General features: G+C 59.7%; 153 protein-coding genes and 2 pseudogenes (1 of these 155 cut by a window edge). 78 read left to right on the plus strand and 77 right to left on the minus strand.

Annotation, left to right across the window (positions count from 1 at the left end; genetic code table 11):
- Positions 1-647: 647 nt before the first annotated feature.
- From pgsB to FYK55_RS17240, 4 genes are all read left to right on the plus strand, one after another.
- A complete protein-coding gene (gene pgsB / locus FYK55_RS17225; RefSeq protein ID WP_150077695.1) occupies positions 648-1,880 on the plus strand; it encodes a poly-gamma-glutamate synthase PgsB in 1,233 nt (410 codons plus the stop codon).
- A gap of 8 nt (positions 1,881-1,888) precedes the next feature.
- On the plus strand, positions 1,889-2,344 hold the full coding sequence (gene pgsC, locus FYK55_RS17230) for a poly-gamma-glutamate biosynthesis protein PgsC (RefSeq protein WP_235908766.1): 456 nt from the start codon (positions 1,889-1,891) through the stop codon (positions 2,342-2,344).
- Complete coding sequence (pgsW, locus tag FYK55_RS17235; protein WP_150077697.1) at positions 2,341-3,564, plus strand: poly-gamma-glutamate system protein; 1,224 nt, start codon at positions 2,341-2,343, stop codon at positions 3,562-3,564. The genes pgsC and pgsW overlap by 4 nt, the downstream gene beginning before the upstream one ends.
- A 362-nt stretch (positions 3,565-3,926) precedes the next feature.
- A complete protein-coding gene (locus FYK55_RS17240) occupies positions 3,927-5,237 on the plus strand; it encodes an alpha-amylase family glycosyl hydrolase (protein ID WP_150077698.1) in 1,311 nt (436 codons plus the stop codon).
- Positions 5,238-5,350: 113 nt separating this feature from the next.
- Here the strand turns inward: FYK55_RS17240 and FYK55_RS17245 are convergent, their stop codons facing one another.
- On the minus strand, positions 5,351-8,662 hold the full coding sequence (locus FYK55_RS17245; protein WP_150077699.1) for an efflux RND transporter permease subunit: 3,312 nt from the start codon (positions 8,660-8,662) through the stop codon (positions 5,351-5,353).
- Positions 8,652-9,776, minus strand: coding sequence for an efflux RND transporter periplasmic adaptor subunit (locus tag FYK55_RS17250; RefSeq protein WP_235908768.1), 1,125 nt, complete (start codon positions 9,774-9,776; stop codon positions 8,652-8,654). The genes FYK55_RS17245 and FYK55_RS17250 overlap by 11 nt, the downstream gene beginning before the upstream one ends.
- Before the next feature lie 579 nt (positions 9,777-10,355).
- On the opposite strand from FYK55_RS17250, the gene FYK55_RS17255 reads away from it, so the two are divergent.
- Positions 10,356-11,156: a hypothetical protein gene (locus FYK55_RS17255; RefSeq protein WP_150077701.1), complete on the plus strand. Its 801-nt coding sequence runs from the start codon at positions 10,356-10,358 to the stop codon at positions 11,154-11,156.
- Positions 11,157-11,439: 283 nt separating this feature from the next.
- Positions 11,440-12,729 (plus strand): lysophospholipid acyltransferase family protein, encoded by a 1,290-nt coding sequence (locus FYK55_RS17260; RefSeq protein WP_150077702.1) that lies wholly within the window; start codon positions 11,440-11,442, stop codon positions 12,727-12,729.
- Between the two features lie 88 nt (positions 12,730-12,817).
- Here FYK55_RS17260 and FYK55_RS17265 read toward each other — a convergent pair whose 3' ends face one another.
- Positions 12,818-14,068, minus strand: a complete 1,251-nt coding sequence (locus FYK55_RS17265) for an SHD1 domain-containing protein (protein ID WP_150077703.1) — start codon at positions 14,066-14,068, stop codon at positions 12,818-12,820.
- Between the two features lie 487 nt (positions 14,069-14,555).
- Here FYK55_RS17265 and FYK55_RS17270 point away from each other — a divergent pair, with 487 nt between their 5' ends.
- Together FYK55_RS17270 and FYK55_RS17275 are read left to right on the plus strand one after the other, a co-directional pair.
- Entirely contained in the window at positions 14,556-15,713 is a 1,158-nt protein-coding gene (locus FYK55_RS17270; protein ID WP_150077704.1) for a sulfatase-like hydrolase/transferase, read from the plus strand.
- A gap of 42 nt (positions 15,714-15,755) precedes the next feature.
- Entirely contained in the window at positions 15,756-15,950 is a 195-nt protein-coding gene (locus FYK55_RS17275; protein WP_150077705.1) for a hypothetical protein, read from the plus strand.
- Between the two features lie 83 nt (positions 15,951-16,033).
- On the opposite strand, the gene FYK55_RS17280 is transcribed toward FYK55_RS17275, so the two are convergent.
- The gene (locus tag FYK55_RS17280; RefSeq protein ID WP_150077706.1) at positions 16,034-17,032 is read right to left on the minus strand and encodes a chemotaxis protein CheB; all 999 of its coding nucleotides are present in this window, start codon (positions 17,030-17,032) and stop codon (positions 16,034-16,036) included.
- Positions 17,033-17,242: 210 nt separating this feature from the next.
- Here FYK55_RS17280 and FYK55_RS17285 point away from each other — a divergent pair, with 210 nt between their 5' ends.
- Positions 17,243-22,789: a chemotaxis protein CheB gene (locus tag FYK55_RS17285; RefSeq protein ID WP_161604585.1), complete on the plus strand. Its 5,547-nt coding sequence runs from the start codon at positions 17,243-17,245 to the stop codon at positions 22,787-22,789.
- Between the two features lie 76 nt (positions 22,790-22,865).
- Here the strand turns inward: FYK55_RS17285 and FYK55_RS17290 are convergent, their stop codons facing one another.
- Positions 22,866-23,408 carry a GNAT family N-acetyltransferase gene (locus tag FYK55_RS17290; RefSeq protein WP_150077708.1) on the minus strand — a complete coding sequence of 181 codons (543 nt, stop codon included), beginning with the start codon at positions 23,406-23,408 and terminating at the stop codon, positions 22,866-22,868.
- Positions 23,409-23,861: 453 nt separating this feature from the next.
- Between FYK55_RS17290 and FYK55_RS17295 the strand changes: the two genes are divergently transcribed.
- The gene (locus FYK55_RS17295; RefSeq protein ID WP_161604586.1) at positions 23,862-24,608 is read left to right on the plus strand and encodes a DUF4159 domain-containing protein; all 747 of its coding nucleotides are present in this window, start codon (positions 23,862-23,864) and stop codon (positions 24,606-24,608) included.
- Between the two features lie 8 nt (positions 24,609-24,616).
- On the opposite strand, the gene FYK55_RS17300 is transcribed toward FYK55_RS17295, so the two are convergent.
- Positions 24,617-25,168, minus strand: coding sequence for a DUF1579 domain-containing protein (locus tag FYK55_RS17300; RefSeq protein ID WP_150077710.1), 552 nt, complete (start codon positions 25,166-25,168; stop codon positions 24,617-24,619).
- 246 nt (positions 25,169-25,414) lie between these two features.
- Here FYK55_RS17300 and FYK55_RS17305 point away from each other — a divergent pair, with 246 nt between their 5' ends.
- From FYK55_RS17305 to FYK55_RS17320, 4 genes are all read left to right on the plus strand, one after another.
- Positions 25,415-26,350: a WD40 repeat domain-containing protein gene (locus FYK55_RS17305; protein ID WP_150077711.1), complete on the plus strand. Its 936-nt coding sequence runs from the start codon at positions 25,415-25,417 to the stop codon at positions 26,348-26,350.
- A gap of 212 nt (positions 26,351-26,562) precedes the next feature.
- Complete coding sequence (locus FYK55_RS17310) at positions 26,563-28,332, plus strand: type II and III secretion system protein family protein (protein WP_161604587.1); 1,770 nt, start codon at positions 26,563-26,565, stop codon at positions 28,330-28,332.
- Between the two features lie 72 nt (positions 28,333-28,404).
- Positions 28,405-29,247: a hypothetical protein gene (locus tag FYK55_RS17315; RefSeq protein WP_150077713.1), complete on the plus strand. Its 843-nt coding sequence runs from the start codon at positions 28,405-28,407 to the stop codon at positions 29,245-29,247.
- Positions 29,248-29,323: 76 nt separating this feature from the next.
- Entirely contained in the window at positions 29,324-30,067 is a 744-nt protein-coding gene (locus tag FYK55_RS17320) for a tetratricopeptide repeat protein (protein WP_161604588.1), read from the plus strand.
- A gap of 20 nt (positions 30,068-30,087) precedes the next feature.
- Here the strand turns inward: FYK55_RS17320 and FYK55_RS17325 are convergent, their stop codons facing one another.
- The 3 genes from FYK55_RS17325 to FYK55_RS29755 form a co-directional block, all read right to left on the minus strand.
- Entirely contained in the window at positions 30,088-31,470 is a 1,383-nt protein-coding gene (locus FYK55_RS17325; protein WP_150077715.1) for an ATP-binding protein, read from the minus strand.
- Between the two features lie 206 nt (positions 31,471-31,676).
- Entirely contained in the window at positions 31,677-33,164 is a 1,488-nt protein-coding gene (locus tag FYK55_RS17330; protein WP_150077716.1) for a pilus assembly protein TadG-related protein, read from the minus strand.
- A gap of 4 nt (positions 33,165-33,168) precedes the next feature.
- On the minus strand, positions 33,169-33,486 hold the full coding sequence (locus FYK55_RS29755) for a TadE/TadG family type IV pilus assembly protein (RefSeq protein WP_235908770.1): 318 nt from the start codon (positions 33,484-33,486) through the stop codon (positions 33,169-33,171).
- Between FYK55_RS29755 and FYK55_RS29760 the strand changes: the two genes are divergently transcribed.
- Positions 33,485-33,754 (plus strand): hypothetical protein, encoded by a 270-nt coding sequence (locus FYK55_RS29760; RefSeq protein WP_235908771.1) that lies wholly within the window; start codon positions 33,485-33,487, stop codon positions 33,752-33,754. The genes FYK55_RS29755 and FYK55_RS29760 overlap by 2 nt on opposite strands.
- On the opposite strand, the gene FYK55_RS17340 is transcribed toward FYK55_RS29760, so the two are convergent.
- The 7 genes from FYK55_RS17340 to FYK55_RS17370 all read right to left on the minus strand — a co-directional run bounded on the left by FYK55_RS17340 (position 33,741) and on the right by FYK55_RS17370 (position 40,010).
- Positions 33,741-34,304: a hypothetical protein gene (locus FYK55_RS17340; protein WP_150077718.1), complete on the minus strand. Its 564-nt coding sequence runs from the start codon at positions 34,302-34,304 to the stop codon at positions 33,741-33,743. The genes FYK55_RS29760 and FYK55_RS17340 overlap by 14 nt on opposite strands.
- Before the next feature lie 77 nt (positions 34,305-34,381).
- Positions 34,382-35,302 carry a type II secretion system F family protein gene (locus tag FYK55_RS17345; RefSeq protein WP_150077719.1) on the minus strand — a complete coding sequence of 307 codons (921 nt, stop codon included), beginning with the start codon at positions 35,300-35,302 and terminating at the stop codon, positions 34,382-34,384.
- A 17-nt stretch (positions 35,303-35,319) separates the two neighbouring features.
- Complete coding sequence (locus FYK55_RS17350) at positions 35,320-36,288, minus strand: type II secretion system F family protein (protein ID WP_150077720.1); 969 nt, start codon at positions 36,286-36,288, stop codon at positions 35,320-35,322.
- Between the two features lie 21 nt (positions 36,289-36,309).
- Entirely contained in the window at positions 36,310-37,626 is a 1,317-nt protein-coding gene (locus tag FYK55_RS17355; RefSeq protein WP_235908794.1) for a CpaF family protein, read from the minus strand.
- Positions 37,627-37,883: 257 nt separating this feature from the next.
- A complete protein-coding gene (cpaB, locus tag FYK55_RS17360; RefSeq protein WP_150077721.1) occupies positions 37,884-38,963 on the minus strand; it encodes a Flp pilus assembly protein CpaB in 1,080 nt (359 codons plus the stop codon).
- Between the two features lie 72 nt (positions 38,964-39,035).
- Complete coding sequence (locus FYK55_RS17365) at positions 39,036-39,605, minus strand: A24 family peptidase (RefSeq protein ID WP_161604589.1); 570 nt, start codon at positions 39,603-39,605, stop codon at positions 39,036-39,038.
- Between the two features lie 219 nt (positions 39,606-39,824).
- Positions 39,825-40,010, minus strand: a complete 186-nt coding sequence (locus FYK55_RS17370) for a Flp family type IVb pilin (protein WP_150077723.1) — start codon at positions 40,008-40,010, stop codon at positions 39,825-39,827.
- Between the two features lie 271 nt (positions 40,011-40,281).
- On the opposite strand from FYK55_RS17370, the gene FYK55_RS17375 reads away from it, so the two are divergent.
- The 4 genes from FYK55_RS17375 to FYK55_RS17390 all read left to right on the plus strand — a co-directional run bounded on the left by FYK55_RS17375 (position 40,282) and on the right by FYK55_RS17390 (position 43,962).
- Positions 40,282-40,572, plus strand: a complete 291-nt coding sequence (locus FYK55_RS17375) for a hypothetical protein (RefSeq protein WP_150077724.1) — start codon at positions 40,282-40,284, stop codon at positions 40,570-40,572.
- Positions 40,573-40,755: 183 nt separating this feature from the next.
- Entirely contained in the window at positions 40,756-40,917 is a 162-nt protein-coding gene (locus FYK55_RS17380) for a Flp family type IVb pilin (RefSeq protein ID WP_150077725.1), read from the plus strand.
- Between the two features lie 19 nt (positions 40,918-40,936).
- Positions 40,937-42,430, plus strand: a complete 1,494-nt coding sequence (locus tag FYK55_RS17385) for a glycosyltransferase (RefSeq protein WP_150077726.1) — start codon at positions 40,937-40,939, stop codon at positions 42,428-42,430.
- A 95-nt stretch (positions 42,431-42,525) separates the two neighbouring features.
- Positions 42,526-43,962, plus strand: coding sequence for a glycosyltransferase family 39 protein (locus FYK55_RS17390; protein ID WP_161604590.1), 1,437 nt, complete (start codon positions 42,526-42,528; stop codon positions 43,960-43,962).
- A gap of 64 nt (positions 43,963-44,026) precedes the next feature.
- Here FYK55_RS17390 and FYK55_RS17395 read toward each other — a convergent pair whose 3' ends face one another.
- The 4 genes from FYK55_RS17395 to FYK55_RS17410 all read right to left on the minus strand — a co-directional run bounded on the left by FYK55_RS17395 (position 44,027) and on the right by FYK55_RS17410 (position 49,896).
- Positions 44,027-44,452, minus strand: coding sequence for a hypothetical protein (locus FYK55_RS17395; protein WP_150077728.1), 426 nt, complete (start codon positions 44,450-44,452; stop codon positions 44,027-44,029).
- Positions 44,453-44,652: 200 nt separating this feature from the next.
- Positions 44,653-46,188, minus strand: coding sequence for a hypothetical protein (locus FYK55_RS17400; RefSeq protein ID WP_150077729.1), 1,536 nt, complete (start codon positions 46,186-46,188; stop codon positions 44,653-44,655).
- A gap of 117 nt (positions 46,189-46,305) precedes the next feature.
- Positions 46,306-47,805: a sigma-54-dependent transcriptional regulator gene (locus FYK55_RS17405; protein ID WP_161604591.1), complete on the minus strand. Its 1,500-nt coding sequence runs from the start codon at positions 47,803-47,805 to the stop codon at positions 46,306-46,308.
- A 600-nt stretch (positions 47,806-48,405) separates the two neighbouring features.
- Entirely contained in the window at positions 48,406-49,896 is a 1,491-nt protein-coding gene (locus tag FYK55_RS17410; protein ID WP_235908772.1) for a BNR-4 repeat-containing protein, read from the minus strand.
- Between the two features lie 431 nt (positions 49,897-50,327).
- Here FYK55_RS17410 and FYK55_RS17415 point away from each other — a divergent pair, with 431 nt between their 5' ends.
- From FYK55_RS17415 to FYK55_RS17430, 4 genes are all read left to right on the plus strand, one after another.
- Positions 50,328-51,416 carry a DUF1611 domain-containing protein gene (locus FYK55_RS17415; RefSeq protein ID WP_235908774.1) on the plus strand — a complete coding sequence of 363 codons (1,089 nt, stop codon included), beginning with the start codon at positions 50,328-50,330 and terminating at the stop codon, positions 51,414-51,416.
- Positions 51,413-52,462: a dipeptide epimerase gene (locus FYK55_RS17420; RefSeq protein WP_150077731.1), complete on the plus strand. Its 1,050-nt coding sequence runs from the start codon at positions 51,413-51,415 to the stop codon at positions 52,460-52,462. Before FYK55_RS17415 ends, FYK55_RS17420 begins: the two co-directional genes overlap by 4 nt.
- A gap of 195 nt (positions 52,463-52,657) precedes the next feature.
- Positions 52,658-53,647 (plus strand): isoaspartyl peptidase/L-asparaginase family protein, encoded by a 990-nt coding sequence (locus FYK55_RS17425; protein ID WP_150077732.1) that lies wholly within the window; start codon positions 52,658-52,660, stop codon positions 53,645-53,647.
- Positions 53,648-53,806: 159 nt separating this feature from the next.
- A complete protein-coding gene (locus FYK55_RS17430) occupies positions 53,807-56,194 on the plus strand; it encodes a serine hydrolase (RefSeq protein ID WP_150077733.1) in 2,388 nt (795 codons plus the stop codon).
- Here the strand turns inward: FYK55_RS17430 and solA are convergent.
- Positions 56,171-57,367 (minus strand): N-methyl-L-tryptophan oxidase, encoded by a 1,197-nt coding sequence (gene solA, locus FYK55_RS17435; RefSeq protein WP_150077734.1) that lies wholly within the window; start codon positions 57,365-57,367, stop codon positions 56,171-56,173. The genes FYK55_RS17430 and solA overlap by 24 nt on opposite strands.
- Positions 57,324-59,099, minus strand: coding sequence for a hypothetical protein (locus FYK55_RS17440; protein ID WP_161604592.1), 1,776 nt, complete (start codon positions 59,097-59,099; stop codon positions 57,324-57,326). The genes solA and FYK55_RS17440 overlap by 44 nt, the downstream gene beginning before the upstream one ends.
- A gap of 209 nt (positions 59,100-59,308) precedes the next feature.
- Here FYK55_RS17440 and ggt point away from each other — a divergent pair, with 209 nt between their 5' ends.
- Entirely contained in the window at positions 59,309-61,030 is a 1,722-nt protein-coding gene (ggt, locus tag FYK55_RS17445; RefSeq protein WP_150077736.1) for a gamma-glutamyltransferase, read from the plus strand.
- Between the two features lie 39 nt (positions 61,031-61,069).
- On the opposite strand, the gene FYK55_RS17450 is transcribed toward ggt, so the two are convergent.
- The 6 genes from FYK55_RS17450 to pyk form a co-directional block, all read right to left on the minus strand.
- Positions 61,070-61,489 (minus strand): ATP synthase F0 subunit B, encoded by a 420-nt coding sequence (locus FYK55_RS17450; protein WP_150077737.1) that lies wholly within the window; start codon positions 61,487-61,489, stop codon positions 61,070-61,072.
- A 79-nt stretch (positions 61,490-61,568) separates the two neighbouring features.
- Positions 61,569-62,282, minus strand: coding sequence for an HPF/RaiA family ribosome-associated protein (locus tag FYK55_RS17455; RefSeq protein WP_150077738.1), 714 nt, complete (start codon positions 62,280-62,282; stop codon positions 61,569-61,571).
- 987 nt (positions 62,283-63,269) lie between these two features.
- A complete protein-coding gene (locus tag FYK55_RS17460; RefSeq protein WP_150077739.1) occupies positions 63,270-64,775 on the minus strand; it encodes a sulfatase family protein in 1,506 nt (501 codons plus the stop codon).
- Positions 64,776-64,839: 64 nt separating this feature from the next.
- Positions 64,840-70,425 (minus strand): PAS domain-containing protein, encoded by a 5,586-nt coding sequence (locus FYK55_RS17465; RefSeq protein ID WP_150077740.1) that lies wholly within the window; start codon positions 70,423-70,425, stop codon positions 64,840-64,842.
- A gap of 666 nt (positions 70,426-71,091) precedes the next feature.
- Positions 71,092-72,228: a DUF5658 family protein gene (locus tag FYK55_RS17470; RefSeq protein ID WP_150077741.1), complete on the minus strand. Its 1,137-nt coding sequence runs from the start codon at positions 72,226-72,228 to the stop codon at positions 71,092-71,094.
- A 188-nt stretch (positions 72,229-72,416) separates the two neighbouring features.
- On the minus strand, positions 72,417-73,937 hold the full coding sequence (gene pyk, locus FYK55_RS17475) for a pyruvate kinase (protein ID WP_150077742.1): 1,521 nt from the start codon (positions 73,935-73,937) through the stop codon (positions 72,417-72,419).
- A 386-nt stretch (positions 73,938-74,323) separates the two neighbouring features.
- Between pyk and modA the strand changes: the two genes are divergently transcribed.
- From modA to FYK55_RS17490, 3 genes are read left to right on the plus strand one after another with little or no spacing between them, the layout of a single operon-like run.
- Positions 74,324-75,145, plus strand: coding sequence for a molybdate ABC transporter substrate-binding protein (gene modA, locus FYK55_RS17480; RefSeq protein WP_161604593.1), 822 nt, complete (start codon positions 74,324-74,326; stop codon positions 75,143-75,145).
- Complete coding sequence (gene modB, locus FYK55_RS17485) at positions 75,142-75,804, plus strand: molybdate ABC transporter permease subunit (protein ID WP_150077744.1); 663 nt, start codon at positions 75,142-75,144, stop codon at positions 75,802-75,804. Before modA ends, modB begins: the two co-directional genes overlap by 4 nt.
- Entirely contained in the window at positions 75,801-76,919 is a 1,119-nt protein-coding gene (locus FYK55_RS17490; protein WP_150077745.1) for an ABC transporter ATP-binding protein, read from the plus strand. Before modB ends, FYK55_RS17490 begins: the two co-directional genes overlap by 4 nt.
- A 73-nt stretch (positions 76,920-76,992) precedes the next feature.
- Here the strand turns inward: FYK55_RS17490 and FYK55_RS17495 are convergent, their stop codons facing one another.
- Positions 76,993-77,433, minus strand: a complete 441-nt coding sequence (locus FYK55_RS17495) for an NINE protein (protein WP_201743737.1) — start codon at positions 77,431-77,433, stop codon at positions 76,993-76,995.
- 872 nt (positions 77,434-78,305) lie between these two features.
- Here FYK55_RS17495 and FYK55_RS17500 point away from each other — a divergent pair.
- From FYK55_RS17500 to FYK55_RS17510, 3 genes are all read left to right on the plus strand, one after another.
- Complete coding sequence (locus FYK55_RS17500) at positions 78,306-79,364, plus strand: glycosyltransferase family 2 protein (protein ID WP_235908775.1); 1,059 nt, start codon at positions 78,306-78,308, stop codon at positions 79,362-79,364.
- Positions 79,361-80,938 (plus strand): hypothetical protein, encoded by a 1,578-nt coding sequence (locus tag FYK55_RS17505; RefSeq protein WP_150077747.1) that lies wholly within the window; start codon positions 79,361-79,363, stop codon positions 80,936-80,938. The genes FYK55_RS17500 and FYK55_RS17505 overlap by 4 nt, the downstream gene beginning before the upstream one ends.
- Before the next feature lie 114 nt (positions 80,939-81,052).
- On the plus strand, positions 81,053-84,490 hold the full coding sequence (locus FYK55_RS17510; RefSeq protein ID WP_150077748.1) for an AsmA-like C-terminal region-containing protein: 3,438 nt from the start codon (positions 81,053-81,055) through the stop codon (positions 84,488-84,490).
- A gap of 315 nt (positions 84,491-84,805) precedes the next feature.
- Here the strand turns inward: FYK55_RS17510 and FYK55_RS17515 are convergent, their stop codons facing one another.
- Positions 84,806-85,045 (minus strand): hypothetical protein, encoded by a 240-nt coding sequence (locus FYK55_RS17515; RefSeq protein WP_150077749.1) that lies wholly within the window; start codon positions 85,043-85,045, stop codon positions 84,806-84,808.
- 737 nt (positions 85,046-85,782) lie between these two features.
- Between FYK55_RS17515 and FYK55_RS17520 the strand changes: the two genes are divergently transcribed.
- Positions 85,783-86,199, plus strand: a complete 417-nt coding sequence (locus FYK55_RS17520; protein WP_150077750.1) for an OsmC family protein — start codon at positions 85,783-85,785, stop codon at positions 86,197-86,199.
- A 266-nt stretch (positions 86,200-86,465) separates the two neighbouring features.
- On the opposite strand, the gene purM is transcribed toward FYK55_RS17520, so the two are convergent.
- Positions 86,466-87,524, minus strand: a complete 1,059-nt coding sequence (gene purM, locus FYK55_RS17525) for a phosphoribosylformylglycinamidine cyclo-ligase (RefSeq protein WP_150077751.1) — start codon at positions 87,522-87,524, stop codon at positions 86,466-86,468.
- Between the two features lie 555 nt (positions 87,525-88,079).
- Between purM and glgX the strand changes: the two genes are divergently transcribed.
- The 5 genes and pseudogenes from glgX (at position 88,080) to FYK55_RS17550 (ending at position 95,018) form a co-directional block, all read left to right on the plus strand.
- Entirely contained in the window at positions 88,080-90,182 is a 2,103-nt protein-coding gene (gene glgX, locus FYK55_RS17530; protein WP_150077752.1) for a glycogen debranching protein GlgX, read from the plus strand.
- A gap of 356 nt (positions 90,183-90,538) precedes the next feature.
- Positions 90,539-91,102: pseudogene (gene dcd, locus FYK55_RS17535) on the plus strand (dCTP deaminase); the annotation flags it as partial.
- A gap of 133 nt (positions 91,103-91,235) precedes the next feature.
- Positions 91,236-91,829 carry a DUF2141 domain-containing protein gene (locus FYK55_RS17540; RefSeq protein ID WP_161604594.1) on the plus strand — a complete coding sequence of 198 codons (594 nt, stop codon included), beginning with the start codon at positions 91,236-91,238 and terminating at the stop codon, positions 91,827-91,829.
- Between the two features lie 112 nt (positions 91,830-91,941).
- Positions 91,942-93,483: an ABC transporter permease gene (locus FYK55_RS17545; RefSeq protein ID WP_150077755.1), complete on the plus strand. Its 1,542-nt coding sequence runs from the start codon at positions 91,942-91,944 to the stop codon at positions 93,481-93,483.
- 428 nt (positions 93,484-93,911) lie between these two features.
- Positions 93,912-95,018: a DUF1570 domain-containing protein gene (locus tag FYK55_RS17550; protein WP_315854054.1), complete on the plus strand. Its 1,107-nt coding sequence runs from the start codon at positions 93,912-93,914 to the stop codon at positions 95,016-95,018.
- Positions 95,019-95,167: 149 nt separating this feature from the next.
- Here the strand turns inward: FYK55_RS17550 and frr are convergent, their stop codons facing one another.
- From frr to rpsB, 4 genes are all read right to left on the minus strand, one after another.
- On the minus strand, positions 95,168-95,728 hold the full coding sequence (frr, locus tag FYK55_RS17555; protein WP_150077757.1) for a ribosome recycling factor: 561 nt from the start codon (positions 95,726-95,728) through the stop codon (positions 95,168-95,170).
- A gap of 176 nt (positions 95,729-95,904) precedes the next feature.
- Positions 95,905-96,642 (minus strand): UMP kinase, encoded by a 738-nt coding sequence (pyrH, locus tag FYK55_RS17560; protein ID WP_150077758.1) that lies wholly within the window; start codon positions 96,640-96,642, stop codon positions 95,905-95,907.
- 227 nt (positions 96,643-96,869) lie between these two features.
- On the minus strand, positions 96,870-97,712 hold the full coding sequence (tsf, locus tag FYK55_RS17565; protein WP_150077759.1) for a translation elongation factor Ts: 843 nt from the start codon (positions 97,710-97,712) through the stop codon (positions 96,870-96,872).
- Between the two features lie 363 nt (positions 97,713-98,075).
- Entirely contained in the window at positions 98,076-98,891 is an 816-nt protein-coding gene (rpsB, locus tag FYK55_RS17570; protein ID WP_150077760.1) for a 30S ribosomal protein S2, read from the minus strand.
- Between the two features lie 536 nt (positions 98,892-99,427).
- Between rpsB and FYK55_RS17575 the strand changes: the two genes are divergently transcribed.
- The gene (locus tag FYK55_RS17575) at positions 99,428-100,156 is read left to right on the plus strand and encodes an apolipoprotein acyltransferase (protein WP_150077761.1); all 729 of its coding nucleotides are present in this window, start codon (positions 99,428-99,430) and stop codon (positions 100,154-100,156) included.
- Positions 100,157-100,400: 244 nt separating this feature from the next.
- The gene (locus FYK55_RS17580) at positions 100,401-102,470 is read left to right on the plus strand and encodes a hypothetical protein (RefSeq protein ID WP_150077762.1); all 2,070 of its coding nucleotides are present in this window, start codon (positions 100,401-100,403) and stop codon (positions 102,468-102,470) included.
- 62 nt (positions 102,471-102,532) lie between these two features.
- Here the strand turns inward: FYK55_RS17580 and glmM are convergent, their stop codons facing one another.
- Complete coding sequence (gene glmM, locus FYK55_RS17585; RefSeq protein WP_150077763.1) at positions 102,533-103,879, minus strand: phosphoglucosamine mutase; 1,347 nt, start codon at positions 103,877-103,879, stop codon at positions 102,533-102,535.
- 217 nt (positions 103,880-104,096) lie between these two features.
- On the opposite strand from glmM, the gene FYK55_RS17590 reads away from it, so the two are divergent.
- Positions 104,097-105,911 carry a phospho-sugar mutase gene (locus tag FYK55_RS17590; RefSeq protein WP_150077764.1) on the plus strand — a complete coding sequence of 605 codons (1,815 nt, stop codon included), beginning with the start codon at positions 104,097-104,099 and terminating at the stop codon, positions 105,909-105,911.
- Positions 105,912-106,150: 239 nt separating this feature from the next.
- On the opposite strand, the gene FYK55_RS17595 is transcribed toward FYK55_RS17590, so the two are convergent.
- The 3 genes from FYK55_RS17595 to FYK55_RS17605 are packed head-to-tail and all read right to left on the minus strand — an operon-like array spanning position 106,151 to position 110,866.
- The gene (locus tag FYK55_RS17595; protein WP_150077765.1) at positions 106,151-108,184 is read right to left on the minus strand and encodes a cytochrome c3 family protein; all 2,034 of its coding nucleotides are present in this window, start codon (positions 108,182-108,184) and stop codon (positions 106,151-106,153) included.
- Positions 108,185-108,205: 21 nt separating this feature from the next.
- Complete coding sequence (locus tag FYK55_RS17600) at positions 108,206-109,033, minus strand: hypothetical protein (protein ID WP_150077766.1); 828 nt, start codon at positions 109,031-109,033, stop codon at positions 108,206-108,208.
- 6 nt (positions 109,034-109,039) lie between these two features.
- Positions 109,040-110,866 carry a cyclic nucleotide-binding domain-containing protein gene (locus tag FYK55_RS17605; protein ID WP_150077767.1) on the minus strand — a complete coding sequence of 609 codons (1,827 nt, stop codon included), beginning with the start codon at positions 110,864-110,866 and terminating at the stop codon, positions 109,040-109,042.
- A gap of 450 nt (positions 110,867-111,316) precedes the next feature.
- On the opposite strand from FYK55_RS17605, the gene FYK55_RS17610 reads away from it, so the two are divergent.
- From FYK55_RS17610 to FYK55_RS17620, 3 genes are all read left to right on the plus strand, one after another.
- Complete coding sequence (locus FYK55_RS17610; RefSeq protein ID WP_150077768.1) at positions 111,317-112,690, plus strand: SLC13 family permease; 1,374 nt, start codon at positions 111,317-111,319, stop codon at positions 112,688-112,690.
- Positions 112,691-112,995: 305 nt separating this feature from the next.
- Positions 112,996-113,700, plus strand: a complete 705-nt coding sequence (locus FYK55_RS17615) for a hypothetical protein (protein ID WP_150077769.1) — start codon at positions 112,996-112,998, stop codon at positions 113,698-113,700.
- A gap of 192 nt (positions 113,701-113,892) precedes the next feature.
- Positions 113,893-114,480: a hypothetical protein gene (locus FYK55_RS17620; RefSeq protein WP_150077770.1), complete on the plus strand. Its 588-nt coding sequence runs from the start codon at positions 113,893-113,895 to the stop codon at positions 114,478-114,480.
- Between the two features lie 115 nt (positions 114,481-114,595).
- Here the strand turns inward: FYK55_RS17620 and FYK55_RS17625 are convergent, their stop codons facing one another.
- On the minus strand, positions 114,596-116,446 hold the full coding sequence (locus FYK55_RS17625; RefSeq protein WP_150077771.1) for a hypothetical protein: 1,851 nt from the start codon (positions 116,444-116,446) through the stop codon (positions 114,596-114,598).
- Between the two features lie 660 nt (positions 116,447-117,106).
- Between FYK55_RS17625 and FYK55_RS17630 the strand changes: the two genes are divergently transcribed.
- Positions 117,107-118,093: a hypothetical protein gene (locus FYK55_RS17630; protein ID WP_161604595.1), complete on the plus strand. Its 987-nt coding sequence runs from the start codon at positions 117,107-117,109 to the stop codon at positions 118,091-118,093.
- Positions 118,094-118,390: 297 nt separating this feature from the next.
- On the opposite strand, the gene FYK55_RS17635 is transcribed toward FYK55_RS17630, so the two are convergent.
- The 11 genes from FYK55_RS17635 to FYK55_RS17685 form a co-directional block, all read right to left on the minus strand.
- The gene (locus FYK55_RS17635; RefSeq protein ID WP_150077773.1) at positions 118,391-119,428 is read right to left on the minus strand and encodes a DUF4261 domain-containing protein; all 1,038 of its coding nucleotides are present in this window, start codon (positions 119,426-119,428) and stop codon (positions 118,391-118,393) included.
- Positions 119,429-119,773: 345 nt separating this feature from the next.
- Positions 119,774-120,715 carry a cysteine synthase A gene (cysK, locus tag FYK55_RS17640; protein WP_150077774.1) on the minus strand — a complete coding sequence of 314 codons (942 nt, stop codon included), beginning with the start codon at positions 120,713-120,715 and terminating at the stop codon, positions 119,774-119,776.
- A gap of 205 nt (positions 120,716-120,920) precedes the next feature.
- Positions 120,921-121,931, minus strand: coding sequence for a 2-oxoacid:ferredoxin oxidoreductase subunit beta (locus FYK55_RS17645; RefSeq protein WP_150077775.1), 1,011 nt, complete (start codon positions 121,929-121,931; stop codon positions 120,921-120,923).
- Between the two features lie 125 nt (positions 121,932-122,056).
- Positions 122,057-123,916 carry a 2-oxoacid:acceptor oxidoreductase subunit alpha gene (locus FYK55_RS17650; protein ID WP_150077776.1) on the minus strand — a complete coding sequence of 620 codons (1,860 nt, stop codon included), beginning with the start codon at positions 123,914-123,916 and terminating at the stop codon, positions 122,057-122,059.
- Positions 123,917-124,352: 436 nt separating this feature from the next.
- Entirely contained in the window at positions 124,353-125,660 is a 1,308-nt protein-coding gene (locus tag FYK55_RS17655; protein WP_235908776.1) for a hemolysin family protein, read from the minus strand.
- Positions 125,657-126,340 (minus strand): rRNA maturation RNase YbeY, encoded by a 684-nt coding sequence (gene ybeY / locus FYK55_RS29765; RefSeq protein WP_235908777.1) that lies wholly within the window; start codon positions 126,338-126,340, stop codon positions 125,657-125,659. The genes FYK55_RS17655 and ybeY overlap by 4 nt, the downstream gene beginning before the upstream one ends.
- Before the next feature lies 1 nt (position 126,341).
- Entirely contained in the window at positions 126,342-128,732 is a 2,391-nt protein-coding gene (locus FYK55_RS17665; protein ID WP_150077777.1) for an HD family phosphohydrolase, read from the minus strand.
- Positions 128,733-128,762: 30 nt separating this feature from the next.
- Entirely contained in the window at positions 128,763-129,830 is a 1,068-nt protein-coding gene (locus tag FYK55_RS17670; RefSeq protein WP_150077778.1) for a PhoH family protein, read from the minus strand.
- Between the two features lie 496 nt (positions 129,831-130,326).
- A complete protein-coding gene (locus FYK55_RS17675) occupies positions 130,327-131,355 on the minus strand; it encodes a phosphatidate cytidylyltransferase (RefSeq protein WP_150077779.1) in 1,029 nt (342 codons plus the stop codon).
- A gap of 137 nt (positions 131,356-131,492) precedes the next feature.
- A complete protein-coding gene (uppS, locus tag FYK55_RS17680; protein ID WP_150077780.1) occupies positions 131,493-132,263 on the minus strand; it encodes a polyprenyl diphosphate synthase in 771 nt (256 codons plus the stop codon).
- A 7-nt stretch (positions 132,264-132,270) separates the two neighbouring features.
- Positions 132,271-133,599 carry an adenylosuccinate synthase gene (locus FYK55_RS17685; protein WP_201743739.1) on the minus strand — a complete coding sequence of 443 codons (1,329 nt, stop codon included), beginning with the start codon at positions 133,597-133,599 and terminating at the stop codon, positions 132,271-132,273.
- A 441-nt stretch (positions 133,600-134,040) separates the two neighbouring features.
- Here FYK55_RS17685 and cysD point away from each other — a divergent pair, with 441 nt between their 5' ends.
- The 3 genes from cysD (at position 134,041) to FYK55_RS17700 (ending at position 137,543) form a co-directional block, all read left to right on the plus strand.
- The gene (gene cysD / locus FYK55_RS17690; RefSeq protein ID WP_150077781.1) at positions 134,041-134,952 is read left to right on the plus strand and encodes a sulfate adenylyltransferase subunit CysD; all 912 of its coding nucleotides are present in this window, start codon (positions 134,041-134,043) and stop codon (positions 134,950-134,952) included.
- Between the two features lie 110 nt (positions 134,953-135,062).
- Positions 135,063-137,000, plus strand: a complete 1,938-nt coding sequence (cysN, locus tag FYK55_RS17695) for a sulfate adenylyltransferase subunit CysN (RefSeq protein ID WP_150077782.1) — start codon at positions 135,063-135,065, stop codon at positions 136,998-137,000.
- A gap of 69 nt (positions 137,001-137,069) precedes the next feature.
- On the plus strand, positions 137,070-137,543 hold the full coding sequence (locus FYK55_RS17700; RefSeq protein WP_150077783.1) for a hypothetical protein: 474 nt from the start codon (positions 137,070-137,072) through the stop codon (positions 137,541-137,543).
- A gap of 92 nt (positions 137,544-137,635) precedes the next feature.
- Here FYK55_RS17700 and FYK55_RS17705 read toward each other — a convergent pair whose 3' ends face one another.
- On the minus strand, positions 137,636-139,123 hold the full coding sequence (locus tag FYK55_RS17705; protein WP_150077784.1) for a sulfatase-like hydrolase/transferase: 1,488 nt from the start codon (positions 139,121-139,123) through the stop codon (positions 137,636-137,638).
- Between the two features lie 348 nt (positions 139,124-139,471).
- Between FYK55_RS17705 and FYK55_RS17710 the strand changes: the two genes are divergently transcribed.
- The 3 genes from FYK55_RS17710 to FYK55_RS17720 all read left to right on the plus strand — a co-directional run bounded on the left by FYK55_RS17710 (position 139,472) and on the right by FYK55_RS17720 (position 144,893).
- Entirely contained in the window at positions 139,472-139,912 is a 441-nt protein-coding gene (locus FYK55_RS17710) for a hypothetical protein (protein WP_161604596.1), read from the plus strand.
- 342 nt (positions 139,913-140,254) lie between these two features.
- Entirely contained in the window at positions 140,255-141,769 is a 1,515-nt protein-coding gene (locus tag FYK55_RS17715; RefSeq protein WP_161604597.1) for an efflux RND transporter periplasmic adaptor subunit, read from the plus strand.
- A gap of 4 nt (positions 141,770-141,773) precedes the next feature.
- On the plus strand, positions 141,774-144,893 hold the full coding sequence (locus FYK55_RS17720; RefSeq protein ID WP_150077787.1) for an efflux RND transporter permease subunit: 3,120 nt from the start codon (positions 141,774-141,776) through the stop codon (positions 144,891-144,893).
- A 288-nt stretch (positions 144,894-145,181) separates the two neighbouring features.
- Here the strand turns inward: FYK55_RS17720 and FYK55_RS17725 are convergent, their stop codons facing one another.
- Positions 145,182-146,387, minus strand: a complete 1,206-nt coding sequence (locus FYK55_RS17725) for an alpha/beta hydrolase family protein (RefSeq protein ID WP_150077788.1) — start codon at positions 146,385-146,387, stop codon at positions 145,182-145,184.
- Between the two features lie 110 nt (positions 146,388-146,497).
- On the minus strand, positions 146,498-147,529 hold the full coding sequence (locus FYK55_RS17730; protein ID WP_150077789.1) for an SMP-30/gluconolactonase/LRE family protein: 1,032 nt from the start codon (positions 147,527-147,529) through the stop codon (positions 146,498-146,500).
- A 251-nt stretch (positions 147,530-147,780) separates the two neighbouring features.
- On the opposite strand from FYK55_RS17730, the gene FYK55_RS17735 reads away from it, so the two are divergent.
- Both FYK55_RS17735 and FYK55_RS17740 read left to right on the plus strand, forming a co-directional pair.
- Positions 147,781-151,008: a DUF1553 domain-containing protein gene (locus FYK55_RS17735; protein WP_161604598.1), complete on the plus strand. Its 3,228-nt coding sequence runs from the start codon at positions 147,781-147,783 to the stop codon at positions 151,006-151,008.
- A gap of 31 nt (positions 151,009-151,039) precedes the next feature.
- Positions 151,040-152,494 (plus strand): DUF1501 domain-containing protein, encoded by a 1,455-nt coding sequence (locus FYK55_RS17740; protein ID WP_150077791.1) that lies wholly within the window; start codon positions 151,040-151,042, stop codon positions 152,492-152,494.
- Positions 152,495-152,712: 218 nt separating this feature from the next.
- On the opposite strand, the gene FYK55_RS17745 is transcribed toward FYK55_RS17740, so the two are convergent.
- Together FYK55_RS17745 and FYK55_RS17750 are read right to left on the minus strand one after the other, a co-directional pair.
- The gene (locus tag FYK55_RS17745) at positions 152,713-154,167 is read right to left on the minus strand and encodes a DUF1501 domain-containing protein (protein ID WP_235908778.1); all 1,455 of its coding nucleotides are present in this window, start codon (positions 154,165-154,167) and stop codon (positions 152,713-152,715) included.
- 93 nt (positions 154,168-154,260) lie between these two features.
- On the minus strand, positions 154,261-157,281 hold the full coding sequence (locus tag FYK55_RS17750; protein WP_150077793.1) for a DUF1553 domain-containing protein: 3,021 nt from the start codon (positions 157,279-157,281) through the stop codon (positions 154,261-154,263).
- A gap of 248 nt (positions 157,282-157,529) precedes the next feature.
- Here FYK55_RS17750 and FYK55_RS17755 point away from each other — a divergent pair, with 248 nt between their 5' ends.
- From FYK55_RS17755 to phoU, 7 genes are all read left to right on the plus strand, one after another.
- A complete protein-coding gene (locus tag FYK55_RS17755) occupies positions 157,530-159,542 on the plus strand; it encodes a sulfatase (protein ID WP_235908779.1) in 2,013 nt (670 codons plus the stop codon).
- Between the two features lie 168 nt (positions 159,543-159,710).
- Positions 159,711-160,715, plus strand: coding sequence for an AAA family ATPase (locus tag FYK55_RS17760; protein WP_150077794.1), 1,005 nt, complete (start codon positions 159,711-159,713; stop codon positions 160,713-160,715).
- Positions 160,716-161,339: 624 nt separating this feature from the next.
- A complete protein-coding gene (locus FYK55_RS17765) occupies positions 161,340-162,437 on the plus strand; it encodes a PstS family phosphate ABC transporter substrate-binding protein (protein ID WP_235908780.1) in 1,098 nt (365 codons plus the stop codon).
- A gap of 64 nt (positions 162,438-162,501) precedes the next feature.
- On the plus strand, positions 162,502-163,449 hold the full coding sequence (pstC, locus tag FYK55_RS17770) for a phosphate ABC transporter permease subunit PstC (RefSeq protein ID WP_150077795.1): 948 nt from the start codon (positions 162,502-162,504) through the stop codon (positions 163,447-163,449).
- Positions 163,446-164,675, plus strand: a complete 1,230-nt coding sequence (locus FYK55_RS17775; protein ID WP_150077796.1) for a PstA family ABC transporter permease — start codon at positions 163,446-163,448, stop codon at positions 164,673-164,675. The genes pstC and FYK55_RS17775 overlap by 4 nt, the downstream gene beginning before the upstream one ends.
- A 13-nt stretch (positions 164,676-164,688) precedes the next feature.
- Positions 164,689-165,525, plus strand: coding sequence for a phosphate ABC transporter ATP-binding protein PstB (gene pstB, locus FYK55_RS17780; protein WP_150077797.1), 837 nt, complete (start codon positions 164,689-164,691; stop codon positions 165,523-165,525).
- Positions 165,526-165,534: 9 nt separating this feature from the next.
- Entirely contained in the window at positions 165,535-166,215 is a 681-nt protein-coding gene (gene phoU, locus FYK55_RS17785; RefSeq protein WP_150077798.1) for a phosphate signaling complex protein PhoU, read from the plus strand.
- A gap of 42 nt (positions 166,216-166,257) precedes the next feature.
- Here the strand turns inward: phoU and FYK55_RS17790 are convergent, their stop codons facing one another.
- Positions 166,258-166,590 (minus strand): Rieske (2Fe-2S) protein, encoded by a 333-nt coding sequence (locus FYK55_RS17790; RefSeq protein ID WP_150077799.1) that lies wholly within the window; start codon positions 166,588-166,590, stop codon positions 166,258-166,260.
- A gap of 310 nt (positions 166,591-166,900) precedes the next feature.
- Between FYK55_RS17790 and FYK55_RS17795 the strand changes: the two genes are divergently transcribed.
- The 3 genes from FYK55_RS17795 (at position 166,901) to FYK55_RS17805 (ending at position 171,528) form a co-directional block, all read left to right on the plus strand.
- Positions 166,901-169,714, plus strand: coding sequence for a M16 family metallopeptidase (locus FYK55_RS17795; protein WP_235908796.1), 2,814 nt, complete (start codon positions 166,901-166,903; stop codon positions 169,712-169,714).
- A 645-nt stretch (positions 169,715-170,359) separates the two neighbouring features.
- The gene (locus FYK55_RS17800) at positions 170,360-170,629 is read left to right on the plus strand and encodes a hypothetical protein (protein WP_150077800.1); all 270 of its coding nucleotides are present in this window, start codon (positions 170,360-170,362) and stop codon (positions 170,627-170,629) included.
- Positions 170,629-171,528, plus strand: a complete 900-nt coding sequence (locus FYK55_RS17805; RefSeq protein WP_150077801.1) for a glycosyltransferase family 2 protein — start codon at positions 170,629-170,631, stop codon at positions 171,526-171,528. Before FYK55_RS17800 ends, FYK55_RS17805 begins: the two co-directional genes overlap by 1 nt.
- Positions 171,529-171,867: 339 nt before the next feature.
- On the opposite strand, the gene FYK55_RS17810 is transcribed toward FYK55_RS17805, so the two are convergent.
- The gene (locus FYK55_RS17810; protein ID WP_161604599.1) at positions 171,868-173,058 is read right to left on the minus strand and encodes a GNAT family N-acetyltransferase; all 1,191 of its coding nucleotides are present in this window, start codon (positions 173,056-173,058) and stop codon (positions 171,868-171,870) included.
- A 237-nt stretch (positions 173,059-173,295) separates the two neighbouring features.
- On the opposite strand from FYK55_RS17810, the gene FYK55_RS17815 reads away from it, so the two are divergent.
- From FYK55_RS17815 to FYK55_RS17845, 7 genes are all read left to right on the plus strand, one after another.
- Complete coding sequence (locus FYK55_RS17815) at positions 173,296-174,564, plus strand: PQQ-binding-like beta-propeller repeat protein (RefSeq protein ID WP_235908781.1); 1,269 nt, start codon at positions 173,296-173,298, stop codon at positions 174,562-174,564.
- 30 nt (positions 174,565-174,594) lie between these two features.
- Entirely contained in the window at positions 174,595-175,362 is a 768-nt protein-coding gene (locus FYK55_RS17820; RefSeq protein ID WP_150077803.1) for a putative signal transducing protein, read from the plus strand.
- Positions 175,363-175,964: 602 nt separating this feature from the next.
- The gene (locus tag FYK55_RS17825) at positions 175,965-179,822 is read left to right on the plus strand and encodes an efflux RND transporter permease subunit (protein WP_150077804.1); all 3,858 of its coding nucleotides are present in this window, start codon (positions 175,965-175,967) and stop codon (positions 179,820-179,822) included.
- A 151-nt stretch (positions 179,823-179,973) separates the two neighbouring features.
- Positions 179,974-180,609 carry a uracil phosphoribosyltransferase gene (gene upp, locus FYK55_RS17830; RefSeq protein WP_150077805.1) on the plus strand — a complete coding sequence of 212 codons (636 nt, stop codon included), beginning with the start codon at positions 179,974-179,976 and terminating at the stop codon, positions 180,607-180,609.
- A gap of 269 nt (positions 180,610-180,878) precedes the next feature.
- Positions 180,879-183,320 (plus strand): PSD1 and planctomycete cytochrome C domain-containing protein, encoded by a 2,442-nt coding sequence (locus FYK55_RS17835; protein ID WP_150077806.1) that lies wholly within the window; start codon positions 180,879-180,881, stop codon positions 183,318-183,320.
- 71 nt (positions 183,321-183,391) lie between these two features.
- A complete protein-coding gene (locus tag FYK55_RS17840; protein ID WP_150077807.1) occupies positions 183,392-184,846 on the plus strand; it encodes a DUF1501 domain-containing protein in 1,455 nt (484 codons plus the stop codon).
- 74 nt (positions 184,847-184,920) lie between these two features.
- Positions 184,921-186,396 (plus strand): sulfatase family protein, encoded by a 1,476-nt coding sequence (locus tag FYK55_RS17845; RefSeq protein WP_150077808.1) that lies wholly within the window; start codon positions 184,921-184,923, stop codon positions 186,394-186,396.
- 616 nt (positions 186,397-187,012) lie between these two features.
- Here FYK55_RS17845 and FYK55_RS17850 read toward each other — a convergent pair.
- On the minus strand, positions 187,013-188,239 hold the full coding sequence (locus tag FYK55_RS17850) for an outer membrane protein assembly factor BamB family protein (protein ID WP_150077809.1): 1,227 nt from the start codon (positions 188,237-188,239) through the stop codon (positions 187,013-187,015).
- A gap of 122 nt (positions 188,240-188,361) precedes the next feature.
- The gene (locus tag FYK55_RS17855; RefSeq protein ID WP_150077810.1) at positions 188,362-189,645 is read right to left on the minus strand and encodes a Gfo/Idh/MocA family protein; all 1,284 of its coding nucleotides are present in this window, start codon (positions 189,643-189,645) and stop codon (positions 188,362-188,364) included.
- 183 nt (positions 189,646-189,828) lie between these two features.
- On the opposite strand from FYK55_RS17855, the gene FYK55_RS17860 reads away from it, so the two are divergent.
- The 5 genes and pseudogenes from FYK55_RS17860 to FYK55_RS17875 all read left to right on the plus strand — a co-directional run bounded on the left by FYK55_RS17860 (position 189,829) and on the right by FYK55_RS17875 (position 193,998).
- A complete protein-coding gene (locus FYK55_RS17860) occupies positions 189,829-190,830 on the plus strand; it encodes an SGNH/GDSL hydrolase family protein (RefSeq protein ID WP_150077811.1) in 1,002 nt (333 codons plus the stop codon).
- Positions 190,831-190,918: 88 nt separating this feature from the next.
- Positions 190,919-191,134 (plus strand): annotated as a pseudogene (locus FYK55_RS30125) (primase-helicase zinc-binding domain-containing protein); the annotation flags it as partial.
- Positions 191,135-191,155: 21 nt separating this feature from the next.
- Complete coding sequence (locus FYK55_RS17865; RefSeq protein WP_235908783.1) at positions 191,156-191,992, plus strand: hypothetical protein; 837 nt, start codon at positions 191,156-191,158, stop codon at positions 191,990-191,992.
- Between the two features lie 323 nt (positions 191,993-192,315).
- Entirely contained in the window at positions 192,316-192,795 is a 480-nt protein-coding gene (locus FYK55_RS17870; RefSeq protein ID WP_150077813.1) for a cytochrome c, read from the plus strand.
- Positions 192,796-192,939: 144 nt separating this feature from the next.
- The gene (locus FYK55_RS17875; protein ID WP_150077814.1) at positions 192,940-193,998 is read left to right on the plus strand and encodes a PA0069 family radical SAM protein; all 1,059 of its coding nucleotides are present in this window, start codon (positions 192,940-192,942) and stop codon (positions 193,996-193,998) included.
- Positions 193,999-194,250: 252 nt separating this feature from the next.
- On the opposite strand, the gene FYK55_RS17880 is transcribed toward FYK55_RS17875, so the two are convergent.
- From FYK55_RS17880 to FYK55_RS17895, 4 genes are all read right to left on the minus strand, one after another.
- The gene (locus FYK55_RS17880; protein ID WP_150077815.1) at positions 194,251-194,469 is read right to left on the minus strand and encodes a hypothetical protein; all 219 of its coding nucleotides are present in this window, start codon (positions 194,467-194,469) and stop codon (positions 194,251-194,253) included.
- A 49-nt stretch (positions 194,470-194,518) separates the two neighbouring features.
- Positions 194,519-194,932 (minus strand): HU family DNA-binding protein, encoded by a 414-nt coding sequence (locus FYK55_RS17885; protein ID WP_150077816.1) that lies wholly within the window; start codon positions 194,930-194,932, stop codon positions 194,519-194,521.
- Between the two features lie 524 nt (positions 194,933-195,456).
- Positions 195,457-196,587, minus strand: coding sequence for a hypothetical protein (locus FYK55_RS17890; RefSeq protein ID WP_150077817.1), 1,131 nt, complete (start codon positions 196,585-196,587; stop codon positions 195,457-195,459).
- Between the two features lie 474 nt (positions 196,588-197,061).
- Positions 197,062-199,122 carry a vWA domain-containing protein gene (locus FYK55_RS17895; protein ID WP_150077818.1) on the minus strand — a complete coding sequence of 687 codons (2,061 nt, stop codon included), beginning with the start codon at positions 199,120-199,122 and terminating at the stop codon, positions 197,062-197,064.
- A 304-nt stretch (positions 199,123-199,426) separates the two neighbouring features.
- On the opposite strand from FYK55_RS17895, the gene FYK55_RS17900 reads away from it, so the two are divergent.
- Positions 199,427-200,092 (plus strand): metallophosphoesterase family protein, encoded by a 666-nt coding sequence (locus tag FYK55_RS17900; RefSeq protein WP_150077819.1) that lies wholly within the window; start codon positions 199,427-199,429, stop codon positions 200,090-200,092.
- A gap of 16 nt (positions 200,093-200,108) precedes the next feature.
- Here the strand turns inward: FYK55_RS17900 and FYK55_RS17905 are convergent, their stop codons facing one another.
- Entirely contained in the window at positions 200,109-200,792 is a 684-nt protein-coding gene (locus FYK55_RS17905; RefSeq protein WP_150077820.1) for a PEP-CTERM sorting domain-containing protein, read from the minus strand.
- Between the two features lie 155 nt (positions 200,793-200,947).
- Between FYK55_RS17905 and FYK55_RS17910 the strand changes: the two genes are divergently transcribed.
- From FYK55_RS17910 to FYK55_RS17920, 3 genes are read left to right on the plus strand one after another with little or no spacing between them, the layout of a single operon-like run.
- The gene (locus FYK55_RS17910; protein WP_150077821.1) at positions 200,948-203,119 is read left to right on the plus strand and encodes a hypothetical protein; all 2,172 of its coding nucleotides are present in this window, start codon (positions 200,948-200,950) and stop codon (positions 203,117-203,119) included.
- A 28-nt stretch (positions 203,120-203,147) separates the two neighbouring features.
- Positions 203,148-203,969: a hypothetical protein gene (locus tag FYK55_RS17915; RefSeq protein ID WP_150077822.1), complete on the plus strand. Its 822-nt coding sequence runs from the start codon at positions 203,148-203,150 to the stop codon at positions 203,967-203,969.
- The gene (locus FYK55_RS17920; RefSeq protein ID WP_150077823.1) at positions 203,969-204,994 is read left to right on the plus strand and encodes a hypothetical protein; all 1,026 of its coding nucleotides are present in this window, start codon (positions 203,969-203,971) and stop codon (positions 204,992-204,994) included. The genes FYK55_RS17915 and FYK55_RS17920 overlap by 1 nt, the downstream gene beginning before the upstream one ends.
- A 75-nt stretch (positions 204,995-205,069) precedes the next feature.
- Here the strand turns inward: FYK55_RS17920 and FYK55_RS17925 are convergent, their stop codons facing one another.
- The 3 genes from FYK55_RS17925 to FYK55_RS17935 form a co-directional block, all read right to left on the minus strand.
- Complete coding sequence (locus FYK55_RS17925) at positions 205,070-207,355, minus strand: AMP-binding protein (RefSeq protein WP_150077824.1); 2,286 nt, start codon at positions 207,353-207,355, stop codon at positions 205,070-205,072.
- Positions 207,356-207,717: 362 nt separating this feature from the next.
- Positions 207,718-208,974, minus strand: a complete 1,257-nt coding sequence (locus FYK55_RS17930) for a Gfo/Idh/MocA family protein (protein WP_161604601.1) — start codon at positions 208,972-208,974, stop codon at positions 207,718-207,720.
- A gap of 236 nt (positions 208,975-209,210) precedes the next feature.
- Positions 209,211-209,768 carry an RNA polymerase sigma factor gene (locus tag FYK55_RS17935; RefSeq protein WP_150077826.1) on the minus strand — a complete coding sequence of 186 codons (558 nt, stop codon included), beginning with the start codon at positions 209,766-209,768 and terminating at the stop codon, positions 209,211-209,213.
- 312 nt (positions 209,769-210,080) lie between these two features.
- Between FYK55_RS17935 and FYK55_RS17940 the strand changes: the two genes are divergently transcribed.
- Positions 210,081-212,459 carry a sensor domain-containing diguanylate cyclase/phosphohydrolase gene (locus tag FYK55_RS17940; protein ID WP_161604602.1) on the plus strand — a complete coding sequence of 793 codons (2,379 nt, stop codon included), beginning with the start codon at positions 210,081-210,083 and terminating at the stop codon, positions 212,457-212,459.
- 337 nt (positions 212,460-212,796) lie between these two features.
- Here the strand turns inward: FYK55_RS17940 and FYK55_RS17945 are convergent, their stop codons facing one another.
- The 9 genes in view from FYK55_RS17945 to FYK55_RS29175 are tightly spaced (at most 55 nt apart) and all read right to left on the minus strand, a layout consistent with a single transcriptional unit that may run on beyond the window.
- The gene (locus FYK55_RS17945; RefSeq protein WP_150077828.1) at positions 212,797-215,073 is read right to left on the minus strand and encodes a glutamine amidotransferase; all 2,277 of its coding nucleotides are present in this window, start codon (positions 215,071-215,073) and stop codon (positions 212,797-212,799) included.
- A 39-nt stretch (positions 215,074-215,112) separates the two neighbouring features.
- Positions 215,113-218,442, minus strand: a complete 3,330-nt coding sequence (locus tag FYK55_RS17950; RefSeq protein ID WP_150077829.1) for a DUF4175 family protein — start codon at positions 218,440-218,442, stop codon at positions 215,113-215,115.
- A 55-nt stretch (positions 218,443-218,497) separates the two neighbouring features.
- A complete protein-coding gene (locus FYK55_RS17955; RefSeq protein WP_161604603.1) occupies positions 218,498-220,444 on the minus strand; it encodes a BatA domain-containing protein in 1,947 nt (648 codons plus the stop codon).
- A gap of 43 nt (positions 220,445-220,487) precedes the next feature.
- The gene (locus FYK55_RS17960) at positions 220,488-221,381 is read right to left on the minus strand and encodes a DUF58 domain-containing protein (protein WP_150077831.1); all 894 of its coding nucleotides are present in this window, start codon (positions 221,379-221,381) and stop codon (positions 220,488-220,490) included.
- Positions 221,378-222,385: an AAA family ATPase gene (locus tag FYK55_RS17965; protein WP_150077832.1), complete on the minus strand. Its 1,008-nt coding sequence runs from the start codon at positions 222,383-222,385 to the stop codon at positions 221,378-221,380. Before FYK55_RS17965 ends, FYK55_RS17960 begins: the two co-directional genes overlap by 4 nt.
- A complete protein-coding gene (locus FYK55_RS17970) occupies positions 222,382-223,410 on the minus strand; it encodes a caspase family protein (protein ID WP_161604604.1) in 1,029 nt (342 codons plus the stop codon). Before FYK55_RS17970 ends, FYK55_RS17965 begins: the two co-directional genes overlap by 4 nt.
- Before the next feature lie 8 nt (positions 223,411-223,418).
- On the minus strand, positions 223,419-225,974 hold the full coding sequence (locus FYK55_RS17975) for a protein kinase (RefSeq protein ID WP_150077834.1): 2,556 nt from the start codon (positions 225,972-225,974) through the stop codon (positions 223,419-223,421).
- Entirely contained in the window at positions 225,971-230,482 is a 4,512-nt protein-coding gene (locus FYK55_RS17980; RefSeq protein ID WP_150077835.1) for a serine/threonine-protein kinase, read from the minus strand. Before FYK55_RS17980 ends, FYK55_RS17975 begins: the two co-directional genes overlap by 4 nt.
- Before the next feature lie 17 nt (positions 230,483-230,499).
- On the minus strand, positions 230,500-230,686 hold the end of the coding sequence (locus FYK55_RS29175) for an RNA polymerase sigma factor (protein WP_161604606.1). The gene runs 467 nt beyond the window's last position; 187 of the gene's 654 nt are visible here — the last part of the coding sequence; its start codon lies beyond the right edge, outside the window; its stop codon occupies positions 230,500-230,502.

Consider the following 230,686-nt stretch of genomic DNA (forward strand, 5'->3'; position numbering starts at 1 on the left):
CGCGGGGCTCCTCCGCGACCCTCCCGGAGGGAGGGTGATTAAAAGCTGCACGACCTCCTCGCGGGAGGGTGAACTAGAGAACGCTTGACATTGATCGCTAGAAGAACCTCTGCGGAATTGACCCACAAATGCAGAGGAGTTGATCCACTAGCGTCTTGCCGCTGACTTGAGTTTCGGACGCGACGGCGAGATTACAGACGTGTGATGCTTCAACCAGGTTGACAGATGATGCAGTGGACGGATGTGTTTAGCTGGTGATTCGCCCAGTACTGCGGTCGGATTATTCGGTTGAATAGCATTGTGCCAGGCGGAATCCATTGCGTTTCTCGTCAACTGAAATCGTCGTCGAAACCGAATGGCAAGCTGGCATGATCGTTGCTTGCGGGGCGTGGTCAGAACGGGCCGCCCCGGGCGGCGTGTTTTGTTCGGCCGCACTGAGGCGTGTCGAAGCCCTTATTTACTTGTGTTTTAGATTCTTCTCGTTGGATACGATCGCGCGGCGTCACGGAAATCTCGCTTTCGGCATTGTAAAGATTACCTTCGAAAATGTAATTTTTACGTTTGGCCTGACGAGCCCGCGGCCCGACTGACGCAAATCGTACCCTTTTCTGCTTTTCAAACAGTCGATCTCAACTCAGGAAGTAGCCATGGACGGTTCTCTTCTTATCGCTGGCGGAGCGCTTGCGCTCTCGGCAGCAGGTGTCGCCGAAACCTGGTGGCACCAACGCAATCTCAGCCGGATTCCGATTCGGATTCACGTCAATGGGACGCGCGGGAAATCCAGCGTGACCCGTCTGATCGCGGCGGGGTTGCGTGCGGGCGGCATTCGCACTTGCGCGAAGACCACCGGGACGGTGCCGCGGATGATCTTTCCGGACGGTTCCGAGGCGGCGGTGTTTCGGCCGTCCCGTGCCAACATCATGGAACAGCGCCGGATTGTACGGGCTGCGGTGAAATTGGAAGTAAAGGCGTTGGTGGTCGAGTGCATGGCGTTGCAACCACAGTTGCAATCGTTAAGCGAGCTCCGGTTGATCCAGTCCACGCACGGTGTGATCACCAACGCCCGAGCCGATCACTTGGATGTGATGGGACCGGACGTGATCGGAGTCGCCCAGGCGCTCAGCGGTACCGTGCCGATTGGTGGGACAATTTACACGGCTGAACAACGCAACGAGGTGCGTGGGGTGATTGCCCAGGCGGCGGAGGATCGTGGTTCCCGGCTGGTGCCGATTTTGGACGACAGTGTCGCCGACGTCACCTGGGATGATCTGGCCACGTTCTCTCACATCGAGCATCCCGACAATGTGGCTTTAGCATTGCGGATTTGTACGGACCTGGGGATTGATCGGCGGACAGCGCTGCGGGGCATGTGGCAGGCGGATGCCGATCCGGGCGTGATGCGGTTGTACCGTCTGACCGAGCCGGAGCGGGAGATGGTATTCGTCAACGGATTCGCCGCAAATGATCCCGAGTCGACCGGCCACAGCTGGAACACGCTGGTGGATCGTTATGAACGGGTCGAGCGAAGAATCGCGTTGTTCAATTGCCGGCACGATCGAACGGATCGGTCCCGGCAGTTGGCCGAAGCGTGTGTCGATTGGCGACCGGCTGATCATTACGTGTTGTCGGGAACGGGGACGGAAGCGTTCGCCCGTCGGGCGATCCAGATGGGAATCTCCCGCGACCGTTTGACGTGCGCCGAGCGCCGTCCGGCGTCGGAGATCGTCAATTTGTTGCAGGGCCAATCTGGGCGTTCGTCATTGGTCGTTGGCATGGGAAACATCGCCGGTCCTGGCATGGACCTGCTGGACTTTTTCCAGAACGCACAGAGTCCACCGGACGCTTCGGCAGCAACCCTGTCATTCCAGGAGGCGGCCTGATGGACACGATGTTACTTGCAATCGCGATCGGGCTGCTTGTCAGTCTGCTGGTCACCGAGCTATTCGGGCTGAGCGTCGGGGGCATGATTGTTCCCGGCTATTTGGCGATGTCACTCCATCAGCCCCTTGCCGTGGTGCTGACACTTGTCGCCGCCGTCGCGACCTGGTGGATGGTGCGACAGGTTTCGCGACACGCGATCCTTTTCGGTCGACGTCGCGTTGTGTTGACCATGTTGATCGGATTTGCGATCGGAACTGGTATCCGCCTGGTGTCAGCCGGGTTGTATGACGCGCCGGCTGGTGAAGCACTGAATCCGATTGTGATGATCGGCTACATCATCCCGGGTTTGATCGCGCTTTGGTTTGAACGCCAAGGCTTTATCCAAACCCTGTCCCCCATGTTGTCCGCGGCGGCGATGGTCCGCCTGACCCTGATCGTGATCGGAGTGGAGGTTTTGTCATGAAGACCAAACAATGGATCCTTTCGATGCCCAAGCGGCCGCATCAGGTGATGTACTGGCGTCCGAAAAAGATCTCCAGCGCGGGATTGTGGGCGGGAATGGTGGTGACACTTTTGGGCCTGGCTTTCGTCCAGATGATGCCACAACGATCGGCCCCCGACGCTACTTTGTTGACCGCGGCGGCCAGCAAGTCGCACCAAGCGATGTTGCATATCAAACGCCTCCAGCAGGAACGCGGGCACCGTGTGATCTCCAAGCTCGACCCGCAACAGTCCCATCTGATCGGTCCATCCATGTCGATGGTCACCAGCAAGTTGGGCTCGCTGGAATCGAAGCAAACGTCAATCAACCCTAACCTGTCGGCAGTCATCGTTCGCTGGTTGAAGGAGGCGGGAGTGAAGCCTGGCGACCGGATCGCGATCGGAGCGAGCGGATCGTGGCCGGCGTTCAATATCGCCGTCTACTCTGCTGCGGCGTCGATGGATTTGAAACCCACCATCATCCTGTCCGCAGCAGCCAGTCAGTACGGGGCCAATGATCCCGAATTGATGTGGGTGGATATGGATCGCGAACTGCGAGGCGCGGGGATTTTTCCCAGCTCCTACGCGGCGGTTGCCAGTTCGCTGGGTGGCCTGTACGACCGGGCCGCCGGAACGTCCGAACAGACACGTTTGCTACTGGAGAACGCGATCGAGCGGAACGGACTGGAGCGGATCGACGGCGTTGATTTGGCGGACGCGGTGGAGCAGCGTGTGCAACTGTACGATCAACACCGCGACAACGACTCTTACGCCGCCTACATCAACATTGGGGGAGGTTCGGCATCGATTGGCGGAACCAAGGGAAATCGTTGCCTGGGGGCGGGGATTCATCGCACGGCGCCCCCGGCGGAAGAGCTTCCGGATTGCGTCGCCAGCCGAATGCTTTGCCAGAATGTTCCTGTCATCAATGTCGTGGACGCGAAGGGTATCGCTGCACAGTTCGGACTTCCCGTGGCGCCCGTCGAGATGCCCGAGGTGGGGCGCGGTGCGATCTTCACTTCGTCGCCCTTTCGCCGACCGTTCGCCGCTGTGGTCATCGGAATGACGTTTCTTTGGATGTTCCTGCTCGTGAATCCAGGATGGGTCTTCCGCTCGCTGGCGTGGATTCGTCGGTTGGGAGGAAAGCGGTCGCGTCCCCTGGTGAACGAACCCGTTCCGCAGCATTTGGAATGGATGGTGTGATCGAACGATTGTCGCTGAGGAGAATCCCAACTCCCAGATCGGACGCTGCTGTTGACGGGGCAGCGTCCGATCCGGGGGTGGATGAGCGCGCGTTTGACTTGCAGATTGCATACGCACGCTTGCGGTGCTCATTGGACTGCGCCACATTGTTGCCGTGCACTTCGTGAAAGTTGAGTTCATCCCAACTGCTTCTTCGGACCCAAAGACGACCTGCAAAGCGCCCGGCCAGACAATGAACGGACGGCTGGAGACGAGGTCTGTCGAAAATGGTGCATCACCTTGTCTGGGACGGAAGCGGTGCGGCAGGGTGGCTCGCGATGATTCCGACCTTCATCCCGTCTCCCGACGATTCTGGACGGCTTATGACATGCAACGACATCTATTATCACCTTTATCCGTTGGGGTTTCTGGGGGCTGAGGACCGGAACCCCCATCTGCACTCCGACGACGGTTCGGTGACGCATCGATTGGCGGATCTGCACCGCTGGTTGGATTACTTCGTCGAACTGGGAGTGACGTCCCTGTTGCTGGGGCCCGTGTTCGAGTCAGAAACCCACGGCTACGATCTGGTCGATCCGTTTCGGGTCGATCGCCGACTGGGCGATGAGAGTGATCTTGTCGCATTCATCGATGCTTGCCACCAGCGTGGCTTGAAGGTGGCGTTGGACATGGTGTTCAACCATGTCGGGCGCGGACACCCTTACTTTCAGGACGTGTTGCAGCATGGGCGTGACTCCAAGCGGTGCAGCTGGTTCCATCTGGATTTCGATCAGCCGGGATACGACGGGTTCAGCTATGAGAACTTCGAAGGAATTGGCCAACTGGTCAAGTTGAACCATGCCAACGCGGAAGTCCTTGACTGGGCGGTTCGGGTCGCCGGCTATTGGATGGATCGCGGAGTTGACGCTTTTCGGTTGGATGCGGCCTACGCCATTCCCGGCCGGTTTTTAGCCGAGTTCTCTGATCAAGTTCGTGCGGAGCGTTCCGATCTGTTGCTGATTGGTGAAGTGATCCATGGCGATTACGTCTCGATCGTCGAATCGTCGGGGCTGGGTGCCGCGACGCAGTACGAGTTGTGGAAGGCAATCTGGAGTGCGCTGAACGACCGAAATTTTTTCGAGTTGGCGCATGCCTTGGAGCGGCACTCGGACTTCTGTGAGCATTTCCTCCCATGGACGTTTGTGGGAAATCACGACACGACGCGGATCGCCACGCGGTTGTCGGATTCGCGGCACCTTCCACAGGCCGTGGCACTGCTGTTTGTGATTCCCGGGCTGCCGGCCGTGTACGCGGGAGATGAATTGGGTGTGAAGGGAACCAAATACGAACGCGAGGGGGGCGACGACGAGATCCGCAGGCCGCTGCCAATCGACCCGGAAGACAGGGACGCCGGAAAGCCGCTCGCGTGGCAGCATCACCGCCAACTGATCGAAATGCGTCGTTCGCGACCGTGGCTTCAGCGTGGTTCGCTACGAGTCACGCAGCTTGCCAATCGGACGATCACGCTGGAGGTGCGCGGCGATCAAGACGTGTTGGTCGCGGCATTCAACACCGACGATCAATCCGCCAGCTGCGAGGTGGCAGGCGATAAGAAGTTGATCGCCGGACAGACGGTTTCTCCCACGACAACCGAACTGCCTCCGCACGGTTGGGCCATCTGGTCATCGAATTGAGATTTCTTTGAGTGGTTGAATCGTTGAGGGCCGCCTCGCCGGGTTGAGGCAGCGGCCCGTTGATCGTTGGTTCGAGTTTTCAATCGTGAAAGGCCGCGGGATAAACGCCACTTTCACGGAGTGAAAGGCGACGGTCGGTCTTGGTACAGCAACCAATAGCTGGCCGGGATGACGATCAACGTGAACAGCGTGGAGGTCAGGATGCCGAAGATGATGGCCCAGGCCAAGCCAGAGAAGACCGGATCCAGAGTGATCACCCAGTTCGCCAACAGCGTGGTTCCGGCCGTGAGCAGAATAGGACGCGTCCGAATTGCAACGCTGCGGATGATCGATTCACGCAGGTCGTGGCCTTCGGCCTGAGCCAGGTGAATGAAATCGATCAACACGACTGAGTTTCGGACCACGATCCCCGCCAATGCGATCATCCCGATCATGGCGGTCGCGGTAAAGAAAACGGGATTCGGATGTCCGCCGACGGGTGCGTTGAGGACCACATTCAGCAGCCAGAACCCGGGCATGATTCCGATCAACGTCAGTGGAATCGCCAGCATGATCAGCAAGGGAAGCACGCGTGAGCCGGTTTGGAACATCAGGATGATGAAGATTCCGAGCAGGGCGGCGGCGAAAGAAAGTCCCAGATCGCGAAACACGTCCAGGGTGATTTTCCATTCACCTTCGCCCGACCAGACCACCGAGTATCCGTGAGGGACCGCCCACGGGATCCCTCCGCCGGGAGCCAGCCAGGTTCGTTCGTTGAGGTCGCGGGGGGCGGCGTCGGAGACAAACGCTCCATCGTCACGGCGGTCAAATTCCACATCCATGATGGCATCGGCGGGTGGCCGCCCGGCGACCTCGGCATAAACAAAGATGACGCGTCTCAGGTTCTTGTGATAGATGGTTTTGTCTTCTTGTGTCCGTTGAAAACTGCCCAGGGATCCGAGTTGCGCCATCTGGCCGTCCACGCCCTGGACATAGATTTCCTCCAAGTCATCGATCGCCGAGCGATTCGCGCGGGGCAGCTTCAACTCGATCCACAGGGGCTCCACCTCGTCGGGGAGATGCAGCACCGTTGCTTGATGACCACTGAGAGCGGTTTCCACCGTGTCAGTGATCGTTTGGGTTGAGATGCCCGATAACGCCGCCTTTGCTTTGTCGGTTATGAAGACGAAGCGTTCCTGGTCGTCTTCACTGCTGACATCCAAGTCAACAACGCCGGGCTCATGCATCAGGCGCTGTTCCACCAACTTGGCGACGTCGATTTGGTCTTGGTAACGGCCGTCGATTGGTCCGTAAACCTCTGCCGTGATCGTCGCCAGCACGGGGGGACCGGGAGGGACTTCGACCAGTTTGATGTTGGCACCAAGTGTGTCCGCAAGGTGTTTGAGATCATCACGGATTCGCAACAAGATTTCATGCGATTGATCCTTGCGAAACTCTTTGGCCACCAGGTTCACGCGAATGTCGGCAACGTTCGCGCCGCGACGGAGAAAATAGTGCCGGACCAATCCGTTGAAATCCATCGGCGATCCGAGTCCGACGAAGATTTCGTAGTCTTTGACTTCGGACACACCGCCCAGGTAACGCCCGATGCGTCGAGCGACGACGTCGGTACGTTCCAGCGTTGTTCCCTCCGGCATGTCGATCACCACTTGGAACTCGTTCTTATTGTCGTACGGCAGCATCTTTACCGGAACCATGCGAAAGACCGGCATCAGCATGGACACCAACAGCAGAACCGTGATGCCGCCGAGGACGACCAGGGAAGGTATTCGACCGACCAGGATTGGAGAGAGTACGCGGCGTGAGATCCGGTAGAGCGGTCTGGATGTGAGGTCGAACGCCGTTTCGTTCTCGTCCGTTGCACCGCGCAGCGAAACCAACGCCAACCACGGCGTGATGATGAACGCGACGACGGTGGAGATCGAAACCGTGAGGGGAACGTTCAGAGCCATGGGGGCCATGTAGGGGCCCATCATTCCCGTGATGAACGCGAGCGGAATGAAACTGGCGATGATCGCGAGCGTTGATAACAGCAAGGCGGGTCTCACTTCCTGGACCGCCCGCAAAACGGATTGTCGCGGCGGCAAGATTTTCATCGCAAAATAGCGAGCGATGTTCTCCACATCCGTGATCGGATCGTCCACCAGCAGACCCAGCGAGAGAATCAGCGCGAACATCGTGACGCGATTGATCGAGTAGCCGAACAGCATGTTGATGAATAACGTCAAGCTGTAGCAGACGGGAATGGCCAGGGCGATGACAAGAGCCGGGCGCCAACCCATCACCAAACCGATCAGTCCGATCACGGTCAGGACGGCAACCACGAGGGCTTCCACCAGTTCGTTGACTTTGTCGTTGGCCGTTTCTCCATAGTCGCGTGAGATTCGCGAGTGCACGCCGTCGGGAAAGTGCGACGCCGACAATTCGTCCAAACGCTGCTGCACGGCGCCAGCCACCGCGACGGCGTTGGCCCCCTTTTTCTTGGCAACCGAGATGTGGACAGCCGGGTACTGTCCCGTCTTGGCGGCGTGCTCGCCATCCGCTCCGCCGAACCCGATCCAGCTGTAGCTTTCGGCCTCCGCGACTCCGTCGACCACCGTCGCCACGTTTTTCAAGTACACCGGGCGTTGCGAGGCGACGTTGACGACCAGGTTTTCCAGGTCTTGAACGCTTTGGATGAAGGTTCCCGTTTCGACGTGAAACTGTTGGTTTTGTTGTTCAAAGCTTCCGTTTCGCGCCGTGACGTTGCTGGTCCGCAGCGCGGCGGCGATTTGCAGCGGCGAGGTGTTGTGTGCGGCCAGCCGTTGCGCATCCAGCTTGACGTAGATCCTCCTTGGTCTGCCGCCGACGACTTCGACTCGGTTGGTATCCGGAATCGCCTGCAGCTCTCGTTGGACTTCGTCGGCGATGCGTCGGAGTTCATGATCGCCGTAGCGGTGGATTCGATCGGACCACAGTGTCGCGATGACGATGGGAACGTCATCGATTTCGATCGGCTTGACGACCCAGGAATCGACGACGGGCGGGATGATGTCGGTTGAGGAATGGATCTTGTTGTAGATTTTGACCAGCGAATCCTCGCGATCTTCGCCGACGTAGAATCGGACCGTGACCATGCAATGCTCGGGTTGCGACATCGAGTACACGTATTCGACACCGTCGATCTGGTAGAGCAACTTTTCCAGCCGGTCGGTCACTTGCCGTTCCACCTCTTCGGCCGACAGCCCCGGCGCGGAAACGAACACGTCGGCGATGGGAACGACGATTTGTGGTTCTTCCTCGCGCGGTGTCAGGACCAACGCGGCGGCGCCGAGCAGCAGCGAGAGGATGACTAGCAGGATTGCGACGTCGCCCCGCAGGAACATCTCGACAATGCGGGTCAGCAGCGGCGGATTTTGGTTTTCGGAGACCGGGCTATTGGTCATTGTCGCCTCCAACGTCGTCGCCTGATCGCTGCAGGATCACGCGTTCACCCGGCTCCACACCGCTCAGCACTTCCTGCCGCCCCGGCATCCCCAATTGGCCGCTCTTGATCAAGCGTCGCTCGACGGTGCCATCTGGAAGAACGACGTCCACAAATTCCAGCTGCCCGATTTGAACGATCGCGTCGGTTTCCAAGCAAAGGTGACGTCGCTGGCCGGCTGGAATCAGCAAACGCCCAAACATCCCTTCGTACAGCTGTTCCGATTTTGGCAAACTTGCTTTCACCAGGAACGAGCGACTGGGGGCATCGGCTTGGGGCACAATCTCATCGACGGTCGCCGGAAACTCTTGATCCAAAGCGTCAATGAAGACTCGCAGCGAATCTCCCGGGTGAAGGGTCAGGGCAAGTTGTTCCATCACGGGAGCTTCCAGCCGCAATGACGTTGGATCGTAAAGCACCAGGATGGGAACGCCCGGTTGCGCCACATCGCCGGGTTCCGCCAATCGATCCACGATCCTTCCGTTCTTGGACGCGGTGATGGTGGTGTAAGACAGCAGAACCTCGGCCTCGGTGACGGCCTGTTCGCTTCGAGCCTCTTCCGCCTGCGCGACTTGGAGATCTCTTGCCGCGGAGTCCAGTTCGGTGCGCGAAACGGCATTCTGTTTAGCCAGCGTTTCGGTTCGCTGGTACCGCTTTTCAGCCTCTTCGCGATTGGCGGTCGCGGCCTGCAGCGCCCGCTTGGCTTGGTCCAGCCGAGCCTGAAACTCTCGGCTTTCCAGGCGAACCAAATCCTGCCCCTGCTGCACCTGATCCCCAGCGGCCACCAGGATCTGGTCGATGGTGGCCAGGATTTTCGCCGACACGACCGTGCGGCTCGATGCCTTCAGGGTGCCGATGGCCTCCTCGATGTAGTCCTTGTCGATCTCGTGCACGACCGTGGTGGGCTCGGTCGTCAGCTTGCGAGTTCCCCGCTCCGACCAGCCAGGCTGGATCTTGGTTTCGAACATTCCCGACAGCCAGGCAATGGTCAGCACCAATGCCGCAAGACCCACCGAAACGGTCAACAGCCGCGTCAGGCTGGCCCACCGCTTTGCTTCAAACTTCCAACGCATCATTTCACTCGCCTACCAGGCGGCTCCAAAGGGGCGACTGATTCGCCGCATTCTCCGGCACAGATGGATTGACGATCTTAACCGGTCACACCAACCCCTATCATCCACCGCAGGTGGGCAGCGCATTGAAACAAATGCACTTTGGCGGAGGTGTCGAATCGTCACCGTCATCATACATCGGCTCCTGGAAGGTGAGATTGATCGGAATAAACGTTAGAACGCCTACCACCCACGGGATGGAGCCATCAAGCAATCCGTCTCGGCTTCGGCAATGAAGTTCTCGTTGATGGGTGACGAAACCGAAATCATTGAGATGGGCTGGAAAGTGCGACTTTGCGTGAGCCGCGTGTGTTTGCCGCGGGCTTCGACGCTTCTACCGGCGGCGAAGGACTTGCCGCTGATTGCACTGAAAATTACGGTTTTTGATTGAAAGTACTGCTGTCCGGTTGGTGATCGTCGGGAGATTCCGCCCAGGGGCAAAGGACTGCCCCGTCATTTGAAAGTCGAACGGCTCGACGCGACGGAGCTTGATCCGAGGTCCAGCCATTTTCCCGCAACATGGATGTTACGCGGAGAGTCTGCATGTTCCAGAATCAGGTCCCACCAGTGGTGCTGGTCCTCTTGCTGTTGGCTGTGATGGCAGCCCCCGACGGCCATGGTCAAGATAGCGCGGGAAAGCAATCGCAGAACCCGATCGCGGATTTGGCGACGTTGCCGATCCAAAACAACTGGAACTTTGGCATCGGGCCCGATGAGCGAACGCAATTCGTGGCGCTGGTTCAGCCCGTGATTCCGCTGAAGATCAACGATGACTGGAACCTGATCACACGGCCGATCATGCCGTTCATCAATGCTCCGATCGGTGCATCGGCCGTCGATCACGGATTGGGTGACATGCAGTGGCAGAACTTCTTCGTTCCCGTTGCTGACCGACCGAGCAATTGGACGTGGGGTGTCGGTCCCTCATTTGTCTTGCCCACGGCCTCGGATGAAACGTTGGGGCTGCAACGCTGGGGCGCCGGAGTGAGCGCCGTCGCTGTCTATACCGAAGGTCCCGTTGTCGGCGGTGCACTCTTGAATCAAAACTACATCGAGGGTGGCGTCTCAAAGCCTTTCCTGGTTCAACCCTTTTTCAACTACAATTTCGACAAGGGGATTTTGGACAAGTTCTTTTTCGCTGCCAGCGGCGAGTTTCAAGCTGATTGGGAGAAAGGGGAAGACGACCGGTGGTCAAACGTTTTTGGGATTGGGCCCGGACGGATCATGAACGTGATGGGGCAGCCCATGACCATCGTCACGCGTTTTGCCCCGTACCTGACGGCGCCCGACGGTGGCCCGAACTGGCAGTTTCGATTCCAGATGAATCTGCTGTTCCCCAAATAGGTCGGTTCGGTTCGCCCGGAGGGAAATGGAGTTCGATCGTCCGAATCTGCGAAACGTGATGGCGGCGCCGGGCTCTTTGGGGCTTGCAGCCCCCGGGGCCGGTTCTGACGAGACGCACATTGCAGTAGCTGAAGTCGTCAGACGGCGGAAAGCGACGCGTTGGCGAGCGCCGCAACAGCTTTTCCGTACCTGAGGACGCTGTTCGCCCGCGAGTTTCGTGCCATGACGCATGTTTCAGGTTCTGTGTCCTGATCCCTTGAGGGGTTGATTGTCGAGCTAAACCGTGAATTACAAAACGCCTTCAACGACGGATCCGCATGCCAGGCCGGAGCCGTTCAGCTTTTTTCCGCCGAAGAACAATCGGTTGGTGACTTGGATCGTCCAACGCGGGATCCGGTCTTCGATTCGTCGGACGTTGCGGGTCACGAAGATTGAGATCGCCGACGAAGATCTGGCGAAGCTTCGAGCACTGAAGGGGGAGCGGTGCCTTTTGACTCCGAGCCATTCAGGTGGCTTCGAGCCGCACATCATCATGTACCTCTCCAAGAAGCTGGGGGATGCTTTCAACTACGTCGCAGCCATGGAGCTCTTCCAACGTTCGATGTTCAATCGTTGGCTGCTTCCCCGGATGGGCGTTTATTCAATCATTCGCGGGGCGGTCGATCGGCCTTCTTTCAGCATGACGCGGTCTTTGTTGGCTGCCGGAAAACGGTGGCTGGTGATTTTCCCCGAAGGCGAAGCGATCTGGCAAAACAGCGTCCTCCTGCCGTTTCAGCAGGGCGTCTTCCAGCTTGCCTTCAAAGCATTCGAAGACGCTTGCAAAGATGACCCCCAAGCTCACCTGTACTGCATCCCGATCGCGATCAAGTACACGTACCAACGGGACATGCACCAGGAAATTGATGAATCGCTCGCCCGGTTGGAAGCGAAGTTGGGGCTGAATGGACCGGAATCGGGGCTGTCGCGACACACTCGGCTGCGGAACATTGCGGAGACGATTTTGGCAGCGAATGAGAAATCGTACCGAGTCAAACCGTCGCCCGAAAGCAATTTGAGTGAGCGTGCGGAAACGTTGAAGCTGCACGCCGTTTGCGAGCTTGAGGAAGAATTGGGACTGAAAGCGTCAGCAAGTCAATCGCTGCTGGAACGGATTCGGGCGCTCTTCAATACGGTGGACCGAATCGTTCATGAAGGTCCGACGGGATCGGAATACGAGCAGCAACTCGCGGCGGAGCGGCAGAAATCGGTCAAAGACCACTACGATGCACTTTGGAGATTGCTGCAGTTTGTGGCACTGCACGACGGATACGTGACCGAGTCGATGACCTTCGAGCGGTTCTTGGATGTTCTGTGCTTGCTTGAAATGGAAGTCTGCAAGGTTCGGCGTGTCTGGGGTCCCAGGACAGCGTGCGTCAAGGTCGGAGATCCGGTGGACCTGAGAGATTTCGCATCGTCGTATGCGGAGGACAAACGAGAAACCGTTCGGTCCGTGACGATGACGCTGGAATCCTCAGTCCGCGACTTGCTTGTAGAACTGGAAGCGGGATGTCACCTGGTGGATGTGTCCGAGTGAGCCTGATCGCAGTGGATCCCCGAAGGGGATCGTGCACATGCGTGTGGTCGGTCAAGTGGGCGAGGATTCTGTGGCGGATGGAACGAGTTCAACCGGCGCCGCCTAGATCTGCGAGCAACTGATTGAGTTCACGAAACGTCGGCTGCGATTGGGAGACTTGGAAGATCTTGCCGCCAATCGGTTGGATCTGCCCCGGGCCGCCCAGCGGTTTCCACGACGATGGCTCCACCAGCGTCATGATCGCGTTGACGACCAGGGACGCCATGGGCGTTGAGGCAAACGGAACGTTGACCCGACGTTGTTCAAGTTGTTCCTGAGCGTAGTCGGCCGGAACGAATTCCAATTCGTTGGGCCGTTCCAGCCACTGGCAATCGATCTGACCCAGGACCAGATTGAGTGCGTCCGCTGCAGATACCTGATCCAGATCAGCGGTGATCGCCAAGTCGGTCGAAAGCGATTCGGAAAGGCGGACCTTGCGATTGATCTGCGATTGCAATTGCTCAGCAAATTCGTCCAGCGTGCCGTTGTCGAGTTCAATGGCAACGACGGCATTGTCCAGAGGGTGGACGAAACGGTGAGGTATCGGCCGCAGTTGAAGTTGTTGGGCAAGCTTCCGGTGGATCTCACCCGTCTGTCGAATGACCACGAAGTTCGGCAGCGGAACGACGGAGCCTCGACCACCCATCGCTTCCCAGCTTGAAGGTTCGACACTTTGGAGCTTCTGTGAGACGGCACTGAAATCATTTCTCGGGATCGGAATGCGGTACGCGAAGACTTCGATCGAATCGCGGGCTGCTTTCTTGATCGAGGTCACGACCAGGGCGGTGCGGAGGCGATACCAGGCCAACTGCTTTTCCGCCAGCACGGTGTCCAACTGTTCCGACAGCGAAGCAGCGGCGACATCTGAATTCACGGGCACGTCGGCCGGGATTCCCGCTTGGTTCAATCCACGCCGGTCGATGAAAACCGGGCTACCCACTCGCTTCAGAAACGAAGCAAGTGTTTCCTCGCTCTGACGCTGGATCGGGGGTCCGGCCAGGCTCGTGTCCAACGCCCGCTCGGCGTCCGACGCCGACCGTTTCTTTGCGGACTTGCCGGATGATTCCAGGTAGTCGATGTCGGATTGGCTGAGCCTGGCCTTGGGAACATTGATCACTTGTCCCGCGGCCGTCTTCAAGCGAACCGTGTTCGGGGTTTGAGAGATCAGTACCGCCTGGACCGAAAATTTACCGCTGTTGTCTTGCCACGTTCGCGGCACTTGAGAGAAGGCCCGTGGCGACAACGCCGAAAATCCGATCAACAGGCAGACAGCGATCCCTCGCGGATTCGTGAATTGCATCGCTTTGGCTCGGGGGTCGGAGAAGCGGATGACCGGATGTTCTTGAAGCGATTCTTCGCCGCATCACGTTCGCCACTATAGCAACGGAAGCGAAACCGGGTGAATATTCCCTGCTCGTGCTAGGTTCGCGGTGGTGCCGGTGTGTTGCGGAACCAGACCGACGGCCTGCCACGTAGCTGCCGTCGCCAGACGGCATGTTAACCCATCGCTTCCGTCACCAGACAGCGTGTTAGCCCGTAGCTGCCGTCGCTAGACGGCGGCTTGAGACGCTTGGTGATTACTGTTGCACGCTTTCAGACAAAGCCAATCGTTGGTTTCCCGGTCGGCTGGTTCCCAGGCACTCAACTTGGAATTGAAATGCCACGCAGGGTTCGCCTGCCAGACGTCTCGCGGATTTCCTGCCAGACGCGCGACAGAAATCACGGTCGTTGGTTGAACCGAGTAGAATCCGGCGTCCAAACGCGCGCACTATCTTGAGGCCTTGATCATGTTTCGCAACATCGTGTTCCTCATGGGCGTGATTGCCGTGGCGAGTGAGCTAATTGCCGCGGATTCACGCCGACCGAACTTTGTGGTGATCATGGTCGATGATATGGGGTATGCCGGCGTCAGTTGTTTTGGCAATCCGTACTTCAAAACTCCTGAAATTGACACGTTGGCGGCTGAGGGAATGAAGCTGACCGACTTTCATTCTTCAGGGACCGTCTGTTCGCCGACACGCACAGGATTGCTGACCGGCAGGTATCAACAGCGGGCGGGAATTGAGGCCGTGATTCATCCGGATCCAAATCATCCCGAACATCGCAAGGGCTTGCAAACGTCGGAAACGACGTTCGGCGAATCATTGAAAGCATCCGGCTACGTCACCGGGCTGGTGGGGAAATGGCATCAGGGATACCCGCAGAATTCTGCCGACTTCCATCCCCAGAACCACGGGTTCGACGAATTCGTGGGATACCACAGCGGAAACATCGACTTTGTCAGCCACGTCGGGGATCACAACCGGCATGACTGGTGGCACGGGCGGAAAGAAGTCGATGAACCGGGATATGCCACCGACTTGATCAATCAGTACTCGGTCGACTTTATCGAAAGGAATCGCGACCAACCGTTCTGCTTGTACGTTTCCCATCTGGCGATCCACAATCCGGTGCAAGTCCGCGGGGACCCGGTGCGGCGATCGGAAGTCGAGGGATGGAAACGTTGGGAGCCGACCAGCGAGCAGGAGCGAATTTCAAAGTTTCGTGGCATCACCTTGCCGATCGATGAAGGCGTCGGGCAGATTCGGCGGACACTGATGCGACTTGGCCTGGAGCGTGACACGCTGATTCTGTTCTTCTCCGACAACGGAGCGTCAGCGGACTTTCCCAGCGGTAGTGACCAGCTACGCGGCCGCAAGGGGGCTGTTTATGAAGGAGGGCACAAAGTTCCGTTCATCGCTTGGTGGCCGGGGAGAATCGCAGCCGGTCAGACCAACGACACGCCGGCAATCACTTTGGATGTGATGCCGACGTTGCTGGCACTGGCCGGGGCCGAGCCGCCCGCGGGGCGGCCGTTGGATGGAATCAACCTTGCGCCTCTGCTTTTGAATGCAGAGCCGCTACCGGCCCGTTCCTTATTTTGGGCTTCGTTAAGTAATCGCTGAGCGCGCGCGGAGGCGATGCGCCGGGGGCCTTGGAAGCTGGTGGTGCAACATCCCAAAGCGAAGCCCGGCCGTTTTCAACCCGAATCCGTCGAACTGTACCGCCTGGATCGTGATCCTGGGGAAACCGACAACCTGCTGGAGCGGGAAGCTGGGCGGGCCGAATCGATGTTGAGCCAGTTGAAGGCCTGGTACGCCGAGACACAGGAAGAGGCCACCAAGCAATTAGGCGGATGGTAATCCAACATCGATGGGTCCGCCTTGCGCTGGCGACGCTTCAGGGCCGGAAGGGCGACTCCCAGCGACCTTCGGCCAATTAAGAGCTATTCGGGAATGTCGCCCAACATTTTTCGCAGCCGGTTCACGTGCTGCTCTGATTCCGCCGCCTTTTCGGATGCCAGTTCCGCGGCACGCGTGAATCCGCGTTCGGCGTCATTTTCGGCAAGCCGTTTCAACAGCCGCAGCCGCTCTTCCATCACCCGGAGCGCGACCCACAACGATTGCTCTTCGGCCTCTTCAAGTCCCGCGACCAGATGCTGAGCGGTGTAGGCGTGCCCGGTATGGCAACGAAAGCGGGGAACGTCGTCCGTCATTTCCCACAGTGGTCCACCGCATTCAGGGCAACTCGCTGCAACCAGTTCGCCCAGGTGCTCGGCTGTCTTGATATCTCCCGATTGCCGCATCAAGACGGCCGTCTCCTTTCTCAGCTCGCTGCGCATTCGGGGTGTCAGACCGGAGGCATTTCCGGAGTCTTGGGAATCATTGAGCAGTCGCCCCAAGAGTGGTCCGATTTCATCCGCGGGCACGCAATGGTCGGGCGTTTGGTAGCGGAGCGCATTGGAGGGCATATCGGGCGTGATGGCCGTTTCTGGATCCTGCACAATTGTTCGGCCACCGGCCTTCTTGATCGATAAGAGACCAGAAGAGCCGTCATCCAAAGATCCTGAGAGTATGACCCCAATGACCCGACGCCCGTGCGAAAGGGCGGCCGAGCGGAACAGCGGATCGATTGCGGGCCGCACGCGGTTTTCCCTCGGTCCACGACTCAAATGCATTTGATCCGCATCAATCAAGAGGTGGCGGTCAGGCGGAGCCAGATGGATCTGGCCGTTCTGGATCGACATTCCGTCTTCGGCAGCTCGGACGGTGACCGGGCACTGACGATTCAGTATGTCGGGCAAAAGATTGATGGAATCCGGAGACAGGTGCTGAACAACGAAGACCGCCGCATTCAAACGGTTTGGAAGGCCGGAAAGGACCTGCCGGATCGCTTGGATGCCGCCACTGGAGGCGCCCATCACGATGACGTTGAACTTTGGCATGGAGGTTTCCGGGGCGAAAGAATGGGAAGTCGCGTACCGTCAGGAATGAATCAGCAATGCAGGTGTTGGCACAACGGAGGCCAACATCTTTGTTAAGAGTCAGGTTTGCTAGAATTGTCGCGAAAAGCTCTATTGAGCATCTGCGGTACCGCGGGTCGACATCCCGGGGCGTGTCCTCGCAACTCCCTCCAGAATTCTTTGGCTGAACGTATGGCGAAGAAGAAACGGCCGACTAAGTCAAAGAAAGAGCGTTTGGGATCAGAAGATTCTTCACGCGGGTCGGCGGGGCAGGAAGCGGGCAGCGGTTCGAAGGTCGAGCCGCGATCGGAGAGTGCAAACGACGACCCGGGAGGTCGTTCAGGCTGTGTCGTCGTCGGGGTGGGCGCATCGGCGGGAGGACTGGAGGCCTACAAATGTCTGCTGCGACATTTGCCGTCCAACTCGGGAGTGGCGTTCGTGCTGGTTCAACATCTGGACCCGACGCACGAAAGTCTGATGGTCGAACTTCTGTCAAAGTACACCAAGATGTCGGTGCAGCATGTCGAAGATGAGACACCGATCGAGCCGAATCATGTCTACATGATTCCGCCGAACCAGTTCATCAGCATGCGAAACGGCGTGCTTCACTTGGAGCCACCCGTTGCCGAACGTGGCGTGAGGCTTCCGATCAATCACTTCTTCCGATCGCTGGCGATGGAATGTCGTGAGCGAGCGATTTGCGTCGTCCTGTCGGGCACGGGGACCGATGGGGCCGAAGGGGTCCGGCACGTGAAGGCCGAGGGCGGGATGACGATCGTCGAGCACCCGGACAGCGCCGCCTATGACGGCATGCCCCGGGCGGCCGTATTGACCGGCGCGGTCGATTACCTTCTGCCCTGCGAAGAGATGGCGAACGTCATCGTGTCTTATGCGAAGCATCCCTACGTGAATGACCAGCCACGAGCGTCACTAGCGGAGCGGGCTCCCGATCATTTTCGCGCCATCCTGACCTTGCTTCAGGCCCACACCGATCATGATTTCACTCGCTACAAGAAGGGGACACTGACCCGTCGTATCGAGCGCCGGATGGGCATCCGTCATCTCGACAACCCGGCGGACTATTTGAAATTGCTGCGGAATGACGCTGCAGAGTTGAAAGAGCTGTTCAAAGACATGCTGATCGGGGTCACGCGTTTCTTTCGCGACGACGACTGCTGGGAAATGATCGCAGATCTGATCGGGCGAAGGATTCGTGAACGAACTTCGGAAGAACCGTTTCGGGTTTGGGTGCCCGGTTGCTCGACCGGGGAAGAGGCCTACACGATCGCAATGCTTCTCCATGAGCAACAAGAGATTCTGGGTCGTCGATTGGATACCCAGATCTTCGGAACGGACATCGACAGCGAATCGATCGAGATCGCGCGTCTGGGTGTTTACTCTGACGGCATTGCCAGCGATTTGCCCGACGGCTACGTCGATCGGTTTTTCCATCGCGAGGGCGACCGGCTGCGCGTCAAGAAAGGGTTGCGGGAATCCTGCGTGTTCGCCGCACAGAACCTTCTTTCGGACCCGCCGTTCTCTGGTCTGGATCTGATCAGCTGCCGCAATCTATTGATTTACATCGAGTCAGACGTCCAGCGACGCGTGTTCGATATGTTCCATTTTGCACTGAAGCCGAGCGGTCTGCTGTTCTTGGGAAGTTCGGAATCACCGGGCAATCGAAGCAACCAATTCAAGACGATTGCGCAGAAGGCACGAATCTACGAAAAGGTTGGAGAGAGCCGATCGCTGGCGTCGGCGTTGTCGATGGGCGCTACGGAGCCAACGTCGCGTCCGGTCTCCGCCAGCGATGGATCGTTTGGGGTTCACCCGACCGTTAGCATTACGGAGATATCGAAGAAAGCGCTGATGGACGCGTTCGCGCCGGCAAGCGTGGTCGTCAATCAGAAGGGAATGATTCAATACATCCACGGCCCCGTGCGGGATTACTTGGATTTTCCCACCGGCGAACCCGAACTGGATTTGGCGGCGATGGCTTTGGATGGACTGAAGGCGAAGACACGCCAGGCCCTGCAGCGTGCTCGGACCGATGACCAGGTAACCCAATCGATTGCGCCGCACGTTCGTCGCAACGGTTCGCGCGTGGCGGTTCGCATTCGCGTTCAACCGCTGAGTGCCATGCGAGGTGAGTCGAAGCTGTACCTCATCAGCTTCACTGACGAAGGGACCAGCAAGGCGTCAGATTCCGAGTCGGTCTGGTCGGAAGAGTTGGGGCAGTTGGAAGGCGAGTCCGAGCGCGAGCTCGCGTTGGAACTTCAAGCGACTCGGGAGGATCTGCAGAGCACCATCGAAGAGGTCGAAAGCGCGAACGAGGAATTGAAGGCCTCCAACGAAGAAGTCATGTCGATGAATGAGGAGCTGCAATCGACCAACGAGGAATTAGAAACGTCGCGGGAAGAACTGCAGTCGCTCAACGAGGAGCTGAGCACGGTCAACAACCAGTTGCACGACAAGGTTGACGAAGTTGAACACACCAACGATGACCTGACAAATCTGTTGGCCAGCACCGAGATGGCGACTCTGTTTCTGGATAGCGACTTGCGGATCCGCAAGTTCACTCCGGCGACCAAGCGGTTGATGAACCTGATCGATTCGGACATCGGTCGCCCCATCGTGGATTTGGTCAGCCGCGTGAATGATCCTGACATGGAACAGGACGCCCGGGAGGTCCTCACCCACCTGGCCCCTGTCGAGAAGGAAGTTCAGAGTCGCGGGGGGCAATGGTTCATGCGACGCATCAACCCATTCCGGACGTCGGAAAACAAGATCGAAGGGGTGGTGATGACGTTCTCCGATGTGACTTCGGTCAAGGTGGCATCCAGGCAGATTGAAAACCGGGAGCGGCAGCAAGCGATCATCGCACAGCTGGGACGTGCGGCGCTGTCCGGGTTGGACTTGGCGGAGTTGTTGGATCGCGCCGTTGTGGATTTGGCGGAAACGTTGGAGACGGAATTCGCGAAGGTGTTGCAGCTTGAAGAAGATCGTCGGAAACTGAAACTGGTCGCCGGTTATGGCTGGCGAGAAGGATTGGTCGGGTCGGCGCTGGTCCCGACGGGAATCGACTCACAGGCCGGATACACGTTGCAGTCCTCCGCACCCACGATCACGAAGGATTTGCGGAAAGAAAAGCGGTTCAGCGGACCCGAGTTGTTGAGCGAGCATGAGGTGACCAGCGGCATGAGTGTCATCATCGGTCCGGAGGATGCGCCCTGGGGTGTGCTGGGCGTCCACAGCAAACAGTCCAAACAGTTTTCAGTCGACGATGCGAACTTTGTCCAGTCCGTTGCGAATCTGATTTGGGAGGCCATTCAACGCAAAAATCATGAAACCAAGCTGCGCGACAACGAAGTTCGGATGCAGGCTTTCCTGAGCAATAGCGCCGTCGTTGCTTGGATGAAAGATGAGCAACTGCGTTACACCTACATGTGTCCAACGTTCGAGAATCGATTCGATTTGGACCAGTCGGAATGGATAGGCAAAACCGACTTCGACGTCTGGCCCGATGAGATCGCCAAACAATTTCGCTTGAACGATGAACACGTGCTGAAGACCGGGGATACGATCGAAACGGTTGAGCAATCGGCCTATCCCAACGGGGAACGCCCGCACTTTTTCGTCTCCAAGTTCTTGTTGACCAATTCTTCGGGAGAGCGGTTCGTTGGCGGGTTGGGAATTGACATTTCGGATCGCATCGCGGTCGAATCGGAGCTCGCTGAGAATCAACAACTGTTGCAGGCTTTCATCGACAACGCGGACATCTGCATGGGTGTGGTCGAACTCCCGTCGGACGACTCCGACGTGCTTCATGTTTTGGACAACGTCGCGACGGAAAGGTTTTTTGGTGTCGGTCGGCATCAGACCGAAGGGCGTTGGGCGCGAAAGGATTTGCAAGTATCGGAGGAATGCGTCGAGCAATGGATCGCGAAATACCGAGAGTCAGAATCCAAACGTCGGGCCACGCGATTTGACTATTACCATCCTGAAGACGAGTCCGTCGGTGAAGGTCGCTGGTTGAACGTTTCGGTTTCCTACATGGGAGACGGTGAGGAGGGCAGGACACGTTTTTGTTACACGGCCAGCGACGATACCGAGCGAAGGAAGGCCGAAATCTCCGTCCGGGAGAGTGAAGAACGTCTTCAATTGGCTGCCCAGATGGCGGGGTTTGGAACCTACTACGGCGATTTCCAAACCGGCCAGCTGATCTGGTCTTCGGAGTTGAAGTCGATTTTCGGATTGGCGAGCGACGAGTCGATCGAGCATGCCGCAGGCGAAGTGACCGACCAGATTCATCCCGAGGATCGCGAACGGGTTGAGGAGCGATTCCGAGAATCGCTGGATCCCCGAGGACAAGGCGTCCTCAACTTGGAACACCGAATCGTGCGGCGTGACGGCGAGGTGCGTTGGGTCATGCTCCAGGGGAAGACCGCGTTCCAGGGAGACGGGCCGGATCGGAAGCCGTCGCGAATAGCCGGCGTCGTCCTGGACATCACCCTTCGTCACGCCTACGAAGAACAGGTCGTTTCGGCGCGTCAGATGGCGGAACAAGCAAACCGTGCGAAAAGCCAATTTCTGGCCAATATGAGCCACGAGATCCGGACGCCGATGACCGCCATCTTGGGATACGCGGACGTTTTGATGGACCGGACAAACGATCGGGACGTGATCCAATGCGTTCGAACCATCCGACGCAATGCGGACTACCTGTTGGAACTCATCAATGACATCTTGGATCTGTCAAAAATCGAAGCAGGCAAAATGACCCCTGAGATTGCCCCGTGCAATGTCGCAGCGATCTTGTCCAACGTCCGTTCATTGTTGAACGTGCGTGCGGAGGTGAAGGAACTGTACCTGGACGTCGAATTGGAAGGCGAGGTCCCCGAGCTGATTCAAACGGATGACAAGTTGTTTCGGCAAGTGTTGATCAATCTGGTCGGAAACGCAATCAAGTTCACGCAGGAGGGAGGCGTTGTGGTCAAGGTCAGCTGCAATCCGGACCAGCAATCGCTGAACGTTTCCGTGACGGACACCGGGATCGGCATCAGCCAACACGATCTGAAGCGGCTGTTTCGTCCCTTTGAACAAGTTGATAATTCAAATACGCGAGGCGCCGGCGGCTCCGGACTGGGCCTGTCGATCAGCAAACGAATCATCGACTTGCTGGGGGGTAAATTGGAGATTGAAAGCGAACTCGGGAAAGGTTCGACGTTCCGATTCACGATCGCGACGGGATCCCTGGATAGCGTCACTTGGGTGCCCAAGGAATCGGATGCCTTGGCCGAAGCGGAAAGCCAAAACCCCTCCGATACACTTCCAGCGGTGAAGGGGCGTGTTCTTACGGTTGACGACCGTCGTGACATTCGCTTCTTGGCGAAAGCGTTCCTGCAGTCGGCCGGTGCGACCATCATCGAGCGAGAAAACGGAGAGCAAGCGATCGAAACCTGGGTCGAAGCGAGAGAGAAAGGTGAAGCGATTGATGCCATCCTGATGGATTTGCAAATGCCGGTCATGGATGGTCTGACCGCGACGCGCCGATTGCGGGAAGAAGGATATACCGGACCGATCATCGCGTTGACGGCGAGCGCTATGGACGCCGATCGCCAGGGGAGTCTCGCTGCCGGGTGCACCGACTTTGTCAGCAAGCCGATCAACAAGGCTGATTTGATCACCAAACTGGCCGCCTGGATCGCGCATTCCGAACAGGATTCTCAACCGGAGTGACGATCACTGGGGCGATCTCCGTATCCTGATCAACGACCACCACCGGATAACGCATCGCCGCAACCGTCAATCGGCATCAAGTCAATCGAGCGAACAAGTCGGAATCAAGGAATTGCCCGTCTTTTTGCCGGTACCGACGCAACCGTCCTTCCCGGTGAAAATCGTTTTTCTCCAACACCCGAGCGGAGGCAGGATTCTTGGGGAAAACGTGGGCGGAGATCCGGACAAGCTGCCATTGGTCAATGGCGTATCGACAGGCCGCTTTGACCGCGTCGCTCATGATGCCCTGGCCCCAAAAGGGGCGGCCGAGCCAGTACCCGATTTCCGCGCAGTGGCCGACACTCAATTCATCAAATCCGATCCCTCCGATCGCCCTTCCGCTGGTATCACGAATCGCAAAGTGCAACGGTCGCCCGTACGCTCGCGTGACTTCCTGGACACCGTGCACGAATGCGTCGGCATCTTCACTGCGGTAAGGAAAGGGGATGCGAAGCGTGTTCTCATGGAGTTGCGTGTCGTTGAGGTATTCGACGAGAGATGGCTTGTCGGTATCTTCCAATTCGCTCAGGTAGCGTCCTGATCCGATTTCGATTCGGGCGGATTCGGGGGCGTCGAACATGATCTGGGTATCGGTCGGTCGGATGCAGAACTGTGTAGCGAAGGTGCCAGGCGATTGGCCGTTGCAACGATCGCGAGGGCGTGGAGCCCGATGCTGCTTGATGCGTCGCCGCTTCGGTAGACACGTGTGATCGGCGATGGTTCGCGTGGGCGCTCGGAGGAGGGTGCAAGGCAGGTTGGCCTGGTTTAAAATGTTATCCAGACCCGGTCAAGAATCTCTCATGATCCCTTCGCTAGCGTCGCTGTTCGGCAGAAGGCGAGGCTCTGTGGGTGAAATGCTACCTTCGCACGACGCCGTCCAAGTTGAGCGTGAGCCGATGTGGATTGAAATAGCGCCAGTGGCGAATCGCGTGACCAGCAACCAGTGAGGCGAGTGATGGAAGTGACGGTGCGAATCAGGCGGTGTACCGCAGTTCTCATATTTGGCGCAGGCCTCTGGCTGACGAGGGAGGAAGTGTCGGGACAACAGCCACAACCGGTCCCCGTCCAATCCGGTGCGCCGGACTGGCTCCGGACCTACGAATTTGATCAGCCCTTCACATTCGTTCGCCTGAAGTACGAACAACCGCAAGGTCGTTGGGCGACGGATTACCCTGACGCGGAAATCAATCTTTCACAGCGTCTACGAGAGTGGACGTCCCTTGAGATCGGTTCCGATGGTGTCGTCTTGGATGTTACCGATGCGCGATTAGAAAAATACCCCTTTGCCTACCTGTCCGGTAACGGGATCTGGCAACTGTCCGAAGCGGAAGTGAAATCGCTTCGCGAGTATTTGAACCAAGGCGGGTTCCTGATGATCGACGACTCGTGGGGCGAAGCGGAGCGACGGAACCTGCTCGGGCAGCTGAAGCGAGTGCTGCCGAATCGGACGCCGCAGGAATTGCCGCTGGGGCACCCAGTCTTCCACACCGTGTTTGACATGGATCAGAAGCCTCAGGTCTGCGGAATCTTCTACGCGCTTCAGGGGAAAGACACGGGCGTCACCTGGGAGCGAGCCGATGCAAAAGATGTTTCGTATCAGGCGATCAACGATGATCAGGGGCGGCTGATGGTGCTGATCTGCCACAACACGGATCTAGCGGACGGTTGGGAAAGGCTAAACGACAACGCCTGGTACGCCCGTGAATTCTCCGAGAAACGGGCGTTACCGATGGCGATGAACATCATTTTCTACGTTCTGACCAAGCAACGAGGTGCCTGACCGCCGGATCATGGTTGTTGGCGTTTCAGCTCACCCGTCATGAACGTGACCCAAGTGCCATCTTCGGTTTTCATCTCAGAGGTCGCAACGATCAGGTCGGGAGATTTGAATTCATAGCTGTCCCGAAAATCGGTCTCCGCACCACCCGACATGAAGTTGGGACCTTTCGCCGTGAGGCTCAGCTTTTTACCAGTGTCGTCCACCGTGCCTTCGTATTGCCAAAGGTGATTCATCATGGAGTCGACCCAGGTGCCGACGTACTTCTTTTTTGCTGGATCGTACCCGATGGTTTGAATCGCATTGAATGTGGTTCCGGCCATGTCACCTTGCATGCGATTGATCAGCCAGAAGCCGCCCAACATCCGAGAATTCATCGATCCGGAGCATTCCATCTCCGGTTGGCCTTCGGTCGCGACGGACTTGGAGTGGGAGGTCCATTTTCCGGTGAACTGTTTCAGGAACTGATGCTCTTTCTGTGGTTTGGGGAATTCTGGAGGCTGTGCCAATGCGCCGGCCGACATGAAGATGACGATCGAGAGAAGCTTGCTGATTCGATTCATCGCAAAGTACTGCTGAGTTGGAGGCTGGGGGGGGGTGAACGAGACGCGTTGATTCTAACGTCGCCGACCGAGAGATGGCGGCTCTGTGAGCTGACGATTTGGTAGGATGGACGGACCATGTTCGCCTGGTTGGGACGATGGCACGTGGCGCAGAAGTAGCGTGCGAGTCCGGTCTCAATCGGCTACCAGCTCCGTCAGGTGGGGAGGTTTGATGTGGCATCGGCTACGTTAAGAACGGTGCGGTTGTTGGCAGAACACACCAAGCCGGTCCATGCCGTCGCATTTTCGCCCGACGGGCAGCTGCTGGCCACCGGGGCTAGGGACCAGATCATTCATCTGTGGGAGGTCGACAGCGGAAACCTGCTGGGGAGTCTGCACGGCCATCGACATGCCATTCGATCGGTCTGTTTTTCGGAATCCGGCCGGACGCTGATCGCGGGTGCTGGCGATTGGTTTGACCGGGGGGAGGTGCTGGTTTGGGACGTCCAGGCCGCTACCGTCCGCCACGCGCTTGCGCGGGACGGTGATGCGGTCGATTGGGTGGGCCATACCACGTCGGACAACGAAATCGCCGTCGTCACAGGATTTGGTTGCGGGCCGCGCGACCCGGTGGAACCAACGGTCCGCTTGTACGACGTCCGTTCGGGACGTTGTCGTCTGACGTTCCAGCGAGAAAACTGCTTCGCGGTTGCGCCGGAGGGAGGGTCGTTCGCGGTCGGTGGTCCGGATTGCGCGATCAAACTGCATCGCGCCAACGATGGCGCGCCCCTGGGCCGGCTCGCTGCCGCGATGGGAAACGTGCTTTGCGTTGCATTCTCCGCCAGCGGAGAGCTGCTGCTGAGTGCGGGGTTTGGGCGAAAGGAACAGGGCGCGGTCCATCTTTGGGACATGTCGCAAGGGACGATCCGACGTTCCTTCGTGTTTGATGATTCCGCAATCAGCCGGGCAATGTTTCACAGCGACGATTCAATCGTGGCAACCATCGGAAGTGAAGGTGGTTGTCGATTCTGGGCGGTCGGTACCGGCGAGTTGCTGGGCGAAACACGTGAATCTTTGCGAAAGCGGCCGAATCCCAAGTCGATTGCGATCTCTCCCGACGGATCGCTGCTGGCGATGACGTCCAGCGAAGCCAAAGGCGCGATCGAGCTTTGGGACTTGGGCGATTTGGCCTCTGTCGGCTGACCGGTGCGCGCCGATCGTTCCGGGGCTCCAGCGAACCCCGCGAATGAAAGCAAAAGGCGGCGAGCATCTCAATCGAATTCGTCTACTTTCAATCGCCAATTTCTCCCAAGGGCCAAAAACCGCTGCAGACCCACCCCCCCACAGTCGATTGTGAATAGGTACGGGTGGAGTTTCAGGGAGAGCAGGTTGCAATGCGTTTTCAATGCCGTCGGATGAATGAAGTGGCAGTCACGCTCGCGCTCTGGATGTCGTTTAGCGTCATCCCGATCGCCCATGGGCAAATGCCACTTTCCAAGATTCCCCCCGAGGGACAACAGCGGACACCTCTGCTGCAATCAGTTGAGGAAGCGCCAGCGCGCTCGCAGGAGCAGTTTGGCACCTTTGTTAAAGAGATTAGTTCCAACGATGCGATTTTTCGATTGCGCGCTGGACAAGGGCGATTGCTAGTTTTGCAATCCGATCTGGTGACTCCGGAAGGTCAGAGCCCCTTGATCGCCGCGGGCGATCCGAGCGTGATTGAATTTGAGGTGGTGGGACCACGCCACGTCCGAATCACGGGGCAACGGATTGGCGTGACCGATCTGTCCATCGTGACGCCCGACAATGAAAACATCAGCATGGAAGTGCACGTGACGGCGGATCTGGAGTTCCTGGCAGCACGCCTGAACGAGATCTTCCCGGATGCTTATCTGGAGCTATCGCCCCTGCGGGACCATGTCGTGGTGAAAGGCGAAGCGCGCGATACTCGCCAAGTGGCGCAAATCATTCGCACGATTGAATCCTTTTTGGTGTCGGTGGTCGCGCAGGAAGCGGTTGACGTGAAGGGACGCGGAACCACCAGCGTTGATGATATTCCGCCGCCAACCCAACCGCGATCTGCGCCGTCCGACGGGCAAGCTGACGCGGCCCCGCGTGCCGAAGTGGTCCCGGGTGCGGAATCGTTGGAAGTGAAGGCCGAGATTCCGGTTCCGCAGGTCATCAATCTGATTCGGGTGCCGGGCCCGCAACAGGTGCTCTTGAAAGTTCAAATTGCCGAACTGAATCGAACGGCCTTGCGAGAGTTCGGGACCAGCTTCCTGTTTCAGGGCAACAACTATGCCGTCGGGACAACCGTTGGTCCCCCGCTGCCAACGGGCAACAACATGGGGACGGGCGGTGGCATCGCCAGCAATGCCGCTTCGGGAATCTTGGGCCTGCTCAATCCGCTGCCTGGCCAAGATACCATCACAAAGTTTGCGGTCTTCGACGGGGGCGATGTCAACTTGCTGTTCAATTCGCTCCGAAACAACCAGCTGTTGAAGATTCTGGCAGAGCCCAATCTGGTTGCGATGCACGGGCAAGAGGCTCAATTCCTTTCGGGTGGAGAATTCCCGGTACCCGTCCCACAGGCCGGATTGGGCGGTGCAGGTGTCGTGACGATTGAGTACCGAAAGTTCGGCGTGGAGCTGGACTTCGTTCCCCACATCCTGGACAACGACCGAATTCGATTGGCGGTAAGCCCATCGGTCAGTTCCTTGGACTTCGCGACCGGAATTTCAATTCAAGGAACGTCCGTGCCAGGGCTGAACACTCGGAACACCAGCACCGTCGTGGAATTGCGAGAAGGTCAAAGCCTTGCCATCTCGGGGATCCTGCAGGTCGAAACCGCCGGCGGAACCTCACGAATTCCCGGCTTGGGCGACTTGCCCTACATCGGCCCCCTGTTCAGCAACAATTCGACTCGCACCGTTGAAAAGGAATTGTTGGTGACCGTCACGCCGCACCTGGTCGACGCGGTGGAGCCGGAGCAACTTCCTCCGCCTCCGGGCGCCATGGTGTGTGAGCCGAACGACCATGAATTCTACCTGAAGGGCTGGATCGAGGGCGACGGCGACGGGCTGTACCGATCGACCACCAGCTGGGCGCACCCCTTCAGTTCGAACGAACATTTACGTGCGGCGGAAGACTACTACATGTGCGGCCCACATGGTTACTCAAAGTGAATCGAGCAAAATCAATCGATTTTGGTCGCCGATATTTCTCGGTCAGCAAACTCTTTCAGGAATCTTTCTGCCATGAAAGGTGTCTATCGTCTTCATTGGATCGCCGTTTTGCTAGCGGCTTCCGGAATCTCCCAAACCGCTTCCGGTCAGGAGCTTGTTCCGGCGATCGTGGAAGATTCGGCAGCCGTGCAGTCGGATCGAACGCTCGCCGAAGCGACGCCGATCGAGATCGATGGCGGCCAAACGAGTACCGCACCGATCTCCGGCGAATGGGGGTACACACCCAGCGAGGAATTTGTGATTCCGCCGCTGGAATCCAGCGACCCGATCGTTTCGTCCGAGGCTGACTCTGCGGTTGCGTCGCAACCAAGTGCGCCGCACGTTGCGACTTCCTGCCGTTGCCAGGAAGCGGGACATGCGTCCTGTCGCGGCGATTGCCACCGGCTTCTGGATCCCAGCCGGTATCGACGTGATCCCTGTTCGTTTCGGCCGTTCGGTGACGCCGTGCAATCCGCTTTCGGGGCACAAATCGCAAACGGGCAGGCTGATCGCACCGTGCTGTACCAGTATGACTTCATCCAGGGGACCGCCTCGTTGAACCGTCGGGGCTTTGTGGAACTTGTTGAGATCGCGGAGCGATTGATGGAGACGCCACTGCAGATGGTCATCGAGACCACCGGAAATCTTGAACTGGACGCCGCGCGACGCGCCAACGTCTTGGGGTACTTGGCTGAGATGCCGTATCCGATCGGCCCGGAACGTGTGATCACCGCGATCCCACAAGTCCCAAGTCTGGACGGCATTGATGCCATTTTGACCCATCAGAGACTGCTTCAACTGGCGCCTCTCGGAAACGACGCGGGGGGCGGTAGCGTCATCACGGGCCTTCCAATTTTCGGCGACACGCAACCATAGTTCGACTGGCCCGACGTTCTTGTTAGACGTGGCCCGGGAAAGACGGCCCACGCAAGGAAATCAGCAAGGGATGACGATGAAACAGATCCTGCGAACCGAAGCATTGCTTTCCGTGGTGCTTCTGCTTTCCGTCGGTGGGTGCGTTGGACCGGACTTGATGAGGTCGGCAGAGTCTTCCGGAAGACTCCCGACGCCGACGGCGGATCAGGTTTTGGATGTCCAGCTGGCATTGGCACGCACGCTGGAAAAGCAGGGTGATCTGGCGGCTACCGAGGCAGCCTACCGGAAAATCTTGGCGGTAAAGCCAAATCAATTGACGGCGCTGCATCGATTGGCCGTCTTGTTGGACCAGCGGAAACGTTACGAAGAATCCGCCGAGCTATTCGTCAAGGCGATCGAGCAGCAGCCGCAAAGTCCGGATCTTTATTGCGACCTCGGATACAGCTGCTATTTGCAGGGCCGTTTCACCGAAGCGGAAACCTACCTGAATCAAGCAATTCGGCTGGATGCGTATCACGAACGGGCACACAACCACCTGGGAATGTTGCTGGCACAAACGGACCGCGTCGAAGATGCCTTGGCGGAGTTTCAGCAGGCGGGGTGTAACGACGCGGAGTCACATCTGAATCTTGCCCTTGCGTTCACTCATTGCAATCGGATTGCCGATGCGCATGAAGCGGTTCGCATCGCGAAACGTTTTCCATCCGGCAACTCGACGGTCAACGAACGGCTGGGCAGGATGGAATCGCTACTTGCAGAAATTGGACAGCGGGAGCCTTCTGAGATGATTGCAGCGCATTCGGTGAACACGGCGCGCTAGCGCTGAATGGCTCGAATCGTCTAGTTCCCGAAATAGCCTCGCCACGCGGCTTCCATGATTGCCTCGGTCAATACCATCGGCTGGCCGCGAAGCCGGCAGATGTCTTTGGCCCGATCGACCAGGTCTCTCGGCTCGGACGATCGTAGCGGAAACCCGTGGTCGCGATACCTTGTCAGCAGCGGTTGGACCATGGACTGCGGCAGTTCCAGTCCGGCATCGGCAGCGTACTTGGTCAGGATCTCCGCGTATTGATCGGGCGTGGGCGAAGTGAGATGCAGTCGGTAGCCCATCCGGCGCAGAAACGCGGGGTCGGCGACTTCTTCCACGGTCAGGTTCGTGGACACGATCAACATCAATATGAAAGGAACTTCGACCTTTTGTCCGGAGTTCAGGGCCAAATAGTCCACACGCTGTTCCAACGGGACAATCCATCGGTTGAGCAGGGCGTGGGATTCGACTTTTTGTCGTCCCAAGTCATCGATCAGAAACGTCCCGCCGTTGGCCTTCAAATGCAGTGGGGCTTCGTAGAAGCGATGGGCGGGACTGTACGCCAGGTCCAGCGATTCCATGGTCATTTCGCCACCGGCGACGATGAACGGGCGTTGGATCCGTATCCATCGGCGATCGATTCGTCCGGGATCGGACGTGTGCAGCGGTGCGGGAACATGTTGCTGGGGGTCAAAAATTCGAATGATGTCACCGTCGACCTGAATGCAATGGGGGATCCAGATGTCGCCGCGGACCGCTTGATGCAACAGGTGCCCCACACTGGTCTTTCCATTGCCGGGGGGGCCGAACATGAACAGACTTCGTCCCGAGGAAGCTGCAAGCGCGGCGGTTTCCACGGTTTCGTCTGGCAGCACCAAAGACTTGAGTGCCGCTTGAACCGCTTCCAGTTTGACCTCGTCTCGATTTGCTGCTTGTAAACCGATCATCCGACGATAGGACTCCACCGCGACGGGGGCGGGACCGACGTACCCGCACAGGTCGAAGAGTCGCTTCGCGTATTCACGGCCGCGCTGGGTGGCCGCATAGCGATAGCTGAAGGGACCGTCCTGTCCCAGCACTTCCACCAAGTGATCGGATTTCAATCTCCACAACAGTTCTTCGACAAGTTGCACCGGCAAATGAAGGCGTTCGGCGGCCCATCCGGTGGTGAAATGGGGAACGGTGCTGGCCATCCGGACTGCCAGGTCCGCTAGCCATTGGTCGTCGATCCCAGTTTCACCCAGGTGTTCCGGCGCTGCGGGGGCATTCTCACCGTCCACTTCGGCCAGCAGCGGCATTTCGGACGCAGGAACTCGCCCCTGGTCGGACTCTTCGCCTGTCGCGGATTCCAGACTGAGGACGTCGGCCAGTTGATCATCCAACAGGTTTTCATAGTCGGGCTGTCGTTCAATCATGATGCGAAATCTAAGAAGATGGGAAATGATTCAGACGCGGCTGGCATTGGGGCCCTTTGAGGTGCGAGCGCCCCTGAGATGGACGGCTCTTAAAATCAATGGGCTTTGGAATCAATGGGCCTTGGAATCAATGAACCTTGGCATGAACGGTCTGTCGTGAGAGGGTCAGTAGACTGCGAATCGGATGGTCGGCACGTCGCCCGCCGTTATTCGATCAAGATCAAAGGGGTGAAGATGGAGTCGTCTTCTCCGATTTCGCCGTCGTAGTCGGGGAGCGCGGTCCCGTCGATGACCTTGGCCGGTTGCATCCACACGTGTTTCGGGTTTCCGCTTTTTTCCACCCCAACGACCGAGATGCCGACGAAGCCAGAAAGAACATAGATGGTGTTGTTTCCGGATTCATCCGATGTCTCATCGAACAGCATCACGGTACGCGGTTCGCCGATGATCGTGCTGAGCGCATCGAGAATGCTGGCCGTTACCCCGGTATCGCCCTCTGCGCTCAAGGTGCCGTTCTCGAAGGTGAAGACGCCTTCGCCGTCGGCAATGCCCTGCTCTTGCATTGATTGCCAGTCGGTTTCATTCAACCCGTACAGAATCTGACGCGTTAATTCCGCGCCCGAGTTATCGGTGGCACCCAAGTCGATGGTCCCAGCGTTGCCAGCGGTCAGCGATTGCGCCCCTGCGGCTTCGGGGTACATGTCCACTTCAAGCAGTTGGTCCGGGCCGCTGCTGACTTGCCAGCTTGAGGGGCCGATCTGTTCCCGCGTGTAGTTGTCAAAGACGTCGCGTTGAACACGAGGCTTTTGCACGGTGAGCCCGGTTGCGGGATCGACGACGTCCTCGTAGACGACTTCCCCTTGGGAGTTCAGATCGAAATCGTAGAACAGCGGGCGATCGCGGTTGTAGGAAGCCGGGTCATCGGGATCGTCGGGATTCCCCACTCCTTCGTACTCGATCCATTCGTCAACAGCGACATCCGCAGCGCTGGTGCCCGATGCAATTTGTTCTTCCAGCCATTTCTGCGCATCTCGGCGTCGATACCAGACATCCTTTCGAAAAGCGAATGGCATGATGCTGGCCGTTTCACCGCCGCCGGGATCGACTCGAAATCCGCGGGTCGGCAAGATGACCGCGGTGGCCAGCACATTGACTTCCGCGGTGTCCCGTCCAAGGACGCGGGCAAAGAACAGAGGCAATGGACCGTCTCCGTTCGCACTGGACCCGGATTGCCAGCGATGCAATTGGACACTAACCATGTTGTACGGTGACACTCCCCAGGATTGCGTCCAGGTCCCGGAGGCGGCATTGAAAACCGCCTTTCCCAAGCGTATGTCCCGATCACTATCAGCGTAGGCAGATGCGAGATCGCCCGCCGGGTTTTCAGCGGCATAAGCAACCGCCTGTTCTTTGGCCGCTATGGCGACTTCCGCGGGGGTCTTCGTTTGGTTGATCCCGAGTCCCGGCAATAGTTCGGTGCCTCCCGCAAGTGCGGAAGCGTCGGCCGCCGCTTGCAGTTGAGTCCGCGTCATGACGATGTACCCGATATCAATCGCCAAGGCGACGAAGGCGATCAGAACCACCAACAGGATCGCCATCAAGGCCAGGATTCCGCCCCGGCGACGTCGAGCTTCCAAGCGTTTCGATAATCGGTCGCATTTGGCGTGGGTGACACGCGGGCTGTTCACATTCACTGGGCTACTCTTTTCGCATGACGACTTCGGCGCTCAACGTGACTCCGCTAAGCCAATTCAACACGCCCCACGACACCTCCGAGTAGGGAACGCTGACATTGACCGTGATGGCGTCGCCCGATTCCGCGCTGGCCAAGGGGGTGACCGATTGACTGAACCCGGTGACCTTTCCGGCGGCCATGTGTTGATTGACGACCGCTTCCACCTTGGCGTCGGTTGCTCCCGGAACGATCGCGCGGCGGGCGCCCTCCCGAGCCCCATTGGTGATGATTTGTTGGACCATGATGGCACGCCCGATTTCAATGATGCCGAACACCAGCATGATGAAGATCGGTAGAACGATCGCAAACTCCGCCAATGCCGCACCGCGTCGACGACGCTTCCGGGGACGATCGATTGTTGCGGGCTTGCGGTCGCGGGGGCGCGGGCGGGTGCTTGTCAGCCGATGGCTGCGCGACGCCCCGAGCGGCGCCAATGCGCTGGACGACAGAGCGCTGGACGCCAATGCGCTAGACGACAGCGCGTCGGGGCCCGAAGAACAGGAAATCGGGGTGTCGGTGAGGCGCCTCAGTGCCATCATGATTTCTTAACCGAGTTGACAAGCCAAATGCCGGCGATCACGACGACCAGGGTCAAGACCGAGAAAGCTTGCAGGAAGTTCGACTTGGCAATCGCGAACTGCATGCGTCGAAACAGCCGCCTTACTTCCAGCGAAAGGGAAGAATCACCTTGCACGTAGATCAAATACAAAACAGCGACCACGGTGCCCAGCACCACCGCCGTCAACAAGAAACGTCTCTGGTTCTCTCGAATCCGTCGTCGAGACGTTCTGCCCAACAGACCAAAGATCTCATCGGAGTCGCGAAGCAGTCCTTTCAGAACCGGACGATCTGCGTGCGAGAACGCTTCGAGGCTAACCCAGGGTTCGGCAATGTGTTCGACGCGAGTGAACAAGATTTTTTTATCGTCGGTGCGTGAAAGTTGGCGGCAACTGCGCATCAGGTCGTCATGCAACGCTCGGTACTTTTCCGCCGAGATCCTCGTTGCGCGTTTTCCGCCAGACAGGTAACGTTGGATGACGTTCGTCCATCGCTCCCACAAGCGGAGGAATTCGGCGGTCGAGGGGTCCGAGTGTTTCATGACGTCGACGGATTCTGTTTTCTGTTGAGAATCGGCCGTCCTGTCCTGACATCCGCCTGAGAGGACAGTCGTTGCAACTACAAATTGCTAAAGGTTTCGTAAACGTTAAACGCTGCCGGGCCCAGCAGGACCACGAACAGCGCCGGAAAAATGCAGATCAAGGTTGGTAGCATGATCAGTAGCGAGGCCCGCTGCGCTTTCTCTTCCGCACGCTGCATTCGTTGTTCTCGCAGGGCGTCGCTCTGAATCCGAAAGGCTCTCACCAAGCTGGAACCGAATTTCTCCGCTTGCAAAACGACGGAAGCAAGGCTTCTGAGCTCTTCCAGGTCGAAACGCTTGGCCAGACTCTTGAGGGCTTCGCCGTTGGACTTTCCCATTTGCGTTTCGCGGTGGACGATTGCCATCTCCATTGCCAGCAGCGCATGCACACCCTTCAATTCGGTCGACACCTTCGAAAGGGCGGCAGGCAGGCTGAGTCCGCCTTCCAGGCAAACGGTGATGACGTCCAAAGCGTCTGGAAGAGCGCGACGCATTTCCTTTTGACGTTTTCTCAGTTGGGCGTCGAGCCAAAAACTGGGCAGCAACGTTCCGAAGGCAGCAGCGGTACCGCCGTAGACCAAAGCCCAGGGCAGCGTCACCATCCCCAGCGCGTAAGTCGCCAAACCCAATCCCAACGGCGTCAACGCCAGGATCGCCTTACCGGTCAGGTAGGCGATCATCGAATTCCGTTTGTAGAGACCCGCCTGCATGATGCGTTCGGCGATCTCCCTGCGACCCTGCCGGTTGGACGGCATGAAGAATCCCAGGAAGCTTGAATCCGGCGCCTCCTCGTCAAATAACTCGTCATCATTGAACAGCGTGCCTCCCGCACCGGTTGCTGAGTTTGCTCCGACGGTGGTTGGTTCCGATTTGGATCCACCCAATAGCAACCCCAGCCCGACGACCAGGCTGGTCGCCGCCACGAAAACGGTCGCAATGATGATCAGGCTGTTGTCCATCGCGTGGTCCAGTTGTCTTAAAAATCAAAGTTGATGATCTTTCGAATCCAGAGTGCTCCGATTCCCATGGCCACGACGGTGACCATCAGCAGGCTCGGGTGATCGAACAGTTGCATGGCATAGGGACGGTTGATCACCATCAATGCCAGAAAAACGATCACGGGTAGGGCAAGCAGAATGATGGCTTGAAAACGCCCTTCGGCTGTCAACGCTTTGACCTTGCCCCGCATGCGGTAACGGTCGCGAACAATGGTGCCCAGCTTTTCCAGCAACTCCGCAAGATTCCCGCCTGTTTGACGTTGGACCAACATGGCCAACACAAACACCTTTACCTCAATCAATCCGGTGCGACGGGCCAAGTCGCGAAACGCGAGGTCCGGAGACAGCCCCAGGTTTTGTTGTTCGTGGCAGTAACTGAACTCTCCGCCGATCGGCTGGGCAAACTCTTCGGCAACCGACTGCATGGCCTGCGTCATCGTTTGACCGGCGCGCATGACGCGGCCCATCAAATCGAAGCAATCAGGCAGTTGGGCACGCATCGCTTCCAGGCGTTGCTTTCGCTTGAATTGGACAAACAAAATCGGCAGTGGGCCAAAGAAGATTCCCCCCAACACCGCGGCCAGGGGGCTGCGCAAGGGAATTCCGACCGCCAAGGCGCCGATCACGCCGACAATCGTCGCGATCACAAGCACCTTCTCGGCACTGGTTCGCATGCCGGCCTGGTCGATCATTTCCTGCAGTCGGTCACCGAGTCCCTTTTCCTCGGACGTCTCATCCAAGGCTTGGGCCGCCATTTGGCTGAGGTCCGGGTTGACGACCAACGGCGATTCGCGAGCTTCTTTCCGATGCCGAATCAACGCCTCCTCCTCCAATCGTCGACGGCGTTCTTCCTTGTCGCCCAAAAACAGGTCGGTCAGGAGCAGGTTGGCGCCGTAGACGACCAGGAATCCGGCTGCGAACGTCAACACCACAATCAGCATGTCCATGAGTATCAGCTCCCCTGTGGATTATGACCGCAGAATCTTCTCGTCAAACATGGTGGTCGGAAGGTCGACACCACATTCGGTCAGTCGGTCCAGGCAGTGAGGACGGATTCCTGTGGACATGAAGTAGCCCTGGGCGCGGCGGTTTTCGTCCAAACCGGTCTGCTTGAAAACGAAGATGTCGTGCATGCTCAATACATCACCCTCCATGCCGGTGATTTCGGAGATCTTCAGGACCTTCCGTGGGCCGCCGGTCAACCGCGCCGCCTGGACAACGATTTGAATCGCCGATGCGATTTGGCGCCGAATGGTCCAAATGGGAAGGTCGAAGCCGGTCATGCCGACCATCATCTCCAGTCGGCTGATGGCGTCCCGGGGCGTGTTGGCGTGGATCGTTGTCAAGCTTCCGTCGTGCCCCGTATTCATCGCTTGCAGCATGTCCAACGCTTCGGCGCCGCGACATTCACCAACCACGATTCGATCGGGACGCATCCGCAATGCGTTGCGAACCAGGTCTCGGGTTTTCACTTCACCGGTTCCTTCGACGTTCGCGGGACGTGTTTCCATGCGTGCCACGTGCGGCTGTTGAAGCTGAAGCTCCGCCGCATCCTCGATCGTCGCCACTCGCTCGTCGTGCGGAATGTTGCTTGAGAGCACGTTCAATAAAGTGGTTTTGCCGCTACCGGTTCCGCCCGAGATCAGGACGTTCATTCGCCCGCGAACACAGGCCTTGAGAAACTCCAGCATTTCGGGTGCCAGGGATCCGAAATTGACCAGTTGTTCGGCGCCCAAGGGTTTGCCGCCGAAACGTCGAATGGACACCAGGGGGCCGTCCAGGGCCAACGGTGGAATCACCGCGTTGACGCGGCTTCCGTCGGCGAGGCGGGCGTCCACCATGGGGCTGGTCTCGTCGATCCGCCGGCCAACGGCGCTGACGATCCGTTGAATGATCTTGGTCAGGTGCGCATCGTTGACGAAGGTCACGTCCGTGCGTTCCAGGCGGCCATTGCGCTCGACGTACACGGTTTCCGGACCGTTGATCAGGATATCGCTGACGGTGGTGTCATTGAGCAACGGTTCCAACGGCCCCATCCCAAATGTTTCGTCGATCACCTCCTTGATCAAACGCTCCTTCTCATCGGCGTCCAGCAGGTCCGAACGACGGCTGAGCAGTTGTTCAGCCAATCGACGGACCTCCAGTCTCAGATCCGCTTCCGGCATCCCGCCGAGGGTCGACAGGTCCATGCGCCCAACGACCTGCCGATGCACCTCGCTCTTGAGCCGCTGGAAGAGGGCCTGCTCGGGAGTGAGCCGCTTCTTCTCAGGCGTTCCGGAGTTCACAGGGTCGACTTTCGGAGTCGACGTGTCGGCGGAGGTCGTCGATTCAGCAACTTGGGGCGGCCGGTGATCTTCTTTTCCCGGTGCAGCAGCCGGGACGGCTTCACCCGGCGACTTTGCGAGACGTCCGTTGGCGGCTTTCCCGTTAGATGCGGGAAGCAGTCCGTCTGATGTGCTCGATTTGGATCGCCACAGTGCCACGGCAATGAATTCCTTGTTTCTCGGTAGGGGATACGGGTCAACGACGTTGTCGCAATCTCTCAATCCGACATGCTGACGGCACTCGGATTTCCATCGCCAGCGCGAACGGCTGACTGTCCACTCAGCGGCGAGACTTGAGCTCGACCGTGCAGCTGCAGGTTCACCTGTCCGGAATTGCGTCCACGGAGCGTTCGAATTCGCACCCAGACCGGTTCGATCGGTTTGGGGGCTGCGGCCTCCGCGGCCTCTCTTTCCTTTCGCTCCTGTTCGGCCGCGATGCGTGCCTCTTCTTCGGCTTTGGCCTTCGCTTCCGCTTCGAGTTGCTTTTCCATCATCTGCTGGTTGGCCTTGATCACATCGCGGAAAAACGAAGCGGCCGTGGCCAACCCTTCACGAATAGGAGGTCCGCCTTGAACTCCGCGAAGGTCATTCAGTGTGATGATGGGGGATGTCGTATCGCTCGCGTCATCGTCGCGCCGCAGCGCCAGGCTGAGCGTGCCTTCCGATTGGGCAAGACTGAGCTTCTTCGCCTGCTCTTCGGTGACAAGCAATGTGACCGATTGAGTCTTTGTCTTGCTCAGTTCTGTCGTTGTTCCGCTGGACTTTTCGACGGCCTGGTCAATGGCAAAAACTTGGACGCCCTGCAATAAGGTGGAGACGCTCGCACCACCCGTAAAATCATTGGGACCGCCGCTTCGAACGCGTTGGGTCTGAGTCCACAGTACATCGACTTTATTGCCCGGTAGCAAAAGTCCGGCGACTTTCGAACCCATGTCCGGAGTGGAAATCGTGAATGCGCGCATGCCCGGACCGATCAATGATGCGACGCCAAGTCCCTCGTCAATTTTGCGTTCCACCAACGGCTCGTTCTGGAGCATGGGGATCACGGCGGTTCGGCCGACCACCTCTTCGATCGACGTGATGGCTCCTTCGGGCATTTGGTCCTTGGGCCAATCCATCGTTTTCAGAATGTCGGCGGTGATGGACGTTCCGCGCGGGATGTCGATGGCGGCCGCCACGATGGGCGTGGTATCGGATGCAACTTCAACAGTCTCCGGCCGAATTTGGCTGACGGCAACCGCGGCGGAAACACCGCAGACCAACGCCAGCATCAGCACCATTAAGCTGCGGGCATTCATGATGGGACCTTCGAAGGATGAAAAGGGGGCAACTAGTAATGGACGGGGCTCATGCCGCGGATTCCAACCGCATCACTGGATCGTACTTTGGGACCAAACTCGAATTCCCAATGCTACGATCACACCCACAGTCAGCATGATGCTGAACGGGACAACGCGACGCCGAAGCCCTCTGGCTTGCTGAACGCTTTCTCGGAAATGCTCTCGATCGTCTTCACATCCGAGCGGCCCGGACAGGGCCTGCAGTTTCAAAAATGCGATCTGCAAACCGATCCAGCTTTCCCGAAGTCGGCCTTGCCTGGCAAGCAGCGCCAGGGAGCAGATTGCGGCAGCGGCACAGCCAATGCCGATGACCAACAGCGTCGTTTCAACGCCGACCCACGATCCGATGGCGGCCATCAGCTTCACGTCGCCACCGCCCATGGCGCCGATCAGGTAAGGAATGAACAAGATGAAGAATCCAACCAATGCTCCAAGAAGGCTGCTCGCCAGGCCGCCCCCCACGAGGTGATAAACGATGCCACCGAGCAAAACGGGCAGCGTCAGTGCGTTGTAGATCTTGTATTGGCGAATGTCCGTCACCGTTGCCAGGACGCAGCAGCCGAGCACAACGACCAGCGGTAAGAAAATTCCTGCATCCATTACTTGTCTCACATGGGAAGCATCTTCGTGGCGACGAATCTGCAAGCACGACGGGGTTGCTGGTCGCGGAAAAAAAGGGCCCCGGCAAAACATCCAAGGCCGGGGCCCTTCGAAAAAAGCTCAGATTCGAACTTCCTGCGCAGTGATTCAATTTGTGTCACGTCGCAGGGAACTCGCATTCCTGCCCAATCGCGCGGACCTCGCGCGACTTTGGCATGGCTAGTTGGCGTTGTCGATGCTTGTCGAGACGCCGCCGAACAGAGTGTTCAGACTCGTGCCCAAAAGCGTGACTCCGCCAATACAGACCACTGCAATGAGTGCCACGAGCAAGCCGTATTCGGCCATCGTGGCTCCTTCATCATCACGAACGATGCAGTCGTACAAGGGTTTGAGTGCGATTTTCATAAGTAGCTAACTCCACGTAGGAAACAACAAAGAGAGATGGAGAGAGGAATCATCGGGTATCGACGGGTTTGACAACCGAACGCCTCAACGGAGCGTCCGTCAAAGCACGTGCTGTACCAAGCCGCGAACGACGGTCTAGATGGCCCCGAAATCTTTGGTTTCGTACGGATTCCTTTCCGTTTCACATTGGAGCGTTCCCACACCGTCAACTTGAGGGTGACACCATTGGTTGGCGCTCGAGTCGGGGTTAACGTGAACTGTCACCTGGAGGTTGTCACGTCGTGAGGTTTCAAAAAAAGACCCTTCGAATCAGCAAAGCCTGCTGGCATTTGTCAATGCGCCGGCTCTGTCGCCCTTGTATCCGACGTGTGACGCATCGGCGATGGAATCGCAGGGCAAGGATCTGTATGACCCGGCAAACCGTCCAGGTTTCTCGTCAGCTGAAAACAGCGTGGATGCTGCTTGCGGCGGGAATCTTTTTCGACCGGTACGTGATCTGCAGGAAGGCGGCACGACTCACGTGGACGATCGAATCGGCGAATACCAACGTCAGTCGGAATGACATCGTCTTCATACGCCGCAATGGGAACAACCGGCGTGAGGAATTGACAACTTTGGATTGCAACCCCACCCGGTCGATTGAGCCTTCCGTTGCTTTCACCGTGGCGATCAACAAGGTGATGCCATTGCGAGTGAAAGATCTCTGTGCGGGAGGGTCGTCGTGCCAAAGACGCGCGAGTGGCTTATGACGACGTGGAAAGACTTTTACCGGTCCCAGGACGGCGCCGCAGTTGCCGAGTATGCCTTGCTGCTGGCATTGATTTCGGCGGTTGCCCTGATCGGTGTTGGGGCGGTTGGTACGTCGCTGTCGGCGTTGTGGGCGGACGTGATGGCGAAGTGGCCCTAGCGAATAATCGGGTTGATCGATGACAAATCGAATTCTGATCTTTATCGTCGCCTACAACGCGGAGAGGACCATCGCGGAGGTCGTAAGACGGATTCCGAAGGAACTGTTCCATCAATACGAAACAGAGATTCTGCTGATCGACGATGCCTCCGCTGATGGAACGTTCGAGGCCGGATATCGGCTGAGGTCGCTGTTGCCGGAACGCAAGGTCACGGTGCTGAAGAATCCCGTCAATCTTGGTTATGGGGGAAACCAGAAACTTGGCTACGAGTACGCGATCCGAGAAGGATTTGACTACATCGTGTTGCTGCACGGTGACGGACAGTACGCCCCAGAGCAAATGCCGGTGTTGCTAAAAACGTTGGTCGACGGGGACGCTGCCGCAGTTTTTGGCTCCCGAATGTTGGAAGGGCGATCGGCAATCAAGGGCGGGATGCCGGTCTACAAATACGTCGGCAATCGGATTCTGACCGCATTGCAAAACTGCCTTAGCGGGATGCGATTGTCGGAGTGGCATTCCGGGTATCGGTTGTACTCCGTTGAGGCTCTTTCCAAGATTCCGTTCGCGCGAAACTCAAACGATTTCAATTTTGACACCGAAATCATCCTTCAGTTGAATCTGGCCGGCCATCGGATTGAAGAAGTCCCCGTACCGACGTTCTATGGAGACGAGATTTGTCACGTCAACGGTCTCAAATATGCCTGCCAGGTGATACGGGATACGTTCATCGCATCCCTTTCCAAGTTTGGCGTCTTTCACGATCCGAAATTCGACACCGTGGATCAAACCGCGGTATATCGCTCCAAATTCGGATTCAGTTCGTCACACCAATATGCGTTGGATGCTGTTCGGCCCGGTGAAAGGTTGCTGATCCTGGGGTGTGGGCCTGCGGAAACAGTTCGCCCCCTGACCGAACAAGCTGGAGAAGTCTCGTTGGTCGATGTTCGGCTGGAGGCAGAACACCATGAATTGGCGGCGAACGTCTGGCAGTTGGATCTCAACGAGCTTCAGGAGCAAGACCTCGGAGATCAGCAATTCGACTGCGTGCTGATTCTTGACGTGATTGAGCATCTCCGCGACCCGGAAGAGTTTCTGTCGCGGATTCGCGGATACTCTCAATTGCGGCGGGCCCGAGTCATCCTGACCACGCCCAATGTCGTCTTCCTGCCCGTTCGCCTGATGTTCTTTCTGGGGCAGTTCAATTATGGCAAACGCGGAATCCTGGACCGGACCCACACCCGGCTCTTCACGTTCGGTTCCTTTCGACGACTGTTGACGCAACAGGGATTCTCCGTGACGCGTTTGGAGCCCGTTCCAGCGCCCTTTCCGTTGGCGTTCGGCGAGAATTGGTTCAGTCGGATCCTGCTCAGTTTCAACCATTTGGCGATGTTTCTTTTTCCCCGGCTGTTCGCTTTTCAGATTTACGGTGAAGCCAATCCTTTGCCCACCGTGGAGCAACTGCTCACTGATGCGGAGTTTCATTCGGAGGGATTGCGAGATCTGGTCGCGTGACGGAGGAGAGTTTACCAGTTGTTTCGGAAGTCGATGCGGAATGGAGTCGCCGTGAACGGGAAGGTTTGCTTGCTGACGACTGGCCGCGGCGATATGTGGCAACAGTCCTTGGTCTGACAACGATCTTCGCTCTCATTTACGGCAGCCGCGTTCTATCATCCGGACTTTGGCTTGATGAATCGATCACTGCCTGGGTGACCGACGGAGGCCTGTCGCAATGCGTTGATCGAGCCTGGAACTTTCAGGGGCAAAGCCCGCTGTATTTCATCGTCGTCTGGGGACTCCGGCAAGTGCTCGGCGACAGCGAACTTGGGCTCCGGTTGTTGTCGGTCGTTTCGACGGTTGGAGCCGTGGTGATCTTCTTCGGGATCCAGCGTGAGTTGCGAGTCGGAAGAGATGCCTGGTTGGGGGCGACGGCGTTTGCTCTTGCGCTGTGGACCCATCCGGACGTCGCCCTGACCGCTCGACCCTACGCGGCCGCAGTCTTCTTCGCGGTGCTGGCGACATTTCTGCTGCTCCGGATGCTGAAAACAGAGTCGTGGGTTGACCCGCTGGGCTATACCCTTGCGGTCGCAACCACGATTTCACTTCATTACGTGTTCGCGACGGTACTGGGATTTCATCTGCTATTGTTTTGCGTAACCAGATACGGGCATGTGACCAGGAGATTGGTTTTTCGTTGGATCGGATGTTTGATTTGTGTAGCCGTGTTGTGTGTTCCCCTGCTGCCGCATCTCTTGCTTGTGCGCGAGAAGGCGACGCGGTACGAGATTTCGCTACCACCAAGGGTTCACGATCTTCTGTATCAATCATTCGTATCCGATGGGCTGATGCCACTGGCGATTCTCGTCGCGGGCTTCGGGCTGTTGCGTCCCAAACTGAATTTCGCGGCGGTCGACCAGGATGTCGTGAGAATCGGAGTTGTCTGGTGGATCGCAGGACCTTTGTCGATCTACTGCGTGTACCATCTATTGGGGATTTCCTTAAACGTGCCTCGATACTATCTGTGGCGGTTGCCCGCAATCGGGTTGTTGGCCGTTGCAGGGATTCAAGCCGTCTATCCCCATCGTCTTGTCGCGGCGCCGACCCTGTTATTGCTGACGTTCATGGTCCCCGCTTGGCAGAACGTCGACCGATCGGGCTGGCGAGAAGCAATCCAGTGGGCAAGCCTTCCGGGCAGGCTGAACGACAACTGTCGTGTCGTGGTCTACTCGGGATTGATCGAGTCGGCAGAACCCGGATGGCTGAAGGACGATTCGTATCGTCCCTATTTCCTTGCGCCACTCAAGCACTATCGTGTCCCGGGATCGGCCGACGTGCTACCAATTCTGATCCCTTCGACAGAGTCATTCTTTGATGCCGAGGTAGACAAGATCGTTTGCCAACGGTCGCAGCTAGTTTTCTACCTGGATCGAAACTCGCCGGCGGGTGAGCGCCTGAAACAACGCTTGTCCCAGGCAGGGTGGACCGTCGATCAATGTCAGCAGTTTCGACTAGCCGAGGTCATTGTCGCTCGCAGTGGCTCAGAATAAACCGGAATAGACCGGAAGAAGCCGGGTGACGACCAGAGGAATGACGGCCACGGTGTTTCAAGACTCACCGGGTCGAGTGGGGTTGCCGCATCGATAGCCGTCGAGAGGCGATCGATGCCAGCTTGATCAGCCCGTTGACGTAAGCCGGTAGCGTGACACCGACGATACCCCCGCAAAGCAGAAACAGTTCGACGATCTCGGATCGACTGTCAAGGTGCAGACACACCGCCATCGTGAGCCCAAGCAGGGCTCCACCGAGCGCCCCGTGAAGGCTGTGATCCGGCCGATCGGAGAAGAGCCCGAATACCAGACCCGGAAGGCAACACACCATCATGCCTGCGATAGCGAAGCACACGAAGCCCCGAGGATCCGCTTGGTGTCGCAGCGCGATGCTGCATCCCAGAATGGCTCCGATCCCGAGCCAATAGGCAACCATCCAGAGCACCTGCTTTGCAAGCCGGTGGGCTGAACTGCGTCGAGACTCTGACATGGTCATTCCGTTTTCTCGGATGCGATCCAGTTCGGGAGACAGACAGACGGGGCCCCGGGGAAAGCGTAGGTCGCAATCGAGACGGATCACGAAAAAGCAAAGTCGCAGAAGCGAATCATGCCGACATTTCGTCGCCGCTGTCAGGTCATGCACCGAAAGTTCGCTTGATGACGTTTTTGACAGCTGGACTGGTACCGGATTCAGGGAATCTGGCCTTCGAAAGTTTCACCCCGTCGGTTTTCGATTGGCCAATCCTGGTCTGCAGGAGCGAAAATCGTGAACCCATCGTCCCCGTAAACCTGCTTCCAGTCGGAACACTGCCGGATCGCCTTCGCAAGCGGAAGCGTTCGCGGGACGAGGATCAAGTCGGTGGGGAATCGTTCCAACGCCGCCTGCCAGCCGTCTCGGGCCATATAAAGGTTCCAATTCTCGGTTGCGAGCTCGGGCGGATAACCAACTTCGTAGCGACCATCAAGCGAAACCAAAACCTGCGGATAAAGCTTCCAGGTCACAAAGGCACCGCTGTCGAACGGAGTCAAAAGGTTGGCTTTGCGGCCGGCAGTCCGCAGATACTTGACCGGTCCCACCGGATAGACCACCTCATTTCTAGCGACCGGGCTCCATGTGCCAGGAATTCGGACGGCCCACGGGCGGCCACCGATCCACAGCGCAAAGAATCCAACGGCGATCAAGCCCCAAAATGTTTTCAACAACGTCTCGCGGCGGGACCAGATCGAGTTCATTTGCGATCCAAGCTCGGTTCGATTGATCCAGCCGGGAACGTGAATCACCCACGCGATCGCATAGATGGCCAACATGCGCTGGTGCAGCGCCGCTTCGATTGCGGCGACGGCGACAATTGGCAACCCGAGGTCGTCGCTCAGGCGGTGCTTCACCGCATAGAGCAGTAGTAAAAGGGAGGCGCTAAAGAGAAGTTGATGATGAAACGAGTCCGCCCAGATCGGATGCCATTCATCAACCAGTGGACGGTCCAGCGTGACGGCATGAAGGAGATAGCCGTAATAATGCCAGCCGTAAGGGTTGACTGCGATGGCCGGGATCATCACCAGTCCGGTAGCCAGCAAGTGTCGACTCGGAAGGCCGCGAAAAACTCGCTCCAGCCACTCCAGTGCGAAGAACCCGGCTCCCACCAGGAATCCGGCATGCAGATTGACCCACATCAGAAACAGGATCAACCAAAGCGCAATCCATTTCCGGTCGCCACGCTGGTCTCGCCGTAGCCAGCCGAGCAGCAGGGCGGTCATCATGTAGGTGTACATCTGGGCGCGGACCGGCGAGAAGCCTTTGTCGGCCATCAGGATAGCCACAGGCGCCAGAAAGCTCAGGATGGCCACGGTGGCTCCATTCTCGCGGGCGTTCCGCCAGCAAATCCAAGCCGTTGCGCCGCAGAGCAGAAAGCGAAGGATGACGATCCCGGTCGAGCCAAAAAACTGGACCAGGGGATAGGCAATCATTCCTGCGCCCCACTCGTGGTGGACGCTCGGATACACCGTCGTGGTGTACGCAGAGAAATTCTCCCACGGGACCGTTCCGCGGCGAAGGGTTTCTCGGGCAAGTGTCAATTCATGCCACATATCCGGATCGACGGTCGCAATCGTCGTCCGGAACAGGTACATCGCCGTGAGCCCAGCGATGCACACACCAATCGCTGACCTGGACATTGGGAAAGAGAGGGACCGGGCCGGATCGTTCCCGTTGGCAGAAACGTCACTCATCAATCGGCACCAGCCATTTGCATCATGAAGCTCTCGCCGGAAAGCCGTCGTCGAATACTTCCGTTGCCCAGGGGACGATGCATGACCTGACAGCGAAAGAAATGCAAGCGGATCCGTTTAATCCTGATTGAGAAGACCGAACCGGTGAAGCTTTTTGTAGAGCGCGGCTCGACTGATGCCCAGCTCCCTGGCTGCGAGCGAGCGATTGTTGTTGCAGCGGTGGAGTGTTTCGACCACACACTTCATCTCACCCTTGATCCGAGCAATCCCCAGTTCGTTCAGTGTCGGATTTAAGCGGGCGATTCCGGAATCGGTCGTTTCGAACTCCTCGGAAGATCTCTGGTGTCGGTCGGTCGAATCTTTTGTGGCCGGAGGAATGTCGCCTTCGGGAGCGTCCGGCTGATCCGCCAACATGGATGCGACATCTGCAGGAATGTTCTCCGGTAAATCCTCGGTGTAGATCACCTCATCAACGCACAGCGCGACGGCACGTTCCATGGCGTTGCGCAATTCTCGAACGTTTCCCGGCCATCGATAGGTTTGCATCAACAGCATCGCCTCGGCCGAGATGTGTGGCGGGGTCATGCCCGCCCTCCTCGAAAACTCTTCGACAAAATGTTCGGCGATGGAAGCAATCGCGGCGGGGCGCTCGCGAAGAGAGGGGAGCTGAAAGCTGGCGGCATTGAACCGGAAGTACAGATCGGACCGAAAGCGACCCGCTTCCACTTCTGCGGTTAAATTTCGATTCGTCGCCACGATCAACCGAGCTTTGCAACGCAATGACTTGTTGGAGCCGACCGGTTCAAACACGCGCTCGTCAACGACCCGCAACAGCTTGGCTTGTGATGCGAGCGGAAGGGAATCCACCTCATCGAGCAACAGCGTCCCTGACTTCGCGGCAGCAAATTTTCCCTCTCGATCAGCGTCCGCGCCGGTGAACGCGCCGCGGCGGTGACCGAACAGCTCACTTTCAAGCAAGTGTTCCGGGAGTGCGGCACAGTTGACGGTCAAGAAAGGGTCACGTTCGCGTCCCGACATCTCATGAATGATGCGTGCCATTCGCGTTTTCCCGACGCCGGTTTCCCCGGTCAGCAGGACGGTGATGTCGTGTGCGGCAATCTTTCGAAGCCGGTCGGTCGCTGCGGCAGTGAGCGGGTTGCTGCAACCGAACAGGTTGTGGCTGGACAATTCATCCGATTCGGCTGCAACTTCCAACACGGGGGGCCGCTGGAATCGGCAACGGAGCGTCAACGTGTCGATGAGAAACCGCAACCGGTTTAAATCGAGGGGGCGGCTGAGACAGTCCGCGGCCCCGGCACGCAATGCCTGAAGGGACTCCAGCGGTTCGTGTTGTTCACTGATCACCAGCGTTGGTAGGGACAATCCTAAATCGGCAATTTGCTTCAGCGTCCGGCAGACCTCGCCGTGGCCATACTTGCCCTCGGCGTGGAAGATGACCAGGTCCACGTTTTGATCCACCACCGATTCAATCGCTTTGCCAGATGGACCAACGCTCAGAAGTTGGCAACGCGGGAGTTTGTTCAGGAGTGCCTGGATCGGCTGGTAGAGCAAGTCGTCATCACTGATGAGAAGGATCCGAGCTTTGGGCGTGGACATGGTCAAACTGCGATTCCGATTCGGGGCGAACATGAGTTCGACGGCCGAAGCGAGGACTTCGTCCGCGAGTTCTAGCAAGCGTTGTCAACTGCGAATCAATGCAGTCGACGAAAATGTTGATTGGTGGGACGGCGGCGTTTGATGAAGGCAGCTGGGCCCGCATCCGGGGTCACGTCCCCATATATGAAACGAGATAATCAACGCCCCGGCGGAAGCCTCTGCTGGTGAAAAACGGTCGGATGAATCCCGTCGAATCGTCTCGCTCGCATGCCCACTGCGGTGAGTTCGCGTCGGGTGGTAAGTCCGATCCACCCTAATGAGCCTGGTTGGATTCTGTCAATTAAATTGAGGTGAAATCGAGTAAAAAAACACGCGTTCAGCTTGATTCAATCCTAAACGTCAGAACAGATTTCCGCGAGGATCTCTGAACAAATCAAGTCTTCGACGCGCTACAGGGACGCTGTCCGCCAGTAAAGCTGCCCAAAGGGACGATTCGCACTCGCCTGCCTCTCGGCCGGCGAAAACGCCGTAACTGACAATGCGGTTGGCCGGCACACTGGCGGGTTCGAAAAGAACTGCTTTGGCGTACGACGGGCTCGTTCAGGGGACCTTTTCCAACGAGGTCATGGGGCCGTCGAACGATTCCGGGAAGCGATAGACGTCGCCGTTTGAGTTGCTCAGGTACAGCCGGGATTCCGAGGGCTGGCGGCCGTGGCCGTCGGCCCAGAACGCGACGAAGTCCGGATGGGCATGAAGCACTCGGCGGACGTAGGTGTGATTCATCGGACTCTCCTGGGTCAGTTGGCGAACACGATTCCAGGTTCGCCCGCGATCGACGCTCCGCCACATCGCGACTTCGCCGCCGGGGTTGTAGGGCTGAGGGCCACTCTCGGTCGGACCAATCAGCCGCCAATCGTACGGAGAAACGATCGACAGTTCACCAAAGTCGTAGTTGTTGTCGGAGGTCGTGATGGGAAACCGTTCCCAACGCTTGCCGGTCCACCGCGAGATCCACCAGGTCCGCGGATCGTTTCCCGGCCCGGCCTCGTACCCGCCGCTGGTCACGTACAGCAGCACCGGACGGTTCCGCGCGTCATAGCGAAGATCTTTCAGGTAGACGTTCAGCCCCTCCGATTCGAAATCGTGGACCAATGCGGGATTCTGGACGTCCGTCAGCGGCACTTCGACGGGCTGTCCATCGACGGTGTGCCAGGAGTCGCCGTTGTCCTCCGTCTCGAGGTAATACAGATTCGTTCGCCAGTTCAATCCTTTCCCCTGGGGGTGATAGTTGAATGATGTCCCCAGCTTGTCGATTCCGATGCCGGACACTTGATAGTGACCCTGTTCGATGGCTGCCAATCGCTGCCAGGAGCTCCACTGCCGCCCGTCGCTGCTGGACATGAAGCCGATCGTGCGGGCAGCCGGATCCCCGTATCGGGTAAAGAAGGCATGAAAACCTTTGTCGGAATGCCAGATCTGCATGTAAGAAAAATTGGTGATCGGAATCTCCTGATCACCCGTCGATTGCGTTGCGTGGACAAGCTCGAACTCTTCGATGTCGTACGGACGGACGCTCCGATGGATGTACGAGGGTCGGCTGCGGCCGTGGGAGGTCGAGAAGATCCAGAGGTGCCCGTCAGAGTCGATCGAGATCACCGGATTGTCGTGAGCATCGTTGGTCTGTTTGTCCAACAGAATCGTCGGACGCGGTACTTGCTTGGATTCATGATCAAAGTAGGAAACCATGTGGAGCAGTTGGCGATTGTCTTCCGCGGTGGATCCGCCGTAGCAAAAGAATGTCTTGTTGACCTCCGGGCAATAGATTGCGAACGGCTTGTGCTTGGCGCAGTAGGTTCCCAAACCGCCGCTGTACTTGTAGACGTATTCGTCGCCCGAAGGCTGATTCATGTACCAGATGCCACGGTATCCGTCCGCCTTGGTGTTGAGCGTGACGACCTTCTCGGCTTTGGACTCGGGATCGGACTCTGACTCAGGCTGCGCCCACGCGGGGCAAGCCAGCACCAACGAGATCAAGGAAATGTGGATCAGCCGCAAGCACATCGGAAGGGGGTGGGGTTGAAAATCGGACATGGGGGCCACAGGGGAATGTTTGCTTAGGGAGGTGACGCCAATGCACGAGCCACGAAGTGGTACGCGAAGGAAGGGGCGAACGACTTGGCGGACGAACGGGCGTCTGGGGGGCGGTGGGGAGCAGCGGCGACGGTAGGAATCGTCAACCACCTTTGGAGCAGTTTAGCATCTCAACGAAGTGTTGTTTTAAGTCGAATCGCCGCATGCAGCAGCGCCCGGTGGCGGCAACACCTGGCGATCACGGCCCCCTGGAAAGCGCCCGCCCGACGCACTTGGTCACGCGTCAACACGTTACACTGTCCGGCGTCCCGGGAAAGCATCCGGGATCCGATCCACGGTTTGCCGGGCGGCCGGTGTATCGATGGCCCCGGTTTGGGACGTCCGCGAGGCGGATCGGTTCGATCAGATGGGATCAATCACACCTGCGGAGCATGTCTGAAGTGAACGATAGCGGTGAGGCTTTCCGAGATCGGATGCGGGCACATCACCGCATCGTGTTGTTGACCGACGGCCATTCGACGCCGTTCCTGGCCAAGACGGCAATCAGCTTGTTGCGATACCGTGGGTCGGATATCGCGGCGGTTCTGGACCGTCAGGCGGATTGCCAGAATGCCGCCAAACTGTTTTCGGTCGGGGGCGACACGCCGGTTGTCGGCAGCGTCACCGAGATTGCCGACGCCGACGCACTGTACATCGGAATTGCACCGCCCGGCGGGCGGATGCCTTCGGAATGGCGAGCGCTGATTCTGGAGGCGCTTGAACGCGGAGTCGACGTGGTGTCGGGGCTGCACGAATTCCTGATCGATGACGTCCAGTACGTGGACGCCGCCGAGCAATCCGGTGCGGCACTGATTGATGTGCGAAGGAACCGCCACCGCAGCACCGCCACGGCGTGGAAGCCGATCGCCGGGAATGTCCGCATCCACGCGGTGGGCCACGATTGCAGCGTTGGGAAGATGGTGGCCATGCTCGAATTGCAGCGAGGGCTCGCCGCCGCCGGCCAGGACGCGGAGTTTCTGGCCACGGGGCAAACCGGGATCATGATTTCTGGCCGCGGCGTGCCGGTCGATTGTGTGGTGGCGGATTTCGTCAATGGGGCGGCGGAGCAACTGGTCGTGGACCACGCGAACCACGATTTTTTGCTGATCGAAGGTCAAGGCAGCATTTCGCATCCGGCCTTCTCCGCGGTGACCGCGGGTCTGCTGCACGGGTGCGCACCGGACGGTTTGCTGTTTTGCTACGAAGCGGGCCGAACCAAGGTCAAAGGCTTGACGGATTCAATGATCCCCGACATGAAACAGCAGTTGGAGGTTTGTTTGTCGTTTGCCAATTTGAGACACCCCTGTCGCGCGATCGGTGTTGCCGTCAACACCCGGCAGTTGACCGAGGATCAGGTGGACAAGGAATTGCGATGGGCGGAGGACACCTTCGGACTGCCGGCCTGTGACGTTTATCGAACGGGCGTGGATCGGTTGGTCGAGGCAAGTTTGTCATTGCGGCGTGAGATTGTTTCCCAATGAAGATGACGTTCTACCGGCTTGAATTGCCCTTGGCCGATCCGTTCACGATCTCGCGGAGTTCGATGACGACGCAACGCAGTCTGATCGTGGAACTGGAGCACGACGGGCAACGAGGTTGGGGGGAAGTGACCGAGAATGAATTCTACGGTCATACCTTCGAATCGATGATTCGGTCGCTTGAGCAGATAACGCCGCTGCTTGATGACTATCTGAATTCCGATGCAGCGGAGGTTTGGCCGCGGATGATGGAAGCCACCGACGGCGACACCTTCGCGGTGTCGGCATTGGACATCGCCGCCCATGACTTGCAAGGGAAACGCAGGGGCTTGCCGACGTGGCAGGCGTGGGGATTGAGCTGGGATGCGGTTCCTGATTCCAGTTTTACGATCGGGATCGATCGTCCGGAAAAGATGGTCGCGAAACTGGAGGCTCATCCGGGGTGGCCTGTCTACAAGATCAAGTTGGGCACGCCGTCGGACCTGGAGATCGTCCGCGTCTTGCGCGCGAAAACAGATGCGACGTTGCGGGTCGATGCGAATTGCGGCTGGGGCGTGCAGGAGACCCTCGACAATGCCGAAGAGTTTTCGAAACTGAACGTCGAATTCATCGAGCAACCGCTTCCGATCGACGCACCCGATCAAGACAAACGCCGCGTTCATGCCGAATCCGCCCTGCCGCTAATCGCGGACGAGGATTGTCAAACGGTTCAGGACGTCGCTCGTTGTCGCGACTTTTTCCATGGCGTGAATGTAAAACTTTGCAAATGCGGTGGATTGACACCCGCCGTCCAGATGTTGCGGGAAGCACGACAACTTGGTTTGAAAACGATGGTCGGCTGCATGGTCGAAAGTTCGGTCGGGATCAGCGGCGCGGCTCAGTTGTTGCCGCTGTTAGACTACGCGGACCTGGATGGCGCGGCACTGTTGCGCGACGAGCCGGCGAGCGGCGTTGCGGTCCGGCAGGGGAAAGTCGTGCTTCCCGATGGCAACGGGACGGGCGCATTTTTAGATCCCGCACGTCTCTCGGATTATCTTGTTGTCAGCTGATCGGGCGGCGTCGATGTGCGATCGTGACGATCGACGGAGCGTGGAGATGCTGCCACAATTGGCCGACGGTACGATGATCGATTGGTGTGTTCCTGCGTTTGCGTTGAACGTGCGACTGTCCGGCGAAACCCACCGATGAATGTGCCTGGGTTACTCGCAGCTGTTCAAAGACTCCATTGGAAACCGGTGTGTTCCATGAAACGATTTCAAACCATTCTCGCCCTGTTATTTCTCCATTGCTTGATCATGCCCGATCCGTCTCATGCCCAGTCTTCCAAGTTGCAGTACGCGATTGTCATCCACGGCGGTGCAGGTGGATTGCCGACAAAGGAGGAATGGCGTGTGAATCGTGGTGCGGTGCTTGAGCAGGCGCTGTCCGAAGGCAAGCAGATGTTGGCGTCCGGACGTAGCAGCCTGGATACCGTGGAGGCGGTGGTGCGGATCCTTGAAGATTCGCCCTGGTTCAACGCCGGGAAGGGCGCCGTCTGCAACGCCGAAGGGAAATTCGAGTTGGACGCAACAATCATGGATGGACGAGACCGTTCCACGGGCGCGGTGGGGTGCGTGCGAAACGTGAAGAACCCGATTTCTTTGGCCCGACGCGTGATGACTGATACGGAACATGTGTTGTTGGTGGCAGCGGGTGCCGACAAGTTTGCCGAAGGCTATGGGGATGATCCGATGATCGAGGTCGTTCCGAACAAGTACTTCGCGACCGAGACGCGGGTGCGGCAGTTGGAGCGCATTCGCGAAAAGGAACGAGCCAGTGACGCCGAATCCATGGGGACGGTCGGATGCGTGGCTTTGGACTCCGACGGCAATCTTGCCGCGGCGACGTCGACGGGCGGGCTGGTGAACAAGAAGTTTGGTCGGTTGGGCGACTCGCCAATCGCCGGCGCTGGGACGTTTGCCGACAACGCGACCTGTGCGGTCTCCTGCACCGGCGTCGGCGAAGATTACATCCGCAATGCGGTCGCCTACGACATCTCCGCCCGCATGCGGTACCGCGATCAGCCGATGGATCAGGCGATCGGCGAGATTCTGGCGGGCGACCCGAATCAGGTTCGTGGTGGGATCATTGCGATCAGTCAGTCGGGACAAATTGAGATGCAGTTCAATACCGAAGGAATGGGGCGAGCGGCGGCGGACTCGACCGGCCGTCACGAGGTTCATCCTGCCGAGTGACTTGGTCCGTGGACGATTCCGTCGGTTCAAACGCTGCCTTGGTCTGGGGCATCATTGCCGCGGATCAGATCACCGGGTTGGTCTAGGTCAGGTGCGGTTGCAGGCGTTGTTCTGGCGGGGGCAACGAAATGGGGTTCCGGAAACGCTTGGAGAGAGAGCATGAAGAATAGAATTCTGTTGGGTGGTTTCGTCTCGATCGCGTTGTGCTGTTGGAACGCGCGGGGGCAGGAGGCATCAACCCAAACGGTCGACAAGACGGATTTCGCTCCAGCCATTGAACGGTTGTCTGCGGCGATCCGCCATGAGTTGGAGATCAAGGAATTGCCCGCGTTTTCGATCGCGTTGGTCGATGACGACCGAACCATCTGGGCGGAAGGGTTTGGACATCAAGACGCCGATGGCAATGTCCCGGCGACGTCCGAAACGGTCTATCGCGTCGGATCGATCTCGAAGCTGTTCACGGACATTGCTGTGATGCAGTTGGTCGAAGCCGGCCGTTTGGACCTGGATGAACCGATTCAGACGTATCTGCCTGACTTCAAGCCGGACAATCCGTTTGAAACGCCAATCACCCTGCGGCAAATGATGTCGCATCGTTCGGGGTTGGTCCGCGAGTCTCCGGTGGGCAACTACTTTGATCCCAGTGAGCCGACGCTTGCGGCGACCGTTTCCAGTTTGAGTCAGACGTCGTTGGTCTACCCTCCGGAAACAAAAACGAAGTACTCCAACGCCGCCATCGCCGTGGTGGGGGCGACGCTCGAGAGTCGATTGGAAACGTCGCATCCCGAGTATGTCCGTGACAGGATCTTGGATCCGTTGGGAATGCAGAACAGCAGTTTTGTGGCAAGTCCGGCGGTGCAGCCCAAGCTTGCTACCGGTTGGATGCGAACCTATGACGGGCGACGTTTCGAAGCGCCCACGTTTCTCCTGGGGACCGGGCCGGCGGGCAACTTGTATTCCAGCGTGTTGGATCTGTCAAAGTTTTTGACCTGTCTGTTTGACGAAGGGAAAGTCGGCGACGGCCAGTTGCTACGGCCAGAGACCTATCACGAGATGACAACCCCGGTGCTGGATGCGGACGGCAAGCCTCAGGATTTCGGAATCGGATTCAGCGTGCAAGAGTTGGATGGGCACACCAAGATCGGCCACGGCGGGGCGGTGTATGGGTTTTCCACGCAACTCGCGGCCCTTCCCGATCGGCGTTTGGGTGTCGTCGCGGCGTGCTCCTTGGACGGCACCAACGGCGTGGTCCGCCGATTGTCGGACTACGCATTGCGTCTGATGATCGCTTCGCAAGACGGAAAACCGCTACCGAAGTACGACAAGACGGGACCGGTGCCATCCGGAAGGGCGGCGGTCATGGTCGGAACCTTTGACGAACCCCAAGGAGATGCCTTCACGCGAATCACGGAGCTGGAGGAAGAGGTGTTCATGCAACGCGGAACGTTTCGTTACCAGTTGCGATCCGATTCAGATGACGGATCCATCGTGACCGATGACGCCGTCGGGTATGGAACCGAGGTCCGGTTGGATACACCCGCGCAATTGATCGTCGCAGAAAAGACGTACCAACGGGCGCCCGATCAACCGCCCGCGGAGATTCCCGAACACTGGCGCGGCTTGATTGGAGAGTACGGCTGGGACCACAACGTCCTTTACATCTTGGAGGATCATGGTCAGCTGTACGCACTGATTGAGTGGTTCTACTACTATCCACTCACACAGGTCGACGACGACACGTACGAGTTTCCCGACTACGGGTTGTATCACGGTGAGGGTTTGAAGTTTCATCGGGACGCTGCCGGCACCGCCACGCATGTGGTTGCTGCGGAGGTGCGTTTCGACCGCCGGGAAGTCGGAACCCGCAATGGGGAAACTTTTAAGATCACACCCGTCGAGCCGATCGACGACCTGCGAGAGGCTGCCCTGGAAGCCTCGCCTCCACCCGAACCGGGCGACTATCGAGAGCCGGATCTGGTGGACCTGACCACGCTTGATCCCTCCATCCATTTGGATATTCGATACGCGACGACCAACAATTTCACGGGTGCCGTTTTCTACAAGCAACCGCGGGCGTTCATGCAGCGTCCGGCCGCCGAAGCCTTGGTGCGAGCCAACGCGCGGCTGAAGTCTCGGGGGCTGGGGTTGTTGGTTCACGACGCCTACCGCCCCTGGCACGTGACCAAAATGTTCTGGGACGCGACGCCGGGACAGTTCAAGGACTTTGTGGCGAATCCCGCGAACGGGTCTCGACACAACCGCGGGTGTGCTGTTGACCTGACCCTGTACGATCTGGAGTCCGGAGATCCGATTGAGATGGTCGCGGGCTATGACGAGTTTTCGCCAAGATCCTTTCCGCTGTATCCCGGCGGCACGTCGCGCCAAAGGTACTTTCGTGATTTGCTGCGTCGGACCATGGAGTCAGAAGGCTTTGACGTGTACGAATTCGAATGGTGGCATTTTGACTATCAGGATTGGAAGCGGTACCGGATCGGGAACTTGACCTTTGAGCAAATTGACGCCTCATCGAAAACGGGCAAGCGATAGAAAACCGATGTCGTTATGGGGGACTTGGTCGTTGGCCAAATCGGCGGCCAATTCGCCAAGCACGCTGGCGAACTTAAATCCATGTCCCGAAAGTCCCGCGATGACCGTAACCTGGGGCGTGTCGGGAAGATGATCCACGATGAAGTGTTCGTCTGGTGTGACCGTGTAATAGCAGCCCAACCAATCGGTCATCCGATCGGTGGTTTCCGGAAGGCAGTGCTTTAGAAAAGATCGACATCGTTGTTGGTCGGCTACGTCGATCTGGTGAGAATCACCAACGAGTGATTCAACGGATTCGCCTCCGCTGTGCCTGGCGACTTTCAGCCCCAGCGAATCTTGAACCGGTGTGCCGTAGAAGTAGCCGTCCGGCGTTTCAAAGAAGTAGCACGGAAAACCGTTATCTTGTCCGTAGCTTGGCTTGGACACCGCATAGTGGTAGACGTGTTTACGTTTGACACGGAGTGCGACGCCGTAGGTTGACAGCCATCGAGAGGCCCACGGCCCCGCGGTGATGACCAGCTTTGCGGTGTGGATGGGGCCGGTTTCGGTTTCGACGATGACGCCTGCACCATCGGTTCGCCAATCGAGCACGCGGCACGCGTATTCCAATTGGGCACCGGCGGCCTGCGCCTGTTTCAGGTGTGCTCGAATGCAGGATTCGACGCGCAAGTAACCCGCATCCTCTTCCAGAACGACCGACCATGCATCGGACCCGGCAAGACCGGGGAATTCCTTTCGCGCATCCTGCATCGTCATCGACTGGATCGCCAGCCCGTATTGCTGGGCACTTTGCAGGACTCCGGGAATGACCACGCCATCCGTTGGACCGATTTCCAGCAAACCGGTTCGATGGAAAAGCTTTTCTGAATCGCCCTCGTCAAGGGCATCCCACAGTTGGTACGCACGTCGCAGCAAAGGCACGTAGCTGGGGTGCTCGAAATAGGCCTGGCGGATAACGCGGGTTCGGCCATGCGAACTTCCCCGCGGATGCGGCGGACGAAATTGGTCCAGTCCCAGCACTTTTTGACCGCGCGCCGCCAAATGAAAGGCCGCGGCGCTGCCGACACCGCCTAAACCGAGCACGATGACATCGTAGGACCGTTTGCAATGCTGGCTCATGCTGTCCTGCTCAGGGCTTGGTGGCTCCGCACTGATGACATACCAAGTAGCCATGTCGGACTTCGGAGTCGCACGCGGCGCAATACCACGGCGTTTCCAATTCGTTGCGACGCCGGGTCAAAAAGCGTCGCGCGGAATTGAACTGTGACGAGGGTGCCATCACATGGTGTTCCAGCGATTGACCCTGCTCGGTTGGTTCGGTCGCGGTATACGGCAGTTGGCATGTAAAACAGGTGATTCCCTGGCCCTCTAAGAGTTCGCGAATGTGCGAGGCTTCCCTCCCGGATCGGCAAATCGCAATGGACGCATAACCCGAGGTTGCGTCATCGGGGGAAGAACGCGGCAGGACGATACCGACATCATCAGGTGGTTCCTGGTCGTTCTGATCCGGCGGTGGTGTAGCAGCGGCGGCGAAAGCCGCTTCTACTGCATCGAACTGTCGCCCGCGTCGATGCGAGCACCCTGCGGATTCGCCGGTTTGGGAATCTTGTCTTTCGGGTGATGTCGCAATGATGGAACGGCGTATCCGTCGCCAGATCTCCGCCGGCGTTCTCCGCTGCTCCGACAGACGTCGCAGTTGTTCGTTCAGGCACAGCCGATCGCTGAAGCGGACATCGTCGGGCAAGCAGCGAAGATGTTCACGCAATTTCGATTGCAGCTCCGCAAGCCCGGAGGCGTATGCCTTGAGTGTCTGAACACGCCGATCGGTCTGGTCGCAACCTCGGCGTTGCGTTTCGATCTGATCGTGGATTTGACGCAGGCGTTCACAGATCGCATCGTCCGCCGGAGACTCCGTGCAGGATGCATAGATGGTCAGAATCTCTGGCTCAAGCGACTGTAGAAAATCCTTGAACACCTTGATCGCGCGGTCGTAGTAAGCCCCGTTAAGGCTTTCCAGTTCACAGCATTCGTCCGTCAGATGGTTCAGGTGCCATTCGGACTGTTCAATCGCCAAATCGAGAGCACGGACACGTTTGCTGTGCGAGCGCCAGATGTTTGTCTGGGCGTCGACGCCATGCATCTTCTTCGCGCGTTCGCGGGCCGATTCCAATTCACGAAGACAAAGCCGATAACGCTGCTGTTTTTCTTCGATCAGTTCAGCAAGTCGGCCGGGGGCCTGTGTCAGAAACTCGTAACCGGAGTTCGCTTTCTGGAAGCCGATCAGTTTCGCGACCCAACGGTCCCAGCGTCGCTCGACGCCACCGGCGCGATACTCAGGTGTCCCAAATTTTTGACTCCGAAGGTATTGGAAAAGTTGGCATTGTTCATACGCCGGCAGCTTCTTCCTCGCATCCTGTTGAACTTGCTCTAGCTGGTCCAAGCGACGCTGCATCTCCTGATCAAGTTTTTTGATCTCGGACATGCAGCGACTGACCGCGGGATCGTCACGCATGACCTTTTCGAAGTTCCCGGTTTTGCATGACAAAATCAGTCGCTCGCGATCGAGGGACTTCGTTGCCTCGTCTCGCTGGCGAATCAATTGAGTTCGGGTCTGCCGAGCGCGGTCGATCTGGTCCTGAAGGAATCGCACGCGTTCATTCCGCTCGCGCAAGATCTGGCCGATTTCGTCACGCACCTCCTTCCAGGCATTGGTGACATGTTGCTGTCCGAGTGTGGGAAGGTAATGTCTGGCAAGATTGACAAAAGCGCCCGCGCGTTGTTCCGTCAGTCTCCGCAGGCGACGACTTTGCCGCACGTCGTTGCTGCGCAGATGTTCGATCTGCTGGTGCGCTCGTTGCTTTTCCTTCGCGAGCGTTTGTAACAGGTCCGATGGGGTGGAGGGCACGGTTCGATCGGGCAACAAAGCAAGGATTGCGAATGGCGAAAGACGTGGTGCGGATCGCCATCGGATGACGTTCCACGGATTCGGGTCTTGAAAGTCGTTCCCCTGCGCGAGGGAGTCCCCGAGTGGTTGATCCGTGAGATATCATAAGGGACCACCTCGTGCTGGATGTTGGTTTCTCATGCGCAAACTCTTACCGATCGGTCGTCCTGATGCGTTCATTTCTCTCGCTGGCGTGCTTCATCGGACTTTCCGCAATTAGTAGGGCGCAACCTTCGATGCCTGCGGGGCCTTACGACCGTCCTTCGGGCGACCCTCACCAGAGCCGTTCGACCGTGATCGCAACCGAGGGGATGGTTGCAACCAGCCATCCGTTGGCAGCATCGGTCGGAGTGGACGTCTTGAAGGCAGGTGGAAACGCGGTTGACGCCGCGATCGCGACCAACGCGATGCTCGGATTGGTCGAACCAATGAGCTGCGGGATTGGCGGCGATTTGTTTGTGATCTATTGGGATTCAAAAACTCAAAAACTTTACGGATTGAACGCCAGCGGACGAAGTCCGTACGGGATCAGCCGTGAAGTGTTTGCGCAGCGAGGCCTGACGGAGATTCCCGTCGAGGGCCCGCTGGCCTGGTCGTTGCCCGGGTGCGTCGACGGTTGGTTTGAGCTTCACGGTCGTTTTGGATCCAAACCTTTCTCGGAAATCCTGGGTCCCGCCATCAGCTACGGAAAGCGGGGCTTCCCCGTGACAGAAATCATTGCGGGATACTGGAAGGGGGCGGAAGACGCGTTGGCAAAATACCCCGACTCCGCCAAAACCTTTTTGCTAGATGGCCACGCCCCGTCGGAAGGCGACGTCATGCGCAACGAGAACTTGGCGCGGTCCTACGAACAAATCGCCGAAGGGGGACGAGACGCGTTCTACCGAGGATCGATTGCTGAGCGGATCGTTCGGTTTAGCGAGTCGCATGACGGATTTTTCTCTCTGAAGGACTTTGCCGACCACACGTCCACCTGGGTCGATCCCGTTTCAACAACCTATCGTGGCTACGAGGTCTGGGAACTGCCTCCGAATGGGCAGGGAATTGCAGCGCTGGAAATGCTGAATCTGCTGGGCGGTTACGACATCGCGGCGATGGGGCGACAGAGTGCCCAGTACCTGCACACGCTGGTGGAGGCGAAGAAGCTGGCGTTTGCCGACCGGGCAAAGTTCTATTCGGATCCCGATTTCAACGATTTGCCAGTCCGAGAATTGATTTCACCAGCATACGCTCGGCGGCAGCGCGAACGCATTGATCCGGAGCGAGCGGCGACCGACGTTCCCGCCGGCGATCCTCAGCTTCAGCACGGTGACACGATCTATTTGACGGTGGTCGACAAAGACCGCAATTGTTGCTCATTCATCCAGAGCAATTACTACGGCTTCGGATCCAAGGTGACACCGGGCGATGTTGGATTTGCGCTGCAAAACCGCGGGGCGCTGTTTGCCCTCTCGGACGAGCATTTCAACCGGCTGGAGCCTCACAAGCGGCCGTTTCATACGATCATTCCGGCCATGGTCACCAAGGACGAAAAACCTTGGTTGTGCTTCGGAGTCATGGGCGGGGACATGCAACCGCAGGGCCACGTTCAGGTGCTGGTCAACCTGATCGACTTCGGTTTGAACGTTCAGGCGGCCGGTGACGCCCCACGGATCCGTCACGTCGGGTCCGCGCAGCCCACAGGATCCGAAATGGAGGCCGGTGGCGGCACGGTGAACGTGGAGAGCGGCATTCCGGAAATGGCGATTCGCGGTTTGTTGGCCAAGGGACACCGAGTGGCCCGAGTCGTGGGCGGGTTCGGCGGCTACCAGGCGATTCAAATCGACTGGGAACGAGGCACCCTGCATGGTGCCTCCGAGCCGCGGAAGGACGGTATCGCTCTCGGATACTGAACATCGCGACTTCTGCGGGAATCTACTTAACGTGATCGATCAATCAGCTTCTTCAACCGCCTCGGAAGGAGATTTCGGAGCGACCTCCTCTTCGCGGATAATCACATCGACGTCTGTCTGACTGGTCTGCGTTTCCGGCTTCACGAGTTCATCCTCCGTCAACTGCTCTAGCTTTTGATTGAGTTTGCGTTCAGCCTGGTTGACCATTTCATCGGCCTCCTGTTTGGCATCCCGGACCTCCTGTTCGGCATCGTCGCGAGCGTCGGACAGGATCTCGACCGCTTCATCTTCTGAGTCGGCAATCAATTCCGCGGCGTCCTCGCGAGCCTGTTCCAGTTCTTCCTGGGCGGCTTGAGCCTGCTCGCGGAGCGTCTGGGGCTCTTCCCGGCCACAGCCAGCGGCAAACAGCGAAAAGGAAAGAATCGAACCGGCCATCACGGCCGTTTTTTTGATTTTCATGAAGTGTCCTCTTCGGGTAATGGTCTGCTTTCAGTCGTGCGACTTTATCGTCTAGTAGCGAGCCGGTATCGCTGCCCAGCTACGCTTCGTCCCAGGTCTGTTGGAACCGGATCGCTTCAAGTTCTCCGTCGGGATCGCGAACGATTGCCTTCAGGGCAGGATCGATCAAAGATTCAATCCACTGACCGAAAAACATTTGGGTATTCCAATGGGCGTATCGGTCGAACGCCAGCATGAAAGTTTCTTCGACCAGATCGTTGATTGTAAAACGTTCGCCCAGCATCGCCTGAATCTGTGGGTACCGCTGCACCCATCGTCCGATCCGGTCTCGCAGACTCTCCTCGATCGGATACATGCCTTTACGAAATTGACTGTAGTCGTCCTGTTCGATGGCCCGGGCAATCATCTCACCGTCAAGTCGCTGCTCCGGTTGGACGTTCATCGTCGTCCCGGCGACTTTGCGTGCATGTTCGGGTTCGCCTGACATGGCTTCCTTGTAATGCTTGATGCGACGGACCATCTTTTCAACGCTTGTCTCCATTCCCGCGTGCCAGGAATCGGTCACATCGCCGGTGGCAAACGTCTGTCCGGGAAGGACCAGGGCCAGCTTGGTTTCGTATTGTTTGCTGTGCTTGTTGAACTTGACATTCACGTGCAGCGTCTTGGTGGGGAAGTCCCGGACCAACGGTTCCAGACGGTCGATCTCGAAGGTCATTTGGTCGGTTTCGCGAGTCGACGGCTGAAATCCAGAAACGTCCAAGTCGGTGTTCATGGTGGATTCGGAAAATGACATCAGGCGGCCTCCTGTTTCATCCGGTTTTGAAGCCATTGGGGTCAGCAGCACGGTCACCAACCCCGATCTGACGCAAATTGGGGCAAATGGTGTGCCAGAGCGTGAGGCGGGAACGGGCAAATCGGACCCTCGTTCCCAGGCTCCGGCCTGGGGACGCAGGGGATGCTGGCTCCTGCCAGCTGTTTGCGCGGCGGTGGATGTTTTGCAGTGGCGTTGGGCGGCAGGCGGGAGCCTGTTTTGCAGCGGGTTCCAAGGCGGGAGCCTTGGAACCAGGGGGATACACACAGCAGCGCGAGCTAGACTTCGCTCGCAGAATGACGCTCGTTCCCAGGCTCCGGCCTGGGGACGCACTTGATGCTGGCTCCTGCCAGCTGTTTGCGCGGCGGTTGATGTTCCGCCATGCAGACGCGGGGTGGCAGGCGGGAGCCTGCTTTGCATCGGGTTCCAAGGCGGGAGCCTTGGAACCAGGGGACGCACACAGCAGCGCGAGCTAGACTTCGCTCGCAGAATGACCCTCGTTCCCAGGCTCCGGCCTGGGGACGCACTGAATGCTGGCTCTGCCAGCTGTTTGCGTGGCGGTTGATGTTCCTCCTTGGCGATGCGGGGTAGCAGGCGGGAGCCTGCTTTGCATCGGGTTCCAAGGCGGGAGCCTTGGAACCAGGGGGATACACACAGCAGCGCGAGCGGGACCTCGTTCGCAGAATGAAACTCGTTCCCAGGCTCCGGCCTGGGGGCGGACTGAATGCTGGCTCTGCCAGCTGTTCGCGTGGCGGTTGATATTTCGCCATGCCGGCGCGGGGTGGCAGGCGGGAGCCTGCTTTGCAGCGGGTTCCAAGGCGGGAGCCTTGGAACCAGGGGGATCTGGCGACCGTCGGTGAGCCGCGTGGCGCGAGCCGCGGGTTCTCCTCGCCTCAACCGGCCGCTAGCGCCTTGCCGCTGATCGTACTGCGAATCACGGTGTTTTTGATTGAAAGTGGCACTGTCCAGTTAGTTGGAGGGCGATGTCTGCTGGGCCCACTGCGGCGTACCGAACCAGGCATCCATTTCCTGTCGAAATGGAGCAACGACTGCTTCGGGTTCCAGCAGGTAGCCTCGGTCGCCCGTTTCGACCATCCAGGTGTCCAGGGCTGCACGCAGCCGCGTCAAAGCCGATTGATGCTCCGGTGATTCAGATTTCGCGAGATTGTGGATCTCGTCTGGATCCGTTTCGGTATCGAACAACATTTCGTTTGGGAATGGTTCCATCAGCTCCAAGGGCGGGCCGGAGAGTTTGCCCTGGGCTTTCAATTGCCGCATCAGCGGTTTGACCAGAAAGCATTTCTCTTTGTACCGGTTCAGCGTCTCAAAGCCGGCTCCTGGGGTGTAGTTTCGGATGTAGTGGTACCGCCTGTCGTGGACCGACCTCATCCGGACGACGGTTTCATCGATTCGGTCGCGAGCAGCAAAGGCGAAGGTTCGCTCCGGTCCGGCATCGCGTCCCAAAAAGACTCGGCTCTGCATGCCCAGTGGGGGCGAGATTCCGACCAGCCATAGCGAGGTTGCGGTCAGGTCCAGCAAGCTGACCACGCGTTCGCTGACCGTCCCAGGTGGCTCGCTCTGGCGAAGTCTTTGATAGTTTGGCGCGTCACGAACAATCAGCGGGACGCGCAGTCCCTGGTCGAACGGCCAATGAATCCCGCGGGCGGTCAAGCGTCCGTTGTCGGCGAAGAAAATGACGATGGTGTCATCCGCCATCCCGTCCGCTTCGAGTTGCTCCAAAATCTGCCCGACGCGGATGTCGGCTCCGCTGACGGAATTCAGGTAGCGAGCCCATTCCTGACGCACGATGGGGTGATCCGGATAGTAGGGCGGCGGATCGACGTTGGCTTCGGTTGCGATTTGCGGATGCGTCTTTTCACCCACCCAGGGCACGCGTTCTTTTTCCGCGGACTTGCGGTCGTAGATATCGTACTCCGCTTCGGGCAAGTTGATCTGCGCGTAGAACGGCTGGTGGTCTTTCAGGTCGTCCCAGTTGTCACTGTCGTACAACGCACCTTCGTTGGTGAAATTCAGATCCAGCTTGCCCGTGCCGACCGTTTGACCGCCGAGCTTGGTGACGTTTGCGGTGAAGTAGCCGGCATCCTTTAGACGATGCGTCAGCGGGCGGATTCCCGGTGGCAGTCGGAAACCATCCTCGCGGTGAGACCGCATGTTGTGCGTATCGGTGGTTGTCTGGTACATGCCCAGCATGAAGCAAGATCGGCTGGGCGCGCACACCGGGGACGTCGCGAAGGCATTGTTGTAGCGAACGCCGCGCTGTGCCAAAGCGTCCAAATGCGGCGTCGCTACGTTCGCTTGTCCGTAGCAGCCGAGATCGGTCGAAAAATTCTCGCCAACGATCCACAACAAGTTCGGCGGACGTTCCGCCGCGGACGACGGGGCGGGGGCCGCGGCAGTCAGGCTTGCGATCAGCGCGGGGAACAACCACGCGCGGAAACGTTTTGGTGGGATCATCGATCGGCACAACGTCGAAAGGAGATGAGTGGGGAACGGAGGGCGCGACCGAAAAGGTCGCCGTTCAAGGATTGGTCAATCGATGGACCATTCCGATCAGCGCGGCAGCGTCGATCGGCTTGCTCAGGTAATCATTGCAACCGCTTTCGAGGCAACGGTGCATATCACCCTGCATCGCATCCGCGGTCAGGGCGATGATGGGATGCTTGTAACCGAGTGCACGCAATTGCCGTGTCGTCTGGTAGCCGTCCAGGTTGGGCATCTGCATGTCCAACAAGATCAGATCGGGCAAGTCGCCGCTCGAAAGCCGCTGACCAATGTAGTTGACCGCGACCTGTCCGTCTTCGGCTTCGTCGACGGTGGCACCGGCGCCGGTCAGCAGCCGTTTGCTGAGAAAGCGAATGTCACGGCGATCGTCGACGACGAGCACGCGGCAATTCAAGCGGGGTGGTTCAGCCGGTTTCTGGGGTCCGGAGTCCGGCCGCTCCGGCGGACGGACCAGCGATACATCTTGCAGCGGCGTGGTGGCGATGGTGACGCGGAATCGGCTGCCGCGTCCGGGTTCACTTTCGACGGTGATGTTTCCGCCAAGCATGCCGGCCAATCGCTGGCTGATCGCCAGGCCCAATCCGGTGCCCCCAAAATCGCGGCTAACGCTGGCGTCGCCCTGAGAAAACGTCTGGAAGAGCTTCTTTTGCTGTTCCTCCGTGATTCCAATCCCGGTGTCGATGACGTCGAACGTCAATTCGGACAGCTCCTCCTGACGGTGCTCAATCCGTAGCGTGACACTCCCCTTGCGGGTGAATTTGATGGCGTTCCCGAGCAAGTTGATCAGGATTTGTTTCAGCCGTTTCGGGTCCGTCTGGATGACTTCGGGGATGCGGCCGTCGTAGTGCACGTGCAATTCCAGGTCGTTTTCGCCGGCACGCACCTCCATGATCGTTCGGACATCCTCGATCAGACGCGCCAGGCTGAATCGTTGAGTGTGGATCTCAAACTTCCCGGCTTCGATTTTTGACAGGTCCAGGATGTCGTTGATGATGTCCAGCAGGAATTCGCCGTTCCGCCGGATGGTCGAAAGATATCCGTCACGCTCCGAATCGTCGCAGTCCCGGAGCAAATCGGCGTAGCCAATGATGGCGGTCATGGGGGTGCGGATTTCATGGCTCATGTTGGCCAGAAACGCGCTCTTGGATTCGTTGGCTGCCTCGGCCAAGCGTCGCGCTTGCTCGAGGGAACGCTCGAAGTCGCGTTGCGGGGTGATGTCCAGTCCTGTGCCGATGATTTGGGTCGGACGACGATTGTCTCCGGTCCCAGAGAACAGCGTTTTGGTTTGAACCCGAACCCAGCGGACCTCTCCGTCGGGACGAATGATTCGGTGATCCAAGGTCGACGCTTGGGAGAGATTTCCCGCTAACAGGTTCTGGAAATGCTGTCGGCAGAGTTCGACATCGTCGGGGTGCACCACATCGGGCGTATCACCGGGACGGAACTGGATCGCGGCATCCTCCGCATAGCCGAGAATGCGTTTCATCTCGGGCGAGAACGAGACCGTCTGTTTGCGCAAGTCGATGTGCAGCATGCCGAACCCGGCGGCTTTGGCGGCCACACGGAGGCGTTGTTCACTCAGGCGCAGTTCGCGTTCCTGTTGCTTCCGTTCGGAGATATCCAGTTCCACACCGATCATGCGGCGTGAAGATTCGCCGTCCGGTTCGCTGAGATGTCCCAACGAGATCACCCACCGGTATCGTTTCGACGTTCGGCGGATGCGATATTCGCAGCGATACGGGATCTCTTGGCTGGCCGACTGGCGCATCGTTTCTTCGACGCGATCGCGATCTTCCGGATGCACCAGATTGAGAAACTGATCCAGTCCGTTCAGAGTCGTGATTGCCTCGAGCCCCGCCTGCTCACTGGCGACCCCGGACCACGACAATTTGTCGTCGTCGACCATCCAGTGCCACAACCGCAGCTCCGCGGCGCTCAGGGCCAATCGCAGACGTTCTTCACTGGCGACGATGCGTCTTTCGAATTCCTTTTGCTCGGTGATGTCCCAATTCAGACCGTGCATCCGCAAGATGCGACCCTGGTCGTCCCGGATCAAGTCACCCACACCCGCCAGCCAGCGGACTTCGCCGTCGGGGCGAATGATTCGGAATTCGTGGTTGTAGGCATCATCGCCTCGGGTGGCCTTTTCCCAGACAGCCTTGAGCTCGGCCAGGTCATCCGGATGAACACTGGCGAAGAACTGTTCCGACGACGCGGTCGTGTCGCGCGAGATCCCCAGCAGGTCGTACAGCATCGGTTCCCAATAACTGCGTTCCTGACTCCACTCCCACGCCGCCATCCCGCCGGCACGCAATGCCATCGACGCGCGGCGTTCGTTTTCGGCAAGCTTTTCTTCACTCGCTTTGCGGGCGTCGATGTCAACGCCGGAAGGAATCACGTGGGTGACCACACCGTCGTTGTCTCGGACCGGGACCATCATGAAGTCAATGGTCATCCGAACATCGTTCGCCATCCGGACGACGGCGTCATAGCGGACGACTTCGCCTTGCACGGCGCGGAAGAACGCTTGCTTCATCTCTCCGGCTACCGCGGCGTCGTAGTTCCACCACGGCGTGTCCCAGAACTTCTTTCCGATCACCGTTTCGCGATCCACCCCGCCGACCTGCAAGGCCGCCGCATTGGCTTCCAGCAACGTGCCCTTGGTGTCGAGCACACCGACGAATCCCATGATGTTGTCAATCACGCGACGCAGGTCGCCTTCGCGATCGGCAAGTTCCAGCTCCCATCGCTTGCGGTCGGTGATGTCGCTGTTCATGCCGATCCAGCGCAGAACGGTTCCGTCCGGGTCGCGTTGGGCGATCGCGCGGACCTGAGTCCAACGCCACACCCCGGAATGGTGCCAAAGCCGATAGTCAACCGAAAACGGCTCGATACTGGCGACCGCTTTCCGCCAGGCATTGAATGTTCGGTCTCGGTCTTCAGGGTGAATCGCATTGATCCAACCCTTGCCTTTCCACTGCTCGAACGTTTGACCGGTGAAGGCCCGCCAGCTGGGTGAATCCTCGATCACGTCACCATCCGCGTCGGTCATCCAGACGATTTGCGCGGACGCTTTGACGAGCAACTGGAAAAGTTCTTCGCGACGCCGCAGTTCGGTCACGTCGGTGAAGGTCAGGACGACGCCGTCGCGGCGGCCGGTTCGCGTCTTGTACGGCATCACCCGGCGGATGTACGTTCGGCCCGAATCGGCCGTCAGCGTTTGTTCGACACGTTCAGATTCCCCCAGCTCCGCCAATTCGGGCAACGGGGGCATGTGCTGGACCAGCGGGACGAAGCGGGACAGCGGGCGTCCGATGTCGGTCGGGATCAGGTCGTAGATGGCCGTGGCCGCGGGGGTGAAACTGCGAATGCGGTATTGATCGTCCAGGAAAATGGTGGCGACCTGCGTGCTGCGGAGCAGGTTTTCCAAGTCGTCGTTGGCCCGAGACACCGCCTCGCTCGCCGACCTCATTTCCTCCTTGGACGTTTCCAATTCCTCATTCGCCGATTGCAGTTCCTCGTTCATCGACAGCAGTTCTTCGTTGGAAGATTTCAGCTCCTCATTGGCTGCTTCCATTTCCTGCATCGTCTTTTCCAGGTCGGCGCGAACCGTGTCCAACTCGCGCTCCATCTGTTCGACGACCGCGTTGTTCGATGCGGCATCACGACCGGTTGCCGCATCGGAAGAGGTGGACGTCGATGCATCGATCGGCAACCCGACATCGTGGAACACCACCAGAAACAGCGGTTCCTCCTGTCCCAGCCCGGGCATGGGCTGAACCGTCAACATTACCCGTTGGATCTGATTTCCGACGCGAATCGACAGGTTGTCATGCTGGACGCGGCGAAGTTTCCGTTTGGCGTCCAGAATTGCCGCCCTCAGTCCGATTCGTAGCCCTTCGCTGGCCATCCGCGTGATGTTGTTCTCATAGGGTCCGGCGCTGACCGTCAGGTACTTCTGCATGTTGGCCGATGCATTGAGCACCTGGCCGGACTCGTCGACCACGACGGACTTCGGAGCAAATTCATCAAGGACGATTTTTTGCCGAATCTCGGTCAAGTCGGTCGCATCGGTGTCCGCCAGCTGTGGGGCCGACGATAGGCCGCTCGCCGGCGGACGAAACTTCATCGCAGCCGCCGAGCCCACCGCGGTTCCTTTGCGTTGCGAGATGCGGTGCGCCGCGTTGATCGGACGAAAGAGCTCGGCGTGTGAGGCGACATTCTCACTTGGCCCCAGGAACAGATAGCCGCCCGGCAGCAGGGAGAAGTGAAACAGCGGCATCAGCTTGTTCTGCAGATGCCGGCCCAAGTAGATCAGCAGGTTCCGACAGGAGATCAGGTCCAACCGAGAAAACGGAGGGTCGCTGATCAGGTTGTGCGACGAAAACAGCACCTTCTCTCGCACTTCTTTGCGAATCTGGTAGCGGTTGCCACGGCGGACAAAGAATCGTTCCAGCCGATCCGGGCTGACATCGTCTTCGATTCCGATCGGGTAGATCCCCTGGCGGGCATGCTGCAACGCTCGTTCATCGATGTCCGAAGCGAAGATTTGGAAATCGACCGAGACATCGTCACTGTCACGGTGCTCCTGGCACAGCATTGCGATCGAATACGCTTCCTCACCGCTCGCGCAGCCGGGGATCCAGATGCGGACGGTTTCGTCGACGTCCTTGTCGGCGAACAGTTTTGGGACCACATCGCGGGCGAGCACCTGGAAGGCATCCGGATCGCGAAAGAATGCGGTGACTCCGATCAGCAGTTCGCGAAACAGATTCTGAGTCTCGTCCGCACTGTCCTGCAATCGTTCCACATATTCATCGACACCGGCGACCTTCAACATTTGCATCCGTCGCTGGATGCGCCGGCACAGGGTGTTGGGTTTGTAGTGCTGGAAGTTGTGCTCCGTCGCCTTCAGCAGGGCGTCAGTGATCGCCGGCAAGCACTCTTTCAGGTCGGACTGCAACTTTCCATCGGTGTGGTCACGTTGCAGCTCGCTGAGATGCTGTTGAAAGGATTGCAGTTCACGCGCGATTTCGGCTGGTGAAAGCACGTGATCTGCCACCCCGGTCGTCGCCGCGCTCCGTGGCATGCTGCTGTACTTGGCAGTGTCTGCAGCTTGAGCAAACGTCAGCCCCCCGGCATCGCTAATCGACTTCAGACCCACCGTCCCGTCGCTGCCGGTGCCCGAGAGAATGATTCCGACCGCTCGACCGCCCTGGTCTTCGGCGAGCGATTGAAAAAAATGATCGATCGAAGGACTGGGTGACTGCGCCGCCCGGATGCCCGTGACGTGCGCCGTGCCTTCGGCAACTTCCAGCTGTGTTCCGGGCGCGGCCACGTACAGATGCCCCGCATGCAGCTGAGTCGACTCGGTCAACTCCACCACTTCCAGCGACGTTTTGGGCTGCAGCAGCGAAACGAGCAGCGTCGGTCGGCCGGGATCCAGGTGCTGGACGAAGACAAATGCCATCGATTCGCCTTGATCCAGCGAATCCAAAAACTCCAGCAAAGCTTCCAATCCACCTGCCGAAGCCCCGATGCCCACCACCAGCGGGGCCGTTTCGGTACGAATCGGATCAAGAACGGGGGCATCCCGATCCATGCAGAGATCTCTCCAAAAGGAGTCGTGGATGGACGATGAACGGTCGGTCGGATTCAGGCCGCAAGGTGGGCTGAAGGAACGGTTTGAACAAGGTTCCAACCGCTCTGGACGTTCCCGCGACCACCTCACCGTATCTTAACCGTCCGAAACGCTTTTGTGATGGGGCCGGTGGACGGCCGCCGGGGGGCTGGAGTAAAGATTGTGGGTGACCGACAAGCGACGCGGCCGAACGGCTGTCCGGGCGAAATTGCCCAAACGCAGCTTCGGTTCCCCATCAGGCAGGACCCTCCTGGCGCGTGTGACAACCGCCCCGAGACCCCGCGCCAACTCTCCGGCACGGCAACAACCGCAAGTGGCGGAAAGGCGTCACACCAGCTGGCCGTTTTTTTGCGGTCGCCTGTGAGTGGTGCAGCGTGCGTGGGCTCTGCCGCAACGCGGACGTAAGCGGCGTTCGACCGAAACCAGGTAGCCAGGCTCGCCAGGACGCGACTCTCCGCCGTCGAACGACGGCGGGCTCGGAAACGGCTTCGGACATTGCCCCGATCCGTCACCGCCCTGATCCTTCACTGTCTGGCTGCTTCACTGTCCAGTCGCGTCACAGTCCAGTCGCTTCACAGCCGTCGTTTCCGCGATCGTGGCAGTGACGCAACGCGATTCGCCGATGTTTCAGATGAACATCGATTGGAACGTCAGCCAGCGGGCCGTCAGCAACGTCAAAATCAGGCAACACCACCAGGCGGCGCGTTGGGCGATGGGCAAATGGTGCAACCGATACAGCAATCCGATCGAGGTCGCGGTAATACAGACCTTGAACAGGATCAGGTGGGACGGATTCGTGATGATCTGGTTCCCCAGCGGATTCAGCTCTCGCATCATTCCGGTCTGGTGGGCGGTCAGCGTCCAGATCAAATCGATAGCCGAGAGCAATGCAATGATGCCCAGCGAACGCACCACATTGGTCTTCGTCAGCAAGGCCGCTTCGGGCGTTTGGTTGTGCAGGGACATGGGCGAACTGGAAAGCAAGTGACCGAACGCCAAAACCACGATCAAGATCGCGAAGGTGGTCAGGGGAAACGCGATCCGGTCGCTCCAAATCAACGAAGCCGACTGGTGCTCGTTGGAGACTTCGGCGGCCATCTGAAGCTGGACCTGCTTTTCGGCGCGAGCCAAGAACTCCGCGGTGGGTTCGAATTCGTCGATCAGGTGCATCCAGGTTTCCCGATCCGCCTCGCGGACCAATTCCGGCGGGCAGATGGCGTCGGCAATGCGTCGGCTGGAAGGCTGGCAAAGCACTTGCAACAGGGAGTGGTCGCCCACCGACGGGTCAAGGATCAACGGAGGACTGCCGCTGCGCAGAATGACGGTGCCGCCGTGTTGAATATTTGCCAAATCGCGAGAAAACATCATCATCGGCGAACGTTCGGGAAACCGTGACATCCGGGGCCCACGCCACATCGGCCGTCTTCGAAACTCCGAGTGTTCGGCCATCCCGGTCAATCGGACTTCGTAGTCCGACAGGTCAAGCTGTTCGGCGGTGATCTCCACATCGTTGACTCGGACCAGGTCGCGATCACGTTCAATCGTGTACGGCGGAGCGACGTACACGCCGTCGATGAAGAAGTAACCGCTGTAGGAAACCGCCGCTTCGCTCGGTGTGGGTTTTCCCAGCAACACCATCGACATCGGGCGTGATTGCTGGGCATCAGCGGTGCCCATCATCAGGCCGCAAAACACCACCAATCCAGAAAACGCTTTTGAAAGTTGGAGCACCGTTGGAAAGCCGAGAGAGGTCCTGGGGGGCATGGTTCATCCTCGAGGTCGTGGTCGCGATTCTGGGACAGTGACCGATGGCAAAGCGACCGAAGATGAAACCTGGAGCCCCGCGCGGAGTTTCGGTGGGACATTCTCCCGGGGGCCAGTTTTTTGGCAAAAAAGAAATTGCGGCGTCGAAAGGAACCGCCGGCGTCGGACGGTCGACGTGCGGGAGGATATCACGCCGTTGTGGAGCACTCCGAAGCCGTTGCGGAGGCTTCGTGCGCGGGGACTCCCGCCACCTGACGCAATTGGAGCGTGTCGATGACCTGTTCGTTGGCCAAGGCGTTGGTGATCACCACCAGCCAGGTTCCCGCCCGGCACCATCCGCGACGGCTGAGGTACTCCAACGCGTCCAGGATCGTTGCCTCGGGGTCGTCGGAGAACTGCATCAGGAACGGCTCAACACCCCAGGGCAACATCAGCTGATGAAAGACGGATTCCACATCGGTGAACGCGTAGATGGGGACGCCACGCGGGCGGAGGGCGCCAAGCACATAGGCGAGGAACCCGCTCCGCGTGAATACGACGATGCCGGATTCGCCCAGTTCTTGCGCGAGCACGGCCGCCGAGCGAAGCATCTTGGCCTTCGGCTCCTTCAACCGAATGTTCTGGTTCAAATCGGCGCTGATCGAGGGTTCGGTGCTGCCGATGATCCGTTTGAGCACCTCGACGGATTCCAGCGGGTAATTGCCGGTGGTTGTTTCGCCCGACAGCATCACCGCATCCGCCTGCTCCCGGACGGCGTTGCAAACGTCAGAGATTTCGGCTCGAGTCGGCATCGGCGAGTCGATCATCGACTCCAACAAGTGGGTAGCGATGATGACCGGTTTTCCTTCGGCCTGGCAGGCACGTACCAACTCGGTTTGGACCAGGGGCAAGCGGTCGTAGTCGATTTCGATCCCCAGGTCGCCGCGGGCAACCATGATCGCGTCGGCGGCGTGAATGATGGGCCGCATGTTGCGGACGCCCGCCTGGTCTTCGATTTTGGCAATGATTCTGGCCTGGCTGCCCAACTGGTCCAGCAATTCACGCAATTCGTCAACGTCGCTCGCCTGGCGAACAAATGACAAGGCAACGAAATCGATTCCCGCGGCGACACCGGCCCGCAAATCTTTCTCGTCCTTGGCCGTCAGCGCCGGCAACCTGACCTGCACGCCGGGCAGGTTGATGTGGCGACGCGAACCCAACCGGCCGGGTGTGATCACTTGGCAGATGACGCGGTGGGAATCGGCTTCTAACACCCGCAGACGAATCAAACCGCTGTCGACCAAGACGGTATTGCCGACCTGGACATCTTCCGGCAAGCCGGGATAGTTGACCGAGACGCACCATCGCTTGCGACCCGACTCCGTTTCCGAGTCGATGGCCGGAACTCCGTCGACGTAGAATTCCAGCAAGTCGCCTTCATTCAGGTCGATCGGCGTCTCCACCGGACCGGTGCGGATCTCCGGCCCCTTCACGTCCATCATCACCGCGACGTGGCGGCCGACCTGCTGGGAGACATCGCGGATTCGCCCCACCGTTTCCCGGACCCACTCGGGCGTGGCATGAGCCATGTTCAATCGCATCAGGTCGACGCCCAGGCGAATCAGTTCCGCCAAGCGTTCGGGAGACTCGGTCGCCGGACCTAGCGTGGCGACGATTTTCGTGTGACGATAAGTGGACGCGGAGTTTTCGCCGGAAATGATTTCGGTCATTGGGACCCGCCTGATGGGTGAAAGATTATGGCTGCGGTGGGCATCATGGGTGCGAGCCAACGTCCTGTCGATTGTGCCCCCGCTCCAACGGATTCACGTCCAGAGAATTCAGGAATCGCCGAGCAGGCAGTGCCCAGAAAACGGGAAAGGCTGACCAACAAATGCGCAATCTCACCAGTTCCGCAGCGTCGGGTCGCCGGATCGTCGACGTCCACCTTCTCCCAATGGGCTGCAGCATTCAACGGGAAAGTCGGTGTCTGACCGGGGCCGCGCGACGGCCAACGTGGGTCGGATCGCAAATTCCTTCGAGCTCGAATGCAGCCTCCGTACCAAACGCATCTGAACGGCCAAGATTGCCGTCCTTGGCGGCTCCAATTGGTAAGGGCATGCATCGATTCTGCACGGTGTTGCTGGCGATTCTGTGTTTGCTGTCCAACGGATGCGACCGTTCGCTCCATACCACGGCCCCCGCCCCCACCACGGCCCCCTTGAACTTGGCTGTTTCGGCCAATCTGCAACTCGCCATGCAAGACATGGAGGCCCGTTTCGAACGACAGTGTCCCGACATCGACTTGCGGATCACCTACGGAGCATCGGGAAGTTTCTTCGCGCAATGTTGCCAGGGGGCTCCCTTCGACGTCTTCGTTTCCGCCGATACCCGTTACCCGCGCGAACTGGTTCGACGGAGACTTGCTTCGGAGACGTCCTTTGTCGTGTATGCCCAGGGGCGATTGATGCTTTGGACACCGCCCGTTGAGTCTGGTCGCGTCGGTGAACATGCGGCCGGCGATCGTGGGTTGGAGCGATTGGTCGGGGACGCATTCGGCCGGATTGCTATCGCCAATCCGCGGCTGGCCCCCTACGGTCGCGCCGCGGAAGAAGCTTTGAAGGCCGCCGGCGTCCATCCGCAGGTGAAGGATAAACTGGTGATTGGAGAAAGCGTCACGCAGGCGGCGCACTTCGCCGCGACGGGATCGGCCGACGCCGCCTTGATCGCTCGTTCGCTGTTGGAAACCCCAGCGCTTGCCAGGGGAAACCATTGGCAAGTTCCCGAAAGTCTGCACGCACCGATTCTGCAAGCCGCGGTCGTCTTGGACCGTTGCCGTTGTCGACCGGCTGCAGCCAGGTTTTGCGATTTTTTGACCGGCACGGTGGGGCAATCCATTCTGATGCGACACGGCTATTCCCTACCAAATGATGCTTCGTGAGCAGTGCGGCTTTCTGGTTGACAGGTCGATTGGCGGTTGCGACCACCGTCATCTTGTTCGTCGTCGGGCTGCCGCTGGCGTATTGGTTGGCCACGACGCGGCGACGCTTTCGCGGTCTGGTTGAAGCTGTGGTGACACTGCCTCTGGTCCTTCCACCCACAGTGCTCGGGTTCTACCTGCTGCTGTGGACCGGGCCGGACAGTTGGATCGGGTCGGTTTACGGACGAGTCACGGGGCAAACCTTGCCGTTCACGTTTGCCGGAATCCTGCTGGGGAGTGTGCTGTTCAATCTGCCGTTCGCGGTCCGTCCGTTCGCCTCCGCGATGCAAGCGGTCGATCGAACGCTGATGGAGGCGTCTTGGTGTTTGGGACAATCCCGATGGAAGACGTTCTGGCGCGTGGTCTTTCCGTTGGCCTGGCCGGGCATCCTGACGGGCTTGGTCCTGACATTCGCGCACACCGTTGGTGAGTTCGGTGTCGTGCTGATGGTTGGAGGCAACATCCCGGGTGTGACTCGGACGCTGTCGGTGGCGATCTACGATGACGTGCAGGCGTTGGACTACGCCTCCGCGGGAAGAACCTCGGTCTGGCTGGTTGTCGGATGTTTCGCGCTGCTAGCCCTGGTGCAGTGGATCTCGGGACGGAGGACGAAACGGTGAGCGACCTGCTCGTTGCCGACTTCCAGAAACGGTTTCAAGGAGTCCCGCCGATCCATGCGGAACTGTCATTGCCATGCAATTCATTTGGCATCACGGTTCTTTTTGGCCCCTCGGGGTGTGGCAAAAGCACCGTGCTGAGATGCCTGGCAGGGCTGGAGCGGCCGGAATCGGGCCGCATCCTGTTTGCTGACCAGCCTTGGTTGGATACGCAGCGTGGCATCTGTCTTCGGCCGCAACAACGCGACATCGGTTTCTGTTTTCAACAGGACGCTCTGTTCCCGCACTTGAATGTTCGCAAAAACGTGGGCTTCGGAGTGACCTCTTCCATGCCGGAGCGACGCGAAGTGGTCGATCGGGCGTTGGAGCAGTTTGCGTTGGCTGATGTGGGAGATCGTTTGCCGCATCAGCTTTCCGGTGGCCAGCAGCAGCGTGTGGCCTTGGCCCGGGCTCTGGTGCGCCGTCCCCGTCTGTTGCTGTTGGACGAACCGCTGTCCGCCTTGGACGCGAACCTGAGGGACCGGCTGCGTCCGGCCCTGCGAAGAATGTTGGCGGGATTTGGCATCCCGGTCGTGATGGTGACTCATGACCGAGTCGAGGCCATGTCGCTGGCCGATGAGATCGTGGTGATGCGCGGCGGGCGGATCGAACAACGCGGTTCGGTGGACGAAGTTTTCACGCGGCCTCGGGATCGAACGGTTGCCCAGATCGTCGGTATCGAAACCATTGAAACGGGAGTGATCCGCGAACTCGCCAACGGGATCGCCACGGTCGAGGTGCACGGGGTGTGTCTGCAGGCGGTTTCGCCGCGTGAGTCAACCAGGATGGTTCATGTGTGCATCAAGGGAGAAGACGTCACCCTGCAGCGCGGCCGCGACGGGTCAGGAGAGTCCGCGGGCGCCGTCAGCAGCCGCAACCGGTTGTCAGGCACCGTGACGGCGGTCACTCCGGAAGGCCCGCTGGTTCGGGTAGCGCTCGATTGTGGAATCCGACTGACGTCCTTGGTGACTCGTCCGGCTTGCGAAGAACTCGCTTTGCAGGTTGGCGACCCAGTAACCGCTTGGATCAAGGCGTCGGCAATCCACCTGATTCCGCTGCCGGATTCCTCGGTCGACTGACCAGAGCGATTTTAGTGGACTGATAACAGAACCCGACCACCGAAGCGGGCTGGTCGACGGTCGCCACACGGCCCTACGCGTTCAGCTCGTCAATCTGCTCATTCAACGTCAGCAGATCGTAGATGAAGCCGATCCCGAACAAGCCTCCGGTCAGCAAGAATAAGACGCCGGTGAAGACCTTGCCCATGTACAGTCGGTGGGCACCGAACAATCCCAAAAAGGTGTGGAGCCCCCAGGCGATGTTGTAGTCGATCGGTCCGATGCGGTACCGCCGCGAAGCCTCCTCGGCCATCGACGGAATCAGGAACAGGTCGACAATCCATCCGATCAGCAGCAACCCGCCGGTGAAGAACCAGATGGCACCACTGATGGGACGTCCCAGGTAAAACCGGTGGGCGCCAAAGATGCCCAGGATCCAATACAGGTACGCAATCACCGCCGGGTGCGTGGGAGCGGCTTCGTAGTAATCGTATTGGTGCTGGGTGGACGTGGGCGAATAGGCGGTCGACGTCATGGTGAATCAGTTGATTCGAGAAACATGAATATGGAAGGGAAAGGAGATCCCGGATGGAGCTCCCGACAAAATCGGCAGCCTTCGGCACTCCGTCACTGTCTAGTCGCAAAACCGATGCCAAGCTTGGCGGCAGAAATTGAGTTTTCGGGCAAAAAATGCACTTCCTCGTTCCCAGGCTCCGGCCTGGGAACGCCCTGTCCTGCTGGCTCTCGCCAGCTGTTTGCTCGGCGGGTGATGTTGGGCCGAACCGGTGCGGGGCGGCAGGCGCGAGCCTGCATTGCAGTGGGTTCCAAGGTGGGAGCCTTGGAATCAGGGGGGCGCGGTAGGAGTCCTACCTCGTTCCCAGGCTCCGGCCTGGGAACGCCCTGTCTTGCTGGCTCCTGCCAGCTGTTTGCTTGGCGGGTGACGTTTGGCCGAAACGGTGCGGGGCGGCAGGCGGGAGCCTGCATTGCAGTGGGTTCCAAGGCGGGAGCCTTGGAACCAGGGGGTCGCGGTAGAAGTCCTACCTCGTTCCCAGGCTCCGTCCTGGGAACGCCCTGTCCTGCTGGCTCTCGCCAGCTGTTTGCTTGGCGGGTGATGTTTGGCCGAAACGGTGCGGGGCGGCAAGCGCGAGCCTGCTTTGCAGTGGGTTCCAAGGCGGGAGCCTTGGAACCAGGGGGGCGCGGTAGGAGTCCTACCTCGTTCCCAGGCTCCGTCCTGGGAACGCCCTGTCCTGCTGGCTCTCGCCAGCTGTTTGCGCGGCGGGTGATGTTTGGCCGAAACGGTGCGGGGCGGCAGGGTTCGGGGGCGGATCGCTCGAGTTGCCTGTCGTCAACCGTGGCGCAGGCCTTCGCCCGTGCAGCCAATTGCCTGTTTCTGCTAGGATACGCCGCTTGAATTTCTCCCCCCCTTGCCCCCATGACCAGCGAGCACCGATGAGCGAACAGGCGGGATCCGCGACCTTTGTGATCCCCACGATGGACGAGCAGGAGACCGTTGCCGCGCTGGTGGAACAAATTGATGAGGTCTGTGGAAGCATCGGTCTGCGGCACGACATCGTGTTCATCGATGACGGTTCAACCGACCAGACCTGGAATCGGATCGAGTCCCTGGCAAACCAGAATCCGCATGTGAGCGGGATTCGATTTCGCCGCAATTTTGGCAAAGCCGCGGCGTTGTCCGCGGGCTTTGCCGAAGCCACCGGGGACGTGGTGTTCACGATGGACGCCGATCTGCAAGACGATCCGGTGGAAATCCCCAAGTTCCTGGCGAAGCTGGACGAAGGGTTCGACGTGGTCAGTGGCTGGAAACAAAAACGCAAAGACGCGTTGGACAAGACGCTGCCCAGCAAGGTGTTCAACCGGTTGGTCAGCGCGATGACGGGCGTGCATCTGAACGATCACAATTGCGGATTCAAGGCGTACCGGTCCGAGGTCACGCGGGACGTCACGCTTTACGGTGAGCGTCATCGTTTCGTGCCGGTCCTGGCTGCCGCTCGGGGCTGGCGGATCGCCGAAGTGCCGGTGGTGCATCACGCTCGCGAATTCGGCCAGTCCAAGTACGGGGTGTCGCGTCTGGCCAAAGGATTTCTGGACCTGCTGTCGATCTTTTTCCTGACCACCTTCGGGGCGCGCCCGTTCCATTTCGTGGGCGCGATCGGACTGTTGTTTTTCGTCAGCGGCGGCGTCGGCATGATCTATCTGTCCGTCATGTGGATCCTGTCGCGGGCCGTCGATTCATTGGAAGTCGTTCACCTGCACAGTTCGGCCTTGTTCTACTACTGCATCACGGCCCTGTTGTTGGGAGCCCAAATGTTTCTGGCGGGTTTGCTCGCCGAGCTGATCGTGTCGTTGTCCAATCAAGTCAAACAACCCTACAGCATCGCTGAGAGGACGGGCGGTGGCCCGCCGGCACCGAGCAGGCCGAGGTCGGCAGAGGAGTCGGAGGCATGAAGGAGTCGGTCGGGCAGGAGAGCCCTTGGGGCGTGTACACGTTGCTGATCGTGATCGCTCTGTCGGTCGTTTCCGGGCGGATCGCGGTGGTGATTAGCCGGGAAGGCGACACCGCCTTTCTGAGCGCCAACGATCGATCGCGGTGGTGCACCATTGCGGCGCTGGTCGAACACGGCACCTATGTCATCGATCCGTATCTGAATCGTCGCGGGGCGAAAGCCAATCGTCGTCCGTGGGCCACCATCGACCTGGTGCGTCACCGCGGACGGGACGGAAAGATGCACTACTACAGCAGCAAGCCGCCACTGCTTCCGACCATGATCGCCGGCGTGTACTGGGGTGTGACGCGAACCATGGGGATGTGGCTGAGCGATCAGCCGATCTATCTGGGAAGGGTCATCCTGTGGCTGGTGAACGTGCCAACCTTGGCCGTGTTCTTGCTGGCCACCATCGCCGCCTTGGATCGCGTCATGGAGGACCGCTGGGCCAAGTGGTTTCTCGCCGCGGCGACGTGCTTTGGGACCATGCTGCTGCCGTTTTCCATCGCTCTGAACAATCACCTGCCGGCTGCCGCGTCCATGGCGATGGTGCTGTGGATTTTTGTTCGGTCTTTTGAGCAACCGACGACGACGCTCTGGTGGTTCCTGGCCGGACTGGCCGGCGGTTTCACCGCGGCCAATGAGTTGCCCGCTTTGTCGATGACGGTTTTTTGGGCGGGCCTGTTCTTGTTGGTGCGGCGCGACGCGTTGATCGGATACAGCGCTGGGGTGTTGGTCGTCGCCGTCGCCTTCTTTGCGACCAACTGGATCGCCCACGAGAGTCTCCGTCCGCCCTACATGCATCGAGGCGACGGTCAGCGGATCGCGACGTTGGCACCTGCCGAGGACGGAGAACCGCCGACCGCACCGCAAGTTTTGAAGCCACTGATCGACGCCAACTTGGCGCAGCCGGATTCCCAGGTCTCCTTGCAGCCGTCACGTCGTCAAGATCGATTGCGGGTGGTGATCGGAGATTCGCTGCAAGTCGGGCTATCGCGCGTCGCGGAGGGCCAATGGGAACTGCATCACTGGGACGACTGGTATGACTACCCTTCCAGCTATTGGGTGGAAGGGCGACGGCGAGGCGTTGATGTCGGCGAGCCGTCGCGTTTTGTCTACGCGGCTCAAATGACGTTCGGTCACCACGGCATTTTTTCGTTGACTCCGTTGTGGTTGTTGATGCCGGTGGGGCTGGTCGGGGCCTGGACGTGGAACCGTCGAGAGCATCGTCTTTTGCTAGCGTCCATTGCGGCCGCGACCATCGTGTGCGGCGTGTTCTACGTGCTGCGTCCGGAGATCGACCGCAATTATGGCGGGGTCAGCGTGTGTTTTCGGTGGTTGCTGTGGTTTGCGCCGCTGTGGCTGTTTTCCGCCGCCGGTCCGGCGCAGTGGCTGGCCGCCAGGCGCTGGGGCCGCATGTTGGCGGTTGGAATGCTGGCATTAAGCGTGGCTTCCATGGCGACGTCCTTGGATGGCCCCTGGCAGTCGCCCTGGCTGTACCGCTTTTGGAGCTTTTTGGGCTGGATAGAGCCGTAAAAACGGCGGTACTATGCGATCCGCCGGAAGCCTTGGTGCCAGGTTTTTGCGGCTGATCCGGAGGCTCGTTGCAGCAATTGCCCGGAATCTCGTTGGGAAGGAGTCGAAGACTCGTTGGACGGCAAGGAAGCCGAATCGATACGCGCTGCATCCGCCGGGAAAACGTCCCGGTGGATGGTGGTTGCGCTGTTGATGGCGGCGATCGTGTTCACCGTTCAAACGATCGCGCCCCAAACGGTCGGCGAGCAGGTCCGGCGGCACGTCGAACACACGCTCCGTCAGCACTATCCGGGCTTAGAGGTGTCGGTCGGACGCGGCAGGTTGGATCCGAAGATCGGATTGATCCTGGACGACATTCAGATCACTGCGCCGCAGGGGAACGCGCGGCCGGCATCCGTGGCCGGGCTGACTTCGATGGTGGGGCTGTCCCACTCCGATACTCGGCCCCTGCTCAGCATCCGGCAAATTGTGGTGGTCGCCGATGCGAATCTGCGGCGTTTGTTGGAACGTGAGAATCCGATCACCACCCGACGCGTGATCGTCCGCGGCGTGACCGCAGACGCGTGGGCATCCGGTGGAAAAGTTTCTTTGGAAGCATTGTGGCCGCCACCAAAGTTTGGGGACGTGGTCTGTCCCCGGATCGAGGTGCGGGAAGCCAAACTGCGAGTGCACGGCGACCAGCCAGATTCGCGCCCGATCGAAGTGGGGATTGCCGAGACCGTGGTGCTGAATCAAATCAGCGGCCAGCGGGACAATCGCTCGGGAGCCGATCCGCCAGAAGGTGGTGCCGGCGTCGAAGGCTTCGGGCGGTCCGGCGTCGCCAACGGCAACAACGGCCCGGTCCCCCTGACCGCGGCATCGGCACCGGAGTTTTGCACGACCACGATTTCGGCCAGTGGCAACGCTCCGTTCGTGGATCGTTTTGGCGTCCGGGTCACCCACTGCAACGGCCAGACGGAGGTCCGGGCGGACCTGCAGGGAACGAGGTTGTCACAGGAATGGATCGATCGCTTGCCGCAGCCGTTTCGCGACAAGCTGAGTGTTCTGGACGGTTTGGAACTGCTGGTCGACACCAGCCTTGCCGTCCGAATGCAGCCGGGACGTCCCGTCAACTTTCTGACGAAGACGAATATCCACGATGGGAGTTTCCGGCATCCCCAATCCTCAATGCCGTTGCGCAATCTTCGCGGGCTGATCACCTGCGACCCGGCCGGGATCACGGTCGAATCGTCTCAGGGGTACTGGGGCGATGCGCGGTTGCAGCTGAAGGGGCGTTTGCAGGGCTACGGGACGCCGTTGGATGGCACGCTGGAGGTTTCGGCCAACAACTTGATGTTGGATCAGCGTTTGGCGGCCATCATCCCGAAATCGCTGGAGTCGGCGTGGAACAAGTTTCAGCCACGCGGGCTGATCGACATTCCCAAAGCATCCTTTCGGTTGCACCAAGGCAAGGTGGAAACCGCGGCGGATGTCACTTGCAAGGGCGTGGACCTGAGCTACGAAAAGTTTCCCTACCCCGTGCAGCACGTGACCGGTGACTTTTCGGTGCGGGACGGACGCGTTCGGACGGAATTATTGAGTGCCCGCAGCGGCGGCAGGCTGATGCAGTGCCTGTTTGATTTGCCGGTCCGAAGCGACCGGCCACAACCGGGAGTATTCTCGGTGGCGATGGACGGGCCGATTGCGATCGATGGAGAATTATTGCAGTCGCTTTCACCTCGCGGCGAGAACGGCAGCAAGTTGGAGTCATTCATCCGATCGCTGAACCCGGTCGGCGCCGTGCATCTGGTACGAGCCACCTTTCGAACGGACGAACGGCTGGTGAAGCATCAAGACATGGAGCTGAAGGTCAGTGATGCGTCGATGCGTTTCGAAAAGTTCCCCTACCCGCTGTACAACGTTACCGGAGATATCCGGGTCGATGACAGGATGGTGAAGCTCGCGAACTTTCAAGCCACCAATGCCAACGGCGGATCGATCGGATGCGACGGTCACTACCGCTTGCCGCCCCGAGCAGATGAAGGGTCGGAGACGGCGGCCGGTGCGCCCGTCACGGCGGCAACGCGGACGATGCAATTGAACTTTTCCGCCGCGAGCATCGCCTTGGACGAAGCCCTGCGGAGTTCATTGAGCGAGGCGTCCCGCAACACCTGGGACAACCTGCTGCCCAGCGGCGTGTTGGATTCCTTGGAAATCAGTTTGACGCGTGACCGTCCCGACAGCGAACTGGAATTGGATCTGATCGGGCGGCAATACGAGTCGCGTCGATTGGGCGCCGATTCGCTGCGGTTGCAACCGGTCGCGCTGCCCTACCGAATGGACATCGTCGACGGAATCATTCGCTACCAGGGCGGGCGCGTCTTGATTGATTCGCTGCGCGCCGAACACGGCCGCTCCAGCGTGTCAGCCGACGGCGGTTGCGAACGTTTGGCGGACGGCCGCTGGTTGTTGACGGTGAATGTCCACAGCGGCAGCCGATTGATTCCGGACGCCGAACTGATCGGTGCTCTTCCGGTCCAGATGCGGGGCGCCCTGCGTGGGCTGAACCTCCGTGGTCCGGTCGGGTTCCGCGGGTTGACGCAGACGTTGCTGTCGGATGAACAGCACCCGCAACCCGATTTCATCTGGGACCTCGTGCTGCAGCTGGAGGGGAATCGTATCGGTGATGTCGGGCCGGTGCACGCCTTGCGAGGCGAACTGTCCGTCAGCGGCCAGAAGACGCCTCAGGGATTGAAAGCCGAGGGCCAGGTTCGGATCGATTCGATGCACGTCAACGATTTGCAGATCACCCAGTTGCGTGGACCCTACCGGATTCAAGAAGACCGTTTGACGCTGGGCGGCGTTGACCCCAACACGTTGGAGGCAATGCCGATCCAGGGACGTTTGTTCGACGGGAACCTGCGGTTGGGCGGCGACGTGATTCTGTCCGATGCCAGTTTTGACGTCGATCTGGGATTGGAGAATGCAAAAGTTCCCGTGCTGATGGCGGAATTGGAGCAAGGCAAAAGTGATTTGACCGGGACCCTGGCGGCCGAGACCCACTTGGAAGGCTTGTTGGGAACGACGGATCTGCTAAGCGGGCGGGGAAGAGCAACAGTGGTCGGCGCAAACCTGTACCAGATGCCGCTGTTGGTGCAGTTGCTGAACGTGCTGTCGATCACGCCGACCGAAGACGTTGCTTTCACCAACGCCGATATCGATTTCACGCTGGTCGAGGATCAGCTGGTATTCAGCAACTTGAAACTTTGGGGCAGCCTGATCGCGCTGCACGGCAGCGGCACGTTGGACCGTCGTCAGGATTTGGACCTGACATTCAACACCCGCGTTTCGCCGCGGAACACCTTCACGCGGATTTTGCGACCGTTGGGCGACCAGCGCTACACCCTGTGGACCGTCGACGTGCGGGGACCGATCAACGATCCGACGATTGAGCGCCGGGCATTGGAGGGCGTGGGGCTGACCCTGGAGCGGCTGTTCCCGGGAATGAACATGGGCGTGGAAGAAAGCCGCAGCACGGAAGCGGCGGGGCTGGGACGCCTGTTTCAGAGATGAACGCGTTTCAGCGCTGGGCATCGCCAATTGAGCTGGGCATCGCCAATTGAAGTGAACCGTCCATCCATCTTTTTTGGCTGACGCGTCGGCGCGGAGCGGCCGAACCCCTGCGGCGGAAAGTCACGCGCTGGCGAGCGTGGCCCCACCGTTTCGAGGAACGCCAAGCGAAGCCTCCGTGAGATCTGCACCGCCGCGGGCGAGATCAAACGGTGAACCGCCGATCGCTGGCGCAATCACGGGAAGTTGGAGCAATCACGGGAATCGGTGTGTGCCGGGACGGGCCGGAAATGGGCACCGAACCGTCGGCGAAACCGATCAGGCAACTTCGACGCAGTTGCAGATTTCACCCAGCACACCGGCTTGGCGAATCGCCGGCACCAGGGCTTGTCGCAGCGAAGTCGTCGGCAGGTGGCCTCGCAGGACGATGCGGGCGCCTTCGATCGAAATCTGCAAGGACGGGCGGTAGGGGGAGAGTTCGTGGTGGGCTTCCAGAACCGAGTCGATTCGACGAATCGTTCGTGATTCCCGAGACTCGAGGATTTGTGTCGTGACCATCTCTTCTATGATCTCCAGAGCGGCGAACGGCTTAAACGCGGTATTTTGCGTAAGCGGGGGAATGCCGCTGTAGTGACAGACAAAACAGGAAATTTGGCGGGGCGAAGAAATACCAGTTGGACGACGTGGCGTCGAGCCGAATCTGTGAACAACTTCTCCACAATGACAGAACGCGTAATGTAGTTAATTCGCCCGCAAGGGTTGCCTAACGCTAGTTCAAGTCACGGAAAAACCATGGGAAATGTCACAAGTTTTCCCAGAAGTTTCCCGCCCAGTCCGTTCGCGACGATTGGTCCGAACACGCCTCGGCACAACCGGTCGGCGGCAATGCCCGATCAGGTACGATCTGGGCCGTGCCAGCACCCGACGACCGTCGTCGGGTCGCAACGACTTTTCTGACGTTCGTGGAGCTGTGCAATTCGTGTGCCGAGCATGCAATTCGGGCATTCATTGGTCGGCTAGCAACGTGGCGGCTAAAGCGCAAACACGGAAACAGTCTGCCTGCACGAATGCTCAAACCAAGCGGACGTGCGGTAGCCAGGCCGGCCATCGCGTGGAGAATGCTGATCAAACACCGTTGGCGGCGACCGCTAAATTGATGCGGCATCAACCAGCTTTCCGCTGTCAGGCGACGACGTGCGAAGAGTGCATCGGATTGTCGAAAGGCATCCCTCTGGACGCGTTTTGCGGAATTTCGACTCGGTAGTTCGGCGAATTCAGGTCAGGAGAACGACACGATGGCAGTGGAAATCGAAGCGATCTACACCGGACAACTGGGGTGTCGGGCGACGCATGGGCCCAGCCAAAACACCTTGATTACCGATGCGCCGCTGGATAACGGTGGCAAAGGTGAATCATTTTCACCCACCGACCTGGTCGCCACGGCGCTGGGAACCTGCGTGCTGACGATCCTGGGGATCGTTTCCGAACGGCACGGCCTGGATTTGACCGGAGCCCAGGTACGGGTCACCAAGGAGATGATTCAGCAACCGGCCCGACGAATCGGTTCGCTCAAGACGGTGGTCGTTGTTCCCGCTCACGCCGTCACCGATGGCGCGATGCGGGTGCGTCTGGAGGCGGCCGCAAGGGCTTGCCCGGTGCACCGGAGCCTGCACCCGGACATCGATGCTCCGATCGACTTCCAATACGAATGATGCGACCGGACCGGCTGGCAAATCGTCTGTGAGCAAAGATCGCCCCTCGCCGACGGATCGAAATTGCCTGCAAAACCTTGCGCCGGATGCAAGGATTTGCGGCCAGGGGCATGCGGCTCGCTCTCGAGCGTGGTGATCCCGCCCGTTGACGAGAGGCAGCAGCGGGCTGCTGCAGGTTTCTTGACGGAGCGGGGCTGGCCGTGTGACGTCGAACACCGGAAAAACGTGATGCCGGTGCGACCGTTCGCCTAGACGTCCTGTTCGCTTCAGACGTAGCGGACCTTCCCACTGCCGGCGACGATGCGACCGATCGGTTGGCAGGGCATTCCGATTTGGGTCAGTTGCGACTGAATGCTGGAGGCGTAGAACTCGCTGACCACCATCGCCATTCCGATTCCCATGTTGAAGACGCGCCGCATTTCCGCGTCGGAGACCTCGCCGGTCTGTTGCAGGAACCGGAAGATCGTGGGGGGCTGCCAACTGTTCGGGTCGATTTCGGCGTCCACGTCGGAGGGAAGGATCCGGTCCAGGTTTTCTTCGATGCCGCCGCCGGTGATGTGAGCCAGCCCGTGCAGCACTTGCTTGACGCGGTAATGGCTTTGCACCGCGCGGACCGCCTGGCTGTAGATCCGCGTGGGGACCAGACACGCATCGCCCAGTGATTCGCCGCCCAGCGGTGCTGGGGTACTGTCCCAGGAGAGTCCGGCGTCGGAGATGATTTTTCGGACCAGGGAGAAACCATTGCTGTGCAGGCCGCTGGACGACAGCCCCAGGACGACATCGCCGGCGGCGATCTGTTTCCCATCGATCAGCCGTTTGCGTTCGACCACGCCGACGGCAAAGCCGGCCAGGTCGTAGTCTTCGTCGCCGTACATATCCGGCATGATCGCGGTTTCGCCCCCCAGCAGTGCCATGTCACCGGTCACGCAACCGTCACTGATTCCCTGAACGATCTTTTCCAGCCGCGCCGGGTCGTCTTTGCCCATGGCGACGTAGTCCAGGAAGAACAGCGGCTCGGCACCCGTGCACAGCAGGTCGTTGACGCACATGGCGACCAGGTCAATGCCGACGGATTCGTGGATTCCGGTTTGCTGTGCGATCTTGAGCTTGGTACCGACGCCGTCGGTTCCGCTGACCAGGACCGGTTGTTCGTAACGACGGGCAAACAGGTTGCCGGGGAAATCCAGTTGAAACAGTCCCGCAAAGCCTCCATCGCTGGGCAGTACGCGGGGACTGAACGTGCGGTGCATCAAACGCGGCAAACGCCGCATCGATTCCGCGTAGACGTCCAAATCGACGCCGGCGTCTTTGTAGGTCGCAGCCATAAAGGATCGGTCACGTTGGCGAGAAAGGGGAGACGAACGGGAGCCGTGCGACGAGCAGCCGTCGGGGCGGCTCGCGGGCAGTGTCGGCACCGAGCGGGCGATTGCGTCGCGGGCGGAACAGCCGGGCGGGTGGATCGCACCGGCCGTGCAAATTCTGACATCCGCGTGGAGATTTCGGTAGGCGTCTGGTCGGCATCCCGCCCCTAGGACACCGCTAACGCCAACGCACGTGACGGCCACCGGCTCTGGCAGCGCTTTGGCGTGGAGGCGGCGGAAGTCACCCGCTAAAGACGGTAGAATTTGAGGTCGACACAGGTTCAGACCCGATGCGGGTCGCCCCACCAAGGGGCTCAATCGACAAACTTTTGTTCATCCAACTGGGAGGTTTCTTCGGCAACTGATCGCCAGCCGTCATCGCGTGAACCGCAGCGAGACAGATTTCCGCTCCGTGCCGGCCCGAAGTCGGCTCGGCAAACGGCAGGTGGTAGGGTTTCGGGCAAGCCGTTCGGCTTGCGTGTCTTCCGACAGATCAGGATTGCAGGAGAAGCCAGCAACATGCTTATGCGACAGCCGACCGGAAATCTTCAATTCACTTACCAGCCTCCGTTCGGTGCGACGCTGCAGGAAAACGGCGTTCAGTTCTCGGTTTTCAGCCGTTCGGCGACTGCGATGCGGCTGCTGCTTTACAACAAGGTTTCGGATCTGGAACCGGCTGAAATCATCGAATTTGATCGCGAAACGGACCGTTGGGGTGACGTCTGGAGCCTGACGGTGCGGGGGCTGGACGAAGGTCAGCTGTACCATCTGCAGGCCAGCGGCCCCTGGGATCCCGACAACGGTCAACGCTTTGACTCCGCGGCGCGGCTGATCGATCCCTACACCCAGGCGCTGGCGGGCACGTTCCAGGCCAGTGATGACGGCGTCATCCGTCCGCCCAAATGCGTGGTCGTCAACGACACCTTTGATTGGGAAGGCGATCGTCACCTCCGTCGTGATCTCAGCGAATCGGTGATCTATGAGATGCACGTTCGCGGGTTCACCAAAAGCCGAACGGCCAAGATCAAGTGCCCGGGGACCTACCTGGGAGTGATCGAAAAGATCCCGTACCTGAAAGACTTGGGCGTCACGGCGGTCGAGTTGATGCCGGTCAACGAGTTTCCGATTCTGGACATTCACGGCCAGGTGCCGGAGCGTCCGAATTATTGGGGCTACGACCCGATGGCGTTCTTCTCGCCGCACCGCGGCTACGCCCACGACAAGCAGCCCGGGGCGCAGGTCGTTGAATTCAAGCAGATGGTCAAGGAACTCCACAAAGCGGGGATCGAAGTCATCCTGGATGTGGTGTTCAACCACACCTGCGAAGGCAACGAGAACGGTCCCACCCTGTCCTTCAAAGGGCTGGAGAACCAGGTTTACTACATCCTCAGCGAAGGATGCCATTACACCAACTACAGCGGTTGCGGGAACACGCTTAACGGCAACCACCCGGTTGTCCGCGAGATGATCTTTCACTGCCTGCGACACTGGGTGCACAACTACCACGTCGACGGTTTCCGATTCGACTTGGCCAGCATCCTGTCACGCGATCGCAGCGGCAACCTGGTTCCCAACCCGCCGATGGTGGAATTGATCGCCGAAGACCCGTTGCTGGCGGACACCAAAATCATCGCCGAGGCTTGGGACGCCGCCGGAGCCTACCAGGTGGGATCGTTTGGCAACCATCGCTGGGCGGAGTGGAACGGCCGCTACCGTGACGACGTGCGAGGTTTCTGGCGGGGAGATGGCGGAACACTGGGCGCGTTGGCCACCCGCTTGGCCGGCAGCAGCGACCTGTACGAGCATGCCGGGCGACCGCCGTTTTGCAGCATCAACTTCATCACCAGTCATGACGGATTCACCCTGAACGATCTGGTTTCGTACAAAGAAAAGCACAACATCGACAACGGCGAAGACAACCGGGACGGCGACAACCACAACATCAGCGATAACTACGGCGTCGAGGGGCCGACCCGCAAGAAAGGCGTCAGCACGATCCGTTCGCGACAGGTTCGCAACATGCTGGCGACGCTGCTGCTATCGCAGGGCGTGCCGATGTTGGTTAGCGGGGACGAAGTCCGCCGGACGCAGAAAGGCAACAACAACGCTTACTGCCAAGACAACGATCTGAGCTGGTTTGATTGGCGATTGGTCCAGAAGCATGCCGACGTGCTGCGGTTCACCAAGGCTTTGATCCAGTTTCGGCGCGATCAGCCGACCGTGCGGCGTGTCAGCTTCCTGACCGGGGAACCGGTGGATGGTCGATTGATTCAAGACGTCTCCTGGTACTCCGAAGACGGCTCCCCGCTGAACTGGGGGCAGATGGAATTGAGCATGGTCGCCTACATTGCCGCGCCCAGCCGCGTCGAGGACCCCGAAGGTCTGGGGCGTGACATCGTGATGATGTTCAATAGCACCGGATCCGACCGCATGCACACGTTGCCCGACGTGGGCCGGGGCATGAAGTGGAATCTGTTCATCGACACGGCCGCCGATTCCCCACGCGACATCTTCCCGGATTTGGACGGTCCCATGCCGCCTAGCAATCGGGTGGTCGACATGCCGTGCCACTCATTGAAGGTTTACGTCAGCGGACCGGTGTCGGCCTACCGACGGAAATGATCTCCGGCCAAGCCCTCCCCCGGTACCGCTTGGCGGCCGTCCTCCCAACGGCGCCGTCAGGGGACGAATCCGATTCGGAGGGCCGGGAGACAAAAGGCGATGCATGACATTGACCGGCGGATGCTGTCAGGTCGCTGGACAACGCTGCGTTTTCGTAGCCACACTCGACAGAGCGTGGAAATCGCTTCGCCCAGAAAAACTTCGCCGGACGTGCTGGCGAGCGTTGCTTTTGCGATTTCAGACAAAGGGTTGTCGCGACGGCCCCGGTACCGTGAAGCGCCGATTTGCTACAATCGGGGCGACAGCGAGCGGCGGCGCTTGCCGAGTTCTCGACGTTCGATTGATTCGGGTCAGTGATGCTCTTATCAAGCCACGAAATCCACGCACGGCTGCAGTCCGACGAAATCCGAATCGAACCCTACGAGCCGGCTCGGCTGAACCCCAACGGCTACAACTTGTCGTTGCATGACGAGTTGTTGGTGTACGAGGAAATCGTTCTGGATGCGGCCAAGCCGAACCGCTACCGCCGGCTGCGGATCCCCGAAGACGGCATCACGTTGCAACCGAACGTCCTGTACCTGGGACGGACGGTGGAACACACCGAAACGCACGGCTTCGTGCCGATGATTCAGGGGCGCAGTTCGCTGGGCCGCTTGGGATTGTTCATCAATCCCGGTGGGGCCGTGGGCGACGTCGGCTATTGCGGGACCTGGACCGTCGAAATGCACTGTGTTCAACCGGTCCGGATTTATGCCGGCATGCAGATTTGCCAGATTTTTTATCTGCAGCTTTCCGGGGCCGCCAGCGAGTACTGTAGCGACAAATATCAGTTCAGCCGCGACATTCAACCCAGTCTGATGTACCGTGAATTCGGAGAAGCCGAAGACGAAAGCCAATTGGAATTGAATTTCGGAGACTCGGCCATCGGCGCGGGAGCCAACGAGTTGGCGCAAACCGCGATGGCCCGCAGTCATGCGGCTCAGCAGCAGCAGCAGCAAGCCCAGGATGCGACCGACGTGCCGTCGCAGGAAACCTGAAACCGGATTTGCTTTGATGTCACGGCCCAGAAACCGTAGCGACGCGTACCAACACCCGCAACGACGGCAGCGTTTGAGGCAAGCGTGGAAAGAAAGCCACGGCAACTGGCTGTTGGGATTTGCCGCCGCCATCTTCGTGGCGGGGATGTTCATCATTTGGACGCAACCGGAATCGCAGGACGAGACTTCGCTGGAGTTGTTGCCGGTGTCCGAAGGTAGCGCGGGACGACCGTCGCTGCCCGAAAATGTCTTGATCGTTCGCGTTTCCACCTCCCGAACCAATGCGACGGGTCCGATCCGAATTGCGATCTACGATTCCAAGGAATCATTCGGCAACTCGGATCGAGCCGTCCTGAAAGACTCCCTGATTCCCGTCAACGGTTTTGTCGCATGGGAGATTGACTTGGGGATGCTCCCCGAGAAGTTCGCGATTGCGGCCTACCACGACTTGGACGACAACGGCGTCTTGAATCGGGCGCTGTTCAACGCACCGGTCGAACCCTACGGGTTTTCCAACAATGCTCGCAGCATTGTTGGGCCGCCGACGTACGAGGAGACGATCGTTTCGCGGCCGACCGAGAGCAAGGAAATGGAGATTCGCGTGTACTGAGCGTTCCAAGTCGTTGGCCACCCACGGCCGCGGCGTGGACCATGGACTTGAGGAACTCGCGATCGACAACTTCCCGCGTGCATCGCCTTTTTGACGAACCGGACGAAACAACTTGCTGCCCTGGATACGCCCCCTCCTGCTGACGCTGCAATTGATGGGGTGGTGCGTTCTGATCGCCGCGGTGCTGGGGTTGTTGTTGGCCTGGTCCGCTTCCAACCTGTCCCCGCGTCGCCCAGTCGGACGACTGGTCAGGCTGTATTTTCTGTGCAGCACCCTGACCTGCTTGGCGATTCCCATGATTCTTCACGCGACGGCTTGGGAATCCACGGCGGGGAAATTCGGCTGGATGACCTTTTCGCAGACCGGGGCGCGGACCTACACCGGTCTGGGCGGATGGTACAGCGGCATGATTGCGAGCGCCTGGATCCACGGTTTGGTCGGCACGGCATTAGTCGCACTGGCAACCTGGTACGGAACATCACGCATCCCGGCGGCGGTGGTCGACCAGGGACGTTTGGATGGGGGCAGGGTTTGGAATTGGTGGCGGATCCGGCTTCCGATCGCGATGCCTTGGGTGGGAACCGCGTTGTTGGCGACGGGGATCCTGGCGGCGACGGAGATGACGGTCGTCGATTTGTACGGTGTCCGCACGTTGGCAGACGAATACTATCTGTTCCACTCGGCACAACCGTCGATGATTTCCATCTTGATGGTGTTGGTCTTGCCGGCAATCTTTTTAATTGCCGCGATCAGTCTGTGGGTGATGCACCGGCCACGGCATTTTCAGGCGTTGACGGTCGGCCAGATGCAGCGAGAGACCGGTTCACCGTCCAGGTCGCATCCGTTCGCCGTCGCGGTGGTGATCGGGCTTTCCACGTTGCTGTTCATCTTTCCGTTGGCCGGTCTGGTCGTGAAAGCCGGGCACGAGGTGATCGTGTCTCCGGGACAGGACGCCGCCACGACGGTGGGATGGTCGTTTTCACGCACGGTTCAAACGCTGGCACGCGCACCGCTGGAATTCCGACGGGAGTACGCGTGGACGGTGTTGTTGGCCGTTGGCGTGGCTGCGGTGTGTCTTCCCGTCGCCTGGATCGCCGCCTCAATTGCTCGACCGAGGTTCCGCCTGGGGAGGTTCTTCGATTTTCTTTCGATCGTTGCGGTGTTGATTCCCGGCCCCATCGTCGGGTTGGTCATCGTGCACCTGTTCGCGTTTCCGATTCCAGGTCTGCGTCGAGCCTACAACGAAACGCTGGTTCCCACGGGGTTGGCGTTGATGTTTCGCGCCCTGCCGGTGGCTTACTGGATTCTGCGCGCCGGTTATCGCGGGCTGGACCAACCGCTGTGGGACACAGCCCGTTTGGACTTTTCCTGGGGCCAAAGGATGTGGCGGATCGATCGACCGTTGTTGGCCAAGCCTTTGCTGATCGCCGCGCTGGCTGCCGCGGTGGTGGCAAGCGGAGACGTTCCGGCGACCCTGCCGGTGCTGCCGCCGGGAGTGGTGACGGTCGGAACGCGGCTGTTTGGCCTGTTGCACAGCGGTGCCCGGTATCAGGAAGCGGCGCTGGCGTTCTGGTACATCGTGGTCATCGTCGTCATCTGCATGCTGGCCGTGCTGGGTTGTCGCCCGGCGGCTGTCAAAATCAAGCACGATTGATCATCTGTTCAGTTGCTTGCATCGGTCTTACGGATAGTTGCGCCTTCCGGACAATCCTGCCGTCCGGGCAGGCAGGCGGCGGATGCGGTTCAGGTGCACTCGGTGACGACAGTTTCTCCGTTTGCCGCGGCCGATGGGGTCAATCCATCTGAACGGCTGGTGGCGCCAACCGGTACACTGAAGCGGCAGGCCCCGGACGATTGTCTGGGAACGTCCGAATGCCGTCAGGATCTTTGGGCTATAGGTAGAGCGAGGGGCGCGTTTTTCCTATGCTCCGTGACCTAGGCTCCGCGAAGCGTGGACGCTGCCGGCGTCGACGCGAGATCCGCGCCGCGGCAGTGGCGCCTGCGGAAGCGATCCCCGTCCGAACGCCGTTCCCAAGTTCCTCCACTTTCGCCCCATCACGGATGTTTTCAAATCAATCTCCCTTGCCATCAGCAGTGCTTTGCGCGGCGCTGTTCGGCGTCATCGTGCTCACCGACCCGGCTCCGATTTCGGCCGTCGAGACGGTGACGTTCAAGTCGGACGAAACGGATTTGGTCAACGGAGTGCCCCGGCCGACGCGAACGGTGACCGGGGAAATCTTGGTCGAGGCTCAGGATGGCGGTTTGATGCTGCAGAGCGACGACGGCCGGATCTGGACCATCCAGCCGGAACAGGTCACCGATCGCAAGACCACCGATCGCAGTCTCCAGCCTTTAAGCGACGAAGAGATGGCCGATCGGATGATGCAGGAGTTGCCGAACAGCTTCTCCGTCTTCCGCACGGGACACTACGTGATCGTCCACAACACCAACGATGATTACGTGCGGCAGGTGGGCGCGCTGTTCGAGCAGTTGTACAAGAACTTTTACGCGTTTTGGAAGAACCAGGGTTGGAAGCTTCCCGAGCCCCGATTTCCCCTGGTCGCGCTGGTGATGGCCAACCGTGAGGATTTTCTCAAACACGCCAGCGCGGAAGTGGGAGACCAGACCGCGCAAATGGTGATCGGCTATTACCACCTGTCCAGCAACCGCATGACGATGTTCAACATGCCCAATCTGGAACGGAACATCGCGACGATCATTCACGAAGCGACGCACCAGTTGGCTTACAACTGCGGCGTTCAGCGTCGGTTTGCGGACAATCCGATGTGGGTCAGCGAGGGGCTGGCGATGTACTTTGAATCCCCTGATTTCAAGAGCGCGCTCAATTGGCGAGGCATCGGGCGCGTCAACCAGGTCAATCTGAAACGTTGGCGAGATTATCTTCCCCGGCGTCCGGAGGATTCATTGGCGACGCTGCTGTCGAATGATCAGCGGCTGCAAAATTCTGAATCCGCCTCCGATGCCTACGCCGAGAGCTGGGCGTTGACCTATTTCTTGATTCGGACTCAGCGCGAGGAGTACGTGAAGTACTTGAAGCAGTTGAGCGAAGGGAAGCCGATGGCGGAGCAGTCCGCTCGCGAGCGGATCAAACTGTTTGAGTCGACGTTCGAAAAGCCGCTGGGCGAATTGGACCAACGGTTCGTGCACTACATGAACCGGGTCCGCTGACGCCGCCGCGTCACTGGCGGAGCGAATTCACCTCACCGTCGCCCCATCCATCACCCGCGTGCCAATCGCAGGTCCGTCACCGTTTGGCGAAGGTCGCGACGATGGCTTGGTGATGGACGAACTCGAATGAGAAATCGCGTGCCGGCCCGTTAGGCTTCCATGACTTCGGCTTCGCGATTCTTGGCCATTTCGTTGACCTGTTCTTCGAACTTTTTGGTCAGGTCCTGGACGTCATTCTTCAGCTTGTCGCGATCGTCTTCGGTCAACTCCTTGTCCTTTTCCATCTGGTCCGCATGTTTGTTGGCATCGCGGCGGATGTTGCGGATCGAGATCTTCGCTTCCTCCGCCAGTTCCTTGATGCGGGAAACCATCTTTTTACGAACGTCCGTTGACAGAGCCGGAATGTTCAGGCGGATGACGCGGCCGTCGTTCTGGGGGTTCAGGCCGAGGTCGCTGCCGACGATCGCTTTTTCAATGTCCTTGATGGTGCCGGCATCGTAGGGACGGATCAGGATCTGCTGCGGTTCCGGGGTGCCGATCGAAGCCAGCTGTTTCAGCGGCGACGTCGAGCCGTAAGCTTCCACTTTCAGGGAATCGACCAAACCCGGAGTCGCCCGACCGGTGCGAATTCCAGACAGCTGGTTGCCAAGAACGCCAATCGCTTTCTCCATTCGGTCTTCGGCGTCCATCAGGGTTTCATCGGCGGTCATGGTGAGCATCCTTGGGTTAGGGGAAGAATCGATGATTTACGAGTGTAGCCCTTTTAACGCCGGCTGTGCATCGCCGGAGTGACGATCGGGTGGGCGGAAAAAGGGAGCGGGCCGACATGTTGCGGTCGCGAACGGGTGCGGTTGCGTCGGGGTGCCCCGATCGGGCACCGCACCGTTCAGGATTCGCGTCCGATCCAGGTGCCCACGGTTTCGCCGTTGATGGCGCGGATGATGCTGCCGTCCTTTTTGAAGTTGAACACCAGGATCGGCGTTCCGTGTTCCTGGCAGAGTGCGATCGCGGTGGCATCCATCACGCGCAGTTGCTTGCTGGTGACATCCTGAAAACTGAGCGAATCGTACAGCACCGCGTGCGGGTTCTTTTCCGGGTCATCACTGTACACGCCATCGACGCGTGTCGCTTTCAGGACAACATCGGCGTCAATTTCCAGCGCCCGTTGGGCCGCCGCGGTGTCGGTGGTGACGAACGGGTTGCCCATGCCGGCCGCCAGGATGATGATCCGCCCTTTGGTCAGATGACGGATTGCACGGCGACGGATGAATGTCTCGGCGATCTTGTCCATCGGGACCGCCGACATCACGCGTGTCGCCAGCCCCATCGCTTCGAGGGCGTCCTGCATGGCCAGCGAATTGATGACGGTGGCCAGCATGCCCATGTAGTGCGCCGTCGCCTCCTGGACCAGCGCGTTGCTGCCGGAGAACTGGGCGCCGCGGAGAATGTTTCCGCCGCCAACAACAATCGCGATTTGGCAGCCGCTGGCATGCGCCTGCTTGATCTGTTTGGCGATGGCCGACATTTCCTGGCCACTGATTCCCCGGCCCCCGGAATCAGCCAGGCTTTCGCCGCTCAACTTCAAGACAACGCGTTTGTATCGCAACCTACTTGAATCGGTCATTGATGCGGTTTCAGTGGTGTCGGGTGCGGGGCAGAGTTCGATATCGCGCGGAGGCGGCCAGCCGGGAAGCGGCCCGCCTTCGTGCCGTGCGGTGAGGTAGCATACGAAAAAACCTCGCCGGTCCGAAATGGGACGGGCGAGGCTTTCTGGAGGTGGTTGTCGTGGGACGAACCCTGAAGGACCAGGATCCGTTCGCGGCTTCCAGGAACCGGTTTGGGTGCTATCCCCTAGCCTTCGGCTTTTTCGCCGATCACCCAGTGCCAGAAGTTCTTGACCTTCATCCCGTTGGCTTTGGCGTATTCGCCGACGGTTTGCTTGTCGTCTTTGACAAACGGTTGCGATAGCAGGCAGCGTTCGGCGAAGAAGTTTCGCAGGCGGCCTTCCACCATTTTCTCGACGATTTGTTCCGGTTTGCCTTCGGCAAGTGCTGCCGCCTTCAGGATTTCTCGTTCCTTTTCGACGACGGCCGGATCCAACGAGTCGGCGTCCAACGCTTCCGGTTTCATCGCTGCGGTGTGCATGGCGACATCCTTGGCTGCCGCGTCATTGCCGCCTTCGATCTCAACCAACACGCCGGCGGTGGTTCCGGCGTGGTGCATGTAGCCGCCACAGGTCGAATCGACGCGGACCATGCGTCCGACGTTGAAGACTTCGCGGATCCGATTGAACAGATCGCTCTTCATCTCGCCCAGCGTGATGTCGGGATTGGAAGGCGCAGGTTGCTTCAACAGTTCTTCGGCCGAGTCCGCACCGGGGCCGGTTGCCAATTGCGTGGCCAGTTCGTCGGCCAGCTTGACGAAGTCTTCGTTGGTGGTCACCGGCGCGGATTCGCACAGCAGTTCAACCATCGCGCCAGTCTTCTTGTCGGTGCCGATGTAAAGTCCGAAACGGCCAAACGCCGTTTCTCGGTCGCTGCGTTTGTCAGCCAACTGTTCGCCGCGCTCACGCAGCAACTTGACCGCCTTTTCTTCGTCGCCACCGGCTTCCGTCAATGCTTTTTTGCAGTCCATCAACGGCAGACCGGTTCGCTCACGGAATGCCTTGACCGCAGATGCGGTGATATCGGCCATGGATTCGGTTCTCCAATTTGGAAAGAGAGGATATAGATTCTTTGGGAGGTGACCCGCGTCAAGCAGGTTCATCTTGGGGCAACTGGGTCAGCCGCCCGGGGTGCGGGTCAATCGTCGACCGGCACAGTGGATCAGGACCGGCAGCGGAACGGTGCACGGAGCAGTGGTCGGGGACGGTTGCACAGCTCCATTCCGCACCGGGTCGATTCCGCGCCGGGAATCTGCTCGCGAGTTGCCGATCGACCGGAGTGAAACTCCGGTGCCGGCGTGACGGCCTGGGATCCCGACGTTGACGGCGCCTAGGTAAACGCCGTCGAAGGATCGGCGGCGCCGCTGAGGACGCCGCGTCCGTGATCGATCGGATCAGCCCTGAGCCGATTCCGGTGCGGTGGCAGCCGCTTCGGGCGTGCCGGACTGTTCTGCTTCACCGGATGCTTCCGCACTGGCTTGATCGTTCGTCGGAGCCGCTGACTGGGACGATCCTTGGCCCATGTCCGATTGTCCTCTGCCCTTGAGCACGGCATCGGCCAGTTGTTTCAGGATCAATTCGATGCTGCGGATCCCATCGTCGTTGCCCGGAATCGGCAAATCGATTTGGGACGGATCGCTATCGGTATCGATCAGGCCCACCGTCGTGATTCCCAGTCGTTTCGCTTCGCGAACCGCGTTGCGTTCCTTGCCGGGGTCGACGATGAACAGGCATTCCGGCAACCGGTTCATCGTGCGAAGACCATTCAGGTTGCGGTACATCTTGCGATATTCGCGGTTCAACGCGGATTGCATTTTCTTGCTGTAGGCGTTGATTGCGTCGCTGCCGCGAATCTGTTCCAGTTCTTCCAGCCGGCCCAACCGGCTGCGAATGGTACGGAAGTTGGTCAGCGTACCGCCCAACCAACGCTCGCTGACAAACGGCATGCCGCAGCGCGATGCTTGCTCTTCGATCGCTTCGCCGGCTTGACGCTTGGTGCCGACGAACAGAATTAGCGAGCCGCCTTCGGCAACCTGGCCGAGGTATTTCTTCGCTCGGAGCATGCCGCGAAGGGTTTCGCGAATGTCCAAAATGTGGATTTGGTTCTTGCTTCCGAAGATGTACGGTTTCATCTTCGGGTTCCACAGGCTGGTGCGGTGGCCGAAGTGGACTCCGGCCTCAATCATTTCCTGAACGATGGGGTTCGACATGGGCAGTCAATCTCCGCAGAGTTTGTCGACGTGGGCATCACGAAACGATGTTGGATCGTTCCCAGGGACAGGCGGGCGGCACAGGTCGGCAACGCTCGCCCCCTTTTCAGGGGCCCTTCATCCCGTTGGACGCAGACAATCAAAAGGTTAAAAAGTCCGAAAACGACGGTGTTCTCGGAGGGGTCGCCGAAGGTAGCGAAACCGCTGCCGGACGGCAAGGCAGCGACGTCCCGATCCGTCCGATTCTGCCCCGGAATTTCCGGGAAAGACGCCATTCACAAGGATTCGGTATCCGGCCCGGTTGCAACCGGCGTCCTGGACCGATCGCCTATCATCGATCGGACGAAACGCGAGGGTCCGGCCAGGGTAATTTGGCCCGGCGAGACTGGGCGGGCCAGTCGCGGCCTCGTTTCACGACTTGTCGCCGCCGTCGGCCGACGGTGGCGGGTGCCGCGGCTCTCACACCTTGGTGATTCCGGCGTCGCAATCGTTCCGTTTTCCGCATGCACACCACCGGTCCAGGAATTCCGTTTCCCATGTCCACTGACTTGTTCTTACAACGTTGCCAGCAATTGGCCGCGAAAGCGGGACCGGGCGGTTCCGCCGCTGGGCCAACGCCCGAGCTTTCGGATGCCGACTCGTTGATCGGGTTTTTCCAAACCCTGCGTCCGGATGGCGGCGATTTGGCTTCGGTCTTCAACACGTTGCCCCAAGGAGCCGACCTGGTCGATCGGCTGGAACGCGTTTACCAACTGGCCGGCGACCAGCAGCGTCCGGGCGGCGGCAAAGATGCTTTCTTCATCGTGCGGACGCCCGACCAACTGACCGTGGAGGCGGCCGAGCATCATGCCGATCAGTGGATCGACGGTCTGCGGCAAATCGCGGAGGTCGTTGGAGATGAAACGACGGCCAACGCCCTGCAAGTCCGGCCCAAAATTCGTGTCTTGGAAGGCATCCCGCCCAAGCACCCCAAATTGCCGGAGCATCGCAGCGATCTCCTGAGCGTGTTTCTGGAACGCTGTGAGGAATTGTGTGGCAAGGTGGAAAACGTCGATCCGCACGCCGATTTGATGCGACCGGCCTACTACTTCATCGCCTGCGATGCGATGTTGCGGGACTACTTGATGTGGCCCTTTTATGCCCAGCAGACAACGTTGACGGACCCGCTGCGGAGCTATTTCACGCTGTGGGCCCACGGCGTGAAGTACCGCATCTTCCGCGAAGATCAGGTCGACCTGTATCTGCCCCGAGAAGCCGCGGTGTAGTGGGGCAGCGCCCCTGTCAAAGCGGGCGGCCGGTCAGCTGTGGCTTCGGACATCAGTCTTGCCGCGAGCCCGGGCGTTTGGCTATGTCCGCAGTTGATGAAGTCGGTCGCGACGGCAGTGACGACCGGCAGATGTCTGGAGGAATCGGTCCAGACCTTGGTTCGGCGTCCCCGGGGACAGCCTCCTCGAGGACAGGGCCGGGCTGCGAGAAATCCCAAAGCCGAAATCGACCTGGAACAATGACATGGATGTCTTGTTGAACTCGAAAACGCTACGCCTGTTGCCTGTATCGATCCTGCTTGGCGTGCTTTGTTGGCCGTCCCACGCGCAACAGCCGCTGGTGGATCCGGAACCCGTGGACGCGGTTGAGGAAACGGCGCCTTACGTGGTGTTCGTTGCCCAGGCTTCGTCCTTCGCCCGATGCGGTCCCGGTGAAGATCATTATCGAACCGACCCGTTGCGGCAGGGGCAGGAGTTGGAGGTCTACCTGGAGACTGGAGACGGGTGGTTGGGCATTCGGCCTCCGGAAGACAGCTTTTGTTGGTTACCAGCCCACGCGACCGATCTGTCCTCTGACGGCAGCACCGCGACCGTTCGTGACGATGAGACCGTGGTCTGGATCGGGACACAACTGGGACGTGCTCGCCGTTACCGATGGCAGGTGCAGTTGAACGCCGGTGAGCAGGTGTCGGTCATCGGCAAAATGGAGCGAGACGGAAAGGAAGGGCCGGAAACCTGGCTTCGAATCGTTCCCCCATCGGGTGAATTCCGCTGGGTGCACCGCGACCAGGTCGTCGAAAGCGCCGAGCAGCTTGTGGAACAGACGCGGATCGCCAAGTCCGAGGATCGTCCGGAAGACGCCCAGCAGGCGGTCGCCGGAGACGCGTTCGCCAAGCGGGGTGAGGTGAGCGGCGAATCCGATCTGGCGGAGATGTCGGCCGGAGTCCTTCAAACCGCCGCGAATCTGGCGGCGGAAATCGGAGCCGCCGCGGAAAGTCGTGACGTCGCGGTAGCGGAGGAATCCGATTCATCACGCGAGTTGAGCGACCAGCAATCCAGCCGCCGCAACCCGCAAGCACTGCAGGCGGCAGCAGACATGCCCGATTTGCGGCCCGTGCCCACGGTGGCTTCCGATGGAATGACCAGCTCCGCCGCGACCAAGCGGACGGTTTCTTTGGACCGGCCGTTTCAAGTCCATCGCGACGCCGACCCGGAAGACTTTGAAGATCGTGGGGCCGTGATCGGCAGCGGTCTTCGTCAGGAGTGGCAGGATGATCTTGGCAAGTCCGTGCTGGCCGATGATGCATCGAAGGAAGCGGCTTCGGCATCCGTGCTTGCTGAACCGATCCGACGCGTGACCGACGTGGTGGCCAATTTCATCAGTCCGCCCCGGCTGATTCAGATTGACGCGTCAGAATCGCCCAACGCACTCGCGCCACCCGGAACCGCCGATCGTCGGTGGATGGTCGGATCGACGCGAACTTCACCCATCAACAACGGCTCAGGCGCCCAGGCCGGATCGACCAACCAGTCGATTGCCCAGGCAGGATCGGATCCAAATCTTTCCAACCTGACAACGTCGATTCCGCCGTCGCTGTCGGCGACGACGACTCAGGGAACGGTGTCAGGCAATGGGGTACAAGGCACTGAGATCCTAGGCAATGGGGTCCTTCAGACGAGCTTTGAAACCGTTGCACCGAAAGCACGCGTCGTTTCGACGGCGCAGATTTCTCGCGCGGAGCAAGCGGTTGCTGCGGCGGACCTGGCGGAAGTCCAGCGAATTCTTTCCAAGCTGATGGCGGAAGGAGCCTCCGCGGACGAATTGAACCCTTTGATCCGACGGCTGGAAGTTTTGGGCCAGCAGATTCCGCCGGATCAAACAGCACCGCTGCGTGAAACAATGCAACGGGCTCAACAGTATCGGAATTTGGCGGCCCGCCGCGACGGTGTGACGACGATCCAATCGGACGCAGTCGCCGCGGGTGGCGACTTGGCAATTTCTACGGTGGCGACCGCAGGCAGCGGAGCTCCCGTCGGCGGAAATCGGCTTTCGGTTCCCGCAACAGCTCCTCCCCCGCTGAACGACGCGGGCGGTGCGACGGGGTATCTGGTGCAGGTCTACTCGTCACGTCCGGACAGCCCACCGTTCGCATTGACGGATGATTCAGGTCTGACCGTCGCGTATGTGACGCCCTACCCCGGCGTGAACCTGCGACCGCATCTGAACAATCGCGTGAGCGTGGTTGGGAAGGAGAAAATGCTGCAGGGGATGAGCACGCCGCACATCCTGGCTGACTCGATTCAACGCCGCTAATCTTTGGGGATCCGTGAACAGTCGGACGCGCCGCGACCTTGCTTCGGCGTTTCAATTCGACTTCACGACCCGATCAACGCTTTGGCCTGGTCGCACAGGGCGCGGGCGTCCGCATCGGTTTCGGCCTCGGCGATCAGCCGCACGATCGGTTCGGTGTTGCTGCCCCGCACCAGCAGCCAGCGGTCGGGCCAGGCCAGACGCAGCCCGTCGCTGTGGTCAACGGCCGCATCACTGAATCTTTCCTGCAGCGAGCGGAACAAAGCCGGCAGGGCGTCGGTTGAAAGTGGGGCCTTGTCCTTGTGGATCGCCAGACGCGGCAGAGCATCGGCGAGTTCGGCCAATGATTGACCGGTAGCGGTCATCAGATCAAGGATTTGCGCCATTCCCACAAAGCTGTCTCGGACGTAGCCGACGCGAGGATCGATCGGGCCGCCGTTTCCTTCGCCGCCATAGGTTGCTTTCTCCGCGATCATCCGGTCAGCCACGTTGGCTTCGCCGACCGCGCTGCGGTGGGCCGGGACGCCGACCGCAGCGGCCAATCGCTCACTCATCCCGCTGGTCGCACCGTTGATCACGATTGGTCCGCGGGTGGCAGGATTGGCCAGGGCGTGTTGAACGCACAGGGCAAGCGTGTATTCCTCGCCGATGTAGCGCCCATTGGCGTCGATCAGGGCCAGCCGATCCGCGTCCGGGTCTTGGCAAAAGCCGATCGAACAGCCGGATTGTGCGACCTGTCGAGCAACGCCGGCCAGGTTCTCCGCGGTGGGTTCGGGCGTGTGAGAAAACTGTCCGTCAGGACAGTCGCCGAGCGCGACGACTTGACAGCCCAATTCGCTTAGCAAGCGGGTTCCCAGCAGCGAACCGGCGCCATGATTGCTGTCGATCAAAACGTGATGTTTCGCGGCCCGGATCGCATCGACATCCACCGTTTCCAGCACGGCAGCCAGGTGGGGTGCGTGTGGGTCCGACGGCGTGGAGACGTGGCCGATCTGATCGAACGGGCACCATGCTGCTTCGTCTTGCAGGAAGGCATCGCGGATTTTGCCGCCGGTGGTTTGGTCCAACACTCGGCCGTCGCCTCCGAACAGTTTGATCCCGTTGTAGGGCGGCGGGTTGTGGCTGGCCGAAATCTGTACGGCCCCCGCGGCCCCCAGGTCTCGCACCAGCACTCCGATCGTCGGCGTGGCGGCGACGTCGGCATCGATCACGTTGCGGCCGCAGGCGCGTAGGGCGGCGCCGATCGCGTCTTTCAGCATCGGGCCGGAGCTGCGTCCGTCTCGGCCGACGATCACGTCGCCGGGCGGGAGTTGCAATGCGAATGCGGCCACAAATCGCGCCGCGACGACCGGCGTCAGCGTTTCTCCGACGATGCCACGCAGGCCGCTGACGCTGATGATCAGTTCGCTCATCGAATCAAGTGCCAGGGATGAAAGGAGGGGAATTGGCAACGAGGTTCCCGACCGGTCGTTGCAGGATCGATCCGCCAACAAATAGAATCGCTTGAGGAAAAAACCACAACACGACATGGCACTCTTGGCCGTGGGCGCGCGCCGCCACACGCCAAGCGACGTTTCGAAGACCTGTTCCAAGCCCTTCACACTACTTTCATTCCCAGGCGATTTTTCGATGAACGCATCCGAAGCCCTGACCGTGACCAAGCAAGCCGCCGCCGATGGAAAATTGAGTGAGTCGGCGGTTGAGAATATCCAGTCTTGGCTCACGCAGGATCGGTATTCGCGGTATCGCGATCAGGTCGTCGCCGAGATCGCCGATCACAATTGGCAGGCGTTGGATGACGCCTTTTGGACGATCATCCCTTTCGGAACCGGCGGACGACGCGGACGGATGTACCCGATCGGGTCCAACGCCATCAACGACCGGACGATCGGCGAAAGTGCTCAAGGGCTGGCGGATTACGTTCGCGAGTATCATCAAGGCAAGAAGGGGCTGTCCTGCGTGATCGCCTACGATACGCGCCATCGCTCGCGGCACTTTGCCGAGTTGTGCGCGGGAATCATGGTCGCCGCCGGTTTCAAGGTCTACTTTTTGGACGATTATCGAGCGACACCGCAATTGTCGTACGCCGTCCGGTACAAGCAGTGTGATTGTGGCATCATGGTGACGGCCAGCCACAATCCGCCCAGCGACAACGCGGTGAAGGTGTATTGGTCCAGCGGAGCTCAAGTGCTGCCGCCGCATGACAAGGCCATCATCGATCGCGTGATGAGTTGCGAGAACATTCAATCGATTCCGTTTGACCATGCACTGGCCGACGGAAAGATCGAAATCGTTACCGACGAAATCGACCAGGCGTTCTTGAACGTCGCCAGCCAGCAGGCGTTCGAGGGCCCACGTGACGTCAAGATCCTGTACACGCCCTTGCACGGCGTGGGCGCCGAAGCGGTCATGCCGCTGTTGGCAAAGGACGGATTCAAACAGGTGGAGGTTTATGGTCCGCACGAGCAAAAAAGCGGCGATTTCCCCAACGTGCCCGGTCACGTCTCGAATCCCGAAAACAAGGCCGTCTTTGAAGCACCGATCGAATACGCCCGCCAGAACGGATTTGACTTGATCTTGGCGACCGATCCCGATTGTGACCGTTTGGGTGTTGCCGCGCCGGTGACGATGGATCCGGCCGGCCCATGGGAAACGCTGACCGGAAATCAGATCGGTGCGGTGCTTGCCGAATTCATCCTGTCCAAACGTGCCGAGGCGGGAACGTTGTCACCGGAACATTACGTCGTCAAAACGCTGGTGACGACGGAGTTGATTCGACGGATCGCGGACTCCCACGGCGTCAAATGCATTGGAGACCTGTTGGTCGGTTTCAAGTACATCGCTCAGGCCATGGACGCCAACGGTCCCGACAAATTCGTGTTTGGAACCGAGGAGTCTCACGGCTACCTGGTCGGTCAGTACGCCCGCGACAAAGACGGTGCCGTCGCCTGCATGTTGCTAAGTGAGTTGGCAGCGGACCTGAAACAGCGCGGCGTGTCGATGCACCAGTACTTGGCGGATCTGTACCGCAAACACGGCTTCCATCAGGAATACCTGATCAACCTGGTGATGGAGGGCAGTGAAGGGATGGCGGCCATGCAGCGGTTGATGACTGCATTCCGCAAGACGCCGCCAGAGTCGATGGCGGGCATTCCCGTCACACAGATTCGCGACTACTTGAATCAGACGGTCACGAACACCGCCGACGGAAAGCAGACGGCGCTGGACGGCCCGGTCGGAAACCTGATCATCATGGATCTGGCCGACGAAGGAAACTACGTCGCGGCACGTCCGAGTGGTACCGAGCCGAAGATCAAGTTGTACGTGTTCACCAGGCTTGCGACCGAAGAGTCGCAGGATCTGGATGCGGCAGCGAAAAAGCTTGGCGACCGCCTGCAGTCGTTGGAATCCGACATGCGAGCCTTCGCAAAAGCAAACAGTTGACCCGGGACGCGGTCAGCTTGCGGTAGAGACCAGCCGTTTTTCGGCACGAGCTGCAGCCGCGAAGCGACGACAGTTCCCTGTCGTCGGCGCAAGCCGACGGACACATTCTCCGAATCTCACGAGCCGCGCAGCGGCGACAGTAACACCGCTTCAGCGAGAAACAGGGCCAGCCTCCCTTCGCGGTGTTTGACCCTCATGTGGCTGACCCGTTCGTTCTCGGATCATCGTCAATCATCCGATCAACGGATGTGATACCGGTGGCAGGTTGTGCATTGCTCACCGGCCGCTCCGCGGACGTGGCAGGCCGCGCAGTTGTCCTTGCCCAGCGGAGCGAATTGCCCGACCGCGTTTCCGCCCTCGGTGGATGCGATCTGATGGCAACGGTTGCACTGTCCGGAGTTCTGCTGTCCTGAGGCATGCTGCTCGGGTGGCGTGACGCTGAGGTGGGGCTGATGGCTGAAGACGGTGAAGCGGTCAAGCGTCTCCCCGTTTCGCTGCGATGTCCAGCGTGCCGGGATCGCGTCGGCTGCCGGATGGCAGTTCATGCAAACCTGTACCACCGGGTTGGCGTGGAAGCGTTCTTTCAATGGATCGCCTTCACTGAGTTGTGCGAAGGTTTCGATCATTGCCTTGAGAACTGGATCGGCGTGTCCGGCGGGGCGGTATCGAATGTCGCACACGGTGTCACGCCGGTACCATCCGCCAAGATTCACGAGCTCTGAGGGGACGACACTGGTCTTGTCCACCGCGGAGGTCGCGGGCGCCGCGGCCAACGGGTCGAGTGGATCCGCAGGACCGGATAATCGTCCTTCATCAAGCAAGGCGTCATCGACGCCGGAATCGTGCCCAATGTCCAGCAGCAACGACCCCTCCGGCAACAATTCCGACGAATCGGTCGTGGGTTCGGTGGAAGGCCGACTGTTCGCGAGCGTGGAACGGGAAGGGAGCTGGTCAGCGTGGTGCTGGTCAGCCTCGTGCGGAGAAGGCGAGGGTGTGTCGGAAACTGGTTGAAACCAATCTTTCGCGGTCGCTTCGATCCATTGCGGCGGCAATCCCTGCAGCACCGGTCGGAACGGGGGCGGTGCAAGGCCTTGTCGTGTCAGCCGATCTTCAATAGCCCTGTGCCCGCGATCCGCAATGTCGTCCATCAGTTCCCGCAGCGATGTGGCGATCCTGCCAAGCGTGTGATTGCTGCGAGACGTGCCGCGCGGCAGTTGTGCCAGATCGCCATTGGGAATCTGGCGGAGCAGCGGGGCGATTGTCGGGTCGGATCGAATCAGCAGTTCGACCAGCGGCGACAGGCTGCCATCAGTGAAGCCAATCGCGGTTGGAGGCCACGGGCCAAATTGGTCGGCGACCGATTCCGGCAACGTCGGCAATTGCAACAAGGTGATGCCATCAACCACTTGCGCGCGCAAGGTTTCTTCATGGCACGACGCGCATCCGACCTCGTAGCTGGGGGAACGCTGGGGCTCCGACCCAAGATCGCTGATCGCGGTCGAGTGATCTCGCACGTTCGCATGACACGTTCGGCAATCGAATGCTTCTGCGGGATGGTGTCGTGGAAAATGCTGGTCGTGGTGGGTGCGGTGATCAAATCCGATGTTGCCGCTGCGATGGTACGGCCATTGGTCCCAGGTTGGATGTGATTCAGCAAAACTTCCGAACGGTGCGGCGTGACAGGCCTGACACTGCGCATTGGATAGTTGAGTCAGGCTGGTTGTGGGGCCGTGATGCTCTTGGTGGCAAGTGGCGCACCGCAGATGGTTCTGGTCAACCATTGCCACTGCGGGTCGCCATTCGGCAGGACGCCCTCGCTCCGAGATCGCTAGCTTGGTCAGGCGGTCTCGGACGGCAATCGGCAGGTTGTGCGCCGTACCGGCCAGGCCCAGCGGGATGGTGGTGTGGTGACATTTCATGCACCTTTCCGAGGACGAAATCCCTTGGTGACCGGACCCACCGGAGCGAAACCAGTCGGTCAAGGAGGTGGTGGCCGATTGATGGCAGGCGCCGCATCGCTGCTCCGCAGATGCCCCGGCTAAGATTTGCGCGTGCGGTGATGAGAGATCGCCGGGCTGAAACAGGGTGGTCGCCGGCGTGACGAGCAACATCAATGCGACGCCGCTGATCGCAAACAGCAGGCAGGCCGAGGTCAATCGTTGACGACGACCCGTCCAGCTCAATCGTCTTCGTCCGTCCTGCTCCAGAACCCAGCGGTCCCCCGGTCGATCATTCGCCGGGGGCGGCGGCAATTCGCGATCGTCGTGTCGCATCTCCCTGACTCCGCCGGACGCCTAGTGACTGAAACGCAACGCGATGGCGACGTGCACCACGGCGGCCAATAGCAACGCCAGGGACAGGCAACTGTGAATGACCACCCAGCTGCGTAGTTTCCATTGCATTGAAAACTGGCGATCAAGGTCGTGTCGGCGGCGTATCAATGCAGCAAGCTGCTCCACCGTTTCCCGACGATCTGCAGGAAGGTAACGCTCCATGCTCTTCAGATCGCCAAGCAGGCGGTCACAGCGCGTTCTCCCCGGCGCCAATACCCAGCCAAGGCTGGGAGCTTGGGAAAAGAACGCGGCCAGCGATTCGTGGTAGAACGATTTCAGCACTTGGTCGCCGGAGGTATCGGGAAGGCCGTTGGCAAGTTCCGACGCGGTGGAAGCCAATTGTGACCGGTGCCAATTCATTCGATCAAAGCGGGGTTCCCCGGGCACCGCCGTTAGCTGCGCCGGAAACGTCCGGCTGATGAACCAACCGTAGAAGCCGCTGACGGTGACCAGTAAGAATACGATCGATAGCGTCGATTCAAGCTTCCCGCCGCCGATAATGGCGGGTGCATGCAGCAGGTACACCGCCGCGGTGAACAGTCCCAGGTGGAGGTGCACCTGGGTCCAGGTACTGACCGACCCAAGTGGCCAGAACGGCAATCGCCGCCGAACCCCCAGTAGCATCAGCAGGATCAGGCAGGAGAATAATGTCCAGCCGGTAAACAGACTGGGCGAACCCAGGCGATCCGACAGCGTCGACGTAATGGCTGCGATCACCGTAACGGCGAAGACCGTGACAGTCAGGCCGACCCATCGACGAGTCTTCAGCGGTAGACGGATCGTGGCCATCGAACACTAGCTCCGTTTCTGAAGCCACTGCTTCAATGGTTCGGGTTCGCTCAAGTCGATTCGCACCAGTGCCTCGTGGGGGCAAGCCGCGACGCAAGCGGAGCCCGATGGCAGAGAAGCACACTGGTCACACTTTGTCGCCTTGCGAATGGGTGCGGTGGCCGATTCATCAACGTAGGGACGACCTTTCCCGTCAACCACCTCAGCCATGCGAATGGTGTCATAGGGACAAGCGGCAGCGCATAGACCGCAGCCGATGCAAATCGGGTCATGGATCAAGACGGTCCCCGTGTCGGGGTCCCTGGCGATCGCCCCGGTCGGGCACCCGATCATGCAGACAGGATCAGTGCAGTGCATGCAGGCCTGGACAAACTGCAGCCGGTCATGGATGGGACCCTGACGGACGAATCGTGGGTTCCCGTCGTGAACCCCCGAGCACGCCGTCACGCAATCATCGCAGCGCGTGCACCGATGCAGATCGATGACCATTGCATCGCGGCCATTGTTCAACCGTTGTTGGACGATGAATTCCAGCAACGCGGTCGACTCGTTTGTCGACTCCGCTTCGCCGGTCGGCCAGACCGGACTCGGCTGAACGGTTCGATCGGCGTGCGCATCGCGTTTCGCACTTCGCCGCCGCCTGCGATTGGACCGTCGTTCGATTGCCTGCGGAAACAACGCTTGCACGGAACTTGGCAGTTCCTCTTTACGAATCCAGGGCAGCACGTCCTCGGCGAATGATTCCACCGGAATCGCCAATGCATCCAGAAAGCCGACCGCTCGCAACGAAGACTGGTACGGTCTGGCGGGCGCGGCAGGAGCGCGAAACGCATTGAACAGGATCTCGTCGAGTCCGAAGAAATGGCCTTTGCCCAAATACGCCGTGGTGCGGTGGGAGGCACCGTGTTGGACGGACACGCGTCCGAAACCGCTGCGAAGAATCAGCAATTCCGTCGGCAGGTGTCCTTCATGGGCAACCACCGGTTCGGTCTCGATTTGTTTCGCCGCCGGCAAGGTGCGCTGCTTTTGATAGTCGATGTTCCAAGCCATCCGGCCGAACGACCGCAATTCGGTGGACTCAACGACACGTCGCAAGTTCTCCTCCGGCAGAAACCTCAGTAGTGGCACCTCACGGAGATGAATCGGCAGCCAATGTCGGCGATAGTGATCGTCCAGCGTCTCGGAAAATCGCCGATCACGGCGCAGGATGCGAAGCCCCTGCCAGCGGATTTCGACCAGCATGGCTTCGGTTTCCGCGATCACCGTGGCCGATCGCGGGGCCCGATACATCGCCGCAACTTCTCCAAACAATTCGCCCGGGCCCAGACAGACGGTTTCGTGCGACAGCAAGATCGCGTCAAAGTCCTGCAGAAAGACGGCTTGTCGATCATCCACCTTTCGGATCACCGGTGGTCCTGACGCGGACGTTTGCACGCGAACCTGATCCGGGGATCGGGTTTCAGCGTGTCTGGATCTTCGCAGGTAGCGTCGCGCTGCTTGCAGCCATCCGATCGGAACCGGCGGCTGGCGGCCAAGCTGTTCCGGCATCAAGGAATCGACCAGCACGCGCACGCTGCCGCTGACGACCAGGTAGGCACTGCTGCCGTAGTCGCCCTCGCGAACAATCACTTCGCCGGGTTCGGCCCGGTGCAGTCGGCAGTCGTACCGCAGAATCCCCTCCAGCGGGGTCGCGGACGGAAAGCTGCTGGCATTCATGGTGTTGAAGGGACCGCGCGTGCGCAACCAAGCGACGTCGGCATCGGACATCGATGCGTCAAGTGGCTGATCCCAGCGACTGGGACGTTGCACGCGGATTGCCTGAGCGCGTTCCATGGATTGTCGGTACCGTTTTTAGACCGACGAAGTCAAGCGAAAGTGGGAAAGGTTGGTGGTCGGGGGGACGGATACGGCCGCTCTCGTTCCCAGGCTCCCGCCTGGGAACGCACTGATGGCTGGCTCCGCCAGCCGCCCGCGCTGTGGACAGGCGGAGCCTGTCTTGCATTGGGTTCCAAGGCGGGAGCCTTGGAACCAGGGAGGTTTGGTTGGGCGCTCTCGTTCCCAGGCTCCTGCCTGGGAACGCACTGATGGCTGGCTCCGCCAGCTGCCCACGTTGTGGACAGGCAGAGCCTGTCTTGCATTGGGTTCCAAGGCGGGAGCCTTGGAACCAGGGAGTTGCGGTGGGCGGCCGGTGCGACGCTGCAGGACCGTCGGTGATCGTGGTATAACACCCGCCCCGATCAGCGCTCATCAACTTTTCTCCCGCCCCGCCCGCCTCGATTCGCATTGAACAAAACGCTTGGATTGATCGCCGCTCCGATTTTGACCCTGGCGGTCGTGGCTGCGGTGTTGGCAGGAGATCATTCGACGCCGGTCGTCATCACTGCGGGTGTTGTCACGTGGACGGCTGTCTGGTGGATTCTGGAGCCGATTCCGATTGCCGCGACCTCGCTGATCCCGCTCTGCGTGTTGCCGGCCTGCGGCGTGCTGACATCGGAGCAGGTTGCCGGCGCGTACGGCAGCAAATTGGTTCTGTTGTTGATGGGGGGATTCATGTTGTCCACTGCCATGGAGCGCAGTGGAGCTCACCGTCGTTTGGCGCTGACGATGGTGCGAGCATTCGGCGGACGAGATGAATCCGGTGCCGATGCCAGAAGAGTCGTGTTTGGGTTCATGGCGGCCACGGCGTTGTTGAGCATGTGGATCTCCAACGCCGCGACGACCCTGATGATGTTGCCTATCGCGATGGCGGTGGTGGAGACCAGCGAAAGTCGTCGGCTACCGGTATGCTTGCTGTTAGGCATCGCGTTTTCAGCCAGTGTCGGTGGAATCGGGACGCCGATTGGGACGCCGCCCAATTTGATCTTCTTTGAAAACTACGTCATCGCTGGCGGGGAAGAGCCGACTTTCGCCCGTTGGATTCTGTGGACTTGGCCGATCATCGCGCTGATGCTTCCACTGCAGGCGCTGTGGCTGACAAAGAATCTTTCCGACGTGCAAAAGTTGAAGCTTCCTGAAGTGGGCGAATGGCGTAGCGAAGAGGTTCGAACATTGGCCGTGTTTGCGGTCACGGCGTTGTTGTGGGTCACGCGTGCCTCACCCGGCGGCGGATGGAGCTATTGGCTTGGCGTTCCCGATATCGACGACGCCCGCGTGGCTCTGCTGGCCGTGCTGGCGATGCACCTGATTCCAAACGGAAAGGGCGAAGCCCTGTTGACCTGGAAGCAGGCTTCGAAGATTCCCTGGGGAATTCTGATCTTGTGCGCTGGCGGTCTGGCCATCGCCGAGGCGTTTCGATCGGCAGGAATCAGCGAGATCGTGGCCCGGCAGTTGGCCGGACTGGGCGAAATGACACCGATCTGGCTGGTGGCGACGATCTGTCTGACCGTCACGTTTCTGACCGAAGTGACCAGCAATACTGCGACCGCCAACCTGTTGTTGCCGATCCTTGCGGTCGTCCCAGTCGACGATCCCAAAATCGTCATGATTCCCGCGACGATCAGCGCCAGTTTCGCGTTCATGTTGCCGGCGGCGACGCTGCCCAACGCCATCATCTTTGCCAGCGGCCGCATCACCGTCCGCGACATGGCACGGGCCGGTTTGGTTCTGAATCTGGTCGGTGTGGTGGTCGTGACCGTCGTTTGTTACCTGATGTTGTGACCATGACCCGCGAGACGAATGCCGAGATCCAGCCGGAGGTTGGCGGGGACACCGCAGTGGTGTTCGGCCTGCCCAACCCGCGTTGAAGAGCGGGAAAAATTCGTCAGGCGGCGGCCGAACGGGATCGATTGAAAGGCAGCTGCCGGGCGGAGCGTTATACTGGGTCTGATAATCGTGAACTCCCGTCGCCGCCGTCGCGTTCGCGGCGGAAAGCCACGTGGTGCTGAGCGTAGCGACTCGTTTTCAGAAAAAAGCCTAGCCGCCTTCGGCCACCCTCTCCCCTCGACGCGTGGAGCTCGACACCGTTGAATTCCTCGTTCGGCTCGCATCTGACCAACCCGTTTTCGACCGACTGCATCTCCCCGTCCAGTGTGGTGTACCGCTTTGCTGCGGAAAACCGGGCGGCTACCGATCACGCGGTGGACGCGCACCTGGAGAATCTTTTGTCCAAGCTCCGTGAGTGTCGGCTGGGAGCCATCATTGGTCCGCACGGCACCGGCAAATCCACGTTGTTACACACCTTCCTTCCGAAGCTGCAGCATGCCTATCCGCAGGTTGCCTTTCACCAGTTGTGCCACGATCCTCGCGACTCGCTGCGTCGGCGATTCGCAGACCGTGTCCAAGCCGGACGGCGAATTCGTGCGGCGCTGTCCAGCCTGCCCGCCGGAGGTCTACTGGTTGTTGACGGGTGGGAACAGTTAGGGCGGCTGTCACGCTGGTGGATTTCAAGATCGTCCGGGTCGAACAAAGTGACGTTGCTGGTGACGGCCCACCACCGCCCGGCCGGCTTCACGGTGATTCACGAGACCGCCGCATCCAGCCAATTGGTCCGTGCATTGGCCAAGGAGCTGACGAAGGACTCACCCTATCGGATCCAAAAGATGGTGGACGATCAGATCAAATCCCGTCGCGTCAACTTGCGAACCAACGTGCGTGATCTGTGGTTTGAGATGTATGACCTGGTCGAAGAGTCGCGAAAAGAAGCCAACGACGGCTTGTTCGGTCACTAGCTGGTCAACGCTCCCCTTTGGGGGATCCGCGTGGCACGAGCCACGGGTTTCCTCGCCTCAACCGGCGTCCGTTCGCCAACTGGAATCGTGTGGTTGGGCCGCTAGGCGTCGACGGGGACGGCCCGCTAGGATGGGAACGCTGCAATCTTGCAGTCACACATTGAATTCACACTTCGCCGACCGGCTGTTTCGATGCGACTCCCCGTGATCCTGGTCCAGAATCCTCCCGCCGGAGGAGCATCCGTTGCGGAAGCGCTCGTGGGCGATCTGATCGGCCGATCCGGTTTGGATTTGACATTGGTCGGTCGTTTCGATGCGATCGCTGCCGGGTCCACGGACCGGCTGACACTGGATTCCATCACGGGGCCCGCCGCGGTGCTGGACTGGAGCCCCGTCGAAGAGATGGTGACGGCTCTGCATCGCATCGGATTTGAGGGTGTCCGTGCACCTCACCTCCTGGACGCCGATGCGTCCGCACCCTCGCGAGGGCGAAGGCTGTTTTGTTTTGACCTTCGCAACGTGAACGACGCCCGTACCGTCATCGGCGAATTGGCACGGTTGCGGGAATCGTTGAGCGTCAAAACGGTCTCGCTCGGCGGGTTGTCCACACCGGACAGCCGCGCTGCCGCGTCGGTCGGCACGTCGCCGCAAAATCCCGCCTCCACGCAGCCGATCGACCCGCCCAAGGATTCGCGGACGCAACGCCGTCCGTCTTTTCAGTCGACCAGTGATGAATCGCTGGACGCGCTGATTGACCAGTTGGATGATCTGGACGTCTGAGAGGTTTCGAAGGCTGCTGTCTTTTGTTCGCGGTTAGTCATCTACCAACGGGCAGCAAAGTGTCGGATTCCGCGGGATGGCGGCGATGCATCCATTCGCCTCTCCGGAAACGATTTCAACGGTGAATGGAATCGACGGCACCAGAGTTTGCCGATTCAGTTGCGATGCGGTGGGAATCTTTCGACATCCGGGAGAGTTCGTTTTGCCTTTGCTTGGCGAGTGCAAGCTCACCCGGGGGAATCTCTTCGACCGTTTGCGCGAACGCGTAAGCGGCCGCCGATTGCCAATAGCATCGCGCCGCGAGGTCAGCGGATTCCGCCGAGCGGCCGAAGGCTTCCCAAGTTTCTCCGAGCCAGAAAAGGTCGCCGACTGAGAAAGGCGCAGGTTGCTTTCCCAGTGCCTCGACGGCGTTGGCGAATTGATGCAACTGTTCTCGATTGAGCGTTTCATGTTGCGTCAGCTCGAACGCCAACGCGCGCACGGCCTGCAATTCCGGCGACGCGGAAACGGTGTCGGCGAGTGATGTCGCGTCGGGGGCGAAAACCGATTCGCTGGGACGTTGATGAACCGCCTGTCGAATCGGATTTGGCGACGCGTCGGATACCACATCGGACGCGTCGGCGGATGGATGGGTCCGTCCGATGGGGATGGGCGTTGCCGCGGTGGATTCGATCGCTGGAAGCTCGCTGGGGTGTGTTGTGGTCAAGAACGCTGTTGCTTGATGACCAACCAGGAACAGCAGGACACCCGCCGCGAGCGTTGACGCGGCGGCCGCCACGCGTCTGGCGGTTGATTCCGCGCCCGCCCCAGCGGACGCGACGCGACGGTGATGCGAAGGTTTCTGGGAATTCCCTTCCGTCCAAAGCTTGATCTTGGACGTACCGGGAGAGTCCAACCGATTTGGCGTATTCCGTTGACGGTCCATCCGCTCGCCGGTGCGGTCCAATACCAGCGGCGGGTGAGGGAGCAGGTCAGACTCGAAGACCGATTCGGAGCGAAGCGGCACGGGCTCCGCCGGCGGGCCGGTGGCCTCTGTTGAAGGTGAGTCCGCGTTTGTCGATGTTGGTTGATCCGCAACGTCGGCTTGGCGATCGGCCGGCGGGAGTTGCAATGAAAACAGGATCGGTGGCGCGGTGATCGGAAGCACAACATTCCGGATTTGTTCAATTGGTTCCTTGGTGATCTCCGGGTCCGCTGCGATCTCGGTCGGATGGTGGTCGTCGGAAGACCCGAGCGGCTCGTCCCGGCGCAAGTCAGGCGGTGACGGGAAGTTCAGTTGGATCAGTTCTGGAACCGCGGTGATCGGGAGTGAAACCCTTTCGGCCGGCGATCGGGGCGAAGGCTGGCTGGCGACATCCGACGCGGCGTCGCAAGATCCGGAGGACTCTTCCGGCCGGTCAGATAGCTCCGGCTGCCCAGTTCCTAGTTTGGCGTCTAGCTCGGGACGCTGTAAATGAAACAGTTCCGGTGCCGCAACGATGGGAAGCAACACTCTCGGTGGCGGCAGCTGCAAATGGAACAATGCCGGCGCCTCAACGATCGGAAACATGACTTTCGGCGGCGGGCAGGGATCGGCTTCATGTTGCGGAGACGCCGATCGGAGCGTGTGAAACTGGATCCGAGCTCCGTCGATGCGAAGGCTGGTACCCGCGTAGGTGATTTTGGGAGCGTTCGGTTCGGGGACGCCCAGGCCGGATGGGGGCGAAGAGGCTTGAACCGGATCCGGCTCGCGTGTCGGCAACTTGTGCTCGATCTCAGCGAGCGGCGGATCCTCCGATTCGGCCAGGACGAGATCCGGAACCGTGATCGACGCTCCGCATTCGCATTCCAGGGTTTCGCCGGCGGCCAGCGCATCGACGACGTACCGACCGTCGCATTGCCGGCACAGGACCGGGATTTCCAGGGTGGTGTGTCGGGGGAGCGGTGCTAGCCGAATGCCACAATCACACCGAATCGATGGGGGCATCGAGTTTGAATGGGACGTTGTCGACTGCGCAGCGGGCAACGTCGCTTCGGGGAAAGCGATCGGATGGCGACAGAGGGGGCATTGGCCCAACAACGTCATCTCAGCCACTTGATAGCAAGACGATGGGCGAGAACGATCGCCGAGTCTAGCAACCGGGGGATGTTCGTCCCAAGACAGGTTTTGCCTGCGGCCGCGTTTTGGCAGCTTGGGGAGCGGCGGCTTTTCCAGACGTCGTGCAGCTTTCCGGACCTTCTGAAATTCACCCTCTCGGAGGGAGGGTCAAAGGCGAGGCACGAGTCTTTTGGGAGGGTGACTTAAAGAACCGGTTAAAATCAATGGCGCCGGACTACCCTCCCCGCGTCGTCGCAAGCTCCTCCGCGACCCTCCCGGAGGGAGGGTGGAGCAAAGCGGCACGACCTCTCCAAGCAGGGACGATCGCGGCGACCCCGCTGACAGCGGGGCCGCCACGGGAGCAAGGTGGTCAACCGAGGATCGGCATGGATGATGCTGTCGCCGTCGTGCTAAGGTGGAGTGTCAAAGTGACCGTCCAGGGATAATGGAAGGTCGCTTCGCGGAAACTCCGCAGGATCGGAGTGGTCCGCGTCGAAAGAGATCCTTTTTCACCATGGAGAGATTGGACCAATCATGTGCAAACCAACCATGAACGATCTTTTCAACCGTCTCGGCTCGCGGGCGATCCGGACAGCTTTTCTCTGTTCGATGTCCGTTTTGGTCTTGGGAGTCGGCTCGCTGCAGGCGCAAAACATCCCGCTCGGTTCCGAACCGGTGAACCCGTCCACCCGGCCGGATCAAACGGTACCGGCGAATCGAAAGGCGCTTGCCCTGGCCGACCAGATGGCGTCCCCCAGGTTTGCCGAACGTCGCCGCGCGATCGAGAGGTTGCGTCAGATGGGCAAGGCCGCGCATCCCGTCTTGGGAAAGGTGGTGGAAACCGGAGATCCCGATTCGGCATCGAATGCGTTGGATTTGCTTCGACAAGCCAGTGAAAGTGCGGATTCAGATCTGAGGGCCAGCGCAACCGAAACGCTGCAACGCATTGCTTCATCGGACAGCCCGATGGCCGACGCGGCGAGAAAGTCGTTGCAACCTGCCGAACAGGTTCCGCCGCGACCGGGACAGTTGCCGGGAATGCTGCCCGGGATTCCACAACCGCGACCCCAGTTCGCACCGCGACGCCGCACCAATTTGCGAATCAGCATTCGGACGGCCAACGGCGTGCGTGATGTCGAAGTCACGGAGAATGATCGGACGTTTCGATTTCGTGACAACGGGCAGTCGCTGGACGTCGAGCGTCCTGATGGCCAGGGCGGTACGACGAAGAAGTCCTATCAAGGCGTGGACGATTTGAAGAAGCAGGATCCGGAGGCCTATGAGGCTCACAAGAAGGCGGGCGGCCAGCAACTGCGTCTGCAGCAAAATCGGACTCTGATGCCACTGATTCCCGGGTTGCCGCCCGGCATGTTCCGCGGTCCCGGAATTCGACCGCCCGGGGACCGTCGGCCGACACCCCGGGAATCCGCGCCACCGCAACAGGATGGGCCACGGATTGAATTGCATCCCGGTGTCCCGCCGTCGATTTTGCCCGATCCCGTGACGCCGCCCAAGTCGCCAAGGGTGGAGGTGTAAAGAATCGCCGACCGTTCCGAGCGGCAACCACGTCATGTTGCGTGAGCCGCGTGGTAATCATTGGTGGCGCTGTCCCGCTAGCTGCCGCTTGTTCTCCGTCTGGCGACGGCGTCTTGGGAGACAGATCATGTCTCGGCAGGCGGAGCCTGCAATGCAGTGGGTTCCAAGGCGGGAGCCTTGGAACCAGTGGGATGATGGCGGGAGCTTTGGAACGAGCGGCTTGAGGCCAGCGGGATGATGGCGGGAGCGTTGGGACCAGCGGGATGATTGGCCACTTCGCGAGCCGGGGCGGCCTTGCTAATTCTCGTACGCCTCATCATCCAAGTCATCCGGCTCGCGATCGAATGCCTCGTCGTCATCTTCCTCACGGCCGTTGCGACGGAGCAGTGTTTCCGGCGGCTCGCTGTCGTCGTCCGGTACCCAGCGAATCGTCTCCCTGGGCGGATCCGAAAGGCTCTCGTCACACTGAATCGCATTCCAGCTGACGTTGCCGGGACCGTCGGCCGTGTCGCCGTCATCGAAATGCTCGTCCGAGCTCAGTAGATACAGCGATGCATTGCGAAGAAAGCGTTCCACCTCAGCCGGTTCGTACTTTTGGGTGTTGTAGACGGCTTCCATGTCCGGCAGGTCCAACTGCCCCATGCCCACTGTGTCCATCATCGCCCACGAATCCTCGGCACGGAACAACCGCACGTTGGTCCACATATCCAGCGGTGGAAGTTCGTAGTTCCAGGCGTAGTTCAACCCTTGTCGCAAACCGTTTTCGTCACGCAGCACTTCGCCGCCCGGGTTGAAATAACAGATCGCTTCGGGAAGATCCAACACGGCCGAAACCGCCTTGGTCAGGAAGCGAAGCTCGGCCATCGGGTCGTAATCATCCGGAATCAACACCACGTCATCCGAATCACCCGTCTCCTGCTCGTTGGATTCTTCGCTACCAAGCACGTAACTGATCAGCAAACGCAGATGAGCCTGGTGTTCTTTCCCGACGTCTTCGCCCTGCTCCCAAGCCCAGGATTGTTCGCTGGCCCGCTGCAGGCATCCGGGAAATGCGAGCGGTCCGAACTGTCCCAATGACCACGCGACAAAGATCTCCGGCGCCGACTCGGGGTCACCCATGTCATCCGGCCAGGGCTCCGTCGACGGGGTGACCAGCATGTGCCCGCGGACTTCCGGGCGGTAATTGATGATCAGCGTCTCCGGAGAAGCATCGTCGACGACCGATTCTTGCACACCAACGATTTCAAAGCCGGAGAGCTTCTCCCGGAGCGTTTCCAGGGAAACAGGCTTGCGGAGCAGCACGCAGACCCCTTGAGTGAATAGCCCTTTCGCCATGTTCGTCCGTTGCCGCTCAAAGGTCCGATACGTCAATCCTGGCGGATGCCCACCCCGCGGCTCCATTTTTAACGCGCGGGCGGACGCAGGACGAGTCCATGCGGCGGGGTCGCGGTCCAGAATCCGCAGCAATCGGCTACCCCCTCCGCTGTTGGAGGTCGTGCCGTTGCTCGATTGGAGTCGCAAAGCGACGACAGCCCCCTGTCGTCGGCGCAAGCCGACGGAAACGGCTGCCGAGCGGCGAGGCAATCCTCCCTCGATGCGCTCGACCCTCCTTGGAAAGGAGGGTGAAATAAAGCTGCACGACCTCTTTGCGGGAGGGTGAAGCAGAGAACTGACCGAGCCCTACAATCCCAGGTCGCCGAAGAGCGGCGTGCTCAGGTAGCGTTCGCCCAGGCTACACATGATCGTGACGATTCGTTTGCCTTTCATTTCGGGACGCGCGGCGACCTGGGCCGCGGCCCACATGTTGGCCCCGCTGCTGATGCCGGCGACGATGCCTTCCTCTTTCGCCAGCCGTCGCCCCCAGGAAAACGCGTCTTCGTCGTCCACTTTGACGACGTCATCGATGATCGACGTGTCCAGGTTCTTGGGAATGAAGCCTGCGCCGATCCCCTGAATGCGGTGCTTTCCAGGGCTTCCCCCGCTGATCACCGGAGAGTGAACCGGTTCCACGGCGATCGCCTTGAAATCAGGGTTCAATTTTTTCAAATACCGCGACACGCCGGTGATCGTGCCCCCGGTTCCAACTCCGGCCACGATCGCGTCGATCTGGTGTCCGCTGTCTTCCCAGATTTCCGGGCCCGTGGTTGCCTCGTGGATGGCGGGGTTGGCCGGATTTTCGAATTGCTGCGGCATGAACGTGTTGTCGCCGGCATCAACCAGTTCGGCTGCCTTGTTGATGGCGCCTTTCATGCCGTCGCCCGCCGGGGTCAACACCAAGTCGGCGCCCATCGCACGCAACAACGCCCGGCGTTCGACCGACATGGATTCGGGCATCGTCAGAGTCAATTTGTAACCCTTGGCGGCACAGACGAATGCCAACGCGATGCCGGTGTTCCCACTGGTAGGTTCGATCACGTGCGTGTCGGGTTTCAGACGGCCATCTTTCTCGGCTGCTTCGATCATGGCGACCCCGATCCGGTCTTTCACGCTGTTCAGCGGTTGAAAGAACTCGCATTTCGCGAAGACGGTCGCCCCGCCTTCAGGAACCAGCCGGTTGATCTGAATCATCGGCGTCTCGCCGATCGCCTTGGACACATCTGCGTAAGTCTTTTCGCGTGCCATGGTCATTCCTCCGTGTAGAAGCCGTTGGGTAAAACGTTTCGATGAATCGTCAGCCACCTGGGAATCGCCGATACGCGCGATGCTTTCTCTGGAACCGTGTCGCTGTGATCGCCAGATCGCGGTTGACAGCTGACGGACATCGGCAGCAACAGGGTTGATCGGAGATCTCAGACAGGGCCGGGCATCAATCAATCCGGGGGTCGATTCAGTCGACCACCCAAGTATCACCGGCGTTGAACAGTTTTTCCAAATCACCGTCGCCGCGTTGTTCTTTGGCGAGTTTGACTTGGTCGTTGATTTGGTCATCGTAGGTGGCCACGCCTGCGACATCGCGAAGAACGCCGATCGGCTCAGGCATTTCCGGGTGCCGCATTCGCGCCAGCATCATCTGGATGGACGGGTTCGGATCCTTTTCGTCATGAATCAGCAGGTCGTCGTCGGGGACCTCGCTGCGATCGACGACTCGCAAATGATTGCCGATCAAGCGAATCCCCTTCTCGTTGTCCTTTCCAAAGACAAGCGGCTTGCCGTGTTCCAATTCGACGACGTTTTCGGCCCGCTGCTTCTTCTCTTGCGCGTAAGCCATGGCTCCGTCATTGAAGACGTTGCAATTCTGGTAGACCTCGACCAGCGAAGTACCTTTGTGTTCCGAGGCACGCTTGAGCACCATGCCCAGGTGCTTGACGTGCGCGTCCAGGCTGCGGGCGACGAAGGTTGCTTCGGCGGCCAACGCCAGTGAAAGCGGGCTCAACGGATGGTCAATCGATCCCATCGGCGTGCTCTTGGTGACCTGGCCTTCCGTGCTGGTCGGGCTGTACTGGCCTTTGGTCAAACCGTAAATCCGGTTGTTGAAGAGCACGATGTTGATGTCCAGGTTGCGTCGCAACACATGGATGAAATGGTTGCCGCCGATCGACAGCGCGTCCCCGTCGCCGGTGATGACCCAGACCATCAAGTCGGGACGCGTCGCCTTCAGCCCGGTGGCAAAGGTCGGCGCCCGGCCGTGGATGCTGTGCATCCCGTAGGTGTTCATGTAATACGGGAACCGGCTGCTGCAGCCGATGCCGCTGACGAACACGATCTTTTCGCGAGGCACGCCGAGTTCCGGCAGCACCTTCTTCATCTGGGCCAGGATCGAGTAATCGCCGCACCCGGGGCACCATCGGACGTCTTGGTCAGAGGCAAAATCGGCGGCTTTGAGGACAGGCAGCGACATGATATTGAATACAGAACTTTGGACGGAGATGATTGTTGGGGACGGCCGATCGCAGTTGACCCGCTGGTGAGGTGAGCTTCAGCCGTTGGCGGTTTGCCCGGCAGCGGCGGCACGGCGTTGCATGCTCAGGCGGCCACGGCCGCGGGCAAGTGGGTTTCGATGGCTTCGATCAGCTCGCTGACCGAGAACGGCTTGCCTTGGACTTTGTTGAATCCCAAACAGTCGACCAGGTACTTCGACCGCAGCAGCATCCGTAGCTGTCCCATGTTCAATTCCGGCACCAGCACGCGATCAAACGAACGCAGCAGTTCGCCCAGGTTCTTGGGGAACGGATTGATGTAGCGGAGATGCACGTGACTGACTTGGTGCCCGGCTTCCTGGCAGCGTCGGACCGCCGTGTGGCAGGCCCCGTAGGTGCCGCCCCAGGAAACGACTAGCAGGTCACCGCTTGATTCTCCCAGGATGTCCTGGTCGGGAATCCGTTCGGCGATCTTGGCGACCTTGTTGGCGCGCGTTTCGACCATCAGGTGGTGGTTGGCCGGATCGTAGCTGACGTTGCCGGTCTCGTGCTCTTTCTCCAAACCACCAACTCGGTGCATCAAACCCTCGGTACCGGGGATTGCCCAGGGACGTGACAGATTCTTGTCGCGCAGGTAAGGCAAGAACGGTTCCGCCGGGTCGGCCCCTTCGGGGTGGGTGATTTGAATTTGCGGCAGCGATTTGATGTCAGGGATTTTCCAGGGCTCGCTGCCGTTGGCAATGTAGCCGTCCGACAGCAGCATCACCGGGACCATGCACTCGGTCGCGATGCGCCAAGCTTCGATCGCCATGTCGAAACAATCGGCCGGTGAGCACGGAGCGACGATCGGGATCGGCGATTCGCCGTTGCGGCCAAACATCGCTTGCAACAGATCGCTCTGCTCAGTCTTTGTGGGCAGTCCCGTGCTGGGACCGCCGCGCTGGACGTTGATCACGACCATGGGCAATTCCAACATCATGCCCAGACCCATCGCCTCGGCTTTCAAGGCAATCCCGGGACCGCTGCTGGCCGTTACACCCATCGTTCCGCCGAACGCGGCGCCGATCGTCGCACACATGGCTGCGATCTCATCTTCGGCCTGGAACGTCCGCACACCGAAATTCTTGTGCTTGGTCAGTTCATGCAAGATGTCGCTGGCCGGCGTGATCGGGTAGGTGCCGTAAAACAAGTCTTTGCCGCTCAACTTGCTGGCTGCCACCAGTCCCCAAGCCAACGCCTGGTTGCCCATGATGTTGCGGTAGGTGCCCGGCGTCAGGTCGGCTGCTTCCACCTGATAGCTTTCACCGAACGCTTCGGTGGTTTCACCATAGGCCCAACCGGCGCGCAACGCCGCTTCGTTAGCCGAGGCGACTTCCGGTTTCTTGCCGAACTTGGCTTCGATGAAACGCAGCGTCGGATCCAGCGAGCGACCGAACAGCCAGTACACCAGGCCCATCGCGAAGAAGTTCTTGCAACGATCCGCGATTTTGGGACTGAGCCCGTGTTCGGACACCGCGTCGCGGGTCAGCCGCGTCATCGGGACTTTGAAGACCCGGTAGGTGTCGTTGATGACGGTGGCGTCCAGCGGGTTGCTGTCGACCTTGGCCAGCTTGAAATCTTTGTCGGTGAATCCGTCTTCGTTGGCAATCAAGATCCCGCCTTTGCGCAGATCTTGAAGGTTGGTCACCATGGCTGCCGGATTCATCACCACCAACGCATCCAGCGTGTCGCCCGGGGTGAAGATCTCTTCGCGGGCGAACTGCACCTGGAATCCGCTGACACCGGCACGCGTCCCACGCGGGGCGCGGATCTCGGCGGGGAAGTCGGGGAACGTCGCAACGTCATTCCCGGCCAGTGCACTGGTGTTGGTCAGTTGGGTGCCCAGCAATTGCATCCCGTCGCCGGAGTCGCCGGCCAGGCGGACGGTGATTCCGGAAACCGATTTGACATCTTTTGAAGTCGTCATGAAAAGAAATAAAACAGCGTCAGCGTGTCGGCCGGTGTCACCGCCTGTGCGTGTCCGGGGGCCGAAGTCAGCCTTCGGCAGACCCGACTCGCCAAGCGATCGGTGTCAGCGGGTGAAAACGTCGGTCCAGAACGGACCGTAGGGGTTGTATCGAGTGTTCCGAATCGGAACCTTCGACAATTCTATAAATCGAGCCATAAAAGGTAATGACCCGGATTGGCGATTCGGGCATTTTAGGAAAGAAACGCATAAATTGCGGCTTGGCGGCCATGCAATTCGGGTCCGCGTTGGCGGAAAGGGAAACGGCCGCCGGGACGCTGCCGGGGACAGGCCTGGTCGGCGGGGACCGTCCACCCGCTGGGGCGATGCGTCCGCCCATCCGCCTGGCAGGCGGGGCGTGCTCGGCTGCCGATCGTCACGATTGGGGAGACCGCATTCAGCCCGCGATGCGACCCCCGGGTCGGTGTCGGATCTCCATCATTTCGATCTTTTGACGACTGGCCTGCAAAATCTCAAACGCCGTGTCTCCGATTTCAAAGGTGGCCCCGGTCTCTGGAATCTCTCCCAGCGAATTGAGCACGAATCCGGCGATGGTTTCGTAGTCATCGCTCTCCGGCAACTCCCAGTGCAAACGCTCGTTCAAGTCGTCAATCATCACGCGCCCGCTGACCACGGCCGTGGACTCATCGATGATCTCGAACCGCGTTTCTTCCTCTTCGTCGGATTCGTCAACGATTTCGCCGACGATCTCCTCCAACGCGTCTTCAATGGTCACCACCCCTGCGGTTTGCTGAAATTCATCCAGCACGATCGCCATGTGACTGCGGCTGTGCAAAAACTCCCGCAGCAGCGATTCCACGCTGCGATCGACCGGCACGGTCCAGGCGTGTCGCATGATTTCGCCCAAAGGACGCGAGGGCGTTCGGCCGTCGGTCAATTCGGGCAACAAATCCTTGACGTACAGCACGCCCACGATGGTGTCGAGCGTTCCGTCGTAGACGGGCAAACGCGTGCGTCCGGAATCGATCACCTGTTGCATCACTGCCGGCCAATCGCTGCCGAGTTCAACGGCATCGATGTCGCTCCGGACCGTCATGATGTGCCCCACGGTGTCGTCACCCAGGTCCATCACGTTCTGGATCATTTCGCGAATGCCGGGGCCGAAGATGCCGCGGTTGGTGCCCATGGCGACCATCGTGCGGATTTCATCTTCCAAGAGCTCTTCGGGTTCGTCCCCGTTCTCCTTCTGGCCGCTCAAACGCCGCGTGATCGCTTCAATGACCTCACCGGGCAACGCGAACGGATCCATCGCCGAGGACAGCGACCGCCAGAACGGCCAAGTGTGATACAGCACTGGGGCGGAGGCAAATCGGGTCACCGCTTCAGGCAGCCAGGCGTTGACCGCCATGATGGCGATCACGGCAAAGGCGGTCCAACCGCCCAAGGAAGCCAGCGTCCAGGTGACCGGTGCCGTTCGGTCGGCCGCGCTGGATTCAAACAGCGCCGCGGTTCCGGCGACCAGAAACAGCACGGTGCCGATCATCCGCAGGTACTCGCTGCCGCGAATGACGGAGTCCTGGTGTTCCAGAATCGACGCGAAACGTTCTCGCTTGCGTTTCATCCGGCAGAAGGCTTCCAGCGACCGGCCGGTGAAAGAATCCAACAGCTCCGCACCGAGTCCGCCGATGCTGCTGAGCATGAATCCACCGAAAGAAATCAGAATCCAGGGCCAAACCTGATTCACCGGGCGAGTCCTCCGTGACGCGAACGGTCCGTCGTCGAATTCCCGCCAATCCCCAACTGGTTGAGCACGGCTTGTTCGGCAACCCGCATCTCGCGGCGCTGCGACGGTGTGGCATCGTCCATGCCCGCAATGTGCAACACGCCGTGGATCACGTACAGCAGCAGTTCATTCCCGGCCGCCCAACCGGCTTCGACGGCGTTTTCCAGAGCGGTGTCTACGCTGGCAACCAACTCGCCTTCCAGCCTGGGAGGCTGGTCGGAGTAGGGAAAGCTGATCACGTCGGTCGGATAGTCGTGGGAAAGATGACGCACATTGATTTCGTGAATCGTGGCGTCGTCGGTGAATCGGACTCCCAATTCCCCCGACATAAATCCGCACGCGGCCGCGGCAAGACGCGCCGCGCGGCCAACGTCATCCGTCGACAAGGACAGTTCGGTTTGACGATTCGCAACCGATTCGTCCCACAGGATTTCGACCTGGAGATCGGAGTCGGATCGGGCGCCGGATTCGGTGTCAGCGGAAGCGCTGTCGACGAGGTTGCCCGGCGATCGGGATGGACGCGCGGGCGATTGAGCGGGCGCTCGATGCACTGCGTCATCGTGCACTGCGTCATCGTTCGAACTGGGAGGCTCCGAATCGTCGCCGTCGGCAGCGACGGCATCACTTCGCGAAGCAGCCATGTTAGGCGGGTTGCTGGCTGGGGTATTTGACACGTGCGTGATAAATCGCGGTAAGGGATTTCACCAAACTCTTTCGGACCAGATTCAGCTGGCGGAAGGTCAGTCCGCATTCGTCGAATTGGCCATCAGCCATCTTCTTTTGCGCGATGCGGTCGACCAGGTTTTGAATCCGCGCCGGGGTGGGGTCCACCAACGTGCGGCTGGCGCTTTCGACGGCATCGGCCAACATCATGACGGCCGCTTCCAGGGTCTGGGGTTTCGGCCCAGGGTAGCGGAAATCTTTATCGCTGACCTGAGTTTCGTTGGGGTTTTCTTCGCTGCGTTTGGCGGCTTCGTTGAAGAAGTATTCCACCAACGTCGTCCCGTGGTGCTGCATGATCAAGTCGATCAACGGCTGCGGCAGGTGGTGGTTTCTGGCCAGATCCGCGCCGTCCTTGACGTGCGCGATGATGACCAGGGTGCTCATCGCCGGTTGCAGCGAATCGTGCTGGTTGATCCCGCTTTGATTCTCGATGAAGTACTCGGGCTTGAACATCTTTCCGATGTCGTGGAAGTACGCACCGACCCGCACCAGCAATCCGTTGGCACCGATCGCGTCGGCGGCCGCTTCCGCAATGGAAGCCACGTTGATGCTGTGGTTGTAGGTCCCCGGTGCGCGTTGGGCCAATCGACGCAGCAGCGGGTGGCTGGCGTCACTCAGGCTCAGCAGGCTCAGGTCCGTTTGGACGCCAAAGGCTTTTTCCACCATCGGCAACAGCGGCGTCAGTGCGGCGGCCGATACCAGAATGAAGGCGCCCGACCGCAAGGCTTCTTCGACCAGCACCGACAGGACGTCCAGGAACGTGGTCGCCGTCGGTGCGATCTCTTCGACGCCGGGTTCCGCCCCCGGTGCCACCGTCATGGTTTCGCCCCCGACGATGCCGACACCGACAACCGTCAGAGCGGTCACCGCGGCGGAAACCGCTCCGACAAACAACAGGTGACTGTGCGAGCGGATTCGTCCTGTCAGGAGGGTGCAACTGGTGCAGGCAGCGGTCAGCATCACCAGGTGCCGCAAGTCTTCATTCAAAAACAGCGTGACGCTGATGCACGCGGCGGACATCAGTAGCAAGGCCAGATCCCGACCGTACACGATCGCGGCGATGATCGAAGCGACGACCAGGGGCGCCAGTTCGCTGCGGTACTTGTCACTGGCAACCCAAAAGCTGATGCCGATAGCGCTGATCATCAAGATCAGCAAACGCGTCAACTTGCTGCGATCCATGACCAGGGAACGATCGTCGACAAAGACGATGTACGATCCGCACAGCAGGTACAACGCGGCGATCATGCCGGCGTAAGCCGCCAGTCTTGCCAGGCGATCGGTCAGCCCACGGTACTTGGTCCACTGAGCGTGTTCCTGACGCAGCAATTCCAGTTCGTCGGCGTTCAGTGGTTCCCCGGCGTCGGCCAACTCGGTTTGTCCGGCGTAGTATTTTTTCATGACCGGCGGGACGCTGGCTGCGATTTCGGCGCGCGCCGCTTCGCTGGCCTCGTCGTCATAGGTCAGCGTTTCGTACTCCGGCAGTCGGGTGTAAATCCATTCGCCGATCATTTGCGCGACCATGCGGGCCTGATCCGGATCAACCTGACCGTCGAACAGCCGGCGGAATTCCTCGGCCAGCGTCTTGTCGATCTTCTGTTCCATCAACGCCACCTGAACGTCGTCCAGGTTGACGTGCACTGAATCCTCCGGGTCGGTGACATAGACCCGGATCACACGTTGGCTGCCTTGTTCCGGTTCGTGCTTGAGCGACTGCAGCAACCCGTTCTTGAACTCGGTCGTCCGCAGGGTTCGAAATGCCGTGTCGACCTTTTCCAATTCCGGATCGCCCCCCAGCACCGCCTTGATGGCTTTGAAGCGGTCCGCCGGTGACGCCCGATCTTCTCCCGCCGACTCCGGCGTGATCGGTTCAAGCGACGAGAACTCGGCGAAGGCCTTTCGTTCTTCGTCGCTCATTTCCTGCATCGAACGCGACGCTTGGATCACGAACAGGCGATTCTTCAGCCGGGCGCGCAGCTGTTCCAGCGGCGCGGTACGGTTTCGGTAGAAAACCGGGACCTCACGGACCTTTTGCAGCCGCATCGCTTCGGTCTGCATTTTGTTTTCAACTTCGAAGTTCACCCGGGCGATGACATCCCGCATCGGGATGGTTCCGCTGCGATAGGCGAACCTCGGTTCCCAGGCCTTGCAGATGACCAACAGGGCGGTGGCGGCCAGCACGCCGATGGCGATTCGGGCTGCCCAATCCGCCTTGTCACTGTCTTGCCACCACTGGACGAATTTCGGCTTGGGAATCCCCAGCGATTCAATCCGCTGTTGCCGCGTCCGGGTTTTGTTTTGGCTATTCATAACGTGTGATCGTCGCCTACGGTGCAGGACTTATCGATCCAAACGACCCTCACCCGACGAGCCCGCGGCCACATCGCCGCCGATGACGCGGACCGGACCACGACGGTTTCGTGACCCGCGCCCGGATTCTGCGTTGTTACGCCCCACGTCGTCGGCTTCATACGCTTCGACGATGCGTTGTACCAATCGGTGTCGCACAATGTCTTGAGGGCCCAAGCGAACCACTCCGATGGCCTTGATCGGGCTCAGCCGCCGAAGCGCGTCGCGGAGACCGCTGGTGACGCCATGGGGCAAGTCCTGTTGCGTCGCGTCGCCGCTGACAACCATCTTGCTGCGTTCACCCATTCGAGTCAGAAACATCTTCATCTGCGCGACGGTGGTGTTTTGAGCTTCGTCCAGAATGATGAACGCGTCGTTGAGTGTCCGGCCGCGCATGTACGCCAACGGAATGACCTCGATGATTTCCTGCTCCATCAACTCGCGGGCGCGGTCGTAGTCGACCATTTCGCCCAGCGCGTCCAGCAGCGGTCGCAGGTACGGATTCAGTTTCGCCCTCAGGTCGCCGGGCAGGAACCCCAGGTTCTCCCCCGCTTCGACGGCCGGGCGGACCAGCACGATTTTGCGAATCTGTCCGGCTTTGAGCGCCTCGACCGCGGTGGCCACCGCCAGGTACGTTTTGCCGCAGCCGGCAGGGCCGGTCGCGAACGTCAGGTCGTGATCGCGGATCGTTTCCACGTAATGGGCCTGGCCTTCGGTCCGGGGCCGAATGCGGCGTCCGGCGTGCTGGATGGCGATGTCTTCTGTCGCCGCAATTTTTGCGGTTCCGGCGCGCTCGATGGTCGCGCCCTGTTGGGCGGCCACCGTTTCAATGTCTTCGTCGTTGATGCCGCCGCGCTTGCGGCATTGGTTGAGCAACAGTTCCAAGGAGCGCATCGCGCCGTTGACGTTCTCGCCTTCACCCGCGATCCGCACACGTCCGTTGCGGTGAGTGATCGTGACGTCAAACAGCTGGCGTAACTTTCGCAAATGCTGGTCACGCGGCCCGAACAGCTGCAACAGCTCTTCGGGGGAATTCACCATCAAGGTTGCTTCAGTCATTCAAAAGGACCGCCGGGGGCGGCCAAAGCTTGGGAATGATCCCCACCAAAATCTTCTCCAGCGGAAATCGAGTTCACATCCATCAATCGTATCGCCATGGTCCGCCACGGGTACCCGCGGCGATTGCGATCGGCGATTCGAAGATGATTTGTCATTGAAGTGAAAGACACCTGTCTGTGTTTTTGGATCGTCCCGGTTGTCGGATCGTCCCAGCGGAAAGCGACGGCACCCCCGCCGGCCCGAGGGCTCTGCTAAGTGCCATTCTGGCGGTCAAAGTCCGTCCCTGTATACCTGCAATTCCGCTTTTTTCTTAGTCGCAAAACGATGCCGCGAAAATCATTTCGGCCGATATTTATGGGATTTCTTGATGCTCAGAAGACTCTCTGCGGATCGGCCGGCGGATTCCGGATTGTTGCCGTTTCGACAATTCGGGGGATTTCGTGTTTGCCAGGGCATCTCGAAGCAAAGGCTGGACCAATCTCGGCGGCCGGACAGGTCAGGCTCCACCCACGCCGGCCGCGAAACAAAAAAATGCCGGAACGCTCGCCGCCAGCAGGGAGTCGGTGACGTCCCAGACACCGCCCAAGCCTGGCAACAGGTTGCCGCTGTCCTTGACGCCGGCGTCGCGTTTGAACAGTGATTCGGCCAAATCACCGATCATGCCGGCGACGGCCAGCACCGGGCCCAGTACCAGCGCGCCCCAATGCGGCAACGCCAACACGCCGGCCAGTCCCGTGGCGGGGGTCGTGTTCGACTGGGGTTCGGTCAGCCAAGGAATCAGCACCGCCAAACAGCCGTAGGCCACGACGGTCGCTGTCACGATCCCGCCGATCGATCCTTCCACCGTCTTGCCCGGCGACAACCGAGGGATCAGCTTGTGACGCCCGATCGCCTTTCCCGTGAAGTAGGCGCCCGCGTCGGTGGACTTGGTGACCGCGATGATCGTGATCAGCGCGGCGAGTCCGAATCGTGCGTCCGTTGACGCGTGCAGCCCCCGCGTGGCGACCAACATCGCCATCGGCAGCCCGACGTACATGGAAACGAAGACGCCGTTGCAGGTTCGCCGAATCGTCGCCCCGGCTGTTTGATTGATCGTGGGAGTCAATCGCTGTCCGCTGACGGAATCTTCGTGCTCCTGAGCGTACTCCACGATCCGGTTGTAATGTCGCATCTCCCAAATCAGGACGACGAAGATCGCCGCCACGGACCCCAGCACGATCCAACCGAGTCGCCCCACCGGACAATCGGCGGGATAGTCGTCCGGACTCAGGGCCCACAGAAACGGAATCCCCGATGACAAGGCGACCAGCGTGGGACCGGTCACGCAGGAGATCGGACGAACGGGATGATCGGCCGCACGCAACATGCCCGCGATTTCCCCGGCGGTTCCGATCGTGAAAAACAGCAGCAGCGGAAGCAACCACACGCCCTCGGCCCCGGGGACCACCACGAAGGCATCCAATAGGATCAATCCGACGACGACAGTGATCAGGATCGCGCTGGTGCGCAGCCGGTCTGCCAACATTTGTGTCTCTTTTGATGCAGCGTTCGGGACTTGCAGCGTTCAGGCATTCGATGGGGTCGGGGCAAAGCGACGCCCGATCCCAACACTTACGGTTCATCGCATCGCAGGCCATCGCATCACCCGTGAACGTTTCCGGATCACTGGCCGACCGAAAGGCCACCGAATCGACGATCGCGTGATGCGAAACTTCGCAAGGCTTGTTCGAACTCTTCGCGACTGAATTCCGGCCAACAGGTCTCCGTGACCCACAGTTCGGCATAGCTGATTTGCCACAACAGAAAATTACTGACTCTCATTTCGCCGCCGGTGCGAATCATCAAGTCCACGTCGGGCAAGCCGGCGGTATAGAGCCTGTTCTCGACGGTCTGTTCGTCGATTTCGGTAATCTCGAGCCGCCCCTCCAGAACTTCGTTGCAAATCCTTCGGGTGGCCTGGGCCAGTTCGTCACGGCCGCCGTAGTCCACGGCCAGTACCAACTGCGTCCCAGGGTTGCCGGCCGACATCTCCAATGTTTTGTCCATCTCGGCCAAAACGTTTGGCGGCAGGCGGTCGCGGCGGCCGATGACGCGCAGACGCAGCCCCTGTTCCATGATCAGCCGGCGTTCCTCGATCAGGTACTGCTCCAGCAGATGCATCAAGAAGTCCAGTTCCGCCTGCGGCCGCTTCCAATTCTCACTGGACAGGCAGTACAGGGTCACGGCGTCGATGCCCAATTCGGTGCAGGTTTCACTGATCATCCGGACCGTGTTGACGCCGCGTCGGTGGCCTTCGATCCGCGGCAACCCGCGGGCCTGGGCCCAGCGGCCGTTGCCGTCCATGATGATGGCGACGTGATCCGGCAGATCGCCGCTCTGCGGACGTTCCCGCGGGGCGGCCGACTGGGACCCGTCAGACTGTTTGGAATCCATCGATCGCTCAGACTCCGATCGGTTGCAGATTCAGCTCGGCGGATTGCTTGGTGAAGATGGTTTGGGCGCGGTCCGGTCCAACCGAGAGCACGCCGACGGGGATCCCGACCAGTTCTTCAATCCGTCGCACGTAGGCCAACGCACCGGCGGGAAACTCGTCTTCCTGTCGCACGTCGTCGACCGGTTGCTTCCAACCTGGGATCGTTTCGTAGATCGGCTTGCAACGACGCAACTGGTCGCTGTGGCTGGGGAATCGGGTGATCCGTTCGCCGTCCAGTTCATACGCCACGCACACCTTCAATTCGTCCAGGTGGGCCAGCACGTCCATCATCATCAGTGCCAATCGGGTCACGCCGCTCAACCGCGCGGTGTACCGGACCGCGACGGCGTCGAACCAACCGCAACGGCGCGGGCGACCCGTGGTGGTGCCAAATTCGTTGCCCAGTTTTCGGATCCGGTCTCCGGTCGCGTCTTCCAATTCGGTCACAAAGGGGCCTCCACCGACACGGGTGCTGTAAGCCTTGCAGACGCCCAGAACGGTGTTGATCCAGCGCGGCGGAACGCCGGCACCGGCACACACGCCGACGCCGCTGCTGTTGCTGCTGGTCACGAAGGGGTAGGTGCCGTGGTCGATATCCAGCAGCGCGCCCTGGGCGCCTTCGAACAGAATGCGTTTGTCGGCTTCGGCTGAATCCAACAACAAATCGGTGGTGTCGCCGATCATGTCCTTCAGCCGCTCTGCCCAGCCGGCGGCCATCGCAACGACCTTGTCCGCGGCGACCGATGCCAATTCTTCGTCGGAGGCGCCCATGGTTCGCAGCATGGCGATTTTCTGCTCGGCGACGGTCCGGATCCGCTCGTCACGCTGGTCTTGGATCAAATCGGTCATGCGGATCGCGTGCGTGCGTCCGACCTTGTCGCGGTAGCAGGGGCCGATGCCGCGGTTGGTGGTACCGATCGATTCGCCGCGCACGGCGGTCGCGTTGATTTGTCGATCCTCGGCGATGTGCCAGGGCATGACCAGGTGGGCGCGTTCGCTGATCCGCAGGTTCTGGTTGCAATCGACCCCGCGGGCGGCCAACGCATCCATCTCCTCGATCATCGTTTGCGGATTGATGACCACGCCGGGCGTGATCAGATTCTGGACGCCCGAATGCAGGATCCCGCTGGGGATGTGGTGCAGTTTGTACGTTTCCTGACCGACGACCACGGTGTGGCCGGCGTTCGCGCCGCCCTGATAGCGGACAACCAAATCGAATTGGGGCGCCAACAGGTCAACGAGTTTTCCCTTGGCTTCGTCACCCCACTGCAGCCCGATGACACAGGTTCCGGACACCAGAATCACTCCCGAATAGCGAATAGGCCGGGTGAGCGTTCGCCCGGCGCGGAATCCCAGAGCCTACGTGCCCGGGTCCGGCCTGACAACGGGGAGACCCCCGCGGGCTCGAAAAGCCGCGCGGAAAGGGATCGTCGGGCTCCACGACAGGACACCGCTCGCTGCAGGTGCCACTCGGCCATGCGTTTGCGGCGCTTCGGCAATCTGTGATGCCGGGGCAAATTGCGTTGTGCCGGATGGCTGACCACACTGCGGTCCACCGGGCCGCCCAGTTGTCCCGGCCGCGCCGATTATTCGGTCATCCTTCGACGCCCGCTTGACGAACCTGACCGACGGATTCGGGTCGTCTCTGGCCAGGAATAGGCTTCTGTCTATACTCCTGCGACAGTCGCCGGACCCCGGTGACACGAATGTTGATATGAATCCCCTTACGGCGGTCTGATGTCGGATTACAACCTTACCCACCTGAAACAACTGGAAGCCGAGAGCATCCACATCATCCGTGAAGTTGTCACGGAGTTTCAGAAGCCCGTGATGCTCTACAGCATCGGAAAGGACTCGGCGGTTCTGGTGCATCTGGCCCGCAAGGCGTTCTACCCGGCCAAGCCACCGTTCCCCTTGATGCACATCGACACGACCTGGAAGTTTCGCGAGATGATCGAGTTTCGCGAGAACTACGCCCGCAAAGAATTGGGCCTGGACCTGATTGTGTACACCAACGAAGAAGGGTTGACGCACGGCATCAAGCCTTGGGAGGACAGCGAGCGGCACACCGAGCTGATGAAAACCGACGCGCTCAAGCAGGCGTTGGACAAATACCAGTTCGACGCGGCCTTCGGAGGCGCTCGTCGCGACGAGGAAAAGAGTCGCGCCAAGGAACGCGTCTTCAGCTTCCGCGACAAAACGCACCGTTGGGACCCCAAGAACCAGCGTCCCGAGCTTTGGAACCTGTACAACGGCCGGGTCAACAAAGGCGAATCGATCCGCGTGTTCCCGATGAGCAACTGGACGGAGCTGGACGTGTGGCAGTACATCCACATGGAGCAGATTCCGATCGTTCCGCTGTACCTGTCGGCCCCTCGCGAGGTCGTCGAACGCGACGGCATCCTGTTGATGATGGACGACGATCGGATGCCGTTGCTGCCGGGCGAGAAGAAAGTCACCAAGATGGTCCGCTTTCGAACGCTGGGTTGTTACCCGCTGTCCGGAGCGGTGGAAAGTGAAGCCGTGACGCTGCCCGATGTGATTCAGGAAATGCTGTTGGCCACGACCAGTGAACGCCAGGGGCGGATCATCGACCAGGACGAAGGCGGTGCGGGAATGGAAGAAAAGAAACGCCGCGGCTATTTCTGAGCCCCGCCCGGATTTTACCGCCTCCACGCCCAATCGCTCATGCGAACGAACCTCGGCAACGACTTGCCGACGCTGCGACGCCCAACTCAACCGAATAATTACCCGACGCCATGTCACACCAGTCCGAACTGATCGCCACCGACATCGAAGCGTACCTGAAGCAGCATGAACAGAAGGAACTGCTGCGTTTCATCACGTGCGGAAGCGTGGACGACGGCAAAAGCACCTTGATCGGTCGATTGCTGTACGACAGCAAAATGATCTACGAAGATCAGTTGTCGCAATTGGAGGCCGATTCGAAGATCGTGGGGACGACCGGTGGCGGATTCGACCCCGCCCTATTGACCGACGGATTGAAAGCCGAGCGGGAACAGGGCATCACGATCGACGTTGCCTATCGGTACTTCAGCACCGCCAAACGCAAGTTCATCATCGCCGATACCCCCGGTCACGAGCAGTACACTCGCAATATGGCCACCGGGGCCAGCACCGCGAACCTGGCGATCATCCTGATCGACGCCCGACATGGTGTGCTGACTCAGACGAAACGGCACAGCTTTATCGTGTCCCTGTTGGGAATTCGGCACGTCATCGTGGCCATCAACAAGATGGACCTGGTTGACTACAGCGAGGAACGGTTCGAAGAGATCAGCGCGCAGTACCGAAATTTTTCCGATCGATTGGATCCGTTCGAATTGCATTTCCTACCGATCAGCGCCCTGCTGGGCGACAACGTGGTCGACCGCAGCGAGAACATGCCGTGGTACGGCGGCGGCACGCTGATGAACATGCTGGAAACGATCTACATCGGAAGCGATCGCAACCTGCAGGACTTTCGGTTGCCGGTCCAGTACGTCAATCGTCCGAACTTGGACTTCCGCGGTTTTTGCGGGACGGTTGCTTCCGGAACGATCCGTCCCGGCGAAGAAATCATGGTGCTGCCAAGCCGGCAGAAGTCCAAGGTGAAGGAGATCGTGACCTTTGACGGCGCACTGGACGAAGCGTTTGCGCCGCTCTCAATCACACTGACCCTGGAAGACGAGATCGATGCGTCACGGGGCGACATGATTGTCCGGCCCGGCAACGTTCCCCGTGTCCGGGATTCCTTCGAGGCCATGATGGTTTGGATGAACGAAGATGCGTTGGTCCCGGGTAAAACGTACCTGATCAAGCACACCACGCAGACTTTGCCCGGGACGATCGACTCCCTGCGCTACAAGGTCGATGTGAACACCCTGCACCGATCGCCCACACCGCAACTGCAACTCAATGAGATCGGACGGGTCGGCGTTTCGCTTTCCGGTCCGCTGTACTTCGATTCGTACCGTCGCAACCGGACAACAGGCGCGTTCATCGTCGTCGATCGAATCAGCAACGCGACGGTCGCTGCCGGGATGATTCTGGATCGCGACGGCAGTGCGACCGCAAGCGTCTGGGACGATGAACCTGCCTCGGAAGTGACGTCTCCCGACGAAGTGTCGGCGGTGACCGACGAGGAACGCGCCGCACGGTTCGGTCAACAACCGGCAACGGTGCTGCTGACCGGATTGACCGGGGCCGGAAAAACCGCGATCGGCCAGGCGCTCGAGCGCCGGTTGTTCGACATGGGACGTGCCGTTTCAATCATCGATGGGGAGAACGTCCGCAAAGGCCTCAGCCGCGATCTCGGATTCAGCGCGGCGGATCGTAGTGAAAACCTGCGTCGCAGCGCGTACCTGGCACACGCGCTCAACGAGGCGGGCGTGATCTGCGTCGCCAGTTTCGTCGCACCCAGCGAGGCCGTTCGGCAAAAGGTTGGAGGCGTGATCGGCAGCAACCGGTTCGTGGTCGTGCACGTCGCGACGCCGATCGAGATTTGTCGCGATCGGGATACCAAGGGCCAGTACGCCAAGGCGGATGCCGGCGAATTGTTGAACTTCCCCGGAGTGACCGCGGAGTACGAACCGCCGGCCGATCCCGATGTGACCGTGGACGCATCGAAGATGTCGATCGACGAGTGCGTCGACGCGGTGCTGGACGTGCTCCGCGATAAGTCGATCATTCGCTAAACCGTCGGGCTAAGAAAGCGGCGGGAATCTCGTAAACTGGGTGTTCATCCTTCCCACCGGAGACCACCCATGTTTCGCCCCGCCCTGCTGACCCTTGCATTCGTGTTCATCATGAATGCCCCGCTTCCCGCCGCCGAGCCTCTGACGCTGATGGGGACGTTGCAGCCCTGGTTGTATCCGAAGGCGACCATGGACGGGGCGGAGATGAGTGACGCCGAAACGATCGACGTTCAGGGAAACCGAACCCGCCCATCCGTCCGGTGCAAGACGATCATGAAGACGCCCGATGGTGCCGAGAAGGTGCTGGAGTTCTACCGCGAGAAGCTCAAGTCCCAGCCCGACGGCAAGCCGGTCGCCGACGACAAGCTGGCGAACTGGACCGGGGGCCGATCGGTGACGTACCACGAAGGTGAAGACGATCGTTCGGTGAAGGTTTATGTGATCCTGGTCAATCAGGAAAACGCCACGACCTCTTTGGTCATCAGTCGCGGCGAGGATGAAGACCAGACCCACATTCAGTGGACCCACTACCAACGGATCTGAGAGCACCGTTCAACATGGGGCGACACCCATCGGTGACTGCGACCATCCAACAGCCAAGGCAGCGCCGATGCGCCGCAAAGGTCGCCGAGCGATCAACGATAGTCCTGGCCGTTGGAACTGTCGACCACCGATTGCAGCCACTCGCGAAGCTGGGGACGCATGGCTGCGACACGTTCAGGTTGCTGCGAGGCGAGGTCTTCGGTTTCCATCGGGTCGGTCCCCAGGTTGTACAGCTCAAAGCTTACCGGAGATTCACCTTTCTTCGTTTCGATCCGGTGCAGTTTCCAGGGCCAGTCCAGCCACGCAGCATGTCCGGGAAAATGGCCGGCAGCGAACGCGGGTTTGATTTGTCCTGCGTCGCTAACCAGCCGCGAGCGGTCGAAGTAGTCCTGGCCTTGCTGCTGCGCCTGGAGCTCCTGCCGCATCCATTGATCGTGTGGCGTTGAGATTCCCGACTGGTCCGTTTTCCAGAACCCGATCGGCTTGTTTCGCTGTTGGCGCTGGCCGCGAATGATCGGTTCCAGGCTGATCCCGTCCAGCACGGGTTGCTGATCGGTGTCAATTCCCAACAAATCCATGACGGTGGGGTAGATGTCGCAAGTGGTTGCCGGAATCTCGGTGACTCTTGGTGACTGAATCACCGCGGGCCATTCGATGATCGCCGGCACGCGTAGTCCGCCTTCATAGATGGAACTCTTCTTCGCGCGGCCTCCCGAGCTTTCGGGAACCAGGCCCCCGTTGTCGGACGTGTACCAGAACAACGTGTTCTCGCGAACGCCGGCGCCGGTCAACGCATCACGCAGTTTGCCGACCGCACGGTCCAAACCTGTGATCTCTCCCATCCAATCGGCGCGTTTCTCACCGGCATACAGGGCGCGATCTTCCGGTGCGGCGCGATGGGGGCTGTGCGGGGAACCGAACCAGACCACCGCGAGAAACGGTTTGTCGGCTTGAACCTGATTCTGAATGAAGTCGATTGCCGCGTCCGCGGCCACCATGGAACTCTCGCCCTTCAGTTCCACCGCTTTGCCTTCGCGGCTGAGTACCGGATCGTTGTCGTAAAAGTTAAAGGCGGAAAGCCAGTGGTCAAATCCGCTTTGACCGGGATTGACCGGGCTGCCCTCGAGCACGGATCCGAGATGCCATTTGCCGAAGTGGCCTGTCACGTATCCCGCCGACTGAAGTCGCTCGGCCAGCGTGATCTCTTGGGGACGCAGCGGTCGCCCCCAGGAATAGCATCCGAAGCGGTTGGGGGTGCGACCGGTCAATACACTTCCCCGGGTGGGTGAACACACTGGGGCGGCGGCGTAGAAATGATCGAATCGCAAACCGCTGCCGGCCATTTCGTCCAGGACTGGCGTCTTGATCAGCGGATGTCCGTTGTAACCGGTGTCACCCCAGCCTTGGTCGTCGGCCATCACCAACACGATGTTGGGGCGTTCGTCAGAAGCGGCGTCGAGGGCCGTGGTGCAGGTGAATGCGACCACGACAGTCAAGATAATCGCAACCGGAAGTGTTGCGGCGTGGTGTTTGTGGTGCGGGCGGCAATCGGCCAGGGGGCCGGCAAGACAACGAATCATGGAAAACTCTAAAAACCGGGGGATCGGACTCTGTTCCGCCTGCAGCCCTTGGGAGGACCACTCATTGATTGGGAATCAAGACATCCAAAATACCACGACCGCTGCTGGGCTGTCGGATCGTCAACCGATAACCGCGCAAGCTGGTCTTTACTCCCATCTTCTGACGGAATCGCCTGGTCCCGAGAGGGGCAACTTTCACCCTGAGCGCCCGTTTGCCCCGTCGAGGTGCCGGCAGCGTCCACGCTCCCCGGGGTTCCGATTGATTGACGGAATTTTTTGCAGTGAGTAAACTCCGTCGTTCTATCCCGCCTTGTTTGATCCCACCCCGCCGCCTAGCCGCCGAAACCGATGAAGCCGTTTTCGAAATTTCGGAACGTGATTTCGCTTGTGTTGCTGGCGATCTGTACGTTGCCTGGGCAGCGGTTCGTCGTGCATTCGCACGAGACCGTTGCGGGTGCTCCTGAGGTTTTGCAAGCTCACCTGGATCTCTACCATCCTGCCCGGGGCGAGAAGCAGGAAACGCCGAGCTGTCCCCACTGCCATTGGGTGGTCATCGGCGACGCATTTCATCGGGGTGAAGCGTTTCCGGCCGTTGATTTCCATCCGAGCGTCTGGAAATCCAATGATTCCGGAGCGGAGGCTGCTTTGACCCTGCAGCAGGCTGTCGTGTGGTTGGATCGCGGCAAAGATTGTTCACGCCAGTCGATCGTGCAACGAGACAACGATCGGTCGTTGCCCACGCCCTCTGCAAAGACGCAGCGATCCCGGCTGTGTGTCTGGAACTGCTAATGCGGCCCGATCACTCCGCCCGGCGGTTTTGTCTCGCGGATTGATTTTCTTTGTGCGGCGCGTCTTTGTGCCGTCTCGCGTCTATCGATGATCGCCGCTCCGGGGCTTGGTCCCTGACGCCGCCGTCGCGTGGACGCCTGCCTTTGATTCGCATCGGAACGGTAGCCGTTCCGGCGACCGATTCACTCAGAGCCATGTCGCGTGTCGTGCGCTGACGTTTTCGATTTCATCCCCTGCCGGCCCTCGAGCCGGATGGTTGATCGCCAGTTGAACCGACGTTGTTCGTCGGATTTGGCGAGGTTCGGCAAGCGACCTCAACCAGACAACGATGAGGACCATGTCATGACTTCTATCCCGTTTCGGATACACGGAGCGACGCTCGCGTTTTTCGCAGTTCTGATGGGATGCCTTTACAGTTCCGCGCCCCAAGGGCGCTCCGTCGCGTTTGCGGCGGAGGTCGCCGCACGGGCGCCCCGCGGCGATCGTGCCGAGAGCAAGATCGAATCGGATGACCCATCCGAAGCGTCAGGTGCACAGGTGACGGTTTCGTTGCCGAGGGCGAAATGGAAGTCGGCGGGAATTCAGATCGGCAAACCGACCGAGCAAGAATTCTCCGAGAGGATTCGGCTAACGGGAAAGATTTCCCTCAATGAAGATCGCATCTCACACGTGTATCCGATGGTGGAAGGCACGGTCGATCGAGTCGCCATCTCTTTGGGCGAGGTCGTTGAGGAGGATCAATTGCTGACGGTCGTCCACAGCCGAGAAGTCGGCAAAGCGAAGCTGGAGTTGTTTCAGGCCCGACTCCAGTCCGAGATGGCGGAGGTCAAAGACAAGCTTCAGCGAGAACTGTCGGCAAATACGTCAGAGCTGTTGACCGCCTTGAGGGAACAACGCGATATCACGGAGATTCAGGAGCAGCACAAAGACAGCAACATGGGCGAGTACCGCGAGCGATTGTTGAGCGCCTATGCGGACTACCTGAAGTCACAGGCGGATGTGAATCGTCTGGAAGGAATTTCGACATCGGGCGCGGTTTCGGGGAAACAACTGCTTGCCGCCCGGACCCGACGCAACGCCGGTCTGGCAACCTTTCAAGCACGCATCGAGCAGATCGCGTACGAACTCGAAACGTCGCAATTGGAAACTGCTCAAGCCGTCAAGGAGGCGAACACCCGGGTCGCCGTCGCGACCACGAATCTGCGAATCCTGGGATGCGAAGAGAGCGAGATCAAGTCGATCGATCCGATGCGGCAGGGCGAAGCGATCTCGCACTACTCGATTCGCGCACCGTTTCGGGGCACCGTCATCGCCAAAGACGTGACGTTGGGAGAGCAGGTGCGTCCTGACAAACAAATCCTGACGATTGCTGATCTGACCACGGTGTGGATCAAAGCCGACATCTATGAAAAGGACGTGCCGCTATTGGCCTCTTTGGATGGCACGGAGTTTCAATTCGTCAGCGAAGCCTGGCCGGGAAAATCGTTCACAGCGAAAGTCTTCTACACCGGCGAAATCATGGACGAAGCGACGCGGACGGTCAGCATGCGGGCTGTCGCGGAAAACGGCGAACATCTTCTCAAGCCCGGGATGTTCGTGACCATCCAATTGCCCGCCAAGTCCGAACAAGTCGTCGTCCAGATTCCGGCAGCCGCGGTGCAACAGCACGAAGGAAAGCAGTTCGTGTTCGTCCATGTCGGAGACGATCAGTTCGAACGTCGCGATATCCAAGTCGGTCGTAGCGATCGTGATTGGGCCGTGGTCGAACGTGGAGTGCGAGGAAATGAATCCGTGGTCACCGGCGGCGGATTCATCTTGAAATCAAAATTGTTGGAAGGACTCCTGGCGGAAGAGTGATTGAATGATCAACAGCATAATTGAATGGTCCCTGAACAACCGCTTCATCGTGATGTTGCTGGCGTTGGTGATCCTGGGGCTGGGGGCTTTTTCGGCCGCCACGATTCCGCTGGATGCGGTCCCCGATTTGACGAACGTCCAGGTGCAGGTGTTGACCAACGCGCCGGCCCTGGGCCCGGTGGAGGTGGAGCAATTCATCACCTTCCCGGTCGAGAACGCGCTCAGCGGCGTCCCGAAGGTGAGCGAAATCCGATCCATCAGCCGTTTCGGGCTCAGCGCCGTCACCGTCGCATTCGAAGACGGCACCGACATCTACTGGGCCCGGAATTTGGTCAATGAACGGCTGATCAAAGCCAAGGAAGACATTCCTCCAGGCATGGGCACGCCCGAGCTGGGGCCAATCGCCACGGGGATGAGCGAGATTTATCAGTTTGAAGTGCGTGCCGAGCCGGGATGCGATTACTCCCTGAAGGAATTGCGCACCATCCTTGATTGGCAAATCGCCTTTCAACTTCGCAGCGTGCCGGGGGTGATTGAGGTCAACACGTTTGGCGGAGAATTGAAAACCTACGAGGTTCAGGTCGATCCGGCAAAGCTTCAGAACTATGGGATATCGTTGGGGGATGTCTTTCAGTCGCTGGAGGAAAACAACGGGAATGCCGGAGGCGGCTACATCACACACGGTGCGGAGCAACGATTGATCCGCGGCGAAGGACTGGTCAGCACGTTGGACGATCTTCGCTCGATCGTCTTAGCCAGTCGCGACGGCGTCCCGGTTCGGATCAGCGACGTGGCCGAGGTCAGATTCGCACCGATGTTGCGTCAGGGAGCGGTGACCCGCGACGGAAATCGCGAGGCGGTGATCGGCATGGTGATGATGATCATGGGCGGGAACTCTCGCCAGGTCGTTGAGGACGTCAAGCATCGGATTGCGGAAATCCAAAAGACCCTGCCCGAGGGCGTCGCGATCGATACCTTTTACGATCGCACGGAATTGGTCGAGAAGACGATTCACACGATCGCCGAGAACATCGGTTTGGGCGTCTTTTTGGTGATCGTGATGTTGTTTTTGCTTCTGGGTGACGTGCGAGCGGGGCTGATCGTCGCAGCCGCGATCCCGCTGTCCGCCATGAGCGCTTTGATTGCGATGCGGTACTTCGGTGTGTCGGCAAACTTGATGAGTCTGGGCGCCGTCGACTTTGGCGTGATCGTCGACGGGGCGGTGGTGATGATTGAGAATTGTGTCCGCCGAGCTTCGCACTACCAACGCGACCACTCCGGCAAACGCGTGCCGATGGGCGTGTATCGTGAATCGGCGAAAGAAGTTGGCAAGCCGATTCTGTTTGCCGGGATCATCGTCATCATTGTGTTCATCCCCATTTTGAGTCTGCAGGGGATGGAAGGCAAAATGTTTCGTCCGATGGCATTTGTTTTCATGACGGCCCTCTCGTCGGCACTTGTGATGTCGGTGACGGTCATGCCGGTGATGGCGTCCCTGTTCCTCGCTCGCCAAGTGAAGGAGCGGGAAACGTTTTTGGTGCGTTGGATCAAGGCGGGCTATCGGCCCCTGTTGGATTTCGCGATGCGGGCTCCGGCACTGATGTTCTCCGGATCGGTCGTCGCCTTCGCCGTCAGCGTTCTTTTGGCGGCTCAGTTTGGTGTTGAATTTGTTCCAAAACTGGACGAGGGGGATATCGCGATTCAGGCTGTTCGGTTGCCCAGTGTTTCGCTGGAAACTTCGATCGACATGACGCAGCAAATTGAAAGGTGCCTGTTGAAGTTTCCGGAAGTGGAGACGGTGGTGTCCAAGACGGGCCGCCCCGAAATCGCGAACGATCCGATGGGTGTCTACCAGACCGACATCCTGGTTCGAATGAAGCCGCGGGAGGAATGGCCGCACGAACGGGACAAGGCGGAATTGATTGACGACATGCAGCAGGCGTTGACCGACGAGGTGCCCGCCAATGCGTACAGCTTCACCCAACCGATTGAACTCCGAGTTCAGGAACTGGTTGCCGGGGTGCGTTCCGATATCGGATTGAGTTTGTATGGTGATGATCTGGACGAGTTGAAACGCGTGGGCGATGAGTTGGTCGTGGCGCTCAACGCGGTTCCGGGATCCGCCGATGTCGCGGCCCAACAGGTCGCCGGTTTGCCCTACCTTCGGATCATTGTCGATCGTGACAAGCTGGCTCGATACGGCGTCAACAGCCGTGACGTACTGGACGTTGTCGCGACCGTGGGCGGTCTTCCGGTCGGTCAAGTCTTCGAAGGGCAGCGTCGGTTCCCGTTACAGGTGCGGTTAAGCCCGGAATGGCGGGAAGATACCGAGCAGTTGTCTGAGCTTCGAGTCGAAGACGCCGAAGGAAGAATGATCCCCATTTCGCAACTTGCAACGATCGTGATTGAAGACGGTCCGGTGGAAATCAGCCGCGATGCGATTCGCCGCCGGCTGTTGGTTCAGTGCAATGTTCGTGGCAGGGATTTGGCAGGGTTCGTTGCCGAGGCACAGAAGACGGTCGATGAGAAAGTGAAGCTTCCTGCCGGCTACACGCTGCGCTGGGGCGGTCAGTTTGAGAATTTGCAACAGGCCAGTCGGCGTTTGGCTATTGCCGTTCCGGTGGCGTTGTTCTTGATTTTCGCACTGCTGTACATGACGTTTAACTCGGTCAAGCTGGCACTGCTGATTTATCTCAACGTTCCGATTGCTGCCACCGGCGGCATCGTGCTCCTGTGGATGCGCGATATGCCGTTTTCGATCTCCGCGGGAGTCGGTTTCATCGCCCTGTTTGGGATCGCGGTGATGAACGGTGTCGTGCTGATCGAGCACGTCCGGCATTTGCGGCACGCAGGCGACAGTCAGCGGCAAGCGGTCGTCGGCGGGGCAATGGACCGCCTGCGACCGGTTTTGATGACCGCTTCGTGTGGTGCCTTGGGGTTTGTTCCGATGGCACTGTCCAGCAGCTCCGGCGCCGAAGTGCAGCGACCATTGGCGACCGTCGTGATTGGTGGGTTGGTCACTTCGACGGCGTTGACGTTGCTGGTGCTACCAACGATCTATCGGTGGTTCGAACCAAAGGAGACCACGCCGGAACCGATTGATATGAGCGAGTTTGAACACTAGGTCAAGCTCGCGGCGCCACACCAAGCCGAGGTGAAACTGCCTGAAAAGCCGCCAGGCCGATGGCCCTGCGGCGTCGAGGTTGTCCTCCGGCCAGTCAATGCCGCGAACTCGCAGGTCAACGGACTGGCATTGGTCGGATTGACTTGCGCTTTCACGAACGTTCCTGCCGGGGCAACGCCCCGGTCGTTTGCCCAACACGGCGCAATGGACCGGGTCCCAATGGGCCGGGTATCGGGATCAGATTCAAACGCCAGGGGCGACGGCCCGACGTTTGTCCGCATCCGAAACTCACGGCGTCTTGAAACTGATCTGGGAGCCCGGGGGAAGCGCGTCTTTCGGCAGCGGATGTTCCTGGTCGAAGACCCGCATTGGTTGGATCGACTCGATCGTGTTGGCCGATTCGTCGAATTGTCCGGTGGCCGGGTCGAGCACGCCGGAATCATCCAGCCCCAAATGCTTGACCATGAACGGGTACATGGCCTGGCGCTTGTTGATCTGATATCCGTGCCCCTCGTCGGGAAGATGGACGTTTTCCACGTTGTCTTCGGCATCGTATAAGCGGTAGACGTTGCGGATGTACGGGTACTCCACGTCCGGTGTGTTTTTGGTCCAGTCGCCGCCAACGGAAACCAGCAACAGGGGGCGGGGTGCCGCGGTCGCGGCGATCTCCACGTTGCTGGTTTCCAGCGTCGGTGTCTTATGAATCGGCATGCCGCTTTCGCAATGGCAGCCGCCGAAGAAGTGGGCGGAGACCATCACGACGGGAACGGAGACCTTCACGCGGTCGTCGACCGCGGTCAATAGAAAGGTCTGCGTCCCGCCACCGGAACATCCCGTCACGCCCATGCGGTCCGCATCCACGTCGGGCAACGATTGCAGGAAATCCAACGCCCGGATGCTGCTCCAGGTCTGCAACGTCAAAGCCTGCGGATGCTCGTGGTTCCAGCCCTGGTGCTCGCTGTCACCAAATCCGATCATGTCGTAAGAGAAAACGACGGCACCCATACGGGCCAGCGTCGCGCAGCGGTGCTGTTGATCCGGACGTAAACGCCCGCCGTCCGGTCCGCGGGCATGTCCGTGCGGACACAGGACTCCAGGGTGCTTTCCGCTTCGACCGAGTGGCCGGTACAGGTTGCCATAAACAAAAAACCCTGGTCGGGCTTCGAACGCAGCTGACTCCACCGAGTAGCCGTCGTACTCGCGCTTCTTATGAATGACCGGGTTGAGCGGTGTCCGCTCGGGCAATGGCCACAGTCCGGCTCCGGTCAGAATCTGTTGACGGATTTGCTTTGCCCGTTCCTGCCACTGTTCCAGGTTGGAGTAGGTGGCCGCAAATCGCTTCAACTGTTCGACCGCCTCGGCTTCCGTCTGGTAGTTGCCCACACAAAGTGTCGGCGGTGGTTGGTCAGGATCTGCGGCGGCAACCCGACCCGTGGTGAGGCACAGGATCGACGCGAGAAGCAAGAACGTTCGGGGAGCGAAGTGCTGGAGCATCCGAGGTCTCAAGGGCAGGGGGGAAGGAATGACAGTGGGGATTCAGTCGTGCGTCAGCGTGCCGAAGAGGCCGCGGTGGCGGGTGATCGGCGGTCCGCTGTCGGAAATCGTCAAGGCTTTGCTCTGGGCCAGGCGGTGTAACCCGGTGTGGTGACCGGAACCTTCCAGAGTTTGTGGCCGGCCGTGACATACAGCGTCTTTCGGTCGGCGCCGCCAAAGGCACAGTTCGTCACCATGTCGATTGGCACGGCTATGAACGCATCCAGTTGGCCGGTGGGCGAGATCACGTAGACACCCGCTTTGTAGCGGTCCGCAGTCTCGTAGGGCGGGGCGGGTTCGTTCAGGCCCGCCGTGGCGTAGACGCGGCCTTCGGAGTCCAAGGCAATGCCGTCGGGACCCCGGTCTGATCCCCAATCAAACAGAACCAGTTTGCTGGCAGGATCCACCGATCCCGACGGCGACAAATCGAAACGCAACAGTTGGCGTTGACTGCCTTGGTCGTCGTTGGTGTTGACAGCCACAAACAGATGGCGGTCGTCGCGGGAAACGGCGATTCCGTTGGGACGTTCCATCTCCTGACCCAAGACGAGAGTCACTTTGCCATCGGTTGCGATTCGGTAGACGCCTTCAATGGGTTCGCCTTGATCATCGACGATCTCCATTCCGTCGCGATTGCCGTACCGAGGATCGGTGAAGTAGACATTTCCCTGCGAATCGACGGCCAGGTCGTTGGGCGAATTGAAACGCTTACCACCGAAGCGATCGGCCAGCACGGTGATCGTCCCATCGTTTTCGGTCCGGGTGACCCGTCGGTTGCCACCTTCACAGGCCAGCAAACGTCCCTGCGGGTCAAACGCCAAGCCGTTGGCCTTTCCCGATGGAGATCGAAAAACCGAGATGCGGCCCGCTGCATCGGCCTGCATGATGCGACTGTTTTCGACATCGCTGAAATAAACCGTTCCGTCGGGATGCCAGACCGGGCCCTCGGTGAAGGCAACCTGCCCGACCGCCTGCAAACGCGCTCCGTCAGGGATCAACGATTGCGCGCGCGACGTTTGAGGCGATGAGATTCCGGCGATCAAGCACGTCACCGAGGCAATGGCAGTCAGGATTCCGCGACGGACGCACGGGCAAGATTTCATGGTGGGTCTTCGGTAGGCGGTGAAGTCTGGAAGGCGGGGCACCGGGAGGCATCCGTGGCGAATGGGGAAAACGAGAACGGATTCAAAACGAGCGATCCCGATGCATCGCGGCTGGAAGGTGCACCATCATAGAGAAAGGCAGGGCCGGCATCATAAAAAAGCCGGTGGGTGTGTGGTAACAGGTGGCAAACGGCGGGGTGAAGTCGGCTATCATGAAGGTCCCGCCCCTTCTCTCCCGAAGGAGACCCACCTTGCCTGCCCGCCCGGTCTATCTGTTCCTGCTGATCGTCGCTGCGCCGACCTGGCCAGCCGCACCGACTTGCGGTGCCGAGCCAAAGGTCGAATATCTGCGGGAAATCAAACCTTTGTTAGCGGAGAAGTGCTATTCCTGCCACGGTGTCTTGAAGCAGGAATCCGGCCTGCGGCTGGAGACGCGGTCGCTGATGATGGACGCGTCGGTCGTCCAGCCTGGAAATCCGGACGCCAGCCTGTTGATGCAGCGGGTGTTGGCTGATGATGCGGAGCGAATGCCGCCGCCGGGTGAAGGAGCTGCGTTGACGAACCATGAACGGAGCTTGCTGCGACGGTGGATTGAACAGGGAGCCGTCGCTCCCGAGGAATCCGTGCCTCAGGGCCCTGAATCCCATTGGGCCTTTTCCCGAATCGAACGTCCTCGCGATCGAGACGCTTCGCTGCCGGATTCCGTCGACGGATTCCTGACGCGTGGCCAGCAAGCAAAGGGCCTGCAACCATTGCCGCCGGCCCCTCGCCCGCTGCAAATCCGTCGTCTGTATTTGGATCTGATCGGTTTGCCTCCGACCGAAGAGCAATTGTCGGACGACCGATCTTGGAGCGTCCTGGTGGACGAGCTCTTGGCCAGCCCGCACCACGGCGAACGTTGGGCGCGGCACTGGATGGACGTCTGGCGTTACAGCGACGGCTACGGGTTGAACGAACAATTGCGATACAGCCAGCATCATCTCTGGCACTGGCGCGATTGGATCGTCGATTCACTCAACGCCGACAAAGGTTACGACCGAATGGTGTTGGAGATGCTGGCCGGTGATGAGTTGACCCCCGGAAACGCAGACGTGGTGGCAGGCACCGGTTTTCTGGCGCGAAACTACTACCTGTTCAACCGCACAACCTGGCTGGACAACACGATCGAACACTCCGGAAAAGCGTTCCTGGGGCTGACACTGAATTGTGCCAAATGCCACGATCACAAATACGATCCGATCACCCAACTGGACTACTATCGGTTTCGGGCCATTTTCGAACCGCATCAGGTGAGGTTGGATCCGGTTCCAGGGCAAACGGATTTTGCCAGAGACGGATTGCCACGTGTCTTCGATGACGACTTGGAACAGCCGACCTACCTGCACCGCCGCGGGGATCCGAAGAACCCGGCGACCGAGACAGAAATCCCGCCAGGGGTTCCCGCTCTTTTTTCGGATTTTCAGCCGCCGATCAAGCCGATTGATCTTCCTCGCACCGCGTTTGATCCCGGGATGCGAGATTACGTTCTGCGGGACCGCATCGCGGCAGCCGAGAAGCAGGTGCGTGCCGATCATTCGGAGTGCGAGTCGAAACGCCAGCAGCTGCGAATCGCTTCCGAAAGATCGGTTGAAGAGGCCGAGCCAGCGGAACCGGATTTTTTGGTCCTTGACGATTTCACCGCGATCGATGATTCCGTTTGGGAACTGGTCGGTGAGGGATGGGAGGTGCGCGACGGGGCGCTGCGACAAACACAATCGACACGCGACGGTCAGTTTGCCCGGCTAAAGAAAACGGTTCCGGAAGATTTTGAGTTGCGATGTCGTTACACGACCACGGGCGGTACCACTTACAAGTCGGTCACCTTCCGCTTTGACGAATCGGAGGACCGTGAAGAGTCGAATTCCGTGTACAGTTCCGCCCACGAGCCGGGCCCCAAGGTACAGATCTCACACACGCGCCGCGGTAAAACCACGTATCCGGCCGCTGGCAGAAAGGCGATCCCGATCTCGGTGGGGAAAGCCTATGAACTGCGTTTTGCCGTGCGAGGGAATTTGGTCAATGTCTGGCTGGATCAGCAACTGTTGTTGGCGTATCAGCTGCCCAGCCGGTCACCGACCGGACGATTCAGCTTGTCCGGGTTTGACGCAACCGTCGCGTTCGATCGGTTGGAGATTCGATCACTCGATGCCAGCGAGATGTTGGTTCAGCCGGGGGAAACTCTTCCGCTTTCGATCGAAGCGGCGCGGCGGGAAGTGAAAGTCGCCGAGGCGAAGCTGGCGGTGTCGACGGCCAACCTGGCGGCGTTGCGGGCGGTCGAACATCTGGCAACAGCCCAGCGACGCGTCGGAACTGACGATCCATCGCTTGAGCCGCTTCGGCGGACCGTGTTGGAACGCCAGGCGGAAGAGTTGCGGGCGATTGCCGCGCGGGATTTGATCGAGAATCAAGCCGACCCGGCGAAGCGCGAAGCGGCACAGAAACGCTTTGCCGAATCCGAACTGGCACTTCAAAAGGCGCGGACCGGTGCGGGCCAATTGCGACCGATTCGGGGTGCCAAGAAGGCTCTGGAGTCCCCGGCGGACAAGGAGTCGGAATACCCAGCGGTGTACCCAAGCCGTAGCAGCGGGCGACGTTTGGCGCTGGCACGATGGATCGTTTCACGCGAGAACCCCCTGACCGCACGGGTTGCCGTCAACCACGTCTGGATGCGGCATTTTGGCGAACCGTTGGTGGAGTCGGTGTTTGATTTCGGTCTCCGTGCGCCCGAACCGATTCATCGAGATCTGCTGGATTACCTTGCCGTCGAACTGATCGAATCCGGGTGGAGCTTTCGGCATTTGCATCGCTTGATTGTCACGTCGCAAGCGTACCGTCGAGCAAGCTCTTCGCTGGAAGCAGATTCCCAAACCGTGCACAAGGATCCCGCGAATCTCTACTACTGGCGGATGAACACACGCCGCATGGAGGCGCAGGCGATTCGAGACAGTTTGCTGATGTTGGCGGGCCAATTGGATTTGCAAATGGGCGGTCCATCGGTCGGGGTCGGACCATCCAGCCGCCGCCGGAGCTTGTATTTCAAACATTCACGCGATGACCACGACCAGTTCCTGACGATGTTCGACGACGCCGATCTTTTGCAATGCTACCGACGCGACGAAAGCATCGTGCCGCAGCAGGCACTGGCATTGTCCAACAGTGAGTTGTCATTGAGCATGGCCCAGCTGATGTCGGATCGCTGGAGTCAGCCCGGCGTCGATGACGCTTCGTTCGCGAGTGGCGTGTTCTTTCGATTGCTGGCCCGGAAGCCGACTGAGCCCGAACTGGAGCGTTGCGTTGAATTTTTGCAGCAGACGTCCCAGTTGTCGGCAGGGACGAACAAGGCCAGCGCCTCGGGAGCGGAAGACTCCGAACAACTTCGGGCGCGTCGGAGATTGGTCCACGCACTCCTCAGCCACAATGATTTCATTTCGATCCGGTAGGTCGGCGACACCTGCCGCCAGGAACCGTGCCATGTACGTCACCAAAGAACCTTCCCGCAAAATGCTCCGCCGCGCTTTTCTGGGCCGCAGCGGACTCGGATTCGGCTCGCTCGCTCTGGCTTCGTTGCTCCAACAGGATCAGTGCGGCGCGTCGACGGGGCGGACGATTCCAGAGCGGAGTCCTCATTTCGCTCCCAAGGCGAAAAGCGTGATTTGGCTGTTCATGCGGGGCGGTGTCAGCCACATGGAGAGCTTTGACCCCAAGCCGGCGCTCAATCAGTACGCGGGAAAAACCATCGCGGAAACACCGTATGCATTTGTGCAGGACCCGGAACGGTTGAAGAAAGTGCGGGTCGTGGTCGTCAACGATGCTAACGGACAGCAACGCAACACGATCTATCCGCTTCAGGTGGGTTTCAAGCGGTATGGCAACAGCGGCATCGAAGTCAGTGACTGGTTCCCCCACCTGGGATCCTGCGTCGACGATCTTGCCGTGATCCGGTCGATGTGGACGACCGACGACAATCACGGTGCCCAAGTACAGTTTCATTCGGGCCGCCACATGTTGGAACCGCGGGTTCCCACGATTGGTGCGTGGGTGAATTACGGTTTGGGAACGCTGAATGAGAACCTGCCCCAATTCATTGGCATGGGGCCACGATTCTTCGACCGACGTGACGGACACTACCTGGGGCCAGCCTACGATGCCGTTCAGCTGAAAGTCGATCCGTCAAATCCGTTGGACTACGCCAAGCCGGAGGGCGAGATCACGGCGGCGGAGCAACGATTGGAATTCGACCTGATTCATTATCTGAATCAGTTGACGGCGGCGCAGTACCCCGGCGACGCGGAGTTGGAGGCGCGGATCAAATCCTACGAGTTGGCGTATCGAATGCAGACGGCCGTTCCGGGGGTGATCCGTTTTGATGGCGAAACGGAAGCGACGAAAAAACTGTATGGTTTCGACCAAAAAGAAACGCGGCCGTTCGGAGAACAACTGTTGGCCGCGCGACGCTTCGTCGAACAGGGCGTGCGGTTCATCCAGATCATGCACGGCGGCGGCGCGGCCGGCGCCTGGGACCAGCATTCGAATTTGAAGTCAAAACACGCCGAGCTTGCCATGCAGGTCGATCGTCCGATATCTGGTTTGTTGAAGGATCTGAAACAACGCGGGATGCTGGACGAGACCCTGGTGGTGTTTGCAACAGAATTTGGCCGGACGCCTGGTTCGCAAAACGGTGACGGGCGAGATCACCATCCGTTCGGGTTCAGCGTTTGGATGGCGGGTGGAGGATTGAAAGGTGGGATCACCCACGGCGCCACGGACGAAATCGGATTTCACGCGGCCGACCAGCCCCACTATGTGACCGACGTGCATGCCACCCTGCTGCACCAACTGGGTCTGGATTCCCATCGATTGAATGTCCCTGGACATAAACGATTGGAAAGGGATTACGGCCACGTGATCAGCGACATCATCGCCTAGCGGTGCGCTCCGGAGGCAGGCAAAACGGCGATGGGCGCGTCCACGGCGCCGCATCCCTTTGAAGTGGCCCCGCTCGCCAGAGCGGGGAAGACTCAGCGCTCGACCCTCCTTGATGAAGAGGCTGACTTAAGACCGCATGAGTTCCAGTCGCGCGGCGCCGACGGCCCCCCGCCGTCGGCGCAAACTGACGGAAACGGCTGCCCAGAACAGCACCAGCACTAGGCGATCATCGAATGCAGAACGTGACCGTGCACATCGGTCAGCCGTCGGTCGATGCCGTTGTGGCGAACGGACAGTCGTGTGTGGTCGATGCCCAGCAAATGGAGGATGGTCGCGTAGATGTCATGAACGGTGGTTTCTTGGGAACGATCCAAGGGGCGAAAACCCCAATGATCACTCTGGCCGTAGGTTCCACCCTTGATCCCGCCGCCGCACAGCCAGTTTGTGAACACAAACGGGTTGTGGTCGCGACCTTTGCTGCCTTGCGAGCAGGGCATGCGGCCGAACTCGGTGGTCCATAAGATCAACGTGTCGTCCAGCATCCCTCGTTGGGCCAGGTCCTTGATCAACGCGGAGGCGCCACGGGACATCCCCAAGGCCAAGGGAGCGTGATCGCGTTTGACGTCTCCGTGGGAATCCCAATTGCGACGTGGAAACCCGTTGTCGTTCCCGCTCCAGACTTGAACAAAGCGGACGCCGCGTTCAAGCAATCGGCGGGCCACCAGGCACTTGCGGCCAAAGTATTCGGTCTCGGCGCGTTCATTGATGACGCCGGAATCTTCGATCGTGGTGCCATCGGCCGCTAGACCGTACAGGTCTTTGATGTGACGCGGTTCCGACGTGACGTCCAGGGCATCGGTGGCACTCAATTGCATCGCGGCGGCAAGTTCGTAGGACCGGACTCGGGCCGCCAGTCGGTCATCACCGCGCCGTTGGTCCGCGTGCATCTGATTCAATTGGCCCAAAGCCGCCAGCCCGGCTCGGTCACTTTCCGCTGTGACGAATTCGTTGGACGGACGGAGCAGGTCGGCGATCGGCGGGTCATTGCCGGGACGAATCACGGTCCCCTGGTGATCGGCGGGAAGAAATGCGGGAGCCCAGTTTTTGGCGCCGTTGGACGCCAGACCGCGGTGGTCGGGCAACACGACAAACGCCGGGAGGTTTTCGTTTTCTGATCCGAGAGCATACGACACCCAGGAACCGGCGCTGGGGAATCCCGGAAAGTTGAATCCGGTGGTCTGCAGCAACGTTCCCTGGCTGTGGACACCGGTCTTTCCCACCATGTTGTGAACGAATGCCAATTGATCGACGACGTCGCCCAATGGCGCCACGATGTCACTGAGCATCTTGGCGGATTGACCATGGGGGCGGAATTCCCACGGGCTGGCGAAACAGGCTCCGGGGGTGCTTTGAAACAGTTCGACCTGCTCACCGGGATCCCAAGGCTTTCCATCTTGTTGACGTAGGTAGGGTTTGTGATCGAAGGTGTCGATGTGGCTGGCGGCTCCGGCCATGAAAAGCTGCACGACGCGTTTGGCTCGCGGCCGATGATGCAGCTGTCCCGAAAGCACGCCGTCGCGGGCAAACAGGTCGCCCAACGCCAATGCGGCAAACGAACCGGTCAATGTCGATAGCAGCTGTCGGCGTGAACCGGTGATCGGCGATTGGGACATGGTGTGTTGCATGGAGCCGGGGGGCGCGGCGTCGCGGTGACGGCGGGCGGGAATAGCCAGGTCTGGCCACGACCGTTTTGGGCGGCGGTTGGGTCAGTCCACAAAGACAAAATCGTTGGTGTTGAACAGGACGCGAGAAAAACTTGCCAGTCCGTAAGCCTGCAAATGGTGCAGCAGAACGTCTCGTTGCATTGGGTCGGGTGGGAATCCCCACGCCAACCGGCAAGCCAGATTCACTTGATCGGCGGCCGAATCGGGAGCGGTGCGCCGCAGGTGTTCCGCGAAACGCTCCGCCATTGTCGCGACGAAGCGATGGTTCCAGGTTGTGAGCGCTTGCAGGGCCGTCGTGGACTCGTCGCGACGAGGAACGCTGATCGACGGATCGGCACAATCCAGTGTCGTCAGCATGGGCTGGGGCTGGGATCGAACCACGAAACGGTACACGGTTCGTCGGTAAGACTTCGGGTCTCGCGGATCGTGGAGGTGGTATTCGTAGTGCGGAGAATGCTCAGGTTTTTCGATCACAAAATCGCGAAAGCTGGGGCCTCCCCGCCGACGGTCCAAGGCCCCGCTGATCGCCAGCAGCGAATCCCGGAACTCTTCGGCGGTCAGTCTGCGACGATTGGCACGCCACAGCAAAGTGTTTTGCTGATCGATGGCCGCGCTGGCTGGCTGGTGTTCGCTGCTCCGACGATAGGCGCGGCTGGTGACCAACAAGCGGACGATCGACTTCAGCGATTGATTCGGATCGTCGCGAAGGCGGGCAGAGAGGTAGTCCAGCAGTTCCGGATGCGTTGGTCGTTCGCCACCACGCCCGAAATCGTTTGGCGTTGCGACAAGCGGTTGACCGAACGTCCACTGCCACAGGCGGTTGGTGATTGAACGCCACACCAACGGGTTGTCTTTCTGCACCAAATAATCGGCCAGGCGTTTGCGCGCGTCCCGTTCTTGCCAATCTTGGCTGTCAAAAAACCGTTCGTTGGCGGTGTTCCACAGCGGCGGAGCTCCCGGCGTCATCAGATCACCGGGCGATCGGAGATCTCCACGATGGAGCAAATGGATCTCTCTCGGTGCGCCTTCGGTTGGCACGAAGGCGCCACTGGGTTCGAACTGTGTTGCAACGGCATAGACGACGTCACCGGGAGGGAACGCCTGCAGCTGCTTCCGCAGATCCCGGATTTCGGCTCGAATGGACTCCAGCTGTTCGATCACCTCAGGCGAACGCAAATCGGATTCGATGGCCACTCGTTGCCGCTGCAGTTCACGGAGTTCCGCCATCGCCCGGTCGTCGGTCAGCTCGCGATAAAAGATGCCATCGACCAGGTTGTCTCGACCCCAGCGGGGCCCCGATTCGATGCTGTCTTTGGCCGTGACGTTGCGACGGGAAGCCAGGTTCGAACCGTCGTCGCCGATTACTTCGATCTCGCCCAGGGCGAAAATGTAGTCGTCCGTTCGTTCGCGGAGCTTCGTGGCCGTGACTCTCACAAAGCGGAACGGTGATCCGTCGTTCACAACGTGTACGGGACGCGTCAAGGGATTCGGCTGGTCCCGGTCGGTTGCGTCGACCAGTGTCCGGACACTGTCGCCGAACTCCGCGTCGTTGCTTGCCTGAACGCGATACCGGACCGGAAATCCAAAACCGGCACCGATTCCCCCGAACGGGTCGAAAGCGGGAACCAACCGAATCTCACGGACATTCCGGGCCTGCCCCAGATCGATTTGGACCCACTTCGGGGCGGCAGCAGTTTGGCTGATTTGGCTGTGGTATCCGAATTGAGGCTGCTGCGTCGCCCCGAAGACTTCTTTGAGCTCGGCGATGCGATGATCGATTTGCGAGGTTTGGTCGGCGATTTGACGGTCGATCGGGTCGGCGATGGCCCGCTGCCGTTGCTCCAAGCGATTGATTTGCGATTCGAGGGCCGCTTGTTCCTGCCGCTGCTGCCGTGACACGCCGCGATAGACTCGATCGGCCCGATCCACGGCTGCGAAAACGGCATGCAGTCGGTAGTAATCCTGCATTCGGATCGGATCGAATTTGTGATGATGGCACTGGGCACATTGAATGGTCGTGCTTTGAAACACGTTGAATACCGCGGAGATCATTTCATCGCGGTCGAGATGTTTGGCAATTCGTCCATCCAACTTGCCTTCGCCGACTTCCTGGTGGCCGATGAAGTCCCAGGGGCCGGCAGCCAGAAAACCGAGTGCCGCGATCGCCTGGGGGGCGGTGTTTGGCAGCGCGTCGCCGGCGACTTGTTCGCGCACAAACTGCGCGTAGGGCTTGTCGGTATTCAGGCTGTCGATCACGTAGTCGCGGTAGGGCCAGGCGTTGGGCCGTGGTTTGTCCTTGTCGTATCCATGTGTTTCTGCGTACCGCGCGACGTCCAACCAATGTTGCCCCCACTTTTCTCCGAACGCCGGTGTGGCGAGCAGGCGGTCGACCAACCGTCGCCACGCGGTGTCAAAGTCCTGGCGGGATTCGCGCCGAAACTGCTTCCACTGGTCCGGAGTGGGGGGCAATCCGGTCAGGTCGTAGGTCAGTCGGCGGATCAACACCCGAGGTTCCGCCTGGGCGTTCGCGATCAGCCCCTGTTGCCGCAGTTGACGGTCCAGGAAGGAATCGACGGGATGTTCCGCGCCGTTGGCAGAGATTCCTGGTGAAGGGATTCCCGGCGAGGCGATGGGACGCAACGACCACCAGTCGAGGTCTGCGGCGACGGCCGGCTCCAAACGGATGCTGGCGTCCCATTCGGCTCCGGCGGCGATCCAGCTTCGCAGAACCGCGCGTTCGCCGGATGACAGGGGCGCCCCGTCCTTCGGCATCTCGGCGGTGCCATCGATCGGCGTGACCAGCTCCAGCAGATGGCTGCTGTCGGGATCCGTCGTGTCGACGTACCCCAAATCGACCAGGTCCGATGGCCGCGAGAGCGAGAAGTCGCCGTCGCGCACCTGGTCGTTGTGACACGCCAGACAATGCTTCTGCAGCAGCGGCACGACGTCCTTGGCAAAATCAACTGGTTCGCTACCAGGGGCGGGAACGCCGTGCAGAAGGGTTCCCAGCAGCGCGAACGCAAGTAGAAAGCGGGACGTCCAGTGGGTCGGTGGAGTGGACATTCGCGGGCGAGACGGATGGGGCGGGAGGACCAGGCGGGAAATCAACCATGCGAAAAGTCCAGGCATCGGAAGGCAGATCGGGCGAACATTTTCGACTGCCGATCCGGTGACGCATGTGCGAAATGTTAGTCTATCCCAATCTCCGCCAAGATTGAAACATTCACCCGGGAGCTATACCTGGAAGCGTCCGCCGCTTGGCCGACGCCGTCCAGCCGGCTCCATCGCCCCTTCTGCTTCAAAGCTTCCCCATGAATGATCGAATTCTCACGTGCATGCTGGTGTTGGCATTCCTGTTGGGTACCCAGGCCCGGGCGTCAACCGCCGAATCGCTCCGGCCGAACGTGGTGTTCTTTCTGGTCGACGACATGGGGTGGATGGACAGTACGCCGTATGGGTCGACTTACTACGAAACGCCAAACATGCAGCGTTTGGCGGAGCAGTCGATGCGGTTCACCGACGCGTTTGCCGTCCCCCTGTGCTCCCCCACACGTGCATCCATCTTAACCGGCCAATACTCGGCCCGGCACGGAATCACCAGCGCCACCGGGCACCTCCCGCCGCGTCCGCACGGTGAGTCGCGTTTCCCTGCCAAGGCGCCGCCCAACAAACGCTTCCTGTATCCGGACAGCAAACACTTTCTGGATCCGGAACTGGTCACCATTGCCGAGGTGTTGCGCGATGCCGGATACCGGACCGGGCATTTTGGCAAGTGGCATTTAGGCTTGATGCCCGAGCACTGGCCGGAACAACAAGGGTTCGAAACCACTTGGCACTGTGCACCCGATCCCGGACCGCCGAGTTATTTCTCTCCCTACGGTGTCCACGCCGATGGGGGACCCGCCGGCCAGCGCCGCGTGGGCAACATCACGGACGGTCCGGATGGGGAGCACATCACCGATCGTGTCACGGACGAAGCGTTAAAGTTCATCGATTCGCATGCCGACCAGCCTTTCTTCCTGAACCTCTGGCACTATTCCGTTCACGGGCCCTGGCAACACAAGGAAGCCTACACGGCGCAGTTTGCGGAGAAATCGGACCCCAGTGGCCGTCAGAAGAACCCGGTCATGGCGTCGATGCTGCGAAATGTGGACGAGAGTTTGGGACGCGTGCTCGATCGGTTGGACGCGCTGGGGCTGACGGATCGGACCTTGTTCATTTTTTACTCCGACAACGGAGGCAACACTCACAGTTGGACGGCCGATGATCGCAAGCTTCGCAACGTGACGCCCAAACACTCGCTGTACGAAACCATCAACAGCTATCGCAAATGGGCTGGCGATCAGCCTCCGACCAACAACGCGCCCCTGCGGGAAGGCAAAGGACGCATCTACGAAGGAGGCCAACGCGTGCCGTTGATGGTTCGATGGCCTGGGCAGGTCCCGGCCGGCAGCACGTCCGACGCGGTGGTCGGTCCCATCGACATGTTCCCGACCATCCTGGACGCGGTCGAAGTGCCGCTGCCGAGCGGCCAAGTCATCGACGGTGTCTCCTTTTTATCAGTGCTGCAACAAAGGGGAGATCTTGACCGGAAGGCAGTCTTTACCTGGTTTCCCCATTTGATTCCCGCCGTCTCGGTTCGCGCGGGCGACTTCAAATTGATCCGGCGGTGGGAATCACACCCGGCCTATCCCGAAGTATTGGAGTTGTACGATCTAGATCAGGATCTTGGCGAATCCAGCAACCTGGCCGATGCGATGCCGAACAAGGTCCGCGAATTGAACGGCATGATCGATGATTTCATTCGCACCACCGGCGCTTTGGAGCCGGTTCCCAATCCGGCCTTCGATGCGCAAGCTTCATCTCGCGCGCCTGCCGCGCGAGATCCCGCGGCCGGTCTGGTACCGAAAATGTGCCGGTTGTTGTCCACCGCAAACGGCATGCAAATGGTGGCTGACGGCCGATCACCCTTTTTAGGGACAGCGCAAATCCGTCACGAAGGCTCGATGCGACTGCGGATGGAAGTCCGCTGCCGCGAGGGTGGCGACGGCAGCATTCGCTGGAAAACGGCGCGGCAGTCCGAATTTCCATCAAAGGGCCAGGAAGTTGCGTTCACACTACGTCCGGGAAGCGATTGGCAAACGGTCGAAGTCGCGCTGCCGGTCGAAGGACGCTCCGGGATCGTTCGGATTTACCTGCCGGCCGATCGTGCTCCAGTGCAGATCCGGTCGATCGAGTTTTTTGCCTCGGCGGAATCGCGAGTCAACGCGGAGAAACCGGAGGCGTCTTTGCGGCGGTGGGAGTTTCAAAAGCCGACGCCCTGAGTGCCTGGTCTTTGCAAACCTTGTTTTGGCGGCGATCTCGACCGTTCCGCGGTGGCGCCGTCCAAAGCCCCGCGGCAACGCCGTCCAGAACGGCCTTGCACCACCGGGACCTCCGATCCGTTAAACTGCTGCTTGCTTCTCCGCAACGCTTTTTCCAATGAGACATCCATGACGAGCACTGACGAGTCGACGCAGGCCAAAGCCGAACAGTTTCGAGCGGAATATGAAAAGATTCGCGAAATGGTCGGCCGGGTCATCGTGGGGCACGACGAAATCGTTCAGGGCGTGTTGACCGCCATGCTCTGTGGCGGCCACTGCTTGCTGGAAGGCGTTCCGGGGCTTGGCAAGACCATGCTGGTTCGAACGCTGGCCGACGTCTTGGATCTGCAGTTCAACCGGATCCAATTCACTCCCGATTTGATGCCCGCCGACATTTTGGGAACCAACATGATCGTCGAATCGGAAGACGGCCATCGTCGGTTCGAATTCCAGCGTGGTCCCGTTTTCACCCAGATCCTGCTGGCCGACGAAATCAACCGGGCGACGCCCAAGACGCAGTCGGCCATGTTGGAAACCATGCAGGAAGGCACGGTGACGGCAGCGGGCAAACGCTATGAACTGGAAAAGCCGTTCTTCGTGTTGGCGACGCAAAACCCGATCGAACAGGAAGGAACGTACCCGCTTCCGGAAGCGCAGCTGGACCGGTTCCTGTTCAAGCTGGTCGTCGGGTACAGCAGTCGCGAGGATTTGAACACCATCGTCGAGCGGACCACCCGCGGCGAATCGACGCACATTGAAAAAGTCGTCGATGGGGCGGAGATCCGTCAGATGCAGAAGCTGGTCCGCGATGTGATTCTGACCGAGCCGATTCGAGACTATTTGGTGCGATTGACGCTGGCGACGCATCCCGAGGGCCCGCATTCGGTTGACGCGACGAACAAGTACGTGCGTTGGGGGGCCAGTCCCCGCGGGGCCCAGACGTTGGCTCTGGCTTCCAAGGTGCGGGCATTGTTGTCCGGGCGCTACAGCGTCAGCTTCGAAGACATCCGGCGAGTTTACCTGCCGACGATGCGACACCGGGTGTTGCTGAATTTCGAGGCCCAGGCCGAGGGGATCGAAACGGATTCCGTGTTGTTGGAAATCCTGGAGAAGGTGCGAGAGTCGTCTCAATAGGGCGCGACGCGAAGTGGGCCCTGCCCCGTTCCGCCCGGAAAACCCGCGCTCTGGCGAGCGTGGCTCCATCACGCACAAGTAGCCGCCGTCGCCAGACGGCGGACACGTAGCTGCCGTCGCCAGACGGCGGAGAGCCACCCAGTCTCCCTCGTCGCTGCTTGTCCCAGTGGCGGAAAACCACGCTCTGGCGAGCGTGGCTCCATCACGCACAAGTAGCTGCCGTCGCCAGACGGCGGAGAGCCACGGTCCAACCGACTCGGTGCTGGTGGAATCGCGTCCCCCCGGATACATTCGCGGCTTCACAAAATCTTCACGTTCGGGTTCCCCCGGTGGCGGTCGTCAATCCAAGGGGTCGCTGGTAATCTTTCGCGCGTTCGCCCGCCCGCCAGAACGTCGGTGTTGGGGCGGTCGGAAAATGCCGCCCGCCAGCTTGATGGACGCTCTTTGAGGGTCATTGTCGACCGCTTCGCAAGAGGCCGGCGGGTCGGTTTTGTGGCCGCTGGGCGAACGCTCCAACTCTTTCCGGGGCTGGCGATCGTCGCGGCATCGGTGAGAGATCCACCGCCGTCGCGCCTCCCCGCGCGTCAGAAATTCATCGGAGAACTAGTCGGGATGCACCACGTCATGTCACGTTTCAGTCACGGCAATCAGATTTGGAAGGCCGTCGCCGCGGCGATGGTCCTGTTCGGAGCGGTCGGCTGTGACCGCAAGCAAACCGCGGAAAGCGATGCACCTGCCGTCGCCGAAGGCGCCGGCGGTGACGCCGCCGTTTCCAACCTGTCGGGCACGATCAAGATCAACGGCAGCAGCACCGTCTTGCCGATCAGCAACGCGGTCCGCGAGGAATTCATCAAGGTCTATCCGAACGTGACGGTGGAAGTTGACGGTGCGGGTACGGGGAACGGCTTCAAAGACTTTCAAAAGAAGGCCACCGACATCTCCGACGCTTCACGACCGATCAAGCCGGGTGAGTTGAGTAACTGCAACGAGAACGGCGTGAACTTCGTCGAGGTTCCGATCGCCTACGACGGGCTGACGATCGTGGTGCACCCGGACAACGATTGGGTGGACACCCTGTCGGTGGACCAGTTGAAGAAGATCTTCGTCGGTGACGATGCGGCCAAGATGTGGAGCGACGTCGATCCGAAGTGGCCCGAAGAAGAGATCAACATTTATTCGCCGGGCACCGGCAGCGGCACCTTCGATTACTTCCGCGAAGTCGTGCTGGACGATTCGGACGCGTCGATGCGCACCGACATGAACTTGAATGAAGACGACAACATCCTGGTGCAGGGCGTCGCCGGCAACAAGTATTCGATCGGATTCTTCGGCGTGGCCTATTACGAGGAAAGCAAGGACAAGCTGAAGGCGGTTTCGGTCATCAATCCGAAAGACGGCAAAGCGTACCAGCCGACGACGGAGAACATCGCGGCCAACAAGTATGCACCGTTCAGCCGCCCGCTGTTCATCTATGTCAGCACGGCGTCGCTGCCGCGGGCGGAGGTCAAGACCTTCGTCGACTACTACCTGGCCAACGTTTCCGAACTCTGTGAGCAAGTCGGCTACGTCCGGTTGCCCGCTGAGGTGCTGGAGAAGGGCAAGGAAAACCTGGAAAATGAAGTCACCGGGACCCACTTCGTTACCGCGGAGGGAGAGTCGCGAAGCGGCCCGCTGGTGGAAAACTTCAAACCGGAAAACCTGACCAAGGAAGTTTCCCAGTAACGTCAGGACGTGACATGACGCGACGGCCGATACCGGCCGCCGCGGTTATCCGACAGGGCCAACGATGGCGCTCCCCAAAGCTCTGCAGAATCGTGATTTCCGCTCCACGCGGGTGGGAATGATTTCCGAACGCATCATCGTCGTGCTGCTGGGGCTTTGCGCTCTGATCACGGTGCTGATCACGATCGGCATCATTTACATGTTGGTCACGCAAAGTGCCGGTTTCTTTCGCAGCGATTTCGTTTCGCTGCGCGGGTTCCTGACCGACAAAGAGTGGACGGCGTTGCAGAGTCAGGATCTGGCGAAAGCGCAGTTCGGGATCCTGCCGCTGCTCAGTGGCACCCTGCGGGTGACGTTGATCGCGATGTTGATCGCTCTCCCTTTGGGGCTGATCACCGCGATCTACCTGAGCGAATTCGCTTCGTCCAAGATTCGATCCTGGCTGAAGCCGACGTTGGAAGTGATCGCGGGTGTCCCCACGGTGGTGCTGGGATACTTTGCCATCCTGGTGATCAGCCCTTCGCTGCAGTGGGCAAGCGGGGGCGCGTTTTCCACGTTCAACGCGACCAGTGCCGGCATCGCCGTCGGAATCCTTTGTCTGCCCATGGTATGCAGCCTTTCGGAGGATGCCATGCGGGCGGTGCCCCGCAGTCTGCGTGAAGGTGCCTACGGGCTCGGCTGCACCCCCTTTGAAACCTCCGTCAAGGTGGTGGTTCCCGCGGCGCTCAGCGGAATCGTTTCCGCTTTCTTGCTCGCATTCAGCCGAGCGATCGGTGAAACGATGGTTGTGGCACTGGCCGCCGGGACTCTGCCCACGTTGACGGCCGATCCGACGCGGCAGGCGCAGACCATGACTGGCTTCATCGTGGAAATGATCAAGAGCGAGAGCGAGTACGGAACGGTGCAGTACTTCAGCCTTTACGCCGTTGCCGTTTCCCTGTTCCTGATCACCTTCGCAATGACGCTGCTGGGACAGATCGTGCGACGCCGGTTCCAAGAGTCGTATCAATGAGCACGCTGCCGAAAGCGCTGTCCGAGCAGGATGCAGATTTCCAACAATCCAACGCCTCGCGTCGGCAGCGAATGAGCGTTTGGTTTTATGGGCTGTGTGTCGCGATCGCGTTGATCAGCGTCGTGGTGCTGGTCGTGCTGTTGGTTTCGATCTGGGTGCAGGGCCAGTCCCGATTGACCGCGGACCTGTTGATGAACTCCCACAGCGAGCTGGATATCGAACGCAGCGGGATGTGGCCGGCAATCATCGGTTCGCTGTTCGTTTGCGGCGTGTGCGCCCTCGTGGCGCTGCCGCTGGGTGTGGGCACGGCGGTGTTCTTGGAGGAGTTTAAACCCAAGGCAAAACCGCTCCGTTGGTTGCACGGGTTCGTGCAGTTGAACATCGCCAATCTGGCGGGGGTTCCTTCGATCGTCTATGGCCTGCTGGGGCTGACGGTGTTTGTGTACATGTTCAACATCTTCGGCCAGATCAAAGTCAACGAATCCTCCGGCTGGGAATTGATGGGTGCGAACCACAAATACCAGGTGCTTTCGTTGGAGACGGGCAATGTTGTCTTTGTCCCGCAGACGGACCCGGATCAACGTCAGATCACGATTGACCAGCCGGTCCAAGGGATGGACGCGGCGGGTGACCCGATCGAGATTGAAGTCTGGCAGCCGGGGACGCCCAAACCCACCGATCCGGCCGTCCGTCGCCGCACGGTGCGGTCCGGCGCGATCGGTGCGACGGTGACGGAAAAGTCCTGGTACTATTTCCGGCTGCCGCTGGACAAGAGTTTTCTGGCCGGTGGGCTGACGCTGGCCCTGGTGATCTTGCCGATCATCATCATCGCGTCTCAGGAATCGCTGCGGGGTGTTTCCCCTTCGCTGCGCGAGGCATCAATGGGACTGGGGGCAACGACTTGGCAAACGGTGCGTGACGTCAGTTTGCCAGCTGCGCTGCCGGGCATCATGACCGGTTCGATCCTGGCAATGGGACGGGCGATCGGTGAAGCGGCACCGATTCTGGTGGTGCTGGGGGCGGCGGTTGCGAAGAACGCCGGGCCGCAGAATTTGATGGACAACGCGGTCACCATGCCGGTCCTGATTTATAACTGGGCCGGACGACAGCAAGACGAATTCAAAGAACTGGCTGCGGCCGCTATCATCGTGCTTCTCGTGATCCTCTTGCTATTGAATTCGGCCGCCATCATCATCCGGCATAAAGTTCAGCAGTCCCAATCTTAAACCGAATGACAACATGGTGACCGTCTCCACGGCCAACACGGACAACGGCGAACAGAATGCCCAGCCTGACCGGACGCTGATTCAGATCGACGATTTCAACGCCTGGTACGGGGATTTCCAGGCGTTGCACGGTCTATCACTCCAGATCCCTCGATACAAAGTGACCGCGTTCATCGGGCCCAGCGGTTGTGGAAAGAGCACGCTGTTGAAGTGGATCAACCGGATGAACGACATCATCCCGGGAGCCCACGCCAAGGGGGAGCTGAAGATCTGCGGTGAAGCCGAAACCCCGCCCGGACGCGACACCAATATTTTGGATCCGGCGTTGGACGTGGTTCGGCTGCGGCGGAAAATCGGGATTGTGTTCCAGAAACCCAACCCGTTTCCCAAGAGCATTTACGACAACGTCGCGTTCGGCCCACGGTTGCACATGAAAACGACCAAGGCCGAATTGGATGAGTTGGTCGAATGGTCGCTTCGCAAGGCGGCCGTGTGGGAAGAGGTCAAGGATCGTCTGCACGGTCCGGCGCTGGGACTTTCCGGAGGCCAGCAACAGCGGCTGTGCATCGCCCGGGCCATCGCCGTCGGGCCAGAGGTGCTGTTGATGGATGAACCCTGCAGCGCGCTCGACCCGGCCAGCACGCTGGCGATCGAGGACCTGATCTTTGAACTTCGATCCCAGTACACCATCGTGATCGTCACGCATAACATGCAACAGGCGTCTCGCTGCAGCGACAAGACGGCGTTCTTTTTTGAGGGGCGGCTGATCGAATCGGGCGACACCGAACGAATCTTTACCAAGCCAGAACAGAAACAAACCGACGATTACGTCCGCGGGAAATTCGGTTAAACCAGCATCATGTCAAAAGTCTTGCAGCGCGAACTGGAAAGTTTACGCGAACGATTGGTCGCGCAGTTCACCGTCGTCGAACAGATGACGCACATGGCCGTGCGGTCGCTGGTCCAACGCCGTCCGGACTTTGCCGATCGCGTGATGGAAAGCGATGCCGCCGTGGATCAGACGGACATCGAAATCGAAGAGGAGTGCCTGAAGATCTTGGCGCTGCATCAACCGGTTGCCGGTGACATGCGCTGGCTGATCGCGGTGATCAAAGTCAATGGTGAATTGGAGCGGATGGCTGACACCGCTTGCAACATCGCCGAACGCGCCAAGGCACTCGCCCGCTTTCCGTTATTCCAGGTTCCCGAGGAACTTTCCGAGATGGTCGATGCGGCCATCGGGATGGTGCGACGTGCCTTGGACTCGTTCGTCAACAGCGATTCCGACATGGCTGCCGACGTCATTCAGATGGATGATCTGGTCGATACCCTCAATCGCGTCATCATCGACCAGTTGCACGAGGTGATGAAAAAGAATCCCGAGCTGATCGAGCCGGCAGTGCACTGCTTCAGTGCTTCACGGCACTTGGAGCGGATCGCCGACTTGGCAGAGAACCTGGCCGAAGAAGTGATTTATCTGGTCGACGGGGAGATCGTGCGGCACCAACACGGTGTGAAGCGACATTCTGCCGGGAAATGATCGTGCCGCGGTCGGGTCGGGAGCGTCAGCTGTCGGCTTGCCTCACCCGTCGAGCCGGATTTCGATTCTGCCGTCCCGTTCGCGGACCGGAAAGGTTCGCTGCAACGGTTGTCGATTGACGGTTTGGATTCCGGTGGCCAGCTCGTATTGCCAGCCGTGCCAGGGGCAGGTCACGCAGGGTTGCTTCCGGTCGGTCTCGGAGATCTGTCCCTTGGCGATCGGCCCCCCCTGGTGGGCGCACAGCCCGTCAAGCGCGTAGGGGACGTCCTGGACGTTGAACAGGGCAATGATGTTGCCCTCGAGTACGACTTCCATTGCCCCCCGGGCCTTCAGGTCGGCGGCGGAAGCCACATCGATCCAATTTTCGTTCTCCATCGATCGCCGTCCTCATGTGGGGCCGGATAAAAATCCGCGGGGTGCCGGTTTGAGCTGCAGCGCGCGTGACTGAAGCAACAAATGGTCCTGGCGTCGCCAGCGGGTGGCTGGGTGAATTCTTTCGGCTCCGGCCACCGTCGCTGCGTCCGACGCGGCGCCGTCCCGCCTGACAGCCGTTGAGCGCTGGAGCGTTCCACTTTCGCGCTTTTTCGTTGCGGCGGCAAGGTCCCGGTCTGTTATCCAATCACGGTTGAATCGATACAATCGCGAAGGTCCCGAATCTATCTCCCTGACAGGAAGAGACTTGAAAGTGAAGCGACACGCCCCCCTCACCGCGATCTTGTTCGCGTTCTTGGTGTTTTCGCCGCAATATGGTCGCGGTCAGTCACCGCCAGCCGATTCCTCCACCCAGTCCCAACCCGACGAGGATCAGTCGGACGGTAAGGCGTCCGATGAAGTAATGAAAGTCAATGAAATCGAAGGGATCTCCGAGTACCGGCTGGACAACGGTGTCCGCGTGCTGCTGTTTCCCGATGAAAGCAAAGAAGTGGTGACGGTCAACATGACCATCTTCGTCGGCTCTCGCCACGAGGGATATGGCGAAGCCGGGATGGCGCACCTGTTGGAACACATGTTGTTCAAGGGCACTCCGGCATTTCCGAAAGTCCCCACGGTTCTGCAAAACCGTGGTGCCCGTTTCAACGGCACGACGTGGGTCGACCGAACCAACTACTACGAAACGATGCCCGCCAGTGAAGACAACTTGCGGTTCGCTTTGGAGCTGGAATCCGATCGCCTGGTCAATAGCTTTATCCGCGGCCAGGATCTGGAAAGTGAAATGACTGTGGTGCGGAACGAATTCGAGCGGAGCGAGAATTCCCCCATCCGCGTTCTGATGCAACGGATGCAGTCGGCCGCGTACGATTGGCACAACTATGGCCAGTCGACGATCGGAAACCGCAGCGACATCGAACGGGTGCCAGTGGTCAAGTTGCGTGAGTTTTATCGCAAGTACTATCGTCCGGACAACGTGATGGTGATCGTGGCCGGCAAGTTCCAACCCGAAAAGGCGTTGGAGATGATTCAGGGGACCTTCGGGAAACTGACCGCTCCGGAATCGCCCATCGATCCCACCTACACCACCGAACCGCCGCAGGATGGTGAGCGGACCGTGGTGCTGCGGCGCGTGGGCGACGTGCAGTTGGCCGGCGCCGCGTATCACATTCCCGCCGGCAGCCATCCCGACTTCGCAGCGGTCAAAGCGCTTTCGATCATTCTGGGCGATGAACCCAGCGGTCGTCTGTACCAGCAACTGGTAGAGCCGGGGGTTGCGAGCAACGTCTACTCTCTGGCCTACGCGTTTACCGAACCCGGCTTGTTGATGGCGATTGCGGAAATCCCCGAAGACCATTCCCTGGAACAGGCACGCACCCAGTTGCTGTCCGTCCTGGAAGACTCTTTCACCGAGAACCCGGTGACCGAGCAAGAAGTGGAGCGCGCCAAGCAACAGATCCTGAAGCAGCGTGAATTGGAAGCCGCCAACACCGACCAGCTAGCCGTTTCGCTCAGCGAATGGGCGGCCCAGGGCGACTGGCGGCTGTACTTCTTGTTCCGCGACGTCGTTGAATCTCTGACCGCGGAGCAGGTCCAGGCGGCGGCAGAAAAGTACCTGGTTCGCAACAACCGCACCGTCGGGCTGTTCATTCCGACCGAGAAGGCGGAGCGGGTGACGATTCCTGAATCACCGGACCTGATCGCCAAACTAAAGGACTACAAGGGACGCGAGGGAGTTCAGCAGGGGGAACAGTTTGATCCGTCTCCCTTGGCCATCGAAGAACGCACTCAGCGAGGCGAGTTGGGGACCGGGGTGAAGTACGCATTGCTGCCGAAACAAACACGCGGCGGATCGGTTTCGTTGAACCTGGCGCTTCGGTATGGAACGGCCGACACGATGAGAGACCGGCTGGGCGCCGTCGAACTGTTGGGCATGCTGATGATGCGGGGAACGGAGTCGTTGGACTATCAGGCGTTGCAGGATGAATTGACGCGTCTGCGGGCCGAACTGCAGATGAACAGCACCCCCGGGCTGTTGCAAGTCACGCTGAAAACCAAACGGGAGTTCCTGCCGGAAGTGATCGAACTGGTCGGCGACATCCTGCGGCATCCACGGTTGAGCGGCGAAGAGCTGGACGTGATCAAGCGACAGGTGGTCACCGGCCTGCAGAAGGGAACCAACGACCCGATGACTCGGGCCCTGCGTTCAGTGCGCCGTGGAATCTCGCCCTACGGAAAAGAGGACATCCGATATGTGCAAACGCTGGAGGAGGAAATTGACCAATACGATCAGGTCAAAATTGAAGAGATCAAGGGAGTCTACAGCGAGTTGCTGTCGGGGCAGATCGGCGAGTTGGCGATCGTCGGCGACTTTGACCCGGAACAGACGACGAACAAGCTGAACGAGATCCTCAGCGACTGGAAATCGGACGTGCCGTATGTTCGCGTTGATCGTCCCGCCAATCCGGATGCAAAGGGTGTGTTGGACACGATCGAAACGCCCGACAAGGCCAACGCGGCATTCTTTTCGACGTTGCAGCTGAACCTGTCCGATTCCGATCCCGAATACGCCTCATTGGTCTTGGGCAATTACATCCTCGGCGGCGGTTCGCTCAGCAGCCGGCTTGCCGATCGGGTGCGACAACAAGAGGGGCTGTCCTACACGATTCGCAGCAGCGTCAGCGCGCGTCCCAAGGACGACCGCGTCGATTTCCTGCTCTACGCGATCATGAACCCGGGCAACAAAGATCGTTTGATGCAGGCGTTGGCCGAGGAGATCCAGCGACTGCGGACCGATGGCGTGACGGAGGAAGAGTTGGAGAAGGCCAAAACCGCCTACCTGCAATCCGAACGCGTCCAACGGTCGAATGATTCCGCTTTGGCGGCCGAGCTGTTGGGAACGTTGTTCATGGATCGGACGATGGAATACGCTGCCCAGCACGCGGATCAGATTCAAGCGGCAACGGTTGAAAGTGTGAACGAAGCGGTTCGCAAGCACATCAACTGGGAACCGCTGGTCAAAGCGGCCGCCGGCGATTTCGAATCGGTCGCGTCGCAACCGGCTCAGTAGGCTTTCGGTGCTCGCGGTCGTGCCCGGGGCGGTCGTTCGCCCCGGGGCATCGCTAGGTAGAAAAAAAGGGTCGACCCTCTTCCGTGAGGAGCGACCCTTGGTTTTGTCAAAAAGCGAAAGCGTTTGCGTCCTTCCTGGATCAAGCCGCGATCACCCAATGATGACAAAAAAGTTGGAAGTTACTGTCCCTGTGTGCAAAGCCGGGGTGTGACTTGCCGGCGGTCCTGTATCGCCGTCTTCCGGAATCAACGTCCGCGCGATCCGGTGCGGACGCCTTCGCATCGATGGGTCCGTCACCGATACGAATAAGGATTGTTTTCAGATCACCATTCCGGCTCCAAGTGCCGTTGCGTTGCAGTCGGCGGTCTGGGGGTGCAGGCGGTCAAGCCGCGATGGTCCGTCGAGTCAGTGCTGCTGCATCCGTGAAGGGTTTGACGTGATAGCAACACGAGCCCGAGTTCGGAATGCGAAGGGGAGTTGCAAGGCGAAAACAAGTTTCGCAAGCGTGTTTGTCGGCTCACGACAAAACGTCTCCGGCGCATGGAAGGAAAAGGAGAGGATCAGGTTCGAACTTGCCTCTGTCGCGTGCACGTTCGAAGTGGTCGGAAATTTGGCGATGTTCCCGTCAGATGTCAACAACAAAGTTTGACGTTTGAACGAGGTGGCGAAGATCATTCGGTGAATTTGTCGAGAATTCCCGACTCGAAACGTGCGCATTTTTTTTTGGCAACGCTGCATCCTGGTCTTTCGATCGATGCCATCGACGTTTCCGTTCCTGGGCAACTCAACAAACAACATGCAGAGGTAAGTGGCTTCGCGTTTTTCGCTCGCGCAAGACGCACCATGACGGCTTCACAAATTGTTAAGCTGTCGCCACCGACCAGGCTTCGTCGCCATTTTGAAACAATCACTTGATGACCGTCCCATCCGATTCTGCCTCTGACGATTTGCGTGAAGCCGAGCAACCAAGCGATGCCGGCAACCCGGATCAGCGCGGAGTTGCAGATTCATCGCTGGACGCAAGCCGTTGGTACTGGAGTGCGGAATACGTCGCACGGATGCAACGCGAACTGGGAATGGATGCCTGCCGCAAGCTGGCGATCTTTGCGCTGCCGGAGGGATTCCTGCTTTCGGTGGTGGTCCCTGTCTTCAATGAAAGTGAAACCGTGGCCGACGTGGTGCAACGGTTGCAGGCCACCGGCTTGCCGATGCAGATCATCTTGGTGGACGACGGCAGTCACGACGGTACCTATGAGGCGATGAAGCGGTTGGAGCACGCGCCGGACGTCGTTGTCTTGGGACACGAGACCAATCGTGGCAAAGGGGCCGCCATTCGATCGGGTTTCGCGCACGCGACGGGCCAAATCGTGGTGATTCAAGATGCCGATCGTGAATACGACCCGTCCGATTTTCGCTATCTGCTTCAGCCGTTGATCGCGGGCGAGGCCGACGTCGCCTACGGCACCCGGTATGGGCACTATGATCGCCAGCTGTCTCCGTGGTGGCACCAGAGCGTCAACAGCTTGATCACGCTGCTGGCAAGCATCGCCATCGGAATCCGTCTGAGCGACGTGGAAACGTGTTACAAAATGATGCCTCGGGAACACCTGCAAAAGATTCTGCCGAAGTTGCAGGAGTCACGATTCGGGATCGAGATCGAACTGACGGCGCGTTTAGCACGGATGGGACTTCGCTTCACGGAGCGGCCGATTCGGTACCAGCACCGCTGGTATGACGAGGGAAAAAAGATCGGCTGGAAAGACGGGGTCAGCGCCCTGTGGTGCATCTTCAAGTACGGCATTCTGCGACGCTAGGCTCCGTCGGAAAACAAGTCGCGACGCTCGCCAGAGTGTGACTTTCCGCCGCGATCGCGACGGCAGCGACAGCGAGTTTGCACGTGTCTGACCGAGCCACGCTGGACAGCGCCACGTTGCGTGAGCCGCGTGACGCTAGCCGCGGGTTTTTCGCCACGACTGGCGGCTAACGCCTTGCCGCTCATTCCACTGGTTAGATACCGCCACGTTGCGTGAACCGCGTGACGCTAGCCGCGGGTTTGTCGCCGGACGCTAAAGACCACGCGCGAGGTTTTTGACGTGCAGCGCAACACGGCACGACCTTCAATCGTCAACCGGTTGTCGCGAGGTTGATGACGGCTAGCGCGAAGGTGTGCCGGTTTCGCACATCCCCACGACAGACAGGGGAGGGATTCCCAGGCGACGACGGAGCCATTGTTTCGCGTTGAAGCCAGCGCTCCAGGTTTCAAATCGAATCCGTCCGGCTGCGCTGGGCGAGAACACGCGTAAGCAGACAATGCGTTGCGGTGTTGCCGCCATGCGTCGCTTGTAGATTTCGTCGCCGCGCAAAAAATCGATGCCGGTCCAGTCGCGGCGATAGAGTTCGCGGAGGGTGTCGGAGAGCAACACACGTCCCGGTTGCAGATGCGACGAATCGATATCATATCCGCTGCTGTAGCAGTACAAGCGACGGTCATCGCCGATCATGTGAAGTTCGGCACTGACCATTCGGTCGCCTTTCCAAAGGGTTGGCAGGTACAGACGTTGCGACAGGAAAAAGGCTTGCGCGACCGAGTGAATGAAAGTGACCATCCGAGAATCGTGGTACGATCCGGCCACACCTTCGGCACGCCAACGTCGCTGGTGGAGGTCGATCAACTCATCAAGGAATGCGTCGACCTGATTTTCCGTTTCTGCGACGCGCTTGGTCAATCCGCCTGCGCCATCGATCTGTTCGCCGAAGCGGCGGACCTTTCGCCGGGTGGTTTTGGCCATCGAACGCAGGTGGTCTTCCCAGGTGGCTCGACGTGCGCTCAGCCAGGTGCTTTGGCGGGAATGCGCGTGAACGGCAGCGCCTCCCACCAACAGGGCTTGCGCGAACGAACGCATGGTTTCGTCCGATTCGGCGATGCCATCAATTTCCACTCCATCCCAGCCGTGGTCGGGATCATCTCGTACGTCCATCAGGTAGGCAGCCATGGCCTGCGCGACGGCGGTCGAATCCTGCGGCCGGCAGGCAATGGAAACGTAGTCAGAACACGCGGCGCCATCGCCGACGAAGTTCAGATCGCGATAGCCATGGTTGGATCGACGGTACAGCGGCAAGACGCCACGGATGACACAGCGTTCATCGCTGGCGACCAACGCGTACGCTTCCGCGGATTCGGAGAAGCTGTCCCACCAGGGGGCCAGCCACCTCGGGTCGCGAAAGGGCACCCCGCAAGCAAGTCGCCCCCAGGTCGGCCGGTCAGCCAGCAAGCGTCGAAGATCGCTGGTGCGGTGGACCTGTAGGGTGGATGGCGCGGTATTGGAGGACTTGGACGGGCCCATGCGACCTTTTTCGCGTGTCGTTCGGCAGAGGTGAAACTTTTCCGCAGCAACCCTAGCTCTGAAGTCGGTGTCGGGTGAGAATGTTGGGGCCTTGGCGAACGCTGCCTTCGGGTCACCGTGGCCGCCCCCTTTGCAACCGGCCAATCCGCTAGAATGCCGCCCATCCGCTAGAATTGGCGGTCGCACGTTTGTCGGCAACGACGCACCTTCCCACCTTGCCCACCGTTTGGTCCCGTCATGATGGTTTTGACGCATTTTCGCTTTGGATTGAAAACCGTGCCGATGGGCATCGCAGCGCTCGCTTTGCTGTTGGTGTCGAATCAATCACGAGCCGCCGATTCGGACTGGCCCGGATTCCATGGACTGCAGCAGGCCGGTGTGGTGGCCGACGGCCAGCTCCCAAACCAGTGGAGCGACGGTGATTACAGGTGGCGTTTTGATCTACAGACGCGTGATGTCGGTTCGATGGCGGTGCAGGGCCAGAACGTCTATTTGCTGGCGACTTCTCCGAAGGCGCCCACGATCCGTTTGATCTCGATCGACCTGCAGTCGGGCCAGCAACGCTGGGCACGGGAGTTTCCCAATGCTCCCAATCATCTTCATTCACGCAACACGTTGGCTTCCAGCACGCCGGCGGTCGACCAAGACCACGTGTACGTGGCGCATGGGGATCGCGACCACACCTGGGTGCGATGCCTGGATCACGAAGGCAATGAGATTTGGTCGCGCGATTTCGGCACGATGCAAAGCCAACATGGATTCGGAACTTCGCCGGTGGTGTATGAGGATCTGTTGTTGTTCAACTTTTCGCAACAGTCCGACCAGGTCAAAAGCGGCCAGCCCGGAAGCAGTCGCGTGCTGGCACTGGATCGGTCGACGGGCAAAACCGTGTGGGAGACGCCCGTCACATCGACCCGCGTATGTTATGGCAAGCCGTACGTGCACGACGGCAAAGTGATCTGCGCCAATACCGGCGACGGCCTGTACGCGCTATCGCTTGAAGATGGCAAAATGCTGTGGCGACTGCCGGTCTTCACGATGCGTTGTGTCAGTTCGCCCATCGTCGTGGGTGATTTGGCGATCGGAACCAGTGGCAGCGGCGGTGGCGGTAACCACCTGGTCGCCGTGCGGATGCCCAAGTCCTCGGACGATCAGCCGCAGGAAGTCTATCGCATCGAACGTGCGGCACCCTACGTTCCCACATCGGTGGTCCAGGGACAGCTGATGTTTGTCATCGACGACAAGGGTGTCGCGTCTTGTGTTGATGTGACGACCGGAAAGGTGCATTGGACAAAGCGGATCGGTGGCAACTACGGCGCATCACCGATCCTGGTCGGCGACAAAGTGTTGCTGATCAGTTTGGAAGGCGAAGCGACATTGCTCAAGGCTTCCAGCGAATTCGAGAAACTTGGCTCCGTCGACTTGGGCGGTCCGGTGGGAGCCACGCCGGCCTACGCTCACGGACATTTGCTGATCCGAATCGGTACCGAACTGGTTTGCCTGTAATCGCATTTGTCAGCCGAGCGGAATTCGAAGATGTCCGATGCACTGCGTGTTGTTCAACGCTGTGGTGATCAGTGGTCTGGCTACACGATTCGCAATCTGCTGCTTGACGACGGCATCGATGCGATCGTTTCCGGCACCGACGCGGCGACCGCGCTCGGGATGGGCGGAGCGCCGACGAATTCGCTGATTCAGGTGAAGGTGCGTGAGGAGGACTACGCCCGCGCGATCGAGTTGATCGAGCGCTATCAATCCGAACCTCGGTCGGAAAAGCGTTGGCAATGTGCCCGCTGCGATGAAATCAACGAAGGCAACTTTGATTACTGTTGGAATTGCCAGGCGGATCGCGCCACTTCGGGACGCGACGTGACATCTGACTCGGTCGCCCAGGGATCCATCGAGTTCGACGGTGATCCGTTCGCCTCTCCCGAAGCGGTGCCGACGGAGTCCGGAGTTGCCTCGTCGAGGAATCCGTATCATCCGGTCTTGATCCATTCATCCTCGGAAGACGACAAGAGCACGCCGGCACGCCTGTCGCTGCGCAGCGAACAAGAAGAGGAGGCGGAACTGCGGTATCGCATCGCCGTCCGCCGAGCCGTGCTTGCGGCGATCGCCACCGTGTTCATTTTTCCGCCGGTGCTGAGCTGGTTTCCGGTCGTGCTGTGGTTGCGGCTGCCACCGCGGCCGGACTTTGTCGCGCCGCCGAGATGGCAGTTCTGGGTGTTGCTTGCGTTCACGGGACTGGGGATCGGTTGGGGAATGTGGATCTGGTCACAAACCGTCCTCTGGACCTGGCTCTGAATCGGATTCAGCACCAGGATCTGTCTGTAAACCCAATCAATCGTTTGTCACGAATTCTTCGTAGCTACCGTCGCCAGACGGTGGCCGACTTTCGATCTTCCACGCTCTGGCGAGCGCGGCTACCCCGAAACGCCGCACCGAAACGTCGTCGCCCAGCTGTCGCGCGTGCAAAAGACCACCTTGCCCAATCAATCGTTTTTCGGAATTCCTCGTAGCTACCGTCGCCAGACGGTGGCCGACTTTCGATCTTCCACGTTCTGGCGAGCGCGGCTACCTCGAAGCGCCGTCGCCTAGCTACCTTGCTTTCTTCACCTACGGGTTAGCCAACTCCGGAGAAGCTCGCGAGCCTGTTGCCGACCCTCCCGGTGGGAGGCAAAATCCAACGGCACGACCCTCCCGAGGGAGGGTAAAGGCCGTCTGCGATCGTGTGCGCCGGAACGGAAAAGTTTTGCGAACCGTTCCAAGCCGCGTGGGATTGGCGAACTTGGCAGTTCGTCGAAGGGCTTTGAAGTAGACGATTACCCGCTTTGGCGGTATTTTACGCGTTTCGCGCCGGGACCCGTCCGGTCGCTTCTTGCCACCCCCGACGTGTCTTTTCGCTCATGCCCCAGCAGCAGCAACCGAGCCCTTCCGACAAGCGGCCACTGCTGGAAAGAAAGACTCCGCTGGGGCTCTCGGTCGCGCTGCTGATCCTGTTCGCGTTTTTCTTCGTGATGCCGTCGGCGTTCCGCTCGGCACGATTGAGCCTGAAGAAGAAAGAGAACGACGTCAAAGATTGGTTGCCATCGGATTTTGTCGAGACGTCCGAGTTGGAATGGTTTGCTGATCACTTCGCCGGGGAAAGTTTTGTCGTTGCCACCTGGCCGGGCTGCACGGAAAAGGACCAGCGGCTGAAGTTGCTCGAGTCCAAGCTGCGACATGAGTGTGCCACCTCCGATCCGGCCGCGGGGGTCGACGACCCGGAGCTGGCCGCCGACTTGCGTTCGGCCAAAGACTACGGCGTGCGGCTCGGTCTGCTTCCCGCGTCACGACGCTATGACAACTGGGGCGGTGCCCATGAGAAATGGCTGGCTGACGGTGAAGGACGCTGGTTCTTTATCAAACCCGACGGTCGTTTGTATCGTTGGGAGGAACAGTCCAACGGGCCGGCGGGGCTGATCCGTTCGTTGCGGCGAGCGATGGGTAGTTACCAGCTGGAGGGAACCTTTGTTGCCGCCTTTGGCGACCAGGATAAAGCGGAGGGGACGAACAACTTTTACAACGATCCGACGTTGGTTTGCGCGCCGATGTTCCGGACGGTCGAGACGGGGGCTTCGCTGGCGGCGGAGCTTGCCAAAGAAGGCGGGCCGTTGTGGCCGGTGGATTTGACCGACCAGTCCAAGCGTCCCGAGGTGGCCCGACGCCGCGCGATCCAGCGGCTGACCGGTTCGCTGTTCGCTCCTGCGGTTCCGGCTGATTTTGACTGGACGCCGCAAGCTTTTCGCTCGGTTGTCTCGGCGGCGGAACGCGACGCGATTCCCGAGAACTTCGACTCAATCGTCGAACAGACGTTGACGGGGTTCGCCGAGGAGCGATTGGATGGCGACCGTTCGCTGCTTCCCGATGCCATGCAGGAGGTGCAGACGGAAGCCTGGTATGCGGTGTTCGATGCAGCAGAGTTGCAACCGCCGCCGCGTCAGACGGCGCTGTTGATCACACTGACCGAAGCGGCCAAGGACAATCTTTCCTATGCCTTGGGACGCGGCGTGATGGGAGGACCGAGGGGCCGACTGCTGGAACTGGCCGAAGAGTCCGGCGTCCAGCCTGCCGCCGCGCCGTCCATGGCACCGCCGCCGTTTAATCGTCCCGAGGTGGAGTCGATTGCCGGGACACCTCCCCTGCGTCTTGGCGGACCACCGTACGACAACGTCTCAATTGACGAAGAAGGGACCGTCACGCTCGTCCGGCTGGTCGGGTACAGCATCCTGGTCGGCGTGGTGTTGTCGTACCTGTGCTTCGGGAGTGTCAAAATCACGATCATGGTGTTCATCGTCGGCGGATCGGCGGCGATGCTCAGCATGGCGGTCGTGAACTGGACCGGCGGCAATGTCGACGCGGTCCTGATGAGCATGCCGTCGCTGGTGTATGTGCTGGGGCTTTCTGGCGCGATCCACGTGATCAATTACTACCGCGACGAGGTGCGGAAACAGGGACGTCGCGGGGCCGCAGAACGGGCGCTGCGACACGCGTTTTTCCCTTGCACGTTGGCGGCAACCACGACCGCCATCGGACTGGCATCGCTCTACACGAGCAATCTGGCACCGATCAGCAATTTCGGAATCTATTCGGCGATCGGCGTCATCGCGACGTTGGCCATTCTGTTTACGTACCTGCCGGCCGCCTTGCAGACTTTTGTCACCGAATCGCCTGCGACGTCGACCTACACCCCTGACCAGGAAGAAGCGCAGAAGGAAACCTGGCTGTCGGACCAATGGGCCGCGACCGGACGCTGGATCTGTCGCCATCACGTGTTGGTCACTTCGACCTGTTTGGGGGTGCTGTTGGTGGTCGGTGTGGGATTGATCAAGATCAAGACCTCGGTGCAGCTGCTGAAGCTGTTCGACAGTCAATCACGCATCATTCGGGACTATGCATGGTTGGAAGAGAATTTCGGCAAATTGGTGCCTATGGAATTGGTCCTGCGCGTGCCGCCTGCGATGCAGTCGCACACGATGGAGACCTCGCAAGACCCGTCGGCCGAGTCCGTCGACGTCACGCCGCAAGATGTCACGAGCCAGGATGGTGATGAAACGCAGCTGGCGGATTCGCAAGACCGGACTGCGAGTGGTCCGGCCGATTCGACCGGCCCGCATTCGCCGGCGTTGAACATGTTGGAGCGGGTCGAGGCGGTTTCGCGGATCAATCACGTCGTCCACGAAACACTTGGCGAGCCGGGGCTGAACATTGTCGGCACCGCAACCAGTGCCGACACGTTTCTGCCGCCCCTTCCGGCGGTCTCCAATTCATTCTGGAACACACGTTCTTTGTACAACAAAGAGCTCGGCAAGTCGCGTGAAGAGCTGTTGCGAAACGACTACCTGAGCTTGGAGCAGGAAGGTCCGTTCGCCGGCAGCGAATTGTGGCGCATCAGTCTCCGCGTCGATGCCTTGTCCGATGTGGACTACGGTGCGTTTATCAAAACCTTGCGGACGGCGGTCGAGCCGGTGCTGCGGGCGTACGACACCCGGGATGCAATGTTGGAAGAGCTGGTATCGCTTCCCGAGGGGACTTCCGCGGAGCGTGTTTTGATCGTCGGTGCCGAACGTCCCAAGGATTTGATCGAAACCGACCTGATCGCTCCGCGTCAAAGCGAAGACCAGCCCAACGAGGAACGGATTCGGACACGCTCGATTTACCTGTCGACCTTAGGCGAGCTGTTGCGTGGCGAATCGGTCAAGCGACCGTTCTGGTTTGACCCCCACGCGGCCGACGCGCCGCTGGAAGTGGGTAGCGACAAATGGCGAAAGCTGCTGGAACAGTTTGATGTGACCATCTGGGTCGATGAGCAGCCGCCCCCGCAGAGCGCATTTACGGATGCGGATCTGGTGATTGACGGGACCGACATCTTTTCCAAGCCGATTGAGCACCGATTGGTCGGAGACCAGATTCCCGACGCTGCGGGATCGGGAGCTTTGCAAGTCGTTTACACGGGTGTCGTGCCGGTCGTCTACAAGGCGCAGCGGACACTGCTGGCCAGCCTGGTCCGTTCGATCGCGATGGCATTCGTCTCCATCGCCCTGGTGATGATGGTGCTGTTGAACCCGGCCCGAAAGCCGCTTCGGATGTTGCGGGGATCAAATCTGGGTCCGGGAGTGATGGCGGGGATCGTTTCGATGATTCCCAACATGTTTCCGGTGCTGTTGGTGTTCGGTGCGATGGGGCATCTGGGACGGCTGGTCGATATCGGCACGATGATGACCGCATCGGTCGCGATGGGCGTCGCCGTCGACGACACGATTCACTTTCTCAGCTGGTTTCGGTCATACATCGACCGGGGCTATGACCGTTTGAAGGCGGTGGAGATGACGTACCGTCGCGTTGGACCCGCGATGACGCAGACGACCATCGTCGGTGGCGTGGGGTTGTTCGTTTTTGCCCTGTCGACGTTCACCCCGACGCAACGCTTCGGCACGCTGATGTTGGTCCTGTTGGCCGCGGCGCTGGTTGGCGACCTGATCCTGTTGCCGGCCCTGTTGGCTGGATCGCTGGGGCGATTCTTCAAGCCCCGCGACGGTGCCGGCGAGTCGGCCGACTCTCCTGTTCCCGATTCCGAACAATCGATCGAGTCGACCGACGCTCAGGATCCGCCGGACGATCCCAACGATCCGGATCCGGTCATCGACAAGGACGCGCTCCCGCAGCTACGACTGCATGCTCCCTCGACGCGCGCCGATCGGCCTCACCGGATGAAACGGCGCTAGGCGGAGACCTTCCCACCGTCTCCGGGCGTTGGAAACGCAACAGGATAATGCCGCCGTCAATTGGCGGCGAATACATCGCATTGTCCATGCGGGCCTTCGTTACAATCGGTCGCCAGAGGCGACAACGCATGCATTTCGGGAGAGCGGGCTGGTGAATCAAGTGACGCGCGTGGAACATCCACTGATCGAACATCACTTGTGCGCTGTGAGAGACGCGACGACGCGTCCGAGCGAGTTTCGTGCGGCAGTCCATCGGTTGGCGATGATTCTGGGGGTCCGCGCGACCGAAGATCTGGTGACGCAGCCGACGAAGGTTTCCACCCCGCTTTGTGACACGACCGGCTACACGATCGCATGCAACGTGGGGATCGTGCCAATTCTGCGTGCCGGCTTGGGGATGGTCGACCCGGTCCTGACGCTGCTGCCGGACGCCGCGGTTTGGCATCTGGGGCTTTATCGGAACGAAGAAACGGCGGAGCCGGTGGGTTACTACGATAAGCTGCCGCGGGAAAACGCGCCCAACGTGGCGTTGGTGGTCGATCCGATGCTGGCGACCGGTGGAAGCATCGATCTGGTTGCCGGTCGATTGAAGCAGTGGGGTGTCGACGACATCCGGGTGCTGAGCATCATTGCATCGCAGCCGGGAATCGATCGGCTGACTCGCGACTACCCGGACGTGCGTATCTTCGTCGCTGCGATCGATCCGGAATTGAACGATCGCTCCTTCATCGTTCCGGGGCTGGGCGATGCAGGCGATCGAATCTTCGATACGCCCCAAGACGGCTGAGACGAAACCGGTATCGCCACCCGGGGGGCCTGTCAGGCGACGGCGCAGCGGAGTCCCACCGCGGAAGCGGGCCAACGCGGGGCCGTGCGAGCGTTTGAAAGTCCTTTATTTGCAAGCGTTTAGAGAACATTCCTCAGCCGTTTGCTCGCATTTCTCATTGGAAGTTCCGGGGGTGATCGGCCACAATGGTGTCGTAGAGTTTGTTTGGCTCGTTCGCCCGCCTTCCGTTTTGCCGGCCTCACCCGCCCCCCTCCTGGCAACACTCAAAGATGCATTTGAAGACCCGATGTTTGGATTCCGCGCGTACGGTCTGGATGGGCCTGTTCGCCCTCGGCCTCTTCGCCGGTTCGGCCGCTTCACAGGAACCGATCGATTTCCAGAAGCAGATCCAGCCGATCTTGGCAAAGAAGTGTTACGCCTGTCACGGTCCGGACGAAGCCGAAAGCGGGCTGAAGTTCACCAGCCGCGAAGCCGCGCTGGGCGAGACCGAATCGGGGAGTTTTGCAATCGTCCCCGGGGACGTTGATGCGAGCCTGTTGGTCGACCGGATCACGACCGATGACGAGTTCGAGCGGATGCCGCCCGAAGGCGATCCGGTCACCGAAGAAGAAGCGGCCTTGATCATCCGCTGGATCGAGCAAGGCGCTGCTTGGCGAGATCACTGGGCGTTTGAACCGCTATCCGACCCGACGCCACCCGAAGTTTCGGATCCGGCCTGGCAGGAAAATCCCATCGATGCGTTCATCCTCGCTTCGCTCGAAGAAGCGGGCTTGAAGCCGAACGGGCCCGCCGATCGGCGAACGCTGATCCGGCGCGTCTACTACGACTTAATCGGCTTGCCACCGACACGCCAGCAGGTGGAAGCGTTCGTGAACGATCCATCCGAACAGGCGTTCCAGAAAGTGGTTGAAGAATTGTTGGATTCTGCCCACTACGGCGAACGGTGGGGACGACATTGGCTGGATCTGGTGCGGTACGCCGAAACGAACTCCTTTGAACGTGACGGCGCGAAGGCCAACGCGTGGAAATTCCGAGATTACGTCATCCGTTCCTTCAACGAGGATAAGCCGTACGACCAGTTCGTTCGCGAGCAGTTGGCCGGGGATGAGCTGGATCAGGTGACAAAGGAAACGTTGACGGCCACGGGTTACTACCGTCTGGGGATTTGGGACGACGAACCCGCCGATCCCCTGCAGGCCCGCTACGACGCCTTGGACGACATCATCTTGACCACCGGCCAGGCGTTTCTGGGTTTGACCATGAATTGCGCCCGCTGCCACGACCACAAGATCGACCCGATTCCTCAAACGGATTACTACGGGATGCTGTCCTTTTTCGAGGATGTCACTCCCTATGCGGAGCGCGGCGACCTGGACGCCTACAGCCAGATCGATGTCAGCAGCGATGAATTGAAAGCGCGGTATGACCAGAACGACGCCCGTCGACGGGCGATCCAAAGGGAACTGCACCAGATCGAACAGGCCGGGATCGTCAAGATGTCCGCCGAAGATCAGCGAGCGACCGAGGGGCCCCGCCGTGAGCGGCAACGCGTGCTGCGCAAGAAGCTGCGTGACCACGTCAGCGGTGATCAGTGGGAACGCTACGAGGAGCTGCAGGACCAGTTGGAACAGAATCAAGAAGAGCTCAAGGCTTTGCCCGCACGGGAACGTGTCATGGGATTGGCAAAGTATCGAGAAATCGATTCGCCGACGTACGTGCTGTATCGTGGCAATCCGCATTCACCAAGCGACGAGGTCACACCGCGATTCCCGGATCTGTTTGGCGCCGAGCAGCCGGAGTTTCCAGATGCCGAACCGACCACCACCGAATCGGCGGGCCGTCGACGTGTCTTGGCGGACTGGATCACGCGTCCCGAGAATCGATTGACATCGCGGGTGATGGTGAACCGGATTTGGCAATTCCATTTTGGCCGCGGAATCGTTCGCAGCAGCAATAATTTTGGCCAACTGGGGACGCCGCCAACACACCCGAAGCTGTTGGACTTTTTGGCGCAAGAATTCGTTCAACGTGATTGGAGCATCAAATCGATGCACCGATTGATCCTTTCCAGCCGAGCCTACCAGATGTCGTCGGCCGGGAATGAAGCTTCATTGGCGGCCGATCCGGACAACGATTTGTTCTGGCGTTACGACCCGCGAAGGTTGAGTGCGGAAGAGATTCGGGATTCGATGTTGGCGGTGAATCAATCGCTGAATCGCGATGTTTACGGACCGAGCATCTATCCGAAATTGTCAGCGGAAGTCTTGGCCGGGCAGTCGCGGCCGGGCAGCGGTTGGGGTGACTCCAGCGAACAGGAGCGGAATCGCCGCAGCGTTTACATCCACGTCAAACGGTCCTTGTTGACGCCGATGTTGTCGGCGTTCGACTTCCCCAACCCGGACCAGACGTGCGAAGCGCGATTCATGACCCTGCAACCCTCTCAAGCTTTGTCGTTGCTCAACGGCGAGTTTGCAGCCGAGCAGGCGGCACGATTGGCGGAGAGCGTGAAGGCGGGCGAGCTTGAGGATCGGGAATTGGTCCGACGAGTGATCAACGCTGTGCTGACACGGCCGGCGACTGAGAAGGACATCGATGACGGCGAGCAGCTGATCGAGGAGCTTCAACGCGAACACGGATTGCCGCGAGAACAGGCGGTCGAGTTGTATTGCTTGAGTGTCTTTAACTGGAATGAGTTCCTGTTCCTGGATTGACGGGCCGACGTCACGCTCTTTCGCTTCCCCCATTTCACTCCGATCAACATTCAACCCACAACGTCCCTGATATGAACAAGACAACGCGAAACTTCTGCGGACGAACCCGGCGTGAATTCATCTGGCAATCCGGTGCCGGTTTCGGCGCAGCCGCTCTGTCTGCAATGCTCTCCAAGGATTCATTCCTGAAGGCCGCGGACGTCCCCGACGGGCACGTGAATCCGCTCGCCCCGAAACCGCCGCATTTTGCGCCCAAGGCCAAGAGTGTCATCTTTCTATTCATGTACGGCGGGCCCAGCCACATCGACACGTTCGATTACAAGCCGAAGATGGTTGGGATGGATGGTAAGACCATCGAAGTGGAAACGTTCGGCCGAGGTGGTCGAAAAAACGGGGGCCGCATCGTCGAACCACGCTGGGAGTTCTCGCAATACGGGCAGTGCGGCAAGCATGTCAGCACGCTGTTTCCCAACATGGCCAAACACGTCGATGACATCGCGTTTCTGCACTCCATGACCGCCGACTCACCGATCCACGGTTCGGCGATGTTGATGATGAACAGCGGGAAGATTCTTTCGGGAAGCCCCGCGCTGGGATCTTGGGCAACGTACGGACTGGGATCCGTCAACGAGAACCTGCCCGGCTACGTGGTGATGCTGGATCCAAAAGCCGGACCGATCAGCGGCGCCAAGAACTGGAGCAGTGGTTTCATGCCGGCGACTTATGCCGGAACCGTCTTCCGTACCGAAGGCGCGCCGATTTTGAATCTGGATCGTCCCGCGGGCATGACGCAGGACGTCCAGCGTGCGTTGATCGATTCCATCCAGTCGGCGAATAAACGACACTTCAGCGATCGTGGCGACAACGACGATTTGGCGTCCCGGATCGCCAGCTACGAATTGGCGTACAAGATGCAAGCCGCCGCCCCCGAGGCGGTGGATTTGTCCGACGAGGACGAAAGGACGCTGTCGATGTACGGCGTTGACCGAGACGAAACGAATGACTTCGGCACCCGCTGCCTGATCGCTCGTCGTCTGGTCGACCGGGGCGTGCGTTTTGTCCAGCTGTACAGCGGTGGCGCGCACAATGATGACAACTGGGACGCTCACGGCGATTTGGAATTGAACCACAATCGGCATGCCGGCCGAACCGATTTGCCCATCGCCGGCTTGTTGGCCGACCTCAAACAGCGCGGCATGCTTGATGAAACGCTGGTCGTTTGGGGTGGCGAATTCGGCCGCCAACCCACCGCCGAATACGCCGAGGGTTCCGGACGCGACCACAATTCGTTCGGTTTCACGATGTGGATGGCCGGTGGCGGCATCAAAGGCGGAATGTCGTTCGGCACGACCGACGAACTGGGGTCCGCTGCCGTTGAGAATCCGCTGCACGTCAAGAACCTGCACGCGACCATCCTGCACTTGTTGGGATTGGACCCGAACCACCTCTCGTACTTCTACGGAGGTTTGGACCAGAAACTGGTCGGGGTCGAGCACGTCGACCCGATTCGCGAAATCATTGCATGAGTCCTTCTCTGTGGAATGTTCCCGCGAACCACGGATGTTCGCGTACCCCTTCTCCCTCCTCCGGAATGCTCTTGATGTCCCTGCGCCCCCACGGTCGTCTGACCGTCCGTTCCGCCAGCGTCGTCCTTTTTTATTGTGCAGCCACTTGGCTTGCCGCGACCGGCGTTGGCAGCTCGGCGCGTGCCGCCGCGCCGCCGAACATCTTGATCGTGCTGGCCGACGACTGCACGCACAATGATTTGCCGATGTACGGCGGGCAGAACGCCAAAACACCGAACCTTCAGCAATTGGCCTCGCAAGGTCTGACGTTCAATCGAGCATTTCTGGCCGAGGCGATGTGCCAACCTTGCAGAGCGGAGCTGTACTCGGGGCTGTACCCGATGCGGAACGGTTGTGCCTGGAACCATTCCGCCAGTCGGGCTGACATCGAAAGCATGCCGCAGCATTTGGGGCGGCTCGGCTACCGTGTCGGGCTGGCCGGGAAGGTGCACGTGACGCCGGAGAAAGCGTTTCCGTTCGAATACCTGGATGGCTTTGACAAGAATTGCGTTCGCGATCCGACGCAGACGTGCCGTCTGGGACCGGTTACAGATTTCATGTCGCGAAGCGGTGATCCGTTTTGCCTGGTGGTGGCTTTGGTGGAACCTCACGTTCCGTGGGTTATGGGTGACGCCAGCGCCTACCCGCCGAACCGCATCCAATTGCCACCGAACATCGCCGACACGCCGGAAACGCGACGGGCCTTTGGACGATACCTGGCCGAAATCACCTACATGGACGCCCAGGTCGGGCAGCTGTTGGATCAATTGGAATCGACCGGCAAGGCCAATGAAACGCTTGTGATGTTCTCTTCCGAACAGGGATCGCAATACCCTGGCAACAAATGGACCAACTACAACACCGGCGTGCACACCGCTTTGATCGCCCGCTGGCCCGGCGTGGTCGAACCTGGCACACGGACGGACGCATTGGTCCAATACGCCGATGTGATGCCCACGTTGATGGAGATCGCCGGCCATCCTCCGCAAGCGGGGACCTTCGACGGATCCAGCTTTGCGGCGGTCCTGCGCGGTCAGGCCGACGAACACCGCAAGTACGTCTATGGGGTTCACAACAACGTTCCGGAAGGTCCGCCCTACCCGATTCGATCCATCACCGATGGCCGCTATCACTACATCCGAAACCTGCAGAACGAGAACCTTTACATCGAGAAACATTTGATGGGGGTCAAAGGCGACGGGAAGTTGAACAACAAGTATTGGCAGACCTGGGTGTTCGACTCGTTTGACAACCCGGACGCCCTACGGCTGATTCAACGTTACCAGTTGCGGCCCGAGGAAGAACTGTACGACCTGCAAGACGATCCCTACGAGATGAACAATTTGGCGGGAAGCCAGAGCGCCACCGCGATCCAAAGTGAATTGAGCGCAGAGCTTGATCGCTGGATGAAGTCGCAGGGCGACCCGGGTGTGGAGCAAGACACCGTGGAATCGTTGCGTGCGTCCCGGCGAAATGAACATCGTTTTGGCCCCCACATCCAGAACCAGTGAATGTCACCCGGACGCGGTGCGTGACGAATCATCGGGCAGACCGGCGGCAGCGTCTTGCCGCCTCTCGCAAGCTAGATGGACTTGTAGGTCACGCTGTGCGTGACGAAATAACTAGCTGGACTTGTAGGTCACGCTGTGCGTGACGAAATAACTGGGTCATGCGTTCTTGACATTCGCTTCCGGTTCTACCCTCCCCGGAGTCTCGTTCCTCGTCTCCGACCCTCCCGCGAGGAGGTCGTGCAGCTTTCTGAGTCGGGAAAAGGCGTGCTTTTCTGAAATTCACCCTCCCTCCGGGAGGGTCAAAGGTGAGGCACGAGCCTTTGGGGAGGGTGTCGTCAAGAATTCGCCTGAAATACAACGACCCCGGACGAGCCCTCCCCGCGTCGTCGCGGAGCTCCTCCGCGACCCTCCCGGAGGGAGGGTGAAGGAAAGCTGCACGACCTCCGAGCGGGAGGGTGAAGGCTGTTTGCAAGCTGGACTTGTAGGTCACGCTGTGCGTGACGAAATAACGAGCGTCTTGCTACTCTCGGGCGCGTCGGTCACTTGAACAGACCGGACGTTTGCGCGAGTTCAGTTGTGAGATCCCACCGGTCGATCGATCGGGGGTGCTCGAGGATCATTCGGAGATCCGCACCAGCCCCTGTTCGCTGCGAATGTAAAGTGAATCACCGGCAACGGCGGGGCTGGCCAGCACGTTTTGGCCGAGTTCCGATTCGCCAATCACTTCACCTTCATCGCCACGATCGGCGACGACCACGACCTTGCCGTCGGACCCGATGATGTAGATTCCGGTTCCGGTCAGAACCGGGGTGGCCCAGACGTTGTTCAGGCGTCCGAGCCGTGCCTGCCACAGGACCGAACCGTCACTCAGTGATCCGGCCATCAAGACCGAACCCTTGCCCATGTAGATCCGTTGATCGGAAACCACCGGGCTGACCCGCGACGGCCGCAGCTTGTTACTCTCCCACTGGATCTCACCGAGCGGTTGGTCTGTCGCGACTTCCGGGTCGACGATTCGAATGGCGGTCGTTTCGCTTCCAGGCACGATCAGGTACGGCCCCGCGAAGGTGCTCGACGCGGTGCCGTCGCCGGACACGTCAAAGTGTTGGATCACGTCGCCGGATCGGACGTCCAGCAGATCAACGCCGCCGCCGTTGTGCATTGCCACGGCCGAGCGATCGTCAGTGATTTGCACCGGCTGGGGGCTCGACCAGTTTGATCCGGTGCTGCGTTGGTTCTCCCACAAGACTTCGCCCGACTTCGCATCAATCCCTGCGGCGAATGAGTCGCCCTGGTTCTCCAATTGAACCACCACCACGCCGTCGACGACGACCGGCGAACTGCTCATGCTGATGTCGTTGCCCGTCTTCGGATGATCCACCGCCAGGGCACGGTACCATTGAAGGTGTCCGTGCAGGTCGTAACAGATCAGGTCACAACTGCTGAACAGGGCAAAGATGCGTTCCCCGTCACTGGCCGGCGTTGGCGAGGCATTGGAACTGGTCGGGTGGGTGAATGGGCGACCGGTCGCCCGCATGGGGCGCGACCATTGCAACGACCCGTCGGAAGTCGCATAGGATTCCACGTACAAGTCACGCTCGTCCTCGCCGCCGCATCCGGTGACGATGACCTGATCGCCGATCACCAGCGGACCCCCGATTCCGCGGCCGGTCGTGGGAACCTTCCAGGCGACATTCTCACCGCTTTCGACGTCAAAGCTCGCCGGCGGCGTTGCTTGCGGGGCATAAGATCGGCCATCGCCCCGAAAGCCGAGCCAATTCTCGGCTGCAGCCAGGGGCGACACCAACAAGCAGACGATGGACAGCCAGATGATGTGTTTCATGAAACCAAAGGTGCGAAGGAGATCGGATCAACCGCCGGGATTGTATCAGGGGTGTCGAGCCCCCGCCCAAAACGAGGTCGATCGGCGAGATTTGTAGGCGATCAGGGGTCCCGGAATCAGTTTCAGGCCCAGTCCCTTTCGGGGCGTTTCCGCAGTCGGTTGGCTTCGTCGTCGTTGACGAAGGTTTCCGATTTCGGATCCATCCGCAACGTCCGGCCGAGCAACCACGACAGAGCGGCCGCGTGACAGGCGGTGTGAGAGCGTCGCATGACCACGTGGTTGGCCGCCGGAAGTTCTCGCGTTTTGATGCAATCCAAGAAATTCCGGGAATGGGCTTCGACATCCAAGCCGGATTGCTTTTCGGGAAGCTTGGGAAGTTGGTCGGCAAGCGATTCCGGCTTCACCACGATGCCACCGCTGTCGCCGACTTCGACCGAGCCTGCATCGCCCTCGAATCGAACCGGGCACGTGCCCAACGATTGCACCCAACCGGGGCGTTGTCCGAAGGGGGTTTCCAGGAAATGAAGTTTCAGCAGGACGCCGTTGGAGTACTTTGCCTCGATCCCGCCTTCGACCGGCCGATACTCGATCGGAAGCGTGTCGTCGGACTGATTCGCCCATTGGCACAAGTCGACCGTGTGTGCCCCCCAGTCCAACAACCGCGCGCCGGAATCAAAGTCGTAGTAGCCGCGCCAGCGGCCATCGACGTAGTCCTGATTGAACGGTCTCCAGGGAGCCGGCCCCAGCCACAAGTTCCAATTGCACTGCTTGGCGTCCGGAGTCGGTTGGCCGGGCAGCCAGGTCGTCTTGATCTCGGGCGTGTACACGGTCGCGTGAAGCTGTCGAAGCGTTCCTAACTTGCCCTCATGTGCCAATTTAACCGCCTGTTGAAAGTTGGCCACGCTGCGGCGTTGCGTCCCGGCTTGGAACACGCGTCCGGTCCGCTGGATCGTCTCCGAAAGCCGACGGCACAGATCGATCGTGATGCCACAGGGTTTCTCGCTGTAGACGTCCTTGCCGGATTCCGCGGCCAGCATCGATGCCGTCGCGTGCCATCGATCGCCGGTCGCAATCAATACGGCATCGATGTCATCGCGGTCCAGCAGTCGGCGAAAATCTGGAATCAACTCGCAGGTGTTGTCGCCAGCTTGATCGTCAACCAGTTTCTTTCCGGTCGTTGCACGCGACGCTTGAACGTCGGAGATCGCAACGCATTGGACGTCCTTGTGTTTGAGCATGCCGCCGAGGACGTAGCGACACCTGGGACCGATCCCGATGACACCCAATCGAATGCGATCACTTGGCGCCGCCATCGCCCGTTGCGTCAGCGTGTTGCTTTGCAGAATCAACGGCATGGCCGCAGCCGCGATTCCGGTGGATTGAAGCATTCGGCGTCGTGTGGTCATGGTGGGACCCTGGGGATTGGGGCGGGCAAATCGTGGGAGAGTTTTCGTCGGCGCGGGGCATCCGCCGACCGCAAACCGAAAACCAGGATATCCGATCGGAAACGTGTATGCTGAAGGGGACGCGGCAAGTCAGGCAGCGGCCCGGTGTGTCGCGGCAAATTCACAGAGAAGGGGGCGGAACGGATGGCAAAACGAAAACCGTCGCGGTGGCGGTTGGTTGCGTTGCTGGTAGCGGCGGGAATCGTCCTGGCGTTCACACTGGGCGTGCGCGAGTACAAGTACGCGCGTCCGGTCGGAACCGGTCCCGCGGGACCGGACGTCCCGCGGGAACCATTTGCGTCGACCTGGACGGAGCGTCCCGTCCACGTGTTGGGGGTCGGCGACAGCATCACGGCCGGGCTGGGCGCTCGATCCAAAAGTCATCGCTACTTCAATCGCGTCCTGCAGAATCCGAACGATGAATTCCAGTCGCTTCGCGGTGTCTGTTTGTCGGCCGTCCTTCCGAATCTGACCTCGAACAACGTGGCGATCTCTGGATCGGAATCCTCCGTGCACCTGGACGTGATCGCTGATTCGGTCCCCGACCACGATGAGGCGGTGTTTGGAATTGTTCTGATGACCAGCGGTGGAAACGACCTGATCCACATGTACGGTCGATCGGATCCGCGTGAATGCGCGATGTACGGAGCGACTCACGAGCAGGCGAAACCCTGGATCGCCAACTTTCGATTGCGTCTGGACAGCATGTTCGCCGCCATGATGGATCGCTTTCCGGGAGGCTGCGAAATCTACATCGCGGACATCTACGACCCGACCGACGGCCAAGGAGATGCACCCAGTGTCTTTCTGCCGGACTGGCCGGACGGGCTGGCGATCCACGCCGAATACAATCAAGCCATTAGGGAGGCGGCCGGGCAGTGGAACAATGTGTTTGTGGTTCCGCTTCATCGCACCTTCCTGGGGCATGGATCTCACTGTCGCCAGTGGTGGTTGGATACCTACCGCCCCGAGGATCCCCATTATTGGTTCTACAGCAATATTGAAGACCCCAACGACCGGGGATACGACGCGATCCGAAGGGTGTTCTTGAATGCGATCGTTCAGAACACGTCATTGCGCAATGCCCCTGACGAATCGGATCGGGACAGTGAGTCCCGCGAAATCGCTACGACCGGTTCGAGGTGATCAATCCATGTGGCGTCAACGTGGTTCCGGTCGCAGGGTCGATTCAAGGGATGGGTTCTCATCATCCTATTCCGCGCGCGTCATTTCCATGCCTTACATTCACGCCGATCGGGTTCGATCAGCCGCGGCCGGATCCTGGAGATCGCTGCTGACCGGCGTGGGGATCCCGGCCTTGATCTTGGACGGCAGAAACCATCCTTGCCCCAAGTGTGGCGGAAGAGATCGGTTCGCGGCCTTTGCCGATTTTGACCGTCGCGGGGCGGTCCATTGTCGGCGCTGTTTTACACGGGGCTGTTCACCGCCGCCGGGTGACGGGATCCAGACGATGCGTTGGTGGCTGGGATTGTCGTTTGGCGACGCAATCAAACAACTGGCCGACTCGTTGGGCATCTGCGATGAAGGGGGGCCCGGCAACTCGATCGACGGGACACCGGTTGCGCCGCGATCCACATCCACGCTGCCGTATCGGCGACCCGCTGCCGATGCAGTCGACATTGACCGGATGACGCAGTTTGCCAAGGAAGCCCATCGCCGTTTGACGGGTCTGGTCCTTCGCCGGCTGGCGGAATCGTTGGGCGTCACGTGCGACGCCCTGCGTTCATTGCGTGTCGGCCTGACCTCCGACGGTCGGTGCTCTACCTGGCCGATGCGAGACGCCTCCTGGAGAGTCATCGGGGTGCGTCTGGCGACGCTGCCATGGGGCCAAGCGGATGCCGCGAAGTGGTCTTATCCAAGAAGCCACAGCGGTCTGTTCCTGGCTCGGGGCATGCGTATTCGCCGGCGTTTATTTGTCACTGAAGGCGCATCGGACACGGCTTCGGCCATCGGCATGGGACTGTCGGCGGTTGGCCGGCCGAATTGCGCGTCGTCGTCTGAAATGCTGTTCCAGTTCATCGATCAGCAGCGGCCCCAACGGGTGACCGTGGTTGCCGACCACGATCCTCCGGGCCTGGAGGGAGCCTCACGTTTGGTCGCTGCCCTCCGCAGACGAAGCATCGATGCGGATTTCCTCGTGCCACCTCTGTATTTGATGGATTTGCGGGCGTGGTGCAATTCCGGTGCCGATCGTGATGCGGTCTACTTGGCTCCCACGCGAACAATTCGCCTCGGGCCGGTGCAGACATCCTTTCAATTCCTCAACGATGAAACTTCATTCGTTTGACGCCCCGATTGACGGCCCGACCGGTCGTCATTCGCAGCCTGACCGACTCAGTTGACGCACGAGAGCAAGGCGGTTGCACCACGCGCGGACTCATCGGTTTGACATGCTGCCCGGTCGCCGTGGAAACCGCCTCTACATGCCGGTGGCAGAACAAATGCCGATTCAAGCCGCGTGGATGGAACGCTTGTTGCAACGTCGCTCTTTGCATTGGTGATTGCAGCATTCGCGTCTTGACCCCCTCGACGCCACTGCCGGTGGGGGCAAGGGCAATGAAGCGTTTCGAATCCGTCGTTCCAGGCACTCTCTTAAAGGGGACTCCACCCATGAAGATTCATTTTGGCTATCTCGTCGCAACCGGCTTTCTGATTGGCACCACGACCGGGCTGTTCATCACGGCAGCGTCTAACTCCCAGGCCGCTCCGCCAGCCGACCAGCCGACTGCTGCCGATCCGGTTGAACCCGACATGCATGAATACATGGAGTACGTCAATCAACCCGCCTTTCAACGGTTGAAACCGGCGATGGCGTCTGAGCCCGCGGGAAACCAGGCGTGGAAGACAATCAAGTCCGAGTCCTTGGTGCTTGCCGAAAGCGGCAATTTGTTGCTGATCCGAAAGCCGGAGGACGATGCGGACGACTGGCAGAAGCATAGCGTTCAAACACGCGACGCCGCCGCCGAGCTTTACCGGGCAGCAAAATCCAAGGACTATGGTGCCGCACGGAAGCACTACGAAAGCATGGTTCAGCACTGCAATGCATGCCACCAACAGTTCGCCGGCGGAGATCCGCAGTTGAAACCCTGAGGCGGTGTGCAGACGTACGCCGGACTCGCCTTTGACTCTTTCAGGGAGAGGCCAAGATTCGGAATAGCAAGTCTTTGACTCAGCAGTACGGCGACACGTTAAAATGGCCGGCTGTCACGACAGTCACTCAGATGAGCTTCCCCCATGCGTCATGGCGCCGGCATCGATCCTCCGAACCGTTTTGAAACGGTCCACCGGGAAGCGGACCTTGAACACCTGCAGTGGGATCAAGAGCATCTAGGGGCGTTGGGCCATCGTAAGATTGAGTACATCGCTGATTCTTCCAAAAGCATCGTCGCGGAGAATCGCTCACCCGATATTCCGTTCCGCTACAGCGTCAATCCATATCGAGGCTGTGCCCATGGTTGCGCGTACTGCTACGCTCGGCCGTCTCATGAGTTTTTGGGGCTGAGCGCGGGGCTGGATTTTGAGACGAAGATCATCGTCAAGCACGACGCCCCGCGGCTCTTCTCGGACTTTCTCGCGCGCCCTTCCTGGGTACCCGAGCCGATCAACTTCTCCGGCGTCACCGACTGCTATCAACCCGCGGAGCGTGAGTTTCGATTGACGCGAGGCTGTTTGGAAGTTGCTGCGGAGTGTCGGCAGCCGATCAGCATTGTGACGAAAAATGCGCTGATCGTTCGCGATCTGCCGATCCTTTCCCGAATGGCTCAAGAGGGCTTGGTTCACGTCTACGTTTCGATCACCACGTTGGACCCGGAACTGGCGCGTGACATGGAACCACGCACCAGTATTCCGTCGGCCCGGTTGCGGGCGATCGAGATGCTATCCGATGCCGGTGTGGGTGTAGGCGTCATGGCGGCGCCCATCATTCCCGGCCTGAACGACTCGGAGCTGCCGGGAATCCTGCGCGCGGCGCGGAACGCCGGGGCGTCGACGGCGGGTTATGTCCTGCTTCGATTGCCGCTGAGCGTCGAACCCGTCTTTGCCGAGTGGCTGAAGCGGACCCGACCGGAGTTGGTCGAGCGAGTGTTGGGGCGTGTTTCGGCGACCCGTGACGGCCGCCTGAACGATTCCCAGTGGGGCCGCCGGATGGTGGGCGATGGCGAGATCGCCGAACAGATTCGCAGCCTGTTTCGTGTCTTTCAGCGACAGCTGGGTCTGGACACGGCGTTGCCGCCGCATCGCTGCGATTTGTTCCAACCGCCGAAATCCCGTTCCGGGCAGATGCGGCTGTTTTAGGCTTTGCCTGAAAACGAGTCGCGACGCTCGCCAGAGCCTGGCTTTCTGCCGTGATCGCGACGGCAGCTAAGGGGTTTTGCGAGTCTTGAGGCGCGGCTTGGCCGGACAACGCCACTTTCAATCAAAAACACTGTGATTTGCAGTGCAATGAGCGGCGCGGCGCTAGCCGCCGGTCGACGCGAGAAAACCCGCGGCTCACCCAAAGGAACGCTGTCGCGCTAGTCGATGTGATTCAACGATCAATGACGTGCATCAGATGATGCCGCCGTGAGTCCGAATCGGTGTCAGGTGGCTGGGCGAATCAAGAAACCAGAACCGCTCCCACTCGTCGACCAGCGACCGCAAATCTTCGGAGGTGTACAGCAACTGCTGCACACGACGCTCGGGGCGCGAGGAATAGATCGGCAGGAAGCATCCAACCGTGCTGCTGACGCAAACGGCAAGCAAGGTGATTTGGAACAGGCGACGCATGGGACGTTCCTCCGTGAACGGTCTCTCTTGTCGATCTTCGGCCGGGGAGTCAGTCGTCGTCCCAGCGTCCGGTGATCTTGGTGGAAGGGGGTAGTTGATTGCCGCTGGCGTGACGCGAGTCGGCAACAGGTCCGTCGGCGTCAGGTTCCCTACCCGACTGTTCCAGAACCGAAGTTCCGGGCAAGTCGGCGTCTTGAACCTTGGCCTCCATGTGTTTGCCGGGTTTGAAGGTGACCACGTGCTTCTCTGGCACGATCACCTCGTCGCCCGTCCTCGGGTTTCGAGCCCGACGGGCTGCCCGCGGTTTGACCTCAAAGACGCCAAAATTCCTGAGCTCGATTCGGCCTTCGCGCACCAGCGTGTCGATGATCGAATCGAAAGTCAGTTGAACGATCTTCTTGGTCTGTTGTTGCGTCAGCCCAACTTCGTCTGAAATCGTTCGGACGATGTCTTTCTTGGTCACTCCCGACTCCTGCCAGTAATCCGCCGGCCTCAGTTTTCCAAAGGGGCGTTTGCTGTAACCCCTTGATAGCTTTCAACTTAAACGCCGAAGCATAGGGGCGGCAGGGTGGGGCGTCAAGCCAACGGCCGGAACCGAAATTCTCGCCGCTGTCTCGCAAATTGGAATGAACGCGTTATTCATTGTCGGCAGGAGCCGGCCGGATTCTTGAGATATTCCGCACAACCGGAAAAATTGCTGCAACAGGTCCCGGGGCGCTCGGCAAGGCTTGGGTTTCGCGTCCGGACGCTTGGATCGCCTGGGCGTTCCTCGCAGCGAAATCGGGTCGGGCGGCGTACGGGCACCCCCCGCGGTGATGCGATCGCAACCCAGCCGGTCCACCGTCTGGCGACGGTGACTACACGCGCCCACGGTCTGGCGACGGTGGTTGGTGCGGTCCATCGTCCGCAACGATGATACGGTTCGATTCGAGAATGAGACTCAGCGGACGCTTCACTTGGGCGACCACCGAGTTCCGGGGCCGACGGTTATCGTCGGCCGATGGTGGCGCTGTACAGGCTGCGTTTGCTGGCCCGAGGCACAGCAATCGGAGTCGGCTGGACGTCAAACGGGATCATCGCAATGTGATTGGCCGTGACGCCTTGGCGACCGGGCACCTGGCGTGACTTGCTGGCATTCAGAGCACTGTACTGGTTCATCACGCGACGAATCTCCGGGGCGTACTCAAAGCCTCCACCGGGAAGTTCGCGACCCAGGCTTTCAAAGCTGCCGATGGTCACGATCGATTTGTGCCGGTCGTGGTACTGGTACGCCTTTTCGCCCTGTTTGCGAAGCTCCCGGACCATCTTGTCAGCCTGGGCGGCGAACTTGTCCATCCGCTCGGCGCTGGGAATGAACTTGTCTTGGTTTTTGGCCCCCACGATCGTGCCACAGCCGTCAAAGGTTCGCACAATCACGGTGAACTTTCCGTCTGATTCCAGCAGACTGAACTCCTTGTCTTCGTTCAGCTGTTGGACAAACGAATCGACCTCCGGTTGTTGGAAGAATGATTCCGGCAACATCGGATTCCGGGTGACGAAAGCGGCCGACATGGGGTTTCGCCCTCGGCCCTTTCTGGTTTTGAACAACTGCTCGCCAAAGGCCTTGATCATCGAAGCCGGAGTCTTGGTGTTGTACTCCGCGGCGACTTCATCGGCGTCGCGAAAGACTTCCAGATCGGCCGTCTTCAAACGTTCCAGGTCTTCGTCGATGCTTTGATGATTGACCGAGTCGTATTCGCCGACCAGGACCGCGTAAGCGTCGTATTGGTGCGGGTTGGCATAGCGGACGCTGCGACCGGTGCGTTCGTCGTGGCCCACATCGCCGGTGAAGTTGAATTCTTCTTTGTAGATGAAGGCCGGCAATCGAAGCTCGCTGCGGATCTCGATGGCCGTTCGTTCGGCACGGTCCCGTGCGTTTTCACCGACGAAGGTGGTCGCCAACAGCAGCCAGGGGCCGTCTTCTTCGGTCAGCAAGAACGAGTCCGCTTGATCGATCGGTTTGGTCTTTCCAAACATCCGAAGCAAGCTGGGCGGTGCGGCGGATGCTTGCGAGGCGACGCCAGCCGCCAGAGCGGCCGTACAGCTGGTGATCCACAGACGTCGAGAGAGACGGAGCATCGGAGAGTTTCCCCAAAAGCGAGTCGATGAAATTTCACTCAGGGTGGAGTAGCAAAACCGACCGGCGTCGCGAAAGAGAGGTTCCCGCAGCCCGCTGGAGGCAGGGGTGAATGCGGGTACGCAGGCGGAGCCTGTCGGGCAGCGGGTTCCAAGGCGGGAGCCTTGGAACCAGGGGGAGCTTTGGCACCAAGGGGGGAACGGTCCCATTCACTCGTTCCCGGGCTCCCGCCCGGGAACGGACTGGAGGCTGGCTCCGCCAGCTCGGGGGACCTGCCGTTTGCGAGTGCCCAATAGACAAGCCTTCTCCGCTTTCGCTGCGGCAGGCGGAGCCTGCCGGGCAGTGGGTTCCAAGGCGGGAGCCTTGGAACCAGGGGGGAGCCTTGGAACCAGGGGGGCACGGGCTCCGCCAGTTCGGTCGGCCCGTTGAGGGAGGGAAAACAAGGCCACCAGCGACAAAAATGCCCGCGGCCGTCCCTAGAGCTTGGGGACGGGACGCTTGGGCGCCTTCTTCAGCATCCGCTTCTGGTCGTCCTGGGGAGGCCGCGGGTTGTTATTGTTCCCGGGATTGTTGTTGGCCTTCGGCGGCGACAAGTCGGTGAATTCCTCGACCCAGGTCCAGCCGATCGGCACCTCCAGTTCCTTTTTCGCCAGCAATGCCCAAGGAGTGCCGGGGTGTTCTTCGACCACCGTGTTCAACAGCATCCTCGCGGTCTCCGCCTGCCGCTCCCATTTGCTGCCAACCGAGATCTGGTTACTCGGCTCAAGCACCCAGGTGTTGTTCTTTTCCTTTTTGAACGCCATGCCCAATTTGGCTTTGGCCAACATGGCGTTGTAGGTCTCGGTGCGGACTTTTTGGGCTAAGACTCGGCCCATCGCCAAGTCGTAGCCGGCTCGCCAGCGAGGACTTTCTTCTTCATCGCGAGCTTTCATGCCGGGTTCCAGAATCGCTGCCATCTGGATCAGCGGCTGTTCCAGCCGCGCGGCATCCTGCTGGGCGCGAGTCAAGTCGGCGGAGAGTCGAGCCTGGTCGGTGGCGACGAATCGCAGCCGCGGCCGCGAGATCCCTGAAACGGGTTGCAGTTGGGCCGCCGTTACCAACGCGTTGCGAAGCGAGCTGGCTTTGACCTGGGTGACATAATCGCGCGGCGACAGGTAATCCGGCCGATAGCGCGACATCGCGACGGGGTCAAAAAAGTACTCCATCTCGGATGCAAAGGCGGCCACTTCGCCGCGGCGGACGCGTCGCGCAACATTGCGGTTGGGGTGCACGTTGAAATAGATTCCGCCCGTTTCATAGGCCAGCCGGGTCAGCGCGTAGGGGCCAAACCCGCTGTCGATCACCGGTTCTTCTTCGAAGTTACCGGTAAACGACAGTTGGACGCGTTCGGGAAGAAACGTTTCCGGCCCCTGATCGACGCTGGCCCATTGGGGCGTTTGGTCGTACTTGGGATCCGGGTCGACGTATTTGACCAAGGTCTCGCGGCGGCCGAACGGTGCGGGCACCCCGATCACGTGGACCGGCATGCCGTACTTGCGGCAGATTTCAATTGCGTCTTCGACCTGCTGTTCGTCGTCGCCCCTTTCATCGGTGACCACGATCAGCAGGACGTTCCGCATCGGACCGTTGCCGGCGCGGCTCTTCCGCAACGACTTGTAGTTGTTGGCGGCTCGCTTGACGGCCGTGAAGACCCGTTCGACGCCGGAGTTGTCGGTTTCGATGTTGTCGACAATCTGCTTGATCTCCGCGACATCCTCGGTCGGCGTTTCCGTGTACAGGGTGACTTCGTCTCCGAAGCCGATCACTGAATTCAGCAGCCGTGCGTCGTGGTCAATTCCGTCGCGACGGTTAGCTGCTTCTTTTTCACGGGCTTCGGCAACGATCCCCAGTTCGTCGTAGATGCGGTCAAAGCGGTCGCGAATCTCCTGGCGTTGCCTGTGAAGCGAACCACTTTGGTCAAACAGCCAAACCACCAGCGTGGGCCGCTCTTCCATGGATTGCAGGATTTCAAAGGTCAACCGATCGACGGCGCCGGCGGCTCCGGTTTCGCCTTCGCCCACCGAACCTTTCTGGTCCACCAGGCGATCCATGGGAGCCATGGGCTGAGAGAAGATGCGATTGATTTCGATTTTCCCCAGATCACTCTCTTCCAACTCGATCGGGCTGGGGATCTCCGCGACCTCCGCGAACATTTCCGCGGAGGCGTTGGCCATGTCCGATTCCGCGGTGCTGTTGGCTCCGACCTCGACGTCGGAAACATCGCTGTAGATGACCTCGTCGATCAACGGTTCCGGGTCATTCTCGACCGGCGGCGAAACGATCACCACGGCTTCTTTGTCGGTGAAGGTCCGCAGGGGCATGATGGCCAGAGCGACGATGATCAGCACGTGGACCGCCATGCTGCCGAAGAAGGCAGCCGATTCGTCGGTTTGCAGGACCGACTCCTCTTCCAGCTCCTCTTCATCCCACGCGTCGACCTGGGCCACCGGATCGGTAACCTCTTGGTCGTCGTTTTCGGGGGGTGTCGCAATGCTCATGTTGTGGTCCGGATCCTGGGAAAAGCCGTTCAGAGCGTTGGTCGCGGGGGGTGTGCGAGGACTCCGATCGAAACTCGATCGCGTCGGATCCTTGCAATCAATTGCTGCCAACTAGACAGTTTCGCTGACATTTCGCTAACTTTCAACGCAGAAAAGACTTGTGGCGGCGTCCTCCGCCCCTCCTTTTCCTCGGTATTAAAACGCGTCTGGACAGCCAATCGTACCCAATTCCCGCTCCAAGCGGGCTGTGGCGTTCAGCGGGGCGGTCGGACGTGATGTCGATGTCTAGACGTTGGGAACATTTGTGGCACAAAGACTGATTGCGATCGGAGACATCCACGGGTGTCGCACGGCGCTGAAGACCCTGTTGGAGGCGATCGATCCCCAGCGCGATGATCTTTTGGTCTTTCTGGGGGATATCGTCGATCGCGGCCCCGATTCCAAAGGCGTCATTGACGACTTGATCGAACTGGGCGGGCGCACCCAACTGGTCGGGATCCTGGGGAACCACGAAGAAATGATGCTGGAGGTGCTGCGGCACGGCGGTGACCACCACACCTGGCTGCGCTGCGGTGGGGTGGAAACGCTGGAAAGTTACGGGTTCGACGGGAATCTTGATTTTCTGTCCGCGGAGCACAATGCGTTTCTGGATTCGTTGGGGGATTATTTCCAAGCGGACGAATTCTTTTTTACCCACGCCGCCTATGAACCGGACGTTCCCTTGGATGCCCAAGACGTGGATCGGCTTCGTTGGTACTCGTTGACGGCCGGAATTCCCGGACCGCATCAAAGCGGGCTGACCGCGGTGGTTGGACACACGGCCAACCGCAGTGGTGAAATCGTCGATGTCGGACACCTGATTTGTCTGGATACCTACTGCTACGGTGGTGGTTGGCTCACCGCGATGGAGATGAAGACTCGCACCGTCTGGCAGGCCAACCAGCGTGGGGAACTGCGACAAAACGGTTAAGCCGACGGGGATCGATTCACGTTCGGTGTCCACGTGGCCGGCGTCGTCGACGCATCGCTGCACCGGTCAGGGTCAGCGCGAGAAACGCCGTGGTGCCCGGTTCGGGAACGGCCGTCGCCGCGACGGTGACGATGCCGCTGGTCAAAGAGAACGGGACCTCGAAGCCGTCAGCGTTGAAGAACAGCGGATCCGGGCCCAGTGTGACCTCGAACTGATTTCCCGCGACCTGCCCTACCGACGCCGATCCTGTCTGGTGCCGTAATTCAATCGTTGTCAGCAGACGCCGCGACGATACCGGCACGTCGGTGAAATCCGCTGTCAAGTCGAACACGGTGATTTGCGTGGTTGAATCGTAAGTGACGGCACCGAACGTCAGAGAATCGCTGTTGCCGAAAAAGACGTACTCCGGATCCGACAGAAACGATTCCGATTGCGAGTCGACAAATTGCAGCGACGATCCTGGTGCTGCGGGCATCGGATTGAGTCGCACCGAAAACTCGAATTCTGAAAGCAGTTCGGGTGGAGTGTCGCTTTCGATTCCGATGTCCAGGGAAAGGTTTCCGTTGGGCGCAATCATTCCGTCTTCGATGGTCACCAACAGTTCCCCGCGCGCCGGTACGACATCAACCAACAGCGCGACGCCGAAGAACAGGTACAGGCAATGAGTTCCGAAAAAAGGCCGAGAGGACGGATGACACATCTGACGAATCGTGTTTGCGAGCGTGAAGACTTTGGGACCGTCGGACCGCCCATCATAGTCAACCCGGCCGATACAACTGGATTTCTGCGGTTCCTGACGGAATTCATCCCGAGTCCGCGTCGAAGTGGTGCCCGGCGACCGATAGAATCGGACTCATGAGAACTTTACCTGTGCAGATCCTGGCGGCCGACCGCCCTTCGATTCGGCGTCCCGGAACCGTCTGGCCGCCAAACGTCCGCTTTTCTGCGGTTCGGACCCCCAGCCACATGGCGGGTATTCTTCTGGCGATCCTGATCGCGACGGTTGCGACTTGCCGACCCGCCCAGGCCGGCTTGAGTAGCGAGAATGTGGTGGTCGTCGTCAACGGCGACTCACCGGTGTCGCGGACGGTGGCAAACCACTACATCGCATTTCGTGACATTCCCACGCACAACGTGATCGTGCTGCGAGAGGTGCCGGAAGGAACCCGAGTGGAACTTGCGGTTTTTCGCGACAAGATCCTACGTCCGTTATTGGAACAAATCGATGCCCGCGGGATTGCCAACCAGGTCCGCGTGATCGCCTATTCGGCGGACTTTCCCACCGCGGTCGGCGTGGCCGAACATCATGCTCAGATCGAAGATCCGAACGTCAAGAAATACCAAAAGCCGATCGCCGCAATCACGGGTTTGACGTTTTTTTATAAGTTCGTCTTGGCTGACAAAGGCGACTACCTGAACTTCGGTTCGAACCTGTACGCCCGCGGAAGGTTTGATCGCCACTTCATCAATCCTTTTTCGGACGATTCCAAAGAACAGTACGACAAGGCTGTCACCCTGCTGAAGGAAGAGAAGTTCGCCGAATCGGCGGAGATCTGGCAGCAGTTGGTTGACGCCCATGAAAGCCTGCCGGCACTGGCCATTCGGGCCGCGGAAGCTTACTCGCTGTCGGAGCAGGACGTGAAAGCAGTGGAGATGATTCGCGCGGCAATTAAACGCGGGTGGTGGTCGGCAACCTACTTGAAGCAAACCGCTTGCCTGGATCGATTGCTGTCGGATTCCCAGTTGGCGAAGGTCTTGCCCTACCTGGATGAAAGTCCCATCGCCTGGCAGGGCCCCGAACCATTCTCATCTTCGGTCGGCTGGAACCTGGCCGGACACCGCATGCCATTGAAGCAGGGTGGCGTGCCGTACTTGTGCAGTTGCGCGTTGGCGGTGGTCGAACCACGCGGCAATACACTGGACCAGGCCGTTGAAGTGTTGCGCCGCGCCAGCCGCTGCGACCGAACTTTTCCGGCGGGCCGGTTCGCCTTCGGGGCTAACGGTGATGTGCGCGCCAAGACACGGTTTGCCGGGATTGCCGACGCGATGGTGTACCTGCAAGAGAACCAGTTCGAAACGGAGGTGTTTTCGGACAGGTTGCCGGACGACGAGGGAGCCATTGTGGGCATGATGGTTGGTGCGCCCAACGTCACGTTGTCGCCCAGCCGATGGCAGCTGGTGCCCGGAGCGATCGCCGAGAACTTGACCAGCTTTGGCGGCGCGTTCGAACAAAACGGGCAAACGAAATTGACAGAGTTTCTGGAAGCCGGCGCGGTAATGTCCAGCGGGTCGGTTGCCGAGCCCTATTCGTTGCAGGTCAAGTTTCCGACACCGATGATGTACGGCTATTACGCCAAAGGCTTGAGTGCGATCGAAGCCTATTATCAGTCCGTGATGTCTCCCTATCAGTTGCTGATCGTGGGCGATCCGCTGGCCCAACCGTTCTCCAAGGCGCCCAACGAGTTGGTGGACATTCGCCTGCTGACCGACGGCAAAAAACGGCTGCGATTGTCGCGAAAGTCGCTTCAAATTAACGTCCCCAATACGCCCACACGCAGCATCGAGATTTCGATCGATGGACGATTGTTTCGGACCACGCCGCCGGTCCCGAATATCGAATTGAACCTGCCGGAAGACTCATCGGGGGTGATGGAAGTCCGAGCAACCTTGGCTGGTGCGAACCGGACGGAGCCCCGGGTGAGCTTTTCCGAACAGGTCGATATTCAGGGAAAGCATCCAACGCCCACCGCCGAAATCAAGACCGCGCGGACCGATGACGGAGGCGATGGGACCGAGGCGTCGGCGATCGACTTGGAGCTGATCTGCCCCGGCGCAGACCGCATCGAAGTCCATCACCTGAACGAAGTCCTGGGTCAAATCGACGGGGATCAGGGAATGCTTGAAATCCAAACGGAGCGATTGGGCGGGGGGCCGCTGCGTCTGCGCCCCGTTGCGTTTTTCGGCGACACCCGAGTTCTGGGGAAGACCGCTGTGGATCAAGGACACTCGCCGGCAGTTGAACCGTAGCGCCCGCTCCGAATTGCGCAGAGAATTGATGCAGATTTCGATACGAACCTTGCTGGCCGTTCTGCTGCTGGCTGCCCTGGCCTTTCCCAACGTGATCGCGCTGACGAAGATTCGTCAACGGCAGGAAGAACTGTCCCTGCTGCAACATGAGCTCGAGGAAACGCAGCGGCGTTTGGAGAGCAATGCCGCTCCGGTGCCGATGCTTGCCGAGCGGGTCCAAGATGAGTACCGGCAGCTGAGCCGCACACGGGAAATTGCCGTCGAGCATTTCTACAAGCTGCAGGAACGCTACGGACGGGTGGAAAAGCGCGATGACCAGACGTTGTCGCTCCGCGGTATCCCGAAGCTGTCGATCGATGGCAAACCGACACCGGTCGGCTTTCGCTTGGTCGTGCCATCGGCCCGCCCGGTGTGGTTCAAATGTGCCGTCGTCACCCGGAGATTGGGCTCCGGTGACACGAAAACACTTGACGGATTGAGCGAAGGCGACGGCGACCTGGCGGAAGACTTTGACGGACCTTTCGAAGTTCGTTTGCTGCCGGGACAGCGAGACCTTGAACTGCAAATCGGACCGACGAAAGGTGCTCAATTGCCGGTCGAGATCCGACTGGACGGCAAGATCTTGTTTGCGTCTTCTCACGATCAGGGCGATGACGGATCTTCCGGGGCCAGCTACATCGGCGGCCGCTCTCAGACGGACTACGGCCCCGATCGGGAATTGCCGTGGCTGATGGACGCGCGGGTCAGCATTCCGGCGGATGAAGGCGGACAGACGGTTGAGACAAAGTACCACTATTCTTTCTGGCTAAGCGATCAATCCAGCGGCTTCAAAACCTTTCCGGGCGCCTGATGCAATCTTCCGAAATCGATCCGATTCCTCCCCAGCAGGGTGACCGTCCCAGGCGACGGATCGGCGCCCGCTTTGTCACGGTCTTCTTTTTCGTGTCCGTCGCAGCTTTGCTTGCGTTGTTGATCGCTTCGTACCGCACCCGCAACGATCTGGACCGACGAATCGAAGTCGTGGCGACGAAACTGGCGAATCTGGAGGATGCGGACCGACAGCGCCAAGCCGCGCGCGAACAGGCGAGTGATGATGAAGATCTGCTTTGGAAAATGTTGTCCATATGTCGGACGGTCGACGACATTCCCGACTTTAAAACCGATCGAATCATTTTCGCGCAGCGCAATTCCGACGAAGTGCTGTTCTATGTTCCGCCGGGCGAACACAAGCTGACGATTCGAACCGAGTGGAAGAGTCCCGCGAAGGATGCGTCGAAGAACACTGAAGACGCGACCGCCAAGGATGCTGATGGCCAGAAAGGAGACGATCAAACGAACGATTCAGAACCCGAGCCGCTGGAGGGGCAACGGGTTTGGACGATCGATTTGATCCCGGCCAGTGGATACATTTTCTCGCTGACCGGAGACGACTACAAAGCGACGCCCATCGGATGGGAGCTGCAATCGAATGCGCCTGATGTTCAGCCCCGCGAAGAGAAACTGCCGCTGGAAACGTTTCAGTCGCGGGGGGCGTCCTGGAGCACCAATTCCAGGGCAGCGTATCCGAATGAGATTTCCAGCATGACGATCCGACGCCATCTCAGTTCGGAAGCGATGCAACCGGCCGATTTCCAACTTGCCCGATGGACGAAGCGGGGCACCGTCGGCGACGTGCCCGTGGAAATCGACTTTGAGTTCACGATTCAGTCCGCCGGTCCACCGGTCATTCGAGCCAGCGAGATCATGGGCGTCGCGTCAATCTATCGATCCGATCGCTATGGGATGGACCGTCCGGAACGCTACGGAGACTACCTTGGTAACGGCACCTTCGAACTGGTGGTCGATGGCGAAACCGCCGAATCGACGGACGAATGATGAGAAGCCTGCACGTCGTCCAGGCCCGTTCCGCAACACCGTTTCGCACGGGGGAAACGTTCCGTCTGTGTGGAGCTATTTTGACGTGACTTCCACGGCAAGCTCCTTCGCCCCCTTCAGATCCAGTTTTCCGGTACCCAGCAGCGGGATTCGGTCCACCAGATAGAACGAATCCTTCGACGGAATGAACAGGTTTGGCAGACCCGCAGCCTTCAAGTCGGACAGGATGACGTCGACGTCCTTGCAAAGCGGTCGGTGCAGCACCACCAGACGTTCTCCCTTTTTGGGATCGGCGACAGACGTGACGCAAACCTTCAGATGTTCTTCTTCGTGGTCATGCGCTGCTTCGGCATCGTTGCCCGACAGCGATCGGCTGATCTCTTCTTCGATCTTCCCGTGAGGCACCATTTCACCGCCGATCTTGGAGAACCGACTCAGTCGGCCGGTGATGTGTAAAAAGCCCTGCGGATCGATGTTGGCGATGTCGCCGGTGTTGTACCAACCGCTGCAGACGGCGCGGTCGGTCAATTCAGGTTGGTTGGCATAGCCTTGCATCACGTTGGGTCCGGCGACCAGTAGCATGCCGTCCTCGCCAGCCGGCAGCTCCTCACCGGTTTCCGGCGAGATGATTTTTGCGCACACGCCGGGTAGCGGTCGTCCGACCGACCCCTCATTGCGGTCCGGTTGGTAACGGGCGTAGGACCGGCTCGGTGGCACGTTGACCGAAACCAGCGGACTCAATTCGGTCGCCCCGTAGCCTTCGACGGGGCGCACACCGAACCTGGCTTCGAACGCATCGAACAACTCCGCGGGCATTTTTTCGGCGCCGACGATGCAGGCATCAAGATTCTTGAATTGTTCCGGTGCCACGCGGCGGATGTATCCACGAACGAATGTGGGCGTCCCCAGCAAAACGGTTGCGCCGTAACGTTCGGCGAGCTTGCCCACCTGGCGCGCGTCCAACGGATTGAAGTGATAGACGCCACAGGGACCGAGCGTCTGGGCGGCCCACAGGGTCACGCTGTAGCCGAATGAATGGAAAAACGGCAGGACGCCCAACACGACATCGTGATCATCCAAGTGCACGGCTTTTTTGATCGCGTCAATGTTGTGGCTGATATTGGCCTGGCTGAGCATCACTCCCTTGGGCATCCCGGTCGATCCGCTTGTGAAGATCACCGTCAGCAGGTCATCGCTGGAGATGCGATGCAAACCAAGGATCCGGTCCAAGATCCAGGCGGGGACCAGGTTGGCTTGGACGAACGCAACCAGCTTGTCCCACTTGGTGACTTTGTCTCGCAGAGATTCCAGCCGGATGACATCGGATTGAATGTCCATCTCGATCTTGCTGAGAAACTTTTCGCTGGACAGGACGTGCCGGATTCCAATGTCACGGATGCAATGATTGATGGTGTCGCTGGAAACGGTGTAGTTCAGATTGGCTGACACGCGGCCATCCAACGCGAGCGCCACGTTCACCAGCACCGCCCCGGCGCTCGGTGGCAGGAACACGCCAACATTCTTTTCATCCTTGTCAAACACCTCCCGGGCCAGGACCCGCCGCAACGCCAGGGCACGCGTCAGTGCTTCACGTCCTTTGACTTCCACGCCTGAAGAATCAGCGATTTGAAGACGTTTGCCTCGTCGCCTCCATGCTCGGATCACCATCCGGGCCGGGATCGGGAACTCGTTGCGATGCTCCACCGTCGCTCGGGCGTGCAGCTGATGAACGCGCGATCGCACCAGTTCGATGGGGGTGTCGCCGGGAATCGGCTGGCCGATGTAAAGGGTCAACTCACGTCGGAACTTGTCCGGCCATTTGAAGAAGAACTTTCCGCCAGAAAAACTGAACAGACTCCCCCACATCCCGTCCAGGTAGACCGGAACCACGGGGACATCGGTCCCTTTGAGTATCTTGCCCATGCCGCCGCGAAATGCCTGCAGCTGACCCGTTCGTGTGATCGTGCCCTCCGGGAAAATCCCGACGACGTCACCGGCCGCCAAGCCTTCGCGGGCCGTCTTCAAGGCCCTGGCAATCGACTTCGGGTTGGCAACCATCAAGATCGTATCGAAGGCCGACGCCAACCACTTGGCGAAACCAAACCCAAAATTTGACCCGTCGACGACGAAACGAATGTTGCGGGGCAGCATCCACAACAACAGAATCCCGTCGATCCATGACACGTGATTGCTGACGACCAGGTAACCGCCCTCGCGGGGCAAGTTCTCCAGTCCGATGACCCGCTTGCGGTACAGGAACATCAGGATCGGGCGAAAGAAAATTCGCGCGCAGCGGCGCGGGAACATCAGCGTCAGAACGAGCAACACGATCAGGACGACTACCGGGAGAAACCAGCCCATTCGTTGCGTTCCTTTTCAGCGAGCCAAGACATGATAGCTTCGTCGGGTGCATGCTGGCACAGACGACGGCAGCTTGAGAGAGCCTTCGGAGCAGAAAAACCTGCGCGGCAAGTGTCCCGGTTCTGTGTCGAGCCGCAGGCGTGCCGATGCCAAAAAGATACGCAAACTTCCGGGGCGCGAGCAACATCAAGGTGACTCCGGGTGGTGCAATCGGTTCCGATGCGCATCGGCGTGCCGCAGGTGCACCGCTCCGCCGGGAACGCGTCGCAGACCCGCTCGTGTGCGAAAACGACCGCCAACGTCCGGCGCCGTACGTTGCCAGGCAAAAAACCTCAGGTCCAGGTCCCCGGGGGGCTCAGGTCTCAGACGTCTTTCACCAACCGGTCCCAGCGGACACGCTTGCCCGTTTCGGTGGCAGCTTGGCCGAGCATCGCGAACAGGCAGCTTTGCGACGCCTCGGCAACGTCCGAAACGGCTTCTCCTTGGCGAATGGACTGCAGCACGGCGGCCTGCTGTGCCAGCGTGGCGGCCGCCGGCGCGGCGGAATGCTCCGACTGCCAAAGCAGGCTTCCGTCCTTGGCGAAAATCTTTCCGGCGGACAGATCGGCGCGTCCTTCGGTTCCGTGGAGGTGCTCGCCGGTGTGATTCCAAGCCTTGGAAACCCGTCGGCATTGTGACAGGACGTGGACCCCGTCGGCGAATTCGAACTCGATGCTGTGATGGTCGAAAACGTCTCCCGACGCGGATTCCTCTGACGGGGTGGTCGGAGCTTCGGATCCGGCCGCATGGTGACCGGTCCATCCGCCCTGTCCCTGAGCCAGGACCGGATTTCCATCCAGAGCCCAGCGGATCACGTCCAACCCGCTGACGTGCTGTTCGATCAGGAAATCGCCCCCGGTCCAGCGAAAATGATTCCAGTGACGGATTTGGAATTGCAGATCGTCCTGCTTGCCAACTCGCTCGGGGCGGCGGAGCGAACCGACATTGCAAAACACACGGGCGAACACCGGAGTCCCGATCGCACCCCGACGGATTTGGTCGATCACCTCGCGGTACCGCGGATCATGTCGCCGCTGGAAACCGACGTGCACCGCCAGGCCTTCCCGCTGAGCTTTCTCCGCCAGCTGGACACAACGGCCGATTCCGGCAACGTCCGCAGCCAGCGGCTTTTCCAGAAAGACGTGCTTCCCGGACTGCACGGCGGCTTCAAAATGGTCCGGGCGGTAAACCGGAGGCGTTGCCAGGTAGACCAGGTCGGCGTCGGAACGCATAATTTTTTCGAACGATCGCAGGCCTTCCGAGCGGATGCAGTTCGGATCCACGGCGTCAGGGAATCGGCCTTTCAGGCTGCGATACATTGCCTGAGTCTGAGAGCCGAAGGCATCGGCAAGCCCCGTCAGCCGGACCGAATCGCCACCGACCTTTAGCACCGCTTCGGCGAGCGCGCGACCGCGGCGACCACACCCGACAAACGCGATGCGAATCGGCTCCCCCGCATTCGCTGAAGCCGCTTGCCCGGCCGCCATGGCGCCCGCGATGGCGCCTCCAGCGATCATCAGACCGCTATCCTTGATGAAATTGCGGCGGCCGACGGTCGACGAGGATTCGTTGCGCGTCATGGAGAACGGGAAAAGGAAGGTGGGGGCGGGAAGGCGATTGCCTTGGATGCCATCATCATACGCAACCGGAGGCGGGAAGGGTTGAGGGAAATTCGCCCGTGCAACCGCCATCGCTCATGCGGCTCAGTTGCTCCTGACGGTTTGGAAGCCGCTTAGCCCCTAAAGACAAAGCGAGTTGCGGCGTCGGCGGACGACGCTTCGGGTCCATCCAGGCATTTCGGGGCGTCGTCGGGTGGTCAGGCACCCTCACGCATTTTTTGGCGAGCACGGCTGAGGAGCGGTCCGATGGAATTCTCCGATAACCCCACCACTCGGCTGATCTCCTGGTAGGACTTTCCTTCCAGATGGTACATGCGGACCACGTCGGCTTCTTCCGGGTCCAAGCGGCTCATCAACCGCTCGACCTCTTCGGCGTTCTCCATTTGCAACTGGTCCTGGTCCGCATGCTCGTCGGCGGGTTCGGATCCGGTAACCGAGAGATTGCCGCCGGGACCGGTCTGGCTCAACCGTCGGGCGATCACACGCCGCGCGATCACGGTCAAGTAGGTCACCAGAGAGCTGTTGCGCCGGAAACGACGCAGGATGACTTTGTCGGAAGCCAGCAAGGTCAGGAAGACTTCGGCGACCAGATCGTCTCGGGTCGCGTCGTCCAGGTCGCGCCCCTTGGCGGCCGCGGTGTGGTTGGCGACGTGAACGACCAGCCCGACGAAACGATAGACGAAGTCCTGCCAGGCCCCCGGTTCACCGTCGATGCATCGCTGTAGCAGAACTCGATCGTTGTTGGAAAGACTCACGGTGCCGGTACCAGGGAGAGAAGCGACAGGATGGCTGGTGCTTGTTGCAACATTTCCGGCGAGACCTTTCGCCCAGCATCTCCCCTTATGTTAGGTACGCGGGTCAGCGATAGCAACCATTTCACGGCGACCCGGGGCACGGATCCATGCATCGATTTGCAGGGGATTGGCGGATTTTAGCGGTAAGGATTGTCGGGGGGAGGTTGTCGATCAGGCGGGGCTGGAAAGCGCCAACAGGGTGATAACAGTGGCCTATCCTTGATTTGATCGAGATTCTGCTACTCCCGCTGACACAGCGAAATGATGAGTCCAATGCACGCAACGAATGAGCCGAACGCAACGGAGCGGCCGGGGGGGGACACTTCCGGTTTGATCGTTCCGCTGGGCGGCCCGCAAGCGAATCGTGACCAAGCGGTGCAAGCTGGCACTGCGACATCGGAGACAGCGACATCGGCGACAGCGAAACCGGAGACAGCGAAACCGGCGTCGAATCCAGAGAAGTCACGTGATCCGGAGCAGTCATTTGACCGGTCCATCGGCGAACTGCTCACGCGTTTACAGGAGGCGATCGAGGATGCGCCGGTCAGTGCGTCCCAGCAAAGCAACCGGCGGGTGGAAAGCCGGCTGGCGATCGTCCGATTGGGCGTGGCAACCTCCCTGTTCTACTCGCTGCAATGCAAACACGCGCCGACGGCGTCTCACGGTTTACGCGTGGCCTTGCTGTGCAGCGGCTGGGCGGAAAGCTTGGGGCTGGACGATCGTTTGCGGGACCAGATCGAGGTAGCCGCCCTGTTGCACGATGTCGGTAAAATCGGAATTCCGGATCGCATCCTGCGCAAACCGGGCAAGCTGAACGTCAACGAACAACTGGCGATGGATGCCTGTCCCGAAATGAGCTGTGCGATTCTGAAAGGAAGCACGTCAGACACCGGGCTGCTTGAAATCGTTCGCTACGGGAACGTGTGGTTCAACAGTCGACGCGACGACGCAACCTTGCGGGGAAAGTCGCTGCCGCAGGGAGCCAGGATGCTGGCCATCGCCGATGCGTTCGATTCGATGACCACCGATCACGTCTATCGTGTTGCCATGAGCGCCGACCGAGCCGTTGCGGAATTAGTAAGCGGAAGCGGTACCCAGTTTGATCCCGAACTTGTGTCTGACTTCAGCCGTTGGCTGGAGCGGCGACCGGAGGTCATTCACGGCAACACCGTCAATCGTTGGCTTCAGAAGCTTCGACCGAATGATCCGCAGTCGTTCTGGACCGGAAAGCTGGTCCATTCCGCCTCGATTGCCGAACCGCCGTCGCCGCTAACGCAGCGGCGAGAAACCATCTTCCATCAGCGCCTGCTGCAAACGCTGAAAGACGGCGTCGCCTTCACCGACAGCGAGGGCGTGGTCACCGAGTGGAACCTGACCATGGAACGGCTGACGGGGATTCCTGCGGAGGCGATGGTGGGAAAACAGTGGTCGCCTCATGCGTTGCGGATGCGGGACGCCGATGCCAAACCGGACGAAGAGGTCCAGTGTCCGATGCAGAGGTGTCTGCAGGAGGGCTGTTCGGTACGGCGTGCGATGTTGATCGAAGTTCCCGGAGCAAAGCCGATTTCCGTGCACGTGGAAGTCACGCCTGCCGTGGGCGAGCGCCCCGGCAATGTTGGAACGGTGGTGATCGTCAATGATCTGTCCGACCGGGAAAGCCTGGAGCAGCGGCTTGAGACGTTGCACGAAAAGTCCACCCGTGACCCGCTGACCGGCGTCGCCAATCGGGCCCATTTCGATCAGACGCTTGAAGAGTTGGTCGACCGCACCAGCCAGGGTGGTCAGACATTCTCCCTCGTGATTTGCGACATCGATCATTTCAAACGGATCAATGACACCTACGGCCACCCGGCAGGCGATGAAGCGCTGAAGACCTTTGCCAATCTTCTGCAGTCCCACAGCCGCGAAGGCGACCTGGTGGCGCGATACGGCGGCGAAGAGTTCTTGCTGGTGGCAGTCAACTGCGACAATGCCACCGGGGCGAAACGCGCCGAAGTGATTCGGCGTTCGCTGCAAGAGACTCCGATGAAAAGTTTGGGCGGAGAGCCGATGACGGCCAGTTTCGGAGTGACCGAATTCCAATCGGGTGACGACGCCGCGACGCTGTTGGCCCGCGCCGATCGCGCTCTGTTGAAGGCCAAGGACAACGGCAGGAACCGAGTCGTTCAGTTGGGTCTGGGAAAAATGTCCGAGGTCGCCGAGACGCCAACGCCCGTCGGCTGGTTCGGATGGCTCTCCAGCGGTGAATCAAAATCGTCGACGACGGCGGACATCCTGACTCCCGTGCCGATCGATCTGGCGATCGAAAAGCTGCGTGGGTTCATCGCTGACCATCACGCGCAAATTGTCGAGGTCAAGGAAAACCAGTTGACGCTGAAGGTGGTGTCCGGTGCCAACCCCGGCGGTCGGCGGCGTGCCGATCGGCAAATCACCTTCATTGCCAACCTCACGCTCAGCGAAGCGCAACCGGATGAACTTCCGACCGAGAAGTCGCGTCCGGGAGGAAGTACCAAGGTGCACCTGGAACTAAAGCCGATCCGCAACCGGGATCGTCGTCGACGTGAACTCAAGGGTGCAGCCCACCGCCTGGTGCTCAGTTTCCGTTGCTACTTGATGGGCGAAATCCTGCCCGATCCCAGCTCACGCCGCTAACGCCACGTCCAAGTGATCCCGGCCCTTCGGACCGTGCTGGTCAAACCATCGGGGCGTTGCCCCGTCGGACGGGACGTCATGCACGTCGCTGAGGCCTCGCACCGATCAACGACGGGGACGGATTGGCGTCGTTGACGATAAAGCCTGGGACGGTTACGCCCGGGAAAGCGACGCCGTCGACGGTACACACCGTTGCCCGTTCGTATTCCGTGGATCGTTCGGGCTGAAAGCCCGTGGGTTTGCCTAGCCCAGTCCGCGAGGGCTGGGTGGCGGACATCAAAAACGACCCGGAGGGCCAACGGCCCGGCCGTTTGTGGGCGGTGCGGACAAACGTCGTCTAATTCCCTCGGCGTCGAACCACCCACTCCGTTCCCAGCAGGCCCACGAACAGGGCCCACAGAAACGATCGGTCCCACTGGGGCAGCGTATGCACCAACACTTCGCCTCGCGTGGGCTGGAAGGTGCTCAGCAGCCGCCGCAGCTGCCCTTCGTCGTCGATCATCTTGCCGCCTGAAGCTTCGCAGATTTGTCGCAACTTGTCCGGACGTGCATTCGGACGCAGCCACTCCTCGGCCTGCTCCACCAGTTGCAGTTCGACAACGCCGCGCGACACGGCCTCGTCCTGACGCCAAAGCGTCACGTGCAGTTCGACCGGCTGCATGACGGCGGACGGATCTCGCTCTTGACCACTCAGTGCCGCGTCCAAACTTCCTTCGTACCGTTGCAGACTCTGATTGATCTCCAGTTCCGTCGCCGATTCCGGCGCCGTCTCGCTGCCGGTTTCGGTCCGCGACGGGTCGACGGATCGGAGTTGGGCTGTCACGCGGTAGGCTGTCGTCGGTTCGGCGTTCTCATCAAACGCTTCCACCGAAACTTCGATCGGATCGCCCGGGGCGTACAGCACCCGGTCGGTGTGGATGATCAGTCGCTGTTGCGAGGCGTACGAGTTCTCCGAAAGCCAGCCGACCACGTTTCGCCAAAATTTTCGATAGTAGCGGTTGTCCCCTTCGCCCCATCGGCGTTCGAAGTCGCGGCCCCAGTAAGCCGTGGTGTCGGTGGCCATCGCGAACGTCCGGCCCCGACCAAAACTTTCGCAGGCTAGCACGGGCATCACGCCGATTCCCGACAGCCTGGATCCGCTTTGGCCTAACAGCGTTGCCGCGGGTTTGACCCGCGCGATGACGTTGGTCCCGAAGAACCGCGGCATCGATTGCAGGGCAAGCGTGTTTTTTTGCGGATCGTCCAGCAGGGTCATGATTGGATGCGAGCGGGCGGCTGCGGGGACCTCCACCTGGAAGGTCTGGTTCAAGTAGTCACGCCGACCCGCCATGTCGAATGGGATCAGCCCGTCCCACGGTGTCTGGTCCCATCCGCCGGAACCAAAACTGGTGTGGCCGCCGACCATCACAAATCCGCCTCCGCGACGATTGACCAGGTCGACGGTCCATTCGATCTGTTCGGGTGTGAACGACGACCGGGGAATGTCGCTGCAGATCACCACGTCGTATTGAAACAGTTCCTTTCGTGTGCTCGGAAAGCCGCGGTAGGGATCGTCGACGCGTTGAATCGTGGGACGCTGGGCATATTGGTTGTTAACCACCGCTGACACGCAGCTTGTGTTCGGATCTTCTTGGAGCGCATCACGTAAGAACGTGTACTCGGTGCCGGCGGTGCCTTCCATGTAAAACACCTTGATCCGGCGATCTCGAATCGGCAATCGGAAGGGCACCTGGTTGTTGGATCCGATCGCTTCGCCGGTCAACGTCGGAATCTCCAACACCAAGTCGCCGGCGGCATCGTCGACAGGAATCGGCAACTCGCAAAGATTGGTTCCCTCGGACAGCGTCAGGGGCAACTTGGCGAGGGCAAGTTCATGCGGGCGGCTGGCAGATCGTACCGAAACTAAAACGCGTTCGTTGTCGAATCCTCGGTTATGAATCGATGCACGGACGATCGCTTTGCTGCCGGGCGTGACTCGACTGGGGACGACCAGCTGTTCGATCGCCAGGTCGCCTCGCAGTTGGTCGTCGACCGGAGTGAAGCAGTGCAACGGCAGTCCGTTGCGACGATAGGCGGTCGCGGCGCTTAGCGTGCGATCCATCGTGTCGATTGCACCGTCGGAAAAGACGACCACCGCGCGAAGGTCTTCCCCGAAAGTCCGTGACGGCAGGCGTTCCAGGGCCGATGCCAGATCCGTGGTGTCGTCGCTGGCCGTCAACGCACCCGTTTCCGCGGCTTTGGCCAGACGCTTTCCGAAGCGGAACAAATGCAGCTTCGGCGTCCCGCTCGATTTCGCCGCCCGCGCCGATCCGGCCACGATGCGTTTGACACGTTCAATCCTGGGCTCGTATTGGCCCAGGACCATGCTTTGAGAGCAATCAACCAGAATCGCGACCGACGGTTGTCGCGGCGGCAACACGGTCTCGCGGCGATCGACGGGATTGAGCAACAGCAGGATCAAGCAGCCCAGTGCGGCACCTCGCAGCGCCAAGACCAGCGGCGATCGGGCCCGGCGTGACGTTGCCACTCGAGACGCAATCACCAGCAATCCGATCACCGCGGCGATTATCGCGACGTAGACGGCAGCCGGATAAAACGGTTCCCAATGAATCATGAAATCGGTGTGGTTCTCGCGAAGTCGATTCTGCGGACGCTACTGCAAATCTTCCGACAACGTTCGGTAATACTCCTCGACCATGTCCTGATATTCCGTGGGAACGGCCGCATCCTGTTGCTGCAGTGCGCCGTCCAAAAAGGCTTCCTGAATCCGTTGCTGCAGCAATTGGTCCAGGGCCCTCAACCCTTCGAAGGTATTTCTCGGCGACTGCGCAAACGCGGTCTCGGATTCCGGCGTGGCGTCATCTCGGTCCCGGTGAATCGAGGAGCCGCCGCTAGCAAGGCGCGACAAAAGTTCCGCCGCGCGTGCCAGCTCCGCATCGCCGGAAGACCAGGATCGAACGGTTTGACCAAGGGATGCGGCACCGGACTCCGCCGCAGCTTTGGCGTTTGAATTGGCGTTGAACCGGAGCTGATCCAACAGCGCAGCGGCTTGGCGTTCGGCTTCAGACAGCCGCGCCAACTGCATCGAATCGAATTGTTTCTGAACCTGGCTCAGGCTCTCCGCCAAGCGGTCCAACTGGCCTGCCGCATGGGTTCCGCTGGCCGCGGCCGGTAGGCGTTTTCCGGCTTGGAGCTGATCCGCCGCGTCATGAATCTTTTGACGTGCGTCGGCGGCCGCGTCGACCGGAGAGGCATCCAGCAGTTCCCGTTGAACCTCCCATTCCTGATCGCCCGCGTCGGCAACCAGTTTCTGGACCAGATCGGCGAGTTCGTCAGATCGTTCCGCAAGCTGCTCCTGTTGATGGATTTGATCTTCCGCTTGCTGCTCCGATGGTTCCTCCTCATCCGACTTCGACCCCGACTGCGACGCCTGGACCGAGCCGCTGAGGGCTCGCTGGTTTGTCGCCAGGTTTTCTGTCATTCGCTGGACGTCGGACAACAACTGGTCAAAATCTGGTTGTTCACGCTTCCGCAGGTGGTCCGCCAAACGTTGGAGTTCCGCGGCGGACCGCTCGGCCTGTTCAATGGACTCGGAGTCCTTTTCGCCCTGGCCGATCAGTTCCGCACTTCGCAAAGCCGCCTGCCGAGCCTGCTCGGTCTTCTGTTTTGCCAACTCACCCAAGTCGCCGGCTTCAAGCTGACGCCGCAACTGATTCATCTCGTCGGCCGCCGCCGTCTGCTCCTGTTGCAATTGCTCTCGCGTCGGAGCCTTTGGTGTCGAATCCGATTGATTTTCGCTTGACTGTTTGGGGCTCGCTTGAGATTGACGCGGTGAACTCTGCTGCGATTGGCTAGAGGCCGATGCGCTGGAGCATGCGGCGGCGGATTTGCAGAAGCTTTGTTGCTTCTTGGCAAGCTGTTCCATTTTCTCGATCAGTTTCGGCAGTTCGCTGTCTTTGGGCGAGGTCGGTTTGGGCTCCGGTTTGCGGACCTTGTCCAATTGTTGTTGATCGACTTTCCTCGCCGCCTGCGACTGAGAGTTGCCTTGCTTCAAAATTTTGCGCAGATTGCGTCGTGCCGCGATCAAATCCGCCAACGCGGTTTCTTCGTCAGGCCTGGCATCGGACAGATTGTCTTCCGCCAAGTGTTCCAGCGCGTCGTCCATCGCTCGTGTCGCATAGATCAGCATCGGAAGCGGTCCAATCTTTTGCTCCAGCGCTTCCCGCAACGCATCCGTTTTCTCGCGAGCATCTTGCTGGTCGGTCCGCAGCGTTTGGACCGCCGTTGAATCGACCGTTTCACCGGACGGCGGTTTCCGCTCCAGAGTAAAGTTGCGACGAACAATCTCTCGTTGAGCTTTGATCAGTTTTTCCAGACTCAGGCATTCTCCCTGACAGTTTCCGTTGCATTCTTGCAGTTCATACGTCCGCGAAAACGGGCGGATGTCGACGAAATGAAGGTCGCTGGACGCGGATGTCGGTTCGGCTTGACGGCGATCAGCCGCAAAGGCGTAAAACGTCAAAGCCTGGGGGAAGTTCAGTTGCAGATCTTCCAACGGCAGCACGACCTGATGACGGACCTGGCCGGAATCTTCGGAAGGGGCGGATTGCCACAGCAGCTGTTCTTCACCGTCGTCGATGCGATATTTGATTCCGACATTCTGAAGGGCGTAATCGTCAGATGCTTCCACACCGAACCTCAGCTCGGTCGTGGAGATGGCTTCACTTTCTGGCGGAAGCTGTGTCAGTCGAACCGATGGCGGCCGATCCGGTATCACATCGACCAACAAGGGAGATTCGCACCGCATCCCGTCTTCCGTTTCCGCGGCCAGCAACAATTGGAACGGTTCCCTCCCCGATTCGACCGAGACGAGGGCGTGTTCCTCGTTTAACGATTCACTGATGCTCGGAAGTTTCGAGTCGCCGGAAGAGACGGGGGCGGTGGATCCAGAGATCGGATTCACTTGAATCGTCGAAGGCGGCCGGTTGAACGTGGCGGACCAGTGGATCGTTGATCCCTCGGGAACTCGCACGTCCGTGACATCGCTTTCCGACTCGGGCAGTCCCGTGTATTCAGGCGGAACCACTTTGACCGCCAGTGTTTCGATTGTCAGCGGCTGCAACACGTGGATGTCGGCAATCGGTCCCCGGTACGGACCCGCCACAATCTGGGCCTGAAAGTCGTCCGCTTGGGGCGGAACGGTGGCGCCCAGGTCGCCGTGCAGCGATCGCGGTTTAGGTCCTTCCAGGGGAACCTCGGTCCAATCGGCATCATCCGACTTGCGGAAGCGAACGATCGCCGATTGAATCGGCCGACCGTCCACGTGCACCGACACGGGAAGTTCCTGGTCCCAAGCGATGGTTTCTGGAAAGGCCTCCGCGTTGACGGACGAGTAAGGGATCGGCAGCAAGAACAGCCGTCCGGTGGTGATCCGCCACTCAGCGTTCGCCATCAGGCCCCAAGTCCATGCAACAAGTAAACAACTGAGGGCTCCTCCGATCGCCATCAAGGGCCAAACCGGCGAACGCGGTTCCGAATGCATCCGCGTGACCTGCGATTCGGTCTCCACTTCCAATGCTTCCAGCAAGCTGGGGTCGGCCGGTGAAGTCGATGAGGCTTCCTCGCGGTAGTCGACACTGGTTCGCAAACGTTGCCCCAGATCGGGCCAAGCTTGCTCCGCCAGTGCCGCCGCGTCGTGCGATTCAAAGTTCAGCCAACGTCGCCAATGCACCAATCCCGCGGTCAGCAGGCCCAGGCCGAAGATCCATGCGGTGATCCGAGTCATCGTCGAGAGTTCGTAGCGGTAGTCAAGCAGCGCCAACAGACCGCTGAAAAGACCGATCCATAGCAAGGCCGCCAGCGCGATCCTGGCAGAGCGTCTCAGACGCTCCCGGCCACGGACACGCTCGAGTCTTCGGTGGTGCGTCCCGATCGATCGGGTGCGTTGTTTCGGTTCGGGAGGAAGTGCGGTGGTCGTTGCCATGATTCGGTGACTCGCAATCGAAGTGAACGCACGTGTGATTTTGGTGTGAACGGTGTTATTCAGGAGTCCGGCTGGACAGCAGCAGTTCCGCACTGAGCAGACCCAGCAAACCCCAGACGACCCAGGGCCATTTTTCGTCCGATCGGCTCGCTCCCTCGGGAGCAAATTCCTGGTGACCAACCGGAGCGTCTTCGGCGGCGGCCCGTTGAAGCCCCAGTTTCGCTCGAAAAGCGTCTTCGTCCAATTTGCCAATGTCGGATTCGCTGGCAGCGACGTTCTGGACCACAACGCCGGCCAGGTCGTCTTCAATTCCCGGTGCTTGCTGTGCATCACGGATGGTCAGACTTTGCACCGGCCGCAACGGCTCGAATCTCCCGGTCAGCCAAGCCGCCAGTTGCCGTACCAGCGGCACATACAAGCGGTTCTGCGGCCAGTCATTCCACTGTCGGTCCGCGGTGGTTGCCACGAAAGTCAATCGGCCGGTTCCCATTTTACGTGAGACGATCAGCGGCGACGCACCCGCTTGCATCAGAACTTCAAATTCGCCGGCCTTGTCGACGATCGGCAGGATGCGGTGGACGGTCAATCGTCGCAAATCGCCCCGGTGCGGTTCAGCGAACAGCCGCAACGCGGGATTCTCGCGATCAAAGTCGGTCACGCGAAGCTGCACGTCCCGGGGCGGCTGGAATTCCAGTTTTCCCGTCAATTGCGACTGACGAAGGGTTTGGAGCACTGCTGCGGAGGTCCGGTCACCGGCGAAAATCACAAGGTTGCCGCCGCGCTCAAGAAACTGACGCATCCGATCGGCATCGGACTTTGAAAGCCGACCGATGTTCGCCAGCACGATCAAGCGAAAACCGCCCAGGTCTGGAAAACCCTTCCCCCGATCCCAAATCAATCGCTCGACTTCGAAGGTGCGTGGAGGACCGGATCCGACGGCCGTTTGCAGACGCAGCGCCTTCTCTAGAAAATAGGTTTCGTTTTCGTACGTGTTGTCCGACGACTGACCGTCCACCAACAACACTCGATCCGGGTAGGTGACTTCGAAGGCGACGTACCGCTGGTCATCCCAGGCGAAAGCGTCATCGCCCTGAATGGAAACGGTTCCGTGGTAGATGCCGGAAGTCGTGATCGGAAGTTCCATGACGACCGATCGCCGCTGCTCGCCCTCCAGATCCACCACTGCCTGTTGCTTAACAGTTTGATCGGGACCCTGCAGTTCCAGTGAGAGCTTCAGGGCCGAGATCGGAAACGGCGACTGGTTGGATATCCAAATGGAGATCGCAATTGGATGCTTGGGGCGGAGTTCCGTTTGCGTGGGTTGGACATCCAGCACCGCCAGATTGCCGGAGACGGCGGGACCGGTATCCAGAATCTCGACGGGGACATCCGCGGGGAACAGGAGGTCGGCCGCGCCGTCTAAAGGGGCGCGTTGATAATCGCTAAGGATCAACAGTGTTCGGTCTTTACGAATCGACCCGCCCAGCCGATCGGCTGCCCATTGCAAAGGTTTCACGTAGCTGCCGGCGGTGGCGGAGGCATCCAGCTTGGACAAGTCCGCCGAGCTGACCGATTGCACTCCCGAAGCGTCAAACAGCCCCAGGTGGACTCGCGCCTGATCGCCCTGCTCGGACAAAAACTTTGCCGCCTGGCGCTTGGCTTGGTCAAACGCCGATCGCCCGTCGTCGTGGCGTGCGGACATGCTGGCGGATCGATCGATCAACACAGCGACCTCGCGAGTGCTTCCGTCGACGGGCACTTCGGGAAGGTAGGGTCGGGCGAACAACAATCCCAGCAGCAACACAGCCAGACAGCGAAGCGCAAGGACCAACCAACGACGAATCCACCGGCGACGCTTGGACTGTTGGACGACTTGAGAGATAAATCGTGTCGAACCGATTTCCATCAGCGGGGCGCGAGGTCGCAACAACAGGTGGATCCAAATGGGAAGCGTCATCGCCGCCAGACCGGCAAGTAAGAATCCCGCGTGCATCAGATTCATCGCTGTCCTCCCTGACGCGGTGGAGTTTTCGGCAGATTTGAATTCACCATCGGTGGCCCCGCATCCGGAAGTATTCTCGCAGTGCGCCCGGCAGAGGCGTGTCGGTCGACAACGCGACGTAATCAAACTCGTGACGGAGACAGATTTGTTGCAGATCCGCCTGCCAGGATTGAACCGCGGCAGTGAATTCCTCACGAATCGCATCGACGTCGGTCACGACTTCCTGCCCCGTCTCCGAGTCCCGAAAGCGAATCGATCCGCTGACCGGAAGCTGCTTTTCCAACGGTGTCAGCACGTGAAACAAAATGACTTCGTCGCCGCCGTCGCGAAAATGCCCGATGACCCGGTCCAGCTGATCTTCGGGGTAATAGAAATCACTGATCAAGACGGTCACCCCGCGCCGTGGTAGCAACTCGCTGACTTCGTGCAGGACTTCGGGAGAGTCGCAGATCGAGCGTTCCGGTTGCCGTGCCAGCTGGTGCAGGATCTCTTGGCGATGGTCGGCAGTCCCTCGGGGACGCAAGTGGCAGCGAATGGCATCGGCGAACAGCGTCAATCCGACCGCGTCGCGTTGACGGGCCGAAAGGTGCACCAGTGCGGCGGCCAGCACCGAAGCGCATTCCCATTTGCCTTCGGTCATCATCGAAGCGCTCGAATCGACAACCAGGTGTAAATCAACGTTGGTGTCCGCGTCGTATTCTTTGACAAACAGACGCTCGTGCCGTCCATACAGCCGCCAGTTGACATGCCGTAAATCGTCACCAGGCATGTACTCGCGATGCGAAGCGAACTCGACCGAGAACCCGAGAAAGGGGCTCTGGTGAAGCCCGTGAAGGAACCCCTCCACAACGCACTCGGCGATCAGTTCCAAGTCCTCGGTGGCGGAGAACAATTCGGCGGCCGTCAACTTGGACGGATCGATCGCCTGCGGGCTCATGGGACAGGTACCTGACGGAGGAGATCGCCAATCACCTGATCCACGTTGACGTTTTCGGTGCGGGCCTGGAAGGTCAACGCCAATCGGTGCCGCATGACTGGCGCGGCAACGGCCTGGATGTCTTCAAAATCCACGTGATAGCGTCCCAACAGGACCGCACGGGCCTTTCCCCCCAGCACCAAACATTGGCTAGCCCGCGGGCTGGCACCGAACCGGATCATGCGGTGGAGATCGGTTCGCGGGCCCTCGCCGTCGGGGCGTGAGGCCGCGACCAGGTCCACCGCGTAGCGAACCACGTCATTTGCAACGGGGACTCCGCGGACCAATTCTTGTAACTGCAACACCTGATCGATCGAAAGCACCGCGTCCAAATCCACTTTGGTATTGGTCGTTGTCGCTTTGACGATCTCCACCTCTTCGTCCCGCGTCGGATAGTTGACCGGGATGTTGAACATGAATCGGTCCAGCTGTGCTTCCGGCAACGGGTATGTCCCTTCCTGCTCGACCGGGTTCTGGGTGGCAACGACAAAGAAAGGTGGTGGCAATCGATAGGTTTGCCGGCCAACGGAGACCTCCAATTCTTGCATCGCTTGCAGCAGCGCTGCTTGGGTCTTTGGCGGCGCGCGGTTGATTTCGTCAGCCAGCAGAAAATGGGTGAACAGCGGACCCTGGAAGAACTCAAGCTTCCGATGTCCCGTCTCCGGATCCTCTTCGACGATTTCCGATCCGGTGATGTCCGAGGGCATCAGGTCCGGGGTGAACTGGATACGCTGGAAATCCATGTCCAACATGCGGGCCAGCGAACGGCCCATCAACGTTTTCCCCAATCCTGGGACGCCGATCATCAATGCGTGTCCGCGACAGAGCATCGCGATCAACAGGCTGTCGATCACGCGATCCTGGCCGACGACAACACGGGCGATCTCCTGTTTTAACTTCGCGCGCGCCTGCTGCAACTTCTGGACAATTTCGGGGCGATCCACCGCGGCCGCTTGATCGTTCATGGGGTGCTCGGCTTGGAGGTTGAAGTTTCTATCGAGTCGGACTCATCGGTGTCGGACGAAACATCGGTCGCGGCATCGGCCTCACTCGGCGCAGACGGCAGGATCGCGTCGATCTGATAGGCCTCCGCCAAGGTCCCGTCGGTCGGGCCCGAGAATTCGTCCGCAAGGATTGCCGCGTCTTTGTTCGTCAACGTTTCCAATTCGCTTCCGATCCCATCGCCGTTGTCATCCAACTGGGGATGTTCGGTCGCAAGCAAGTTTTCTTGCTCGTAAGAATCACGGACGCTTTTGGCAACTTCGACAAAAAGCTGTTTCACTGAAAGGGACGCGGAGCCGTTGGCAGCATCCGGATCGGCTTCGTCGCTTAGACCAACCGGCGCTGACTCTTCGGATCGCTGCAGGTCCGCGGCCATCCACTCTGCCAAATGCTTGGGAAACCGTGTCTCGTTGACCTCGCCCTGGCCGTCCGTTGCCGTCATCACGATCCTGCCCGGTCGCGATAGCGGCGCGAAGAACTTCCCCGACGCCGGTTGCGTCATCCAAAACACCTGACGATCACAGGAAAAGTTGGCAAATTGTGCACCCCATTCCGCCGCGTTCAAATCAGGCCCGGGCAGATGGAACCACGCGTTGTTTTGATCGTGATTGCCGTGACCGATGAAGAACACCCACAGCGCGTCGGAGGGTTCGCTCCGGTCGGAGAGGTCTCGGAGTGTTTGGACGATTTGTTCGGCGCCCAGGTTGCGCAACACGCTGACATTCTCCGGCGGGAATCGGAGTCGCCGGATGGACCAGTCACGCCAAATGTCCGCCTGATGATCAAATGTCTGGCGGTGCTGTTCGTCGCCCGGTAGTCCCACGATGATCACGGCGTAGCCGCGTTCTGAGGTGGGGGCACGTTTTTCCGACTCGTCCGCCTCCTGACACCAAGCCGATCTCGGTGTTCCGATTGCGACGCATATCAACAGCGTCATCGTCTTCACCAGGGCGCGGTGAAGCTCCGGTCGATCCGATTTGAGACTCAAGCGTTGAATCATTGAATCACTTTCAGCTCCGGTCGCGCACGCTGAAGGTCACCAATTGCTTTCGGCGTGATCTGGGTGTTTCGGATTGCCAGCAGGCGGAGTGAATCCAGCATGGCGACTCGTTCCAGATCCGTGTCCGTCACCTTGGTGTGGGACAATTGTAATTCGCGCAGTTGCCGCAGCCCGCTGAAGGATCGCAGGCAAGAACCGTCGATGGACGTCCCGATCAAACACAGGTGCTGCAAATCTGGAAGATGTTGTACCAACTCAATGACCTCGGCGTCGGTGATCGACGATCCGGCCAGACACAAATAAGTCAACTTTGTTTGCCGCCTGACCACTAAGCGATCATCGGGAGAGAGCTGTGCCCCGGCCAGCGTCAGTTTTCGCAACGAAGGCAAGACACCCAAGCCCTCCAAAGAAAGGCGCGACTCGGCCGAAGGCTGGACGGCCAGATTCTTCAAGGACAGCATCCCATTGATCACTTCCAGCCCCTGGCTTGTGACGTCAGAGGTGCGCAAATCCAATTCCTCAATGCCAGGTATCTCAGCCAATTGTCGCAGCACCGAGTCGCCGATCGCCAAGCGTGGCGACGCCGGGCACTTGTCCATTCCGACCAGCCACGGATTGTCGGTCAAATCCGAGAGTGAATGCACGGTGTCGGGGCCCTTGTCGGTCAGAATGCGGACGTGACCTCCTCGCCAGACAATTCGTTCGGCGAGTTGTCGTTCCGTGCTTCCTGAGTTTTCGGTGCTTCCGGAGCCGTTTGCGAACGATTGAAGACGAACCGGTCCGTTGCGTCCCGACATTTCAAATTGGCTAATTCGAAATGATGCCCGATCGACCTGGACAAAAAACACGCGGGGGTAGAAGCCGTCGAATCGTTTTAAACGCAGCCGATCCGATGTCGCCCCGTCCCCGGTCGGGCGCCGCCACTCCGCGATCGGCACCGACGTGGTCCGCGAGCGGACCCGCATCAAACTTGCCCGTTGGGGATTGACCTCCAGCCGGAATCGCTCCGGACGACCGTGATCGATTTGACCTCCCGACGATTCGTCAAGCATCGTCAGTTCGCCGCGGGCATCCGTCGACAGAAAACCCGATCGACGATCCTGCGGATCACCGTGGTCCAGGATGGCGATCATCCGCGCGTTTCCCGCGGAGAAGCCCACGCCCAAGGATCCGCTCCCGCTGATGCGTTCAGCCGTAAACTCCAACGAATATACGTTCGGTAGCAGGACGGGAATTTGAATCAGGCCACGTGCGTCAGGATTGGAAAGGATCAATCCCTCCGGAATCGGCTGGGTTTCCAGATCGAATGCGTCGCGCTCCGGGACGATCACATCCAGTGGAAAACGAGAGAGATCGGACGCCGCAGGGATTTGCGGTCGCGACTCATTCTGGATGCTGCTTGAAGGCTGATCCTTTGATTCCTGATCCGGTACATCGCGGGTTGGCGGACTTGCAGGTTCGATGTGGGGGTTCCGCCCGGCAAGACGGAACGTCGGTTGACTCCTTGCCGGGATCAGCAGCGCACCCAATCCCACCAGAACGAGCAATGCAGCCATTGCGGTACCGATCATCACCGCCCGTCGACGAACCGTCGCGGGTTCTGCTTTCGAAGAACGTGACCGCTCTTCCAATTGTTGTTTCAGGTAGCCAACCGTCTCGGAGGAGGTGGCGGCATCGGCTTCGGCAATCTCGGTAGTTGGACTCGCGCGGTCCAACAGAGACGGCAGATCACAGCCTCGGGCCAAGGGGGTCAACCGGCGAAGAAGATCGGTCGCGGAGATCGTGCAGACCTTATCTTTCAACAGGAGAGTCTGCAGAGGGCGCGGCAGGTTTCTCGCAGGATTCGATTCTGGACCCGTCTGGTCGGAGTGATCGACTCCAAGCATCGACCTCAATAGTGCCAGTACCTCCTGCAAATCCGATTCGAATCCAGATTCCAAAGTCTCCGACGCCCTAACCGACCCAAACGGTGTCAGTTTCGCTGCGCCGCTTGCCGTGACCTCGACCTCGTCCAAGGTGATGCCTCCATGAACCAACCGGTTCTCGTGCAGGTAGGCCACCGCGGAAGCGACCTGCCCGGCAATCTGACAGGCATCGGCGACGGGTAGGGGAGCGGACCGATGGAGCAGATTTCGAAGCACGATCCCATCGGGATGTTCGATCACGATATAGGGCCGGTCAATCATCCCGGCCGTTTCCAATCGAGCCAAGTTGGGATGATCCAATTCGCAGCGGCGACTCATATCGGACGCGAAGCTTGTCATTTGCCGATCGCCCCACTCGCTGCGGTCCGGCAGCAGTTTCAGTTTGACGTGCTTGCGCAAGTGCTCGTGAACGGCGGCGTACGTCTGGACGCCACGGTAGTCGGCAATCAACGCTAGCAGGGTGAAGCGACCGAACTGGTTGGACGCAGGGTCCGCCGAGAGGTTGGATCCCAAGTGCTGATCGGTGATTCGGTCGCTTGCAACCGCTGCACCGAGATCTGCCGATGTCGCTTCATCACCACCCGCAAGTCGGTGACGAGGATCGGGGGCTGGCTTTTGTCCGTTCATGGCGACGCCACCACGTTGACAGCAGGCATTTCTGCGCGGAGCTGATGAATGCCGTCCGCGGTAAAGTTTGTGTTCTGCAGGTAGACATCCGTCAGATTTGGCATCGTTTTCAGCGTTTGAATCGATGCGTCTCCGACCGCGGTTTCTTGCAGATACAACCTTTCAATGTTGGCAGCGCCGCTCAGAAATTTCAAACCTTCGTCGTCCACTGCCGTGTTAACCAGGAACAGCTGCTGGAACGGCTGCATCTGCTTGACGTAGGTCAGACCCGGTCCCTTGATGTTCGGGTTCCAACCGAGGTGCAGTTGCCATTTCAGTGAGATCGGAAGAAGTAGTTTCAGATCGTCGTCGGTGATCCGGGCGCCGGCCAAGCCCAACTGCTCAAGGTCACCGAACGGCAGGATGTACTTTTCCAGCATCGGACCGTCCAGTTTTGGGTGTCCGATCGCCAGGCGTTTGATGCCGCGATCGTGCAAGCGTTCCAGGCCGGGACCATAGACGCTGCACTGATTCAATTTCAAATACTCCAGCCGCGGCAGTTTGGCCAGTGTTTTAGTGACTTCACCGGAGATTTGCGGCATGAAGGCGAGGTTGACTTCTTTTAACAGCGGCAGGTCAGCCAGTGCTTCCAATCCCTGCTCCGTGATCTGCGTCCGATCGAGTGTCAGCGATCGAAGGAACTTCTGTCGGCGAATGCTTGCCATCGCGACGTCCGTCACTAGCGGGCTCTTGACGACCAAGTCCGTGACCGACCGATCTTGCAATCGCTTCAAGAGTGTCTGGTCATCGAGCGACGGATCGGTCGCCTCGATCCGAACGGTCGGAAGGTCGTCGAGAGCGTCGAGGACTGTCGGCAGCGGGGGGACGCCAATCTTGCCTTGAAGCGGATCCAGTGTCAGATCGCTAATCTCAATCTGTCCGACGTCCTGGCTGATCCACAATTGGTTCACATCGGACCCACGCCACCAGGGATTCTCCATTTTCAATCGCGCACCCTCGCCAGTCCAATCAATGAGCTTTTCTTCGCGGCCAAACACTTGGATGTGCACCTGTGTTCCGTTCCGAGTCAGTCGCACCGCGATCGACACGGGTTGATCGTTGCCGACAGGAAATAGCTTGGTCGGAACTTTGAACGCGCTCCTTTGATGAATGACTCCGTCAACACCATGAAGAATGGTATGCGGTCCGAGCTTCGTATTGAGGTCGAACCCGACCGCAAAATGCTGGCCGTTGCCGATCGAAAAACCAAAGTTCGTGGCTTCCCCGTCTTTCAGCCGCCTGGCCGTCATCCGCAACTCAAACTCGGGCGGCAGCGTGACCGGTACAAACAGACGAGTTTCTTTGGCGGTCAGCAACTTGCCGTTTTTCTTCTCCCAACGAGCTGACGAGCTAAATCGAGACGCTGCGTTGTAATTCGTGTCTGCGTCTCGAGACACATCGATGAAGCGAATCAGGTCGATCGGTGCATCGCCGGTGAGCAATTCGACGTCGGGCATTCGCGCCCGAAAACGGTCGACCGCCTCCCGGGGCACACCGGTCTTGAACAGGGTCAGTTTTCTTAGATTGGGGAAACGGTCCTGAGTGAAGTCTTCCAATCCCGTTGTTTTGGTCGCAGAGAGGTCGATCGACTCAATTGACGCCGCTGTTGGGATCTGCGACCAAGCATCGCTTGAGACAAGGGTGCGGGATACGTTCAGGCGATTGAGCTGATCGAGTGATGCAAGAACAGGCAGCGATTCGTCAGCGATCAGCGTGCCCTCGCTATTGAGCTCACGAAGTGATGGAAACTGGCTGGCGAATGATTCCGGCAGCTCCAAGATACGGCTTCGGGCGATCGAGAGTGATTCCAGTTTGGGCAGCGTGCCCAATTCCTTCAGCGCCGTCGTTGTCAACGCGGTTTCGGCAAGGTCCAACTCTTCTAAGGTCGGATGGTCTTTCAAGTGAGCAATGTCCTGGGTGTCGATCCAGGGACTGGCTTGCATGTCGACCCCTGTGATCTGGAAAGGCTCAAGCACGGATCGCAGCTGGTCCAATTCAGTCAGTGTGCGAGTCCCTTGGGCTGTTGCTACACGAATCTTGCAGCCCTGCCAGATCATCCGCTCCGCAATGGCCCGATCGCGACCGTCCGGATCATCGGAATCAAGTTCGGTGAATTGAATCGGGGCTCCTCCTTCCGACAGCGGAACCAGGGAGAGCTCGGATACTTCAAGTTCGGCCATCCAATTGCCCAGAAATAGCGCGCCGGGAGACGGTGTTGAATAAGGATCCGTTCCAGCAATCTCGGCAATGTTGCCTCGCCACGACGCAAGAGTTTGCCCCTCGGCCGATAGCGTCACCGACGCTCGATCACCCGAGCTGTCCACCGTAGCAACCAGTTTCGTCGGGCGGTTGGGCTGCAAAACCAAACCGCGGTGCAATTGAGTGTTCCGCTGATTGATGTTGGTGCCAATCCGTTGCAGACCCGTCAGCGATCCAAGGTGGGGGAAACCGTCGATCAGAAAACAGAATTGTCGGCCGCAAGCGACCAGTCCCAAACGCAGACTTTCCTTGTTTCTCAGGCGGTTGACGACCATTTCAACGCGGTACCGATCCGGCGGCTGATAGGGAATCATCACCAACGACGGTTTGTCCGCACGCGACCTCAGCGCGCCGTCGGTCATGCTCCAGTCGTCCAGGCGAATGTCCCGGTCGGGATCGATCAGAGTAATGAGGTCCACTGGCGGGCGCTCAATCAAGGCAGCGTCTTTTTGCAATGGACCTGAATTCGCTATCTCGTCAGCATCGCCAGGGGAGGAGGAGGCTTGCTTGTCGCCGAGATTGATGGCGAAACGCCCGACACGCAGGACGTGGCGCTGGTCGGCCTTCAGATCGATTGAGCGTTCGGAAAAGACAAGTGGCGACGTGTCGTCAACCGCGATTTCATACCGGCCTGCCGGGATCAACGTTTCGCCGGGTTGCAGCGGGTAACGTGAGGATTCGCCCACCAGTGCGGCGCGACCCGATTTCAGGAGTTCCGCTATTTCCACCGATTCCGGCTGGACCAGGATTCGGCCTCGGGGCATCGTTGCTTTCGGAAAGAAAATCACCGCTGCGATCGCCAGAGCCATCAACACGCCGGCGATCACGAGGAGTCGGGTGAACGGATTGTGTCGGGAACGGGAGTCGAACGATTCATGATCGGAGCGTTCAGACTGCGCGTTGGATACCACCAGTGACGCCGAGTCGACATTGCCCAACTCAGATTCGCCCAACACAGATTCGCCGACGGTAACGTCGCTGGCTTTCGTGTCTCCTTTGCCGATTTCATGCGGGACCGCCGCGATCAGTTGGGTCAAGTCTGCGGACCGGGAAAAAGCATCCAGCAAGCGTGCGATTTCTGCGGCCGATTGCGGCCGTTCCTCGGGCTGCTTGGCAAGCATCTGATCGACGATCGCGCAGAGTCCCGCCGGAAGGTCGCTGCGGAGGTTTTCGATCGGTGCCGCGGATCCGCGTAGGCGCTGTCGGATCTGCGTCATGGCGTCCTGGGACCGATCCGTTGAAAACGGGCCGTGGCCGGTCAGCAACTTGTACAACGTGCAGCCGAGGGCATAGACATCGGCTAGGTGATTCACCGAGCGACTATCGACCAGTTGTTCGGGAGCCATGAACTCCAGTGTCCCCATCACTTGGTGCGTTTTCGTGAGCGAATCGCCGTGGTCAGCCATGATATCGGTGGGAGCCGTCGAAACATCTTCGCTTGGCAGTTCCTCCACGCGGGCCAGACCCAAGTCCAAAAGCTTGATGGTGCCCTCGCGCGACAGCATCAGGTTGGACGGTTTCACGTCGCGGTGGATTCGTCCATTGCGATGGATGTAGCTGAGCCCCATTGCGGCCTGCCGGCCCACTTCCGCGACGTCGCCAGCTGCCATCGGGCCGGTCGCCGAGAGGATTTGGGAAAGGTCGTATCCGTCGACGTACTCCATCACCAGGTAGTGCTGATTTGCGTCGCGTCCGGCGTCCAGTGCGCGCACGATGTTTCGATGCGCCAGCCGCCCAATCGCCACCATCTCGCGCTCGAACCGTTCTAGAGTTTTGAGGTCGGCGCGTCGTTTGGGGTGGACGATCTTGACGGCTGCGATCCGCTGCGTGGTCTGATGGCGAGCCCGATACACCGTTCCCATGCCGCCCTCGCCCAGCTGTTCCAGCAATTGGTAGTCGCCCACGTGTCGCGGTGGCGCTCCGGAAGCTTCCGATGTCTGCGAGACCTCCCCGTCGCCCCGTTCGGTGCGAGGAGTCAACTGGCCCATCAATTGCCCGCATCGAGACTCGTCGGCGAAGGGCAGTGGCTGTTGGAGCTGGACGAACTGATCAATCGAAGCTTCGTCGCCGTCAAGATCCGCGCAACGTTGCTGGCAGATCTTGCAATTCTCCACATGCGTGGCAACGGCATCGGTCTGATGGCGACTCAGGCGTCCCGCCAGGAAATCCGCGATCGTTGTGGAGTCAGGACAGGGAACGGATTCAGTCATTGGATCGATCCGGTCGGTCAGTCGATGAGTTCGGTCAGTTCTTCTCGCAGCCGGGATCGCACGCGAGACTTTGCAACGCGGACGGCGTTGGCCGAGATTCCCAGGTCCGCCGCGACGTCCGAAGCATTTCGCCCTTGCACGGCGGTTTGCCAAAACGCTTGCCAGGTGGTCGCTTCAAATTGCTCACGAACAAGCTCGGCCGCC

This window comes from Roseiconus nitratireducens (assembly GCF_008629675.1).
Classification (GTDB): domain Bacteria; phylum Planctomycetota; class Planctomycetia; order Pirellulales; family Pirellulaceae; genus Stieleria; species Stieleria nitratireducens.

What these genes read in the sequence shown, in the direction of transcription:
- FYK55_RS17365 (WP_161604589.1), bottom strand. Translation starts at nt 39,605, where the DNA reads ATGGATGCAGGAATTTTCTTACCGCTGGTCGTTGTGCTCGGCTGCTGC.
- ggt (WP_150077736.1), top strand. Translation starts at nt 59,309, where the DNA reads ATGCGTTCATTTCTCTCGCTGGCGTGCTTCATCGGACTTTCCGCAATT.
- phoU (WP_150077798.1), top strand. Translation starts at nt 165,535, where the DNA reads ATGTCAAAAGTCTTGCAGCGCGAACTGGAAAGTTTACGCGAACGATTG.
- pyk (WP_150077742.1), bottom strand. Translation starts at nt 73,937, where the DNA reads ATGACCGAAATCATTTCCGGCGAAAACTCCGCGTCCACTTATCGTCAC.
- FYK55_RS17430 (WP_150077733.1), top strand. Translation starts at nt 53,807, where the DNA reads ATGAAGAATAGAATTCTGTTGGGTGGTTTCGTCTCGATCGCGTTGTGC.
- FYK55_RS17600 (WP_150077766.1), bottom strand. Translation starts at nt 109,033, where the DNA reads ATGGCCACGATCCGTCTACCGCTGAAGACTCGTCGATGGGTCGGCCTG.
- FYK55_RS17370 (WP_150077723.1), bottom strand. Translation starts at nt 40,010, where the DNA reads ATGAAAATCGCACTCAAACCCTTGTACGACTGCATCGTTCGTGATGAT.
- pgsW (WP_150077697.1), top strand. Translation starts at nt 2,341, where the DNA reads ATGAAGACCAAACAATGGATCCTTTCGATGCCCAAGCGGCCGCATCAG.
- FYK55_RS17410 (WP_235908772.1), bottom strand. Translation starts at nt 49,896, where the DNA reads ATGTCCGATTTTCAACCCCACCCCCTTCCGATGTGCTTGCGGCTGATC.
- glmM (WP_150077763.1), bottom strand. Translation starts at nt 103,879, where the DNA reads ATGAGCGAACTGATCATCAGCGTCAGCGGCCTGCGTGGCATCGTCGGA.
- FYK55_RS17705 (WP_150077784.1), bottom strand. Translation starts at nt 139,123, where the DNA reads ATGATTCGTTGTCTTGCCGGCCCCCTGGCCGATTGCCGCCCGCACCAC.
- FYK55_RS17350 (WP_150077720.1), bottom strand. Translation starts at nt 36,288, where the DNA reads ATGGACATGCTGATTGTGGTGTTGACGTTCGCAGCCGGATTCCTGGTC.
- FYK55_RS17955 (WP_161604603.1), bottom strand. Translation starts at nt 220,444, where the DNA reads ATGAATCTGATGCACGCGGGATTCTTACTTGCCGGTCTGGCGGCGATG.
- FYK55_RS17650 (WP_150077776.1), bottom strand. Translation starts at nt 123,916, where the DNA reads ATGACGACTTCAAAAGATGTCAAATCGGTTTCCGGAATCACCGTCCGC.
- FYK55_RS17810 (WP_161604599.1), bottom strand. Translation starts at nt 173,058, where the DNA reads ATGGGCCCGTCCAAGTCCTCCAATACCGCGCCATCCACCCTACAGGTC.
- FYK55_RS17665 (WP_150077777.1), bottom strand. Translation starts at nt 128,732, where the DNA reads ATGAATAGCCAAAACAAAACCCGGACGCGGCAACAGCGGATTGAATCG.
- cpaB (WP_150077721.1), bottom strand. Translation starts at nt 38,963, where the DNA reads ATGAATGCCCGCAGCTTAATGGTGCTGATGCTGGCGTTGGTCTGCGGT.
- tsf (WP_150077759.1), bottom strand. Translation starts at nt 97,712, where the DNA reads ATGGCCGATATCACCGCATCTGCGGTCAAGGCATTCCGTGAGCGAACC.
- pstC (WP_150077795.1), top strand. Translation starts at nt 162,502, where the DNA reads ATGGCGCTCCCCAAAGCTCTGCAGAATCGTGATTTCCGCTCCACGCGG.
- modA (WP_161604593.1), top strand. Translation starts at nt 74,324, where the DNA reads ATGCATCGATTCTGCACGGTGTTGCTGGCGATTCTGTGTTTGCTGTCC.
- FYK55_RS17285 (WP_161604585.1), top strand. Translation starts at nt 17,243, where the DNA reads ATGGCGAAGAAGAAACGGCCGACTAAGTCAAAGAAAGAGCGTTTGGGA.
- FYK55_RS17920 (WP_150077823.1), top strand. Translation starts at nt 203,969, where the DNA reads ATGCAATCTTCCGAAATCGATCCGATTCCTCCCCAGCAGGGTGACCGT.
- FYK55_RS17975 (WP_150077834.1), bottom strand. Translation starts at nt 225,974, where the DNA reads ATGAACGGACAAAAGCCAGCCCCCGATCCTCGTCACCGACTTGCGGGT.
- cysN (WP_150077782.1), top strand. Translation starts at nt 135,063, where the DNA reads ATGTCACACCAGTCCGAACTGATCGCCACCGACATCGAAGCGTACCTG.
- FYK55_RS17940 (WP_161604602.1), top strand. Translation starts at nt 210,081, where the DNA reads ATGCACGCAACGAATGAGCCGAACGCAACGGAGCGGCCGGGGGGGGAC.
- FYK55_RS17870 (WP_150077813.1), top strand. Translation starts at nt 192,316, where the DNA reads ATGAAGATTCATTTTGGCTATCTCGTCGCAACCGGCTTTCTGATTGGC.
- FYK55_RS17850 (WP_150077809.1), bottom strand. Translation starts at nt 188,239, where the DNA reads ATGAAACACATCATCTGGCTGTCCATCGTCTGCTTGTTGGTGTCGCCC.
- FYK55_RS17340 (WP_150077718.1), bottom strand. Translation starts at nt 34,304, where the DNA reads ATGAAACACTCGGACCCCTCGACCGCCGAATTCCTCCGCTTGTGGGAG.
- FYK55_RS17710 (WP_161604596.1), top strand. Translation starts at nt 139,472, where the DNA reads ATGAAGCCGTTTTCGAAATTTCGGAACGTGATTTCGCTTGTGTTGCTG.
- FYK55_RS17395 (WP_150077728.1), bottom strand. Translation starts at nt 44,452, where the DNA reads ATGTCAGAGTCTCGACGCAGTTCAGCCCACCGGCTTGCAAAGCAGGTG.
- FYK55_RS17325 (WP_150077715.1), bottom strand. Translation starts at nt 31,470, where the DNA reads ATGATTGAACGACAGCCCGACTATGAAAACCTGTTGGATGATCAACTG.
- FYK55_RS17245 (WP_150077699.1), bottom strand. Translation starts at nt 8,662, where the DNA reads ATGACCAATAGCCCGGTCTCCGAAAACCAAAATCCGCCGCTGCTGACC.
- FYK55_RS17515 (WP_150077749.1), bottom strand. Translation starts at nt 85,045, where the DNA reads ATGGTCACGACACAAATCCTCGAGTCTCGGGAATCACGAACGATTCGT.
- FYK55_RS17495 (WP_201743737.1), bottom strand. Translation starts at nt 77,433, where the DNA reads ATGACGTCGACCGCCTATTCGCCCACGTCCACCCAGCACCAATACGAT.
- FYK55_RS17645 (WP_150077775.1), bottom strand. Translation starts at nt 121,931, where the DNA reads ATGTCGCTGCCTGTCCTCAAAGCCGCCGATTTTGCCTCTGACCAAGAC.
- FYK55_RS17880 (WP_150077815.1), bottom strand. Translation starts at nt 194,469, where the DNA reads ATGCGTCGCCTGTTCCAAATCACCTTGCTTGCCGTTTGCGTCAGCAGC.
- FYK55_RS17595 (WP_150077765.1), bottom strand. Translation starts at nt 108,184, where the DNA reads ATGCGACACGACGATCGCGAATTGCCGCCGCCCCCGGCGAATGATCGA.
- FYK55_RS17855 (WP_150077810.1), bottom strand. Translation starts at nt 189,645, where the DNA reads ATGACCACACGACGCCGAATGCTTCAATCCACCGGAATCGCGGCTGCG.
- FYK55_RS17715 (WP_161604597.1), top strand. Translation starts at nt 140,255, where the DNA reads ATGACTTCTATCCCGTTTCGGATACACGGAGCGACGCTCGCGTTTTTC.
- FYK55_RS17420 (WP_150077731.1), top strand. Translation starts at nt 51,413, where the DNA reads ATGAAGATGACGTTCTACCGGCTTGAATTGCCCTTGGCCGATCCGTTC.
- FYK55_RS17415 (WP_235908774.1), top strand. Translation starts at nt 50,328, where the DNA reads ATGTCTGAAGTGAACGATAGCGGTGAGGCTTTCCGAGATCGGATGCGG.
- FYK55_RS17670 (WP_150077778.1), bottom strand. Translation starts at nt 129,830, where the DNA reads ATGACTGAAGCAACCTTGATGGTGAATTCCCCCGAAGAGCTGTTGCAG.
- FYK55_RS17825 (WP_150077804.1), top strand. Translation starts at nt 175,965, where the DNA reads ATGCCCCAGCAGCAGCAACCGAGCCCTTCCGACAAGCGGCCACTGCTG.
- FYK55_RS17300 (WP_150077710.1), bottom strand. Translation starts at nt 25,168, where the DNA reads ATGAATCGAATCAGCAAGCTTCTCTCGATCGTCATCTTCATGTCGGCC.
- uppS (WP_150077780.1), bottom strand. Translation starts at nt 132,263, where the DNA reads ATGGATTCCAAACAGTCTGACGGGTCCCAGTCGGCCGCCCCGCGGGAA.
- FYK55_RS17455 (WP_150077738.1), bottom strand. Translation starts at nt 62,282, where the DNA reads ATGTCATTTTCCGAATCCACCATGAACACCGACTTGGACGTTTCTGGA.
- purM (WP_150077751.1), bottom strand. Translation starts at nt 87,524, where the DNA reads ATGGCTGCGACCTACAAAGACGCCGGCGTCGATTTGGACGTCTACGCG.
- FYK55_RS17270 (WP_150077704.1), top strand. Translation starts at nt 14,556, where the DNA reads ATGTTTCGCAACATCGTGTTCCTCATGGGCGTGATTGCCGTGGCGAGT.
- FYK55_RS17865 (WP_235908783.1), top strand. Translation starts at nt 191,156, where the DNA reads ATGCGTTGGTGGCTGGGATTGTCGTTTGGCGACGCAATCAAACAACTG.
- FYK55_RS17845 (WP_150077808.1), top strand. Translation starts at nt 184,921, where the DNA reads ATGTCCCTGCGCCCCCACGGTCGTCTGACCGTCCGTTCCGCCAGCGTC.
- pyrH (WP_150077758.1), bottom strand. Translation starts at nt 96,642, where the DNA reads ATGACCGATTCAAGTAGGTTGCGATACAAACGCGTTGTCTTGAAGTTG.
- FYK55_RS17265 (WP_150077703.1), bottom strand. Translation starts at nt 14,068, where the DNA reads ATGCAATTCACGAATCCGCGAGGGATCGCTGTCTGCCTGTTGATCGGA.
- FYK55_RS17630 (WP_161604595.1), top strand. Translation starts at nt 117,107, where the DNA reads ATGAACGATCTTTTCAACCGTCTCGGCTCGCGGGCGATCCGGACAGCT.
- FYK55_RS29755 (WP_235908770.1), bottom strand. Translation starts at nt 33,486, where the DNA reads ATGCTGGTGTTCGGCATCATTGAAATCGGGCGTGCCATCATGGTCCAA.
- FYK55_RS17635 (WP_150077773.1), bottom strand. Translation starts at nt 119,428, where the DNA reads ATGGCGAAAGGGCTATTCACTCAAGGGGTCTGCGTGCTGCTCCGCAAG.
- FYK55_RS17775 (WP_150077796.1), top strand. Translation starts at nt 163,446, where the DNA reads ATGAGCACGCTGCCGAAAGCGCTGTCCGAGCAGGATGCAGATTTCCAA.
- FYK55_RS17890 (WP_150077817.1), bottom strand. Translation starts at nt 196,587, where the DNA reads ATGCTCCGTCTCTCTCGACGTCTGTGGATCACCAGCTGTACGGCCGCT.
- pgsC (WP_235908766.1), top strand. Translation starts at nt 1,889, where the DNA reads ATGTTACTTGCAATCGCGATCGGGCTGCTTGTCAGTCTGCTGGTCACC.
- FYK55_RS17730 (WP_150077789.1), bottom strand. Translation starts at nt 147,529, where the DNA reads ATGAAATCTTGCCCGTGCGTCCGTCGCGGAATCCTGACTGCCATTGCC.
- FYK55_RS17815 (WP_235908781.1), top strand. Translation starts at nt 173,296, where the DNA reads ATGATGGTTTTGACGCATTTTCGCTTTGGATTGAAAACCGTGCCGATG.
- FYK55_RS17915 (WP_150077822.1), top strand. Translation starts at nt 203,148, where the DNA reads ATGCAGATTTCGATACGAACCTTGCTGGCCGTTCTGCTGCTGGCTGCC.
- FYK55_RS17905 (WP_150077820.1), bottom strand. Translation starts at nt 200,792, where the DNA reads ATGTGTCATCCGTCCTCTCGGCCTTTTTTCGGAACTCATTGCCTGTAC.
- FYK55_RS17700 (WP_150077783.1), top strand. Translation starts at nt 137,070, where the DNA reads ATGTTTCGCCCCGCCCTGCTGACCCTTGCATTCGTGTTCATCATGAAT.
- FYK55_RS17400 (WP_150077729.1), bottom strand. Translation starts at nt 46,188, where the DNA reads ATGAGTGACGTTTCTGCCAACGGGAACGATCCGGCCCGGTCCCTCTCT.
- FYK55_RS17255 (WP_150077701.1), top strand. Translation starts at nt 10,356, where the DNA reads ATGTTCCAGAATCAGGTCCCACCAGTGGTGCTGGTCCTCTTGCTGTTG.
- cysK (WP_150077774.1), bottom strand. Translation starts at nt 120,715, where the DNA reads ATGGCACGCGAAAAGACTTACGCAGATGTGTCCAAGGCGATCGGCGAG.
- FYK55_RS17895 (WP_150077818.1), bottom strand. Translation starts at nt 199,122, where the DNA reads ATGAGCATTGCGACACCCCCCGAAAACGACGACCAAGAGGTTACCGAT.
- FYK55_RS17240 (WP_150077698.1), top strand. Translation starts at nt 3,927, where the DNA reads ATGACATGCAACGACATCTATTATCACCTTTATCCGTTGGGGTTTCTG.
- FYK55_RS17470 (WP_150077741.1), bottom strand. Translation starts at nt 72,228, where the DNA reads ATGCCCCCCAGGACCTCTCTCGGCTTTCCAACGGTGCTCCAACTTTCA.
- FYK55_RS17590 (WP_150077764.1), top strand. Translation starts at nt 104,097, where the DNA reads ATGAACGCATCCGAAGCCCTGACCGTGACCAAGCAAGCCGCCGCCGAT.
- FYK55_RS17840 (WP_150077807.1), top strand. Translation starts at nt 183,392, where the DNA reads ATGAACAAGACAACGCGAAACTTCTGCGGACGAACCCGGCGTGAATTC.
- FYK55_RS17930 (WP_161604601.1), bottom strand. Translation starts at nt 208,974, where the DNA reads ATGACGCGCAACGAATCCTCGTCGACCGTCGGCCGCCGCAATTTCATC.
- FYK55_RS17860 (WP_150077811.1), top strand. Translation starts at nt 189,829, where the DNA reads ATGGCAAAACGAAAACCGTCGCGGTGGCGGTTGGTTGCGTTGCTGGTA.
- FYK55_RS17765 (WP_235908780.1), top strand. Translation starts at nt 161,340, where the DNA reads ATGTCACGTTTCAGTCACGGCAATCAGATTTGGAAGGCCGTCGCCGCG.
- FYK55_RS17760 (WP_150077794.1), top strand. Translation starts at nt 159,711, where the DNA reads ATGACGAGCACTGACGAGTCGACGCAGGCCAAAGCCGAACAGTTTCGA.
- FYK55_RS17345 (WP_150077719.1), bottom strand. Translation starts at nt 35,302, where the DNA reads ATGGACAACAGCCTGATCATCATTGCGACCGTTTTCGTGGCGGCGACC.
- FYK55_RS17805 (WP_150077801.1), top strand. Translation starts at nt 170,629, where the DNA reads ATGACCGTCCCATCCGATTCTGCCTCTGACGATTTGCGTGAAGCCGAG.
- FYK55_RS17820 (WP_150077803.1), top strand. Translation starts at nt 174,595, where the DNA reads ATGTCCGATGCACTGCGTGTTGTTCAACGCTGTGGTGATCAGTGGTCT.
- FYK55_RS17965 (WP_150077832.1), bottom strand. Translation starts at nt 222,385, where the DNA reads ATGAACGATCAAGCGGCCGCGGTGGATCGCCCCGAAATTGTCCAGAAG.
- FYK55_RS17835 (WP_150077806.1), top strand. Translation starts at nt 180,879, where the DNA reads ATGCATTTGAAGACCCGATGTTTGGATTCCGCGCGTACGGTCTGGATG.
- FYK55_RS17960 (WP_150077831.1), bottom strand. Translation starts at nt 221,381, where the DNA reads ATGAGCCCGCAGGCGATCGATCCGTCCAAGTTGACGGCCGCCGAATTG.
- FYK55_RS17450 (WP_150077737.1), bottom strand. Translation starts at nt 61,489, where the DNA reads ATGAAAATCAAAAAAACGGCCGTGATGGCCGGTTCGATTCTTTCCTTT.
- FYK55_RS17720 (WP_150077787.1), top strand. Translation starts at nt 141,774, where the DNA reads ATGATCAACAGCATAATTGAATGGTCCCTGAACAACCGCTTCATCGTG.
- pgsB (WP_150077695.1), top strand. Translation starts at nt 648, where the DNA reads ATGGACGGTTCTCTTCTTATCGCTGGCGGAGCGCTTGCGCTCTCGGCA.
- FYK55_RS17620 (WP_150077770.1), top strand. Translation starts at nt 113,893, where the DNA reads ATGCGACTCCCCGTGATCCTGGTCCAGAATCCTCCCGCCGGAGGAGCA.
- FYK55_RS17950 (WP_150077829.1), bottom strand. Translation starts at nt 218,442, where the DNA reads ATGGCAACGACCACCGCACTTCCTCCCGAACCGAAACAACGCACCCGA.
- FYK55_RS17790 (WP_150077799.1), bottom strand. Translation starts at nt 166,590, where the DNA reads ATGGAGAACGAAAATTGGATCGATGTGGCTTCCGCCGCCGACCTGAAG.
- FYK55_RS17945 (WP_150077828.1), bottom strand. Translation starts at nt 215,073, where the DNA reads ATGATTCATTGGGAACCGTTTTATCCGGCTGCCGTCTACGTCGCGATA.
- FYK55_RS17745 (WP_235908778.1), bottom strand. Translation starts at nt 154,167, where the DNA reads ATGTCCCAATCGCCGATCACCGGTTCACGCCGACAGCTGCTATCGACA.
- FYK55_RS17405 (WP_161604591.1), bottom strand. Translation starts at nt 47,805, where the DNA reads ATGTCCACGCCCAAAGCTCGGATCCTTCTCATCAGTGATGACGACTTG.
- FYK55_RS17320 (WP_161604588.1), top strand. Translation starts at nt 29,324, where the DNA reads ATGAAACAGATCCTGCGAACCGAAGCATTGCTTTCCGTGGTGCTTCTG.
- FYK55_RS17875 (WP_150077814.1), top strand. Translation starts at nt 192,940, where the DNA reads ATGCGTCATGGCGCCGGCATCGATCCTCCGAACCGTTTTGAAACGGTC.
- FYK55_RS29760 (WP_235908771.1), top strand. Translation starts at nt 33,485, where the DNA reads ATGATGAAGATCGGTAGAACGATCGCAAACTCCGCCAATGCCGCACCG.
- FYK55_RS17750 (WP_150077793.1), bottom strand. Translation starts at nt 157,281, where the DNA reads ATGTCCACTCCACCGACCCACTGGACGTCCCGCTTTCTACTTGCGTTC.
- FYK55_RS17425 (WP_150077732.1), top strand. Translation starts at nt 52,658, where the DNA reads ATGAAACGATTTCAAACCATTCTCGCCCTGTTATTTCTCCATTGCTTG.
- FYK55_RS17280 (WP_150077706.1), bottom strand. Translation starts at nt 17,032, where the DNA reads ATGCCAAAGTTCAACGTCATCGTGATGGGCGCCTCCAGTGGCGGCATC.
- ybeY (WP_235908777.1), bottom strand. Translation starts at nt 126,340, where the DNA reads ATGGCTGCTTCGCGAAGTGATGCCGTCGCTGCCGACGGCGACGATTCG.
- FYK55_RS17625 (WP_150077771.1), bottom strand. Translation starts at nt 116,446, where the DNA reads ATGCCCCCATCGATTCGGTGTGATTGTGGCATTCGGCTAGCACCGCTC.
- FYK55_RS17540 (WP_161604594.1), top strand. Translation starts at nt 91,236, where the DNA reads ATGTCACGGCCCAGAAACCGTAGCGACGCGTACCAACACCCGCAACGA.
- FYK55_RS17505 (WP_150077747.1), top strand. Translation starts at nt 79,361, where the DNA reads ATGAAGGAGTCGGTCGGGCAGGAGAGCCCTTGGGGCGTGTACACGTTG.
- FYK55_RS17315 (WP_150077713.1), top strand. Translation starts at nt 28,405, where the DNA reads ATGAAAGGTGTCTATCGTCTTCATTGGATCGCCGTTTTGCTAGCGGCT.
- frr (WP_150077757.1), bottom strand. Translation starts at nt 95,728, where the DNA reads ATGACCGCCGATGAAACCCTGATGGACGCCGAAGACCGAATGGAGAAA.
- cysD (WP_150077781.1), top strand. Translation starts at nt 134,041, where the DNA reads ATGTCGGATTACAACCTTACCCACCTGAAACAACTGGAAGCCGAGAGC.
- FYK55_RS17385 (WP_150077726.1), top strand. Translation starts at nt 40,937, where the DNA reads ATGACAAATCGAATTCTGATCTTTATCGTCGCCTACAACGCGGAGAGG.
- glgX (WP_150077752.1), top strand. Translation starts at nt 88,080, where the DNA reads ATGCTTATGCGACAGCCGACCGGAAATCTTCAATTCACTTACCAGCCT.
- FYK55_RS17980 (WP_150077835.1), bottom strand. Translation starts at nt 230,482, where the DNA reads ATGACTGAATCCGTTCCCTGTCCTGACTCCACAACGATCGCGGATTTC.
- FYK55_RS17605 (WP_150077767.1), bottom strand. Translation starts at nt 110,866, where the DNA reads ATGGAACGCGCTCAGGCAATCCGCGTGCAACGTCCCAGTCGCTGGGAT.
- FYK55_RS17250 (WP_235908768.1), bottom strand. Translation starts at nt 9,776, where the DNA reads ATGATGCGTTGGAAGTTTGAAGCAAAGCGGTGGGCCAGCCTGACGCGG.
- FYK55_RS17755 (WP_235908779.1), top strand. Translation starts at nt 157,530, where the DNA reads ATGAATGATCGAATTCTCACGTGCATGCTGGTGTTGGCATTCCTGTTG.
- FYK55_RS17575 (WP_150077761.1), top strand. Translation starts at nt 99,428, where the DNA reads ATGTCCACTGACTTGTTCTTACAACGTTGCCAGCAATTGGCCGCGAAA.
- FYK55_RS17380 (WP_150077725.1), top strand. Translation starts at nt 40,756, where the DNA reads ATGACGACGTGGAAAGACTTTTACCGGTCCCAGGACGGCGCCGCAGTT.
- FYK55_RS17520 (WP_150077750.1), top strand. Translation starts at nt 85,783, where the DNA reads ATGGCAGTGGAAATCGAAGCGATCTACACCGGACAACTGGGGTGTCGG.
- rpsB (WP_150077760.1), bottom strand. Translation starts at nt 98,891, where the DNA reads ATGTCGAACCCCATCGTTCAGGAAATGATTGAGGCCGGAGTCCACTTC.
- FYK55_RS17740 (WP_150077791.1), top strand. Translation starts at nt 151,040, where the DNA reads ATGTACGTCACCAAAGAACCTTCCCGCAAAATGCTCCGCCGCGCTTTT.
- pstB (WP_150077797.1), top strand. Translation starts at nt 164,689, where the DNA reads ATGGTGACCGTCTCCACGGCCAACACGGACAACGGCGAACAGAATGCC.
- FYK55_RS17465 (WP_150077740.1), bottom strand. Translation starts at nt 70,425, where the DNA reads ATGGATCGGGATGCCCCCGTTCTTGATCCGATTCGTACCGAAACGGCC.
- FYK55_RS17460 (WP_150077739.1), bottom strand. Translation starts at nt 64,775, where the DNA reads ATGATCCCACCAAAACGTTTCCGCGCGTGGTTGTTCCCCGCGCTGATC.
- FYK55_RS17580 (WP_150077762.1), top strand. Translation starts at nt 100,401, where the DNA reads ATGGATGTCTTGTTGAACTCGAAAACGCTACGCCTGTTGCCTGTATCG.
- FYK55_RS17675 (WP_150077779.1), bottom strand. Translation starts at nt 131,355, where the DNA reads ATGTTGGCAGACCGGCTGCGCACCAGCGCGATCCTGATCACTGTCGTC.
- FYK55_RS17725 (WP_150077788.1), bottom strand. Translation starts at nt 146,387, where the DNA reads ATGCTCCAGCACTTCGCTCCCCGAACGTTCTTGCTTCTCGCGTCGATC.
- FYK55_RS17925 (WP_150077824.1), bottom strand. Translation starts at nt 207,355, where the DNA reads ATGGGCTGGTTTCTCCCGGTAGTCGTCCTGATCGTGTTGCTCGTTCTG.
- FYK55_RS17290 (WP_150077708.1), bottom strand. Translation starts at nt 23,408, where the DNA reads ATGTTCGACGCCCCCGAATCCGCCCGAATCGAAATCGGATCAGGACGC.
- solA (WP_150077734.1), bottom strand. Translation starts at nt 57,367, where the DNA reads ATGGCTACTTGGTATGTCATCAGTGCGGAGCCACCAAGCCCTGAGCAG.
- FYK55_RS17910 (WP_150077821.1), top strand. Translation starts at nt 200,948, where the DNA reads ATGAGAACTTTACCTGTGCAGATCCTGGCGGCCGACCGCCCTTCGATT.
- FYK55_RS17310 (WP_161604587.1), top strand. Translation starts at nt 26,563, where the DNA reads ATGAATGAAGTGGCAGTCACGCTCGCGCTCTGGATGTCGTTTAGCGTC.